This is a genomic window from Mycolicibacterium sp. XJ2546 (genome assembly GCF_053483195.1).
Window position 1 is genome coordinate 226,407 of the sequence record NZ_JBEFRW010000001.1, and the last position, 228,554, is coordinate 454,960.

The 228,554-nt window shown below is 67.0% G+C and carries 213 protein-coding genes, 2 tRNA genes and 1 riboswitch (2 of these 216 cut by a window edge); of the genes, 115 read left to right on the top strand and 100 right to left on the bottom strand.

Annotated features, from left to right (window positions below; genetic code table 11):
• Nucleotides 1–210: the final stretch of an LLM class F420-dependent oxidoreductase gene (locus tag ABQE44_RS01185; RefSeq protein ID WP_448393675.1), read on the top strand. 783 nt of this gene lie to the left of the window's left edge; 210 of the gene's 993 nt are visible here — the last part of the coding sequence; its start codon lies off the left edge, out of view; it ends in the stop codon at nt 208–210.
• 9 nt (nt 211–219) lie between these two features.
• On the opposite strand, the gene ABQE44_RS01190 is transcribed toward ABQE44_RS01185, so the two are convergent.
• Entirely contained in the window at nt 220–1,242 is a 1,023-nt protein-coding gene (locus ABQE44_RS01190) for a nitronate monooxygenase (protein WP_448427862.1), read from the bottom strand.
• An 88-nt stretch (nt 1,243–1,330) separates the two neighbouring features.
• On the opposite strand from ABQE44_RS01190, the gene ABQE44_RS01195 reads away from it, so the two are divergent.
• Nucleotides 1,331–1,675: a cupin domain-containing protein gene (locus tag ABQE44_RS01195; protein WP_448393677.1), complete on the top strand. Its 345-nt coding sequence runs from the start codon at nt 1,331–1,333 to the stop codon at nt 1,673–1,675.
• Nucleotides 1,676–1,685: 10 nt separating this feature from the next.
• Here ABQE44_RS01195 and ABQE44_RS01200 read toward each other — a convergent pair whose 3' ends face one another.
• Nucleotides 1,686–3,335, bottom strand: coding sequence for a DNA repair helicase XPB (locus ABQE44_RS01200; RefSeq protein WP_448393678.1), 1,650 nt, complete (start codon nt 3,333–3,335; stop codon nt 1,686–1,688).
• A gap of 143 nt (nt 3,336–3,478) precedes the next feature.
• The gene (locus ABQE44_RS01205; RefSeq protein ID WP_448427864.1) at nt 3,479–5,725 is read right to left on the bottom strand and encodes a helicase-associated domain-containing protein; all 2,247 of its coding nucleotides are present in this window, start codon (nt 5,723–5,725) and stop codon (nt 3,479–3,481) included.
• Nucleotides 5,726–5,790: 65 nt separating this feature from the next.
• On the opposite strand from ABQE44_RS01205, the gene ABQE44_RS01210 reads away from it, so the two are divergent.
• The 4 genes from ABQE44_RS01210 (at nt 5,791) to ABQE44_RS01225 (ending at nt 7,389) form a co-directional block, all read left to right on the top strand.
• Entirely contained in the window at nt 5,791–5,985 is a 195-nt protein-coding gene (locus ABQE44_RS01210; RefSeq protein WP_448393680.1) for a hypothetical protein, read from the top strand.
• Between the two features lie 83 nt (nt 5,986–6,068).
• The gene (moaC, locus tag ABQE44_RS01215) at nt 6,069–6,494 is read left to right on the top strand and encodes a cyclic pyranopterin monophosphate synthase MoaC (protein ID WP_448393830.1); all 426 of its coding nucleotides are present in this window, start codon (nt 6,069–6,071) and stop codon (nt 6,492–6,494) included.
• The gene (locus ABQE44_RS01220; RefSeq protein ID WP_448393681.1) at nt 6,491–6,967 is read left to right on the top strand and encodes a MogA/MoaB family molybdenum cofactor biosynthesis protein; all 477 of its coding nucleotides are present in this window, start codon (nt 6,491–6,493) and stop codon (nt 6,965–6,967) included. Before moaC ends, ABQE44_RS01220 begins: the two co-directional genes overlap by 4 nt.
• Complete coding sequence (locus tag ABQE44_RS01225) at nt 6,964–7,389, top strand: molybdenum cofactor biosynthesis protein MoaE (RefSeq protein ID WP_448393682.1); 426 nt, start codon at nt 6,964–6,966, stop codon at nt 7,387–7,389. The genes ABQE44_RS01220 and ABQE44_RS01225 overlap by 4 nt, the downstream gene beginning before the upstream one ends.
• Before the next feature lie 14 nt (nt 7,390–7,403).
• Here the strand turns inward: ABQE44_RS01225 and ABQE44_RS01230 are convergent, their stop codons facing one another.
• The 4 genes from ABQE44_RS01230 to ABQE44_RS01245 all read right to left on the bottom strand — a co-directional run bounded on the left by ABQE44_RS01230 (nt 7,404) and on the right by ABQE44_RS01245 (nt 10,897).
• The gene (locus ABQE44_RS01230; protein ID WP_448427866.1) at nt 7,404–8,717 is read right to left on the bottom strand and encodes a transglycosylase family protein; all 1,314 of its coding nucleotides are present in this window, start codon (nt 8,715–8,717) and stop codon (nt 7,404–7,406) included.
• A gap of 9 nt (nt 8,718–8,726) precedes the next feature.
• Nucleotides 8,727–8,917, bottom strand: a riboswitch (cyclic di-AMP (ydaO/yuaA leader).
• A 240-nt stretch (nt 8,918–9,157) separates the two neighbouring features.
• Entirely contained in the window at nt 9,158–9,424 is a 267-nt protein-coding gene (locus tag ABQE44_RS01235) for a MoaD/ThiS family protein (RefSeq protein ID WP_448393684.1), read from the bottom strand.
• Between the two features lie 4 nt (nt 9,425–9,428).
• On the bottom strand, nt 9,429–10,487 hold the full coding sequence (moaA, locus tag ABQE44_RS01240; protein WP_448427868.1) for a GTP 3',8-cyclase MoaA: 1,059 nt from the start codon (nt 10,485–10,487) through the stop codon (nt 9,429–9,431).
• Nucleotides 10,484–10,897 (bottom strand): YccF domain-containing protein, encoded by a 414-nt coding sequence (locus tag ABQE44_RS01245; protein ID WP_448427870.1) that lies wholly within the window; start codon nt 10,895–10,897, stop codon nt 10,484–10,486. Before ABQE44_RS01245 ends, moaA begins: the two co-directional genes overlap by 4 nt.
• A gap of 197 nt (nt 10,898–11,094) precedes the next feature.
• Here ABQE44_RS01245 and ABQE44_RS01250 point away from each other — a divergent pair, with 197 nt between their 5' ends.
• On the top strand, nt 11,095–11,505 hold the full coding sequence (locus ABQE44_RS01250; RefSeq protein ID WP_448393831.1) for a cold-shock protein: 411 nt from the start codon (nt 11,095–11,097) through the stop codon (nt 11,503–11,505).
• 84 nt (nt 11,506–11,589) lie between these two features.
• A complete protein-coding gene (locus ABQE44_RS01255) occupies nt 11,590–12,606 on the top strand; it encodes a glutathione S-transferase family protein (RefSeq protein ID WP_448393687.1) in 1,017 nt (338 codons plus the stop codon).
• A 5-nt stretch (nt 12,607–12,611) separates the two neighbouring features.
• Here the strand turns inward: ABQE44_RS01255 and ABQE44_RS01260 are convergent, their stop codons facing one another.
• Nucleotides 12,612–13,094, bottom strand: coding sequence for a DUF2771 domain-containing protein (locus ABQE44_RS01260; RefSeq protein WP_448427872.1), 483 nt, complete (start codon nt 13,092–13,094; stop codon nt 12,612–12,614).
• Nucleotides 13,091–14,764, bottom strand: a complete 1,674-nt coding sequence (locus tag ABQE44_RS01265; RefSeq protein ID WP_448427874.1) for an MFS transporter — start codon at nt 14,762–14,764, stop codon at nt 13,091–13,093. Before ABQE44_RS01265 ends, ABQE44_RS01260 begins: the two co-directional genes overlap by 4 nt.
• Before the next feature lie 88 nt (nt 14,765–14,852).
• Here ABQE44_RS01265 and ABQE44_RS01270 point away from each other — a divergent pair, with 88 nt between their 5' ends.
• A complete protein-coding gene (locus ABQE44_RS01270; protein ID WP_448393690.1) occupies nt 14,853–15,623 on the top strand; it encodes a DUF3027 domain-containing protein in 771 nt (256 codons plus the stop codon).
• On the opposite strand, the gene ABQE44_RS01275 is transcribed toward ABQE44_RS01270, so the two are convergent.
• Both ABQE44_RS01275 and ABQE44_RS01280 read right to left on the bottom strand, forming a co-directional pair.
• A complete protein-coding gene (locus tag ABQE44_RS01275; RefSeq protein ID WP_448427876.1) occupies nt 15,620–16,075 on the bottom strand; it encodes an SRPBCC family protein in 456 nt (151 codons plus the stop codon). The two genes, ABQE44_RS01270 and ABQE44_RS01275, sit on opposite strands and share 4 nt — an antisense overlap.
• A 27-nt stretch (nt 16,076–16,102) precedes the next feature.
• The gene (locus ABQE44_RS01280) at nt 16,103–16,351 is read right to left on the bottom strand and encodes a DUF2530 domain-containing protein (RefSeq protein ID WP_448393692.1); all 249 of its coding nucleotides are present in this window, start codon (nt 16,349–16,351) and stop codon (nt 16,103–16,105) included.
• A 30-nt stretch (nt 16,352–16,381) separates the two neighbouring features.
• Between ABQE44_RS01280 and ABQE44_RS01285 the strand changes: the two genes are divergently transcribed.
• Nucleotides 16,382–17,230 carry a TrmH family RNA methyltransferase gene (locus tag ABQE44_RS01285; RefSeq protein ID WP_448393832.1) on the top strand — a complete coding sequence of 283 codons (849 nt, stop codon included), beginning with the start codon at nt 16,382–16,384 and terminating at the stop codon, nt 17,228–17,230.
• Nucleotides 17,227–17,499: a DUF2537 domain-containing protein gene (locus ABQE44_RS01290; RefSeq protein ID WP_448393693.1), complete on the top strand. Its 273-nt coding sequence runs from the start codon at nt 17,227–17,229 to the stop codon at nt 17,497–17,499. The genes ABQE44_RS01285 and ABQE44_RS01290 overlap by 4 nt, the downstream gene beginning before the upstream one ends.
• 84 nt (nt 17,500–17,583) lie before the next feature.
• Here ABQE44_RS01290 and sepH read toward each other — a convergent pair whose 3' ends face one another.
• Both sepH and serC read right to left on the bottom strand, forming a co-directional pair.
• On the bottom strand, nt 17,584–18,387 hold the full coding sequence (gene sepH, locus ABQE44_RS01295; RefSeq protein WP_448393694.1) for a septation protein SepH: 804 nt from the start codon (nt 18,385–18,387) through the stop codon (nt 17,584–17,586).
• Nucleotides 18,388–18,473: 86 nt separating this feature from the next.
• Complete coding sequence (serC, locus tag ABQE44_RS01300) at nt 18,474–19,586, bottom strand: phosphoserine transaminase (protein ID WP_448393695.1); 1,113 nt, start codon at nt 19,584–19,586, stop codon at nt 18,474–18,476.
• Nucleotides 19,587–19,804: 218 nt separating this feature from the next.
• On the opposite strand from serC, the gene ABQE44_RS01305 reads away from it, so the two are divergent.
• The 4 genes from ABQE44_RS01305 (at nt 19,805) to ABQE44_RS01320 (ending at nt 25,960) form a co-directional block, all read left to right on the top strand.
• Nucleotides 19,805–20,245: a CAP domain-containing protein gene (locus tag ABQE44_RS01305; RefSeq protein WP_448393696.1), complete on the top strand. Its 441-nt coding sequence runs from the start codon at nt 19,805–19,807 to the stop codon at nt 20,243–20,245.
• A 141-nt stretch (nt 20,246–20,386) separates the two neighbouring features.
• Nucleotides 20,387–21,415, top strand: a complete 1,029-nt coding sequence (locus tag ABQE44_RS01310) for an AurF N-oxygenase family protein (RefSeq protein WP_448427878.1) — start codon at nt 20,387–20,389, stop codon at nt 21,413–21,415.
• 22 nt (nt 21,416–21,437) lie between these two features.
• Nucleotides 21,438–23,117 (top strand): 4Fe-4S binding protein, encoded by a 1,680-nt coding sequence (locus ABQE44_RS01315; RefSeq protein ID WP_448427880.1) that lies wholly within the window; start codon nt 21,438–21,440, stop codon nt 23,115–23,117.
• A 137-nt stretch (nt 23,118–23,254) separates the two neighbouring features.
• Nucleotides 23,255–25,960 (top strand): family 1 glycosylhydrolase, encoded by a 2,706-nt coding sequence (locus ABQE44_RS01320; RefSeq protein WP_448393699.1) that lies wholly within the window; start codon nt 23,255–23,257, stop codon nt 25,958–25,960.
• 6 nt (nt 25,961–25,966) lie between these two features.
• On the opposite strand, the gene ABQE44_RS01325 is transcribed toward ABQE44_RS01320, so the two are convergent.
• The 4 genes from ABQE44_RS01325 to ABQE44_RS01340 all read right to left on the bottom strand — a co-directional run bounded on the left by ABQE44_RS01325 (nt 25,967) and on the right by ABQE44_RS01340 (nt 29,171).
• Nucleotides 25,967–26,422, bottom strand: coding sequence for a VOC family protein (locus ABQE44_RS01325; RefSeq protein ID WP_448393700.1), 456 nt, complete (start codon nt 26,420–26,422; stop codon nt 25,967–25,969).
• A 122-nt stretch (nt 26,423–26,544) separates the two neighbouring features.
• Complete coding sequence (locus tag ABQE44_RS01330; protein WP_448393833.1) at nt 26,545–27,360, bottom strand: glycoside hydrolase family 16 protein; 816 nt, start codon at nt 27,358–27,360, stop codon at nt 26,545–26,547.
• A gap of 75 nt (nt 27,361–27,435) precedes the next feature.
• Nucleotides 27,436–28,044, bottom strand: a complete 609-nt coding sequence (locus ABQE44_RS01335; RefSeq protein ID WP_448427882.1) for a maleylpyruvate isomerase N-terminal domain-containing protein — start codon at nt 28,042–28,044, stop codon at nt 27,436–27,438.
• Nucleotides 28,041–29,171, bottom strand: a complete 1,131-nt coding sequence (locus tag ABQE44_RS01340) for a citrate synthase 2 (protein WP_448393702.1) — start codon at nt 29,169–29,171, stop codon at nt 28,041–28,043. Before ABQE44_RS01340 ends, ABQE44_RS01335 begins: the two co-directional genes overlap by 4 nt.
• 116 nt (nt 29,172–29,287) lie before the next feature.
• On the opposite strand from ABQE44_RS01340, the gene pdxH reads away from it, so the two are divergent.
• The 4 genes from pdxH to ABQE44_RS01360 all read left to right on the top strand — a co-directional run bounded on the left by pdxH (nt 29,288) and on the right by ABQE44_RS01360 (nt 33,585).
• Entirely contained in the window at nt 29,288–29,938 is a 651-nt protein-coding gene (gene pdxH, locus ABQE44_RS01345; protein WP_448393834.1) for a pyridoxamine 5'-phosphate oxidase, read from the top strand.
• A 96-nt stretch (nt 29,939–30,034) separates the two neighbouring features.
• Complete coding sequence (locus ABQE44_RS01350; protein WP_448427884.1) at nt 30,035–30,694, top strand: TetR family transcriptional regulator; 660 nt, start codon at nt 30,035–30,037, stop codon at nt 30,692–30,694.
• A 101-nt stretch (nt 30,695–30,795) separates the two neighbouring features.
• Complete coding sequence (locus tag ABQE44_RS01355; RefSeq protein ID WP_448393704.1) at nt 30,796–32,103, top strand: citrate synthase; 1,308 nt, start codon at nt 30,796–30,798, stop codon at nt 32,101–32,103.
• A gap of 81 nt (nt 32,104–32,184) precedes the next feature.
• On the top strand, nt 32,185–33,585 hold the full coding sequence (locus ABQE44_RS01360; protein ID WP_448427886.1) for a DHA2 family efflux MFS transporter permease subunit: 1,401 nt from the start codon (nt 32,185–32,187) through the stop codon (nt 33,583–33,585).
• Nucleotides 33,586–33,616: 31 nt separating this feature from the next.
• Here the strand turns inward: ABQE44_RS01360 and ABQE44_RS01365 are convergent, their stop codons facing one another.
• Both ABQE44_RS01365 and ABQE44_RS01370 read right to left on the bottom strand, forming a co-directional pair.
• Entirely contained in the window at nt 33,617–35,179 is a 1,563-nt protein-coding gene (locus ABQE44_RS01365; RefSeq protein ID WP_448427888.1) for a phytoene desaturase family protein, read from the bottom strand.
• A gap of 3 nt (nt 35,180–35,182) precedes the next feature.
• Nucleotides 35,183–35,431 carry a DUF2630 family protein gene (locus ABQE44_RS01370; RefSeq protein ID WP_448393707.1) on the bottom strand — a complete coding sequence of 83 codons (249 nt, stop codon included), beginning with the start codon at nt 35,429–35,431 and terminating at the stop codon, nt 35,183–35,185.
• Here ABQE44_RS01370 and ABQE44_RS01375 point away from each other — a divergent pair.
• Nucleotides 35,412–35,837 carry an FKBP-type peptidyl-prolyl cis-trans isomerase gene (locus ABQE44_RS01375; RefSeq protein ID WP_448427890.1) on the top strand — a complete coding sequence of 142 codons (426 nt, stop codon included), beginning with the start codon at nt 35,412–35,414 and terminating at the stop codon, nt 35,835–35,837. The two genes, ABQE44_RS01370 and ABQE44_RS01375, sit on opposite strands and share 20 nt — an antisense overlap.
• Nucleotides 35,838–35,841: 4 nt before the next feature.
• On the opposite strand, the gene ABQE44_RS01380 is transcribed toward ABQE44_RS01375, so the two are convergent.
• Together ABQE44_RS01380 and prrA are read right to left on the bottom strand one after the other, a co-directional pair.
• Nucleotides 35,842–37,185: a HAMP domain-containing sensor histidine kinase gene (locus ABQE44_RS01380; protein WP_448393709.1), complete on the bottom strand. Its 1,344-nt coding sequence runs from the start codon at nt 37,183–37,185 to the stop codon at nt 35,842–35,844.
• 1 nt (nt 37,186) lies between these two features.
• Nucleotides 37,187–37,888, bottom strand: coding sequence for a two-component system response regulator PrrA (prrA, locus tag ABQE44_RS01385; RefSeq protein WP_448393710.1), 702 nt, complete (start codon nt 37,886–37,888; stop codon nt 37,187–37,189).
• 131 nt (nt 37,889–38,019) lie between these two features.
• On the opposite strand from prrA, the gene ABQE44_RS01390 reads away from it, so the two are divergent.
• The 3 genes from ABQE44_RS01390 (at nt 38,020) to ABQE44_RS01400 (ending at nt 43,772) form a co-directional block, all read left to right on the top strand.
• Entirely contained in the window at nt 38,020–39,912 is a 1,893-nt protein-coding gene (locus tag ABQE44_RS01390; protein ID WP_448427892.1) for an ABC transporter ATP-binding protein, read from the top strand.
• Nucleotides 39,913–40,014: 102 nt separating this feature from the next.
• Nucleotides 40,015–41,934 (top strand): ABC transporter ATP-binding protein, encoded by a 1,920-nt coding sequence (locus tag ABQE44_RS01395; protein WP_448427894.1) that lies wholly within the window; start codon nt 40,015–40,017, stop codon nt 41,932–41,934.
• On the top strand, nt 41,931–43,772 hold the full coding sequence (locus ABQE44_RS01400; RefSeq protein ID WP_448427896.1) for an ABC transporter ATP-binding protein: 1,842 nt from the start codon (nt 41,931–41,933) through the stop codon (nt 43,770–43,772). The genes ABQE44_RS01395 and ABQE44_RS01400 overlap by 4 nt, the downstream gene beginning before the upstream one ends.
• Nucleotides 43,773–43,782: 10 nt before the next feature.
• Here ABQE44_RS01400 and ABQE44_RS01405 read toward each other — a convergent pair whose 3' ends face one another.
• Together ABQE44_RS01405 and ABQE44_RS01410 are read right to left on the bottom strand one after the other, a co-directional pair.
• Nucleotides 43,783–44,919, bottom strand: a complete 1,137-nt coding sequence (locus ABQE44_RS01405; protein ID WP_448427898.1) for an epoxide hydrolase family protein — start codon at nt 44,917–44,919, stop codon at nt 43,783–43,785.
• Between the two features lie 63 nt (nt 44,920–44,982).
• Complete coding sequence (locus ABQE44_RS01410; protein WP_448427900.1) at nt 44,983–46,431, bottom strand: Nramp family divalent metal transporter; 1,449 nt, start codon at nt 46,429–46,431, stop codon at nt 44,983–44,985.
• A gap of 79 nt (nt 46,432–46,510) precedes the next feature.
• Between ABQE44_RS01410 and ABQE44_RS01415 the strand changes: the two genes are divergently transcribed.
• On the top strand, nt 46,511–46,759 hold the full coding sequence (locus tag ABQE44_RS01415; protein WP_448393716.1) for a hypothetical protein: 249 nt from the start codon (nt 46,511–46,513) through the stop codon (nt 46,757–46,759).
• 23 nt (nt 46,760–46,782) lie between these two features.
• On the opposite strand, the gene ABQE44_RS01420 is transcribed toward ABQE44_RS01415, so the two are convergent.
• Entirely contained in the window at nt 46,783–48,252 is a 1,470-nt protein-coding gene (locus ABQE44_RS01420) for a carboxyl transferase domain-containing protein (RefSeq protein WP_448393717.1), read from the bottom strand.
• Nucleotides 48,253–48,420: 168 nt separating this feature from the next.
• On the opposite strand from ABQE44_RS01420, the gene ABQE44_RS01425 reads away from it, so the two are divergent.
• Genes ABQE44_RS01425 through ABQE44_RS01455 form a run of 7 tightly spaced genes read left to right on the top strand, consistent with a single transcriptional unit; the run spans nt 48,421 to nt 56,196 of the window.
• Nucleotides 48,421–49,611 (top strand): MFS transporter, encoded by a 1,191-nt coding sequence (locus tag ABQE44_RS01425; RefSeq protein WP_448428292.1) that lies wholly within the window; start codon nt 48,421–48,423, stop codon nt 49,609–49,611.
• Nucleotides 49,608–50,603: a thiamine pyrophosphate-dependent dehydrogenase E1 component subunit alpha gene (locus tag ABQE44_RS01430; protein ID WP_448393718.1), complete on the top strand. Its 996-nt coding sequence runs from the start codon at nt 49,608–49,610 to the stop codon at nt 50,601–50,603. The genes ABQE44_RS01425 and ABQE44_RS01430 overlap by 4 nt, the downstream gene beginning before the upstream one ends.
• Entirely contained in the window at nt 50,600–51,619 is a 1,020-nt protein-coding gene (locus tag ABQE44_RS01435; protein ID WP_448393719.1) for an alpha-ketoacid dehydrogenase subunit beta, read from the top strand. Before ABQE44_RS01430 ends, ABQE44_RS01435 begins: the two co-directional genes overlap by 4 nt.
• Nucleotides 51,616–52,380 carry an SDR family NAD(P)-dependent oxidoreductase gene (locus tag ABQE44_RS01440; RefSeq protein WP_448393720.1) on the top strand — a complete coding sequence of 255 codons (765 nt, stop codon included), beginning with the start codon at nt 51,616–51,618 and terminating at the stop codon, nt 52,378–52,380. The genes ABQE44_RS01435 and ABQE44_RS01440 overlap by 4 nt, the downstream gene beginning before the upstream one ends.
• A gap of 23 nt (nt 52,381–52,403) precedes the next feature.
• Nucleotides 52,404–53,681 carry an ATP-grasp domain-containing protein gene (locus tag ABQE44_RS01445; RefSeq protein WP_448427902.1) on the top strand — a complete coding sequence of 426 codons (1,278 nt, stop codon included), beginning with the start codon at nt 52,404–52,406 and terminating at the stop codon, nt 53,679–53,681.
• Nucleotides 53,678–54,931: a hypothetical protein gene (locus tag ABQE44_RS01450; protein WP_448393722.1), complete on the top strand. Its 1,254-nt coding sequence runs from the start codon at nt 53,678–53,680 to the stop codon at nt 54,929–54,931. Before ABQE44_RS01445 ends, ABQE44_RS01450 begins: the two co-directional genes overlap by 4 nt.
• A 59-nt stretch (nt 54,932–54,990) precedes the next feature.
• The gene (locus ABQE44_RS01455; RefSeq protein ID WP_448427904.1) at nt 54,991–56,196 is read left to right on the top strand and encodes a sensor histidine kinase; all 1,206 of its coding nucleotides are present in this window, start codon (nt 54,991–54,993) and stop codon (nt 56,194–56,196) included.
• Here ABQE44_RS01455 and ABQE44_RS01460 read toward each other — a convergent pair.
• Complete coding sequence (locus ABQE44_RS01460) at nt 56,185–56,823, bottom strand: response regulator transcription factor (RefSeq protein WP_448393724.1); 639 nt, start codon at nt 56,821–56,823, stop codon at nt 56,185–56,187. The genes ABQE44_RS01455 and ABQE44_RS01460 overlap by 12 nt on opposite strands.
• A gap of 221 nt (nt 56,824–57,044) precedes the next feature.
• On the opposite strand from ABQE44_RS01460, the gene ABQE44_RS01465 reads away from it, so the two are divergent.
• From ABQE44_RS01465 to ABQE44_RS01490, 6 genes are all read left to right on the top strand, one after another.
• Complete coding sequence (locus tag ABQE44_RS01465; protein WP_448393725.1) at nt 57,045–57,779, top strand: enoyl-CoA hydratase; 735 nt, start codon at nt 57,045–57,047, stop codon at nt 57,777–57,779.
• Nucleotides 57,780–58,895 carry an MBL fold metallo-hydrolase gene (locus tag ABQE44_RS01470; RefSeq protein WP_448427906.1) on the top strand — a complete coding sequence of 372 codons (1,116 nt, stop codon included), beginning with the start codon at nt 57,780–57,782 and terminating at the stop codon, nt 58,893–58,895.
• A gap of 143 nt (nt 58,896–59,038) precedes the next feature.
• The gene (locus tag ABQE44_RS01475) at nt 59,039–60,619 is read left to right on the top strand and encodes a serine hydrolase (RefSeq protein ID WP_448427908.1); all 1,581 of its coding nucleotides are present in this window, start codon (nt 59,039–59,041) and stop codon (nt 60,617–60,619) included.
• Nucleotides 60,616–63,009 (top strand): cation-translocating P-type ATPase, encoded by a 2,394-nt coding sequence (locus tag ABQE44_RS01480; RefSeq protein WP_448427910.1) that lies wholly within the window; start codon nt 60,616–60,618, stop codon nt 63,007–63,009. Before ABQE44_RS01475 ends, ABQE44_RS01480 begins: the two co-directional genes overlap by 4 nt.
• Before the next feature lie 10 nt (nt 63,010–63,019).
• Entirely contained in the window at nt 63,020–63,208 is a 189-nt protein-coding gene (locus tag ABQE44_RS01485; RefSeq protein ID WP_448393729.1) for an antitoxin, read from the top strand.
• 3 nt (nt 63,209–63,211) lie between these two features.
• Complete coding sequence (locus tag ABQE44_RS01490; RefSeq protein ID WP_448393730.1) at nt 63,212–63,661, top strand: type II toxin-antitoxin system Rv0910 family toxin; 450 nt, start codon at nt 63,212–63,214, stop codon at nt 63,659–63,661.
• A gap of 118 nt (nt 63,662–63,779) precedes the next feature.
• Here the strand turns inward: ABQE44_RS01490 and ABQE44_RS01495 are convergent, their stop codons facing one another.
• From ABQE44_RS01495 to ABQE44_RS01525, 7 genes are read right to left on the bottom strand one after another with little or no spacing between them, the layout of a single operon-like run.
• Nucleotides 63,780–64,358, bottom strand: a complete 579-nt coding sequence (locus ABQE44_RS01495; RefSeq protein ID WP_448427912.1) for an isomerase — start codon at nt 64,356–64,358, stop codon at nt 63,780–63,782.
• On the bottom strand, nt 64,355–65,023 hold the full coding sequence (locus ABQE44_RS01500; protein WP_448427914.1) for an NAD(P)H-binding protein: 669 nt from the start codon (nt 65,021–65,023) through the stop codon (nt 64,355–64,357). Before ABQE44_RS01500 ends, ABQE44_RS01495 begins: the two co-directional genes overlap by 4 nt.
• A gap of 9 nt (nt 65,024–65,032) precedes the next feature.
• Complete coding sequence (locus ABQE44_RS01505; protein ID WP_448427916.1) at nt 65,033–66,484, bottom strand: acyl-CoA synthetase; 1,452 nt, start codon at nt 66,482–66,484, stop codon at nt 65,033–65,035.
• Entirely contained in the window at nt 66,481–67,254 is a 774-nt protein-coding gene (locus ABQE44_RS01510; RefSeq protein WP_448427919.1) for an SDR family NAD(P)-dependent oxidoreductase, read from the bottom strand. The genes ABQE44_RS01505 and ABQE44_RS01510 overlap by 4 nt, the downstream gene beginning before the upstream one ends.
• Complete coding sequence (locus ABQE44_RS01515) at nt 67,245–68,819, bottom strand: AMP-binding protein (protein ID WP_448427921.1); 1,575 nt, start codon at nt 68,817–68,819, stop codon at nt 67,245–67,247. Before ABQE44_RS01515 ends, ABQE44_RS01510 begins: the two co-directional genes overlap by 10 nt.
• The gene (locus ABQE44_RS01520) at nt 68,816–69,565 is read right to left on the bottom strand and encodes a GntR family transcriptional regulator (RefSeq protein WP_448427923.1); all 750 of its coding nucleotides are present in this window, start codon (nt 69,563–69,565) and stop codon (nt 68,816–68,818) included. Before ABQE44_RS01520 ends, ABQE44_RS01515 begins: the two co-directional genes overlap by 4 nt.
• The gene (locus ABQE44_RS01525) at nt 69,562–71,184 is read right to left on the bottom strand and encodes an SMP-30/gluconolactonase/LRE family protein (protein WP_448427925.1); all 1,623 of its coding nucleotides are present in this window, start codon (nt 71,182–71,184) and stop codon (nt 69,562–69,564) included. The genes ABQE44_RS01520 and ABQE44_RS01525 overlap by 4 nt, the downstream gene beginning before the upstream one ends.
• Nucleotides 71,185–71,322: 138 nt before the next feature.
• Between ABQE44_RS01525 and ABQE44_RS01530 the strand changes: the two genes are divergently transcribed.
• The 14 genes from ABQE44_RS01530 (at nt 71,323) to ABQE44_RS01595 (ending at nt 87,639) form a co-directional block, all read left to right on the top strand.
• The gene (locus tag ABQE44_RS01530) at nt 71,323–72,168 is read left to right on the top strand and encodes an SDR family NAD(P)-dependent oxidoreductase (protein WP_448427927.1); all 846 of its coding nucleotides are present in this window, start codon (nt 71,323–71,325) and stop codon (nt 72,166–72,168) included.
• An 8-nt stretch (nt 72,169–72,176) separates the two neighbouring features.
• Nucleotides 72,177–73,541, top strand: coding sequence for an aromatic ring-hydroxylating oxygenase subunit alpha (locus tag ABQE44_RS01535; RefSeq protein WP_448427929.1), 1,365 nt, complete (start codon nt 72,177–72,179; stop codon nt 73,539–73,541).
• Nucleotides 73,542–73,543: 2 nt separating this feature from the next.
• Complete coding sequence (locus tag ABQE44_RS01540; protein ID WP_448427931.1) at nt 73,544–75,403, top strand: flavin-containing monooxygenase; 1,860 nt, start codon at nt 73,544–73,546, stop codon at nt 75,401–75,403.
• Nucleotides 75,404–75,460: 57 nt separating this feature from the next.
• Nucleotides 75,461–76,375 carry an SDR family NAD(P)-dependent oxidoreductase gene (locus ABQE44_RS01545; protein ID WP_448427933.1) on the top strand — a complete coding sequence of 305 codons (915 nt, stop codon included), beginning with the start codon at nt 75,461–75,463 and terminating at the stop codon, nt 76,373–76,375.
• The gene (locus ABQE44_RS01550) at nt 76,368–77,525 is read left to right on the top strand and encodes a CaiB/BaiF CoA transferase family protein (protein WP_448427935.1); all 1,158 of its coding nucleotides are present in this window, start codon (nt 76,368–76,370) and stop codon (nt 77,523–77,525) included. The genes ABQE44_RS01545 and ABQE44_RS01550 overlap by 8 nt, the downstream gene beginning before the upstream one ends.
• Nucleotides 77,515–78,666, top strand: a complete 1,152-nt coding sequence (locus ABQE44_RS01555; RefSeq protein WP_448427937.1) for an acyl-CoA dehydrogenase family protein — start codon at nt 77,515–77,517, stop codon at nt 78,664–78,666. The genes ABQE44_RS01550 and ABQE44_RS01555 overlap by 11 nt, the downstream gene beginning before the upstream one ends.
• A 5-nt stretch (nt 78,667–78,671) precedes the next feature.
• On the top strand, nt 78,672–79,589 hold the full coding sequence (locus ABQE44_RS01560; protein WP_448427939.1) for an acyl-CoA dehydrogenase family protein: 918 nt from the start codon (nt 78,672–78,674) through the stop codon (nt 79,587–79,589).
• A complete protein-coding gene (locus ABQE44_RS01565) occupies nt 79,586–80,500 on the top strand; it encodes a Gfo/Idh/MocA family protein (protein ID WP_448427941.1) in 915 nt (304 codons plus the stop codon). Before ABQE44_RS01560 ends, ABQE44_RS01565 begins: the two co-directional genes overlap by 4 nt.
• Nucleotides 80,497–81,657, top strand: coding sequence for an acyl-CoA dehydrogenase family protein (locus ABQE44_RS01570; protein WP_448427943.1), 1,161 nt, complete (start codon nt 80,497–80,499; stop codon nt 81,655–81,657). The genes ABQE44_RS01565 and ABQE44_RS01570 overlap by 4 nt, the downstream gene beginning before the upstream one ends.
• On the top strand, nt 81,654–82,610 hold the full coding sequence (locus ABQE44_RS01575; RefSeq protein ID WP_448427945.1) for an acyl-CoA dehydrogenase family protein: 957 nt from the start codon (nt 81,654–81,656) through the stop codon (nt 82,608–82,610). Before ABQE44_RS01570 ends, ABQE44_RS01575 begins: the two co-directional genes overlap by 4 nt.
• Nucleotides 82,611–82,621: 11 nt before the next feature.
• The gene (locus ABQE44_RS01580) at nt 82,622–84,334 is read left to right on the top strand and encodes a thiamine pyrophosphate-binding protein (protein ID WP_448427947.1); all 1,713 of its coding nucleotides are present in this window, start codon (nt 82,622–82,624) and stop codon (nt 84,332–84,334) included.
• Between the two features lie 15 nt (nt 84,335–84,349).
• Nucleotides 84,350–85,786 carry an aldehyde dehydrogenase family protein gene (locus ABQE44_RS01585; RefSeq protein ID WP_448393748.1) on the top strand — a complete coding sequence of 479 codons (1,437 nt, stop codon included), beginning with the start codon at nt 84,350–84,352 and terminating at the stop codon, nt 85,784–85,786.
• Between the two features lie 9 nt (nt 85,787–85,795).
• A complete protein-coding gene (locus tag ABQE44_RS01590) occupies nt 85,796–86,692 on the top strand; it encodes an amidohydrolase family protein (protein WP_448393749.1) in 897 nt (298 codons plus the stop codon).
• A gap of 173 nt (nt 86,693–86,865) precedes the next feature.
• Nucleotides 86,866–87,639: a VOC family protein gene (locus ABQE44_RS01595; RefSeq protein WP_448427949.1), complete on the top strand. Its 774-nt coding sequence runs from the start codon at nt 86,866–86,868 to the stop codon at nt 87,637–87,639.
• Here the strand turns inward: ABQE44_RS01595 and ABQE44_RS01600 are convergent.
• Nucleotides 87,636–88,292, bottom strand: coding sequence for an SDR family oxidoreductase (locus ABQE44_RS01600; RefSeq protein WP_448427951.1), 657 nt, complete (start codon nt 88,290–88,292; stop codon nt 87,636–87,638). The two genes, ABQE44_RS01595 and ABQE44_RS01600, sit on opposite strands and share 4 nt — an antisense overlap.
• Before the next feature lie 119 nt (nt 88,293–88,411).
• On the opposite strand from ABQE44_RS01600, the gene ABQE44_RS01605 reads away from it, so the two are divergent.
• Entirely contained in the window at nt 88,412–88,777 is a 366-nt protein-coding gene (locus ABQE44_RS01605) for an Hsp15 family ribosome-associated heat shock protein (protein WP_448393752.1), read from the top strand.
• 6 nt (nt 88,778–88,783) lie between these two features.
• On the opposite strand, the gene ABQE44_RS01610 is transcribed toward ABQE44_RS01605, so the two are convergent.
• Nucleotides 88,784–89,230, bottom strand: coding sequence for a cupin domain-containing protein (locus ABQE44_RS01610; RefSeq protein ID WP_448393753.1), 447 nt, complete (start codon nt 89,228–89,230; stop codon nt 88,784–88,786).
• Between the two features lie 78 nt (nt 89,231–89,308).
• Here ABQE44_RS01610 and ABQE44_RS01615 point away from each other — a divergent pair, with 78 nt between their 5' ends.
• Both ABQE44_RS01615 and ABQE44_RS01620 read left to right on the top strand, forming a co-directional pair.
• Nucleotides 89,309–89,746 (top strand): hypothetical protein, encoded by a 438-nt coding sequence (locus ABQE44_RS01615; protein WP_448393754.1) that lies wholly within the window; start codon nt 89,309–89,311, stop codon nt 89,744–89,746.
• Nucleotides 89,743–90,351: a GNAT family N-acetyltransferase gene (locus ABQE44_RS01620; protein WP_448393755.1), complete on the top strand. Its 609-nt coding sequence runs from the start codon at nt 89,743–89,745 to the stop codon at nt 90,349–90,351. Before ABQE44_RS01615 ends, ABQE44_RS01620 begins: the two co-directional genes overlap by 4 nt.
• On the opposite strand, the gene ABQE44_RS01625 is transcribed toward ABQE44_RS01620, so the two are convergent.
• Nucleotides 90,348–90,797, bottom strand: a complete 450-nt coding sequence (locus ABQE44_RS01625; RefSeq protein ID WP_448393756.1) for an Hsp20/alpha crystallin family protein — start codon at nt 90,795–90,797, stop codon at nt 90,348–90,350. The genes ABQE44_RS01620 and ABQE44_RS01625 overlap by 4 nt on opposite strands.
• Before the next feature lie 349 nt (nt 90,798–91,146).
• Here ABQE44_RS01625 and ABQE44_RS01630 point away from each other — a divergent pair, with 349 nt between their 5' ends.
• Nucleotides 91,147–91,836, top strand: coding sequence for a GAF and ANTAR domain-containing protein (locus ABQE44_RS01630; RefSeq protein WP_448393757.1), 690 nt, complete (start codon nt 91,147–91,149; stop codon nt 91,834–91,836).
• Between the two features lie 5 nt (nt 91,837–91,841).
• On the opposite strand, the gene ABQE44_RS01635 is transcribed toward ABQE44_RS01630, so the two are convergent.
• A tRNA-Arg gene (locus ABQE44_RS01635) sits at nt 91,842–91,914 on the bottom strand.
• Between the two features lie 28 nt (nt 91,915–91,942).
• Nucleotides 91,943–92,764, bottom strand: a complete 822-nt coding sequence (locus ABQE44_RS01640) for a TIGR03621 family F420-dependent LLM class oxidoreductase (protein WP_448393758.1) — start codon at nt 92,762–92,764, stop codon at nt 91,943–91,945.
• A 151-nt stretch (nt 92,765–92,915) separates the two neighbouring features.
• On the opposite strand from ABQE44_RS01640, the gene ABQE44_RS01645 reads away from it, so the two are divergent.
• Nucleotides 92,916–94,007, top strand: a complete 1,092-nt coding sequence (locus ABQE44_RS01645) for a glutamate--cysteine ligase 2 (RefSeq protein WP_448428294.1) — start codon at nt 92,916–92,918, stop codon at nt 94,005–94,007.
• Here the strand turns inward: ABQE44_RS01645 and ABQE44_RS01650 are convergent.
• The 11 genes from ABQE44_RS01650 to ABQE44_RS01700 form a co-directional block, all read right to left on the bottom strand.
• Nucleotides 94,004–95,092 (bottom strand): serine hydrolase domain-containing protein, encoded by a 1,089-nt coding sequence (locus tag ABQE44_RS01650; protein ID WP_448427953.1) that lies wholly within the window; start codon nt 95,090–95,092, stop codon nt 94,004–94,006. The genes ABQE44_RS01645 and ABQE44_RS01650 overlap by 4 nt on opposite strands.
• Nucleotides 95,092–96,165 carry a poly-gamma-glutamate hydrolase family protein gene (locus ABQE44_RS01655; protein ID WP_448427955.1) on the bottom strand — a complete coding sequence of 358 codons (1,074 nt, stop codon included), beginning with the start codon at nt 96,163–96,165 and terminating at the stop codon, nt 95,092–95,094. Before ABQE44_RS01655 ends, ABQE44_RS01650 begins: the two co-directional genes overlap by 1 nt.
• The gene (locus ABQE44_RS01660; protein ID WP_448393762.1) at nt 96,166–97,392 is read right to left on the bottom strand and encodes an Nramp family divalent metal transporter; all 1,227 of its coding nucleotides are present in this window, start codon (nt 97,390–97,392) and stop codon (nt 96,166–96,168) included.
• A gap of 75 nt (nt 97,393–97,467) precedes the next feature.
• The gene (locus ABQE44_RS01665; RefSeq protein WP_448427957.1) at nt 97,468–97,659 is read right to left on the bottom strand and encodes a hypothetical protein; all 192 of its coding nucleotides are present in this window, start codon (nt 97,657–97,659) and stop codon (nt 97,468–97,470) included.
• Between the two features lie 79 nt (nt 97,660–97,738).
• Nucleotides 97,739–97,999, bottom strand: coding sequence for a hypothetical protein (locus ABQE44_RS01670; RefSeq protein WP_448393764.1), 261 nt, complete (start codon nt 97,997–97,999; stop codon nt 97,739–97,741).
• Nucleotides 98,000–98,029: 30 nt separating this feature from the next.
• Nucleotides 98,030–99,106, bottom strand: a complete 1,077-nt coding sequence (locus tag ABQE44_RS01675; protein WP_448427959.1) for an NAD(P)H-dependent amine dehydrogenase family protein — start codon at nt 99,104–99,106, stop codon at nt 98,030–98,032.
• 10 nt (nt 99,107–99,116) lie between these two features.
• Entirely contained in the window at nt 99,117–99,908 is a 792-nt protein-coding gene (locus ABQE44_RS01680; RefSeq protein ID WP_448427961.1) for an SDR family oxidoreductase, read from the bottom strand.
• Nucleotides 99,909–100,127: 219 nt separating this feature from the next.
• Nucleotides 100,128–101,051, bottom strand: coding sequence for a non-homologous end joining protein Ku (gene ku, locus ABQE44_RS01685; RefSeq protein ID WP_448393767.1), 924 nt, complete (start codon nt 101,049–101,051; stop codon nt 100,128–100,130).
• Nucleotides 101,051–102,004 (bottom strand): carbohydrate kinase family protein, encoded by a 954-nt coding sequence (locus ABQE44_RS01690; protein WP_448427963.1) that lies wholly within the window; start codon nt 102,002–102,004, stop codon nt 101,051–101,053. The genes ku and ABQE44_RS01690 overlap by 1 nt, the downstream gene beginning before the upstream one ends.
• Complete coding sequence (locus ABQE44_RS01695; RefSeq protein WP_448393769.1) at nt 102,001–103,422, bottom strand: mannitol dehydrogenase family protein; 1,422 nt, start codon at nt 103,420–103,422, stop codon at nt 102,001–102,003. The genes ABQE44_RS01690 and ABQE44_RS01695 overlap by 4 nt, the downstream gene beginning before the upstream one ends.
• On the bottom strand, nt 103,419–104,420 hold the full coding sequence (locus tag ABQE44_RS01700) for an NAD(P)-dependent alcohol dehydrogenase (RefSeq protein WP_448393837.1): 1,002 nt from the start codon (nt 104,418–104,420) through the stop codon (nt 103,419–103,421). Before ABQE44_RS01700 ends, ABQE44_RS01695 begins: the two co-directional genes overlap by 4 nt.
• A 100-nt stretch (nt 104,421–104,520) precedes the next feature.
• On the opposite strand from ABQE44_RS01700, the gene ABQE44_RS01705 reads away from it, so the two are divergent.
• The 5 genes from ABQE44_RS01705 to ABQE44_RS01725 are packed head-to-tail and all read left to right on the top strand — an operon-like array spanning nt 104,521 to nt 109,845.
• Nucleotides 104,521–105,540, top strand: coding sequence for a sugar-binding transcriptional regulator (locus ABQE44_RS01705; RefSeq protein WP_448393770.1), 1,020 nt, complete (start codon nt 104,521–104,523; stop codon nt 105,538–105,540).
• 11 nt (nt 105,541–105,551) lie between these two features.
• Nucleotides 105,552–106,898 carry an ABC transporter substrate-binding protein gene (locus tag ABQE44_RS01710; protein ID WP_448393771.1) on the top strand — a complete coding sequence of 449 codons (1,347 nt, stop codon included), beginning with the start codon at nt 105,552–105,554 and terminating at the stop codon, nt 106,896–106,898.
• Complete coding sequence (locus ABQE44_RS01715; RefSeq protein ID WP_448427965.1) at nt 106,895–107,854, top strand: carbohydrate ABC transporter permease; 960 nt, start codon at nt 106,895–106,897, stop codon at nt 107,852–107,854. The genes ABQE44_RS01710 and ABQE44_RS01715 overlap by 4 nt, the downstream gene beginning before the upstream one ends.
• 28 nt (nt 107,855–107,882) lie before the next feature.
• Complete coding sequence (locus ABQE44_RS01720) at nt 107,883–108,743, top strand: carbohydrate ABC transporter permease (RefSeq protein WP_448393773.1); 861 nt, start codon at nt 107,883–107,885, stop codon at nt 108,741–108,743.
• A gap of 13 nt (nt 108,744–108,756) precedes the next feature.
• Nucleotides 108,757–109,845, top strand: a complete 1,089-nt coding sequence (locus tag ABQE44_RS01725) for an ABC transporter ATP-binding protein (protein ID WP_448393774.1) — start codon at nt 108,757–108,759, stop codon at nt 109,843–109,845.
• A gap of 2 nt (nt 109,846–109,847) precedes the next feature.
• Here ABQE44_RS01725 and ABQE44_RS01730 read toward each other — a convergent pair whose 3' ends face one another.
• Nucleotides 109,848–110,075, bottom strand: coding sequence for a hypothetical protein (locus ABQE44_RS01730; protein ID WP_448393775.1), 228 nt, complete (start codon nt 110,073–110,075; stop codon nt 109,848–109,850).
• Between the two features lie 34 nt (nt 110,076–110,109).
• Here ABQE44_RS01730 and ABQE44_RS01735 point away from each other — a divergent pair, with 34 nt between their 5' ends.
• The 3 genes from ABQE44_RS01735 (at nt 110,110) to ABQE44_RS01745 (ending at nt 113,999) form a co-directional block, all read left to right on the top strand.
• Entirely contained in the window at nt 110,110–112,413 is a 2,304-nt protein-coding gene (locus ABQE44_RS01735) for an ATP-dependent DNA ligase (RefSeq protein ID WP_448427967.1), read from the top strand.
• Nucleotides 112,414–112,541: 128 nt separating this feature from the next.
• A complete protein-coding gene (locus ABQE44_RS01740; protein WP_448393777.1) occupies nt 112,542–112,889 on the top strand; it encodes a hemophore-related protein in 348 nt (115 codons plus the stop codon).
• 105 nt (nt 112,890–112,994) lie between these two features.
• On the top strand, nt 112,995–113,999 hold the full coding sequence (locus tag ABQE44_RS01745; protein ID WP_448393778.1) for a helix-turn-helix transcriptional regulator: 1,005 nt from the start codon (nt 112,995–112,997) through the stop codon (nt 113,997–113,999).
• A gap of 12 nt (nt 114,000–114,011) precedes the next feature.
• Here the strand turns inward: ABQE44_RS01745 and ABQE44_RS01750 are convergent, their stop codons facing one another.
• Entirely contained in the window at nt 114,012–114,878 is an 867-nt protein-coding gene (locus tag ABQE44_RS01750) for an LLM class flavin-dependent oxidoreductase (protein ID WP_448427969.1), read from the bottom strand.
• A gap of 65 nt (nt 114,879–114,943) precedes the next feature.
• Here ABQE44_RS01750 and ABQE44_RS01755 point away from each other — a divergent pair, with 65 nt between their 5' ends.
• Entirely contained in the window at nt 114,944–115,216 is a 273-nt protein-coding gene (locus ABQE44_RS01755; protein WP_448407791.1) for a DUF4235 domain-containing protein, read from the top strand.
• 4 nt (nt 115,217–115,220) lie between these two features.
• On the opposite strand, the gene ABQE44_RS01760 is transcribed toward ABQE44_RS01755, so the two are convergent.
• The gene (locus tag ABQE44_RS01760; RefSeq protein WP_448427971.1) at nt 115,221–115,505 is read right to left on the bottom strand and encodes a DUF4873 domain-containing protein; all 285 of its coding nucleotides are present in this window, start codon (nt 115,503–115,505) and stop codon (nt 115,221–115,223) included.
• A complete protein-coding gene (locus tag ABQE44_RS01765) occupies nt 115,502–116,410 on the bottom strand; it encodes an AurF N-oxygenase family protein (RefSeq protein WP_448393782.1) in 909 nt (302 codons plus the stop codon). Before ABQE44_RS01765 ends, ABQE44_RS01760 begins: the two co-directional genes overlap by 4 nt.
• 103 nt (nt 116,411–116,513) lie before the next feature.
• Between ABQE44_RS01765 and ABQE44_RS01770 the strand changes: the two genes are divergently transcribed.
• The gene (locus ABQE44_RS01770) at nt 116,514–117,566 is read left to right on the top strand and encodes a YihY/virulence factor BrkB family protein (RefSeq protein WP_448427973.1); all 1,053 of its coding nucleotides are present in this window, start codon (nt 116,514–116,516) and stop codon (nt 117,564–117,566) included.
• A gap of 15 nt (nt 117,567–117,581) precedes the next feature.
• Nucleotides 117,582–118,334 (top strand): precorrin-6A synthase (deacetylating), encoded by a 753-nt coding sequence (cobF, locus tag ABQE44_RS01775; RefSeq protein ID WP_448393784.1) that lies wholly within the window; start codon nt 117,582–117,584, stop codon nt 118,332–118,334.
• On the opposite strand, the gene ABQE44_RS01780 is transcribed toward cobF, so the two are convergent.
• A complete protein-coding gene (locus tag ABQE44_RS01780) occupies nt 118,331–118,813 on the bottom strand; it encodes a nucleoside deaminase (protein WP_448393785.1) in 483 nt (160 codons plus the stop codon). The two genes, cobF and ABQE44_RS01780, sit on opposite strands and share 4 nt — an antisense overlap.
• Nucleotides 118,814–118,852: 39 nt before the next feature.
• Here ABQE44_RS01780 and ABQE44_RS01785 point away from each other — a divergent pair, with 39 nt between their 5' ends.
• The 3 genes from ABQE44_RS01785 (at nt 118,853) to ABQE44_RS01795 (ending at nt 121,122) form a co-directional block, all read left to right on the top strand.
• Nucleotides 118,853–119,236 (top strand): phage holin family protein, encoded by a 384-nt coding sequence (locus ABQE44_RS01785; protein WP_448393786.1) that lies wholly within the window; start codon nt 118,853–118,855, stop codon nt 119,234–119,236.
• Between the two features lie 4 nt (nt 119,237–119,240).
• Nucleotides 119,241–120,104, top strand: coding sequence for an Fpg/Nei family DNA glycosylase (locus ABQE44_RS01790; protein ID WP_448393787.1), 864 nt, complete (start codon nt 119,241–119,243; stop codon nt 120,102–120,104).
• An 85-nt stretch (nt 120,105–120,189) separates the two neighbouring features.
• On the top strand, nt 120,190–121,122 hold the full coding sequence (locus ABQE44_RS01795) for an alpha/beta hydrolase (RefSeq protein WP_448427975.1): 933 nt from the start codon (nt 120,190–120,192) through the stop codon (nt 121,120–121,122).
• Here ABQE44_RS01795 and ABQE44_RS01800 read toward each other — a convergent pair.
• Both ABQE44_RS01800 and ABQE44_RS01805 read right to left on the bottom strand, forming a co-directional pair.
• Entirely contained in the window at nt 121,119–121,658 is a 540-nt protein-coding gene (locus ABQE44_RS01800) for a TetR/AcrR family transcriptional regulator (protein ID WP_448393789.1), read from the bottom strand. The genes ABQE44_RS01795 and ABQE44_RS01800 overlap by 4 nt on opposite strands.
• A gap of 67 nt (nt 121,659–121,725) precedes the next feature.
• Nucleotides 121,726–122,292 (bottom strand): chorismate mutase, encoded by a 567-nt coding sequence (locus tag ABQE44_RS01805; protein WP_448393790.1) that lies wholly within the window; start codon nt 122,290–122,292, stop codon nt 121,726–121,728.
• 42 nt (nt 122,293–122,334) lie between these two features.
• Here ABQE44_RS01805 and ABQE44_RS01810 point away from each other — a divergent pair, with 42 nt between their 5' ends.
• From ABQE44_RS01810 to ABQE44_RS01820, 3 genes are read left to right on the top strand one after another with little or no spacing between them, the layout of a single operon-like run.
• A complete protein-coding gene (locus tag ABQE44_RS01810; RefSeq protein WP_448393791.1) occupies nt 122,335–123,084 on the top strand; it encodes an SDR family oxidoreductase in 750 nt (249 codons plus the stop codon).
• A 43-nt stretch (nt 123,085–123,127) separates the two neighbouring features.
• A complete protein-coding gene (locus ABQE44_RS01815) occupies nt 123,128–124,117 on the top strand; it encodes an NAD-dependent epimerase/dehydratase family protein (RefSeq protein WP_448427977.1) in 990 nt (329 codons plus the stop codon).
• Between the two features lie 44 nt (nt 124,118–124,161).
• Nucleotides 124,162–124,539, top strand: coding sequence for a hypothetical protein (locus tag ABQE44_RS01820; RefSeq protein ID WP_448427979.1), 378 nt, complete (start codon nt 124,162–124,164; stop codon nt 124,537–124,539).
• A gap of 197 nt (nt 124,540–124,736) precedes the next feature.
• On the opposite strand, the gene pgi is transcribed toward ABQE44_RS01820, so the two are convergent.
• Complete coding sequence (pgi, locus tag ABQE44_RS01825) at nt 124,737–126,404, bottom strand: glucose-6-phosphate isomerase (protein ID WP_448427981.1); 1,668 nt, start codon at nt 126,402–126,404, stop codon at nt 124,737–124,739.
• 49 nt (nt 126,405–126,453) lie between these two features.
• Between pgi and ABQE44_RS01830 the strand changes: the two genes are divergently transcribed.
• Both ABQE44_RS01830 and ABQE44_RS01835 read left to right on the top strand, forming a co-directional pair.
• The gene (locus tag ABQE44_RS01830; protein ID WP_448393795.1) at nt 126,454–127,902 is read left to right on the top strand and encodes an NAD-dependent succinate-semialdehyde dehydrogenase; all 1,449 of its coding nucleotides are present in this window, start codon (nt 126,454–126,456) and stop codon (nt 127,900–127,902) included.
• Between the two features lie 124 nt (nt 127,903–128,026).
• Nucleotides 128,027–129,952, top strand: coding sequence for an acyltransferase family protein (locus ABQE44_RS01835; protein WP_448427983.1), 1,926 nt, complete (start codon nt 128,027–128,029; stop codon nt 129,950–129,952).
• Nucleotides 129,953–130,010: 58 nt separating this feature from the next.
• Here ABQE44_RS01835 and ABQE44_RS01840 read toward each other — a convergent pair whose 3' ends face one another.
• Nucleotides 130,011–130,316: a chorismate mutase gene (locus ABQE44_RS01840; RefSeq protein ID WP_448393797.1), complete on the bottom strand. Its 306-nt coding sequence runs from the start codon at nt 130,314–130,316 to the stop codon at nt 130,011–130,013.
• 213 nt (nt 130,317–130,529) lie between these two features.
• Between ABQE44_RS01840 and pcrA the strand changes: the two genes are divergently transcribed.
• Together pcrA and ABQE44_RS01850 are read left to right on the top strand one after the other, a co-directional pair.
• Nucleotides 130,530–132,884: a DNA helicase PcrA gene (gene pcrA / locus ABQE44_RS01845; RefSeq protein ID WP_448427985.1), complete on the top strand. Its 2,355-nt coding sequence runs from the start codon at nt 130,530–130,532 to the stop codon at nt 132,882–132,884.
• A gap of 1 nt (nt 132,885) precedes the next feature.
• Nucleotides 132,886–133,296 (top strand): RidA family protein, encoded by a 411-nt coding sequence (locus ABQE44_RS01850; protein WP_448427987.1) that lies wholly within the window; start codon nt 132,886–132,888, stop codon nt 133,294–133,296.
• Here the strand turns inward: ABQE44_RS01850 and ABQE44_RS01855 are convergent.
• Both ABQE44_RS01855 and ABQE44_RS01860 read right to left on the bottom strand, forming a co-directional pair.
• On the bottom strand, nt 133,293–133,889 hold the full coding sequence (locus tag ABQE44_RS01855; RefSeq protein WP_448427989.1) for a hypothetical protein: 597 nt from the start codon (nt 133,887–133,889) through the stop codon (nt 133,293–133,295). The genes ABQE44_RS01850 and ABQE44_RS01855 overlap by 4 nt on opposite strands.
• Before the next feature lie 24 nt (nt 133,890–133,913).
• Complete coding sequence (locus ABQE44_RS01860) at nt 133,914–134,960, bottom strand: M23 family metallopeptidase (protein ID WP_448393801.1); 1,047 nt, start codon at nt 134,958–134,960, stop codon at nt 133,914–133,916.
• Nucleotides 134,961–135,120: 160 nt separating this feature from the next.
• Here ABQE44_RS01860 and sucC point away from each other — a divergent pair, with 160 nt between their 5' ends.
• Both sucC and sucD read left to right on the top strand, forming a co-directional pair.
• Nucleotides 135,121–136,374: an ADP-forming succinate--CoA ligase subunit beta gene (gene sucC / locus ABQE44_RS01865; protein WP_448393802.1), complete on the top strand. Its 1,254-nt coding sequence runs from the start codon at nt 135,121–135,123 to the stop codon at nt 136,372–136,374.
• A 12-nt stretch (nt 136,375–136,386) separates the two neighbouring features.
• Entirely contained in the window at nt 136,387–137,289 is a 903-nt protein-coding gene (sucD, locus tag ABQE44_RS01870; RefSeq protein WP_448427991.1) for a succinate--CoA ligase subunit alpha, read from the top strand.
• Nucleotides 137,290–137,309: 20 nt separating this feature from the next.
• Here the strand turns inward: sucD and ABQE44_RS01875 are convergent, their stop codons facing one another.
• Nucleotides 137,310–139,169 carry a S9 family peptidase gene (locus ABQE44_RS01875; protein WP_448427993.1) on the bottom strand — a complete coding sequence of 620 codons (1,860 nt, stop codon included), beginning with the start codon at nt 139,167–139,169 and terminating at the stop codon, nt 137,310–137,312.
• 24 nt (nt 139,170–139,193) lie between these two features.
• Nucleotides 139,194–139,811: a TetR/AcrR family transcriptional regulator gene (locus ABQE44_RS01880; protein ID WP_448393805.1), complete on the bottom strand. Its 618-nt coding sequence runs from the start codon at nt 139,809–139,811 to the stop codon at nt 139,194–139,196.
• Nucleotides 139,812–139,938: 127 nt separating this feature from the next.
• Here ABQE44_RS01880 and ABQE44_RS01885 point away from each other — a divergent pair, with 127 nt between their 5' ends.
• A complete protein-coding gene (locus ABQE44_RS01885) occupies nt 139,939–141,477 on the top strand; it encodes an acetyl-CoA acetyltransferase (RefSeq protein ID WP_448393806.1) in 1,539 nt (512 codons plus the stop codon).
• On the top strand, nt 141,477–142,208 hold the full coding sequence (modA, locus tag ABQE44_RS01890; protein WP_448393807.1) for a molybdate ABC transporter substrate-binding protein: 732 nt from the start codon (nt 141,477–141,479) through the stop codon (nt 142,206–142,208). Before ABQE44_RS01885 ends, modA begins: the two co-directional genes overlap by 1 nt.
• Here modA and ABQE44_RS01895 read toward each other — a convergent pair whose 3' ends face one another.
• Nucleotides 142,209–143,057: an LLM class F420-dependent oxidoreductase gene (locus ABQE44_RS01895; RefSeq protein WP_448393808.1), complete on the bottom strand. Its 849-nt coding sequence runs from the start codon at nt 143,055–143,057 to the stop codon at nt 142,209–142,211. It lies immediately after the preceding gene.
• A gap of 244 nt (nt 143,058–143,301) precedes the next feature.
• Here ABQE44_RS01895 and ABQE44_RS01900 point away from each other — a divergent pair, with 244 nt between their 5' ends.
• From ABQE44_RS01900 to ABQE44_RS01925, 6 genes are all read left to right on the top strand, one after another.
• Complete coding sequence (locus tag ABQE44_RS01900) at nt 143,302–144,195, top strand: DUF5336 domain-containing protein (RefSeq protein WP_448427995.1); 894 nt, start codon at nt 143,302–143,304, stop codon at nt 144,193–144,195.
• Between the two features lie 61 nt (nt 144,196–144,256).
• Nucleotides 144,257–145,663 (top strand): cell division protein PerM, encoded by a 1,407-nt coding sequence (locus tag ABQE44_RS01905; protein WP_448393810.1) that lies wholly within the window; start codon nt 144,257–144,259, stop codon nt 145,661–145,663.
• A 10-nt stretch (nt 145,664–145,673) separates the two neighbouring features.
• The gene (gene purN, locus ABQE44_RS01910; protein WP_448427997.1) at nt 145,674–146,303 is read left to right on the top strand and encodes a phosphoribosylglycinamide formyltransferase; all 630 of its coding nucleotides are present in this window, start codon (nt 145,674–145,676) and stop codon (nt 146,301–146,303) included.
• Complete coding sequence (gene purH, locus ABQE44_RS01915) at nt 146,300–147,868, top strand: bifunctional phosphoribosylaminoimidazolecarboxamide formyltransferase/IMP cyclohydrolase (RefSeq protein ID WP_448427999.1); 1,569 nt, start codon at nt 146,300–146,302, stop codon at nt 147,866–147,868. The genes purN and purH overlap by 4 nt, the downstream gene beginning before the upstream one ends.
• A gap of 94 nt (nt 147,869–147,962) precedes the next feature.
• The gene (locus ABQE44_RS01920) at nt 147,963–149,345 is read left to right on the top strand and encodes a sigma 54-interacting transcriptional regulator (protein WP_448393813.1); all 1,383 of its coding nucleotides are present in this window, start codon (nt 147,963–147,965) and stop codon (nt 149,343–149,345) included.
• The gene (locus ABQE44_RS01925) at nt 149,338–151,311 is read left to right on the top strand and encodes a vWA domain-containing protein (RefSeq protein ID WP_448393814.1); all 1,974 of its coding nucleotides are present in this window, start codon (nt 149,338–149,340) and stop codon (nt 151,309–151,311) included. The genes ABQE44_RS01920 and ABQE44_RS01925 overlap by 8 nt, the downstream gene beginning before the upstream one ends.
• 86 nt (nt 151,312–151,397) lie before the next feature.
• Here the strand turns inward: ABQE44_RS01925 and ABQE44_RS01930 are convergent, their stop codons facing one another.
• From ABQE44_RS01930 to ABQE44_RS01965, 8 genes are all read right to left on the bottom strand, one after another.
• Nucleotides 151,398–151,979: a DUF1707 SHOCT-like domain-containing protein gene (locus ABQE44_RS01930; protein WP_448393815.1), complete on the bottom strand. Its 582-nt coding sequence runs from the start codon at nt 151,977–151,979 to the stop codon at nt 151,398–151,400.
• A 94-nt stretch (nt 151,980–152,073) separates the two neighbouring features.
• Complete coding sequence (locus tag ABQE44_RS01935; RefSeq protein WP_448428001.1) at nt 152,074–152,835, bottom strand: SDR family oxidoreductase; 762 nt, start codon at nt 152,833–152,835, stop codon at nt 152,074–152,076.
• The gene (locus ABQE44_RS01940) at nt 152,835–153,602 is read right to left on the bottom strand and encodes an enoyl-CoA hydratase family protein (RefSeq protein WP_448393817.1); all 768 of its coding nucleotides are present in this window, start codon (nt 153,600–153,602) and stop codon (nt 152,835–152,837) included. Before ABQE44_RS01940 ends, ABQE44_RS01935 begins: the two co-directional genes overlap by 1 nt.
• A complete protein-coding gene (locus ABQE44_RS01945; RefSeq protein WP_448428003.1) occupies nt 153,602–154,762 on the bottom strand; it encodes an acyl-CoA dehydrogenase family protein in 1,161 nt (386 codons plus the stop codon). The genes ABQE44_RS01940 and ABQE44_RS01945 overlap by 1 nt, the downstream gene beginning before the upstream one ends.
• Nucleotides 154,762–156,696: an acetyl/propionyl/methylcrotonyl-CoA carboxylase subunit alpha gene (locus tag ABQE44_RS01950; protein ID WP_448393819.1), complete on the bottom strand. Its 1,935-nt coding sequence runs from the start codon at nt 156,694–156,696 to the stop codon at nt 154,762–154,764. Before ABQE44_RS01950 ends, ABQE44_RS01945 begins: the two co-directional genes overlap by 1 nt.
• 76 nt (nt 156,697–156,772) lie before the next feature.
• Nucleotides 156,773–158,368 (bottom strand): acyl-CoA carboxylase subunit beta, encoded by a 1,596-nt coding sequence (locus tag ABQE44_RS01955; RefSeq protein ID WP_448428005.1) that lies wholly within the window; start codon nt 158,366–158,368, stop codon nt 156,773–156,775.
• Complete coding sequence (locus ABQE44_RS01960) at nt 158,365–159,513, bottom strand: acyl-CoA dehydrogenase family protein (RefSeq protein WP_448393821.1); 1,149 nt, start codon at nt 159,511–159,513, stop codon at nt 158,365–158,367. The genes ABQE44_RS01955 and ABQE44_RS01960 overlap by 4 nt, the downstream gene beginning before the upstream one ends.
• On the bottom strand, nt 159,510–161,237 hold the full coding sequence (locus tag ABQE44_RS01965; protein WP_448393822.1) for an acyclic terpene utilization AtuA family protein: 1,728 nt from the start codon (nt 161,235–161,237) through the stop codon (nt 159,510–159,512). The genes ABQE44_RS01960 and ABQE44_RS01965 overlap by 4 nt, the downstream gene beginning before the upstream one ends.
• Before the next feature lie 208 nt (nt 161,238–161,445).
• On the opposite strand from ABQE44_RS01965, the gene rpmF reads away from it, so the two are divergent.
• From rpmF to ABQE44_RS02000, 7 genes are all read left to right on the top strand, one after another.
• Nucleotides 161,446–161,619, top strand: coding sequence for a 50S ribosomal protein L32 (gene rpmF / locus ABQE44_RS01970; RefSeq protein WP_448393823.1), 174 nt, complete (start codon nt 161,446–161,448; stop codon nt 161,617–161,619).
• Nucleotides 161,620–161,673: 54 nt separating this feature from the next.
• On the top strand, nt 161,674–162,360 hold the full coding sequence (locus ABQE44_RS01975) for a response regulator transcription factor (RefSeq protein ID WP_448393838.1): 687 nt from the start codon (nt 161,674–161,676) through the stop codon (nt 162,358–162,360).
• The gene (locus ABQE44_RS01980) at nt 162,360–163,790 is read left to right on the top strand and encodes a HAMP domain-containing sensor histidine kinase (RefSeq protein ID WP_448393824.1); all 1,431 of its coding nucleotides are present in this window, start codon (nt 162,360–162,362) and stop codon (nt 163,788–163,790) included. The genes ABQE44_RS01975 and ABQE44_RS01980 overlap by 1 nt, the downstream gene beginning before the upstream one ends.
• 186 nt (nt 163,791–163,976) lie before the next feature.
• Nucleotides 163,977–165,332: a S1C family serine protease gene (locus ABQE44_RS01985; protein ID WP_448393825.1), complete on the top strand. Its 1,356-nt coding sequence runs from the start codon at nt 163,977–163,979 to the stop codon at nt 165,330–165,332.
• 59 nt (nt 165,333–165,391) lie between these two features.
• Nucleotides 165,392–165,937 carry a MogA/MoaB family molybdenum cofactor biosynthesis protein gene (locus ABQE44_RS01990; RefSeq protein ID WP_448393839.1) on the top strand — a complete coding sequence of 182 codons (546 nt, stop codon included), beginning with the start codon at nt 165,392–165,394 and terminating at the stop codon, nt 165,935–165,937.
• A 598-nt stretch (nt 165,938–166,535) separates the two neighbouring features.
• A complete protein-coding gene (locus ABQE44_RS01995; RefSeq protein ID WP_448428007.1) occupies nt 166,536–167,186 on the top strand; it encodes a porin MspA in 651 nt (216 codons plus the stop codon).
• Nucleotides 167,187–167,680: 494 nt separating this feature from the next.
• Complete coding sequence (locus ABQE44_RS02000; protein WP_448428009.1) at nt 167,681–168,331, top strand: porin MspA; 651 nt, start codon at nt 167,681–167,683, stop codon at nt 168,329–168,331.
• A 58-nt stretch (nt 168,332–168,389) separates the two neighbouring features.
• On the opposite strand, the gene mscL is transcribed toward ABQE44_RS02000, so the two are convergent.
• From mscL to ABQE44_RS02020, 4 genes are all read right to left on the bottom strand, one after another.
• Complete coding sequence (gene mscL / locus ABQE44_RS02005) at nt 168,390–168,851, bottom strand: large-conductance mechanosensitive channel protein MscL (RefSeq protein ID WP_448393150.1); 462 nt, start codon at nt 168,849–168,851, stop codon at nt 168,390–168,392.
• Nucleotides 168,852–168,947: 96 nt separating this feature from the next.
• Nucleotides 168,948–169,610, bottom strand: a complete 663-nt coding sequence (locus tag ABQE44_RS02010; RefSeq protein ID WP_448428011.1) for an SAF domain-containing protein — start codon at nt 169,608–169,610, stop codon at nt 168,948–168,950.
• 69 nt (nt 169,611–169,679) lie between these two features.
• A complete protein-coding gene (locus tag ABQE44_RS02015; RefSeq protein WP_448393556.1) occupies nt 169,680–170,012 on the bottom strand; it encodes an FmdB family zinc ribbon protein in 333 nt (110 codons plus the stop codon).
• Between the two features lie 72 nt (nt 170,013–170,084).
• Nucleotides 170,085–170,690 carry a 5-formyltetrahydrofolate cyclo-ligase gene (locus tag ABQE44_RS02020; protein ID WP_448393152.1) on the bottom strand — a complete coding sequence of 202 codons (606 nt, stop codon included), beginning with the start codon at nt 170,688–170,690 and terminating at the stop codon, nt 170,085–170,087.
• Between the two features lie 65 nt (nt 170,691–170,755).
• On the opposite strand from ABQE44_RS02020, the gene ABQE44_RS02025 reads away from it, so the two are divergent.
• From ABQE44_RS02025 to ABQE44_RS02045, 5 genes are all read left to right on the top strand, one after another.
• Nucleotides 170,756–171,667 (top strand): UTP--glucose-1-phosphate uridylyltransferase, encoded by a 912-nt coding sequence (locus tag ABQE44_RS02025; protein WP_448428013.1) that lies wholly within the window; start codon nt 170,756–170,758, stop codon nt 171,665–171,667.
• Between the two features lie 67 nt (nt 171,668–171,734).
• Nucleotides 171,735–173,012, top strand: coding sequence for a molybdotransferase-like divisome protein Glp (gene glp, locus ABQE44_RS02030; protein ID WP_448393154.1), 1,278 nt, complete (start codon nt 171,735–171,737; stop codon nt 173,010–173,012).
• Between the two features lie 14 nt (nt 173,013–173,026).
• Nucleotides 173,027–173,680, top strand: a complete 654-nt coding sequence (locus tag ABQE44_RS02035; RefSeq protein WP_448393155.1) for a GNAT family N-acetyltransferase — start codon at nt 173,027–173,029, stop codon at nt 173,678–173,680.
• Between the two features lie 223 nt (nt 173,681–173,903).
• A complete protein-coding gene (gene sepX / locus ABQE44_RS02040) occupies nt 173,904–174,893 on the top strand; it encodes a divisome protein SepX/GlpR (protein WP_448393156.1) in 990 nt (329 codons plus the stop codon).
• Between the two features lie 51 nt (nt 174,894–174,944).
• Nucleotides 174,945–175,020 (top strand) — tRNA-Ala (locus ABQE44_RS02045).
• Nucleotides 175,021–175,099: 79 nt separating this feature from the next.
• Here ABQE44_RS02045 and ABQE44_RS02050 read toward each other — a convergent pair.
• The 4 genes from ABQE44_RS02050 to ABQE44_RS02065 form a co-directional block, all read right to left on the bottom strand.
• Nucleotides 175,100–175,924 carry a hypothetical protein gene (locus tag ABQE44_RS02050; protein WP_448393157.1) on the bottom strand — a complete coding sequence of 275 codons (825 nt, stop codon included), beginning with the start codon at nt 175,922–175,924 and terminating at the stop codon, nt 175,100–175,102.
• Entirely contained in the window at nt 175,921–176,520 is a 600-nt protein-coding gene (locus ABQE44_RS02055) for a TetR/AcrR family transcriptional regulator (protein WP_448393158.1), read from the bottom strand. The genes ABQE44_RS02050 and ABQE44_RS02055 overlap by 4 nt, the downstream gene beginning before the upstream one ends.
• A gap of 77 nt (nt 176,521–176,597) precedes the next feature.
• Nucleotides 176,598–177,362 (bottom strand): SDR family NAD(P)-dependent oxidoreductase, encoded by a 765-nt coding sequence (locus ABQE44_RS02060; RefSeq protein WP_448393159.1) that lies wholly within the window; start codon nt 177,360–177,362, stop codon nt 176,598–176,600.
• A gap of 95 nt (nt 177,363–177,457) precedes the next feature.
• Nucleotides 177,458–178,078 carry a superoxide dismutase gene (locus ABQE44_RS02065; RefSeq protein ID WP_448393160.1) on the bottom strand — a complete coding sequence of 207 codons (621 nt, stop codon included), beginning with the start codon at nt 178,076–178,078 and terminating at the stop codon, nt 177,458–177,460.
• A gap of 1,204 nt (nt 178,079–179,282) precedes the next feature.
• On the opposite strand from ABQE44_RS02065, the gene pks2 reads away from it, so the two are divergent.
• The 4 genes from pks2 (at nt 179,283) to ABQE44_RS02085 (ending at nt 189,848) form a co-directional block, all read left to right on the top strand.
• Nucleotides 179,283–185,573, top strand: coding sequence for a sulfolipid-1 biosynthesis phthioceranic/hydroxyphthioceranic acid synthase (gene pks2 / locus ABQE44_RS02070; protein ID WP_448428015.1), 6,291 nt, complete (start codon nt 179,283–179,285; stop codon nt 185,571–185,573).
• Nucleotides 185,574–185,602: 29 nt separating this feature from the next.
• On the top strand, nt 185,603–187,048 hold the full coding sequence (locus ABQE44_RS02075) for a condensation domain-containing protein (protein WP_448428017.1): 1,446 nt from the start codon (nt 185,603–185,605) through the stop codon (nt 187,046–187,048).
• A 25-nt stretch (nt 187,049–187,073) separates the two neighbouring features.
• Entirely contained in the window at nt 187,074–188,432 is a 1,359-nt protein-coding gene (locus tag ABQE44_RS02080; protein WP_448393163.1) for a hypothetical protein, read from the top strand.
• Between the two features lie 96 nt (nt 188,433–188,528).
• Nucleotides 188,529–189,848, top strand: coding sequence for a condensation domain-containing protein (locus ABQE44_RS02085; RefSeq protein ID WP_448428019.1), 1,320 nt, complete (start codon nt 188,529–188,531; stop codon nt 189,846–189,848).
• Here ABQE44_RS02085 and ABQE44_RS02090 read toward each other — a convergent pair.
• Nucleotides 189,845–190,654, bottom strand: coding sequence for a phthiotriol/phenolphthiotriol dimycocerosates methyltransferase (locus ABQE44_RS02090; RefSeq protein ID WP_448393557.1), 810 nt, complete (start codon nt 190,652–190,654; stop codon nt 189,845–189,847). The genes ABQE44_RS02085 and ABQE44_RS02090 overlap by 4 nt on opposite strands.
• A gap of 184 nt (nt 190,655–190,838) precedes the next feature.
• Between ABQE44_RS02090 and ABQE44_RS02095 the strand changes: the two genes are divergently transcribed.
• Nucleotides 190,839–192,206, top strand: coding sequence for a hypothetical protein (locus tag ABQE44_RS02095; protein WP_448428021.1), 1,368 nt, complete (start codon nt 190,839–190,841; stop codon nt 192,204–192,206).
• On the opposite strand, the gene ABQE44_RS02100 is transcribed toward ABQE44_RS02095, so the two are convergent.
• Nucleotides 192,196–193,446: a glycosyltransferase gene (locus ABQE44_RS02100; protein WP_448428023.1), complete on the bottom strand. Its 1,251-nt coding sequence runs from the start codon at nt 193,444–193,446 to the stop codon at nt 192,196–192,198. The genes ABQE44_RS02095 and ABQE44_RS02100 overlap by 11 nt on opposite strands.
• A gap of 279 nt (nt 193,447–193,725) precedes the next feature.
• Between ABQE44_RS02100 and ABQE44_RS02105 the strand changes: the two genes are divergently transcribed.
• Nucleotides 193,726–196,938, top strand: coding sequence for an MMPL/RND family transporter (locus ABQE44_RS02105; protein ID WP_448393167.1), 3,213 nt, complete (start codon nt 193,726–193,728; stop codon nt 196,936–196,938).
• Between the two features lie 18 nt (nt 196,939–196,956).
• Here the strand turns inward: ABQE44_RS02105 and ABQE44_RS02110 are convergent, their stop codons facing one another.
• Entirely contained in the window at nt 196,957–198,093 is a 1,137-nt protein-coding gene (locus tag ABQE44_RS02110; RefSeq protein WP_448428025.1) for a nitroreductase family protein, read from the bottom strand.
• Nucleotides 198,069–198,902, bottom strand: a complete 834-nt coding sequence (locus tag ABQE44_RS02115) for a glycosyltransferase family 2 protein (protein WP_448428027.1) — start codon at nt 198,900–198,902, stop codon at nt 198,069–198,071. The genes ABQE44_RS02110 and ABQE44_RS02115 overlap by 25 nt, the downstream gene beginning before the upstream one ends.
• Nucleotides 198,903–199,321: 419 nt before the next feature.
• On the opposite strand from ABQE44_RS02115, the gene ABQE44_RS02120 reads away from it, so the two are divergent.
• Genes ABQE44_RS02120 through ABQE44_RS02130 form a run of 3 tightly spaced genes read left to right on the top strand, consistent with a single transcriptional unit; the run spans nt 199,322 to nt 201,806 of the window.
• Nucleotides 199,322–200,272, top strand: coding sequence for an efflux ABC transporter ATPase subunit, DrrA-related (locus ABQE44_RS02120; RefSeq protein WP_448428029.1), 951 nt, complete (start codon nt 199,322–199,324; stop codon nt 200,270–200,272).
• Nucleotides 200,269–201,012, top strand: coding sequence for an ABC transporter permease (locus ABQE44_RS02125; protein ID WP_448428031.1), 744 nt, complete (start codon nt 200,269–200,271; stop codon nt 201,010–201,012). The genes ABQE44_RS02120 and ABQE44_RS02125 overlap by 4 nt, the downstream gene beginning before the upstream one ends.
• Entirely contained in the window at nt 201,009–201,806 is a 798-nt protein-coding gene (locus ABQE44_RS02130; RefSeq protein ID WP_448428033.1) for an ABC transporter permease, read from the top strand. Before ABQE44_RS02125 ends, ABQE44_RS02130 begins: the two co-directional genes overlap by 4 nt.
• A 6-nt stretch (nt 201,807–201,812) precedes the next feature.
• On the opposite strand, the gene ABQE44_RS02135 is transcribed toward ABQE44_RS02130, so the two are convergent.
• The 3 genes from ABQE44_RS02135 to ABQE44_RS02145 all read right to left on the bottom strand — a co-directional run bounded on the left by ABQE44_RS02135 (nt 201,813) and on the right by ABQE44_RS02145 (nt 204,946).
• The gene (locus tag ABQE44_RS02135; RefSeq protein WP_448428035.1) at nt 201,813–202,721 is read right to left on the bottom strand and encodes an ATP-grasp fold amidoligase family protein; all 909 of its coding nucleotides are present in this window, start codon (nt 202,719–202,721) and stop codon (nt 201,813–201,815) included.
• Nucleotides 202,721–203,662 carry a methionyl-tRNA formyltransferase gene (locus tag ABQE44_RS02140; protein ID WP_448428037.1) on the bottom strand — a complete coding sequence of 314 codons (942 nt, stop codon included), beginning with the start codon at nt 203,660–203,662 and terminating at the stop codon, nt 202,721–202,723. The genes ABQE44_RS02135 and ABQE44_RS02140 overlap by 1 nt, the downstream gene beginning before the upstream one ends.
• A 165-nt stretch (nt 203,663–203,827) precedes the next feature.
• Entirely contained in the window at nt 203,828–204,946 is a 1,119-nt protein-coding gene (locus ABQE44_RS02145) for a polysaccharide pyruvyl transferase family protein (protein ID WP_448428039.1), read from the bottom strand.
• A gap of 460 nt (nt 204,947–205,406) precedes the next feature.
• Here ABQE44_RS02145 and ABQE44_RS02150 point away from each other — a divergent pair, with 460 nt between their 5' ends.
• Nucleotides 205,407–206,288: an O-methyltransferase gene (locus tag ABQE44_RS02150; RefSeq protein WP_448428041.1), complete on the top strand. Its 882-nt coding sequence runs from the start codon at nt 205,407–205,409 to the stop codon at nt 206,286–206,288.
• A gap of 30 nt (nt 206,289–206,318) precedes the next feature.
• Here ABQE44_RS02150 and ABQE44_RS02155 read toward each other — a convergent pair whose 3' ends face one another.
• From ABQE44_RS02155 to ABQE44_RS02165, 3 genes are all read right to left on the bottom strand, one after another.
• A complete protein-coding gene (locus tag ABQE44_RS02155; protein ID WP_448428043.1) occupies nt 206,319–207,641 on the bottom strand; it encodes a UDP-glucose dehydrogenase family protein in 1,323 nt (440 codons plus the stop codon).
• Between the two features lie 198 nt (nt 207,642–207,839).
• Nucleotides 207,840–208,322 carry a hypothetical protein gene (locus tag ABQE44_RS02160; protein ID WP_448393175.1) on the bottom strand — a complete coding sequence of 161 codons (483 nt, stop codon included), beginning with the start codon at nt 208,320–208,322 and terminating at the stop codon, nt 207,840–207,842.
• Between the two features lie 190 nt (nt 208,323–208,512).
• Nucleotides 208,513–210,246 carry an AMP-binding protein gene (locus tag ABQE44_RS02165; protein WP_448393176.1) on the bottom strand — a complete coding sequence of 578 codons (1,734 nt, stop codon included), beginning with the start codon at nt 210,244–210,246 and terminating at the stop codon, nt 208,513–208,515.
• A gap of 601 nt (nt 210,247–210,847) precedes the next feature.
• Here ABQE44_RS02165 and ABQE44_RS02170 point away from each other — a divergent pair.
• Nucleotides 210,848–211,846, top strand: coding sequence for an acetyltransferase Pat (locus ABQE44_RS02170; protein ID WP_448393177.1), 999 nt, complete (start codon nt 210,848–210,850; stop codon nt 211,844–211,846).
• A 10-nt stretch (nt 211,847–211,856) separates the two neighbouring features.
• Here ABQE44_RS02170 and ABQE44_RS02175 read toward each other — a convergent pair whose 3' ends face one another.
• Nucleotides 211,857–212,549 carry an envelope biogenesis lipoprotein LpqN gene (locus ABQE44_RS02175; RefSeq protein WP_448393178.1) on the bottom strand — a complete coding sequence of 231 codons (693 nt, stop codon included), beginning with the start codon at nt 212,547–212,549 and terminating at the stop codon, nt 211,857–211,859.
• A 218-nt stretch (nt 212,550–212,767) separates the two neighbouring features.
• On the opposite strand from ABQE44_RS02175, the gene ABQE44_RS02180 reads away from it, so the two are divergent.
• Complete coding sequence (locus tag ABQE44_RS02180) at nt 212,768–214,294, top strand: PE-PPE domain-containing protein (RefSeq protein ID WP_448428045.1); 1,527 nt, start codon at nt 212,768–212,770, stop codon at nt 214,292–214,294.
• On the opposite strand, the gene ABQE44_RS02185 is transcribed toward ABQE44_RS02180, so the two are convergent.
• Complete coding sequence (locus tag ABQE44_RS02185; protein ID WP_448393180.1) at nt 214,291–214,602, bottom strand: hypothetical protein; 312 nt, start codon at nt 214,600–214,602, stop codon at nt 214,291–214,293. The genes ABQE44_RS02180 and ABQE44_RS02185 overlap by 4 nt on opposite strands.
• Nucleotides 214,603–214,675: 73 nt before the next feature.
• Between ABQE44_RS02185 and ABQE44_RS02190 the strand changes: the two genes are divergently transcribed.
• Together ABQE44_RS02190 and ABQE44_RS02195 are read left to right on the top strand one after the other, a co-directional pair.
• Nucleotides 214,676–215,311: a DUF5642 family protein gene (locus ABQE44_RS02190; protein WP_448428047.1), complete on the top strand. Its 636-nt coding sequence runs from the start codon at nt 214,676–214,678 to the stop codon at nt 215,309–215,311.
• A 29-nt stretch (nt 215,312–215,340) separates the two neighbouring features.
• Nucleotides 215,341–215,985 carry a DUF5642 family protein gene (locus ABQE44_RS02195; RefSeq protein ID WP_448428049.1) on the top strand — a complete coding sequence of 215 codons (645 nt, stop codon included), beginning with the start codon at nt 215,341–215,343 and terminating at the stop codon, nt 215,983–215,985.
• On the opposite strand, the gene ABQE44_RS02200 is transcribed toward ABQE44_RS02195, so the two are convergent.
• Together ABQE44_RS02200 and soxR are read right to left on the bottom strand one after the other, a co-directional pair.
• On the bottom strand, nt 215,982–216,578 hold the full coding sequence (locus ABQE44_RS02200) for an alpha-ketoglutarate-dependent dioxygenase AlkB (RefSeq protein ID WP_448428051.1): 597 nt from the start codon (nt 216,576–216,578) through the stop codon (nt 215,982–215,984). The two genes, ABQE44_RS02195 and ABQE44_RS02200, sit on opposite strands and share 4 nt — an antisense overlap.
• Nucleotides 216,579–216,611: 33 nt before the next feature.
• Entirely contained in the window at nt 216,612–217,046 is a 435-nt protein-coding gene (soxR, locus tag ABQE44_RS02205; protein ID WP_448393184.1) for a redox-sensitive transcriptional activator SoxR, read from the bottom strand.
• 46 nt (nt 217,047–217,092) lie between these two features.
• On the opposite strand from soxR, the gene arcA reads away from it, so the two are divergent.
• Entirely contained in the window at nt 217,093–218,304 is a 1,212-nt protein-coding gene (gene arcA, locus ABQE44_RS02210; protein ID WP_448428054.1) for an arginine deiminase, read from the top strand.
• A 50-nt stretch (nt 218,305–218,354) separates the two neighbouring features.
• Here arcA and ABQE44_RS02215 read toward each other — a convergent pair whose 3' ends face one another.
• Both ABQE44_RS02215 and ABQE44_RS02220 read right to left on the bottom strand, forming a co-directional pair.
• Nucleotides 218,355–219,227, bottom strand: coding sequence for a type IV toxin-antitoxin system AbiEi family antitoxin (locus ABQE44_RS02215; protein ID WP_448393186.1), 873 nt, complete (start codon nt 219,225–219,227; stop codon nt 218,355–218,357).
• 113 nt (nt 219,228–219,340) lie between these two features.
• Complete coding sequence (locus tag ABQE44_RS02220) at nt 219,341–220,882, bottom strand: dolichyl-phosphate-mannose--protein mannosyltransferase (protein WP_448393187.1); 1,542 nt, start codon at nt 220,880–220,882, stop codon at nt 219,341–219,343.
• A 24-nt stretch (nt 220,883–220,906) separates the two neighbouring features.
• On the opposite strand from ABQE44_RS02220, the gene rsmI reads away from it, so the two are divergent.
• Nucleotides 220,907–221,743 (top strand): 16S rRNA (cytidine(1402)-2'-O)-methyltransferase, encoded by an 837-nt coding sequence (gene rsmI / locus ABQE44_RS02225; RefSeq protein ID WP_448393188.1) that lies wholly within the window; start codon nt 220,907–220,909, stop codon nt 221,741–221,743.
• Here the strand turns inward: rsmI and ABQE44_RS02230 are convergent.
• The 6 genes from ABQE44_RS02230 to gdhA all read right to left on the bottom strand — a co-directional run.
• Nucleotides 221,699–222,949 carry an aminodeoxychorismate synthase component I gene (locus ABQE44_RS02230; RefSeq protein ID WP_448393189.1) on the bottom strand — a complete coding sequence of 417 codons (1,251 nt, stop codon included), beginning with the start codon at nt 222,947–222,949 and terminating at the stop codon, nt 221,699–221,701. The genes rsmI and ABQE44_RS02230 overlap by 45 nt on opposite strands.
• 90 nt (nt 222,950–223,039) lie before the next feature.
• On the bottom strand, nt 223,040–223,963 hold the full coding sequence (locus ABQE44_RS02235; RefSeq protein WP_448393190.1) for an RNA polymerase sigma-70 factor: 924 nt from the start codon (nt 223,961–223,963) through the stop codon (nt 223,040–223,042).
• Nucleotides 223,960–225,174: an NAD(P)/FAD-dependent oxidoreductase gene (locus tag ABQE44_RS02240; protein WP_448428056.1), complete on the bottom strand. Its 1,215-nt coding sequence runs from the start codon at nt 225,172–225,174 to the stop codon at nt 223,960–223,962. The genes ABQE44_RS02235 and ABQE44_RS02240 overlap by 4 nt, the downstream gene beginning before the upstream one ends.
• Nucleotides 225,175–225,254: 80 nt before the next feature.
• Nucleotides 225,255–226,157, bottom strand: a complete 903-nt coding sequence (sigJ, locus tag ABQE44_RS02245) for an RNA polymerase sigma factor SigJ (RefSeq protein ID WP_448428058.1) — start codon at nt 226,155–226,157, stop codon at nt 225,255–225,257.
• The gene (locus ABQE44_RS02250) at nt 226,154–227,335 is read right to left on the bottom strand and encodes an NAD(P)/FAD-dependent oxidoreductase (protein ID WP_448393193.1); all 1,182 of its coding nucleotides are present in this window, start codon (nt 227,333–227,335) and stop codon (nt 226,154–226,156) included. The genes sigJ and ABQE44_RS02250 overlap by 4 nt, the downstream gene beginning before the upstream one ends.
• Before the next feature lie 91 nt (nt 227,336–227,426).
• Nucleotides 227,427–228,554, bottom strand: the 3' portion of a protein-coding gene (gene gdhA, locus ABQE44_RS02255) for an NADP-specific glutamate dehydrogenase (protein WP_448393194.1). 222 nt of this gene lie beyond the right edge of the window; the window shows 1,128 of its 1,350 coding nt (coding positions 223–1,350); its start codon lies off the right edge, out of view — the gene reads right to left on this strand; it ends in the stop codon at nt 227,427–227,429.

The following is a 228,554-nucleotide window of genomic DNA, read 5'->3' on the forward strand; positions in this document are numbered from 1 at the left end:
GCCGTGGCCGACGAAGCAGCGGTCGACGCCATGCTGAGCTCGGTAACCTCACCCGAATCCACAAGTGGCACACCGGAACAGGTCGTCGAGAAGCTCGATCGCATGCGTGAGCTCGGCTGCGAGTACGCGATCCTCTACTTCCCCGAGGCCGCCTACGACCGCACGGGCATCGAGATGTTCGAACGCGAGGTCATCCCGGCGCTGAGCTAGCCCGAACGACTACGGGGTCAGCTCGGTGAGGATCTGCTCGGTCGACGCTCGCCGCGTATCGCGGTAACCGGTGCCCGCCCAAAGATGAAGCAGCTCAGGCTCATCGGCCGCTGCCGCCGCCTTGCGCAACGGGCTGGTCAAATGATGGATCGCCGGGTAACCCAGCGGCGCCTGCGCTTCATAGGTATCGATGAAGTTGTTGCGCAAGCCGCGGGCTGGCCGGCCGGTGAACGCACGGGTGACGACCGTTTCGGTGCGGGCCGGATCGGTGAGCGCCCGCTGATGGGTGGACGACGCCCCGCTTTCCTCGGCCAGCAACAGAGCTGTGCCCACCATCGCCGCCGTCGCCCCGGCACCAACGACACCCGCTACGTCAGCCCGCGTCGACAACCCGCCCGCCGCGACCACCGGAAGGCCCACGGCGTCGGTGACCGCACGCACCAGGTCGGCGACGGCGAGCGTTTCGGTCGCCCGCTGGGGGTTCAGGGTCGCGGAATGACCACCGGCAGCATGTGATTGGACGACCAGCATGTCGACTCCCGCAGCCGCAGCGGCGCACGCCTCCTCCACCGACGTGACGGTCTGCAGCACGACGGTGCCCGCACGTTGCAGCTTCCGTATGACGCCCGCATCCGGAATTCCGAACGTGAAGCTGGCGAGGGGCACCGGCTCGGTGAGCAAGAGGTCGATCTTCGCGCTGAACTGATCGTCGTCCTCGACCGGCTCGCGCGGCAGCGTGATACCGAACCGGTGCGCCACCGGGGCCAACGCATCCGCGTACCGCGGGTAGGCGTCGGCGTCGACCGGAATCGAGTTGGGGGCAAAGAGGTTGACGCCGAACGGAACACTCGCGGCGCGGACTGCCGATATTTCGGCGGCGACGGCATCCGGGGTCTTGTAACCGGCCGCCACGAACCCCAGGCCGCCTGCACGGGTGGCGCCGACGACCATCGCCGCGGTGGTCGGTCCGCCCGCCATCGGCGCAGCGAGAACGGGGATGGTCAGCCCAAGGCCACTCAGCGGTGATGTCATAGCATCCCTTCCGTAAGGCGTCTGCGCCGAATACTTCCATCAGCGACCCGGCGGGACTTCCGGTATGCGAGGTGGCAGGATTCAGACCATGGAGAAGATCTCACTCGTCGCCCTCGCTCGCGAGCAGCTCGACAAGGCGCGTGCTGCCAAGAGTGGGCGCGCCGCGCACACCGTCTATGGCGGTCATGAGCACACGCTGCGTCAAACGCTGATCGCGCTGACGGCGGGTGTCCGCCTCGACGAGCACGACAGCCCCGGTGAAGCCACGCTGTATGTGGTTCAGGGCCGCGTCAAGGTGACCGATCCGCAGAACCACTGGGAGGGTTCCACGGGCGATCAGATCGTGATCCCGCGCACCCGCCACGGGCTGGATGCCATCGAGGACTCGGTGGTGCTGCTGACCGTCGCGAAAGACGTTGGGCGGCACACCTGATTTTGCTGGCTCAAATCGCCGGGCCGAGGAGGTCGTCGGCGTCCTTGATGACATATCCGTAGCCCTGCTCGGCGAGAAAGCGTTGCCGGTGTGCGGCGTATTCGGCGTCGAGGCTGTCACGCGACACCACCGAATAGAAGATTGCGCCGCCGCCGTCGGCCTTGGGCCGCAGCAGCCGGCCCAGCCGCTGCGCCTCCTCTTGACGCGATCCGAAGGTTCCCGAAACCTGAACCGCCACACTGGCTTCGGGTAGGTCGATCGAAAAGTTGGCCACCTTCGACACCACCAGCGTGCTGATCTCACCGCGACGAAACGCGTCGAACAGCGCCTCGCGCTCCGCGGTCTTCGTCGAGCCCTGGATTATCGGGGCATCCAACTCCGCGCCGAGCTCTTCGAGCTGGTCGAGGTAGGCGCCGATCACCAACGTCTGTTCGCCCTGGTGTTTGTCCAGAATCGACTTCACCACCGCGATTTTGGTGTGCACCGTCGAGCACAGCTTGTAGCGCTCGTCGGGTTCGGCGACCGCGTAGAGCATGCGCTCGTTGTCGGTCATCGTCACGCGCACCTCGATGCATTCGGCCGGCGCGATCCAGCCCTGGGCCTCGATGTCCTTCCACGGCGCGTCGTAGCGCTTCGGGCCGATCAGGCTGAACACATCGCCCTCACGGCCGTCCTCGCGGATCAGCGTCGCGGTCAGACCCAGCCGGCGCCGCGACTGCAGGTCGGCGGTCATTCGGAACACCGGCGCGGGCAACAGATGCACCTCGTCGTAGATGATCAGCCCCCAGTCGCGGCTGTCGAACAGCTCCAGGTGGCGGTACTCGCCCTTGGTGCGGCGGGTGATGACCTGGTAGGTGGCGATGGTGACCGGCCGGATCTCCTTGCGCTCACCGGAGTACTCGCCGATCTCGTCTTCGGTGAGCGACGTGCGGTTGATCAGCTCACGCTTCCATTGGCGGCCCGCGACGGTGTTGGTCACCAGGATCAGGGTGGTAGCGCCGGCCTTGGCCATCGCCGCCGCGCCCACCAACGTCTTACCCGCGCCGCACGGCAGGACCACGACACCGGAGCCGCCCTCCCAGAACGACTCGGTGGCCATCTCCTGGTAGTCACGCAGATGCCAACCGTTCTGGGCCAGGCTGATCGGGTGCTTCTCGCCGTCGACGTAGCCGGCCAGATCCTCGGCCGGCCATCCGATTTTGAGCAGCATCTGCTTGACCCGGCCACGTTCACTGTTGTGCACGGCGACGGTGTCGTCGTCGATGCGCGCGCCCAGCATCGGGGCGATCTTCTTGTTGCGCAGCACCTCCTCGAGCACCGCGCGGTCCAGGCTGACCAGCGTGAGCCCGTGGGCGGGATGCTTGACCAGCTGCAGCCGCCCGTAGCGGGCCATGGTGTCGACGATGTCGACGAGCAGCGGCTGCGGCACCGCGTAGCGCGAGAAGGTCACGAGCGCGTCGACCACCTGTTCGGCGTCGTGGCCGGCCGCGCGCGCGTTCCACAGCGCGAGCGGCGTGATGCGGTAGGTGTGGATGTGTTCGGGCGCGCGTTCCAGCTCGGCGAACGGCGCGATGGCCGCGCGCGCCTCACCCGCCTGGGCGTGGTCGACTTCGAGCAGCACGGTTTTGTCGGACTGCACGATCAAGGGGCCGTCGGTCATGCGCGATCCCGCTTCGCTTCTCGCTGGCTGGTCATTCCGTCCATTATCCGGATGACGCCGACACCCGCTGCCGAGCATGCGCGAACTGCGCTTCTGTCTCGGCGTGTCGCCCTCAAACTCGCACGCTCGCGCAGCGGGGAACCTCAATCAGCGGCCGAGACCACCGAGGTGACCCGGTGGATGGCGAACTCGCGCATCCGCCCGGTGGCGGGGTCGTACGCGGTCAGCTGGCCGCCGCGCACGTTGACCGGCGCCACCACCCGCTGGGTCGCCACCCCCGCGGGGTCGACGTAGCCGATCACCACCGACTCCTGCGCGAGGGCCGCGTCCTGCAACTGAGTGATCGCGACGGCCGGGTCGAGCCGCTGGTACGCCGACGGCATGGCCGCGACCTTGCGCAACACCGCGACGATGGCACCGAGCGTCTGGGCGGTAGGCGTCGGCGGCCGGTAGGCGCGCCGTCGGCCGGGAGGCGCCGGCACGCGGGCACCGCGCACCCGGATGTCGACGATCGCGCCGGTGGAGTCCTCGGCGGCGGGCGCGAACCCGGCCGCCCGCAGCGCGGCGAGCACCTCGGCGATCGGCGCCTGGGATACTGCGACCGTCGGCGCCAGTGACCGCAGTTCCACCGCGTCGGTCGCCGGTGCGGCAACCGCCTGCGCCAGCAGGGCGGCGTCCTCGCACCGCACGAACGAAGCGGCCATGCCGACCCGCAGCTGACCGTGCCGCCGGGCCACATCGTCGATGAGGTACGTCAACCCCTGCGGTACAGGGGTTTTGGAGTGATGGGCGAACAGCGAGTGTAGTTCGCTCGCGGTGCGGCCGGTGTCGAGCGCGCGCCGGATCGAGGCTTCGCTGATGCGGTAGACCATCGCCGCCCCCGCCGACTCGACGTCGGCCACCGTCGCCAACTGCTCAGCCAGGTTGCGTTCCAGCGGACCGGGGACGACGACCGTGAGGTCGGCCTGCAGCAGGAAGTGGTCGATGGGCTTGGGCAGCACCTTGTTCATCGCCTTGACGACGTCGTCGGGGGCGTCGCCGGCCAGCAATGCCCGCATCGGTGTGGTGATCGCCCCGCGTCCGGTCGCCCCGAGCGCGTGCGCTTCGGTCAGCAGGTCGCCCACCGGTCCCGGCTGCAGCCGCACCGCCCAGCGTGGCCTGCGCCAGATCATCGCCTGCGACGCCTCCTGCGCCGCGACGCCCGCACCGGCCGGCAGGTCCGCCAGCATCTCGAGAAGCAGCCGCCGATCCAGCGGTGCGGCGGTCGAATACAACGAATCAGAAAGTGCCGCATAGGGTTTGCCGTCCGGGCCGCGGTTACCGGCAAGGCCGGGTCGTGCCGGTAGGTCGAGCCAGGTCGACGCCAGCAGGTGCCACTTGGCCGCCGTCGCCGATTCCACGAACCGGTCAGCGGCCACGGTGGGCGTCCAATACGGGCCTGCGTCGTCGGGCGGCACCGGTTCGGGCATCCCGGCGGCGATCAGCCCGGCCGCCGCAGCCACCTCGAGGAGCAGGCCCAGCCGGCCGTCCTCGATGCCGGTGCTCTTCGCCAGCCGCTTGAGGTCGCGCACCCCGAGCCCGCCGCTGCGCAGCTCGGGAACCGGGGCTGCGCTGAGCGTGTCGAGCACCACCTCGACCTCGCGCAGCAGGTCGATCACCGCTCCCGCGGCGACCGCGTCGACGTCGGCTGCGGTGGTTGTCGACACCACCGGGTCGGGCGGGGTCAGCGTGACCGGGCCGGGGACGTCGCCGCGCAGCACCTGGCCGACCAGCCGCGGCAGGATCACCGTCTCGGAATCCAGCTGGCGCAGCAACCCGGCCGCCAGCAGCCGCTGCACCGGGCGGTCCGGCGGGGTGCCCGGCGCGGCGTCGCGGGTACGGCCCACCGGTGAGCCTTCCAGCAGCTTGTGCAGCAGCTCGCTCTGCGCCTCGTCCAGCGCGGCCAGCCGGTCGGGCAGGTCGGTGGGGTCGGTGTCTTCGACCGTGGCCTGTCCGGGAAACCAGGGCAGCCCGGCGGCGGCCTCGGCGACCACCCGCAGCGCGGTGTCACCCCACACCAGCGCGCGCTCCCGCAGCGCGTCGACGGCGGCGACGACGGTGACTTGCGGTGCCCGGTCGCCGAACAGCTCCAGCAGTTTGGTCAGCGGTACGGCTGTGGTGTCGCCGTGCAGTACCAGCAAGCCGTCGAGCACCGCCAACTGCAGGTAGTCGAGGTCATCGGTGGCGGCTTTGACCGACTGGCGGGCCTGGGCGCGGGCGGCCAGGGCGGCGATCGTGCCCGGCGGCGGTTGGGTGAGGTCGGGTCGCACCTCCAGCAATCGGATGAGCCGCTCGTCGGGAAGGTCGGCCAGCCAGGCGCCCAGTGGAACGACTGGAGGGTTCTCGGACATCGTCGACCAGGGTAAGCCAGCACGCCGGTGTCGCCTCTGGCCACCGCATTTGCCACAATGTGGGCGTGGCAGACAACAAGCGGCAGAAGAAGCAGTACGTCGACCCAGGCTGGCCGGCGGTTGACGGTGAGGACGACCACCCGGTGAGCGAGCTCGCCGCGGACCGCACCGGCGCGCTGTCGCCCTTCGGGGACCTCGCGTTTCCGCTCCCCTCCGAGGACCTGCCCTACCTACACCCGGTCACCGTCGTCAACAGATAACGGTGTCCAACGGCGCGCAGGGTGATCCGTCCGGCTCGGCCCGGCGTCGCCTGTCCCACGTCGACGAATCGGGTGCGGCCCACATGGTGGACGTGACCGCGAAGGACGCCACCAAGCGCACCGCCGTCGCGGCGGGCACCCTGGTCACCAGGGCCGACGTCATCGCGTTGATCGCATCGGGTGGCCTGCCCAAAGGTGACGCGCTGGCCACCGCGCGTATCGCAGGGATCCAGGCCGCCAAACGCACCAGCGACCTCATCCCGCTCTGTCACCAGTTGTCCCTCACCGGCGTCGACGTCGACTTCGAGGTCGGCGACGCCGAGGTGGCCATCACGGCCACCGTGCGCAGCACCGACCGCACCGGCGTCGAAATGGAGGCGTTGACCGCGGTCAGCCTTTCCGCGCTGACGCTCTACGACATGATCAAGGCCGTCGACCCCGCCGCCCGCATCGAGAACGTGCGGGTGCTGCGCAAAGAAGGCGGCAAGACCGGGACGTGGTCCCGATGAGATCCGGGCGGGTCTTGATCGCTTCGACACGGGCGGCCACCGGCGTGTACGAGGACCGCTGCGGGCCGATCGTCGTCGACTGGCTCAACGCGCGCGGCATCGTCACCCCGCCGCCCGTGGTGGTCGCCGACGGGCCGGGGGTCGCCGACGCGCTGCTCGGCGCGGTCGACGACCGCGCCGACGTGGTGATCACGTCCGGCGGCACCGGTGTCTCACCCACCGACCGCACCGCAGACGCCACCGCCGACATCGTCGACTACCAGATCCCCGGGCTGGCCGATGCGATCCGGCGTTCCGGTCTGCCGAAGGTGCCGACGGCGATTCTGTCGCGTGGGGTGTGCGGCGTGCGGGGCCGCACCTTGATCGTGAACCTGCCGGGCTCGCCCGGCGGGGTGAAGGACGGGCTCGGCGTGCTCGGCGACGTCCTCGAGCACGCCCTGGATCAACTGGCGGGCGGAGACCATCCACGATGACCGAGGTACTGCGCGCGGACGTGAGCGAGCACGTGATCGAGCTGGCCGAGCACGAGGCGCTGGTGGCCCACGAGGCGGCCGGCGCGGTCGTCGGGTTCGCCGGCGTGGTGCGGGACCACGACGACGGACGCACGGTGACGCGACTCGAGTACTCCGCGCACCCGACCGCGGCGCAGACCATAGCCGAGGTGGCCGCTGAGATCGCCGCGGACTGTTCTGGGGTGCGGGCGATAGCGGTCAGCCATCGCATCGGCGCCCTGCGGATCGGCGACGCGGCGTTGGTCGCCGCTGTTTCAGCCGACCACCGCGCGGCGGCGTTCGAGACGTGCGCGCGGCTCGTCGACACCGTCAAGGAGCGACTGCCGGTCTGGAAGCACCAGTTCTTCGCCGACGGCTCCGAGGAGTGGGTCGGCTCGGCGTAACGCCTGCTGTGCGGTCAGGCCGGAGGCGGCGGTGCCGCCGGCTCAACCGGAAGGTTGGGCGCCGGACCGCCCGGGTTGTCCGGAGTGGTCAGCGGACGCTGGGTCAGCGCCAGCAGCGCATCGGTGCCGCTGATCTCCTGGGTCTGGATCGCGTGCCAGATCTCCTTGAGGTAGCCGACATTCGGCCTCTGCGTCGGAGCCTGGGAGCGATCGGTCGTCGTGCCGGGCGGCAGGTTCTGCGGGCTTGCCAGGTGCGGCACGCCCTCTGGCGGCAACGGAATCTCGCCGCTGACCACCTGGTTGGCCGCGTTCATCGCGGGCATGGGGATGTCCACAGCGTTCAGCGCAGCCGCCGGGTCGACCGGAGCCGGCGCGGGCGGGGCCGGGGGAGCCGGTTGCAGCGGTGCGCCGGCGTTCAGCGACCACAGCTGCGGCTGCTCGCCAGGAACCACGCCGTCGACGGCGACGTCCCAGTCCCCGACGGACTGCGTGACGGTCTCCTCGATCGGCGGGGCCGGTGCCGGGGGTGGCGGTGGTGCGAACGGGTCGACGGGTGGGGGCGGGGCTTCGGGCAGTGGTGCCGCCAGCGCGTCGACGGGGGCCGGCGCGGGTGGGGCCGGGGGCGCCGGAGGTGGCGGCGGCAAGGGAGCTTCGGGCAGTGGTGCCGCCAGCGCGTCGACCGGCGGAGGCGGAGCGAACGGGTCAAGCGGCGGCGCGGGGGGCGCCGGAGGTGGTGGCGGCGGCGGGGGAGCCTCGGGTAGCGGCGCGGAAAGCATGTCGACCTGACCCGGAGCAGGCGGGGCCGGCGGTGGCGGCGGCGGAGGTGCTTCGGGCAGCGGCGCGGCGAGCGCGTCGACCGGCGGAGGCGGAGCGAACGGGTCAAGCGGCGGCGGAGGCGGCAGCACGCCGTTGACGGCCGGGGCGTCGAGCGGCTGTGGCTCGTCGACGACATTGCGCGGGGTGTGACCGGAAAGCGGACCACCACACGACGGCCAGGCGCCCTTGCCCTGGCTTGCCAGCACGCGCTCGGCGACCGCGATCTGCTCTTCCTTGGTGGCCAGATGCGCGGCGGGCGCGAACTCACTGCCGCCGTGTCCGCTCCACGTGCTCGGCGCGAACTGCAGCCCGCCTTGATACCCGTTGCCGGTGTTGATCGCCCAGTTGCCGCCGGATTCACACTTGGCGACCTGATCCCATTCGTGGTCGGTGGCGGCGTTTGCGGTCCCGGCCAACACGATGCTTCCGCCACCGATGACAGCGCCGGTGAAGGCGAACTTGGCGACGTTTACGGCCGATGTAGTGGGCTTCTTACGGTGTCGTCCACTCATGCGTGCGCTAGGTCCTCTCGTCGGCGCCTGCGAGGTCAGCTGTCGGGTTCGGGCTGGAGAGGTTGCCCGGCCGTCATCGTCGGCGACAATGACAGCTTCACCCCAAGGAATCCAAAGACTCCGGGTCCGCTAGCTTTTCGGCGGACCGGTTGGGTCCCCCGCCTCCATCCAAATTGTTTCTGGTGGGGCCGTGCGTCAGCGGATGGAGCTCGGCGCGGCTGGGCACGGCGGGCCGATCGATTAGAGGTCGATGGCTTGGCAGAACCGTATCGGCTCTCCGGGGACCCGTCATCTTTTGCCAGTAACGGCGTTTCGGCGCGCGGCAAATTCTAAAAGAGCTCTAAAGGCCCAGCAAAGTAACGCGTTTTCGCAGGACTGTCCGGCGATACATCGCGCTGTAGCCAGCCCGTGACCATTTCGTTATGTGATGCAAATCACGGTTAACCGCCGGCAAAGGGCGGCAGGACATCGATGGTTTGGCCTTGGCGCAACACCGTGGCGGTGTCCCGCACGGCGATGCTGTCGCACAGAAAAGTGCAGCGCATCAGGACTTTCGCCAGCTTCGCGTCCCGAGCGCTGAGCTGATCGACCAGATCGGCGACCGTCGTGCCCGGTTCGATCCGAATCGTCTCCGCATCGTTACCGGCGGCCGCCCGCGCGGCGGCGAAATAGCGGACGGTCACCTGCACCGTCGTGGTCGACGTCATCGGGCTATCCGCCGATCGCGCTCATCGGCCGGTCCGGCTGGACGAACCCGGGATCGTTGATGCCGTGGCCGGCGGCCTTGGTCCACATCGCGGCCCGCCACGCGGCCTCCAGCGCGTCGTCGTCGGCGTCGGTGCGGATCAGCCGGCGCAGGTCGCTTTCTTCGCGTGCGAACAAGCAGTTGCGGACCTGGCCGTCGGCGGTGAGCCGGGTGCGGTCGCACGCCGAACAGAACGCGTGCGACACCGAGGCAATGACACCGACCTTGCCGGCCAGACCGGACTCGTCGCTGACCTGCCACAGTTCGGCCGGCGCTGATCCGCGCGGCGCGGTATCAGGGGCCAGCTGGAAATGGTGACCAAGCGTGTCCAGCACTTCGTCGGCGCTGATGGTCCGGTTGCGCTGCCATGCGTGGCCGGCGTCCAGCGGCATCTGCTCGATGATCCGCAGCTGGTAGCCGTGCTCAAGGCAGTAGCGCAGCAGCGCGACGGCGTCGTCGAGGCCGGTTTCCGGGTCGAGCACCGCGTTGACCTTGACCGGGTCGAGCCCCGCGGCCTTGGCGGCCGCCAGGCCGGCCAGCACGTCGCGCAGGCGGTCGCGCCGGGTGATCCGCGCAAAGCGCGCGGCGTCGAGGGTGTCCAGCGACACGTTGATCCGGTCCAGCCCGGCCTGCACCAACTTCGCCGCCCGCTTGGCGAGCCCGATTCCGTTAGTGGTCAACGTGATTTCCGGGCGGGGCCGCAGCGCAGCCGTCGCGGCGACGACGTCCTCGAGACGTCGCGACACCAGCGGCTCACCGCCGGTGAAGCGCACGCTGGTGATGCCCAACCGGGTGACGGCGATACGCAGCAGTCGGATCAGCTCGTCGTGGCGCAGCAGCGCGTCATCGGCCAGCCAGTCCATCCCCTCGGCGGGCATGCAGTAGGTACAGCGCAGGTTGCACCTGTCGGTCAGCGACACCCGCAGGTCGGTGGCGATCCGGCCGAAGGTGTCGATCAGCGGACCGGACATCGGGGCGGGCCGAGCCGGTCCCAGCGACGGCACACCGAGGTCGACGAGGGTCATGCGGCGGCTCGCGTTGAGTCGAAGGCCGGGCCCACCCGGACCACGGGCACGATCTCCTTACCGAGTGGCACCAGCGACACCGGGATCATCTTGAGGTTGGCCAGCGCCAGCGGGATACCGATGATCGTCACCGCCATCGCCACCGCGCTGACGACGTGGCCGATGGCCAACCAGATTCCGCACAACAGCACCCAGATGACGTTGCCGATCAGCGCGCCTGGCCGGGTGCCCGGTTTTTCCACGATGGTGCGGCCGAACGGCCACAGCGCATAGGAGGCGATGCGCAGCGCGGCGAACCCGAACGGGATCGTGAAGATCAGGACGAAGCAGATGAGGGCGGCCAGCAGGTAGCCCAGAGCCAGCCACAGACCACCGAAGATCAACCAAATGACGTTCAGGATCAGGCGCATTCTCACCTCCAGCGGTCGTTTCAGCCTACCCAGTGGGGCGTGCGGTCGCCGTCGATAGGGGCGGGTCGCTGTCGGACAATCCTGGGTAATCAGGATGCTGGCGTCCGTGGTGGCCGAGTAGGATCAGCCCATCGCGTCCCGGCGCAAGCGGGACGCGTTCGTCATGTGAGAGCTTCCAAAGACAGTAGGTGAGACCAGTGCCGACCGGCCGGGTGAAGTGGTACGACGCCGAGAAGGGTTTCGGGTTCTTGTCGCAAGAGGACGGCGAGGACGTGTATGTCCGGTCCTCGGCATTGCCCGCGGGCGTCGAGACCCTCAAGGCCGGCCAGCGCGTGGAGTTCGGCATCGCCTCCGGACGTCGCGGGCCGCAGGCGCTGAGCGTGACGGTCCTCGACCCGCCGCCCAGCCTGACCCGTACCCGCCGCGAGGCCGCCGCCGCCGAGCGCAAGCACAGCCCGGACGAACTGCACGGGATGATCGAGGACATGATCACGCTGCTGGAAAGCGCCGTGCAGCCGGACCTCCGCAAAGGTCGCTACCCGGACCGCAAGACCGCGCGCCGGGTGTCCGAGGTGGTGCGCGCCGTCGCGCGAGAACTGGACGCCTGAGCCTTTTTCGCGCCGTCCCCGGTTGCACGATGAGGCTGAACTGATCCTGCTTACGGTGGCGGCAGTTCGGGTAGAACCAAGAGCGTGAGCTATGTCGCCGACAAGGCCAAGTCAGCTGGCGAGTTCAACCGTGACACCGACTACATCACGACCCGCATCACGGCCGACGGCCGCGACGGGTACCCGGTGCAGCCGGGTCGCTACCGGCTGATCGTGGCGCGGGCCTGCCCGTGGGCCAACCGCACCATCATCGTCCGCAGGCTGCTGGGCCTGGAAGACGCGCTGTCCATTGGTTTTTGCGGGCCCACCCACGACGAACGCAGCTGGACCTTCGACCTCGACCCCGGCGGGGTGGACCCGGTGCTCAAAATCCCACGCCTGCAGGAGGCATATTTCAAGAGGTTCCCCGACTACCCCAAGGGCATCACGGTGCCCGCGATCGTCGACGTGCGCAGCGGCGAGGTGGTCACCAACGATTACCCGCAGATGACGCTGGACTTCTCCACCGAGTGGACCGAGTATCACCGCGACGGCGCGCCGCAGCTGTATCCCGAGCCACTACGCGACGAGATCGACGAAGTCGCCCAGCGCATCTACACCGAGATCAACAACGGCGTGTACCGCTGCGGGTTCGCCGGTTCACAGCAGGCCTACGACAAGGCCTATGACCGATTGTTCGCCGCGCTCGACTGGCTCGAGGACCGGCTGGCCGAGCAGCGGTATCTGGTCGGCGACACCATCACCGAGGCCGACGTGCGGCTGTTCACCACGCTGGCCCGCTTCGATCCGGTGTATCACGGGCACTTCAAGTGCAACCGGCAGAAGCTTTCTGAGCTGCCGGTGCTGTGGGCGTACGCGCGTGACCTGTTCCAGACGCCCGGTTTCGGCGACACCATCGACTTCGCGCAGATCAAGCAGCACTACTACATCGTGCACACCGACATCAACCCGACCCAGGTCGTTCCGAAGGGCCCCGAGTTGTCCAGTTGGCTCACCCCGCACGAGCGAGAAGCGTTGGGTGGCAGGCCGTTCGGCGACGGTACACCGCCGGGCCCGCCGGTGGAGGGTGAGCGGGTGCTGCCGGGCCACGGCGCGGCTTAGCGCGTTTACGGCCAGACCGTGCGCACCGACCACTCGGCGTGCGGCACCGGGAACTCGTTGCCGTCTTCGTCGCGCACCAGCGTCGGGAGTTGCACGGCGAAGCCGAACAGCTTGCCGCGGTGCGCGTCGACGGTGGGGATGGTGACCGCGTTCCTGGCGTCGGGCCGGAACTCCTCGACGACGTCGTCACCCTCATAGGTGCGCACCAGTACCCACGGCGCGCGGGAGATGGCCGGCGGCACCGACAGTTGCACGGCGTGCTCGGCGTCGACGTGGAGTTCACCTGCGGCGCGCGGAGTTTCGCAATCGGTCGGGTCGAGCACCCGGCAGTACCGATACGGGCCCACCCTGGCGAGTTGGCCGTCGGTGTATGCGCTGATCTGGGGATGTCGGGGCGGCGGGTCCTGGGTCAGCCGCCAGATCAGCACCCCGGTGCCGATCGAGGCGAGGAGCGCCACGGCCGCCAGGGAGCCGACGACGCGTTTCACCGACGCTTCACCGCCTCGGGATCGACCCGGCCGCCTTCCTGCTCGGCGAGCACAGGGCGGTTGCCGCCGAAGCCCGGGATCAACGAGTCGCCGCGGTAGCTGACCACCGTCTGGGCCAGGCCGAGAATCAGCAACGCGGTGATCGCGGTGAACCCGGCCCACAGTTCGGTGTAGATCAGCACGCCGATGGCTCCGCCGGCGACCCAGGCCAACTGCAGCAACGACTCCGAGCGGCCGAACGCCGACGCGCGCGACCGCTCGGGTAGGTCGTCTTGCAGTGACGCGTCCAGCGAGGCCTTGGCGATGGCGCTGGCCCCGGAGGTGATCAGCGTCGCGAGCGCGGCCACCAACAGGTCGCCGCTGACCGCGGTGAGCAGCGCGCCGACGGTGACCGCGGTCGCGCAGCGCACCACCAACTGTGCTGGGTGGCCGAGTTGGAGCCGCGCGGCGATGAAGTTGCCCGCGAAGTTGCCGACCGCTGCGGCCGCCCCGATCAGGCCGAGAATCTTGAGCTGCTCCCACCCGCTGGCGTCGTGCGACTTGGCCACGAACGCCGGATACAGGAACAGGAACCCGACCATCACCTTGACCGTGCAGTTACCCCACAGCGCGGTGATCGTGTTGCGGCCCAACGGTTGCCGCGCCACACCACAGGCTGGCTGCTGCGCGGGTCCGCGGCGCAGCTCGTCGTCGCTGCCGTGGTAGCTCAGCGTCGCGGGCACCTCGCCCGCGGTCACCTCGACCCACTTCGGTATCCGCATCGCCAGCACCGCACCGGCCACCGTCGCCGCGACCACGACGTACAGCGCGCCGGGCACCTCGAACAGGTTGAACAAATATTCGGCGCCCGCGGCGATCGCACCGCCGGCCATGGTTCCGCCGAGCAGGCCGAAGATGGTCAGCCGCGAGTTCACCCGGACCAGGTCGATCGTGGGGGGCAGCACCCGGGGTGCGACGGCGCCGCGCAGCACGCTGAATGACTTGGACAGCACCATCATTCCCAGCGCGCACGGGTAGAGCACCCAGGACGGGAAGCTGCCCGTCGCCCCGTCGTAGTTCGCGATCAGCAGCACGGCCAGCACGGTGCGCAGCAGAAACGACATCGCGAGCGCGATCCGGCGGCCGTGTTGCAACCGGTCGAGCGCCGGGCCGATCAGCGGTGCGATGACCGCGAACGGCGCGATCGTGATCAGAAGGTAGAGCGCGACCTTGCTCTTGCTCTCGGCGGTGGCCGCGGCGAAGAACAGGGTGTTGGCCAGCGCGACGGCCATCGCGGCGTCGACGGCGAAGTTCGCGACCACCGGCCAGGTCAGCGCGGTCAGCCCGGACTTGTCGGCGCCGTCGGCCGTCGCGGCGCGGTGCACCAGGCCGTACATCTTTGACCCGACCTCGCGGCTGCGCTGCGCGGCGGCCCGCGTCACCGTGACCTTCTCGCCGGCCGCGGCACCCGCCCCCGGCGGCGGGGTCGAGTAGCGGTACTGGCGCGCCGATTCGTCCAACGGCGGCAGCCACCGGTTGGCGCTGGGGGCGCCCCCGGGGTCGCGCCGTGGCCGGCGGTAGCCACCGTCGCTGGGGTAATTGGCCATCCCGGGGTGTTCCGCAGCGCCCCCGTCGGACTGCGCGGGTGGACGCGGCGGGTAATAGCGAGGATCACGCCGCGGTCCGGTCACGAAGTCGATTCTCCACCATCGGTGCGACAGCGGGCGGGTAGCCGACCGGTGTGGCTAGTAGTGCGCCGGTCGGGCAGTATTAATGGCGATGGACAGCATGACCGAATCTGCCGAGCAAGGCGCAGCGCCGGACTTGGAGACGGTGCTCATGAGCGCCGTCGATGAAGCGCGCGCGGCGATCGTCGAGCACAGCGGTGCGGAAACTGTCGGCGAGTACCTCGGCGCCAGCTTCGAGGACCCCACCGCGGCGACCCACCGGTTCCTGGCGGACATGCCCGGGTACCGCGGCTGGCAATGGGCCGTCGTCGTCGCGGCCTGCCCGGGCGCCGAGCAGGCCACGATCAGCGAGGTCGTCCTGGTTCCGGGGCCGACGGCGTTGCTGGCGCCCAAGTGGGTGCCGTGGGAGGAGCGCATCAAACCGGGCGACCTGAGCCCCGGTGATCTGCTGGCCCCGCCGGTCGACGATCCCCGACTGGTGCCTGGCTACATGGCCAGCGGTGACACGCAGATCGACGAGGTCGCCGCCGATATCGGCCTGGGCCGGCGGCAGGTGCTCGGGCCGTGGGGGCGCGACGGGGCCGCGCAACGCTGGCACGACGGTGACTTCGGTCCGCATTCGCCGATGGCCCGCTCGACCAAACGGGTGTGTCGTGATTGCGGTTTCTACGTTCCGCTGTCCGGATCCCTCGGTGTGATGTTCGGGGTGTGCGCCAACGAGTTCTCCGCCGACGGGCACGTCGTGGACTCCGAGTACGGCTGCGGTGCGCACTCGGATACCCCGCAGCCGCCGGGCAGCGGATCCCCGCAATACGCGCCGTATGACGACAGCGTGCTGGATCTGGCCGAGCCGACCGACTAGTTTTCGGCGGCGGCCTTGATCCGGGCCAGCGTCTGGTTCATCCCGTCGACGAGTTCATGTTCGAAACTCTCCACGCCGCCGAAGAACGTGTTCGTGAGCTTGGTGGAGATGGGTTTGACGCCGTGTTCGGCGTGCCGGGCTTGCATCAACCGGGTGCCGGTGTCGGTCGGTTCGAGCTCGAAGGTCCACACCGACCCGTTCTCGTTGACCCGGAACGCCAGCTTCTTTTCCGGAACGAACTCCGTGATGCGGCTCGTGGTGGGCCAGAACAGCATGTTGCGACGGTTGATGTTGATGGTCCGGCTGCCTTGGCGCGGTGGCCCGCCCAGCGGGATCATCCGTCGGCACTGCGGGCTCCACTGCGGCATCTTGCGCAGATCCGAAACCAGCTCCCAGACTTTCGAGACCGGTGCGTTGATATCGATCTGTGCCTCCAGCAACGGAGCTGCCATGGTGATCCCCTTGTCTGGTCGCCGAATTCAGTCCAGCCCGCTCTGTGCGCCTCGGGCGCCGCGGCGCACTGCGGAGCGTTGCCACAGGAAGATGACCGTGCCAAGGGCGCCGACGCCGAGTCCGGCCACCGTGTAGGGCCTCCACTCCGCCAACCCCGACACGGTGAACGACAGCACCGCGGCGACCACCCAACCTGCGACGATCACCACAATAACCGGCCACGGGTTGAGCAGCGCCGGCGGCAGCGAAGGGGGCACCGGGTCGTTGGCTGACATCGCTGATCAACGTAGCCGATCGCTACCCTTCTGCACGTGAACGTCGTTGACGTCGCTGACCCCGCCGACCCGCGGCTAGACGACTTTCGAGATCTCAACAGCGTGGACCGCCGTCCCGACCTGCCCAGCGGCAAGGGCCTGGTGATCGCCGAGGGTGTGCTGGTGGTCCAGCGGATGCTGGCCTCGCGGTTCACCCCGCGCGCGGTGATGGGCAACGACCGCCGCCTCGCCGAGTTGGCCGCGGACCTCGACGGGGTCGACGCGCCGTACTACCGCGTGGCGCCCGACGTGATGGCCGAGGTGGTCGGTTTTCATCTCAACCGCGGCGTGCTGGCGTCGGCGTCGCGTCCGGGAGAGTTGTCGCTCCCGGCGGTGCTCGCCGGAGCCGGGGGGCCGGCGACATCGGGCAGGTGCGCCCGTACCGTCGCGGTGCTCGAGGGTGTCAACGACCATGAGAACCTCGGCTCGATCTTCCGCAACGCCGCGGGGCTCGACGTCGACGCGGTGGTGTTCGGCGCGGGCTGCGCCGACCCGCTCTACCGGCGCGCCGTGCGGGTGTCGATGGGTCATGCGCTGCTGGTGCCCTACGCGTGGGCGAGTGACTGGCCCAAAGATCTGCAGGTGTTGCGCGACAACGGGTTTACGCTGCTGGCGATGACCCCTGATCCCGCGGCGGACACGCTGGCCGACGTGATGCCTGCCCTCGCAGACCGCAAGGTCGCCATCCTCGTCGGCGCCGAAGGTCCCGGCCTCACCGAACGCGTGATGCGAGCCAGCGATCTGCGGGTGCGGATCCCGATGTCGCGGGCTACCGACTCGCTCAACGTCGCGACGGCTGCCGCGCTGGCGTTCTACGAACGGACTAGGTTGGATTCGTGACCGACGACTCGACGCCGTGGGCCATGGGTCTGACGGTCGCGGCGTTCGTCGCGGCTGTCATCGCGGCGGCAATCGTGGTGCTCAGCCTCGGGCTGATGCGCGTGCATCCGCTGTTGGCGCTCGGTCTCAACCTCGTTGCCGTCGGCGGGCTGGCGCCGACCGTGTGGGGTTGGCGCCAGCTGCCGGTCTGGCGGTGGTTCGTGCTGGGGGCCGGCGTCGGGGTGGCCGGGGCCTGGATCGCGGTGGCAGCCATCGCCGTCGGCGGGTGACCGCGTTCTACCGCCGAGCAGACGCAAACTCGCACGCAACACGCGGTTCTGATGCGAGTTCGCGTCTGCTCGGCGGTAGAAAAGTTAGCGCTGGCCGCTGGAGCGCACGCCCAACAGCACGTCCTCCCAGGCCGGCACCGGCGGCTTACCTTTGCGGGCCCGCGCCGGCTTCGGCTCGGCGGGCGGCTCGGTTCGGGGTTCCGGCTCGGCTGCGGCCTGGGCGGTCGGTGCCGTATCGGGCAGCATCGGCCGTTCGTCGTCGTCGAGATCGGCGACCGGGGCGACGGGCCGCAGTGGCCGCGCGAAGTTCGGGTCGATCAGCTCGCAGGCCGCGTCGTCGAACGCGGTCACCGTGCCGCCGTGGGCACCGGGGGTGAACCGGAAGTGCGCCTGCAGATCGGACTTGCCAGCCTTCCACGCCAGCTGCACGGTCCAGCGGCCGTCCTCGTTGCGCCAGGCGTCCCAGGTGGTCGCGTCGGGGTTCAAGCCGCGCGCGATCAGGGCCGTGGTCACCGTCTCCAGCAGGGTCAGCACCGCCGGGCCGTCGGCGAGCACCGGATGCGCCGCGGTCGCCAGTTCTGCGGCGCGTGAGCGTTCCAGCAACACCGGGTGGGCGAAGCGTTCGACGCGTTCCACGTCGACGCCTGCAGCGGACGCAACCTGTTCGACGGACGCACCCGCGCGGATCCGGGCTTGAATTTCTTTGGGACGCAGCACGTTTGAGACCTCGACATCGCTTCGTGTTTGACTCGAGCCGCTTCTGTCGCCACGCACAGCCGCCCGCAACCGCTCATCTGAGCGCAGAATGAACTTCTCCGAAGAGCCGTCGGCCTCGCAGACGATGTGTTTGCCGTCGACGTCAAGACCAACGACCTTGAGTTCTCGCATGCCGACCTCCTCAGGGCTAGCGCCAAGCCCGATCAACCGGACCCTACTGCGTTATCTCCCCGTTACCGCGCAGACACGCGGTGACCTCAGAGCCGTTCCACCACCCAGTCGACGCATGCGGTCAGCGCGCTGACGTCGTCGGGTTCGATCGCCGGGAACATCCCGATCCGCAGCTGGTTGCGCCCGAGTTTGCGGTACGGCTCGGTGTCGACGATTCCGTTGGCGCGAAGCGTCTTGGCCACGGCCGCCGCATCGACGTCGTCGGTGAGATCCACGGTGCCCACCACTTGCGAGCGCAGCTGCGGATCGGTGACGAACGGCGTGGCGAACTGCGACGCCTCCGCCCAGCCGTACAGCCGCTGCGACGAGTCCGCGGTGCGTTTGACCGCCCAGTCCAGTCCGCCGTTGCCCAGCATCCAGTCGAGCTGCTCGGCGAACATGACCAGGGTGGCGATCGCCGGGGTGTTGTAGGTCTGGTTCTTGAGGCTGTTGTCGATCGCTATCGGTAGGGACAAGAACTCGGGCACCCAGCGGCCCGAGGCGGCGATGGCCTCGACGCGGGCCAGCGCGGCCGGCGAGAAGATCGCGACCCACAGGCCGCCGTCGCTGGCGAAGTTCTTCTGCGGTGCGAAGTAGTAGGCGTCGGCGTCACGGATATCCACCGGCAGCCCGCCCGCCGCCGAGGTGGCGTCGATTGCGATCAACGCGTCCCCGGAACCGTCCGGTCGCTGCACGGGAACCGCGACGCCCGTTGAGGTTTCGTTGTGCGCCCAGCCGATCAGGTCGACGGACGGGTCGGCCTGGGGTTCGGGGGCGCTGCCCGGGTCGGCCTTGATGACGACGGGGTCGCCGACGAACGGGTTCTTGGCCACCGCGGAGGCGAACTTGCTGCTGAACTCGCCGTAGGTCAGGTGCAGCGAGCGCTTGTCGATCAGGCCGAACGCGGCGGCATCCCAGAACGCGGTGGTGCCGCCGTTGCCGAGGATCACCTGGTAGCCGTCGGGCAGCGAGAACAGTGTCCGCAACCCGTCGCGGACGCGACCGACCAGGTTCTTCACCGGCGCCTGCCGGTGCGACGTGCCGAACAGATCGCCCGCGTCGGCCAGCGCCCGCAGTTGCGCGGGCCGAACTTTGGAGGGCCCGCAGCCGAACCGTCCGTCGCCGGGCTTGAGGTCGTCGGGAATCGTCAGTTCGGCCATGGACCCAAGAGTAATGACCGCCGTTGGGCAGCTACGGCCGGGATGTCGGCCGGCAGAAACGCCGGAAAATCTGAAAATGTGGCCGAAACGTTATCCATCGGTGCCCGATCGGTCATACTTGGCCTCAGGTCGGGGGACCGAAAAATCGAGCCCGTTCTGGGGGGCACGTGTTTAGAGGGAAAGTTTCGACCTACCCGCCGGCCTGTACGGCGGCCGTGATGCTCTTCGTGTCGATGCTCGCTGTCGCGCCGGCCCAGGCTAACGGCGGTGACGAGGGCGGCGCAGTGCTGAACCTGATCAACGCGACCCGTGCGGCCAACGGCTGCGGCCCGGTCGCGCCCAACCCGCAGCTTGCGGCCGCCGCCGCGCGGCACGCCCACGACGTGCTGGTCAACGGCGCGCAGGGCCATGTCGGTACGGACGGATCGTCGGTCGTGCAGCGGGTGCGCGACGCCGGCTATGGGCCCAACGCCACCGTGGGCGAGGTCGTCTTCTGGGGCACCGGCACCGCCCGCAACCCCGATGCCGCGGTGAAGTGGTGGATGAACAGCCCGGGCCACCGCGCGATCATCACCGACTGCGGATTCACCGAAGCCGGCTTCTCGACGGTGAGCAACGGCATGAAGATGTCGGCGGCAGGGGACTTCGGGAAGCGGTAGGTTCCGTTCTGTGACGCGTGTCACATAGTCGTGGGCTGGCGTGGCTGGACCACATCCTGGCCAGCGGGTCTACCAAATATGCGATACCTCCGGTACTGTGTACATCTGCCCGGTAGATGTAAACCTCATGGGAGGCTTCGAATGGCCCGGACACGCATGGTCAGGCGTTGGCGTCGCAACATGGAGATCGGCGACAGCCCCGAAGACAAGGCTTACGCCGAAATGCTGAACACCCTCTCGGAGGGCTCGGTACGGCGCAATTTCAACCCGTACACCGACATCGACTGGGACTCTCCGGAGTTCGAAGTCGTCGACAACGACCCGCGCTGGATTCTGCCGGGCACCGACCCGTTCGGCCGGCACCCCTGGTATCAGGCGCAACCAGTCGAGCGGCAGATCGAGATCGGGATGTGGCGGCAGGCCAACGTCGCCAAGGTCGGCCTGCACTTCGAGTCGATCCTGATCCGCGGCCTGATGGAGTACGCGTTCTGGACGCCCAACGGCTCGCCGGAATACCGCTACTGCCTGCACGAGGCGGTCGAAGAGTGCAACCACACCATGATGTTTCAGGAGATGGTGAACCGTATCGGCGCCGACGTGCCGGGTATGCCGCGGCTGCTCAAGTGGGTCCAGCCGGTGATCCCGTTGGTGGCCGGGCCGCTGCCGATCCCGTTCTGGTTCGGCATCCTTGCCGGCGAGGAGCCCATCGACCACACGCAGAAAAACGTGCTGCGCGAAGGGCGCGAGCTGCACCCCATCATGGAACGGGTGATGGCCATCCACGTCGCCGAGGAGGCTCGCCACATCTCGTTCGCGCACGAGTACCTGCGCAAGCGGCTTCCGCACCTGCCGCGCCGCAAGCGGTTCGGGTTGTCGATCTATGTGCCGTTGGTCATGCGGATCCTGTGCTCGGCGATCATCGTTCCGCCGCGTGCGTTCTGGAAGGAATTCGACATCCCGCGTTCGGTGCGCAAGGAAGTGTTCTTCCGCTCGCCGGAGTCGCGGCAGATGCTGCGCGACATGTTCGGTGATGTCCGGATGCTGTGCCATGACACCGGTTTGATGAACCCGATCGCGAAGCTGGTGTGGCGGATCTGCAAGATCGACGGTCCGCCCAGCCGCTACCGCAGCGAACCGGCCCGCCAGCACGTCGTCGCTGCCGCCGCGTAACCCCAAGGAGGCGTGAGGCTTCGTGCCCCATGTGATCACCCAGTCGTGTTGCGGCGACGGGTCTTGTGTCTTCGCCTGCCCGGTGAACTGCATCCACCCGACGCCGGACGAACCCGGCTTCGCCACCGCCGAGATGCTCTACATCGACCCCGCGGCGTGTGTTGACTGCGGTGCGTGTGTATCGGCCTGCCCGGTGGGGGCGATCGCGCCCGATACCCAGCTGACGCCCGAGCAGCAGCCGTTCGTCGAACTCAACGCTGCCTTTTACCCTGAGCGCGAAGGTAAGCTGCCGCCGACGTCGAAGCTGGCGCCGGTGCCCGATGCGCCGAAAATCGATCCGCGCCCCGGTGGGCCGCTGACCGTCGCGATCGTCGGCTCCGGTCCCGCGGCGATGTACGCCGCCGACGAACTACTCACCCAGCGCGGTGTGCGGGTCAACGTCTTCGAGCGGTTGCCCGCCCCTTACGGACTGGTGCGCGCAGGTGTCGCACCCGACCACCAGAGCACCAAGCAGGTGACGCGGCTCTTCGACAAGATCGCCGACCAGCCTGGGTTCGCGTTCTATCTCAACGTCGAGGTGGGAACCGACCTCACGCACGCCGATCTGCTGGCCCACCACCACGCCGTGCTCTACGCCGTCGGCGCGCCCAACGACCGTCGCCTCGACATCGACGGCATGGCGATGCCGGGCACCGGCACCGCCACCGAATTCGTCGCCTGGTACAACGGTCATCCTGAATTCACCTCGCTGCCAGTCGATCTCGGGCACGAGCGCGTGGTCCTTATCGGCAACGGCAACGTCGCGCTGGATGTCGCCCGCATCCTCACCACCGATCCCGATGTGCTGGCGCGTACCGACATCGCCGACCATGCGCTGGACGCGCTGCGCGCCTCGAAGGTCCGCGAGGTGGTGATCGCCGCCCGGCGCGGTCCCGCGGATTCGGCGTTCACGTTGCCGGAGTTGATCGGGCTGTCGGCCGCTTGCGATGTGGTGCTCGACGCCGCCGATCACGAACGTGTGGCCCGGGATCTGGCTGCCGCCACAGACCCGTTGTCGCGCAACAAATTGCGGATTCTCAGCCGGCTTGGTGACGCCGCAGCCCCGGCGACCCGGCCCCGGATCCGGTTGGCTTATCACCTGACACCCAAGCAGGTGTGCGGTACGCGGCGCGCCGACGGTGTGGAGTTCACCGTGACCGGTAGCGACGACGATGTTCGCCGGCTCGACGCAGGGTTGGTGCTGACCTCAATCGGCTACCGCGGCAAGCCCGTTCGCGACCTGCCATTCGACGAGACCAAGGCCTTGGTGCCGAACGACGGCGGCCGGGTCCTCGACCACACGGCTGCGCCGGTGCGCGGCAGCTACGTGGCCGGGTGGATCAAACGCGGGCCGACGGGGTTCATCGGCACCAACAAGTCCTGCGCCGCGCAGACCGTGCACAACCTGGTCGCCGACTACAACGACGGCCTGCTGGTCGATCCGGCGGACAAGCCGGGCGCGCTGGACAAGCTGGTGCGACGCAGGTGTCCGGACGTAGTCGATGCGGCTGGATGGCGCACGATCGACGCCGCGGAAGTCGCCCGCGGTGGCGGTGATCGTCCGCGCAACAAGTTCACCGCGGTCGCCGACATGCTTGCCGCCGCGGCGGAGGCGCCCAAGCCGCCGTTGCACGAACGCGTGCTCGCCGGTTTGCGCCGCTGACCCTCCGTACCCGCGAGACTGCGGTTTAGCTGGCCGCTACTCGAACTTCCTCTGCAGAAACGCAGTTTGCGAACTTAGCCGCCGACGAATCCGCCGAATCGCCTGATAAACCGCGCCTTCGACGGTATAGCAACAGCATGAACGCTGCGGCATACGTCGGTCGGGTCGGAAGTCTTGCTGTCGCCTTGGGAGTCGGAATCGCGGTGGCCACCGGCTATGGCTCGGGAATGGCGTGGGCAGACGGGTCCGGTGGCGAGTCGCCGAGCGCACCGTCGTCGGAATCCTCGAGTCTCCGCACCGCGGAGTCGCCGCAGGCTGATGAGAGCAGCGTCGACGCCGAATCAGACTCCGAGCTTGACCCGGAAGCCGAGCCTGAGCCGGAAGCCGAAGCCGAAGCCGAAGCCGAGTTGGAAGTCGAGCCCGAGCCGGAAGCTGAACTCGAGCTCGACGCCGAGCCCGAGTCGCAGCCCGAAGCTGAGCCGGAGCCCGAACCGGAAGTCGAAGTTGAACTTGAAGCCGAGGCCGAGCAACCCGATAGTACTGACGGGTCCGCCGCCGAAGAGCCCGTCGCCGCCTCGCCCACCGCCACGATCAACGCCACCCGATTCGACGATGACGTCGACAACGACGCGGACGACGACGAAACCATCGACGCGTCGCCACCCGACACCGCCGAGGTGGCCATCACTTCGCTTGCCGCACAAACCTCCTCACCGACCGCTGCGACGGTCACCACGTGGAACGCGCCGGCGTTCCCGTCGCTGCGACCGTGGCCCACCGCGTTCGACCCGAGCACCGCCATCACCTACGTGACGGGCATCGTGTTCAGCGTCGTCAACGCGGTCCTGGCGCCGTTCGCCGCGGGCCTGCCTGCGCCGCCGAGCGGCCCGCCGACCGTGTGGACGCTGCTGGCGTGGGTGCGACGCGAGCTGTTCAACTCCACACCCAGGGTGTCGGCCGAGCTGTTGCCCTACACGCAGAGCCTCGTCGACGGCGAGGTGATCATCACCGGCAACGTAGGCATCACCGACCGCGACGGAGATCCGCTGACCTACACCGTCGTCGGTCGTCCGCTCAACGGCGGTGTGGTCGAGCTCGACGCCGACGGCAACTTCACCTACCGGCCGATGAACGCCATGGCGGCGGTCGGCGGGTGGGACTCGTTCACCGTGGTGGCCGACGACTCGGCCGCCGGACTGCACATTCACGGACCCCGGGGGCTGTTGCAGTTCGTGCCGATCGTCGGCAACCTGGTCTATCCCGGCGGAGGTCACCGGGCCACCCGCACCATCACCGTCAACGTCACCCCGGTCGACGGCGTCGACCTGTCATTCCCCGACGGATTTGGTTGGGGCGTCGCGCATTCGGGCTTTCAGGCCGAAGGCGGTCCCGGGGTGCCCATGGACACCAACTCCGACTGGTACCGCTGGACCCACGACCCGTTCAACCAGCTGCTCGGGTTGACCAGAGGGGTGCCTGAGGACGGGCCGGGCGCCTACCTCAACTACGACGCCGACGCGGCGCTGGCTCGCGACGACTTGGGCATGAACACCTTCCGGATGGGCATCGAGTGGAGCCGCATCTTCCCGGAATCGACGGCGTCGGTGGACATCTCGGATGAAGGTGGCGGTGTCAGCCTGGCCGACCTGCAGGCGCTCGATGCGCTGGCCAACCAGCAGGAGGTCGAGCACTACCGTGACGTGTTGGCCTCGCTGCGTGCGCACGGCCTGGAGCCGATGGTCACCGTCACGCACTTCACCCTGCCGGTGTGGGTGCACGACCCGGCCAAGACGCGGCTGCTGGTCCAGTTCGGGCTGCCCGCCCACTCGGCGGGCTGGTTGTCGTCGTCCACGCCCGTCGAATACGAGAAGTACGCGGCGTATCTGGCCTGGAAGTACGGCGATCAGGTCGACCACTGGGTGACGCTCAACGAGCCGTTCCCACCGATCCTGACCCAATACCTGTCACCGCCGATCCCCGGCAGCCCGATCCCGCACTGGCCGCCGGGGATCGTGCGCCCCGACCTGGCCGCCACCTTCCTGGTCAACCAGGCCAAGGGCCACGTCGCCGCCTACGACGCGATCCACACCTGGGACACCACGGCGGCGACCGACGGTCAGCCCGCCGCGTCCGTCGGCTTCAGCAACAACATGATCCCCGCGCGACCGGCCAACCCGAACAACCCGCTCGACGTGCAGGCCGCCGAAGCCTGGAACAAGTACTACAACCACTGGTTCCCCAACGCCGTGATCGACGGCTGGGTGGACGCCAACTTCGACGGCATCAAAACGCTCGACGAGATCCACCCCGACTTCATGGACAAGGTCGACTTTTTGGGCGTGCAGTACTACGGCTCGCAGCCGATGCAGGGTTTCGGGCTGGCCCCGGTGCCCGGCATCCCGTTCCTGCAGGGCCTGCCCGTGCGCTGCTCGGCCAGCTCGCCCACGTGCAGCGACTTCAACCAGCCCACCGACCCGGGCGGCTTCCGCGAGGTGCTCGAAGTCGCGGCCTCCTACGGCAAGCCGATCTGGATCACCGAGAACGGCATCGCCGACGCCGGCGACTCGAAACGACCGTCGTACCTGACCAACCACATCGCGGTCGTGCAGGACCTCGTCGCTCACGGCGTGGACATCCGCGGCTACATCTACTGGTCGTTTGTCGACAACCTCGAATGGGCGCACGGCTACGACCTGCACTTCGGCCTCTACGGATCGGACCCCACAACCCCCGAGCTCGAACGCACCCCGAAGCCGGACAGCATCGCGGCCATCAGCGCCATCACCGGCGCCAACGCGCTGCCCATCGACGTGCTGCAGAACTACGTTCCCGGCGGCGCCTGACCTCGCCTACTGCATCTGCTTGACCGCTTGGTCGATCTCCTCCTGGCTGACCTCGCGCACCGGCTGACCCAACGACCACATGTGCCCGAACGGGTCGCGCACCTCGCCGTACCGGTCGCCCCAGAACATGTCCTCGAGCGGCATGACGACGGTGGCGCCGGCGTCGACGGCCTGCTGGAACTTGGCGTCCACATCCGTGACGGTGAGGTGGATGGTGACCGGCGAACCGCCCAACGCTTCCGGCGTCACCGACTTGCCGTCGTTCATGTCGGGGAAGTCGTCGTTGAGCATCACCAGCGTCCCGTTGATGCGCAGCGCGGCGTGAAACAGCCGCTTACCGTCGGGCGCGGGCACTCGGCCCAGTTCCTCGGCATCGAACGCTTTGACGTAAAAGTCGATGGCTGCCGCGCCGTCGCTGACCGTGAGCATCGGGGATACGGCGGGCTGAACTTCAATGGCCATGGGCGTCCTCTCGTTATCTGGCGGCCCCGCACGGGGTTATCCGTACCGACCGGGCCAGTGCCCGCAATTCATCGGTACGACGCCCATGAAATCAGCGGGCACCGACAAAAATGGAGCCTCGGTCAGCCGGAGAAGACACGCACCCAGTCGACGAGCATCTCGGCCGGGTAATCACCGCCGGCGGGATCACCGCCGCCCGACCCGGCGACCGCAAGGTTGAGCACCGGGAACATCGAGTAGCCGGGATGGTTGAACGGCCAGTGCTCGATCGAGTACGCGGGCACCTCGAAGTAGGGCTCTTTGCCGGGCACGTAGTCCTGCCAGAAGTACATCCCGGCATCGGTCCAGGTCATGCGCCAGGTGTGCCAGGCGCTGTCCACCGGATAGGGCTGGGTCGCAAACGACGTGCCGTCCAGCAGCGCGTGCACCGTGGAGCCCGACGGCCAGTCCTGGTTGCCGTACCACTCGACCAAATCCACCTCACCGCCGACCTCGGGATGGTCGTTCATCACCCACCACGCCGGCCAACACCCGTTGGTCAGGCAGTTGAACTTGATGCGGGCTTCCCAGGTGGTGTTGATCGGACCCCACCAATTGCCCTGGATCTTGCCGCTGACGTACTTGCCGTCGGGGTTGCGCGTCGCGCGGATGACCAGGTTGGAGTTGCCGTCGAGGAACACGTGCTCGCGGCTGTCGCGGTACTGGCCCATGTTCTCCGGGCGGTCCCAGAACACCGGGTTCTTAATCGTCTCGCGGGCCTTGGCGACCGACCACTTCGACGGATCGGGCGCCGAGCCCGCGGGCCCGTCAAACTCATCGGCGAACAAGAACGTTTGCGCCTGGCCCGCTGGGGCGGGCTGCGCGTGGACTTTGGGGAGCGGGACCGCGGCCGCCAAGAGGCCGAACCCGGTCATCAACATCATGTTGCGTCGGTCAATGTGGCGCACTCGACCACCATAGAATCCGCGGCGGGAGTTTTTGCTGCATTTCGGCGTACCGCAAGTGTCGGCGCGTCATACCACCGAGAACGACGGCGGCAGGCCCGCGCGCCCCGTCAGCGCCGACAGCACCGTCTCGCCCGCTCCGGTCGTGACCGCCACCCTGGTCGCCAGCTCCACCGCCTCGGCCAACACGTCGGTCGGCAACGAGAAGGAAAGGCCGACGGCGCGTGCGATGTCCATGCCGTGCACAGCCAGCTCGAAGGTGCGCGTCGGCAGATAGGTGTGCAATCGGATGCCGAGTCCGCCGATCACCTCGATCAGCGGGTCGTCGACGGCTTCCAGGTCGCGCAGCGCCTGCGACCTCAACGCCTCGACCGCGCTTGCCGGATCCTCGCCGAGTGCGCGGCCCGCCTGCCGTCCCCGTTCGGCGACCGCCGCCGGGTCGATACCCAGCGCCGACGGGGTGACGCGCACGTAGTACTCCTGCGGGGTGGTGATGTCTTCGAGTTCCGCGGCGGTCTTCAGGTAGCTGCTGACGGTGGTCAGCGACCGCGACGTGTGACCGACCAGCGAGCGGACGTCCCAGTCACCCAGGCCCGGCATGTCCCACGCCCCCGTCGGGATGTCGCGCACAAGGTCGACGAAACACCTTGCCGCAGAGGCGAAGACAGCTCTGGTCACGATTTGGCGATTTGGTCCCAGCCGTCGACCGACTGCAACGGGCGCGGTTCTGGCCCGACGTAGATCGCCGACGGGCGCACCAACTTGCCGAGGCGCTTCTGCTCGAGAATGTGGGCACACCAGCCCGCGGTACGTCCGCAGGTGAACATCGCGGGCATCATCCGCGTCGGCACCTGCGCGAAGTCCAGCATCACCGCCGCCCAGAACTCGACGTTGGTTTCGATGGCCCGGTCCGGTCGGCGATCCCGCAGTTCAGCCAGCGCGGCCTGCTCCACCGCGGCGGCGACCTCGTAGCGGGGCGCGCCCAGCCGTTTGGCCGTGGCCCGCAGCACCCGCGCGCGGGGGTCCTCGGCGCGGTACACGCGGTGGCCGAAGCCCATCAGTTTCTCGTTGCGGTCCAGGATGCCCTTGACCACCGCCGCGGCGTCACCGGTCTGCTCGGCTTCCTCGATCATGGGAATCACCCGGGCCGGCGCGCCGCCGTGCAGCGGGCCGCTCATCGCCCCGATCGCCCCGGACAGCGCCGCCGCCACGTCGGCGCCGGTCGACGCGATCACCCGAGCGGTGAACGTCGATGCGTTCATCCCGTGTTCGGCCGCCGACACCCAGTAGGCGTCGATGGCCTCGACGTGTCTGGGGTCGGGTTCGCCCTGCCAACGCGTCATGAATCGCTCTGTCACGGTGGCACATTCGTCGATCCGGCGCTGCGGCACGGCGGGCTGGTAAATGCCGCGGGCCGACTGCGCGACGTAGGACAGCGCCATCACCGACGCACGGGCCAGTTGGTCGCGCGCGGTCGTGTCGTCGATGTCCAGAATCGGGGCGTAGCCCCAGATCGGGGCCAGCATGGCCAGGCCGGCCTGCACGTCGACGCGCACGTCGCCGCTGTGGATCGGCAGCGGAAACGGCTCCGCGGGCGGCAGGCCGGCACCGAACCTGCCGTCGACCAGCAGACCCCACACGTCGCCGAACGTCACCCGCTGGCCGACCAGATCCTCGATGTCGACCCCCCGATACCGCAGCGCACCGCCGTCCTTGTCGGGTTCGGCGATCTCGGTGGTGAAGGCCACGACGCCTTCGAGTCCGGGTACGAAGTCCTCGGGGACCAGAGGGGACGGGCTAGCCATGGGCCGATTCTCGCACCCGCGCTGGTCCCGCCGTCTACCGGTTCGCGGCACCTCGGCCGGTGTGCGAAGCGTAGCGTGATCGCGTGGTACAGCAGCACGACGAGCACTTGGCGAGGATGCGGGTGGAATACGGCTCGGTGGAAAAGGACGGCAGCCCGGATCTGGACGTCGACTGGCTTGGCCCCGACCCGACGACGGGGTGGGTTGCGCTGCTGCGCAATTGGTTAGCCGACGCCGAACGCGCGGGTGTGGTGGAACCGAACGCCATGGTGGTCGGCACCGTCGACGACCGGGGCGCACCCGTCACCCGGTCCGTGCTGTGCAAGAGCATCGACGAGGCCGGCATCACGTTCTTCACCAACTACGACTCCGCCAAAGGGGCTCACCTGGCGGCCACCCCGTACGCATCGGCAACCTTCCCGTGGTACCTGCTGGGCCGCCAGGTACACATCCGCGGCCCGGTGAGCAAGGTGTCCGCCGAACAGACGGCCGACTACTGGGCCATGCGGCCGCGCGGTTCGCAGTTGGGCGCGTGGGCATCCCAGCAGTCCCAGCCGATCACGTCGCGCGCGGCGTTGCTGGATCAGATGGCGGAGGTCATCGAGAGGTTCGCGGACGAGGTCACCATCCCGGTTCCGCCGCACTGGGGCGGGTATCTGATCGCACCCGAGGTCGTCGAGTTCTGGCAGGGGCGGGAAGACCGGCTGCATAACAGGATTCGCGTGACCCTGGGCGCCGACGGGCGCGTCGAGCGGCTGCAACCGTGACATACACTCAGATGGCCGAGGCTGCCAAACGAAGGCGAGCGCCAACTGTCGGATGTGGACAACTTTCTAAGGGTGTTCATATGTTTGCCGGTTAGCATGCCCTTTGTGGCTGGTGGAAAGGGGGGTCCGGAGCTCGGTCTGCGTGAGCGCAAGAAACAACGGACCCGCGCGATGCTGTTGGACGCCGCCGTCGAGTTGTTCCAACGGCAGGGCTTCGAGCGCACGACCGTGGACCAGATCGCCGCGCTCGCCGACGTCTCACCGCGGACCTTCAGCCGGTACTTCGCGACCAAGGACGCCATCGCGTTCGCGTTGATCGACGAGGCGATCGAAGTCGTCGCCGTCGAACTGGCCGCCCAGCCCGCAGACATCAGCCACCTCGAGGCGGTGTGCCGGGCATACGTGGGGATGTACCGAAGCGTCAAAAGCACCGGGCCGGGGGCTTTGTCCGCGCACCGCCTGGTCCTCAGCGTGCGGATCATCATGACGTCGCCCACCCTGCGTCAGGCCGCCACCGAGTACCGCTCCAATTCCCTCACCGTGGAACTGGCCAAACGCATGGGCGTCGGCACCGGCGACCGGGCGTTGCAGCTGGTGTCCTCGGTGTGGGGGGTGATCACCATGACCGCGCTTGCCGACCTCACCGACCACGGGCTGGACTGGGAGCAGATCGGCGTCGACGACATCGTCACCCGCCTCCAAGACACCTACGCCGAGTTCACCGGGTTGATGTCTGAGGTTGTGCAACTGGTCTGAACTAATGTCGCCCCCGCCCGGGCATGACGGCTTGGATGGGACTACTTTTGGGTAGGACATACTGTCTGTCGTTCATCCCCCGCAGCGAAGAAGGGATCCCCGTGGCCGATAACCCAAGTAGTGGAGGCAAGCAAGCCGCCCTCTCCTACCCCGGCGGCGAGATTGACCTCGACATCGTTTCCGCGACCGAAGGGGCCGATGGCATCGCGCTGGGTTCGCTGCTGGCGAAGACGGGCTACACCACGTTCGACGAGGGCTTCGTCAACACCGCGTCCACCAAGAGCGCCATTACCTACATCGACGGTGAAGCCGGCATCCTGCGGTACCGCGGATACCCGATCGATCAGCTCGCGGAGAAATCGAACTTCATCGAGGTCAGCTACCTGTTGATCTACGGCGAGCTGCCCACCCCCGAGCAGCTCGACAAGTTCACCGGCCAGATCCAGCGGCACACCCTGCTGCACGAGGACCTCAAGCGGTTCTTCGACGGTTTCCCGCGCAACGCGCACCCGATGCCGGTGGTCTCCAGCGCGGTCAACGCGCTGAGCGCGTACTACCAGGATTCGCTGGACCCGTTCGACGACGAGCAGGTCCAGCTGTCGACGATCCGGCTGCTGGCCAAGCTGCCGACGATTGCGGCCTATGCGTACAAGAAGTCGGTCGGGCAGCCGTTCCTGTACCCGGACAACTCGATGAGCCTGGTCGAGAACTTCCTGCGGATGACGTTCGGGTTGCCCGCCGAGCCCTACGAGGTCGATCCGGAGCTGGTGCGGGCGCTGGACATGCTGTTCATCCTGCACGCCGACCATGAGCAGAACTGTTCGACGTCGACGGTGCGGTTGGTGGGCTCCTCGCAGGCCAACCTGTTCACCTCGATCTCCGGCGGCATCAACGCGCTGTGGGGCCCGCTGCACGGCGGCGCGAACCAGGCCGTGCTGGAGATGCTGGAGAAGATCCGTCAGGCCGACGGCGACGTGCACGACTTCGTCAAGAAGGTCAAGGACCGCGAAGACGGCGTGAAGCTGATGGGCTTCGGGCACCGGGTGTACAAGAACTACGACCCGCGGGCGCGCATCGTCAAGGAGCAGGCCGACAAGATCCTGGGCAAGATCGGCGGCGACGACGAACTGCTGCACATCGCCAAGTCGCTGGAGGAGGTCGCGCTCACCGACGACTTCTTCGTCGAGCGCAAGCTCTACCCGAACGTCGACTTCTACACCGGGGTGATCTACCGCGCGATGGGCTTCCCGACGCGGATGTTCACGGTGCTGTTCGCGCTGGGCCGGTTGCCCGGGTGGATCGCGCACTGGCGGGAGATGCACGACGAGGGCAGCGGCAAGATCGGCCGTCCACGCCAGATCTACACCGGCTACACCGAACGCGACTACGTCGGCCTCGACAAGCGCTAGCCCCCGCCTTCTGTTCGGCGAGCCCGCACTCCGGTACGCAAATCGCCGAGAGAGGCGTACCTAGCTGTGCGCTCGCCTGAGATGAGCTCTCGGCGCAAGGCCATCATCCTGGTGACCTGCTGCCTGAGCCTGCTGATCGTGTCGATGGACGCGACGATCGTCAACGTCGCCATCCCTAGCATCCGCGCCGACCTCAACGCCTCCGCGTCCCAGCTGCAGTGGGTCATCGACATCTACACGCTGGTGCTGGCGTCGCTGCTGCTGCTCGCCGGCGCCGCAGCCGACCGGTTCGGCCGCCGACGCATCTTTCAGCTGGGCCTGACCATCTTCGCGTCGGCATCGCTGCTGTGCAGCATCGCCCCGAACATGGAGACGCTGATCGCCGCACGCCTGCTGCAGGCCATCGGCGGTTCGATGTTGAACCCGGTAGCGATGTCGATCATCACGCAGGTCTTCACCGGCCGCGTCGAACGGGCCCGTGCGATCGGCATCTGGGGCGGCGTCGTCGGCATCTCGATGGCGCTGGGCCCGATCGTCGGTGGTGCGCTGATCGAGTACGTCAGCTGGCGTTCGGTGTTCTGGATCAACCTGCCGATCTGTGCGCTCGCCATCGCGTTGACGGCTTTGTTTGTGCCGGAATCGAAGTCGCCGACGCGGCGCGCGTTCGACCCGATCGGCCAGGGGTTGGGCATGGCCTTCTTGTTCGGCATCGTGTACGTGCTCATCGAAGGTCCGGTCATGGGGTGGACCGATCCGCGCACGATTGCGATCCTGGTGCTCGCGGCATCGGCGCTCGTGCTCTTCCTCGTCCACGAGTCGCGCCACCGCGACCCCTTCATCGACCTGCGCTTCTTCCGCAGCATCCCGCTCACATCCGCCACGGTGATCGCGGTCTGCTCGTTCGCGGCCTGGGGTGCGTTCCTGTTCATGATGTCGATCTACCTGCAAGACGAGCGCGGCTTCTCGGCCATGGACACCGGGTTGACCTATCTGCCGATTGCCGTTGGCGCCCTGGTATTTTCACCGCTGTCGGGCCGGTGGGTGGGTCGGTTCGGAAGCCGGCCCTCGCTGCTGGCGGCTGGCGGGTCGATCGCCGCCTCGACGCTGATGCTCGCCGGGCTCAGTGCGACGACGCCGGTGTGGCAGCTGCTCGTCATCTTCACGGTGTTCGGCATCGGGTTCTCGATGGTGAACGCGCCGATCACCAACGCGGCGGTCAGCGGCATGCCGATCGACCGGGCCGGCGCGGCGTCGGCGATCGCGACGACGAGCCGGCAGGTGGGGGTGGCTATCGGTGTGGCGCTGTGCGGTTCGGTGGCCGGCGCGGCGCTGGCGCCCACGGACGCGGACTTCGCCGTCGCCGCCCGACCGCTGTGGCTGATCTGCGCGGCGCTCGGTGTGGTGATCGTGGCGCTCGGCATCTATTCGACGTCGGGGCGCGCGCTGCGGTCAGCCGAGAACCTCGCTCCGCTGGTGGGGTGATTTCGGCGCGCTCATGCACCCTGAGCGTCCGTTAGCGCGCCGAAATCGCCTCCAGCACCGCCATCGCCGCGTTGTGGCCACCGATTCCCGACACCGCGCCGCCGCGACGCGATCCTGAGCCGCACAACAGGATTCGGGTATGTCCGGTGGCCACGCCCCAGCGCTGCGCAGGCGTGTCGAGGGGTTCGTCGTCCTCGGCGAACGGCCACGACAGCGCGCCGTGAAAGATATGGCCCGCCGTCATGCCCAGCGAACGCTCCAGATCGACGGTGGTCTTGGTTTCGATGCACAACCGACCTGCTGACTCCTCCATCAACACATCTTGAATAGGCTCGGCCAGAACGGAATTCAACGACTTCAGCGCCGCCGATGTCAACGCATCCCGCATCCGGTCGGTCTCACCCGAGGTCACCAGCTGATGTGGGGTGTGCAGCCCGAAAACCGTCAAAGTGTGTGCACCCGAATAACGCAACTCGTCGGACAGAATCGTCGGATCGGTCAGCGAGTGACAGTAGATCTCACACGGCAACGGATCCGGCACCACGCCGTGGTCTGCCTGCGCATAGGCGCGGTCCAGCTGGCTGTATGTCTCGTTGATGTGAAATGTGCCGCCGAACGCCTGCTCGGGGGTGACGCTGTCGTCGCGCAGGCGGGGGAGTCGGCGCAACATCAGGTTGACCTTCACCTGGGAGCCGGGGGTCACCTCCGGCTCGGGATCGCCCAGCAGCCGCGCCAACACGGCCGGCGTCACGTTGGCCAGCACATGGCGACCATGCACCCGATACTCGTCGCCGCCGCGCCGGTAACGCACCTCCCCGCCCGGATCGATACCGTAAACCTCTGCGCCACAGATGATCTCGGCACCATGGCTGGCGGCGGCAGCGGCCAGCGCACCGCTGACCGCGCCCATCCCGCCGATCGGCACATCCCAATCACCGAACAGGTGGTACAGAAAGCAGACGTTCTGAATCAACGACGGGTCGTCGATGCGCGCGAACGTGCCGATCAACGCATCGGTGGCGATCACGCCGCGCACCAGGTCAGACGACACCGCGTCGCTGATCGCGTGCCCGATCGGTTCGTCGACCATCATCTGCCAGGCCGCGTCGTCGCCGACAAGGTGGCGCGCTTCGCGCCGCGTTGTCAGCGGCTGCAGCAGCGTCGGCCACAACCGTGACGTGACGGCACCGCAGCGGCGGTAGAACTCCGCGAAGCCCGCCTCGTCGGACAACGCCCCGACGGCGCCGAACGTCGACTTCGGCCCGATCAGCAGGCCCGTGCGCCCGCCGGTGGCCGGGTCGGGGGTGTAGGACGAATAGCGCCGACGCGCCATCCGCACCCGGGCGTCGAGGTCGTCGATGATGCGGCGGGGCAGCAAACTCACCAGATACGAGTAGCGCGACATGCGCGCATCGACGCCGTCGAAGGCGTGGGCGGACACCGCCGCGCCGCCGACGTGGTCGACGCGTTCGAGCACCTGCACCCGTCGACCGGCACGCGCCAGATAAGCCGCCGCGACCAGGCCGTTGTGCCCGCCTCCGACGATGACTGCGTCGTATGTCGCCGCCGGAGCGGCTCCGACGTCTGGCGTCACGGCTCAGCCAAGGTAGCCCTCGACCTCGTCGGGCGGGCGCACCTGGGCCTCGCGGGGATCACCGCCCGCGTCGCGCAACGCCCGTCGCTGCCGCAGCAGATCCCAGCACTGGTCGAGCGCGACCTCCACCGCACGCAGCCTGCGATGCTCTTCGGACTCGTCGATCTCGTGCTGTTGCACCTTGGCGCGCAGCTCTTGCTCTTCGGCGACCAGCTTGTTGACCTGAGCGAGAATGTCTTGGTCGGTAGCCATTCACCCAGTCTGCCCGACTACCGTGAAACCGGTGAGCGCAACTTCAGGGCAAAAGCCCGAGATCGAGTTTCTCGACGGACCTCCGCCCGCGGAGCTGTCCATCACCGACCTGGTCGTCGGCGACGGCGCCGAAGCGGTGCCCGGCGCCAGCGTCGAAGTGCACTACGTCGGCGTCGAGTACGACACGGGCGAGGAGTTCGACAGCTCGTGGAACCGCGGCGAGTCGATCGAGTTTCCGCTGCGCGGGCTGATCCAGGGTTGGCAGGATGGCATCCCCGGCATGAAGGTCGGCGGCCGGCGCCAGCTGGTGATCCCGCCCGAGCAGGCCTACGGTCCGGCCGGCGGTGGGCATCGCCTGTCCGGCAAGACTCTGATTTTTGTCATCGACCTGCTGGCCACCCGCTGAACTACTAGCGCACGCCGGGTAGCTGCAGCAGCAGCCGGGCTCCGCCGAGCGGGCTGTCCATCAACGTCGCTGTGCCACCGTGCAATTCGGCCTGCTGGGCGACCAACGCGAGGCCCAGCCCGGATCCGGAGTGCGACGCCGTCGACCCGCGGGAGAACCGGTCGAACACGACTTTGCGCTCTTCTTCGGGAATGCCGACGCCGTCGTCGTCGATGGCGATCTCCACCCCGGCGCGCGAGCTGACCGCCGACAGCTGAACCCTTGTCGCGCCGCCGTGTTTGACGGCGTTGGCGATCGCGTTGTCCACCGCAAGCCGCAGCCCGGCGGGCAGACCGATGATGATCACCGTCGGCGCGGGCACCAACGACACGTCGAGGTCGGGGAACACCCGCATCGCATCGTGGGCGGCGCGGTCGAGCAGTTCGGTGATGTCGACGGGGACGTGGTCGTCGGCGGTGGACAGCTCGCCCTGGGCCAGCCGCTCCAGCGCGGCGAGGGTGGCCTCGATGCGCGACTGCGTGCGGATGACGTCGTTGACGACCTCTTTGCGTTGCTCCTCGGGCAGATCCAGCGTGGCGAGCACCTCGAGGTTGGTGCGCATCGCCGTGAGCGGGGTGCGCAGTTCATGCGCGGACACCGACGCGAAATCGCGCGCCGACGTCAGCGCGGCCTTGGTCCGGTCCTGCTCGTTCCAGATGCGCTGCAGCATGCCCTTCATAGCGTCGGCGATCTCGACGGCCTCGGTGGCGCCGCGTACGTCGATGTCGGGATCGGCGTCCCCGGCGTCGATGGCCTGGGTCTGCTGCGCCAACCGTTTGAACGGGCGCACCGCGAACGCGGCCAGCACCCACCCGCCGAGCGTCGCCGCACCGATCGCCAGCGTGCAGATGATGATCACCCGGCGGTGCAGGTTGTTGATGTCGGCGATGGTCGCGTCGTAGGTGGCGCCGACGGCCACCGACATCGGGCCGGGGAAGTAGGGGATGTCGACCGTTCTTACCCGGTAGCGCTCCCCATCGACGTTGGTGTCGGCGTAACCGGACTCCAGCTCCGGCAGCACGACGTCGGAATTGGACGCCACCTGGTTGCCGCGGCGCACCGTGATGACGACGTCCCGGTTGTTCGGTGACTTGGGGATTTCGTCCAGACCCTGCGGAAGCAAGGGGATCACGAACCCGGCGGCCTCATCCAGGCGGCGGTCCAGCCGCTCGTTCCAGGCGTCGGTGATGCCGACCCACACCACCGTCCCGGCGATGACGACGACGATGGCGCCCGCGATCGCGCTGGTGAACGCCACCCGCTGCCGCAGCGAGGGAGTACGGCGGAAAATCCGCGACAGCAGGCTCATCTCACTGCGTCCGCAGTACAAACCCCACGCCGCGCACGGTATGCAGAAGCCGAGGTGCGCCGCCGGCCTCCAGTTTGCGGCGCAGGTAACCGATGAACACGTCGACGACGTTGGTGTCGGCGGCGAAGTCGTAGCCCCAGACCAGTTCGAGCAGCTGCGCGCGCGACAGCACCGCGGTCTTGTGCTCGGCCAGCACGGCCAGCAGGTCGAATTCACGTTTCGTCAGGTCGACGTCGACGCCGTTGACGCGGGCGCGCCGGCCCGGGATGTCGACCTCCAGCGGGCCGACCTGGATGGTTTCCGACGAGAACGTCGCGGTCGAGCCGCGCCGGCGCAGCAGCGCCTTGACCCGCGCGACCAGTTCCTGCAACACGAACGGTTTGACCAGGTAGTCGTCGGCGCCGGCCTCCAGACCGGCGACGCGGTCGTCGACCGAACTGCGCGCCGAGAGCACGCAGACCGGCACGTCGTTGTCCATCGCACGCAGCGCGGTGACCACGCTGACGCCGTCGAGCACCGGCATGTTGATATCCAGGACGATCGCGTCGGGCCGCGTTTCGGTCGCGCTGCGGAGCGCTTCGGCGCCGTCGACGGCGGTGGCCACGTCGAACCCGGACAGCCGCAGGCCGCGCTCGAGCGAGGCCAGCACGTCGGGGTCGTCGTCGACTACGAGCACCCGGGGCGATGCAGCAGCACTGTCCATATGCACAATCTTGCCTGAAACCAGGGGCCAACCGCGGGAAGCTGCGGACTTGGCCCGGCGCGATCAACAGCCGCGGCGCGGCACACCGGAACAATTGACCTCATCTTTTGTTGAGGTTCTACGGTGAATTCATGAGTATCGAAACGGTCGCCCGGCAAACGCTGTACCGGCAGACGCGTGCCCGCGGCGGCGACCTGCGCTCGCTGGCAAACCGGGCCCTGCTGAGCCGCATCTGGCGGTTCGCGGCGCGGCACCACCGCAAACTGTGGGCGTTCGTCGCGGTCAGTATCGTCAGCGCGTTGCTCACCGTGGCGACGCCGCTGCTGGCCGGCAAGGTCATCGACGCGATCGTCGACGGTGGCGCCCCGCGCATCGTGGTGCTGCTCGCGGCCGTGATCGCCCTGGTCGCCGTGGCCGAAGCGGCGGTGACACTGATGACGCGGTGGCTGTCGTCGAACATCGGAGAGGGGCTGATCTTCGATCTGCGCACCGCGGTGTTCGACCACGTGCAGAAGATGCCGGTCGCGTTCTTCACCCGCACTCGTACCGGCGCCTTGGTCAGCCGGTTGGGCAATGACGTGATCGGTGCGCAGCGGGCGTTCTCCGACACGCTGTCCGGCGTGGTGTCCAACGTGGTGACGCTGACGTTGACGCTGGCGGTGATGCTGACCATCTCGTGGCAGGTCACCGTGCTGTCGCTGTTGCTCACCCCGTTGTTCATCGTGCCCGCCCGGCGTATCGGCGCCAAGATGGCCGACCTGGCGCGTGAAACGACCATCCACAACGCGACGATGAATACTCAGATGACAGAACGGTTTTCCGCACCCGGTGCGACGTTGGTGAAGTTGTTCGGCAGCCCGGCGACCGAATCGCACGAGTTCGCCGTGCGGGCCGGGCGGGTGCGCGACATCGGGGTGAAAACCTCGATGCTGCAGTCGGTTTTCATGAACTCGCTGACGCTGATGTCGGCGTTGGCGCTCGCGCTGGTGTACGGGCTCGGCGGCTGGCTGGCGATCGGCGGGCACCTGCAGGCGGGCGCGATCGTGGCGTTGGCGCTGCTGTTGACTCGGCTGTACGCGCCGCTGACCGCGCTGGCCAACGCGCACGTCGAGATCGCCAGCGCGCTGGTGTCCTTCGAGCGGGTCTTCGAGGTGCTCGACCTGGAACCGCTGATCCGCGAGCGCGACGACGCCGTCGACGTGCCCGACGGCCCGGTCGCCGTGGAGTTCCGTGACGTACGGTTCTCCTACCCGTCGGCCGACAAGGTGTCGCTGGCCTCGCTGGAGGAGGTTGCGGTGCTGGACTCGCGCGGCGGCGAAGAAGTGCTGCACGGGATTTCGTTCACCGCGCAACCGGGCGAGGTGGTGGCGCTGGTCGGCTCCTCAGGCGCGGGCAAGTCGACGATCGCATCGCTGATCGCGCGGCTCTACGACGTCGACGCCGGCGCGATCACGCTCAGCGGTGTCGATGTGCGCGATGTGACGTTCGCGTCGTTGAAGGACACCGTCGGGGTGGTCACCCAGGACGGGCACCTGTTCCACGACTCGATTCGGTCCAACCTGCGGCTCGCCGCACCCGGCGCCACCGACGAGCAGCTGTGGGAGGCGCTGCAACGCGCCCGGCTGGCCGACGTCGTCGCCGCGATGCCCGACGGGCTCGACACCGTGGTGGGCGAGCGTGGCTATCGGCTGTCGGGCGGGCAGCGGCAGCGGCTCACCATCGCGCGTCTGCTGCTGGGCACCTCGCGGGTGGTGGTGCTCGACGAGGCCACCGCATCGCTGGACTCGTCGTCGGAGGCGGCCGTGCAGCAAGCGCTCAACGAGGCGCTGGCCGGACGGACATCGATCGTGATCGCCCACCGGCTGTCCACGGTGCGCGCGGCCGACATGATCCTCGTCGTCGAGGACGGCCGCATCGTGGAGCGGGGCACCCACGAGCAACTGCTGGCCGGCGACGGGCGCTACGCCGAGCTGTACGAGACCCAGTTCGGTGACCAGGCCGCCCGCGAGAGGTCCGCCGCATGACCGCGAAACGTACGTTAGCGAGGAGCCTACTCGCACTTTGTCTCGTTAACGTGCATCTCGTGGAGGCGTTAACCGCTTGCCGACCATGGGAAGATTTACTAAGTGGTTGACCCCGTAACCTTGCGCTCTGCGCCGGCCATCGCCCCGCCACCCCAGCGCCGACGTACCAGCTCGGACCTGTGGCGGCTGCTGCCGTACCTGCTGCCCTACCGGGTGCGCTGGATCGCGATGGTCACGGTCGCCATCGTCAGCCTCGGGGCCACCATCGCGATTCCGCTGATGACCAAGGCCGTCATCGACGGGCCGGTGCGTGAACAGGACCAGCAGGGGCTGTGGCTGCTCGGCAGCGCGGCCATGGGTATCGGCATCTGCGAGGCGGTGCTGTGGTTCATCCGCCGCTGGTTGGCGGCCCGCGCCACGATGGGGGTGGAAGCCGACATCCGCAAGGACCTCTACGCCCGGCTGCAGATCCTGCCGATGAGCTTCCACGGCAACTGGCAGTCCGGACAGCTGCTGTCGCGAATCATGAACGACCTCGGCACAATTCGCCGCTTCATGTCGTTCGGCATGCTGTTCCTGCTGCTCAACATGCTGCAGATCACCGTCATCACCGCGATCCTGCTGGCGATGTACTGGCCGCTGGGCGTGGTCGTGATGGTGTCGATCGTGCCGATCGCGGGCACCGTGCTGCACTTCCAACGCGAATACACCCGGTTGTCGCGGCTGGCCCAGGACCAGTCCGGCCACGTCGCAACCCATGTCGAGGAGTCCGCGCTCGGGCTGCGGGTGGTCAAGTCGTTCGGTCGCGAGGACTACGTCTACGACCGATTCGACGAGGAGCTCACCGACCTCTACGACACCCAGGTCAACCGGGTGGCGGTATCGGCGAAGTTCTGGACGCTGCTCGAGATCATCCCGAACCTGACGCTGATCGTCGTGCTCGGCGTCGGTGCGTACGCCGCGGGCAACGGCCACGTCACGATGGGCACGCTGGTCGCGTTCATCACGATGATGCTGTCGCTGGTGTGGCCAATCGCATCGCTGGGCTTTCTGTTGTCGATGACGCAGGAGGCGTTCACCGCGGCCAACCGGATCGCGGAAATTTTCGACGCGCCAAACGAGATCGTCGACGGTCCGCACGACGAGCCGCCCCGTGACGGGCGCCTGGAGCTGATCGACGTGGGCTTCCGGTTTCCGGCCTCTGATGAGTGGGCGCTTCGCCACGTCAACGCCGTCGTCGAACCGGGGGAGACGATGGCGCTGGTCGGCGCCACCGGCTCGGGCAAGTCGGTGCTGACCGCGCTGCTATCGCGGCTCTACGACGTCACCGAGGGCCAGATCCGCATCGATGGCCGAGACATCCGCGAGTTCTCGCTGTCCGCGCTGCGCCGGACGGTGGCCACCGCATTCGAGGACCCGACGCTGTTCTCGATGTCGGTCGCGGAGAACCTACGCCTCGGCCGACCGCAGGCCAGCGACGAGGAACTCAAAGAGGCCGTCGAGGTCGCCGCCGCGCAGTTCGTCTACGAGCTGCCGTTCGGCCTGGACACCCGCATCGGCGAGCAGGGGATGAGCCTGTCCGGCGGGCAGCGCCAACGGCTTTCGCTGGCCCGGGCGATCCTCGCCAAGCCCAAGATGCTCGTGCTCGACGACACGCTCTCAGCGCTCGACGTGCACACCGAGGCCGTCGTCGAAGAGGCGCTGCGCCGCGTGCTGCATGACGTGACCGCCGTCGTCGTCGCACACCGCGCGTCGACGGTGATGCTCGCCGACAAGGTCGCGCTGCTCCAGATGGGCACCATCACCCACATCGGCACCCACGCCCAACTGCTCGCCACCGTGCCGGAGTACCGCTACCTGCTGGCCGCCGATGACGAACTCGACGACGGCGCCGAACGCGCGTGCGCGTGGGAGGACGACAAGGAACGTCGCCGGCTGAACCTGGCCTACGAGGAGCAGGAGGCGCTGGACCGCGACCGCGTCGCACAACGCTTTGTCACCACGGAGTCCGAGGGCCGATGACCACCGTCACAACGCGAACCGAACCCGAATGGCGCGGCAAGTTCGACGAGGAACAACCCGACGACCTGCCCATCGACGAGAGCGTGCCGCGCCGGCGGGAGGCGCGGCTGCTGCTGTGGCGCCTGCTGCGGCCCTACCGCTTGACGGTGGCGCTGCTCGCGCTGGTGGTTGTGGTGGAAAACGCTGCGCGCCTTTCGGTTCCGCTTCTGGTGCAACGCGGCATCGATCTCGGCATCCCGCCGATCGTCGAGGGCGGTACGGCCCACACCCTGTTGATGATCGTCGCGACGCTCGGCGCGGTGGTGCTGATCCAGGCCATCAGCCGGATGTTCTTTTTGCGACGCTCCGGGCGCATCGGGCAGAAGGTGCTGCTGGAACTGCGGCGCCGGGTTTTTCGCCATTTCCAGCGTCTCGACATCGCCTTCCACGACCGCTACACCTCAGGGCGGGTGGTCAGCCGCTCCACCAATGACGTCGAGGCCATCCAGGACATGCTGGAAACCGGGTTCGACAGCCTGGTCACCGCCGTGCTCACGCTCTTCGGCACCGCGGTCCTGCTGATCATGCTGGACTGGCGGCTGGGCCTGATGTGTCTGGGCGCCTTCCCCGTGCTGGTCGGGTTGGTGTGGTGGTTCCGCGAGGAGTCGTCGCGGACGTATCGCAAGGTGCGCGAGAGCGCCGCGCTGGTCATCGTGCAGTTCGTCGAGACCATGACTGGGATAAAGGCGGTGCAGGCCTACCGCCGCGAGCCGCGTAACCAGCAGATCTTCGAAGACCTCGCCGATCGCTACAAGGACGACAACGAGAAAACCTTCCGGCTGCTGGCGATCTTCATGCCCGGCGTCAAACTCGTCGGCAACATCACCACCGGCGTGGTGCTGCTCTACGGCGGTTACCGGGTGCTCAACGACCAGATGACGATCGGCACGCTGACCGCGTTCCTGCTGTATCTGCGGATGTTCTTCGAACCCATGCAGGAGATCAGCCAGTTCTTCAACACGTTCCAGTCCGCCGCCTCCGCACTGGAGAAACTGGCCGGTGTGCTCGCCCATCGGCCCGGCATCAAGGACCCCGAGCACCCCGTCGCCGTGGACCGCGTCCGCGGCGAAATCGCCTTCCGCGACGTGCGATTCGAATATGTGCCCGGCCGCCCGGTGCTGCCGAGCCTGACCCTGGAGGTGCCGGCCGGGCAGACCGTGGCGCTGGTCGGCACCACCGGAGCGGGCAAGACGACGATCGCCAAGCTGATCGCCCGCTTCTACGACCCGACGTCGGGGTCGATCACCCTCGATGGTGTTGACCTGCGCGACTTCTCGCAGTCGCAGCTGCACCGCCACGTGGTGATGGTCACCCAGGAGAACTTCATGTTCGACGGCACCATCGCCGACAACATCCGGTTCGGTAGGCCCGACGCCAGCGACGAGGAAGTGGCGGCCGCTGCCGCGGCGGTGGGCGTCGACAACTTCATCGATTCGCTGCCCGACGGCTACGACACCGACGTCGCCAAACGCGGCGGCAGGCTGTCGGCGGGTCAGCGGCAACTGGTCGCGTTTGCGCGGGCGTTTCTGGCCGACCCCGCGGTGCTGATCCTCGACGAGGCGACGTCGTCGCTGGACATCCCCAGCGAGCGGTTGGTGCAGCGGGCGCTGGAGACCGTGCTGGCCGACCGCACCGCGCTGGTCATCGCGCACCGGCTCTCCACCGTGCAGATCGCCGACCGGGTGCTGGTGCTCGAACACGGCCGCATCGTCGAGGACGGTGCGCCGGCGGACCTGATCACCCGCGACGACGGCCACTACGCCGCGCTGCACCGCGCGTGGGTGCAGTCGTTGGCCTAGCCCGGCGCGTTCAACCAGAGAAACCGTTGAAGAACGTGCTGACGTCGTCGACGAACAACTCCGGCTGCTCGAACGCGGCGAAATGCCCGCCGCGCGGCATCGTCGTCCAGTGCGTGATGTTGTATCCGGCCTCGCACCAACTGCGCGGCGCCTTGAGGATCTCCTTGGGGAAAGCCGCCACGCCGGTGGGCAATTCGACGCGGTCGAACCCGCCGAACGCGTGAAAGCTCTCCCAGTACAGCCGCCCCGACGATGCCCCGGACGCGGTGAGCCAGTACAGCATCACGTTGTCGAGCAGCTCATCGCGGCTCAACACGTTCTCCGGATGGCCGTCGCAGTCCATCCACGACCAGAACTTCTCGACGATCCACGCCAGCTGCCCCACCGGCGAATCGACAAGCCCGTAGCCCAGGGTCTGCGGCCGCGTCGACTGCTGTTTGGAGTAGCCCGAATCCCACTTCTGGTAGTGGTCGGCCCGCTCAAGGGCCTGCTTCTCCTCCTCTGTCGGATTCTTTAGATTGCCCGGGGGAAAGCCCAGCGGCATGTTCGTGTGGATGGCCACGCATCGGCTGATGTCGCCGCCGGAGCGGCTCCGGCGACCCCCGTTGCGGCCGATCTGGGTGGTGACCGCCGAACCCCAGTCGCCGCCCTGGGCGCCGTAGCGCTGATAGCCCAGCCGGTCCATGAGCGTGTCCCACGCCGTCGCGATCTTCTCGATGCCCCAACCGGTTTGGTTCGGCTTACCGGAAAAGCCGTAACCGGGCAGCGACGGGCACACCACGTCGAAGCCGCGCTCGTTGAGCGGTTCAATCACCTTGGAGAACTCGACCACTGACCCGGGCCAGCCGTGGGTGATCAGCAACGGAAACGCGTCGTCGCGGCCGCAGCGCTGGTGGATGAAGTGGATGTCGAGCCCGTCGATCTCGGTGGTGAAGTGGTCGAATCGGTTGAGCGCTGCTTCGCGGGCGCGCCAGTCGTAGGTGTTGGCCCAGTAGTCGGCCAACTCACGCGTGTAGGCCAATGGGATGCCTTGGCTCCAGTCGTCGACGCATTCGGCCTCCGGCCACCGGGTGCGGGTCAGCCGCTCGCGCAGGTCGTCGAGGTCGGGGTCGGCAACGGCGATGTGGAAGGGGGTGATCGCAGCCATGCTGCATATTCCCACGGCTGCTGAGCCCGGGTGCGAGGGACCGGCGCTCGACCCCCAACGCCCTTAGGATCCGATGAGTCCCAGCATGTTCGCGAAATAGAGAAGCGCGAACGCGGTGTAGAACAGTCCGGCGAATCCGAGCAGACCCATCGACACGCGGTTGGGGCGCAGCGGATCGGGAATGGCGCGGTTGACGGCCAGCGTGGCCAGCACGATGAATGGGGTGTGGAGCGCGGCCACGATGCCCGACGCCGACATGATCTGGACGGGATCCTGCACGACAACGACGACGATGGCCGGGAAGGTACACGTGAACGTCACCACGAACATGATCTTCAGCGCTCGACGTGTCCCCATCGATTTCGGGCGCCAGCGGGTGAGGCGCTCGGGCCATCCGCCGCCCGATTTATCGTTGGTGCTTCCGCGGGCATGAACTGATCCCCGGGACAGCAGCACGGTGATATCGGCGAAAGAGCGTGACCACCCGTCCTGGTTGGCCAGCACGCTGCCGCCGAGCGTCACCACGATGGCTGCGAACATCACCCAATGACCGAGGGTGCCCCACACCTGTGCCAGTAGCTGCATCAGCTCGCTGGCAACATCGGTGCCCGAGGGCACGATGCCGGCTGGCGCCAGCAGTTCGGCTCCGAGCACCAGAAACCCGGTGATGATGACTGTGCCAGTCAGCACGCCGACCGCTGCGGTATGCGACAGGGTTCTGAACCACGACTGCAACCGCTCGGTGCGCTGTTCCGGCGGCACGTTCGGATCGGGCTCGTCGTCGCCATCTGACGAAGGCTCCACCGTTCCTCCTCCGTACCCGCCCCGCGCGGTCCAGTATGAGAACCACACGATTCCCATCGACCCAGCCAGGATGGTGCCGACCCACGGGAGGATGAACGGCAGGCTGAGGTCCGCCGGAACGCCGGGCACTACGCCCGCCGCCGCGTCCCCGTCTGGCGTGAAGACCCATGCCGCAGCGACCACCATGATGGCCACCAGAAACAGCGCCAGGACCATGGCCACCCGAGAGACGGCCCGGTAACCACCACTGGTGACCACCGCCGCGGTGATCGCCAGCGGGATCAGCGACCACAACACCAGCCCGCCGGGCAACTCCTCGGCGAAAGCGCTGCCCACCAGGCCGCTGAGGCCGGCGATGCCCGCGACCGCAGCGACAAGCTGCGGCAACAGGACCACCCACAGGGCCCAGTTGCGGGGTCCAGGCAGGGTGGAGAAGCCGTCCAACAGCGTGCGCCCGGTGACCACGGCGAACCGGCCCGCCTCTCGGATCATCACCCACATCAGAAACGCCGTTCCCCATAGCAACCACAGCAGTTCGTACCGGTACTCGGAGCCGACCCGTGGGGTAAACAGCACCGATCCGGATCCGACCGCCGACATGGCCCACAGCAGGCCGGGGACCCACCACCGAATGCGGCTCAGGCCTGTGGGTGGCTCGGGGACCCGCTGCCGAAGAACGACGGGTTTGGACGAGCGTTCAACGGCCATACGCGTTCACCATAGAGACCACCGCCGGCTGGCCGAGTTCAGCGGTACCTCGACGCACAAACCGGGTATAGCTGGAACCATGACGATCTCGACTGACGATGTGCGCCGGCTGCTGCAGGCCGAGGAGAAGGACGCCACGCTGGTTCTGGTGGAGGGCCGCACCGAGGTCATCGGTGCGGGACAGCTGGCGTCTGAGCAATATCGGGGCGCGCTAGAGGTGATCTCGCACGAGGATCTGCTGGGCCGGCTCGGCGCGGATCCGTCCGAACGCGAGTTGACCGAGCAGGCGACCATCCTCGACTCGGCGGTGTCCGAGCTGGGCGGCTAGGCTTCGATCCGGTGTCGCGCCCGCTACAGCCCGATGCGGCGATACCGCGCCAACCGCGCCGACAGCCGTTGACCGTCGGGGACCGACCGCAGCGCGTGCAGTTCGTTGGCGATGGTGGCCGACAGCCGCTGGGTGAACTCCACCGGCTCGTCGGCCGCATCCGGGTGCTCGGGCACGATCGCGTCGACGATCCCGTGCCGCAGCAGGTCGGTCGAGCGAATACCTTGTGCCGCAGCCAGTTCCGGTGCATGGTCGAGGTCGCGGAACACGATCGCGCTTGCTCCTTCCGGCGGCAGCGGCGCCAGCCAGCCGTGCAACGCGGCCAGCACCCGGTCGGCGGGCACCATCGCCAGCGCCGGTCCGCCGCTGCCCTGACCCAGCAGCACCGACACCGTGGGCGTCTCCAGCGTGACGAGTTCGGCCAGACACCTTGCGATTTCGCCCGCCAGCCCGCCCTGTTCGGCTTCGACGGTGAGCGCGGGCCCGGCGGTGTCGATGACCAGCACCAGGGGTAGCTTCAGGCCCGCGGCCAACGCCATGCCGCGGCGCGCTTCACGCAGCGCGGCCGGTCCGACCATGCCGCCCACCACCCGCTGCTGGCCGAGCACGACGGCGGGTTGACCGCCGAACCTGGCCAGCGCCAGCAGCGTCGTCGCCGCCTCACCCTGTCCGGTTCCCGACAGCAGCACGCGGTCGGTCGTTCCGTGCCGCAGGAGAAAGCCGACGCCGGGACGGTCGGGCCGCCGTGAGGCTTCGACCGACTCCCATGCGGGCACGTCGGGCAGCGGTTGGGGTTCGGGCGCCGGCGGCGGCGCCCCGGGGGTATCGGCGACGACGCGCAGGGTGCGGTCCAGCGTCGAGCGCACCGCCTCCAGCGGGACGACGCCGTCGATGACGCCGTGGCGCTGCAGGTTCTCCGCGGTCTGGATGCCCGGTGGGAACGGTTCACCGTAGAGGTGCTCGTAGACGCGCGGGCCGAGGAACCCGACGAGCGCGTCAGGTTCGGCGGCGGTGACGTGGCCCAGCGAGCCCCACGATGCGAACACGCCGCCGGTCGTCGGGTTGCGAAGGTACACCAGGTACGGCAGGTGCGCTTTCTTGTGCAGCTCGACGGCGGCCGCGATCTTGACCATCTGCAGAAACGCGACCGTGCCTTCCTGCATGCGGGTGCCACCCGAACTCGGCGAGGCCAGCAACGGCAACCGTTCGGCCGTGGCCCGTTGCACCGCCATGGTGATCCGTTCGGCCGCGGCCACTCCGATCGAGCCGGCCAGGAAATCGAACTCGCACAACACCAACGCGACCCGCCGTCCGTGCACCCTGCCTTCACCGGTCACCACCGACTCGTCCAGGCCGGTCTTGGCGGCCGCTGCGGCCAGCTCGCGACGGTACGAGTCGGTGGTCGCGATGGGCAGCGGCGGGGCGTCCCAGCTGCGGAACGAGCCGTCATCGAGAACGGCGTCACGCAGCTCGAGGGCACCGATACGGCTCACCCGATGAGGCTAACGCGGGCCGCCCCCGGGCTAGCCGTCCTCCGATTGTAGGAGGGCGCCTCATCACGTACTGGGCGCGATCGCAGGATGTTCGCGCAGGTGAGCGCTTTTTACGGTCATTGTGTGACCGCAACCCTCACCACCCCGAACCGGGACCAGACGCCGGAGATCACGGCGGACGGCGGCTATCCGCCGGCGATCTGGGTGCTGCTGGGGGGCAATTTCCTGGTGCGAGCCCTGGGGTTCGCCTACCCGTTCATGGCTTACCACGTCGCTCATCGCGGACACGGGACCACCGCGGTCGGCGCGGTCCTGGCGGCCTTCGGCGTGGGCTGGATGGTCGGGCAGCTCGTGTGCGGCTCGCTCGTTGATCGCATCGGCGGACGCACCACCCTCATCGCCGCCATGCTGTTCGCGGCGGTCCTGCTGACGCTACTGGCGGGCGCCCACAGCGTGCCCGCTCTGCTGATCGCAGCCGCGCTCGCCGGGGTGGTGTACGACGCACCCCGTCCGGTCGTCTCCGCCGCGATCACCGAGTTGATCGCCGATCCCGAGAAACGGGCGAAGATCGACGCCCTGCGGTACGGCTGCGTGATGAATGCCGCAGCCGCCATCACCGGCGCGCTTGGGGGGCTGCTGGCCGACCGGATCGGCACCCCGGCGCTCTATCTGATCAACGCGGCCGCGTGCGCGGCATTTGCTCTGGTGGCGCTGGCTCACATCGCGCCCGATGTGCGCCGGCCCGGGCCGCTGATGACGTCGACGTACCGGGACGCGCTTTCCGACTCGCGACTGCTGCTGCTGCTGGTGTCCAGTGTGGGGACGCTGACCGCGCTCATGGGCCTGTACGCCGCGATGCCGATGCTGATGACCGCCGCCGGGCTCGACGTCGGCTCCTACGGCCTAACCCAACTGGCCAACGCGCTGGCCGTCGTCGTGCTCACCCCGCTCATCACGCCGTGGCTGAGTGCGCGTGTGGCGGTGCGTCCTCGACTGGACATCTTCGCCACCGCGGCGCTGTGGGTGACCGTGTGCATGGCCGTGGCCAGCTTCGCCCACACGACCGCCGAGTTCAGCGTGGCCGCGGCGGCCTGCGCCCCCGGGGAGATCGCCTGGTTCGTCGTCGGCGCCGGCATCGTGCACCGCATCGCCCCGCCGGCGGCGCGCGGGCGCTACCACGGCCTCTGGGGAATGGTGCTCGCCGTCGCGGCGGTCACCGCACCGATCCTGGCGTCCTACAGCCTGGGCCACGGCGGGCCCATCCTCTTGGCGATCACCACCTTGGTCGTCGGGTTGACCGGAGCGGCACTGTGTGCGCCGCTCGCCCAAGCACTGGAATTGAGGAGTCACGCGAAATGATCGGCACCGCAACGCCATTCATCGGTGAGAAAACCGACCTGCTCGAGCTATACCGCCGCATGTGCGTCCTGCGCGAGCTCGACATCGTGCTCGAGGAACTGCGCGTCGAGGGCCTGGTCAAGGGGCCGATGCACGTGGGATTCGGCCAGGAGGCCGCGGGCATCGGCGCCACCGCCGCGCTGCGTGACGGCGACATCACCACAGCGACGCATCGACCCCACGCCCAGTATGTCGGCCTCGGCCTTCCGCTCGGTCCGACGCTCGCCGAGATGATGGGCCGCGCCGACGGCCAGTGCGGCGGTCGCGGCGGACACATGCTCATCGCCGATCCGGACCACGGGCTGCTCGCTCCCTCAGGGATCATCGGCCACTCGCTGCTGCTGGCGGTCGGTCATGGCTACGCCCAGCGGCTGGCCGGCGACGGCCGCGTCACGCTTTGCGTCACCGGGGATGGGGCAGTGAACTCCGGCGCCTTCAACGAGGCGGCGAACATGGCCGCGCTCTGGCAGCTGCCCGTCGTGATCTTCGTCGAGAACAACCAGTACGCGTTGAGCGTGCGCCTCGACCGGCACGTGCGGGAGACCGAGTTATACCGCCGCGGTTGGGGATACGGCATACCCGGGGTTCGGGTCAACGGCAACGACGTCGAAGCCGTTCACCGTTGCGTGGCCAGGGCCGTGGCACGCGCTCGCGACGGTAAAGGACCCACGCTGGTGGAAGCCGTCACCTACCGCGCTGCGGTGTTCTCCGGGGCCGACCGTGGCGGGTACCGGAGCCCCGCCGAGGGGGCCGGGTTCACCGATCCGCTGATCCTGGCGCGCGGCCGACTCGTCGACGCGGGGACCGGACCCGATCAGGTCGACGCCATCGAACGTGCGGCCCGCCGAGAGGTCGACGACGCCGTCGCGTTCGCCAAGGCCAGCCCGTGGCCAGACCCCGCAGAACTCACCGACATCGCAACGAAATGGGACGGAAGGGAGCCCCGGTCATGAACCGCATGACATACGCGGAAGCGCTGAACGACGCGCTGCGCCAAGAGATGCGACGCGACGAGCGTGTCATCGTGCTCGGCCAGGATGTGGCGGTTTACGGAGGGATCTTCGGCGCCACACAGGGTCTGCTCGACGAGTTCGGCTCCACCCGCGTGGTGGACACCCCGATTTCCGAGAACGGCATCGTCGGCGCCGCGATCGGCATGGCGATGTCGGGCCTGCGACCGGTCGTCGAAATCATGTACAGCGATTTCCTCTGCCTGGCCATGGACAGCCTCGCCAACGGTGCGTCGGTCTTCCCCTTCGTCACCCAGGGTCGCGTCACCGTGCCGCTCGTGGTGCGCACGCAGGGCGGCCCCGGCGGGAACGCGGGACCACAGCACTCGAAGTCCCTCGAGCAGTGGACGGCGCACCTGCCGGGAATTCACACCGTGCTGCCCAGTAGTCCCGCCGATGCCAAGGGCCTGCTGACCTCGGCGCTGCGGTCGCCGGACCCGGTCATCGTGTTCGAACACAAGAAGTTGTATGGCACTGAGGGTTTGGTCCCCGAGGGGGAGCACGTCACGCCACTGGGGACGGCGGCCGTTGTGCAGGAGGGCACAGACGTCACCATCGTCGCGGTCTCCGGCATGGTGCGGCATGCGCTGGACGCGGCGGCCGAACTGTCGACGCGCGGCGTGAGCGCTGAGGTGGTGGATGTCCGCTCGCTGCGGCCTCTTGACACCGCCACGCTGGTCGCCTCGGCGCGCAAGACCGGCCATGTCGTGGTGGCCGCCGAGACCTGGCTGCGGTACGGGCCCACCGCGGAGATCGCCGCGGTCATCATGGCGGAGGCGTTCGAGGAACTGCGCGCACCCGTCGCCCGAGTCGGTGCGGCAGCGGTGCCCTACCCGGCCAGCCCCGCCCTCGAGCCCGCCGTGCTCGGCGGCGCCGACGACATCGTGCACGCGGCCCAGACGCTCTTGACGACTCGCATGATGCACACCCACCGAGGCGAATTGAGGCGCAGCGCATGACCGGCCGCTTTGCAGACAAAGTCGTCCTGGTCACCGGTGCTGGCAGCGGGATAGGGCGGGCCACCGCATGTCGCTTCGCGAAAGAGGGCGCGACGGTGGTCGTCGCCGGCCGACGGCTCGAGCCTCTGCGGGAAACGGTGTCGCTCATCGAATCTGACGGCGGAAAGGCGCAGGCCTTCCAGGTCGACGTCACCCGCGAAGACGATGTCGCCCGGCTCATCGACACGATCGCCATCCGCAACGGCGGGTTAGATGCCGCCTGCAACAACGCTGGAGTACCGGGATCGGGGAAGCCCTCCGACGGCTACGACCTGGACCACTGGCGGCACATCGTGGACACCAATCTGCATGGCGTCTGGTTGTCGATGAAGCACGAAATCGCCCATATGCGCGCTAATTCCGGAGGAGCTATCGTCAACGTGGCTTCCATTGCCGGCATCGTCGGCTATTACCATTCGGCGCCCTATACCGCCAGCAAGCACGGCGTGGTGGGGCTCAGCCGGGCGGCGGCAATCGATCACGCAACGGAGGGGATCCGCGTGAATGCCGTGTGCCCGGGGCCGATCTTGACCCCGATGCTGATCGAAGCCAAGGCCGCGCGCGGACCGGCGGCCGATGACTTCTACCAATCCCACATTCCGATGGGACGACTTGGCCGGCCGGAAGAGGTCGCCCATGCAGTGGTGTGGCTCGCTTCAACCGAAGCAGCTTATGTAACCGGACAGGCATTGGCCGTAGACGGAGGATGGACAGCGCAGTGAAGACACCGAACACAGCAAATCCGATGAACAACAATCAGTCTCGCTACATCGTGCTGGTCGACACCTATGGGGCGGCGGAGCGCCTTGCGCCGGCCTTTCAGGCCGTGGGGTACATCCCCATTCGCGTGCAGAGCACTGTCGAGGTCCCCGCGGTATACCGCGGTCGGCCCGACCGATTCCCGTTCGTCGCCGACATCGTCCACCACGGCAACCTCGCCGAAACGGTGAACGCATTGTTGCCGTTCGCTCCCGTCGCCGTCCTACCCGGCTGCGAACCGGGCGTGGAATTGGCCGATGCGCTGAGCGAGGCGCTGAACCCGCGCACCGGCGCGCCGACCAACGGCTCGGCACTCAGCTCGGCGCGGCGCAACAAGTTCGAGATGATCGAGCGTATCAAATCCCAAGGGCTGCAAGGAGCTCGCCAGATCCTCGTCGAGAGCGAGGAACAGTTGCGCGAATGGCACACCCAGCTCGACGGCATGGCGATCCTCAAACCGTTGCGCAGCTCGTCCAATGACGGCGTCACCTGGTGCGCCACCCCGGACGACTCCGTACGGGCGTTTCGCCGGCTCTACGGCCGGCAGAACATCAACTCGGAGGCCGCCGACGGTGTCGTCGCACAGGAGTACCTGGTCGGCGCTGAATACCTGGTCAACACGGTCAGCCGCGACGGCCAACACCACGTGACCGATATCTGGAAAACGCATCGCATCAGTGCTAACTGCGTGTCCGACCTCATGGTGGCCTGCCAGATCATGCCCGCCACCGGCGAAGTGCAGGACAAGCTCGTCCCGTATGCGTTCGACGTACTCGACGCGCTCGAGATCCGCCATGGCGCTGGACACGTCGAGATCAAGACCACACCCGCCGGTCCGTCTCTTGTCGAAGTGGGGGCGCGGATGGCCGGTCAAGACATCCCGGGGTTCGCGGGGCTTGCGATCGGTGAGTCGCAAGTCGACTGGATGGTGGACGCCTATGTGCGACCACAGCGCTTCAGGCAACGCTGCGGAGTCCCGTACCGGCTGCAGCGGAGCTTCGCCTGGGCCAAGATGGTCGCCCCGACCGGTGGAACGTTGGTCTCCTACCGCGGTCTGCAGGCCATCAAGGAGCTGGAGAGCTTCCGCGACATCCAGTTCCAGGTGCACCCCGGACAGCGATTGCAGCGAACCGTCGACGACAGCACATACCCCGTCACGGTGACGCTGATGCACGGGGTGGACGACATCCTGCTTCGTGACCTCTGGACGCTGCGCTACCTCGACGGTGAGCACTTCTACGAACTGAAAGGAAACGCATCATGATCGTCGTGCTGTCCCTGTACCGTCCGCGCTTGGAAGATTTTCTCGCCGCGCAGGGCGAAAAGATCCTCGCCCTGATTCCGGAGAGTATGCGCCCCGTGCGCGAGGCCAGCGACCCGGGGTACCCCGTCAGAACTATCGACCGATGGGATGACTACAACGAACTCGTCTGCCTCGCGGACGAATTCGAAAGCCTCGGGGTGACGGCCGTCGCCACTATCGACGAGCCGTGCATCCGCGCAGCCGCCTTCCTGAGAGACCTGTTGGGGCTGCCCGGTCAGGACCACGAAAGCGCGGTCGCGTGCACCGACAAGTCGGTGATGAAACGGCGCCTGGCCGCCGCCGGTCTCCCGGTCGCCGAGCACCGCATCGTGCACAGCGTCGCCGAGATCGGTCAATTCCTCGACGAGATCGGCGACGCCATCGTCGTCAAACCCCGGAGTGGTTTCGGCACGATCAACACTCACCGGGTCGGCCGGCACGATTTCGACGACCTGGCCGCAGCGGGCGCGTTTGCGCCGCCGCCAGACCTGCCGGAGTACTTCTGGTCCACGTCCATGACGTCAGAACTCGGCCGCGTCAGCTACCTGGTCGAGCGTTACGTCGACGTGGTCGCCGAATATCACTGCGAGCTGTTGCTTCACGAGGGCGCTGAAGTGCACTGCCTGGCAGCCCGCTACGCCAACCCTGTCCTGGCGGACCATGCGGTCGGATCGGTGTGGCTGCATCACCAATCGGCCGAGGCCGTCGAGGTCCGCAAACTCACCCGCGCGGCCGCGTCCGCATTGGGCATGACACACGGTTTCGGGCACTGCGAAGTCTTCCGCGACCGAACCGGCCGGTGGTTTGTCGGTGAGTTCGCGTCTCGCCCCGGCGGATTGATGATTCCCCGCTCGCTGAAGCTGAGTTACGGCATAGACAACCTGGCGCTGCTGGCCGACCAGCTTTCCGGGCGCATGCCCCGCAGACAGTCACCGCCACGGCGTATTCCCGGCGCGATCGCATGGCTCGCCATACCCGTCGAATCCGGTTTGATCACCGACATGCCCGATGAGGCACAGCTGCTCGGCCTGCCGGGAGTCATCGACGCCGAAATCGTCATGCGGCGGGGGGATTCCACCAAGGGCCTGCCCGCCGGGTCGATGTATCACGCCGCCTACGTCTTCTGCGTCGGCGACAACGCACAGGAGGCCGAAGACTTCGCCAAACATGCCCAACGGGCCTGCCCCATCGCAGTCGACCCCGCGGCGTGAGGGCAGGCGATACCGTAGAACTCACGGTGGACGCGGTTGAGTTCTGCGAGGGTGACGCCATGACGGATATCAGCGCTGACGTCGATGGCGGTGACGTGCGCGAAATCCGGAAAAATCATCAATTGCTGTCGGTGCGCGCCGCCGCGTTGCTTCGGCTTGCGGTGGTCGGACTCATGGTCGGCGCCATGGTGCTCGGCACCCACACGCACGAATGGTTTGCGCAATCGGTCCTGCTGGCCACCTACGGCGCCGGCGCCATCTGGGTGGCGGTTCTGGCGTTCCGGCAGGCGGCTTCGGCAGCACGTCGCACGACCCGGACGGTCGTCGCGGTCGTCGACGTCGCCGCGATCTGCATCTTCGAGCTGCTGTCGGACGGTGGATACACGCCCTTGGCGGTGATGGTCTTGCTGGCGCTGCTGGTGGTGCTGGAGGTGTCGGCACGCCGGGCCGCAGCTATCCTCGCCGTCAGCGTGGTGGCTTTCACCGCCGTCGTGGTCTTCGACCCGGTGATGTTGCCGGATCTCGGTTGGGCCAAAACAATTTTCGTCTGCGCGCTGTTCGCGTTCCTGTGCTGTACCGTCCTTGCCGTCGTCGCCACCCAGCAGCGGCACCTGGGTGAGATCGAGCGGCTCAGCGCGTCACGACGGGCGCTGCTCGCGGACACCATGACGGCCTTTGACAGTGAGCGCCGGCAGCTCTCGGAGACCCTGCACGACGGACCGCTGCAGCTGGTGATGGCCGCGCGGTTCGACATCAATGAAGCGGCGAAAGCATCCACCGACGACCGCTTACACCGCGCGTTGAGCAGCCTGCGTGAGGTCATCGGCCGCATGCGCGAGGCGACGTTTCTGCTCCATCCGGCGGTGCTCGATCAGGCCGGCCTCGCCGAAGCCACTCAGAAACTGGCGTCGATCACCGAGAACCGTTCCGGCATTGACATCTCAACAGTGGTTGACTACCCGGTCCGCACCTCGATCGACCCACTCGTCTTCGCCGTGATGCGCGAGCTGGTCTCCAACGTGGAGCGACATTCTGGTGCGGCCCGGGCCCGCATCGAGCTCCGCGCTGTCGACGGCATGTGTCGCCTCGATGTGGTGGACGACGGGGTGGGAATCTTGCCGGAGACGTTGAGCCGCCGGCTGGCCGACGGGCACATCGGCATCGCATCGCACCGCACCCGCGTCGAAGCCGCAGGCGGCAGAATGACATTCATGCCGACAGCCGTGGGAACCCACGTCCGGGTCGAAGTGCCGTTACTCCAGTAGTCGGCGCCGCATCGCCTCTGCGACGGCGGCAGCGCGGTCCGACACTCCCAACTTCTCGTATAGGTTCTGCACGTGGGTACGGACCGTCGTCGGTGCGAGGTGCAATTCGGCGGCGATCTGAGGCACCGATAACCCGTCCGCCATCATCCGGACAGTTTCGAGTTCTCGGGGCGACAGCAAGGCCGAATCACCCTTAGCCCGCTGCTTGAGTTCGTTGGCGAGCCCGCTGGCCAACTGCGTCGGAACATATCCGTCGCCCTTCGCGCAGCTGACGATCGCCGCAACGATTTCGTCGCTGTCCGACTCCTTGGTGAGGTAGCCGCTGGCGCCGGCGGACAGGGCCTTGTACACCAGTGGGGCGTCATCGAATGCGCTGAGCAGGATGACTTGGGTCGGCAGATCGTCACGGGCCACCGCATTCACCACGTCGAGGCCATCGAGCTCCGGCATCCGGTAGTCGAGCAGCGCGACCGCCGGGCGGTGCTCTCGGATGGCGGCTAGCGCGCCACGCCCGTCGCTGACCTCGGCAAGGACCTGTACCCGGCCGCTCTCCTTCAATGCGCGCACGACGCCGGTCCGATACACCGGGTGGTCATCGGCGACGACGACGGTGATCTGCCCGCTCATGAGGGCAATTTTGGCACCGCGACGGCGACTTTATTGCATTTGCACAGATTGCGTGCTATTTGGCCGGCCAGCTGACGGTGCTGATCAGCCGCGATCTTGACACCGCGGCCGCATGGGGGCAGGCGAGGCACCGAGACCGACGTATTGGCTGGTTGTCGGCCGTCGAATCGACCATTGCGTCGGCTTCGAGAGCGGCAGCGCCGGGTCGCTACGCTTGCCCCATGATTGGTGTTACCCGCGACGGCCAGGTGTTGACTCTGGAGATGCGGCGTGCCGAGCGCCGCAACGCGCTGAACGGCGAGCTCGTCGACGGCCTGCGTGAAGCAATCGAGAAAGCCGCTACCGAAGACGTCCGGGCGATCGTGCTGACCGGGCAGGGTGCGGTGTTCAGCGCGGGTGCCGACCTGTCGGACCCATCGGGGGTCGCCGATGAACTGCCCGACAAGGCCAAGGCGCTCAACCTCGCCATCGACAAGACCCCGTTCCCGGTCATCGGCGCGATCAACGGACCCGCGATCGGCGCCGGCGTGATCCTTTCGATGATCTGCGATCTGCGGGTCGTCGCACCCGAGGCGTACTTCCAGTTTCCGGTCGCGAAATACGGTCTGGCGCTGGACAACTGGAGTATTCGACGGTTGACCTCGCTGGTCGGCGCCGGCCGGGCGCGGGGGATGCTGCTGGGCGCCGAGCGGCTCACCGCCGACGTCGCGTTGCACACCGGGATGGCCAATCGCATTGGCACGCTGGCCGATGCGCAGGAGTGGGCAGCCGAGATCGCCGGCTACGCGCCGCTGGCGTTGCAGCACGCCAAGCGGGTACTCAACGACGATGGTGCATACGAGGACCCCTGGCCCGAGCACCAGGACCTGTTCGACCGGGCATGGGCCAGCCAGGACGTCATCGAGGCCCAGGTCGCGCGCATCGAGAAACGCCCACCGAGGTTCCAGGGAGCCTAAGTGATCCGCACGGCGCTGCGCTTCGGCTTCGGCACGGCTTCGCTGCTCGCCGGTAGCTGGGTGCTGCGCGCACTGAACGGTGCACCCGCCGCGCTGGGCGCCTCACCCGCCGAGATCGAAGCCGTGGCCCGACGGTCCCCGAACTACCGCGACGGCGTGTTCGTCAACCTCGACCCCGCCTCGCCGATCAACCTCGACCGTGAGCAGCAACAACTGCTGCTGCGCGAACTCCTCGGGTCTCGCGACACCGGCAGGCCCAGCGGCCCCATCCCGGTTGTCAAACCGGCCACCGTCGACCTCGCTGCGCCGCCGCTGGCGGTGCGCTGGTTCGGGCACTCCTCGGCGCTGATCGACATCGACGGCTACCGGGTGCTCGCCGACCCGGTATGGAGCCAACGCTGTTCGCCATCGCACACCGTCGGGCCGCAGCGGATGCACGAGGTGCCGGCCCCGCTGGAAGCACTGCCCGCCGTCGACGCGGTGCTGATCAGCCACGACCACTACGACCACCTCGACACCCAGACGATCGTCGGGCTCGCCCGCGCCCAGCGGTCACCGTTCGTCGTGCCGCTGGGGGTCGGCGCTCACCTGCGCAGATGGGGGATACCGGACAACCGCATCGTCGAATTGGACTGGTATGAGAGCCATCAGATCGGCGAACTGCGGCTGGTGTGCACACCCGCGCGGCACTTCTCGGGCCGACTGTTCACCCGCAACACCACGCTGTGGGCGTCGTGGGTGATCACCGGCCCGCGGCACCGGGCGTTCTTCGGCGGCGACACCGGATACAGCAAGAGCTTCGCCGAAATCGGGGTGGACCACGGACCCTTCGACCTGACGCTGCTGCCGATCGGCGCGTACCACCCGGCGTGGCCGGACATTCACATGAACCCCGAAGAGGCCGTCCGCGCCCACCTCGACGTCGCCGAGGCCGGCTCTGGCCTGTTGGTGCCGATCCACTGGGCGACGTTCCGGCTGGCGCCCCACCCCTGGGCCGAGCCCGTCGAACGGCTGTTCAAAGCCGCCGACGCCGAGCGCGTCCAGATCGCGGTGCCCAAGCCAGGTCAACGTGTCGAGCCCGGCACATCGACGTTCGACCCGTGGTGGCGGCTCTGACGGCGTTCCCCGCCGTACCTCGGAGATTTCTACCGCAGGGCTGCGCTCCGCGCCGATCTACGACCGTGGCGCAGAAATGGGCGGACAGGGTAGCTGGCGCGTATGACGGGCCGAGGCGGGTCGCACCGGCTACCGTTCACGTCATGAGTGCACTGGTCAGGGCAGTGGTCGCGATGTTGCTGTTGACGCTGGTTGTCGGCTGCGAATCCGAATCGGCCCAATCCGCCGCACCGTCTGCCGCGCAGACCGACGTGCCGCCGCCGCTGGTACCGGCCATGCCGCTACCGCAGAACGGCGTCGACAACGCCGTCGCAAAGCTCGACGGCATCGCCGAGGACCTGATGACCAAGTCCGGCATCCCGGGAATGTCGGTGGCCGTGGTGCACCAGGGAAACACCGTGTACGCGAAGGGTTTCGGCGTCAAAGACGCCGGCGGGACGACCGACGAGAACCGGGTCGACGCCGACACGGTGTTCCAGCTGGCCTCGCTGTCCAAACCGCTGGCGGCCACGGTGGTGGCGCACCAAGTCGGCGTCGGCGCGATCGACTGGAATACCCCCGTCGTCACCGAGCTGCCGTGGTTTGCCCTCTCCGATCCCGCCGTCACCCGCATGCTCACCGTCGGCGATATGCTCGCGCACCGCTCCGGGCTGCCCGACCACGCCGGTGACAAGCTCGAAGACCTCGGCTACGACCGCAGACAGGTGCTCGAGCGGCTGGTACGGCTGCCGCTGGACCCGTTCCGGGTCTCCTACGCCTACACTAATTTTGGGTTCACCGCCGGCGCCGAAGCCGTGGCGGCCAATGCCGGCAAGCCGTGGGAGCAGCTTGCCGACGAGGCGCTGTTCACCCCGTTGGGCATGTCGTCGACCAGTTACCGGTTCGCCGACTACCAGGCCCGCGCGAACCGCGCACTCGGCCACATCCACGTCGACGGCCGCTATCAGCCCACCTACGTCCGCGACGCCGACCCCGAAGCGCCGGCAGGCGGGGCCAGCGCTTCGGCCAATGACATGACCCGCTGGCTGGCGATGGTGCTGGCCAATGGAACCCACGACGACAAGCAGATCATCGACGCCAAGGCGCTGCTTCCGGCGCTGACACCGCAGAGCGTGTCGAGTCGGGCGACCGAGCCGGCGATGCGGTCGAGCTTCTACGGGTACGGCTTCAACGTCAGCTCGACATCGGCGGCGCGGATGGAGCTGAGCCACTCCGGGGCGTTCCTCCTCGGCGCGGGCACCAACTTCGTGATCCTGCCGTCGGCCGACGTCGGAATCGTCGTGCTCACCAACGGTTCACCGTCCGGTGTGCCTGAGGCGCTGACCGCCGAGTTCGCCGACCTCGTGCAGTTCGGCGAGGTGCGCGAGGACTGGTACAAGCTCTACAGCGAGGCCTTCGCCGAAATGAGCGAGCCGCAGGGCTCGTTGGTTGGTGAGCAGCGGCCCCCGAACCCAGCCCCCGCCGCGCCGCTGCCGTCGTACGTCGGCACCTACCACAACGACTACTGGGGACCGGCCCGAATCACCGAAGTCGACCGTCAACTGCGGCTCACCCTCGGGACGAAGCTGAATGTGCCGCTGTCGCATTGGGACGGCGACAGGTTCACCTACAGCTGGGTGTCGGAGAACTCGCCGCCGGGATCGGTCAGCACGGTCACCTTCGGCGGCGACAAGCTCACCATCGAGGATTACGACGAGTCCGGCAACGGAGTGTTCGCGAGGTGACCACCGTGCTCGCGGCGGGCCTCACCGAAGACGAGGTCACCCAGCGTATTTCGGAGGGTAAGTCCAACGACGTCCCGACCAGGGCCGCGCGCTCGGTGTCCGACATCGTGCGCGCCAACGTGTTCACCCGCATCAACGCGATCCTGGGCGTGCTGCTGATCATCGTGCTGTCCACCGGTTCGGTGATCAACGGCGCCTTCGGGTTGTTGATCATCGCCAACAGCGCGATCGGCATGATCCAGGAGCTGCGGGCCAAACAGACACTGGACAAGCTGGCCATCGTCGGGCAGGCCAAGCCGTTGGTACGCAGGCGATCCGGTGGTGTCACGACATCGCAGCCGTTGCCGCCGAACGAAGTGGTGCTCGACGACATCATCGAACTCGGTCCGGGTGACCAGATCGTCGTCGACGGCGAAATCGTCGAGGAGTCGAACCTCGAAGTCGACGAGTCCCTGCTCACCGGCGAAGCCGACCCGATCGCCAAAGACGCTGGCGATTCGGTGATGTCGGGCAGCTTCGTGGTCGCGGGCAGCGGAGCGTACCGGGCCACCAAGGTAGGCCGGGAGGCCTACGCCGCCAAGCTCGCCGAGGAGGCCAGCAAGTTCACGCTGGTGAACTCCGAACTGCGCACCGGGATAAACAAGATTCTGCAGTTCATCACCTACCTGCTGATCCCCGCCGGGCTGCTGATCATCTACACCCAGCTGTTCACCACCGATGCGGGATGGAACGAGTCGGTGTTACGGATGGTCGGCGCCCTGGTGCCGATGGTGCCAGAGGGCCTGGTGCTGATGACCTCGATCGCGTTCGCCGTGGGCGTGATTAGGCTGGGCCGACGCCAATGCCTGGTCAACGAGCTGCCGGCCATCGAGGGGTTGGCGCGCGTCGACGTGGTGTGCGCCGACAAGACCGGCACCCTGACCGAAAACGGGATGCGCGTCGCGGACCTCAAGCAGCTCAACGAATGTGTTGTCGCCGAGATCCTGGCCCAACTCGCCGCGGATGACCCTAGACCCAACGCCAGCATGCAAGCGATCGCCGAGGCATATCCGATGCCGCCCGGTTGGACCGCCACCGCGACCGCACCGTTCAAATCGTCCACCAAATGGAGCGGCGCATCCTATGGCGCACACGGCAACTGGGTGATCGGTGCACCTGATGTGCTGCTCGAACCGGAGTCACCGGTGGCGGCTCAGGCCGAGGGGATCGGCGCGCACGGCCTGCGGGTGCTGCTGCTGGGCTCCAGCGACCTGCCCGTCGACCACCCGGACGCCCCGGGATGCGTCGCGGCCGCGGCGTTGGTGGTGCTCGAACAGCGCATCCGGCCCGACGCCCGCGAAACCCTCGATTACTTTGGCTCGCAGAAGGTTTCGGTGAAGATCATCTCCGGCGACAACGCGGTGTCGGTCGGTGCGGTGGCGGGGACGCTGGGCCTGCGCGGCCAGACCATGGACGCCCGCGAGTTACCCGAAGAACCCGACCGGCTGGCGCACACCCTCGAGGGGTGCACAACGTTCGGGCGGGTGCGGCCCGAGCAGAAACGCGCGATGGTGCATGCGTTGCAATCGCGTGGTCACACCGTGGCGATGACCGGCGACGGGGTGAACGACGTGCTGGCGCTCAAGGACGCCGACATTGGGGTGGCGATGGGCTCGGGCAGCTCGGCGGCCCGGGCCGTAGCGCAGATCGTGTTGCTGGACAACAAGTTCGCCACGCTGCCTTACGTCGTCGGTGAGGGCAGGCGGGTGATCGGCAACATCGAGCGGGTCTCGAACCTGTTCTTGACCAAGACGGTGTACGCGGTGCTGCTGGCGATCCTGGTGGGCCTTGCGGGGTTGGCGTCGCGGTTCTTCGGCTCCGACCCGCTGCTCTACCCGTTTCAGCCGATCCACGTCACGATCGCGGCGTGGTTCACCATCGGCATCCCGGCGTTCATCCTGTCGTTGGCGCCCAACAATGAGCGCGCACATTCCGGGTTCGTGCGCCGGGTGATGACGGCGGCGTTGCCGTCGGGGCTGGTGATCGGTATCGCGACGTTCAGCTCCTATCTGGCGGCCTACCAGGGCCGCGAGGCCACCCCGGCCGAACAGATGCAGGCGTCGACGGCGGCGCTGATCACGCTGCTGGTTTCGGGGGTGTGGGTGCTGGCGGTGGTCGCCCGGCCCTACCAGTGGTGGCGGGTTGCCCTGGTCGTGGTCTCGGGTGCGGCCTATGTGGTGATCTTCTCCATCCCGTTGGCGCGCGAGCTGTTCATGCTGGATCCCTCGAACGTGCGGACGACGTCGATGGCGCTGGGTATCGGGCTGATCGCGGCGGCCGCGATCGAGGCAATCTGGTGGGTGCAGGGCGCGGTTCTGGGAGAACGACGCAGGTTGTGGCGCTCGGAGTAGGGTGGCCACCATGGCATTTCTCGACAAGGTGAAGAATCTCGTGGCCCGCAACGCCGACAAGGTGGACACCGCCATCGATAAGGCCGGTGACGTCGTCGACCAGAAGACGCAGGGCAAATACGCTCAGCACGTCGACAAGGCGCAGGACGCAGCCAAGAAGTACGTCAACAAGAGCAATCCAGAGAACCCGCAGAATTGACGCATGGCGAAATTGTCTGTCTCCGTCGATGTTCCGCTACCGCCGGAGAAGGCCTGGGAGTGCGCGTCTGACCTGTCCCGCTACCGGGAGTGGCTGAGCATCCACCGGGTGTGGCGCAGCAAGCTGCCCAACACGTTGGAGAAGGGCACCACCCTGGAGTCCATCGTCGAGGTCAAGGGCATGCCCAACCGGATCAAGTGGACCATCGTCCACTTCAGGCCGCCGGAGGCGATGACGCTCAACGGTGACGGCAAGGGCGGGGTGAAGGTCAAGCTCATCGGCAAGGTCAAACCCTCGCCGACCGATCCGACCGCGGGGTCGACGGTTTCGTTCGACGTACATCTCGGCGGGCCCGCACTGTTCGGTCCGATCGGCATGGTGGTGGCCGGCGCGCTGCGCGGCGACATCCGGGAATCGCTGGAACGCTTCAAAACGGTGTTCGCCGCGGGCTAGTCTTTTCCGCCGAGCAGACGCAAATTCCCCCTGAAACCCCCGATTTTGGGCGATTACACGTCTGCTCGCGCTGGTAGGGCAAGTGCTCGCGTGAGAGGGGGAGGGGTCTCGCGCGAGCTCAGCGGCGCAGCCGGCGGCGCACCAACTTGGCGAACTCAACCGTGGACCGGCGGACCGACTCGACCTCCAACGACACCAGCAGCGTGTCGACCATCGCGAACGGCAGCGTGGTCGCCACCGCCCCGCGGCCGTACTCGATGTGCCAGGAGCCGGGATGAATGGTCAGCCCGCGGGCGTGCCCCTGCTCCAGACACGCGTGCTCGCCGGGACGTAGCGTCATGCCAGTGAGGTCGTCGGACTCCAGATCGTAGGAGTCGATCTGGCCCGCCAGCAGGAACTTGTGGATCTGCACCCGCTTGTAGCGGCCCGAAAAGCCTTGTGTGCCAGTGGGGGAGCCGAAGATCACGATGTATTCGCGCGGGCTGAAGTAGAGGAAGCGGACCTTGCCGAGGATCCCGCCCGCCCGGCTTCCCACCCAGCGGCCCGGCGTCGGGTCGATCAGATCCGGATACTCGGCGGCCAGCAACTCGGTGGCACGGGTGATCAGCTCACCGCTTTCCAGCGGCAGCCCGACGACCTCCTTGGCGATCCGCGCGAGTACTTGCGGGTCGATCCGGTAGTCGGCCACCGCGCTCACCGGCCCTCCGCGATGCGCTCGACGGCGTCGCGGATCGGGGTATCACCCGAGATCACTTCGAAAGTCCGGCCGGCTGTACCCGGGGTGTCGAGCACCGCCAACAGCACCGCGGCGACATCCTCGCGCGGAACGCTGTCACGCCCGGTCTTCTCGGCGGCCGTCACCGTACCCGTGCCGGGGTCGTCGGTCAGCAGACCGGGCCGCACGATCGTGGCGTCCAGGCCCACGCGTCCGCGCACATCGTCGTCGGCCGCACCCTTGGCGCGCAGGTAGGCCACGAACACCGGATCACCGGCCTCGTCGGGTGCCTCGACATCGGCGCCCATCGCCGAAATCATCACGTAGCGGCGAACTTTGGCAGCTTCGGCGGCGTCCGCCAACAGGACCGCAGCGGCCCGGTCGACGGTGTCCTTGCGGGCCGCTCCGCTGCCGGGACCTGCGCCCGCGGCGAAGACCACCGCGTCGGCGCCGTCGAGATGCGCTGCGACGTCATCGACGGACGCCTGCTCCAGGTCCAGTACCACCGGTTGGGCGCCGACCTCCTCCAGGGCCCCGGTGTGGTCCGGGTTGCGGATGATGCCGGCGACCGAGTCGCCGCGCTGCGCCAGCATCTGTTCCAGGATCCTGGCGATCTTGCCGTGGCCGCCCGCGATGATGACACGCATACGTCGATCCTAGGTGGCCAGCCGGGCCCGCAGCTCCCGCTTGAGCACCTTGCCGTAGCTGTTCTTCGGCAACTCGTCGATGAACTCGTAACGTTTGGGCCGCTTGAACCGGGCGATGCGCTCGAGCAGATGCGCGTCCAGCTCGGCGGCGGACACCGACCCGACGATGAACGCGACCACGACCTCGCCCCATTCCTCGTCAGGTGCTCCGACGACGCCGGCTTCGGTGACCCCCGGATGCGCGAGCAGCGCCTCCTCCACCTCGCGCGGATAGATGTTGCTGCCTCCGCTGATCACGACGTCCTTGGAGCGGTCCCGCAGCGTGAGGTAGCCCCGTTCGTCGAACGAGCCCATGTCCCCGGTGCGCAGCCAACCGTTGTGCAGGGCGGCCGCGGTGGCGTCGGGGTTGTTCCAGTAGCCCGACATGACCACGTCTCCGCGGCAGACGATTTCGCCGATCTCGCCGGTGGCGGCCGGGCTGCCGTCGCTGCGCAGCACCGCGACGTCGACGCCCGAGCGCGCGTAGCCGACCGAGCCCAGGATCGCGTCGTCGGCGCCGATGTGGTCGGCGCGGCGCAGGCCGGTGATCGTCATCGGCGCCTCACCCTGGCCGTAGAGCTGGACGAAGACCGGGCCGAACGCGGCCATCGCCTTCTTGAGGCTGTCGACGTACATCGGGCCGCCGCCGTAGACCACCGTGCGCAGGTTGTGCGGGCAGGCGCGGCCGGTCTGCACCAACCGCTGCACCATGGTGGGCGCGAGAAACGCGCTGCAGCCGGGATGGTGCTCACACAGGTCGAGGAACTCTTGCGGTTCGAACGAGGCGGATTCGGGCAGCACCTGCCGGGCACCGCGCAGCACGTACGGCGGGATGTACAGCCCCGACCCGTGCGACATCGGCGCACCGTGCACCAGGCTGCAGTTCTCATCGGGGGAGTCGAAGTCAGCCAGGTGAGAGATGGTCATCGCCATCAGGTTGCGGTGCGAGAGCATGGCACCCTTGGACCGGCCGGTGGTTCCGCTGGTATAGAACAACCACGCCAGCGCCTCAGGGTCGGTATCAGCTGGGGCGACGACGGGTGCCGCGGCGAGCCGCTCCGAATATGCCGGGCTGCCGATGATCTCGGTGCCGGCAAGGCCCTCGGCGATCGTCGGGGACGCGAAAGCCAGCGCTGCACCTGAGTCGTCGAGGATCTGTTGCATCTCGCGCGGGTGCAGCTTGTAGTTCAGCGGCACATACACACATTGCGCCGCCCAGACGGCGAACATCAGCTCGATGATCTCCGGCCGGTTCTCGGCCGCGACTGCGATGCGGGTGCCCGGGGGGCCAAGGGTTGCGGCAAGACGCAGCGCGCGATCCCGCAACTCGGCCCACGTATGTAGCTGGCGCTCACCGAAATACACCGCACCACGCGCGCCGAGCCGGCTAGCGGCCTGGTCGAGCAGCGCGAACAGGTTCACCGGGGCACCCATTCGGAGTTCAACGCGAAGTCCGACAGGTACTTGGTCGAACTCCAGCCGCCGTCGACCACGATCGTCTGCCCGTTGATGAAACCCGCACCGTCCGAACAAAGGAACGCGACGGTGCTAGCCACGTCGTCGACCTCTCCCAGGCGCGGGAACGGGGTCATCTCGGTGTTGATCTTGCGGAACCGGTCGTCCTCGAGGCGGCTGGCCACCATCGGCGTCAGCGTCACACCGGGCGCGACGGCGTTGCACCGGATGCCTTGGGGCCCGTACTGGCAGGCGATGTGGGTGGTCAACGCCGTCAGTCCGCCCTTGGCCGCCGAATACGCGCCGCCGCGCAGGCCGCCGACGACGGCGAACGTCGACGTCACGTTGACGATCGCCGAACCCGCCTGCATGTGCACGACCACATCGCGGGCCAACCGGAACGGGGCACGCAGCATCAAACCCAGGAAATAGTCCAGTGTTTCGTCGTCGGTTTCGTGCAGCGGCTTGGGGCTACCCACCCCGGCGTTGTTGACCAGGAAGTCGATACGGCCCCACCGGTCCAAGGCGGTCTGCACGATCCGTTGCGGGCCGTCGTCGGCGGTCAAATCGACGGCGACGGTGGCCACCCGGTCGGGTTCGCCGATCGCCGTCTCCAGTTCGGCGAGCCTGGACTCGTCGCGTCCGGCCCCGACCACCGCCATACCGGCCTCGGCGAGTTTGGTCGCGCACCCGAAGCCGATGCCGCTACTTGCGCCCGTCACGATCGCTACCTGCATTTCGGTTCACCTTCGCTCGTCAGCGTCGCCTGAATCTGATGTTTGAGAATCTTGCCTGCGTCGTTCTTGGGCAGGCTGCCCCAAACGACAACCTGTTCCGGGACTTTGAACTTGGCGAGCCCTTCGCCCAGCAGCAAGTCGCGTATCGCGCCGAGGTCGGGTGGTTGCTGCTCGGAAGCGACGATCACCGCGCACGCCCGCTCGCCGGTGCGTTCGTCGGGCAGGCCGACCACGGCGATCTCGGCGATGCCGGGATGGGTGGCGAGCAGATCCTCGACTTCCTTGGGGGAGATGTTCTCCCCGTTGCGGATGATGATGTCCTTGGCTCGGCCGGTGACCAGCAGATAGTCGTCGTCGACCCAGCGGCCCAGATCGCCTGTGCGGAAGTAACCTTCGTCGTCGAAGGCGGTGACCTCATCGTCGGAATGCAGGTAGCCGACGAGCATCTGCGGGCCGCGCGCCCGGATTTCTCCGTCCACCAGCTTGATGTCGGTGATGCCGGCGCGGCCGTCGGTGTCTGCTGCGTGCCCCACGCTTTGCAACGAGCCGACCGTGGTGACCGGCACCTCGGTGGAGCCGTAAACCCGTGATACGGCAGCGGTTTCGAAGTAGTCGGTGGCCCGATGGATCAACGACGGCGGCACCGACGCGCCTCCGCAGATGAACACCTTCAGGTCAGGCAGGTGCGTGTCCGCCCGTTCGGCGGCGGTGAGCAGCCCGTCTAGGAAGGGCGTGGCGCCGGCCATGTGGGTGATGCGCTCGTCACGCATCAACGAGACGGCCTCGTCGGGGTTCCACCGGTCCATCAGCACCGCCGTGCTGCCGAGCAGCAGCGGGCACTCGAACGCGTAAATCGACCCGCCGATGTGCGCGATCGGGGACGGCACCAGGAATCTGTCGCCGGCCTCGACGTCCCAGTGCTCGCCGATCTGGCGGATCAGAGCGTGAATCGAGTTGTGGGTGTGCAGCACCCCTTTGGGTCGGCCGGTGGTGCCGGAGGTGTAGAGGATCATGCGCACGGTGTCGGGGTTGAGCACCGGTAACACCGCCGTGCCCGGTTCGGCCAGCAGCAACTCGTAGGGCGTGTGCCCGCGAACGGCACCCGTGGACCGCAGCACCACCACCTCCGGCGGGGCCGACATCGCGGCGGTGACACGTTCCAGCATGGCGCCGTAGTCATGGCTGCCGAAGACGGACGGTACGAACACGGCGCGGGTGTCGGCGTCGGACAGAATGAACTGCAGTTCCCGGTCGCGCAGCGAGGGCAGGATCGGGTTCACCACCATGCCGGCCAACGTCGCGCCGAGGTAGACGACGGCTGCCTCATGCCAGTTCGGCAGCATGAACGACACCACGCTGCCCGCGGGCATGCGCGTGGTGAGTGCGTGCGCTAGCCCGGTGGCCTGCGCGTGCAGGGTTTCGCAGTCGAGCCGAACAGCGCGGTCCACCAAGACCGTTCGGTGCGGCGTGGTCCGGGCGGCGTCGCGAAGTGAGTCGGCCAGCGTCTCGTGCACCCACAGCCCACGCCGGTAGGCATCGGCCGCGCGGGCCTCCTCGAGTCTCACGGCGCGGCCTGGCCCTTGATGCGGCGCATGGTCATCCTGTGCCGGTAGCGCGACGACGGATGAGTGTTGATGGTCACCTGGGCGACCTCACCGTCCGACGTCTTGTATTCACGGCGCATCTGCAGCGCGGCGCTGCCCTGCTCGATCTGCAGCGCGCCGGCCATGTCCTGGTCGGCCACGATCGCCGAGATCTCCTGGTGCACCTCGACGATGCTCACCCCGAAGAGGTCTTCGATCAGCGGGAAGATCGGGTCGGAATGGCGTCGCAGCAGCCGGCCGATTGCCGCGAACGCGCGGTTGATGTAGTACTCGGCCACACAGACCGGTGCGCTGTCCTCGTCGGCCTGCCGGTATCCGCGCACCGCCAGCCACTGCGAACCGGACGCCAGACCCGTTTTGGCTGCCAAGTCGTCGTCGACGGTGACCAACGCGTTGGACTCGATCACAAGCTGCGCGCCCGCGGCAAACGCCAGCAGGTCGTTGATCGACATTACGTCCTGGGCATAGGAATTCGCCGCGGGCCGCGGGACGACGAGCGTGCCGGCTCGGGGCCGGGAGGCGACCAGGTTGTCGTCACGCAGTCGGCGCAACGCCTCACGAACTGTGTAGCGGCTGACCTCGAACCGTTCGCACAGCTGTTGTTCGGTGGGCAGCTGCGACCCGACCGGATACACCCCGTCGACGATCTCCTTTCGCAGGGTGCGCGCCACCTGAAGGTACCGGTGGTCGGTCGAATTGACCGTCATGTCCCGTTCCGGCGCAACGCCAACACGCTGCCGTCACCGTCGGCCGAGACGTACAGCGTGCCGTCGGATTTCATCGTGATTCCGGCGAACGGACCCTGCGGTCCGGAGAACGGCGGCATCCCCTTGAGCGGCTTGGGCTCGACGCCCGGGGGCGGACCGACCGGCAGCCCCGACGCGATCGTGGTGCGTGCCTTGGTGCCGAGGTCGAACGCGAGGACCTTTTTGGCCCCGGCGTCGACGACGTAGAGGGTGCCGTCGGCGACGTGGATGCCCTGCGGTCGTTGCAGCCCGTCCACGACGGTCTCGGTCGAACCGCTCAGCCGCACCACCCGCCCGGCGCCGGATTCGGCGACCAGCGGGTGGCCGTCGGCGTCGAACGCCACGCCCACCGGGTCCATCAGGCCCGACGCCAATACCTCGGTGCCGCCCGACCGCAACGCGTGCACCCGGCCAGTGCCCAGTTCAGCGAAGACGATCGCATCGTCGGGTCCGATCGCCACCCCGTAGAGCTGATCGAATCCGTCGGCCAGATAATCGGTTTCGCCGTCGCCCGGCCGGTACCGTCCGATCTGCCCGCCCGACGTGGCGACCACAAACGCGTCCGGACCCGCGGGCGCCAACCCGCGCAGGAAGCCCGGATAGCCTGGGCTGAACAGCATTCCGACGGTTCGCAGCGAGCCGTCGGCACCGACCGCGTAGAAATAGGTGCCGTCGGCGACATAGAGGGTGCCGTCGGCGCCGACCGCCAGATCCAGCGGCCAGTTCAGACCACCGGGCAGCACCGTGCGGGTCTCCCCGGAGCCGAGGACCTCGGTGATCTCACCGGTGAAGTTGGAGACCAAGATCCGGTCGCCGACAAGCGTGAGGTTGTCCAGGCCGGGGGTGAGCTGTGCCATCAGCGTCTTGTCACCCGTGCGCGGGTCGATGCGCAGCACCTGCCCGCTGGCCACCTGCGTGGAAACGATATGACCCTGTGGGTCGAACTTCACCGCGTCGGGAACCCCGAGATCAGCGGTAACACGTTGCGGCTCACTGTGTTTATTGGGGTCCGGATCTAACCGCCAGATCTCATTGGCCGTCATCAGCGGGTAGTACAGCAGGCCGTCGGGGCCGACCTCCATCGCATTGGGCGAGGGGAGGTCTTCCAGCAGAACCCGCGCCTCACCGGTGCCGCGGTCGAGCTGCATCAACCGTCCGCCGTCGCGGCATTCGTTGATGAACAGCCGGTCCTGGTGCACGGTAATGCCGTTCGCGCAGGGCAGATCGTCGCGCAACACCCGGGTCTGGCCGCGAGGATCGCGCACGCTGACGCGTCCATCCATCACCTCGGTGGCGTACAGGTTCCCGCTCGCGTCGAACGCGACGTCGTCGGGCGCGACGATGTCACCGCCCTTGGCGCTCACGGTGGATATCTGACCGGTGCCCAGATCCAGTGCGCTGATCTGGCTCCCGGTGACCTGAGCGACGTAGACGCGTCCGTCGGGCCCGGTGCGCAGACCGTTGGCGCCGAACAGCCGGCTCGGCGCGGTGAGGCGCTGCAGTCGCCAGCCCTCGGCGGCGGAGGGCGTCGGCCCGGTGTAGCGGGCCTGCGGAGGTGATCCCGTCGCGGATTGCGTCATGAAATCGCACCGTATCAAGCTCAATTGGTCCAGACAATAGTCTGATCCGGCTGCGAACCGACCCTTGACGGACGGATTAGCGCTGCGGAATAGTGTTCTGCAATATGCAGAGCATCGTATGTTGTCCGGACAATTAGTGTGACCGAGCTTGTCGGGCTGGACGGCCGTGTTGTCGTGGTGTCGGGGGCCGGCGGCGGCGGTATCGGCACCACCGTGACCCGCATGGCCGCGCAGGCCGGCGCCACCGTGGTGGCGGTCAGCCGATCCACGGAAAACCTCGACGAGCACGTCGCACCGCTGGCCGCCCAAGGCCTGCCGGTGCTGCCGGTGGCCGCCGATGCCTCCACCGACGACGGCATCAGCACGGTCATGGCACAGGTGCGTTCCGTCGAGGGCGACCTCTACGGCCTGGTGAACATCGCGGGCGGTGCCGCACCGGCCACCTGGATGCCGGCCACCCGGGTGACCCGCGACGACTGGCGCGAGCTGTTCGCCGCGAACCTCGAGACGGCGTTCTTCATGAGCCAGGCCGTCGCGGCCGAAATCCGACAGCAAGGCAACCCGGGGTCGATCGTGTCGTTGTCGTCGATCAGCGGCGTGAACACCGCGCCGTTTCACATCGCCTACGGCACCGCCAAAGCCGCGGTCGCCGCGATGACCCGCACCATGGCCGTCGAACTCGCGGCGCACGGCATCCGCGTCAACGCCGTAGCGCCCGGTGTCACCGAAACCGCCGCATCGCGCACCTACGTCGACGACGACCCTGACCGCGACCGCCGCGCGATCGCGATGGGCCGCCGCGGCCGGCCGGAGGAACAGGCCGGCGCGATCCTGTTCCTGCTTTCCGATCTGTCCAGCTACATCACCGGGCAGACGTTGCTAGTCGATGGCGGGCTCAACCTCAAGTGGAGCCACCTCGCCGCCGACAACACCTCGCTGTTCCTCAAGGACGAATCCTTCCGCACCGAGATCAAGCGGTTTTAGGAGAACCAATGACCGATCTGGAAGCCCAAGTCGCCGAAGAACTCTCCGAGCCGATGACCATCGGCGTCGAGGCCTACATCTCCGAGGAGTACGCCCGCGCAGAACGTGACAAGCTGTGGCGCAAGGTGTGGCAGCAGGTCGGCCGGGTCGAGGATCTCGCCGAAGTGGGCAGCTACCTCACCTATGACATCCTCGACGACTCGATCCTCATCGTACGAACGGGCGCGCACACCTTCAAGGCGCACCACAACGTGTGCATGCACCGCGGTCGCCGGCTCGTCGACACCCCAGAGGGCGCCAAGAGTGCCTGCGGCCGAGCCCGCAAGTCGTTTGTGTGCGGATTCCACGGCTGGACATACGGTCTCGACGGCGCGTGCACTCACATCCGCGAACAGGACGACTGGAAGGGCGTGCTCACGCCCGAGAACACCCACCTGACGCCCGTCCAAGTCGACACCTGGGGCGGCTGGCTGTTCATCAACATGGACCCCGACTGCGAACCGCTCGCCGACTACCTGTTCCCCGCGGCCAAGATCCTCGACCCGTTCGGCTTGGAGAACATGCGCTACAAGTGGCGCAAATGGCTGTACTTCGACTGCAACTGGAAGGTCGCGCTGGAGGCCTTCAACGAGACCTACCACGTGTTCACCACCCACCCGGAGTTCAACAAGTTCGGCGAGTTCAAGGGCTGGGCCAAGGCGCAGGGCAAGCACAGCAACATCGGCTACGACGCGCCAAAGGACATGGAGGCCACCAAGTCCAAGATCCGGCTGGGTACCGGCGACGACCCGCGCGTATCCACCGCCGAGATGCAGATGTACACGTGGGAGCAGACCAACGCCACCACCACCGAGACGCTGGTGAACGCGGCCAAGAGGCTGGTCGACGAACTACCAGAGGGCACCCCTCCCGATAAGGTCCTCGAGCACTGGCTGGCGTCGGCCAGGCGTGACGACGAAGCCCGCGGCGTGATCTGGCCGACCATCCCGGCCGACATCCTCGGGCAGGCGGGCACGGCCTGGCAGGTCTTCCCGAACTTCCAGGTCGGACAGGGCCTGACGACCGCGCTGTGCTACAGCGCGCGACCGCACCCCAGCTACGACCCGAACAAGTGCATCTTCGAAGTGGCGACGCTGGAGCTGTTCCCGGAAAATAAAGAGCCGCAGACGCAGTGGGAGTACACCCCCAAGGACAGCCCGAACTGGCTGTCGGTGCTGCCCCAGGACTTCTCCAATATGGCCGCGGTGCAGCAGGGCATGAAATCGCTCGGCTTCCCCGGCACCAGACCCAACCCGTACCGCGAACGCAGCACCGTCAACCTCCACTACCAACTGTCCCGATACATGGGCACCGGCGAACCACAGGAGCTCTAGGCATGACACTGTCCGACACCTGCGGGCCGACGCAGACCCCCGACGACATCGATATCGACGCGCTGCGCGAGAAGTACGCCCAGGAGCGCGCCAAGCGGCTCCGGCCGGAGGGGTCCAAGCAGTACGTCGAGCTGACCGACGACTTTGCCGGCTACTACGAAACCGACCCGTACACGCCTGTCGCACCACGCGATCCGATCACCGAGGACATCGACGTCGCGGTGCTCGGTGGCGGCTTCGGCGGTCTGCTGTCGGCGGCATACCTGAAGAAGGCCGGTGTCGACGACGTCCGCATCATCGAACTCGGCGGCGATTTCGGCGGCGTCTGGTACTGGAACCGCTATCCGGGAATCCAATGCGACAACGAATCCTATTGCTACATCCCGATGCTCGAAGAGCTCGACTTCATGCCGTCGAAGAAGTTCGCCGACGGCACCGAAATCTACGAGCACTGCCGAAACATCGGTAAGCACTTCGGCCTCTACGACGGGGCGATCTTTTCCACCCAGGTGCGCAGCCTGCGCTGGGACGACGAAATCCACCGGTGGCGGATCAGTACCAACCGCGACGACGATATCCGTGCCCGGTTCGTCGTGATGGCCTCGGGTCCGTTCCACCGGCCGAAACTGCCTGGCATCCCAGGGATCAAGGACTTCAACGGCCACAGCTTCCACTCGTCGCGGTGGGACTACGACTACACCGGCGGCGACACCACCGGCAACCTGTACAAGCTGGCCGACAAGCGGGTTGCGGTCATCGGCACCGGCGCCACCGCCATTCAGATCGTCCCGTTCCTCGCCAAGGACTGCGAACACCTGTATGTGTTCCAACGCACGCCCTCCACGGTCGACGAACGCAACAACGCGCCGACCGACCCCGACTGGGTGAGAACGCTGAAACCGGGCTGGCAGAAGGAACGTCAGCGCAACTTCCACTCCTGGACATTCGAAGGTATGGCGCTGGGCCAGCCGGATCTGGTGTGTGACTTCTGGACCGAGCTGGGCCGCAATACCGCCGCCCGGGTGATGGCGCTGGAAGATCCTTCGACGTTGACGCCGGAGCAGTTCATGGCGATCCGTGAGGAAGAGGACTACAAGATCATGGAGCGGCTGCGCCGCCGCATCGCCGAAATCGTCGAGGACCAGGACACCGCCGAGGCGCTCAAGCCCTACTACCGCTTCCTGTGCAAGCGGCCGCTGTCCAACGACGAGTACCTGCCGACGTTCAACCGGCCCAACGTCACGCTGGTCGATGTGTCGGATTCTAAAGGCGTGGAACGGATCACCGAGAAGGGCGTCGTCGCGGGCGGGCAAGAGTACGAGGTCGACTGCATCATCTACGCCAGCGGCTTCGAGATCACCACCGACATCAGCAGGCGCTACTCGATGGACACGATCGAGGGCCGCGACGGGCGTTCGCTCTACGACTACTGGCGCGACGGCTACAAGACCCTGCACGGGATGACGAGCCGCGGCTTTCCCAACCAGTTCTACACCGGCTTCACTCAGGTCGGCATCTCGGCCAATATCGCGTCGAACTACGAACTGCAGGGTGAGCACATCGCCTATGTCATCGCCGAGGCGTTGAACCGCGGCGCCACCACGGTGGAGCCGACCCAGGAGGCCCAAGACCAGTGGTGTTCCACCGTGCGCGAGACGGCGGTGGACAATTCGGCGTTCGACGCGTCTTGCACACCGGGCTATTACAACAATGAAGGCGGTGGCCCAGGAGTTGAGGAAGGCGAGGGGCTGCGCTCTCACCTCGGCGACCCGTACGGCCCGGGCTTCTACGCCTTCGGCGACCTGCTCAAGGAATGGCGCGACAAGGGTGACCTCGATGGCCTGGTCCTCGGAAACCAGTGATTTGTGTGCGTTCAGGCGCGGTGAGCGCTCCTTTTCGCACACAAATCGGAGGTTGAGTTGAGATTCGACGACCGGGTCGCCGTCATCACCGGCGGTGGCCGCGGGCTGGGCCGATCGTATGCATTGCTGTTGGCGACGCGCGGCGCAAAAGTCGTGGTCAACGACGCCGGCGGCGCCCTCACCGGTGACGGGTCCGACACCGGGCCCGCCGACGAGGTGGTGCGTGAAATCGTGTCGGCCGGCGGCGAAGCCGTGGCCAACACCGACTCCGTCGCCACCGCGGCCGGCGGTGAGGCCATCGTCGGCACCGCGCTCGACCGGTACGGCCGCATCGACATCCTGATCCACAACGCCGGAAACGTCCGTCGCGCTTCGTTGAAGGAGATGAGCTACGAGGACTTCGACGCCGTGGTCGACGTGCACCTGCGCGGCGCATTCCATGTGGTGCGGCCCGCGTTTCCGGCCATGTGCGACGCCGGCTACGGGCGGATCGTGCTGACCTCCTCGATCGGCGGCCTGTACGGCAACCACGAGGTCGCCAACTACGCCGTCGCCAAGGCCGGGGTGATCGGGCTGTCCAACGTCGCGGCGATGGAAGGCGCTGCCGACGGCGTCATCAGCAACGTGATCGTGCCCGCCGCCGTCACCCGCATGGCCGAAGGCATTGACACATCGGCCTATCCGCCGATGGGTGCGGACCTGGTGGCCCCGACCGTGGGCTGGCTCGCACACGAAACCTGTTCGGTCACCGGCGAAACCTTCATCGCGCTGGCCGGCCGGGTGGCCAGAGCGTTCGTCGCCGAAACGCCCGGTGTGTATCGGCCGTCGTGGTCGATGGAAGAGGTGGCCGGGCACATCGCGACCATCCGTGACACCTCGGATCCGGTCGTCTTCCCGGTGGTCCCCGACGGGCACGGCGATCACATCCGGTACAGCTTCGCGATGGCCAGCCAGGGAGCGCTACATGGCTAGCGGTCCACTCAACGGCATTCGCGTCGTCGACCTCACCGCGATGGTGATGGGCCCCTACTGCACCCAGATCATGGCCGACATGGGCGCCGATGTCATCAAAGTCGAACCGCCCCAGGGCGATAACACCCGCTACATCTCGGTGGGTCCGGTGCCGGGAATGAGCGGGGTGTTCGTCAACGTCAACCGCGGCAAGCGCAGCGTCGTCATCGACCTGCAGACCGACGCGGGTAAGGCCGCGATGCGTACCCTCATCGAAACCGCCGACGTGTTCATCCACTCCATGCGGTCCAAGGCGATCGCCAAGCTGGGGTTCGCGTATCAGGACGTCGCCGCGATCAACCCCGCCGTCGTCTACACCAACTGCTACGGATACGGCAGGCGCGGCCCGGAACGTGACCGTCCCGCCTACGACGACACCATCCAGGCAGAGTGCGGAATCCCCTTCGTGCAGGCGCAACTCACCGGCGAGGCCGACTATGTCGGCACCATCATGGCCGACAAGGTGGCCGGCCTGACGGCGCTCTACGCGACGACCATGGCGCTGTTTCACCGCGAACGCACCGGCGAGGGCCAGGAGGTCGAGGTCGCCATGTTCGAGACGATGGCGGCCTTCATGCTGGTCGAACATGCCAATGGCGCCATGTTCGACCCGCCCCTTGGGCCGGCGGTGTATCCGCGCACCGTGGCGCCCAACCGCAGGCCCTACCGCACCAGCGACGGCTACATCGCCGCGCTGATCTACAACGACAAGCATTGGAACGCATTCGTCAACGCCGTGAAACCCGCCTGGGTCAACGAATCCCACGCGACCCTGGAGATGCGGGCCCGCGACATCGACAGCGTGTACGGGTTGTTGGCCGAGACGATGAAGGAACACACCACCGCGGAGTGGCTGGCGTTGTTCGGTGAGCTGGAGATCCCGGCTGCGCCGTTGAACTCGCCCGCCGCGTTGTTCGACGACCCGCACCTCAACGCGGTGGGTCTGTTCGAGACCGTCGACACACCGCACGGGCAGGTGCGGTTTCCCGGTGTGCCAACGTGGTTTTCGCGCACACCCGGGGGGGTCGCAGGCCCGGCGCCGGAGTTGGGCGCCGACACCGCGGAGGTGCTCGGCGAAATGGGTGTGGCAGGTGCCGACCGTGCGATTTGACATGGGCGAGCAGGCTACGGCGCTGCGCTCGGAACTTCGGACGTTGGTCAAAGACAACGTGCCCGAACACTATCTAGGCGCGTTCACCGACGACCCGGCCGATCTGGAGGTCGCGCAGCGGTTCTGCAAGGTCTTGGCCGAGCGTGAACTGCTGTGTCTGGCCTGGCCCAAGGAGTTCGGCGGCGGTGGGGCCTCGGTGTGGGAGCAGACCGTGGTACGCGAGGAGATGTGGGCGCACCACGAACCGCGAGGTGCGCAGTACATGGGGGTGAATTGGGTCGGTCCCATCATCATGCGGCACGGCACCGAACAGCAGCAGCGCACGCATCTGCCGCCGATCGCGCGCGGCGAGGTGATCTGGTGTCAGGGCTTCTCGGAGCCGGAGGCGGGTTCGGATCTGGCGTCGCTGCGCACCAGCGCCCGCCGCGTCGATGACGGCTGGCTGGTCAACGGGCAGAAGATCTGGACGTCCTACGCCACGATGGCGCAGTGGTGCTTTCTGCTCGCGCGGACCGCCAAAGGTGAAAAGAAGCAACAGGGTTTGACGATCTTCCTGGTGCCGATGGACGATCCGGCGATTCAGGTTCGGCCGATCCGCACCATGCTGGGTCCGCATCACCTCAACGAGGTGTTCTTCGACGATCTGCGGGTCACCGACGCCGACGTACTTGGCGCCGTCGACCAGGGCTGGTCGGTGGTGCAGGACGTGATGGCCTTCGAACGAGTCGGCATCGCCCGCTACGCACGGTGCGAACGGTTGCTGGCCGCCGCGCCGGCCGTGCTCGACGAGCGCTGGGACGAACTCTCCGCGGAGTTGCGGAGCCGATGGATCAGGATGCTGACGCACTGCCGGCGCGCACGGCTGATGGCCTATCGCGTGGTGTCGCTGCAGAGCAGCGGACGCATCCAACCCGGCGACGCCGCGGCGTACCGGATCGCGGTGACCCGACTCGACCAGGACAGCGCCGAGGTACTGATGGACATCGCGGCCGAGGTACCCCGCGACGCCCCCCGCGCGAGGTGGTTCCGCGGCGAGGTCGAAGACCACTGGCATTACTCGCAGGCGTCCACGGTGTCATCGGGAAGCATTGAGATGCAACGTATCCTGCTGTCGCGTGCATTGTTGGCGGCCGCCAAATGAGCGATATGATTTTGGATCTGTCCGACGACGCCGCCGAGTACGGACGCCAAGCGCTGCGGGCCTTCGAGGCCGCAGGTGGTGACCTGCTGGTGCAGCAGGCCGAAGCCGATTCGGCCCGCCGCGAACCGCTTGCCGCCGCTGTCCTCGCCGGTCTGGGCGCATGGGATCTGGACCCCCGCGCCGACGGCGACGGGCTGGAGGCCGCGGCGGCGCTGTGCCGAAGCGCGGGCTACTGGGCACTGCCGTACCCGGTCGCCGAACGGCTGGCCAAGCCGACCGATCTGGACGCCGACGGGTTGATCGTCATCGCCGGACCACGCCCGGCCGCCCCGCTGGCCGGTCTCCAATCCCGCTGGATAGCAGTGGCTCTGGACGGTGTCCGGCACCGCGTGGGCGGGCTGGGTCCGCCGGGACCGGGGTTCGTCACCGAGCTGGAATTGGACCGCGTCGACGACGACGGCGCCGCGGACGTCGCGCTGGGTCTGGTGCTGCCGTGCTGGACGCTGCTGGGCATGCTCGACCGGGCGATCGAACTGACCGTCACCCATATCAGCCTGCGCAAGCAGTTCGGGCAGACGCTTTCGACGTTTCAGGGTGTGCAGTTTCAGCTCACCGACGCCGAAGTCGAGCGCAGCGGGCTCGACATCCTCGCCAAGTACGCGCTGTGGAGCGTCCAAGAAGACCGGCCCGAGGCGCTCAACGACGCGCTGGCGCTGAGGATGTCGGCGATCGAGGCCGCCGAGGTGGTGTTCCGGGTGTGTCACCAGCTGCACGGCGCGGTCGGCTTCTGCGACGAGACCACGCTGTCATGGCTGTCGCGTTACAGCCAACCGCTACGGCGGCTGCCACTGGGCCTGTCGGCGACCCGCAACGAGCTGACCCGTAGCGCCGGCCGTGCCGGCCTGACAGGGCTGTACGCATGAAGGTCGTGGTGATCGGCACCGGTTTCGGCAAGCACGCCGCGGCCCCAGCCTATCAGAGCGTGGGCTTCGACGTCGAGGTGGTCAGCCCGCGCGACGATGCCGCGGTGGAAAACGCGCTGGCTTCCGACGCCAAATTGGTCTCCGTCCACTCACCGCCGTTCCTGCACCTCGAGCACGTGACGGCCGCGATCGAGCACGGCCATGCGGTGTTGTGTGACAAGCCGTTCGGACGCAATGCCGACGAGGCGACCGCCATGCGCGACACGGCTAGAGACGCCGGCGTCGCCAACTTCTTGAACTTCGAGTTCCGGTTCAACGAACCGTGGGCGAAGCTCAAAACGCTCGCCGACGCGGGGACCATCGGCGCACCAAAGCATTTGAGTTGGAACTTCTTCGGCAGCGGACTGCGGGGGCGCCCGCTCGGCTGGATCAACGACCGCGACCTCGGCGGCGGCTGGATCGGGGCCTACGGCTCCCATCTGATCGACTTCACCCGCTGGCTGTTCGGCAGCGACATCGTCGACTGCGGCGGCGTCACTCGCACTGACATCCCCGGTGCCACAGCCGAGGACGGCTATTCGGGGTGGTTCCGGCTGGCCAACGGGGCCACCGCCACTCACGACACCGGGTTCGCCGCCGCCGTGCCGTCGACGCCGCGCGCCACGCTGATGGGTACCGACGGGACCATCGAGTTGACCGGCGACACCACGCTGGTGGTGCGTCGACCCGGCGAAGAGCCCGCCACCACCGAGTTCGATCCGCCGCCGCGGCGCACCCCGCCGCCCGCGCAGAGCACCTACTTCGCCGAGGTCGCCGAAGCGCTGCGCACCGGTACCGCGATCACCCCGTCGTTCGACGACGGCGTGGCTGTCGCACGCACCATGGATCAGCTTCGGGCCAACGCATCATGACCGCCACTCAGTTTCGGCAGCACGTGCGGCAGTGGTGCGAAGAGCACATTCCGCCCGACTGGCGCGAGCAGCAGACCGGTGCCACCGACGAACAGTTCGTCGCGTTCCAGAAAGCCTGGTTCGCCAAACTGCACAGCGCGGGTTTCGCCGTACCGCACTGGCCGCGCGAATGGGGCGGGGAACTGTCGGTCGCCGAACAGGTGGTGCTCTACCAGGAGTTGGCCCGACACGACGCGCCGCGGCTGGTGCTGGCCTTCGTCGGCATCCACCACGCCGCGTCGACCCTGCTGGCCGCGGGCACCGAGGAGCAGCGACGCCGGCATCTGCCCGCCATCCTCGACGGCGAGATCTGGGTGCAGGGCTTCTCCGAACCCGAAGCCGGATCGGATCTGGCGAGCCTGCGCACCACGGCACGCAAGTCCGGAGACACCTACGTGGTCAACGGGCAGAAGCTGTGGGCCAGCGGCGGTATGCACGCCGACTGGTGTCTGCTGCTGGCCCGCACCGACCCGGATGCGCCCAAACGTAAGGGCATCTCGTACTTCCTGCTGGATATGGCCACACCCGGTGTCGAGGTGCGGCCGATCCGCAACGCGGTCGGCGACTCGCACTTCTGCGAAATCTTCCTCAACGACGTGTCGATTCCGGCGACCAACCTCGTCGGCGCCGAGAACGCCGGATGGCAGGTCGCCCAGGCCACGTTGGGCGCCGAGCGGGGGATGACCATGCTCGAGCTCGCCGAGCGGCTCGGGAACGCCGGCTTCCGCTGGCTGGTACAGGCCAGCCCCGTCGACGACCCGATCGTCGCCGACCGGCTGGCGCAGTTCGAGACCGAGATCACCGGGCTGCGCGGGCTGTGCCGAAAGTTGGTGGAGACCAGCACAAATGCCCACCCCGGGCCTGCCGACGCGTCGATCGTCAAGCTCTACTACAGCGAGCTGCTGCAGCGGATGACCGATTTCGGCGCCGAGGTCGGCGGTCTGGCGGCCCACACCGAACTGACCAAACCGATGTCGAGCGGCTGGGAGTCCGGCTCCTGGGTACTCGACTTCATCGGCTCGTGGGAGTGGACCATTCCCGGCGGCGCGAGCGAGATCCAGCGCACCATCATCGGCGAGCGCGGCCTCGGCCTGCCGCGGGAACCGAGCAGCACATGACCACGGAATTCACCGAGTTCCACGACGAGCTGCGTTCGGTGGCAGCCAATTTGCTCGGCAAGGACCGCGCCGTCGATTGGCCCACGCTCGTCGAGGCCGGCTGGGTCGGGCTGGAGGTACCCGAGCAGCTCGGCGGCGCCGGGGCGACGTTTTCCGAAACGGCGATCATCTGTCAGGAGGTCGGCCGCGCCGCCGCAGCGACCAGCTACCTGGGCAGCGCGGTCTTGGCCGTCGGCGCGGTCAACGCGCTGCAGCCCAGCGATGCCCGCGACAAACTGCTGCGTGACATCGCATCCGGTGCGACCCGGGTGGCCGTCGCGTTCGAGCCGTACGACTTCGTGCCCGACGCCGAGGGCGCGGACCGGGTGCTCGTCGTCACCGAAAGCGGCATCGTCGAACCGGCCGTCACCGTCACCGCACAACCGGTTCTGGACGAAACCCGCTTTCTCGCAACGGTATCGGTTCCGGACCAAAATGGTGACGCGCTGCGCTTCGCCGGGGATCCCGATGCCGCGATACGCCGGCTGCGTGACCGGGCCGCCGTCGCCGTCGCGTGCGACAGCCTGGGGCTCAGCGAGGCCATGCTGACCGCCACCGTCGAGTACGCCAAGGTGCGCCAGCAGTTCGGCAGACCCATCGGGTCCTTCCAGGCCGTCAAACACGCCTGCGCCGACATGCTCGTCAGCATCGCCGTCTCCCGCCAGCTCGTCGCCGCCGCGGTACAAGCCATCGCCGGAAACGATCCCGACGCCGGCGTCGCCGCCGCGATGGCCAAGTCGCACGCGTGCGGGGCGGCCGTCGACATCGTCGGCAAGGCCATGCAGCTGCACGGCGGCATCGGCTACACGTGGGAGAGCGGCGTCCACGTCTACCTCAAACGCGCCGCGCTCAACCGTTCGCTGTTCGGATCGCCGGCAGCACACCGCCGAGAACTAGCCAAGCGCTACCAGTAAAGGAGTTTCGTATGGGCGTGCCCGTCTACAAACGCATTCTCGACCTCTTCGAGGCCGAGGGGGTCAACACGCTGTTCGGCATCCCGGACCCGAACTTCGTGCACATGTTCGCCGAGGCCGAGGCCCGCGGATGGTCGGTGGTCGCGCCGCACCACGAACTCAGCGCGGGGTTCATGGCGGAAGCGGCTTCGCGGATGACCGGCAAGCCGGGACTGTGCATCGGCACCCTCGGACCGGGTATGGCGAACATCGCGGGGGCAATCCAATGCGCACTTGTTGAGAACTCGCCGGTGATCTTCCTCGGCGGTCAGCGTGCCCGCATCACCGAGCGGCGCGTGCGGCGCGGCCGTATCCAATTCGTGCAGCAGGAACCGCTTTTCGAGGCGTCGGTCAAGTACAGCAGCTCGATCGAGTACGCCGACCAGACCGACGAGATCATCCGCGAGGCCATCCGCCGCTCGATGTCAGGCACGCCCGGACCCAGCTACGTGGAGTTCCCGTCGCACGTGATCCTCGAAGAGCTCGACGTCGCAGAAGCTTTGCCGCCCAACCGGTATCGCCTCATCAACCAAGGGGCGGGGGCGCCTGAATTGGCCGAGGCCGTGACGTTGATCCGCGAAGCGAAGAACCCGATCTTGCTCGTCGGCCACGGCGTACACACCTCCCGCACGCAGCAGCAGGTCAAAGAGTTGGCCGAGCTGATGGCGTGCCCGGTCATCCAAACCTCCGGAGGCACCTCGTACATCCCGGGACTGCAGGACCGGACATTCCCGTACCTGTTCTCCCCGGCCGCCAACGAGGCGGTCGAGGAATCCGACCTGTGCGTCGCGCTGGGAACCGAACTCGGCGAGCCCATGCACTACGGCAAAACGCAGCACTGGGCCGGAAACGACGCCAACCGCAAATGGGTATACGTCGAGCAGGATCCAGCGGCCGTCGGTGTCAACCGCCCGTTCGATGTGCCGCTGGTCGGCGATTTGCGCGGCGTCGTCCCGCAACTCGTCGAGGCGCTGCGCGATACCCCGCGCGAACCGTCGGCCAACCTCGAGAAGTTGGTCAAGGCCGACTCCGAAGAATTAGCGGAACTCGCCACATCCGCGCCATCGGGCCGCACGCCGATTCATCCGGCCCGGTTCGTCGTCGAAGCCACCAAGGCGTTCGACGAACTCGAGGACGGCATCATGGTGCGCGACGGCGGCGCGACCGTGATCTTCCAATGGACCTACTCGCAGTGCAAGCCGCGCGACGTGATCTGGAACCAGAATTTCGGACATCTGGGCACGGGACTGCCCTATGCGGTCGGCGCGTCGATCGCCGAGGGACGCAAACGCCCGGTGATGTTGCTGACGAGCGACTCTTCGTTCCTGTTTCACATCGCCGAACTCGAAACGGCCGCCCGCGAGGGTGTGCCGCTGGTGTGTGTGGTCGGCGTGGACCATCAGTGGGGCCTGGAGGTCGGCGTCTACAAGCGCACGTTCTCCCAGCCGTCCCCGCAGCCCGGGGTGCACTGGAGCAAGGACGTCCGGATGGACAAGATCGCCGAGGGCTTCGGCTGCCACGGCGAATACGTCGAGAAGGACGACGAGATCGGTCCGGCCATCGCCCGCGCCTATGCCAGCGGCAAGGTGGGTGTGGTGCACGTGAGCATCGACCCGAAGGCCAACTCTGAGGAGATGCCCAAGTACGACCGATTCCGGACCTGGTATGCAGAAGGCACACAGTAGAGAAAGATGGGCACCATGCGTGAGTATCTGAAGTTTTACATCGACGGAAAGTGGGTCGACCCGGTCCGGCCCAACACCCTCGACGTGGACAACCCGACGACAGAAGAAGTCTCCGGCCGGATCTCGATCGGTTCCGCCGTCGACGTCGACGTGGCCGTGCAGGCGGCCCGCAAGGCGTTCGCCACCTGGTCACAGTCCAGCCGCGAAGAACGACTCGACCTGCTGCAGGCGATCATGGCCGAGTACCAGAAGCGCTCCGATGACCTGGCCGCCGCGGTCAGCGAGGAGATGGGCGCCCCCGCATCCCTTGCAGCGGGCCCGCAGGTGGCGCTGGGAATGGGCCATATGGCGACGGCCATCGACGTGCTGAAGAACTTCGCGTTCGAAGAACAGCTCGGATCCACGCTGGTGGTCCGGGAACCGATCGGTGTCTGCGGTCTGATCACGCCGTGGAACTGGCCCATCAACCAGATCGCCTGCAAGGTGTTTCCGGCGCTGGCCACGGGCTGCACCATGGTGCTCAAGCCGTCAGAGGTAGCACCGTACTCCGCGCAGATCTTCACCGAGATCGTCGACGCCGCAGGCGTTCCCGCCGGCGTGTACAACCTCGTCTACGGTGACGGCCCCGGCGTCGGCGCGGCACTGTCCAGCCACCCTGACATCGACATGGTGTCCTTCACCGGGTCCACCCGCGCCGGCGTCGACGTCGCACGCAACGCGGCCGCCACGGTGAAGCGGGTGACGCAGGAACTCGGCGGCAAGAGCCCCAACATCGTGCTCGACGACGACGACTTCGCCAAGAGCGTGGCCGCGGGGACGACGGTGATGATGGTCAACAGCGGCCAGAGCTGCAATGCCCCGTCGCGCATGCTGGTGCCGAACTCGCGGATGGACGAGGCCATCGCCGTGGCCAAGGAAACCGCCGCCACGGTGAAGGTCGGCGACCCTGACGAACCCCGCGCGTTGGGCCCGGTGGCGTCCAAGGCGCAGTTCGACAAGATCCAGGGCCTGCTGCAAAAGGGCATCGACGAAGGCGCGACGCTGGTGATCGGCGGTCCGGGTCGTCCCGATGGTCTGGATACCGGCTACTACGTCAAGCCGACGGTGTTCGCCAACGTGCGCAACGACATGACCATCGCCCGCGAGGAGATCTTCGGGCCGGTGTTGTGCATCATCGGCTACGACGATCTCGACGAGGCGCTCGAGATCGCCAACGACACCGAGTACGGGCTGGCCGGATACGTCTCCGGTGCCGATCTGGAGCAGGCCCGGTCGGTGGCGCGCCGGATCCGTGCCGGCTCGGTCGCGATCAACCACGGTTTCGACATGACTGCACCGTTCGGCGGGTACAAGCGCAGCGGTAACGGCCGCGAATGGGGTCACTTCGGCTTCGACGAATACCTGGAGACCAAGTCGGCGATCGGTTACGCGCCGGAGGCCGCCGCCGGGTAGTCAGCGTCCATGGTGAGCGAAAAGTACGAGTACGGGCTCGATTTCGCCGGCATCGCCGCGATCGACATCCACACGCACGTCGAGGTCGACGGCCACGGCCACAAGGCCTACACCGACGAGTTGATCGAGGCGACCGAGAAGTACTTCAAGCGGTCGCCCGGTCAGCTGTCGAGCGTGGACGGCATTGCCGCGCTGTACCGGCAGCACAACACCGCCGCGGTGGTGTTCACGATCGACGCGCGCACCGCGATGCGCCATGTGCCCAACTCGATCGCGGACCTCGTCGCCGGTGCGGTACGCAACAGCGATGTGCTCATCCCGTTCGGCAGCGTGGATCCGTGGCAAGGGCGGGCGGCGGTGCACCGGGTGCGCGAGCTCGTCGGCGACTATGGCGTCAAGGGCTTCAAGTTCCACCCGAGCATGCAGGCCTTCGAGCCCAACGACCGTCGCTTCTATCCGATCTACGAGGCGATCACCGAGGCCGGCGTGCCCGCCCTGTTCCACACCGGGCAGACCGGCATGGGCTCGGGGCTGCCGGGTGGTGGCCGGGTGAAGCTGCGGTACTCGGATCCGATGCTGCTCGACGACGTCGCCGCCGATTTCCCGGAGTTGAGGATCGTGATGGCCCATCCCGCAGTGCCGTGGGTGGACGCGCAGATCGCGATCGCCGCCCACAAGGCCAACGTCTACCTCGACCTGTCCGGCTGGAGCCCGAAATATTTTCCGCCCCAGCTCGTGCAGGCCCTGGGCAGGCAGCTGCGCACCAAGGCGTTGTTCGGAACCGATTTCCCCTACATCGGCCTGGACCGGTGGCGACGCGACTTCGAGGCGCTCGACCTCGACCCGGCTGTGGTGCCGCTGGTCTACAAGGAGAACGCGCTGCGGGTTCTCGGGCTGAGTTCTTGAGCGTGAGCCCCTTTCGAGCGCGAGCCCCTTTCGAGCGCGAGCAGACGCAGAAACGTGCGAAACGCCGCTCGGTAACAACATTCTCTGTCTGCTCGCCGAAGAGGGGCGATGAGTTTTCCTGCCGAGCGCGGTCTGCATGGTGACCGACCCACACCATTACGAAGGAGACCATCGTGCCCGTTCGCACTTCCGCCCCGGTGGGCGCCCCGACCTGGATCGACCTCGCCAGCTCCGACCTCGAACGCTCGAAGCAGTTCTACGGCGAGGTGTTCGGCTGGACGTTCGAGTCGGCAGGCCCGGAATACGGTGGCTACGTCACGGCATCCTTAGCCGGCAAGCCGGTCGCGGGGCTGATGCACAACGACCCGCAGTGGAACGACCCCGACGGGTGGAGCGTCTACTTCCACACCGTCGATGCCCAGGCCACCCTCGACCAGGCGTTGGCCGTCGGCGCATTCACCTGCGGCGCACCCGTGATGGAGATCAAGGACAAGGGCTGGATGGCCATGCTGAGCGATCCCGCCGGCGCGATGTTCGGGTTGTGGCAGCCGGCCGGGCACCGCGGCTTCGGGGTGGTCAACGAGCACGGCGCGCCGGTGTACTTCCAGTGGAGCGGCCGCGACTATGCGACGGCGCAGGCGTTCTACCGCGAGGCGTTCGGCTGGCAGATCGAGACGGTGTCGGATACCGACGAATTCCGGTACAGCACAGCCAGCTTCGACGGCGAGGCGCTGCTGGGGCTGATGGACGCGACCAGTTTCCTACCCGAGGGCCAACCCTCCAACTGGAACTTCTTCCTCGGCGCCGACGACGTCGACAAGACCGTGCAGCTGATCGTCGACAACGGCGGCAGCGTGATCCGCGCTGCCGAAGACACCCCGTACGGACGGCTGGCCGCGGTCGCTGACCCGACCGGCGCCGGCTTCAACCTGTCGTCGCTGACCTAGGCCGTCATGCGGTGCTCGGGCCCGCCGACATACACCATCCCGGTCGGGCGCGCGGTGTTGACCGCGTCAACGACCGCCCCGGCGTAGGAACCGTCGACGGTGTCACCGGAGACGACCGTGAAATGCACTCCGGCGCGGTGGAATTCCGAACGCATCGCATAGAGCGTGGCTTCACCGGCCCACTTGCTCGCGGCGAGGGCCGTGTGGCCTTTCGGGACCGCCTTGTAGGGATAGAAGTGACCCCAATGGTCGGTGACGAAGACGATGCGCCCGCCCGCCGGTATCAGCGGCATGGCCCTCCGCGCGAGACAGCGCTGAGCGTCCCGGTTGAGGCGCATCGCCGAACGGGGCTGCGCGCCCGGCTCGAGGTGAACCGAGGCGTTGAGGATCAGGGCGTCCAACCGTCCGAAGCGGGCCGCGACGGTGTCGACCATCGCAGCGCAGTCGGCCGGTTCGCAGATGTCGGCGGGCAGCGTGGAGGCGCGCCCACCCGCCCTGGTGATGGCGTCCGCGACGGATTGGGCACGCTCGGCCGCCGTGCGGTAGTGCACGACGACGTGCGTGTCGGCGTCGGCGAGTTGCTGCGCGATCTGTGCGCCGGTGCCGCTGGAACCACCGGTGACCAGGACAATCCGTGCAGGTGTGTCATGCATGGCGGGCTCCTCACTGTGGCCGCTGTCGGTGAGCTTCCCAACACCGTACACCAATTCCTAAGAAAAATAAGGGCAAGATAAGGTCACAATAAGGTTGACTGGTTGGGCAGAATGGCCGGGTGGAGTCGGCGCGTGTGGACAGGTGGCTGTGGTCCGTCCGCCTGGCCAAGACCCGACCGGATGCCGCCGGCGCGTGTCGGGGCGGGCGGGTGCGGGTCAACGGCCGGCCCGCCAAACCGGCCACCATGGTGTCGCCGGGCGACGAGGTGCGCGCCCGTATCGGTGAGGCCACCCGCGTCGTCGAGGTGGTGCGCGTCATCCACAAACGGGTCGGTGCGGCGGATGCGGCAACGTGCTTCCTGGACCGAACCTCCAAACCCCCTATCGCGCAGTCGGTTCCCGTTGCAGCCCGCGAGCGCGGCGCCGGGCGGCCGACCAAGCGGGACCGTCGGATGTTGGAGAAGCTGCGCGGAAGCCGACGGTAGATCGCTTCAGTCGGTGGGCGCGGCCAACTCGAAGTCGGCGAAGTCGAATCCGGGTACCACCACACAACTGACCAGAGACGGTTCATCGTCGCGAGGCCTGGCACGCTGCCAGTACCCGGGCGGTACCACGTGCTGGGGGTGTTCGCCGGCCGAGATATCGGCACCGAGCAGATGTGTTGTGGCCCCGGCTTGTTCGCGGCCGACTTCAAGAAGCAGCGGGCTGCCGGAATGGTAGAGCCACAGCTCTGAGCTGCGCACGGTGTGCCACGCGGATTGCTGACCCGGCATCAGCAGAAACAGGATCGCCGTTCCGGCGCTGCGCGGGCCGGTGTAGTCGGGGGGCAGTGCGGACTGCGGCATGGTCAACTCACTGCGCCAGGTCTCCCGAAACCAACCACCCTCGGGATGAGGGGACAGGTCTAGACGACGCGCCCAGTCGGGAAGTTCGGTCATTTCAGCACCCGCGCTTTCGGTGTCGGACACTCCACCTTAAAGATCGGGGCCACGCGGCACACCCGATAGGCTCAGGCCATGTCCCGCGTGCGCCCCGGTTGGTTGGTGGCGCTGTGCGCAGCGGTCTTGGTCGTCAGCGCCTGGCTGCCGTGGCTGACCACGTCGGCTGACGGCGGCGGTCGGGCAAATGCGATCGGCGGTGTCACCGTGGGCGAGTTGCCGGCGCCGCCGCCCGGGTTCGGGGTGGGGCAGTTGATCGTGTTGTTGGGGGCGACGCTGATCGTGGCGGGCGCGATGGCGGGGCGTGGGTTGTCGGGTCGGCTGGCTTCGTCGGCGGCGTTGGCGATTTCGGTCCTCGTGGTGGTGATGACGGTCTGGTATTACCGGCTCTACGTGTATCCACCGATTTCCGCGGGCTACGGACTGTTTCTCGCCGGCGCAGTCGCCGTCGTCGCGGTGATCTTGTCGGTGTGGGCGATGATGGCCGCCTGGTCGACGGCTGACCGGGCGGCATGACCGGCTTTGTCGCGCCGGTGACGCTGACCGGCGAGCGTTGGGTGCGGCTGGAACCGCTTAGCCACGAACACATCCCGGAGATCGCCGCAGCAGTGGCCGACGGGGAGCTGGGCCGGCTGTGGTTCACGGCGGCACCGGCGCCGGAGGCCGTACAGCAGTGGGTAGGCAACCGGTTGGCGGTGCAAAGCCCCGACCAGGGGCTGACATTAGTGGTGCGCCGCCTCGACGGCATGTTGGTCGGGTCCTCGAGCTACATGTGCGTCGACGCACCCAACCGGCGGCTGGAGATCGGCAACACCTGGTACGTCGAGCCGGCGCGGCGCAGCGGCGTCAACTCCGAAACCAAGTTGCTGATGCTGAGCCACGCCTTCGACCGGCTTGGCTGTGTCGCAGTGGAATTCCGCACCCACTACTTCAATGTCACCAGCCGTGCGGCCATCGAGCGGCTAGGCGCCAAGCTCGACGGCGTGCTACGCAGCCACCAACTGTTGCCCGACGGGTCGAGGCGCGACACGGTGGTGTACTCGATCCTGGACATCGAGTGGCCGGCAGTGCGGTCCAACCTGAGGTTCAGGTTGGACCGCAACGGTTTCCGTGGCGGCTAGTCGGATTCGACGGTCGTCGGTTCGATCGACTTCTGGCCCCCGCCGTGGGCAACCTCGATCTTGCGTGGCTTGGCGCGTTCGGCGAGCGGAATGGTCACGGACAGCACGCCGTTTTCGTAGGTCGCCGAAATCGCCGACGCGTCAACGCCTTCGCCGAGCGATAGCTGCCTGCGGTAGGTGCCGAAGAACCTCTCGTTGGCCAGCCACTGGGCCGACTCTTCCGAGCGTGCGGTGCGGTGCGCCGAGATCGTCAGGGTGCCGTTGTCGACGTTGACGTCCACGGATCCGGGGTCGACGCCGGGTAGGTCGGCGGTCAGCAGGTAGTGGTCGTCGATCTTGCAGAGGTCCATCGGCATGAACCGAGGGGTGCGGCTTGATCCGGTCTGGCTTGTCAGCAGGCCCCGGGTCAAGGCATCAAGGTCACTGAACGGATCAAAGCGAAGCACAGCAATCCACCTCCTTGTACCTTCAGGCCCGCCACCCTGGCGGGCAGCTAAATCACTGTGCACCTGCGAGATTAGCACTCTTATGGCGAGAGTGCTAGCCAGATGGAAGGCATTTTCGGCACAAGTTCGCGTCGGTATCGCGGGCGGGGTGTGTGGTCGCGCGGGGCGAGGGCGCGATTGCGAAGAATTGGGCGGTATCCGCGGGCGGCCCCGTCGGCTGTGTTCTGAACCGACGAGACCTCAGCAAGCCTAGTGGTCGACCACTACGCTCGCCTCTAGAAACAATGCCCGGACCTGGGAAAAGGCAAACGTTCGTGTATTGGATAGCGACAGCGGGAAGACCTTGGAGATGGCTGACCTCACGAACCCACATAGCCTGGCGCAACGGATGGCCGAACTGGCGCGTGCCTCCGCGGCTCCGCGCACCGTCGAGGAGGTCCTGTCCGACGTCACCACGACGGCAGGCGAGCTGATACCGGGTGTCGACACGGCCGGCGTACTCCTGGTCGGCAAGGGCGGCAGATACGAGTCACTGGCTGGCCTCACCGACATGCCGCACAAGCTCGACGAGCTTCAGATGACTTACAACGAAGGGCCGTGTCTGCAGGCCGCGGTCGACGAGGTCATCGTGCGCACCGACGACTTTCGGGAGGAGGACCGCTGGCCCAAGTACGCGCCGGCGTGTGTCGAACTGGGAGTGCTCAGCGGATTGTCGGTCAAGTTGTACACCGCCGACCGCACAGCCGGTGCGCTCAACCTGTTCAGTTTCAGGCCCAACGCCTTCGGTGCCGAGGACGAAACGGTTGGGTCGATCCTCGCCGCACACGCTGCGGCGGCGATCCTGGCCAGCAGGCACGGCGAGCAACTCGTATCGGCGCTGTCCACCAGAGACCGCATTGGCCAGGCCAAGGGCATCATCATGGAGCGCTACGGCGTCGACGATGTGCGGGCGTTCGAGATGCTCAAACAGATTTCTCAGGACAGCAACACCCGGTTGGTCGACGTTGCCCAGGGCGTCATCGACACGCGCAACACCTGATTCTGTGCCCCCGGCAGGATTCGAACCTGCGACACCGGCTTTAGGAGAGCCGTGCTCTATCCCCTGAGCTACGGGGGCGCGACCGCACGGAGCTTACCGAAAGCCGTCAGCGCAACTCGGCGATCACCTTCGCGAACACCTCGGCATGACGCTGTTGCACCGTGATGTAAGTGACGCCGTAGGTCTCACGATAGCCGCGGATGGTGTCCGCGATCTCCTTCGTCGACCCCGACAGCACCGCAGGGGTGCGCAGTAGCTCATCGTCGGACAACCCGGGCAGGAACTGGCGCGTGATCGCCATATCCGGCCGGCCCGAGTCGTCGGTCGGCATCGCGGTGACGGCGAGGTTGAGCTCCAGGCGCCCGAAGCGCTCGCCGGCGGCGTCGCGGACGAAGGCGACGCGGTCGGCGAGCGGGTCGAAATTTGGGCCGACGGGTGCGCCGCCGGTCAGCCCGATGATGTCGGCCCGCTGCGCGGCGAGGGTCAGCAGTTTGTCGCCGTTGCCGGCGATGAGGATCGGCACATCGGGCACGTGCGCGGTGAAGTGCTCGGTCACATGGCTCAGCCAGGCGACCCGCTGCCCGGGCGTCGGGAACGGCAGCTCGGCCTGCTCGAACTCCTCCTTGACGTACCCGGCGCCCAGGCCGAGCTCGAAGCGCCCGTCGGACAGGTCCCGCAGCGAGGTGACGTCACGGGCCAGCAGCGCGGGCCGGTAGAAGCCGGCGTTGAGCACGAACGTGCCGACCCGAAGCCGCTCGGTGGCCACCGCGATCGCGGTCAGCATCGGAAACGGCGCGGTGGTGTAGAGGTGATCGGCCATGTGCAGCACGTCGTAGCCCATGTCCTCGACACGCCGGGCGAAGTCCTGCACCGACCGTCGGCGACGCGCGGCCTGTAGCCCAACGCCGAACCGGAAATCCTTGGCCATCACCAGATGGTATTCGCCAGGCGGGCAGAGAAGGTTTGGCGGCCGTCAGTGCGGGGCAATACCACTGCCGCCGCCTCCGACTCCCGGAGCCCCACACCGAAGGACTTTCGCCCCCGGATCCGGCCCGTCGTCGAACTATCCGACGGGCCGGATCAATACTTCAGAAATCGAAGAGGAATTCCTGCTCGCCGACCCGTCATCCGGCGAACCGGTCGCCGTCAACGACGCGACCGCACGCCACGCCGCCGAGCGGGGCGTCAAGCTGCAACTCGAGCTCACCAGCTGCCAGATCGAAACCACCAGCGACGTCTTCGGCGCCAGCCACGAATTGCGCGACCAGCTGCTGGGGTTGCGTCGCGCGGCCGCCGACGCCGCCGAGGCCAGCGGCGCGCAACTGCTCGCCGTCGGGCTGCCGCCCGCGGTGCCGCACCGGTTTCCGATCACCGATACCCCGCGCTACCGGGAGATCGGGAAGAGGTTCGGCATGATAGCCCACGAGCAGGGCATCTGCGGATGCCACGTGCACGTCGGAGTACCCAGCCGGGAGGCCGCGATCCGGGTCAGCAACCGGCTGCGCCCGTGGCTGCCGGCCCTGCTTGCGCTGACCGCCAACTCGGCGGTGTACCGCAACGCCGACACGGGCTATGCCAGCTGGCGCAGCGTGCTGTGGGCGCGCTGGCCCAGCGCCGGCCCGCCGCCGCACTTCGACTCGGTCGACGAGTACGACGCCGTGGTCGCGATGCTGCGCAACGCCGGCGCGGTGCTCGACGACGGCATGGTCTATTGGGACGTCCGCCCGTCGGCCACGTTCCCGACCATCGAGGTGCGCGTCGCCGACGTGCCGGCCACCGTGGGCGAGACGGTGCTGCTGGCCATGTTGGTCAGGGCGACGGTGATGACCGCGCTCGACGAGGAGCGCCAGGGCCAACCCGTGCCGCCGCTTACCCCGCACGCGCTGAAGGCCGCGTACTGGAAATCCGCCCGCGACGGCCTGGACGGGGAGGCGGTCGACCTGCTGGAGGGCCACCACAGCGTGCCCGCGCGGGTGCTGCTGGATCGGCTCGTCGACTATGTTCGCCCCGCGCTGGACGCCGTCGGCGACTACGACGCCGTCACCGAGGAACTCGCGCGTGTCACCGACGAGGGCAACGGGGCCATGCGACAACGACACGCGTGGCAGCGCCGCCACGCCGTCGCCGACGTCGTCGCGGAGGCCGCCGCGGCCACCGCGTCGGGCTGTTAGGTCGAGGGGCAGAACACTGCGGACATCACCTGCGCGCGCGGATCGGTCTCCGGCGAGGACGCGTTGGGCGCCTGCGTCAATGTCAGCGAAACAGCCGGGCCGTCAAAGGTTTTCGCCATAAAGCTGTGGTAGCCGAAGATATCGCCACCGTGCCCCCACGCGGTGACGCCACACGGCAGGTTGGCCTTCATCAGCCCGAGACCGTAGTCGAACACGCCGTCACTGTCGGACATCGCGACCACATCCATCATCTCGTCCAGTTGTGCCCGCGGCACGACCCGGCCATCCAGCAGCGCGGTGATGAATGCCGAGGTGTCCTCATTGGTGGAGATCAAACCCCCGGCCATCCCCGCCGCCGACGCCTGGAACGCGGTGAGGTCGCGGCGGCTCCCGTCCACCAGTTCGTAACCGTGCGCGAACGGAACCCGCAGACCGGTGTCGCCGGGCGCGGGAAAGTAGGTCTCGAAGAGGCCGAGCGGAACGATGATGCGCCAGGTGATTTCGTCGGCGGCCGGGCGTCCCGTCACCTTCTCGATCAACATGCCGGCGATGACGTAGTTGGTATTGGTGTACTTCATCTGGGTGCCGGGCGGAAACTGCGCCGGCTCTGCGAGCGCCATGTCGAGCAGTTCGTCAGGGATCTTGGGCTCCGTCGGCGGTGGGGTGTCTTTGTCGAAGTACTCGGGCAGACCGCTCTGGTGGCGGAGTAATTGGCGCACGGTGATCGCACTGGCGTCGATGCCTTCGCCGCGGATCCGGCCGGGCAGGTAGGTCTCGATGGGTGCGTCGAGGTCGATCCTGCCTTCGGCCACGAGTTGCAGGATGGTCGCCGCCACAAACGTTTTCGTGATGCTCGCGGCACGGATATGGGTGTCGGGGGCGAAGCCGGCCTTGGTGTCGACGTCGGAATAGCCTGCTGAGAAGCGGGTTAGCTCGCCGCCGTCGCGGACGACGGCGATGCCGCCGGCGAGGTGGTCGTCGGCGACGACGCGCGCCAAGACGTCGCCGACGGCGACGGGTTGGGCGGAGGCGGGTGCGGCGCTCAGGCCGAGCAGCAGAAGTGTTGCGAGAACAGCGATGCGCACTAGGCCGACTGTAGATGCCAGGAGTGCGCGGTCGCGACCAGGCCCTGCACCAGCGCCGATGTCGCAGGGCTCAGGCCGTCGTCGCCGGGCAGTTGGCTGCGGGGACTGATCCCGCGCACCCGCGGCGAGAGCTCCAGCTGCGCGCCGCCGCTGCGCACCCGGTTGACGGGGTTGTCCGGGTGCAGCCCGCGCAGCTCACGCGGTATCGCGTCGAGGTCGGTGACGACCCGGTAGCCGGGTATCGCGACGTGGCGGGCGAGGTGCTCGGCGAGTGCGCGGTTGCGGCCGCCGGCCAGCAGTTGCGTGCTGCGGCCGACGCGGCCGTACCCGTGCAGCGAGACCGCGACGTCGACGTGGGACAGGAATTCCGCGAGCCGCTCGGATTCCCGCGCGTGATAGCGCGCCGACGGCAGGTGGTGCGGGTAGTGGTCGGGGTGGCGAAGCACGTACAGCGACGCATCGGCGGCGTCGGCGGCTCGCTCGGCGATGACATCGGTCATCTGCTCCAGACCGCCGCCGTGGATCGCCAGAAAGCCGAACCGGGACCTCAGCGTGCTGTACTCGAGCACACCGGGCGCGGCGAGCAGCTCCGAAAGCGATTGTGGTGCCGGGGTATCGGCTGCCTCGGCGGTACGCGGCCAGCCCGCCGGATCCCACCGCTGGAGGAACGTGACCCAACGCTGCGGCAGGCCGTGGTGCAGCGCACCGTCGATGATGCGTTCCAGGTAACCGGGACGCGGCGGACCGGGTTCGACGCGATGGTCGATGTAGACCCACGCTTCGGTTGGTCCGTCGGCGGTGTGCACGGTGAGCCGGTCGCGGCGATACCGCACCGGAACGCCTTCGGCGCTGTCCAGCGTGGCCAGGTCGTGATCGGTGAGCCGCCACAGCACCCCGTGCACCGCAGATCCGTCGAACGGTTCGACGGTGGCGACGCCGCGTTCGTTGATCAGCCAGTCGTGATCAGCCAGCAGCGCCGGGCGCGGGTCGACCGCGCCGGGGCAGCGCAGCGCCATCTGCTGCACGCACAAGTTGGATCCGTACGCGAAGTAGGTGTGCTCGCCCCGAAACATTCAGCCCGCGACGGTCAGGTAGATCAACACCACGTTCAGCAGGGTAATCAGTGCGGCGACGATCCAACCCAGCGCCGTGGTGACGCGGTGGTTGACGTCGTCGCCCATCAGACGGCGATCGGCGGTGAGCCGTATCAACGGAATCAACGCAAAGGGTATGCCGAACGACAACACCACCTGCGACAACACCAGCGCGCGACTCGGGTCGAGCCCGATGGCCAGGATGATCAACGCGGGTGTCAGCGTGATCAGGCGGCGCAGCAGCAGCGGGATGGTGCGGTGCAGCAGACCCTGCATGATCATCGCGCCGGCGTAGGCGCCCACCGACGTCGACGCCAGGCCCGATGCCAGCAGGCCGATCGCGAACAACAGGGCGACCGTCGTGCCCAGCGTGTTCTGGACCGCGGCGTGCGCGCCCTCGATGGAGTCGGTGTTCTCGTGACCCTTCAGGTTGGTCGCCGCCACCAGCAGCATCGAAAGGTTCACCGCGCCCGCCACCACCATCGCGATACCGACGTCCCAGCGCGTCGCCCGCAGCAGCATGCGTCGCATCGGCCCCGGCTCGGGATGGCCGTGGCGGTCGCGGGCCAGCCCGGAGTGCAGGTAAACCGCGTGCGGCATCACGGTGGCGCCGAGCATCGCCGCGGCGAGCAGGATGCTCTCCGCGCCCGCAAATTTCGGCACGAGCCCGCCTGCCACCTCACCGGCCGGCGGTGGCGCGACGAACAGGCTGGTGAGGAATCCGACCGCGATGACCAGTAGCAGTCCGGTGATGACGCGTTCGAACATCTGCTGGCCGCGCCGGTCCTTCACCAGCAGCAGCAGCAGCGAGACGAGCCCGGTGATCACCCCGCCGGTGAGCAGCGGCAGATCGAATAGCAGGTACAGCGCGATCGCCCCACCCACCACCTCGGCGAGATCGGTTGCCATAGCGACCAATTCGGCCTGCAACCAATATCCCAGTCGGGTGCGGCGCCGCATCTGGCCGCCCACCGCCTCCGGCAGCGACAGCCCGGTGACCAGACCCAGCTTGGCTGACAGGTACTGCACCAGGCAGGCCATGGCGTTGGCCGCGACGATGACCCACACCAGCAGGAAGCCGAACTGCGCACCTGCGCTGACGTTGGCCGCGACGTTGCCCGGGTCGACGTAGGCGATCGCGGCGACAAACGCGGGCCCGAGCAGTACCCAACTCGGCCGCAGCCGTACTTTTTGGTCGCCTGCCACCAACCCACCTTTCTATCCGGTCTGTCGAATAGAAAAGTTAGGCTAGCCGAAACCTAGTGTCCAGTCATCGGCAGGTCACCATCGGAAGCCGCCAAGGCCGATGACGAACCCGCCGTACGGCCAACCCCAGTTCTCGGCGGACACCGATGGCGACGTGACGATTTGGGCGCTGCCGTTGGTTTGGCATTGGGTGGTGTTGGGGCCGACATCGGTGCACTGCGGTGCGGCCGCAGTGGTCGGCGCCGTGATTCCGGAAGCGATTACCACTGCGCTTATGAAAAGAATTGCAGCACAGCGACTTTTGGACCGCATATTGGCCTCCTTCGGCCGCGGATCCCGCTGGCGTTTAGGGGAAGAAGAAGCCTTCGCCGCCCCACATGTCGCCCCACGGGCCGACCTCGGCGGGGGTGGCGTCGATCGAGACGTTGCCGGGGGTCGCGCACTCCGTGTCGGAGCCGCCGAGTGCTGCGGCGCCGCCGGTGTCGACGCACTTGGGCAGCAGATCCTCCTCGCCGCCCTGGGCCGCGGCGGCGGGGGCTAACAGGATTGCTGCCGCGAGCCCACCTGCAGCGAAAACTGGCGTGAGATAACGAAATGTGGTCCGCATAGGCACGTCCTTACGTTTGGAATTCCCGGTCTAGCTGCGAGCGTACAACCCTTTTCCGGTGATGAGGGGTAAGTCGAGCGTGGTTCTGATCCCGGGCGAAGCGCCCACCACCGCGGGGATCGCATTGACCACACGAGCCGCCGTGGCGACCAGACCGGCGTGGTTGTGATCCCCGTTGGGACTGCTTTGGCAGAGGTCGAGGGTGTAGGTCGGTTCACCGGTGACTTCGACCCGGTATGACCCGCCTTCCTGCGCCGGCTGTGGCCAGTCCGGACACAGGTCGTCGCGCAGCCGCGTGACGTGCTCAAGCACGGTGGCGATCTTTCCGTCCTTCATCCCCCGCACCTCGAACCGCAGGGCCGCCGCGGTGCCCTGCTCGATGTGGCCGGCCGCGATGTCGAAGGCCTCGGGCGCCGGTTCGCGTATGTAGGTCTCGGTCACCTCGTCGAGTTCGATGCCCAGACCGGCGGCGAGCTGGCGGACCACCGACCCCCACGCCAGGCTCAGCACACCGGGCTGCAACAGCATCGGGGTCTCGTCGAGTGGGTTGCCGAAGCCCATCACGTCGAACATCACCGTCGCGCTGTCGTAAGTGTCGTAGTTGATGATCTCCATGCAGCGGATCTGCTCGATGCGCTGGCAGGTGCCCGCGAGGGCGAGCGGCAGCAGATCGTTGGCGAATCCGGGGTCGATGCCATTGACAAATATGGTCGAAGATCCCTTTTCGGCAGCGTCTTCGATCGGTTTTATCATCTCGTCGGGAAGTACCTGCCACGGATATTGCAGGAACACCGCGCTGCTGCCGACGACGTCGATGCCTGCTGCCAGGATGCGGCGATAGTCCTCGAGCGCTTCGGGCAGGCGGTTGTCGGCCATCGCGGTGTAGACCGCGCATTGTGGGCCGGTCGCCAGCACGGCGTCGAAGTCGGGGGTGGCCGTGATACCCGTCGATTCCTCGAGCCCGGCAAGCTCGGCGGCGTCCTTGCCGGCCTTGGATTCGCTCGACACCCACACACCGGTGAGTTCGAAGCGCGGGTCGGTGATGAGCTGGCGCAGCGCGTGTCGTCCGACATTGCCGGTGCCGATGGCGGCCACTTTGATAGTCATCGCGGGTTCCTCACAGATCGGGGATGGGCATGTCGAGGTTGGGGAACGTGAGGCCGCCGTCGACCTCCAGCGTCTTGCCGGTCAGATAGCTGCCCGCCGGCGAGGCGAGATAGACCGCGGCGGCGGCGATGTCCTCGGGTTGGCCGAGTCGGCGCATCGGCGTGGCCTCTTCCATCGGCTTACGCAGTTCGTCGTTGGAAGCCACGATGTCGAGCGCGGAAGTCAGGATGGAGCCGGGTGCGATCGCGTTGACGCGGATCCGCGGGCACAGGTCCAGCGCGGCCAACCGGGTGTAGTGGGACAGCGCGGCCTTGGCCGTGCCGTAGGCGGCGAACCCCCGGCCCGCGACGCGGCCCATCGTCGAGGTGATGTTGATGATGCTGCCGCCGCCGGAGTGCTCGAGCATCAGTGGCGCAGCCGCGGTGGTGAGCGCGTGCGCCGTGGTGACGTTGAACGTGAACGCGTCGCGCATGTCCTTGGTGGAGGTGCTCAGCAGCGCGTTGGGCATGGTGCCGCCGACGTTGTTGACGACGGTGTCTAGTTTGCCGAACGCTTCGACGGCCTGGTCCGCCAGCTTGGCGGTCTCTTCGGGGTGGGCGAGGTCGGCGACGACGACGTGTGCGCTGCGCCCGACCGCCTTGATCTGCTCGGCGACTTCGTCCAGTTGGGCTTGGGTGCGGGCCGCGATCACCACGTCTGCACCGGCTTCCGCGAATGCGAGCGCCATCGCGGCGCCGAGACCGCGGCCCGCTCCGGTCACCACGGCGACGTGGTTGTCGAGCCGAAACCTATCAAGAATCACGTTGGCCTACCTTCCTTCACCGAGCGACCGTAACAAGGTGCGCACGCCGAAGGGCGGCGATTCTGAAACACGTTCTAATTCGAGCCCGGCTTGGGTCCGCGGCAAGTGCGCGCGAGCAAGTGCCCGCGATCTGCGCGAGGGCAGTACATTCGCGCTCGGATCATGACCGCTGTCCAGAACCGGCGCGCAAAGCCCGCGCACAAGGAAGGGGCGGACCGGCTACTTCTTGGACGCGGACTTCTTTGCGGTCGACTTCTTTGCCGTCGACTTCTTTGCCGTCGACTTCTTGGCAGGCGCTTTCTTGGCAGCCTTCTTCGCAGGGGCCTTCTTGGCCGAGCCGTCGGAATTGCCTCCGCGGCGGGCTTTGACGCTGGCTTCCAGCTTGGCCAGCAGATCGGAGACGTCCTCGGTCTCGTCGAGTTCCTGCGGCTGCTCCTCGGTGGTAAACGCTTCGCCGCCTTCGAGTTTCGCCTGGATCAGCTCGCGCAGCTGTTCCTGGTAGTCGTCGTGATAGCGGTCTGGGTTGAAGTCGTCGGTCATCGAGTCGACCACCTGGCCGGCCATCTTCAACTCGGCAGGTTTGATGTCGACTTCCTTGTCGAGAACCGGGAAGTCGGGGTCGCGGATCTCATCGGGCCACAGCAGCGTCTGGATGACCATCACGTCGCGTTTGGAGAAGTCCTGCACCCGCAGCGCCGCCAGCCGCGTCTTGTTGCGCAACGCGAAATGCACGATCGCGACCCGGTCGGTCTCCTTGAGCGTCTTGGTCAGCAGCACATAGGATTTCGTCGACTTGCCCTCGGGCTCTAGGAAGTAGCTCTTGTCGTACATCATCGGGTCGATGTCGCTCGCCGGAACGAACTCCATCACGTCGATCTCGCGGCTGCGCTCCTCGGGCAGCGTCGCGATGTCCTCGTCGGTGATGATCACCGTCTCGCCGTCGTCTGATTCGTAGGCCCTGGCAATGTCGCGGTACTCGACGACCTCTCCGCACACCTCGCAGACCCGCTTGTAGCGGATACGGCCGTTGTCCTTGGCGTGGACCTGACGGAACTTGACGTCGTGGTCCTCAGTCGCGCTGTACACCTTGACCGGGACGTTCACCAGGCCGAAGGCGATGGAGCCCTTCCAGATGGAACGCATCAGCCCAGTATGGCCGATTGGAGGGCGGTATCGCGGGTATCGCGATCGGGCAGGTCGGCGCCGGCGCGGGCCACCGTCAGCGCCGACGACAGCGCGGCGGTCTGCACCGCCCCGGTCAACGCCTCAGTGGTGATGCGGGCCAGGTCGCGTCGCCGCTGCGCGCCCAGCAGCCTCAGCGACCACAACGCGTCGATCAGACCCGACATGAACGCATCGCCCGCGCCGACGGTGTCCACCACCTCGACCTGCAGCGCAGGCACCTGCACGGCGCCGGCCGCGCACAGCGCGAACGCACCCCGGTCACCCATCGTCACGGCGACGATCGACGGCCCCAGCCCCAGCCAGGTCTGCGCGATCTGCTCAGGCGTGCGGGACGGGTCGATCCAGCGCATGTCCTCGTCGCTGGCCTTGACCACGTCGGCGCGTTCGACGAGGCGGTCGATGCGGCCACGTGCGGCGTCGGCGTCGTCGATGAGCGCCGGGCGCACGTTCGGGTCGAAGGTCACGGTGGCTGCCGGATGGTAGGTGTCGAGCAGCGCCGCGGTGGCCCGGCACCCCGGCTCGAGCACCGCGGCGATCGATCCGGTGTGCGCAACGAGCGGCGGTGCGACCTCGGGAGTTCCGCTGAGCTGCCACTCGATGTCGAACACGTAGTGCGCTGACCCGTCGGCGTCGAGGCTGGCCCGTGCCGTCGGTGTCCGCGCCGCGGTCGTACTGTTCGAAACCAACTGCACCCCAAGTTGTTTGACATGGTCGGCGATGCGGCGGCCGCGTTCGTCGTCGCCGATGTGGGTGAGGAAGTCGACGTCGCGGCCCAGGCGGGCCAGGCCCACCGCCACGTTCAGCGGGCTGCCGCCGACGTATTCGCCGGTGATGCGCCCGTCGCGCTCGACGATGTCGATCAACGCCTCGCCGATCACCAGGGCCCGCTGCGGGCTGCCCGGCACGGTCATGGCGTGTCCTTTTCCATCAGCTTCTCCAGCGTCGCGCGCGCTCCGTCACGGTGCAGTGAGTCGAGTGCCCACAGATACGCCTCGACAAACCGCGGTGCGCTGGCCAGATCGCCGAACACGGCGGTGTTTTCGATGAACGCGGTCGGGTGCTGCCGCTGCGATTGCGCAAGCGGCACCAGCACGTCGGCGAGCTGGTCCTGCACGTCGATCGGCTCGCCCTGCTCGTCGACACCTTCGGCGTAGCGTGCCCAACTGGCCACCGTCGCCGCCGACAGCCGGACCGGTGCGCCGGTCTTGAGGTTCTCCCGCACCACGGGCAGCAGCCACTTCGGGATGCGGTCCGAGGAGGCGTAGCACAACCGGGCGATCGTGTCCTTGATGCCCGGGTTGGCGAACCGCTCGATGAGCGTGTGCTTGTAGTCCGGCAGGTCGATGCCCGGCACCGGGCGCAGCGTCGGCGTGGCCTCCGAATCCATGTACTCCAGCAGGAATCGGGCGAACAGCGGATCGCTCGCCGCGTCGTCGACCAATCGGTAACCCGCCAAGTAACCGAAGTAGCAGATGCTTTGGTGGCTGGCGTTGAGCAGACGAAGCTTCATCAGCTCATACGGTGTGACGTCGTCGACCAACAGCACGTCGACCTCCTCGAACGGCGGCCGCCCGGCGTTGAAGTCGTCTTCGAGCACCCACGACGTGAACGGTTCGGCCACCACCGGCCAGCGGTCCTCGACGCCGAATTCCTGTGCCACCACGTCGATCACCGCCGGTGTGGTGGCCGGGGTGATGCGGTCGACCATCGAGTTCGGAAACCGGGTGTGGGCGCCGATCCATTCACCTAGGCCGGGCTGATTCCGCTCGGCATAGGTAGTGAACGCCTCGCGCGCCACGTCACCGTTGCCCTCGATGTTGTCGCAGGACACGATCGTGGGGGAGTCGATGCCGCGCTCGCGCCTACGGCCCAACGCGTCGGCGACAAGGCCGAAGACGTTCACCTCACCGCCGGCGTGATCGATGTCGTAACCGCCTTCGGTGATCGTCAGCGAGATGATCCGGGTGCTCGGCGCCGCGAGCAGTTCGATCACGGCTTCGGGATCGTCGGGGGCATAGCGGTAGTCGACGATGGAACCGATGACCCGTGCTGCGCGGGTGCCGTCGGGCTTCTCCAGCAACAGGGTGTAGAGGCCGTCCTGGTCGGCCATCACCTCGGCCATTTTTTGATCGGCCGGCATGACGCCGACCCCGCAGATGCCCCAGTCCTTGGCCAGGCCCATCTCCATCAGCCGGTCGACATAGGCAGCCTGATGTGCACGGTGAAAGCCGCCGACGCCGAAATGCACGATGCCGATGCCGATTTCGTCACGGGCATAGCTTGGCTTGTCGACCGAAAGCGTGGCCAACGTCGAGTTGTTCAGCTTCATGAGAGCGTCACCACCGACTTCACGGTACCGGGCGTGCGGTCGGAGTCCAGGGCCTGCGCCGTCTGCTCCAGCGGGAAATGCGCGGTCACCATCGAGTCGAGATCCACCTTGCCCGACTCGACGAGCGCGATCGCCGTCGGCCACGTGTTGGCGTACCGGAACACCCCCGTCAGCACCAGTTCACGGTTCTGGATCACCTGGACCGGCAGCTCCATCGATTCGGCCCCCAGGCCCACCAGCACCACCCGGCCCGCCGGCCGCACCGCGCGGATGCCGTCGACCACCGCTGACTGCGCGCCCGAGGCGTCGATGAACGCGTCCACCGGTTCTGGACCCACCTGCTCGACGGTCGGGTCGAGCACCTTCGTCGCGCCGAAGCGGGCGGCCTGGTCGCGCCGCGCCGGATCGGGATCGCTGACGACGATCTCGGTGGCGCCGTAGGCCCTGGCGAGTTGGGCCACCACGATGCCGATCGGCCCGGCGCCCGTGATCAGCACCCGGGATCGGGCGTCTACGCCGGCCTTGCGGATCGCGGCGATGCCGACGGACAGCGGTTCGCACAGCGCGGCCGCGTCATCAGACACCGCGTCGGGCACCGGGTGCGCGAACTCGGCGCCGATGGTCACGTAGTCGCACAGTGCGCCGTCGACCGGAGGCGTCGCATAGAACCGCATATGCGGGCACAGGTTGTAGTCGCCGCGGCGGGTTTCCTCGGTGTCGGGATCGGGTCGCTGCGGCTCGATCGACACCCGCTGCCCGATGCGCGACGGGTCCACCGACTCGCCGACCGCGACGATCGTGCCCGCCGCTTCATGGCCGAGCACCAGCGGCGCCTCCATCACGAAGTCGCCGATGCGGCCGTGTCGGTAGTAGTGCGTGTCGGAGCCGCAGACCCCCACCGATGAGACGCGGACCAGCACGTCCCCGGGTTCGGGCTTGGGCACCGGCCGGTTCTCGACGACGATGCGGCCGGGTTCGACCAGAACCGCGGCCCGCATTCGGGTATCCGGCGAAAGTGTTGTGTGCGTCACACTCCCATGCTAACCTCCTGAGCATCTACTCGCACCCTTGAGCAGATGCTCATACCAGGGAGGGTTTGTGCCCGCATCGACGTCGCCCGAGGTCACCGCGGGCAAGTCTGTGTCACACCGCACGCCCGGCGCCGAGGATCTCCGGCTCGCCCTGCGCGCCGCCACGCTCTACTACCTCGACGGGCTGACGCAGGCCGAGGTCGCCGCCCGCCTCGGGGTCTCGCGCCCGACCGCCGGACGGTTGATCGCCCGGGCGAAGGCGCACGGTCTGGTGCGCATCGAGGTGGCCGTTCCCCCGGGTATGCGCGACGACCTGCACGCCGACGCCGAACGCGAACTCGAGCGGCGCTTCGACCTGACCGAGGCGGTGGTCACCGGCCACGGCGTCGACGTCGGCGCCCCCGGTCGGCCGGCCGCCTTCGCCAGCGTCGGCCGAGCGGCGGCGGCGCTCCTGGCGCGGCGGTTGGCGCCCGACGACGTGCTCGGGCTCACGTGGGGCCCCGAACAGGTCGCGGTGGCCACTGCGTTGACACCCGGTACGGCCCGGTGCCGGGCGGTCGTGCAACTCAACGGCGCGACGTCGACGGCGGCATACCAGACTGGTGCCGAGTTCATCCTCACCAGATGTGCGGACGCGTTGCGCGCCAACGCAATCCGACTACCCGCGCCGTTGTACGCCGACCCGTCGACCGTGGCGTCCATGCGCAGCGATTCGCTCATCTCCCGGACGTTGGAAGCCGGAAGGCACGCCGACGCCATGCTGTTCGGGGTGGGCGCGGTGTCGACCGCCACCACCTTGTTCGAAGGCAGCTTCCTGGACACCCGCATGCTCGACGAACTCGTGTCGCTCGGCGCGGTCGGCGAGATCGGCGGCCGGTTCTTCGACGCCGACGGGGTACCGGTTGACACCGAGCTGCAGCATCGCGCGGTATCGGTTCCGTTGTCCGACGTCCGGCGTTGCCGGAAGACGATCCTGATCTCCAGTGGCGTCACGAAGTACCACGCCACCCTCGGCGCGTTGCGTGGCCAGCTGGCCAGATTGCTGGTCTGTGACATCGATTGTGCACGTTGGTTATTGGCACAGTGAAAGGTGGGGCAATGGTAAGGGCGTTACGCAGATGGGCGGCGTGTGCGGCCGCGGCTGGCTTGACGCTGACGGCCGGTTGCGCAGGGGCGGGAACCCTCGGTGCCACCGATCGTACCGTCACGATCGCGATGATCTCCAATTCGCAGATGACCGACGCCCGGTCGCTGTCGCGGCACTTCGAAGCCGCCAACCCCGATATCCAGTTGCGGTTCGTCACGTTGTCGGAGAACCAGGCCCGCGCCAAGATCACCGCGTCGACGGCCATGGGCGGCGGCGAGTTCGACGTCGTGATGATCAGCAACTACGAAACCCCGCAGTGGGCCGAGAACGGTTGGCTGACCAACCTTTCCGACTACATCGCCGACACCCCTGGTTACGATCAGGACGACTTCATCCCGTCGCTGCGGGAGTCGCTGTCCTACGAGGGCGACATGTACTCGGTGCCGTTCTACGGTGAGTCGTCGTTTCTGATGTACCGCAAGGACCTGTTCGAGCAGGCCGGTATCGATATGCCGCACAACCCGACCTGGCAGCAGGTCGCCGATGCCGCCGCCGAACTCGACGGGCCCGACATGGTCGGCATCTGCCTGCGCGGCAAGCCCGGTTGGGGGGAGGTGCTCGCACCGCTGGACACGGTGATCAACACGTTCGGCGGACGCTGGTACGACATGGAATGGAACGCCCAGCTGGACAGCCCCGAAGTCAGCGATGCCGTGAACTTCTATGTCGACCTGGTGCGCAGTCACGGTGAGCCGGGCGCGGCGACAGCCGGATTCGGCGAGTGCGCAACACAGTTCGCTCAAGGTCGCGCCGCCATGTGGTACGACGCCACGTCGGCGGTGTCGGTGCTCGAAGACCCCAAAGAGTCCAACGTGGTGGGCAAGGTCGGCTACGCGTTGGCGCCGATGGCAGAAAAGCCCTACCCCGGCTGGTTGTACGCCTGGTCGCTGGGCATCCCCACCTCCAGCGACAAGAAGGAAGACGCGTGGAAGTTCATCGCGTGGATGACCGACAAGAACTACATCAAGCTCGTCGGTGAGGAACTCGGCTGGGCCCGGGTGCCGCCCGGCAACCGGCTGTCGACCTATCAGCTCCCGCAGTACCAGGCGGTGTCGGAGGCCTTCGGTGAGGTGACGCTCGAATCGATCGAGAAAGCCAACCCGCAGAAACCCACCGTGGATCCGGTGCCCTACACCGGAGTTCAGTTCCTGGCCATCCCGGAGTTCCAGGACCTCGGAACCAGGGTCAGCCAGCAGATCAGCGCCGCCATCGCCGGTCAGAAGTCGGTCGAGGATGCGCTCAAACAGTCCCAGGAATACGCCGAGGTCGTCGGCCGCACCTATCAGGAGAAGCCATGACAACGCTTGAGCGGGAACCCCATACCGACTCCGAGCACGTCGCGCGCATCAAAATGAAACAGGACCCCAAGGTGAGCCGGGCCGAAGGCTGGCGCAGGCGCGGGCCGCTGCTTCCGGCGCTGATCTTCACGATCATCGTCACCCAGATCCCGTTCCTGTTCACGCTGTACTACTCCACCCTGTCGTGGAACCTGGTGCGGCCCGGCTCACGTCGGTTCGTCGGACTGCAGAACTACGTCGACGTGGTGCGCGACAGCGTGTTCTGGCAGGCGGCAATCAACACGGTGGTGATCATCGTGGCCACGGTGCTGATCTCGGTGGTGCTGGGGTTGATCCTGGCGCTGCTGCTCGACCGGGCGTTCCTGGGCCGCGGCGTGGTCCGAACCCTGTTGATCACGCCGTTTCTGGTTACCCCCGTCGCCGGCGCGTTGATGTGGAAGACGGCGATGCTCGACCCGGTCTTCGGCATCGTGAACTGGTTGTTGTCCCCGTTCGGCATCGAGGGCATCGACTGGGTCAGCAGGTTCCCGCTGAGTTCGGTGATCCTGGCGCTGGTCTGGCAGTGGACGCCGTTCATGATGCTGCTGATCCTCGCCGGTCTTCAGTCGATGCCGCGCGACATCCTGGAGGCCGGACGCGTCGACGGGGCGAACTCGTTTCAACTCTTCCGTGAGCTGACACTTCCGCACCTGCGCCGGTTCATCGAACTGGGCGCGGTGCTCGGCGCAATCTATCTGGTCAACACCTTCGACCAGATCTACATGATGACCCAGGGCGGTCCGGGCACGGCCAGCGCCAACCTGCCGTTCTACATCTACCAACGCGCGTTCCTGGGCTTCGACATCGGCCAGGCTGCGGCGATGGGCGTCGTCGTGGTGGTGTTCACCATCATCGTCGCCACGTTCGCGCTGCGAATGATCTTCAAGACGTTCACCGGTAAGGAAGAGGCGGCCTAGCGATGAGCGCTCGCGCGAAGAGGAGCAGATGATGACCACAACCACGACTGAAACCCGTACGCCGGTCAAACAAAAAGTCAAGCGCCGCAAGTTCGAACCATGGGGCGCGGTGGCCTGGATCCTGGGGCTGGGCTTCTTCTTCCCGGTGTTCTGGATGGTGCTGACCGCGTTCAAACAAGAGGTCGACGCCTACACCACCACACCGAAGCTGTTCTTCGTTCCCACGCTGGACCAGTTCAAGGCGGTGTTCGACCAGGGTGTGGGCACGGCGTTGCTCAACTCGGCGTTCGCCACCGGGGTTTCGACCATCCTGGTGCTGCTGCTGGGCGTGCCCGCTGCATTCGCGTTGTCGCTGCGGCCGGTTCGCAAGACCCAGGACGTGCTGTTCTTCTTCATCAGCACCAAGATGCTGCCGGTCGTCGCGGTGATCATCCCGCTGTACGTGATCGTGTCGAATATCGGCCTGCTGGACAATATCTGGGCGCTGATCATTCTGTACACCGCGATGAACCTGCCCATCGCGGTGTGGATGATGCGGTCGTTTTTCCTCGAGGTCCCCGGCGAACTGCTGGAGGCGGCCGCCCTCGACGGCGCCAGCACGTGGCGGTCGGTGCGGGAGGTGATCCTGCCACTGGTGTCGCCGGGTATCGCGGCGACGGCGTTGATTTGCGTGATCTTCGCCTGGAACGAGTTCTTCTTCGCGGTGAACCTGACGGCCGTGCAGGCGCAGACCATGCCGGTCTTCATGGTCGGGTTCATCGCGGGTCAAGGCCTGTACTGGGCCAAGCTGTGCGCGGCGGCGACGATGGCCGCGCTGCCGGTGGTTCTCGCGGGGTGGATCGCGCAGAACAAGCTGGTTCGTGGGCTCTCCTTCGGCGCCATCAAATAGAAAGGCACATCCAATGGCGACAATCACTTATCGCAACGCCTCCTGCATCTACGAGGGCTCCGACAAGCTCGCGGTCGACTCGTTGAACCTCGACATCACCGACGGTGAGTTCGTCGTGCTGGTCGGGCCATCGGGTTCGGGCAAGAGCACCGCGCTGCGCATGCTCGCCGGCCTCGAGGACATCGACGAGGGCAGCATCGAAATCGGCGGCCGCGACATGGTCGGCGTGCCCTCCAAGGACCGCGACATCGCGATGGTGTTCCAGAACTACGCGCTGTACCCGAACAAGACCGTCGCGGAGAACATGGGTTTCGCGCTCAAGCTGCGCGGGGTGCCTTCCGCCGAGCGACGCCGCAAGGTCGAGGAAGCCGCCAAAGTGCTTGACCTGGTGGAGTTCTTGGACCGCAAACCGGCCAAGCTGTCGGGTGGGCAACGTCAACGCGTCGCGATGGGGCGCGCGATCGTGCGTGAACCGCGGGTGTTCTGTATGGATGAGCCGTTGAGCAACCTCGACGCCAAACTGCGGGTGCAGACCCGCACCCAGATCGCCGCATTACAGCGCCGGCTGGGCACCACCACGGTGTACGTCACCCACGACCAGGTCGAGGCGATGACGATGGGTGACCGGGTGGCGGTGCTGCGCGACGGCAAGCTGCAGCAGTTCGCGTCGCCCAGCGAGCTCTACGACAAACCGCACAACGCGTTCGTGGCCGGTTTCATCGGCTCACCGGCGATGAACCTCGTGACGCTGCCGATCGCCTCAAACGGTGTTCGCGTGAACGAGGATTCGACGCTGGAACTCGAGCGCGACCAGATGACGCTGCTGGCCGATGCCGGTCTGGACGAGGTCACCATCGGCATCCGGCCCGAGCAGCTGGAGCTCACCGACACCGGCGGCGTCGAGGTCGTCGTCGACCTGGTCGAGGACCTCGGCAGCGAGGCATACGTCTACACCCACACCGCCTCCGGCTCGGGGGTCGAGTTGGTGGCGCGCACGATGCCACGGTCGGCGCCGAAGCTGGCCGACACCGTGCGATTGCGCAAGCGTTCCGACGGTTATGTGCACTTGTTCCACCCGGAAACAGGGGAGCGGATCGGGTAGCTCTAGCCAACGACCGCCGGGTTGGCTGGATCCAGGCCGCTCGGCAGATCCGGGTCCAAGCCCGTTCCCTCGTGGGTGACCGTCTGGTGGGCCATGCTCCGGCAGTTGTTGTCGATCGGCGTCTGATCGCCCGAGCAGTAGGGGACGAGATCCTGCGGGTCCGCTGCAGCGCTGGGTGCGGCGATCAGCGTGGCCGCCGCGACCAGGCACGCTGCCAGAATCGTCCGCACTGATTCACCGTAGCAGCGGGTATACGTTCGTACTGTGGATCGTTTCGGCCGGGTGAAGCTGACCAACCCCGACAAGGTGCTGTACCCCGCGACGGGCACCACCAAGGCGCAAGTGTTCGACTATTACCTGCGCATCGCCGAGGTGATGATCCCGCACATCGCGGGGCGTCCCGTCACCCGCAAGCGCTGGCCCAACGGCGTCGAGGAGTCGTCGTTCTTCGAAAAGCAACTCGCATCGTCGGCGCCGGACTGGCTGGACCGCGGCACCATCGTGCACAAGTCCGGCACCACCACATATCCGGTCATCAACACCGTCGAGGGCGTCGCGTGGCTGGCGCAGCAGGCGTCATTGGAGGTGCACGTTCCGCAGTGGCGGTTCGTTACGGGCGCGCGCAGTGGGGAGAGGGGTGACACGTTCAAGCCCGGCCCGGCCACCCGTATCGTCTTCGACCTCGACCCGGGCGAGGGCGTCACGATGAAGCAGCTGTGCCGGGTCGCCACAGCGGTACGAGACCTGATGAGCGACATCGGGCTGACGACCTTTCCGCTCACCAGCGGCAGCAAGGGGCTGCATCTGTATGCACCGCTGGACGATCCGGTCAGCTCGCCGGGCGCCTCGGTGTTGGCCAAACGCGTTGCGCAGCAACTGGAAAAGGCGATGCCCAAACTCGTCACCGCGACCATGACCAAGAGCCTGCGCACCGGGAAGGTGTTCCTCGACTGGAGCCAGAACAACGCGGCCAAGACGACGATCGCGCCGTATTCGCTTCGCGGACGCGAACATCCGACCGTCGCCGCGCCGCGCACCTGGGAGGAGATCGAGGACCCGAAGCTGCGTCATCTCAACCTCGACGAGGTGCTGACCCGCGTCGAAGAGATGGGTGATCTGCTCGCCGAACTCGACGAGGCGGTACCCATCGCCGACCGGTTGACCACCTACCGCAGCATGCGCGACCCGTCGAAAACCCCCGAGCCGGTACCCAACAAGCCGCCGAAGACCGGCGACAACAACCAGTTCGTCATCCAGGAACACCATGCGCGACGGCTGCACTACGACCTGCGCCTCGAACGCGACGGCGTGCTGGTGAGCTGGGCGGTGCCCAAGAACCTGCCCGAAACGCCAGCCGAGAACCGGCTCGCCGTGCACACCGAGGACCACCCACTGGAGTACCTGACCTTTCACGGTGAGATCCCCAAAGGCGAGTATGGCGGCGGCAAGATGATCATCTGGGATTCGGGAACATACGAAACCGAGAAGTTCAACGATGTGCCACCGGACGGCGCCGCGAAAGGCGGCGAAGTCATCATCACCCTGCACGGCGACAAGATCCGCGGGCGGTACGCGCTGATCCAAACCGACGGGAAGAACTGGCTGGCCCACCGGATGAAGGACCAAAAGGACCCGCACGTCGGCGATCTCGCGCCCATGCTGGCCACCGAGGGGTCGGTGGCCAAGCTCAAGGCGGGCCAGTGGGCGTTCGAGGGTAAGTGGGACGGCTACCGGGTGCTGGTGGAAGCCGACCGCGGCAGGCTCAGCATACGTTCGCGGCGCGGCCGCGACGTCACCGCCGAGTATCGCCAATTCGAGGCGCTCGCAGCCGATCTCGCCGACCATCACGTGATCCTCGACGGCGAGGCGGTGGCACTGGACGAGTCGGGTGTGCCGAGTTTTTCCGAGATGCAGAACCGGGCCCGTTCCACCCGGGTGGAGTTCTGGGCATTCGACATCCTGAATCTGGACGGCCGCTCGCTGCTGCGCGCCAAGTACTCCGACCGCCGGAAAATCCTCGAAGCCTTGGCTGCGGGCGGCGCGCTGATCGTACCCGAACCGCTGCCCGGCGACGGCCCCGAGGCACTCGAGCAGGCCAAGAAGAAACGGTGGGAGGGCGTCGTCGCCAAGAAACGCGACTCGACCTACCAGCCGGGGCGACGCTCAGCGTCGTGGATCAAGGACAAGCTGTGGAACACCCAGGAAGTCGTGATCGGCGGCTGGCGCCAAGGCGAGGGCGGACGCTCGAGCGGGATCGGCGCGCTGGTGCTCGGGATTCCGGACCCAGACAATCCAGCTGGAGGACTGCAGTTCGTCGGTCGCGTCGGCACCGGCTTCACCGACAAGGCCCTCGCCGATCTCAAGAAGACGCTCAAACCGTTGGAGACCGACGAAAGCCCGTTCAACGACCGGCTGCCTCGCCAGGACGCCAAGGGCGTCACGTTCGTGCGGCCCGAACTGGTCGGCGAGGTGCGCTACAGCGAACGCACCTCCGATGACCGTCTGCGCCAGCCGAGTTGGCGCGGCCTGCGGCCCGACAAGGAGCCCGACGAGGTCAGCTGGGAGTAGGAATGCGCCAAAGAAGTGTCAACTGCCCGAACTATGGGTACTGACCACTTCGTCGGGGAACGTAACGCCACCTCAGGGGATGAGCAATGCACAAAATCAGCGTGAAACGCGGGGCTCTCGGTCTACTCATGTCAGGGGCGGTCGGCGGGCTGGCTGCGACGACGATTGCGCTGCCCACGGCCGCCGCGCAGCCGCAATGCACCGCAGCCGGGTTGAGCACTGCGCTCGGTTCGGTGTCCACCGCGACGGGCGACTACCTGGCGAGCCACTCCGGGGCAAACGACGTCGTCACCAATGCCGGCGCGATGCCGCCCGGTGAGGGCGAAAACGCGATCCGCGCATATTTCGTCGCCCATCCGCAGGAGTGGGCTGATCTGCAAGCGATCGCCCAGCCCCTGCGTACCTTGCGCGAACAGTGCAATGTCGACGTGGCGCCCGCCCAGATCGCGCGGTTGTTCGACGCGATGGCGTCGTGAGTTCACTGGCACCCATCGCCCGCTGGCACGCTGAACTCGTGGTTACGATGGAGTTGGCCATGGGTTGAGCACACGGGTCCGGGGACCATCACCTTCGAGAATGAGGTGATCGCGATCAGTATCACTTCGTGCCACGTTCATCGACCGGAACGAAGCCAGGTCGAGATAACCGACGCTGCGGACGCCGAGGAATACCTCGAGGACGTCTACGGGGTGCGGCTGCGACTGTCACGCAAACAGGTCGGTGTCCGCGAGGGCCCGTTGTTGATGCACTCGCGAACGGCCGTGGGGCCCTTCGCGATTGACGAAATCATCGCACCCGGGCACTTGGCAGCCGCACCAGATCCGCTCAACAGGGTTGTGGTGGTGTGGACGACCCGCGGCTGGTTCGACACCGACTGCGACGGTCTGACGAGCGAGGCCACGGTTGGCGACATCACGGTGACCTCCCAGCCCCACCTGCCGCACTGTGCCACCTCACAGGATCTCGCAAGCACGACGTTGCTGCTGGACCCAGCGGTGGTGGCCGGTGTGGCGACGGGTCTGCCAAGCAGCCATGCCCCCCTTCCTGTCCGGTTCTCCAGTTTTGCACCCGTTGACCTGGCTGCCGCGCGGCTGTGGAAGAACACCGTCGACTATGTGCGGCGAAATGTTGTGGCCGACGACTGTTTCGCCACACCGCTCGTTTTGGGTCAGGCGGGCCGGCTGCTGGCAGCGGTAACCCTGTCGACGTTCCCGAACTCGGCTGCCAGCCAGCCCTCACCCCATGACTACACCGACCACAAGCCGGTGTTGCTCCGTCGCGCCATGGAGTTCGTGGAAGCCAACGTCACCACTGACATTGCGCTCGCCGACATCGCGGAGGCGGTGCATGTCACTCCCAGGGCGGTGCAGTACATGTTCCGTCGCCACCTGGAAACCACACCGCTGCAGTATCTGCGCAGGCTGCGGCTGCACTACGCCCGTCAGGAGATGTTGGCGGCCGACCGGCCGTACGACACCGTCACCGAGATCGCGGCCCGTTGGGGCTTTGCGCACACCGGCAGGTTCGCGCTGCAGTACCGGCAGACATATGGCGAGAGCCCGCACTTCACGCTGCGAGGCGGGTAGGCGAGTGAGTTTTTACAGCTTGGCGATGACCTTCTCGGCGAAGCTCTCCAGATGGCGGATTTTGGTGTCCAGCGGTTCGGTGTCCTGACCGCTGATGTAGGGCAGCCGGAAGCCGACGATCACATCGGTGACGCCCTTGTCCTCGAGGCGTTTGATCCCGTCCAAGGTGAAGGCGTCGGCCGAGATGACGTGGATCTCGAAGGGCCCGGTATGGCCCTGCTCCACGCGAAACTGATTGAGCCGCTTGATGAGGTGATCGAGTTCCTCGGCGTCGCCCCCGCCGTGCATCCACCCGTCCCAGCGGGCTGCGCGCCGCAACGCGGCATCGGCGTGGCCGCCGATCAGGATCGGAATCGGCTTCGTCGGCGCAGGCGTCATCTTGGTTTTGGGGATGTCGTAGAACTCGCCGTGAAATTCGAAGTATTCGCCGGTGGTCAGCCCCTTGATGATCTCGATGCACTCGTCCATGCGTTTACCGCGCCTGGCGAACGGCACACCCATCAGCTCGTAGTCTTCGGGCCACGGGCTGGTGCCCACGCCGAGCCCCAGCCGGTTGTCGAAAAGCGCGGCCAGTGAACCCGCTTGCTTGGCCACCAGCGCGGGCGGGCGGATCGGCAGCTTGAGGACGAAGAAGTTGAACCGCAGCGTCGTGGTGACCGCGCACAGCGCCCCGGCGAGAACGAAGGCTTCGATGAACGCCTTACCGTCGAGGAACTCACGGTTGCCGTCGGGGGTGTAGGGATATTTGGAATCTGATTCGAACGGGTAGGCGATGCTGTCTGCGATCGTCATCGCGTGATACCCCGCCGCCTCGGCGGCCTGCGCCAGCGGAAGGTAGTACGTCGGATCCGTCATTGCCTCGGCATAGGTGAAGCGCACCCGACCATCCTAGAACGCGTTCTAGTTTTGGGTTTAGGGTTTGCGCTGACGGGAACCTCGGTCCCATGACCGTGGTATCGAAGGCCGTGTACATGCCGCTGCAACTCGCCATCAGCGTGGCCGGAGGCCTACTGGCGGGCAAGGTCTTCACCGAAATCTGGCAGCGGGTCAATCCGTCGGACACCGAACCGCCGGACCCCAAGGATCTGGAGCGCTCCGGGCGTCAGGCGATCGCGGCCGCGGCGCTGCACGGTTTGGTGTTCGGACTCGTCCGTGCCGCGGTGGACCGCGCCGGTGCGCACGGATATCAGGCCATGACCGACCGCAGCCCGAAGTAGCCCGTCAGTCCCCGCCGGCCATCGCGAACGGAGGCGCGCCGACGCCGGCGACGCAGTGGGTGTCCCACGGGGTCACCTCCGTCAGGCGACCGGTCGCGGTTCGACCGTCGATGCACACCGACACCTGCTGCGGTAGCCGAAGTGCCGTGTCGGGTGTCCAGCCGAAAACCATTCCGCGCCAGTGGTACCGGCCGTCGATGGGATCGAGGTGTCCGGTCAGCCTGACCCGTACCGCGTGGTCCATGTTGTTGACGCGGATGGCCGCCGGGCCGTCGTACACGGCAGTCATCGGGGCAGGAAGCCGCTTCTGCGCCACATGCGCCTGGCGATCGGACCCATCAAGCCGACCTCCTCGAAAAACGATGCCAGCGGCGCGAAGCCGGCCACCTTGACAGCTTGATGGTGCTTGTTGGCCAGTGCCATCTGCCGCGCCGCGCGGGCGTCAAGGCCCATCCGCCGGTACGGGACAGGGATGGTCAGCAGGTAGCGGTAGAACGGCCCACCGACACCGTGCAGGTTGCTCATCACGAACCGCTGGACGAAGCGCATATGCGGCCTGGTCCGACGCAGCCCATCGCGGGCATACTGAATGTGGCGGGCCTCCTCGGTCACATGAATTCGCATGAGGCGCTTGACAATTGGCTGCAGATCAGGATCCTCCAGAATCTGTCGCTGCAGCGCGTCGAAAATCTCCTCGCCAACCAGCGCGGCGCCCCACAGGATCGGCCCTCGGAACAGCAGCGGCAGAGCGTTGATGATGACTCGCTGCCACCGCCGGGGCTGCACCGGCTCCGCGCCGAGCCGTTCGATCACCTTGCCGAACATCACCATGTGCCGTGTCTCGTCACCGAGTTCGGTGAGCGAGTAGTGCGTCGACGCCGCCCTCACGTCCCGGTGCATCAGGTCGCGTAGAAGTGCCTGATTGAGGATGTTCTCGAACCAGATACCCGCCGACAGAATGTTCACCAGTTCCTGACGGGACAATTCGATCTGCTGCGCGCGTGTCATCGCGTCCCAGGCCGGCGTGCCGTAGAGGGTCACGATCTGTGGCGGCAGGAAGAATTTGTCAGGGTCCAGCGGTGCGTCCCAGTCGATGTCGACGGCGGGCGCATAGGACTTCTTGGCCGAGCCCTTGAGCAGGCGTTCCGCGATGGTTTCGCGCGTCGGACGAGAAGTACTGAGCGGCGTACTCATAGCTAGGAACGTAGGGACACATTCGACGCAAGTCAATACCTGCGGTACTGCATACCTGCGGTACTGACCTGGTTTGGCTGCGGCGGCCGTGGTAAGAGGTGGTATGCGAACTGACGAGGCCGACAACGCCGCTGAGGCGCCCGACCCAGACGACCCTCGCAAACCCGAGTCCCCAACCGACCTCACCCGGCCGTCGCTGATCTACGCCATGCGCAAGGCGCTTCGAGAGTTCATGCAGGACCAGTGCACCGATCTGGCGGCGGCGCTGACGTACTACGCGACACTGTCGGTCTTTCCGGCGCTGGTGGTCATGGTGTCGTTGCTCGGGGTGTTCGGGCAAGGCCAGCGAACGGTCGACGCGTTGCTCGAGATCGTCGGCGAGGTGGCGCCGGCGTCCGCGGTCGACACGCTGCGGCCGACAATTGAGCAGTTGGTCAACGCGCCGACAGCAGGCGTCGCGTTGGTGCTGGGCGTCGTGGGCGCGCTGTGGTCGGCGTCTGGATATGTGGGCGCGTTCGGCCGAGCCATGAACCGCATCTACGAGATCGACGAGGGGCGGCCGGTATGGAAGCTGCGCCCGGTGCAGTTGATGTTGACGCTGGCCGGTCTGATGATGGCGGGCGCCGTCTTGGTGATGCTCGCGGTCAGCGGCCCTGTCGCCGAGTGGTTCGGCGATCTGATCGGGCTCGGCGATGCGGCGGTGACGGTGTGGAGCATCGCCAAGTGGCCGCTGATCCTGCTCTTCGTCGTGCTGGCGGTCGCGATCCTGTACTACGTCACACCCAACGTCGAGCAGCCGAAGTTTCGCTGGATCAGCGCCGGCGCAGCGATCGCGATCTTGGTGTGGCTGGTCGCGTCGCTGCTGTTCGGGCTCTACGTGGCGAATTTCGGCAGCTACAACCGGACCTATGGCGCGTTGGGCGGCGTCATCGTGTTCCTGCTGTGGTTGTGGATCACCAACCTCGCGTTGCTGTTCGGTGCCGAAGTGGACGCCGAACTGGAGCGTAGCCGTCAGCTGCAGGCCGGGCTGCCGGCCGAGGAGGAGTTGCAGTTGCCGCCCAAAGACGACCGTAATCTGCGCAAGTCAGCGGCCGCCGAGAAGAAGGACGTCAAGCGGGCCCGTCGGCTTCGGCTTTCGCGCGGCCGCAAACACTGAGGGCATACTGCCTGCGTGACTCGTCGAATCCACGTCATCGGCATCGGGGCCGGCGATCCCGACTATGTGACGGCGCAGGCGGTGACCGCGCTCAACGACACCCAGGTGTTCTTCGCGATGGACAAAAGCGACACCAAAGACGACCTGGTGGCGCTGCGACGCCAGATCTGCGAACGCTTCATCCGCGAACCCGGCTACCGGTTCGTGACGCTCACCGACCCGCCCAGGAACAGGATGGTCCCCGACGGTCCCGCCTACCGGCAGGCCGTCGCCGACTGGCATGCCGCACGCGCGCGCGTGTGGACGTCGGCCATCGAGACCGAACTCGGACCAGAGGGCGTCGGTGCCTTTCTGGCATGGGGAGATCCGTCGCTGTACGACAGCACCCTGCGCATCCTCGAGACCGTCGCCCGTGAAGTCGACATCACCTACGACGTCATCCCGGGGATCACCGCGGTCCAGGCGCTGACCGCGCGACATCGCATCGCGCTCAACGACATCGGGGAGCCCGTCCTGATCACCACCGGTCGGCAATTGCGCGAGCACGGCCTGACGGGTAGCGCCGTAGTGATGCTCGACGCGGACTGCGCGTTTCTCGGCTGCCCGCCTGCGACGCGCATCTGGTGGGGCGCATACCTGGGCACACCCGACGAGATGCTGGTCGCAGGCACGGTCGGCGAGGTCGGCGATCAGATCGCGCAGATGCGCGCCGACGCGCGGGCCAACCACGGCTGGATCATGGATACCTACCTGCTGCGGTCGGGCTAGGTGACGCGACGCTCACCGCCGTTGCGTTCGTTCCACCTGCGATAGACGTCGACTGCGGCCTCCAGCGGCTGATGGCGCATCGGCAACCGGCGCTGTGTCCAGTCCTTGGCGAACTCGTCGTAAAACGTGTTGAGCTCAAAGTATTTGCGGTCGTCGACGTAGTAGGGCTCATAGGCGTCACGGGTGGTCAGGAAAACGACTTCGTCTGGCGAGCAGTAGTACAACGAACCAAGACACATCGGGCACGGGTGGGCGAGGACGTAGATCGTGGTACCGGTGAGATGTTCGGTGCCCAACGTCGTGCACGCCTGACGTATCGCGAGGATCTCGGCATGTGCGGTCGGATCGTGCGTCTGGGCAACCTGATTGGCGCTTTCGGCGAGGACCTCACCGTCCTTGACGATCACGGTGGCGAACGGGCGGCCGCCCTCGTCGACGTTTCGCCGCGCGAGATCGACGGTGCGTTGCGCGAAATCCATGGCGGTCCCTCCAATGCGTCGTTGGTTTAGGCTAATGCGATGTCGTTTCTGTTGCGCGCGGCTTTGACCGGGCTCGCGTTGTGGGTGGTCACGCTGATCGTGCCCGGTATCCGGTTCGTCGGCGCGGATTCCACACTGCAGGAGATCGGCATCATCTTCGTCGTCGCGGTGGTCTTCGGTCTGGTCAACGCGGTCATCAAGCCCATCGTGCAGATCATCTCGATCCCGCTCTACATCCTCACGCTCGGTTTGATTCACATCGTCATCAACGCGCTGATGTTGTGGATCACGTCGTGGATCACCGAGAACACCACCCACTGGGGTCTCTACATCGACGACTTCTGGTGGACGGCGATCTGGGCGGCGATCGTGTTATCCCTCGTCAGTTGGCTGTTGTCGCTGGTGGTCCGAACGGCAAACTAGAGACATGCCCGAACTGCCCGAAATCGAAGCGCTCGCCGACCACCTGCGCCGCCACGCGGTGGGCCTGACCGTCGGACGCATGGACGTGGCGGCGTTCTCGGTGCTCAAGACGTTCGACCCGGCGCCGTCAGCGCTGCACGGCCAGCCCGTCACCGGCGCCGGCCGGTGGGGGAAGTATCTCGGATTACAGGTGGGTGACCTGCATTTGATCACCCACCTGTCGAGGGCGGGATGGCTGCGCTGGTCGGACAAACTGGCCGCCGCGCCGCTGAAACCGGGCAAGGGGCCCATCGCCTTACGGGTACACCTCGGAACACCTGGGGAAGCGCCGGGCTTCGACCTCACCGAAGCAGGCACCCAGAAGCGGCTCGCGGTCTGGCTCGTCGACGACCCGGCCGCAGTGCCCGGCATCGCCACGCTGGGGCCCGACGCGTTGTCGCTGGGCCCCGACGACCTGGCTGACGTGCTGAAGACCAACAGCGGGCGAATCAAAACCGTTCTCACCGACCAGAAGGTGATCGCCGGCATCGGTAATGCCTACAGCGACGAGATCCTGCATGCCGCGCGGCTGTCGCCGTTCGCGACGGCGGGCAAGCTGACCGAGGCGCAACTCGCCGCGCTGCACGACGCGATGATCAGCATCCTCACCGACGCCGTCGAACGCTCGGTCGGTCAACAGGCGGCCACGCTCAAGGGTGAGAAGCGCTCCGGGTTGCGGGTCCACGCCCGCACCGGGCTGCCCTGCCCGGTGTGCGGGGACACCGTGCGTGAAGTGTCGTTCGCCGACAAGTCATTCCAGTACTGCCCGACGTGCCAGACCGGCGGCAAGGTGCTCGCCGACCGGCGGTTGTCGCGGCTGCTGAAGTAAATGTGAGCAGCCGCGCGTCGGCCCAGGCAGGTGGGCTGCGGAACGCGGGTTGTCAGCCGATGCTCGGCGGCCGACGCTGATGGGCATGGATTACGCCAGATACGCCTCATTTTTGCCCACCGAGCACCGCCCGAATCCACCGATCGATCCGACGTCGACCTGGTGGTCGTGGCGCGGGCGCACCATCCACATCGCCCGGGCCACCGCATCCGAGGCGGCCGTGCGCGTGATGGTCATCCACGGCGGCGGCGGTTACTCGGGCGCACTGTGGCCGATCGCGGCGGCCGCCGCGCGGGAAGGCGTCGAGGTGCTGGCACCGGACATGCCGCTTTACGGTGACACCGTCGAACCCGACCCGGGCTCGGTGCGCTACCACGACTGGCTCGACATGTTGTCCGAACTCGTGGCCGCCGAGCGCGCCCATGACCGGCGCCCGCTCGTCCTGCTCGGCGCGAGCATGGGCGGCATGATGGCGTACGAAACCGCCGCGCGCACAGGTGAAGTCGCCCACATTGTCGTCACGTGCCTGCTCGACCCGGTCGATCCCGACGCCAGGCGCGCGGTGGCGCGCATCCCGGCGATCGGGCCGGTCGCACCGAAAATGATGAACGCGGTCGATCCGCTGCTCGGCGACGTGCGGGTGCCGATCCGCTGGCTGGTCGACATGAACAACATGAGCCTGAACCCGGAGTTGAGCCGGTTGTGCGCCACCGACCCGAAAGGCGGAGGCGTGCGGGTGCCGCTTGGCTTCCTCGCCAGCTGGCTGAATTTCCGGCACGCGGAGCCCGAAACCTTCCGCGCGGCACCCGTCACCCTGGTCCATCCAGCGGCGGACCGCTGGACCCCACCGGAGCTCAGCATCAACTTCCTGAACCGCATCGGCGGGCCGACAAGCCTTGTGCTGCTGGAGAACTGCGGTCATTACGCGATCGAGGAACCGGGGCTGCGCCAGCTCGCCGACGCATTGCGCGCGGTTCGTGACGACGTGCTGTCCGGTTCGACGGGTACGGCGCCCTAGGTCGGCGGCGCCAACCGGCCGACCAAACTCACCAGCTGCTCGACGTCCATATCGCGGCTGGTCATGACTCGGTGCAGGTGAGCGTCGACCGCGTGGATCACGGTCTGGGCGGTCAACTCGGCGTCGCCACCGTCGCGGCCACACCGCGCCAAGTGGTAGGCGACCTCCCCGCAGATGTCGTTTTCGAACGCCCGAAGAGCATCGAGTTCGGCAGGCAGGCGCGGGCCGAGCCGATGCATCAGGCGGTGGAGGCCGGGATGGTCGCGGTGCAGGTCGACGACCGTCTCGAGGAGAATGCGCATGGCTTCGTCGAACGGCGGCTCTTCGTCGCGCAGCCGCTTGAAGGCCTCGTCCATACGCGCTTGGGCCGCGTTGACATGGCGCTCGGCCAACGCGCGGATCAGCGCGTGCTTATTCGGAAAGTATTGATAGAGGCTGCCGATCGACACCCCTGCCCGTTCGGCGATGCGGTTGGTCGTCGCGCTCAGGCCTTCCCGGCTGAACATCTGCGCCGCGGCCTCGAGCAACACCTCCACAGTGTCTCGTGACCGTTCCTGGCGTGGTCGTTTCCGCGGCTCGTCGATGCGCTCAGTGTACGTCGGGTCAGCTGTCCCGACAGTAAGAACCGGTGGCCGCCGACAACGCCTGTCGGTAGAGCGGATCGAGGCGGCGGGCGTCGGCGACGGCGGTGGTGGCATCCATCAGCAGCGCCGGGCAGTCCGGGCTGTGCAGCCAGTTCCACTGCTGCGCAATCTCGTCGACCATGATGCTATTCAATTCGTCGATGTGTGAACGGGACTGCGACAGATCGGGGGCGGTGGTGGGTGCGGTCGCCGGCTCGAATTTCCACTGGCCGAAACGGATGTACTGGATGCCCTCGGTGGCGTCGATCTGGTCGCCGAACACCGTGCGCACATAGCCCTGATCGACCCCGCGTGCGGTGGCGGCCGCGGCTACCGCGCCGAGGACCGCGTCGGCGCGCTGCCGGTCGGTGATCTGTCCGCCGCGCAGCCACTTGGCCGCAGCCACCGGGTCGGCGGTGGCCAGCCGCTGCGCCGCGGTGTCGACCAGCCGGTGCAGCGGGCCGACGGGGTCAGCGTGAGCGGTCGCCGTGGAGACCGCGACGCACAAGGTCACCAGCACAAATGCCGCGATGCGCAGAAGAACCATGCGCTCATCTTGACGTTGCCTCGGCTGGCTTAGTCTGTCGGGGTGACTCGGCAGAAGATCCTGATCACCGGCGCGAGCTCTGGCCTGGGCGCCGGGATGGCCCGCGCATTCGCCGCCAAGGGCCGCGACCTCGCGCTGTGCGCCCGCCGCACCGACCGCCTCGACGAACTGCAGGCCGAACTGCTCGGCCGCCATCCCGGCATCAACGTCGCCGTCGCCACCCTCGACGTCAACGATCACGATCAGGTGCCGAAGGTGTTTCGCGAGCTCTGTCAGGAACTGGGCGGCATCGACCGGATCATCGTCAACGCCGGCCTCGGCAAGGGGGCGCCGCTGGGGACGGGCAAGCTGTGGGCCAACAAGGCCACCATCGAGACGAACCTCGTTGCGGCACTTGTCCAGATCGAAACGGCGCTGGAGATGTTCAAGGAAACCGGCGGCGGCCATCTGGTGCTCGTCTCGTCGGTGCTCGGAAACAAAGGTGTGCCGGGCGTGAAGGCCGCCTACGCCGCGAGCAAGGCCGGTGTCACGTCGCTGGGCGAGTCGCTGCGCGCGGAGTACGCCACGGGCCCGATCAAGGTGACCGTCCTCGAACCCGGGTACATCGAATCCGAGATGACTGCGAGATCCGCGTCGACGATGTTGATGGCCGACAACGAAACCGGCGTGCGCGCGATGGTCTCGGTCATCGAACGTGAAAGCGGGCGTGCCGCGGTGCCGTGGTGGCCGTGGGCGCCGCTGGTGCAGTTGTTGCGGGTGCTGCCGCCCCGGTTCACCAAACCGTTCGCGTAGGCCAACCGTGTAGCGGATTGCGCTACCGGGTAAAGGCAGCGCCATGAAGGTGTTGTTGACTGGTGGGACGGGATTTGTCGGCGCGTGGACGGCCAAGGCCGTCGCCGAGGCGGGACATCAAGTGAGGTTCTTGGTCCGCGATCCGGCGCGGCTGGCGACCAGCGCCGCGCAGATCGGCGTAGCCACCGACGATTACGCGATCGGCGACATCGCCGACGCCGAGTCGACGGCCGCGGCGATGGACGGCTGTGACGCCGTGATCCATTCCGCGGCAATGGTATCCATCGATCCACGGCAGGCCGGCGTCATGTTGCAGACCAACCTCGACGGCGCGCGAAATGTGCTCGGCTCGGCGGCCGAGCGTGGCCTCGATCCGATTGTGCACGTTTCGAGTTTCACAGCCTTGTTCCAACCAGGCTGCCGCACCCTGCACGCCGACCTCCCGGTGACAGGGGGAACAGACGGCTACGGCAAATCCAAGGCGGCGGTGGAGAAGTACGCACGAGGCCTTCAGGAGGACGGTGCGCCGGTCGCCATCACGTATCCGGGCATGGTGCTCGGACCGCCGGCGGGTAATCAGTTCGGTGAAGCGGCCCAAGGCGTTCAGGCAGCGGTGCAGATGCGTGGAGTGCCCGGTCGCGGTGCGGCGTGGACGGTGGTCGACGTTCGAGACCTCGCCGCGCTGCACGCGGCGCTGCTGGAACCCGGTAGAGGACCCCGTCGCTACATGGCGGGCGGCAAACGCGTGCAGACCGCTGACCTGGCGGCGTTGATCGGCCGCGCAGCGGACGCCTCACTTTGGGTGTACCCGGTTCCGGACGTTTTACTTCGCAATATCGGACGGGTGGTCGACGTGGTTGGGCCCTATCCTCCGTTCGCCGCACCGGTGACCGGGGCGGCGATGCAGTACTACACGCAGATGCCGTCCTGCGACGATTCGCCGAGCGAAATAGAGCTCGGCATCACCTATCGTGACCCGCAGGAAACGCTGGCGGACACCGTTTCCGGGCTCCGACAGGTCGGTAGGTTGTGAAGATTCGATGTTTCATCGGCTGCCGGTGGTGGTAGTCCGAAAGCATGAACGTGAAACTGACGAAGATGACGCCCCTGTTGTTCGCAAGCGCTGCCGCAGCGGCCATCGCAGTTGCGCCTGTCGCCGGTGCCCAGCCGCCACCACCGCCGTGTGTCAACGCCGACGGTACCCCGTGCGCCGCTACCGGCAACATCGAAGCCGGCCCCGGTGGCGGTGCCGAGGTGGACGTCCCCGGCGGCCCCCAGGGTTCGGCTGACCTCGGCGGCGCCGAGGGGGTAATCCCCGGCGGCCCTGAGGGTTCGGCTGGACCCGGCGGTGCCAGCGGTTCGTTGGCTCCCGGCGGTCCCGGCGGTGCGGCCGGCCCCGGCGGTGCGAGCGGCTGCCTGCCGAACGTCGGGTGCATCAACATTCCGGCCCCGTAATGGTTAACTAGCCACAGCTACGCGCGCGGCGCACACTCCATCAGGGGTGCGCGCCGTGTTGCGTTCGGCAGGCGCATCGCGAGTGTGCATATCCATACACCCGCGCCGGCATGTCGCGTATGAAATTGCACAGCCGGGGAGTGGGGGTGCGCCGGCGACGATCCTCGGCTGGACCAGGCCGACCCAGACGCCTGCAGTCAGGCGGTGCGGCCGCGCTCGACGCGGTATCGGCGCACCAGCGCGTCGGTCGAGGAATCGGACTGTTCACCGGGCGACGCGTCGGCGGTGATCACCGGCAGCAGCGCCTTGGCTTGGGTCTTGCCGAGCTCGACACCCCATTGGTCGAAGGAGTCGATACCCCAGATCACGCCCTCGGTGAACACCTGGTGCTCGTAAAGCGCGATCAGCTGGCCGACGACCGACGGGGTCAACTTCGTGGCCAGGATCGAGGTGGTGGGCCGGTTGCCCGGCATCACCTTGTGCGGCACCACCTCCGGAGGCGTGCCCGCTGGAAGGTCCCGGGTGATCTCCGCCGCATCTCTTCCGAACGCGAGCACCTGTGTCTGTGCGAAGAAGTTGCTCATCAACAGGTCATGCATGCTGCCTGAGCCGTCGGCCGTCGCGAGATCGTCTGTGGGCTGGGAGAACCCGATGAAGTCGGCGGGCACCAGCCGGGTGCCCTGGTGCAGCAGTTGGTAGAACGCGTGTTGGCCGTTGGTGCCCGGCTCGCCCCAGAAGATCTCACCGGTATCGGTGACGACAGGGGTACCGTCGGCGCGCACCGACTTGCCGTTGGACTCCATCGTCAACTGTTGCAGATACGCCGCGAACCGCGCCAGATCGTTGGAGTAGGGCAGGACCGCGCGCGACTGCGCGCCGAAGAAGTTGTTGTACCACAACCCGATCAAGCCCAACAGCACCGGTGCGTTGGCATCCAGCGCCGCGGTGCGGAAGTGCTCGTCGACGATGTGAAACCCGGCCAGGAACTCGGCGAAACGTTCCCTGCCGATCGCTGCCATCACACTCAAACCGATTGCGCTGTCGACGGAATAACGCCCGCCGACCCAGTCCCAGAAGCCGAACATGTTGTCGGTGTTGATACCGAAATCGTCGACCAGCTTCTCGTTGGTGGACACCGCGACGAAATGCTTGGACACTGCGGCATCGCCGAGCGCATCGGTCAGCCAGCGGCGCGCGGCGGTGGCGTTGGTCAACGTCTCCAACGTCGAGAAGGTCTTGGATGCGACGATGAAAAGCGTTGTGGCCGGGTCGAGCCCGTCGAGCGTGGCAACCAGATCCGCCGGATCGACATTGGACACGAACCGCGCGGCGATACCGGCGTCGGCGTAGTGGCGCAACGCCTGATACACCATCACCGGGCCCAGATCCGAACCCCCGATGCCGATGTTGACGACGGTCCTGATGCGTTCACCGGTGGCGCCTGTCCACTCTCCGCTGCGCAACCGGTCGGTGAAATCGCCCATCCGGTCCAGCACCGCGTGCACATCGGCCACCACGTCCTGGCCGTCGACGACCAGTTCGGCGCCGCGCGGCAACCGCAGCGCGGTGTGCAACACGGCACGGTTCTCCGAGGTGTTGATGTGCACCCCGGAGAACATCGCGTCGCGGCGCTGCTCCAGCCGGGCGGCGCGGGCCAGGTCCACGAGCAGCTGCAACGTCTCCCGCGTGACCCGGTGCTTGCTGTAGTCGATGTAGAGATCGCCGACGGCGAGCGTCAATTCGGTGCCGCGCCCCGGATCGTCGGCGAAGAACTGCCGCAGGTGCGTTTCGCCGATGTCGTCGCGATGCCGTTGCAGGGCCTGCCACGCATCAGTCGCCGTGATATCGGGTATGTCGGCACTCATGACGATGACCCTAGTGCGGGGATAAGGCCGAAGGTGTAAGAGAGGAAGTATGGATACCGCCAAGCTGCTGTCGTCAGTACCCACCGGCCTGTGGATCGGCGGTGAGCAACGGGAAGGGTCGTCAACGTTCGACGTGCTCGACCCCTCCGACGACCAGGTGCTGGCATCCGTCGCGAACGCCACCCCCGACGACGCGATCGCCGCGCTGGACGTCGCATGCGGTGTGCAGGCCGACTGGGCGGCCACCGCGCCCCGCGAACGCGGCGAGATCCTGCGCGCGGTGTTCGAAAAGATCACCGAACGCGCCGACGACATCGCCGCGCTGATGACCCTGGAGATGGGCAAGGTGCTTCCGGAGAGCATGGCCGAGGTCAAGTACGGCGCGGAGTTCTTCCGCTGGTTCGCCGAAGAGGCTGTGCGCATCGCCGGGCGCTACACCCCCAGCCCGGCAGGCACCGGCCGCGTCCTGGTCACCAAACAGCCCGTCGGGCCCTGCTATGCGATCACGCCGTGGAACTTCCCGCTGGCCATGGGCACCCGCAAGATCGGCCCGGCGTTCGCCGCGGGCTGCACGATGATCGTCAAGCCCGCGCAGGAAACCCCGCTGACCATGCTGCTGTTGGCCAAGCTGATGGACGAGGCCGGGCTGCCCAAGGGTGTGCTGTCGGTGCTGCCGACCCAGAGCGCCGGGCCCGTCACCGAGGCGCTGATCGACGACGGGCGGCTGCGCAAGCTGACGTTCACCGGCTCCACCGGCGTCGGCAAGACGCTGGTCAAACAGTCGGCCGACAAGCTGCTGCGCACCTCGATGGAACTCGGCGGCAACGCCCCGTTCGTGGTGTTCGACGACGCCGACGTCGACGCCGCGGTCGACGGCGCCATCTTGGCCAAGATGCGCAACGGCGGCGAGGCCTGCACCGCCGCCAACCGGTTCCACGTCGCCAACGCCGTGCGCGAGGAGTTCACCGAGAAGCTGGTCAAGCGGATGAGCGAGTACACCCTAGGCAAGGGCCTCGACGAGAACTCGATGCTGGGCCCGCTGATCAACGCCAAACAGGTCGCCACCGTGCAGGAACTGGTGTCCGACGCCGTTGAGCGCGGCGCCACCGTCGTCCTCGGCGGTGAGGCCCCCGGCGGACCCGGGAACTTCTATCCGGCCACCGTGCTGACCGACGTGCCCGCCGACGCCCGCATCCTCAAAGAGGAGGTGTTCGGACCCGTCGCCCCCATCACCGGCTTCGACACCGAGGACCAAGGCGTAGCCGCTGCCAACGACACCGAGTACGGGCTGTCCGCCTACATTTACACCCAGTCCCTGGACCGCGCGCTGCGTGTGGCCGAGGGCATCGAGTCCGGCATCGTCGGCATCAACCGCGGCGTGGTCTCGGATCCCGCGGCGCCGTTCGGCGGCGTCAAGGAATCAGGCTTCGGCCGCGAGGGCGGGTTCGAAGGTATGGACGAGTATCTCGAGGTCAAGTACATCGCGCTGACGAAGTAGTCCTTCCGCGCGAGCTGGGCCCACACCGCTGGGCCCACGCGCAAAGGTAGCGGAAAGCTAAAACGCATCGACACGCCGCCGCGAATGCGATTTCGCGTCTGCTCGCGCAGGAAGAATCTCGGCAGTGACCCCCGCCCGCCGACGCGACATCCCCGCCCTCGACGGGCTGCGCGCCGTGGCGGTGGCTCTCGTGCTCGCCGACCACGGCGGGATCCCCGGGGTGCCCGGCGGCTTTCTCGGCGTCGACGTCTTCTTCGTGCTCAGCGGCTTCCTGATCACCTCGCTGTTGCTCGATGAGCACGCCCGCACCGGGCGAATCGCTCTGCGCGACTTCTGGATCCGGCGAGCACGCCGGTTGCTGCCCGCGCTGCTGCTCGTGGTGCTCGCGGTGGTCGCCGCCCGGGAGCTGTTCCCGACGCAGGCGGTCGCGACGCTGCGCGACGACGCCGTCGCCTCGTTCTTCTGGGTGGCCAACTGGGCGTTTGTCGCACAACGCACCGACTACTTCGCGCAGGGCGCACCGCCCTCGCCGCTGCAACACATGTGGTCGCTGGGCGTCGAGGAGCAGTACTACGCGCTATGGCCGCTGTTGCTGATCGCGCTGGCGTTCCTGTTTCGCGCGCGGCTGCGGACGGCAGTGCTGGTGCTGGCCACCGTCGGCGCGGCCGCATCGGCAACCGCGGCGATCGTGTTCACCACCGACGCGTCGCTGAACCGCATCTACTTCGGCACCGACACCCGCGCGCAGGCGTTGATGATCGGTGCGGCGGCCGCCGCGCTCGTGGTGCGCGACTGGACGACGGTGACTATGGGCGGGCCGGTGATTCGAGCGCGGTCGCGGCGATCGCTGGCCAGGGCACTGTCACTGGTGGGTGCGGTGGTATTGGGCGTCGCCGTGCACTACGCGACAGGCAGCACTGAGGACTTTCGCGGCGGTCTGCTGATCACCGTGGCGATCGCGTCGGTGTTCGTCGTCGCGGCGGTCGCGTTGGATCAGGACGGGCCGGTGGCCCGGGTGCTGGCGTGGCGTCCGCTGGTGTGGCTCGGCGCCATCTCCTACGGCGTCTACCTGTGGCACTGGCCGATTTTCTTGGCGCTCAACGGAGAACGGACGGGCTGGTCGGGGTGGTCGCTGTTCGCGCTGCGGTGCGCGGTGACCATCGCGTTGGCCGCGGCGTCGTGGTGGCTGCTCGAGCAGCCGATTCGGCGGTGGCGTCCGGTGATCGTGCCGATGCTGCCGCTGGCCGCGGCCACCGCCGCCACCGCCGCGGTGGTGACGATGACGGTGCTGCCGGTCGGGGTGGCACCCACCGAGCAGATCCCCAGCGAGGTCGACTCGGCCGCGTACGTCGGCGCGGAAGTCCCCGTCGAAGTCGAGCGGGCCCCCCAGATCGCCCCCGGCACCAGGACCGTCGCGGTGTTCGGCGACTCGGTGGCCTGGACGATCATGCGGTATCTGCCGCCGACACCGGGTTTCGCGTTCAGCAACTACACGACGATCGGGTGCGGCATCGCGCGCGGCGGACCGTACCGCCACGTCGGCGAAACGCTGAACCAGAAGCCGGAATGTGACGCGTGGCCGGCCCGGTGGACGCAGCGCATCAACCACGATCGGCCGGACGTGGTGCTGTTGGTGATCGGCCGCTGGGAGGTCGTCGATCGGATGCACGAGGGTCGGTGGGCGCACATCGGCGAGCCGATCTACGACGCGTACCTGCGCAGCGAACTCAACCGCGCGCTGGACATCCTGGGCTCGACGGGTGCGCGCGTCGTCGTCACCACCGAGCCCTACAACCGGCGCGGTGAGCGGGCCGACGGCAGCCTCTATCCCGAAGACCGCCCCGAACGCATCGACGACTGGAACGACCTGCTGCGGCGGGTGGTGTTGAAACGCCCGAACGTCACGGTGCTCGACCTCAACCGCAAGCTCGGGCCCAGCGGCGGCTACACCAACCGGATCGACGGCATCCGGATGCGCAGCGACGGCCTGCATCCCACACCGGACGCGGTGCAGTGGCTGACGCCCTGGCTGACCGACGCCCTCAAGTAGTAGGGATTTCGGCGCGCTAACCATCGCTGAGCGCGTGTTTGCGCACCGAAATCGCCGCTTAGTGGCCGAGGCGGCCGCGGCCCAGGCGCAACAGCAGCATCGCCAGGTCCTTGCCCTCCGGGCCGAGTTCGCTGTAGCGCTCGATGACCTTCATCTCGCGGCTGTGCACCAGGCGGGTGCCGCCGGAGGCCATCCGGGCCTTGCCGATCAGCCTCGACACTTCGGTGCGGCGTTTGACCGCCTCCAGGATCGCGGCGTCCAGCCGGTCGATTTCCATGCGCAAGTCGTCGATGTCGGGCACCGGCTCGATGTCAGTAGTCATGGGATCCTCTTCGCTCTCGTGGTGTGGCAAATCTGGTCTCATCCGTTCTCGGGCCTCACACAAGAGACGAGCCCCGGGTCCGGACGCGGACCACGGGGCTCACAGAAGCTGCTAAACCACGGGCACCGCTGGCCGGTACCCGTAGAAAAATCGGCGTCGAGCCGCCTGCTGGCTGTTGAGCACCAGATGAGTGTGCCACCAACGGTGGCGTCCGCGCAAAGGATGTCCCTCGTCAGCGGTAAGTTTGGATGCGACATGAGTGTGCACGTGACCGGTTCGGATCCCATCACCGGCTTGGCCTCCGCAGACGGCGACCTGCTGGCCGGGCTCAACCCCCAGCAACGCCGGGCGGTGCTGCACGAGGGCTCTCCGTTGCTCATCGTCGCCGGCGCCGGATCCGGTAAGACGGCGGTGCTGACCCGCCGGATCGCCTACCTGCTGGCCCACCGCGACGTGGGCGTCGGGCAGGTGCTGGCCATCACGTTCACGAACAAGGCCGCCGCCGAGATGCGCGAGCGGGTGGGGAAGCTCATCGGAGCTCGGGCTGGGTTGTCTATGTGGGTGTCGACGTTTCACTCAACCTGTGTGCGGATCCTGCGCAACCAGGCCTCGCTGCTGCCCGGGCTGAACTCCAACTTCTCGATCTATGACGCCGACGACTCGCGGCGGCTGCTGCAGATGATCGGCAAGGACCTGGGGCTGGACACCAAGCGGTATTCGCCGCGGCTGCTGGCCAACGGGATCTCCAACCTCAAGAACGAACTGATCGGTCCGCAGGAGGCCGCGTCCGACGCCGCCGACGTCGGCGAGGAGATGCCCCGCATCATCGCCGAGGTCTACGCCGAGTACCAGCGCCGGTTGCGGGCGGCCAACGCGCTGGACTTCGACGATCTCATCGGCGAGACAGTCGCTGTGCTGCAAGCCTTTCCGCAGATCGCCCAGTACTACCGGCGGCGGTTCCGGCACATCCTCGTCGACGAGTACCAGGACACCAACCACGCCCAGTACGTGCTGGTACGTGAACTCGTGGGAAGGGAGAGCCCGGGAGACGATCCAGCCGGGGTCGCGCCCGCCGAGCTGTGCGTGGTGGGCGACGCCGACCAGTCCATCTACGCGTTCCGCGGCGCCACCATCCGCAACATCGAGGATTTCGAACGCGACTTCCCCAACGCCACAACGATTCTGCTGGAGCAGAACTACCGCTCGACGCAGAACATCCTCAACGCCGCCAACTCGGTGATCGCGCGCAACGCCGGCCGTCGCGATAAGCGGCTGTGGACGGATGCGGGGGAGGGTGAACTGATCGTCGGCTACGTCGCCGACAACGAGCACGACGAGGCGCGGTTCGTCGCGTCCGAGATCGACACGCTGGTGGACCGTGGGGACATCACCTATAACGACGTCGCGGTCTTCTACCGCACCAACAACTCCTCGCGCGCGTTGGAGGAGGTGTTCATCCGCTCCGGTATCCCCTACAAAGTCGTTGGCGGCGTTCGCTTTTACGAACGCAAGGAGATCCGCGACATTGTCGCCTACCTGAGGGTGCTGGACAACCCGGGCGACTCGGTGAGCATGCGGCGTATTCTCAACACCCCGCGGCGCGGGATCGGGGATCGCGCCGAAGCGTGCGTTGCCGTCTACGCCGAGAACACCGGGCTGAGCTTCAACGATTCGCTTCAGGCGGCCGCCGAGGGCAAGGTGCCGATGCTCAACACCCGCTCGGAGAAGGCGATCGCCGGCTTCGTCGAGATGCTCGACGACCTGCGCGGGCGTCTCGACGGTGAACTGGGCGACCTGGTGGAGGCGGTGCTCGACCGCACCGGCTACCGAACCACGCTGGAATCCTCGAGCGACCCGCAGGACCTCGCACGCCTGGACAACCTGAACGAATTGGTCAGCGTGGCACACGAATTCAGTACCGATCTCGCGAACGCCGAGGCGCTCGACGAACCGGTGGACGAGGACATCCCCGACACCGGTGTGCTGGCCCAGTTCCTCGAACGGGTGTCGCTGGTGGCCGACGCCGACGAGTTGCCCGAGCACGGCGCCGGCGTGGTGACCATGATGACGCTGCACACCGCCAAGGGCCTGGAGTTCCCGGTGGTGTTCGTGACCGGTTGGGAAGACGGCATGTTCCCGCACATGCGGGCCCTGGGCGACCCGACCGAACTGTCGGAGGAACGGCGGTTGGCTTACGTCGGCATCACCCGCGCCCGCCAGCGACTCTACGTCAGCCGGGCCAAGGTCCGATCGTCGTGGGGTCAGCCGATGCTCAACCCGGAATCACGGTTCCTCAAAGAGATTCCGCAGCACCTTATCGAGTGGCGGCGCACCGACCCGGGGCCGTCGATGTCGGCGCCGGGCCGAGCATCTACCGCGGGGCGCGGGCAGATGTTCGGCACGCCGCGCCCGGCGCCGGCACGGTCGTCGGCCGGTAAGCGTCCGCTGGTGGTGCTGGAACCAGGTGACCGTGTGAGCCACGACAAGTACGGGCTGGGTCGCGTGGAGGAGGTGTCCGGCGTCGGCGAATCGGCGATGTCGCTCATCGACTTCGGCAGTGCGGGCCGCGTCAAGCTCATGCACAACCACGCACCGTTGACCAAGCTTTGATATGGCGACTTCCGTGCGGCTGATCCGCTCATCCACGCTGTCCGATGTAGTCGAGTATGCCTATGCGGCAACCGCTCCCAAGGACGCACGGTTGATCTTCCTCGCCGGGGCTTGTCCGCTCAACGACGACGGCACGACGGCAGCCGTCGGTGACTACGCGGGGCAGGCGGCAGTCTGCATTGAGACGATGACCCGCGCGCTGGCCGAGGCCGGAGCAACCTTGCAGGATGTGATCCACACGCGGGTGCTCGTCGCTAGCGGCGAGCAACGCGATCTGGTCACCGCATGGGAGGTGGTTCGCGATGCGTTCGGCGACCATGACGTGCCGAGCACCTTGTTCGGGGTGACCGTGCTCGGATATGACGATCAACTCGTCGAGATCGAGGCCATCGCTGCCGTCGTCGACGCCTAGGAGCGCTGCCAGCGGCCGGTGGCAGGCAACACAGCCAGCACCACGGTGCTCACCGGCAGCGCCGGGATCGCGTAGACCACGGGCGCCAGATCCGCGCCCGCGACGAACAGGCTCGAGAAGATCAACAGCGCCACAACGGCACCCACCACGACCAGCAGACGGCTCATCCGGCGGCGCAGCAACAGCCCGATCAGCCCCGCGATCAGAGCGGCTGCCGCTATCGCGGTCAGAAAAGCCACCGCCACGCAGAACAGCGGATCCGTCTGCCACCAGCCGGTGATGACGTCGGTGGCGATCACCGCCGTCGCCCAGCCCGACAGAATGGCCGCGATGGCCGTGGCGATCGCGGTGTGCGGAGTGGCGCGCCGGGCGGGTTCCACGGCGGTGGGGCGGGCCCGTGGGATATAGCTCGTCGGCGGCTCGGCGGCCGTCGGGACCTCGCCGGTCGGATGGCGACGGATGATGCCTGTCTGCGCATCCTCGGCACTACTGCCCGGTGCCTGCTGGGTGGGCGCGTCGCTGCGGACGACGGGGATCTCGCCGGTGGGATGGCGACGGATTATCCGTGGTGAGCTTTCGGGGTCGTCGGCCACTCAGCCAGCGTAATTGTCAGGCGCTCAGGGGGTCAGGCCGCGCTTGGCCAGCCATCCGACCGGATCGACCCGGTCGGTGCCGTTCGTCAGAACCTCGAAGTGCAGGTGCGGTCCGGTCGAATTGCCGGTGTTGCCCATCTTGGCGATCTGGTCTCCGGCCCACACCCGCTGCCCGACGTTGACCAGAACAGAGCTGAGGTGACCGTAGAGCGTCACCGAGCCGTCGGAGTGGCGCAGCTTGACCATGGTGCCGTAACCGGCGTAGGGGCCCGCTGAGATGACGACGCCGTCGGATGCCGCCAGGATGGGCGTGCCGATCGAGTTCGCGATGTCGATACCGCCGTGCAGGACACCCCAGCGGTATCCGAAGCCCGACGTCCACACCCCGGTGGTCGGCATGACGAACATCGGGCGCTGCAGACGGGCCTCGCGTTCGGCGCGTTCCTGAGCGAACGCGGCCGCCTTCTGGATCTCCTCGGTGTGTACGGCAGAGCTGGCGGCCGGCGTGACCGCCACGACCTGCATACCGTCCATCGACCCGGTGATCGCGCCGCCGCCGATGGCGGTCTGATCGGCGGCCAGCACGGTGGCGTCGCTGTCCTTGGGCGAGGGGTGCGTCATCGAGTAGGCGCCTGCGGCGGTAGCGCCGACGGCCATCGCCGCGACCACCAGCCGGCCCTTCACGGGGACGTCGGGTTTGCGGTGCTCGCCGCGACGGCCGATTTTGATGACGTCGGTGGCGTCCATGCCGTCGCTGGTGTCGGTGTGGCTGTCGCGGTACGCGTGCGTGCGGCGCGCATGCTTGGGGCCCGCCTGAAACTCCGACGGCACCGCCAGCCGCAGGGGGGCCAGATCGTCGGTGTCATGCAGGTCATCGAGTTCGGGAGCGGAGATGACGGAGGACTCGCGGTCGAAGGCGCAACTCTCCCGAAAGTCCACGTCGGCGAGGTCGCCGAACTCGTTGAACGGGATGATCTGGGTGACTTCAGCGGAGTTATCAGTGGCGCGGCCGATGATTTGCCGTTTCGTCGACGCCCCGGCGGGGAATCTGGACGAACGGTGCGCAGCCAACCTGAGGATTCCTTTTCGCTGTGATCAAAACGTGACCTTGACCAGAAGGCACGTTAACCAAACCCCAATGTTGGCTGCAAGCCAAGTGGAAATTCCGTTGGGGATTGTGAGGTGTATCACCATCGGCTCCCGGTGAGATCGACCACATGAGCGGTGGGCGGTGCATACGTACTCGGCGCGTGTCGATAAAGTTCCTCCGAGCCCGTCAGGCCCGAACCTTTGCAGTCAACGCGCTAGAGACAGTGAGTCCATGGACCTCTTCGAATACCAGGCGAAAGAACTGTTCGCCAAGCACAACGTGCCCACGACGCCCGGCCGGGTGACCACCACCGCCGAGGACGCCAAGGCGATCGCCGAGGAGATCGGCCAGCCGGTGATGGTCAAGGCGCAGGTCAAAACCGGCGGCCGCGGCAAGGCCGGCGGTGTCAAGTACGCGGCCACCGCCGACGACGCCTTCACCCACGCGCAGAACATCCTCGGCCTCGACATCAAGGGCCACATCGTCAAGAAGCTGCTGGTCTCCGAGGCCAGCGACATCGCCGAGGAGTACTACATCTCGTTCCTGCTCGACCGCGCCAACCGCACCTACCTGGCGATGTGCTCGGTCGAGGGCGGTATGGAGATCGAAGAGGTCGCGGCCACCAAGCCCGACCGGTTGGCCAGAGTGCCCGTCGACGCCATCAAAGGTGTCGACGAGGCGTTCGCGCGTGAGATCGCCGAGAAGGGTCATCTGCCTGCCGAGGTGCTCGACGCGGCGGCGGTGACGATCGCCAAGCTGTGGGAGGTATTCGTCGGCGAGGACGCCACTCTGGTCGAGGTCAACCCGCTGGTGCGCACGCCTGACGATCAGATCCTGGCGCTTGACGGCAAGGTCACCCTGGACGCCAACGCCGACTTCCGCCATCCCGAGCACGCGGAGTTCGAGGACCGCGACGCCACGGATCCGCTGGAGCTGAAGGCCAAGGAAAACGACCTCAACTACGTCAAGCTCGACGGTGCAGTCGGCATCATCGGCAACGGCGCGGGTCTGGTGATGTCGACGCTGGACGTGACGGCTTATGCGGGGGAGAAGCACGGTGGGGTCAAACCGGCCAACTTCCTCGACATCGGCGGCGGCGCATCGGCCGAGGTGATGGCCGCCGGCCTGGACGTGATCCTCAACGATCCTCAGGTCAAGAGCGTCTTCGTGAACGTGTTCGGCGGCATCACCGCCTGCGACGCGGTCGCCAACGGCATCGTCAACGCGCTGAAGATCCTCGGTGACGAGGCCAACAAGCCGCTGGTGGTCCGCCTCGACGGCAACAACGTCGAAGAGGGTCGCCGCATCCTGGCCGATGCCAACCACCCGTTGGTGATCCAGGCCGACACCATGGACTCCGGCGCCGACAAAGCCGCCGAACTGGCGAACAAGTAAGGGACACAACCCATGTCGATCTTCCTGAACAAGAACTCCAAGGTCATCGTCCAGGGCATCACCGGCGGCGAAGGCACCAAGCACACCGCGCTGATGCTCAAGGCCGGCACGCAGATCGTCGGCGGCGTGAACGCGCGCAAGGCCGGAACCGAAGTGGCCCACAAGGACAAGAATGGCCAAGACGTCCGTTTGCCGGTGTTCGGCAGCGTCGCCGAGGCGATGAAGGAGACCGGCGCGGACGTGTCGGTGGTGTTCGTGCCGCCGAAGTTCGCCAAGGACGCGATCATCGAGGCCATCGACGCCCAGATCCCGCTGCTGGTCGTCATCACCGAGGGAATTCCGGTCCAGGACACCGCATATGCGTGGGCCTACAACGTCCAAAAGGGGCAGAAGACCCGCATCATCGGTCCCAACTGCCCAGGCATCATCACGCCCGGCGAGGCACTGGCCGGCATCACCCCCGCCAACATCACCGGCCCGGGTCCGGTTGGCCTGGTGTCGAAATCGGGCACGCTGACCTACCAGATGATGTTCGAGCTGCGCGACTTCGGCTTCTCCACCGCGATCGGCATCGGCGGCGACCCGGTCATCGGCACCACCCACATCGACGCCATCGAGGCGTTCGAGAAGGATGCCGACACCAAGGTGATCGTGATGATCGGCGAGATCGGCGGCGACGCCGAGGAGCGCGCGGCCGAGTACATCAAGGACAACGTGTCCAAGCCGGTCGTCGGCTACGTCGCGGGCTTCACCGCCCCGGAGGGCAAGACCATGGGCCACGCCGGCGCGATCGTGTCCGGTTCGTCAGGCACCGCGGCCGCCAAGCAGGAGGCGCTGGAAGCCGCCGGCGTGAAGGTCGGCAAGACCCCGTCGGCGACGGCACAGCTGGCCCGAGAGATCCTGCAGAGCCTGTAACCCCTTTCTGCCGAGCAGTTCTAAGAAAGGTGTTGGGCGAGGAACCGCTCGACCGCGTGATACATGTCGATCGAGTTGTCCGGGTTCAGGAATCCGTGTCCCTCGTCGTCCTTGACCATGTACTCGACCTCGACCCCGCGCCCGCGTAGCGCCTCGACGAGGTTGTCGGACTCGGCCTGCACGACGCGGGAGTCGTTGGCGCCCTGCACGACCAGCAGCGGGGTGCGGATCCGGTCGACGCGGGTGATGGGGGAGCGGGCCAGCATGTCGACTTCCTGCGCCGGATCCGACGGGTCACCGACGTAGAGGTGCCAGTTGTTGGCCAGGAACGGCCGGGCCACGTTGGGCAGCGTGCGCATGAAGTTGGCCAGGCTGGAGATGCCGACGTAATCGACCGCCGCGGCGAACACGTCCGGGGTGAACGTGACACCCACGAGCGCGGCGTAACCGCCGTATGAGCCGCCGAAGATCGCGACCCGGTCCGGATCGGCATAGCCCTCCGTGACCGCCCACGCCACGGCGTCGACGAGGTCGTCGTGCATCCTGCCCGCGAACTCACCGATGGCCGCCTTGGTGAACGCCTTCCCGTAGCCGGTCGATCCGCGGAAGTTGATCTGCAGCACCGCATATCCGCGGTTCGCCAGCAGTTGCACGTCGGGCTGGTAGTACCAGCAGTCCCGCGCCCACGGGCCGCCGTGGACCAGCAGCACCATCGGAAGGCCGACCGGTTCCATACCGACCGGCAGCGTCAGGTATCCGTGCAGCGGCAGGTCGTCGCGGGCGGTCAGGGCCACCGGTGTCATCGGCGCCAACGTGTCCGGGTCGAGCTGCGGGTAGGGCCGGAACAGCAGCCGGCTTTCACCCGTCGCGTGGTCGTAGAGATAGGTGACACCCGGGTCGCGGTCGTGCAGGAAGTCGACCACCCATCGCCGCCCGCTGCGGTCCGACGAGATGCCGGAGAGGTCACCGTCGGACAGCGCGCTGAGCTTCTCCAGCACCGCTGCGAAATGGGGGTCCAGCGGGTGAATCACCTGCCGCTCACCGTAATAGCGGGCGCCGATCAGGTCACCGGTTCCCGTGCTGAGGATCAGCGGCGACGGTAGCGTCAGCTGCACCGCGAGATCGAGCTCCGGGTCGCTGTCGACCATGGACTCCTCGCCGGTGGCGACGCTCAAACGGACCAGCCGAGTGCGGTCACTGCCCCGGTTGCTGCCGAGCCAGAGCCCGCTGCCGTCGGGGGTGACCACGACCGGGAAGATGCCCAGCGGATAGTCGGTGCCGTCGTAGGTCGCGATCGTGCGTAGCGACGCGGCCGAGCTGTCCCACTGTGCGATGTCGATGTCGCCGTCGGCGGTCAGCGTGTTGGTGAATAGGTCACCGTTCGGGCCGCTGATCCAGTGCACGACATTGCCGGGATTCTCGGCGACCATGGTGAGATCGCCGGTGGCGATGTCGAGTTCGTAGGCGTCGAACAGTTCGGCGTTGCGCTTGTTCATCTGCACGACGGCGGTGCCCGGCCGTCGTTCCGGCAGTGCGAACGACGTCCGGACCCCGGGGAACGGGGTGAGGTCCACGGCTGCACCGGACGGGTCGTCCGGGTCGACGCGGTACAGGTGCCAGTTCTCGTCGCCGCCGTTGTCCTGCAGGTACAGCAACCACCGGGAATCCTGGCTCCAGCGGTAGATGTAGACGCTTCTGATCTTGTCGGCGGTCACACAGCGCGCGTCCTCGCCGCCGTTGACGTCCTGCACCCAGACGTTGAGCCGGTCGTGCCACGGGGCCAGAAACGCGATGCGGGTTCCGTCCGGCGAGATCGTCGCGGCGGCCCGGACCGGCGGACGGAAGAAGTCTTCGACGGTGATTTGGGGTGGCAGTGCCATATTTCCCTTCGGGGTGGTGGGGATTCAGTGCGGGACGGGCCCGCCGAGGCGTCCGTTGGTGGCGTCCCGGATCGCGCGGTCGATGAGTGCGAGGGTCTGCTCCTGGGTGACTGCTTCGCCTTCGACGATCACCGCGCGGCTGACGTCCTCGTCCACGACGCGGAACGCGCCGGTGACCGCAGCCGCACACAGGCGGACGGTCAGGTCGTTCTCCTTGAGGTTCAAGCGGTCGGCCACCACCGGGATGAAGCCCTGCTCCATCCGGTCGTGGACCATTAGATAGGCGGTGCGCAGCGCCGGTTCCGACTCGGTCATGGTCGCGATGCGCATCGCGCTGAATTCGTCGGCGATCTCCTGCGGGCCCAGCGGCTGCGAGACGATCTCCGCCGCGAGGTGTTCGGCCAGCGACAGATCGTGCGGCCACCGGTGCAGGATCGCCACGAACCGGTCGGCCGACCGGGCGAGCAGCGGTTCCACGCAGCTCTCCTTCGACCGGAAGTACCGCCAGACCGTGCGCGTGGACAGCCCCGCCGCCGCGGCGATGTCGTCGCCGCTGGTGCCGGTGACCCCACGTTCCCAGAACAGCCGGCAGGCGTGTCGCGAGACCTCCAGACGCGCCTGGACCTGCTTCTCGCCGCTCATCTCACCTCCGACTGTCACTAAGTGACAGCACCACTGTGTCACTAAGTGACAGTGCGGTCAAGCCGATGCGCGGATCGGCCGCCGCATCCATTAGCCTGTCGAATTAACAGTCGTCAGGAGGTCTGTAATGGTCGATTCCAGGACCCCCGTGATCGTCGGCGTCGGGCAGTTCACCGAGCGCATCGACGATGCGGACTACCGCGGCATGTCGGCGGTGGATCTGGCGACCGAGGGGGCCCGCGGCGCGCTCGCCGACACCGGCGTGCACGCCTCGACCGTCGCCCGCGCGATCGAGACGGTCTACGCGCTACGCCAGTTCGAGATCTCCGGGCCGATGCCCGCGACGCTGGGCAAGTCCAACAACTATCCGCGTTCGGTGATGCGCCGCGTCGGGGGCGACCCGGCCCGTGTCGTGCTCGAACCCGTCGGCGGTCAGGGTCCGCAGAAACTGGTCACCGAGGCCGGTGCGGCGATCGTGGCGGGCGAGTTCGATGTCGCGATGATCATCGGCTCAGAGCCGGGGTCCACGGCGCGCTTTTGGCGCCATGCCGCCGAATCGGGACGGGACAAACCTGACTTCACCGAGCACGTCGAGGGTCAACTCGAGGACCGGGGCCACCAAATCCACCGGTATTTCACCGAGTACACCGCCAATCACGGGCTGACCGGCGCCGCGGTGCAGTACGGGCTGCTGGACAACGCCCGCCGCGCCCGGCTCGGCCTCAGCGTCGCCGACTACCGCCGCCAGATGGCGGAGCTGTTCGCGCCGATGTCGAAAGTCGCTGCCAAGAACCCGTTCTCGTCGTCACCGGTGGAGCGCTCGGTGTCCGACATTGTCACCGTCGACGACGACAACCGGATGATCTGCGATCCGTACCCGCGTCTGCTGGTCGCCCGCGACCAGGTCAACCAGGGCGCCGCGGCGATCATGATGTCGGTGGAGGCGGCCCGCAGACTCGGTGTGCCCGAAGACAAGTGGGTGTACGTACACGGGCACTCGGACCTGACCGAACAGGGCCTGCTGGAGCGCGCGGACCTCGGAGCCAGCCCGGCGGCCGCGCACGCCGCGCAGGAGGCGTTGCGGGTGGCGGGCATCGGTGTCGACGACGTCGCGACGTTCGATCTTTACAGCTGTTTTCCCTTCCCGGTCTTCGTCGTCTGCGAGGCGCTCGGCCTTGCGGCCGACGATCCCCGCGGCTTGACCGTCACCGGTGGCCTGCCCTACTTCGGCGGGCCGGGCAACAGCTACTCGCTGCACGCCATCGCCGAGACCGTCGTCCAGATGCGGGACAGGCCTCGGCAATTCGGCTTCGTCGGCGCCAACGGCGGCACCATGAGCAAGTACTCGGTCGGCATCTACTCGACCACGCCGGCGGAGTGGCGGCCCGATCGCAGCGCTGAACTCGACGCGCAGATCGCGGCGCTGCCGACGGTGCCGCTGACCGAGCGTCCCGAGGGGTACGGCACCATCGAGACCTACTCAGTGCGCTACGACTGGCCGAACCGCACCGGCATCATCGTCGGCAGGAGCGACGCTGACGGTTCACGGTTCATGGCCATCACCGAGGACGCCGACCTGCTGGCGCTGATGACCGACGGCGATCCGCTGGGTGTGGCGATCGACGTGCGCTGGGACGAGAAGGTCAACCGCGCGACACTGGCCTGATGAAGGCTTGGTTCGGTGTCCTGTTGCTCGTGCTCGCGACCGGGTGTGCGCCGCGGGACGACCCGTCGACGCTGGTGGTGTTCGCCGCGGCGTCGCTTTCGGACGCGTTCACCGAGATGGGGCTGAGCTTCGGAGGCGACGGTGTCACGGTGGAGTTCTCGTTCGCCGGGTCCGCCGACTTGGTCACCCAGCTGACCCAGGGCGCCCGCGCCGACGTGTTCGCCTCGGCCGACGCGCGGAACATGGAGCGGGCCGCACAGGCCGGCCTGCTGGCCGGTGACCCGGTGGACTTCGCGTCCAACACCCTGGCCATCGTCGTCGCACCCGGAAACCCGCACGGCGTCACGGGTTTTGCCGATCTGGGCCGATCCGGGATCGACGTGGTGACGTGCGCGCCGCAAGTGCCGTGCGGGGCGGCGACCGAGAAGGCCGAACACGTCGCGGGTGTGTCACTGCAGCCGGTCAGCGAGGAGTCGTCGGTCACCGACGTGCTGAACAAGGTCGCCGGCGGGCAGGCCGACGCCGGCCTGGTCTATGTCACCGATGCGCGGGCGGCGGGAGACCGGGTCACCACGGTGCCTGCTCCCGAGATCGCCGACGTCGTCAATACCTACCCCATTGCCGCGCTGAAGGATTCGCCACGGCTCGACCTCGCGCGGCAGTTCGTCGACACTGTCACCGGCGAAGCGGGCAGGCAGGTGCTGGACGCCGCCGGGTTCGGCACACCCTGATCACTTCAGGTCGGCCAGCTTGCCCGCCAGACGCTCGACGTAGGCGGCGACGTCGTCGGCGGACTTGTCCGGCAGGCCGAACAGCACCTCGGTGACCCCTAGGTCGGCCCAGCGCGCCAATTTCTCCGGATCCGGTTTGAAGTCCAGCGCCACGATCTGCGGAGCACCCGGTCGGTCGCCGTCGGCCCAGATGTCCTGCAGCTGTTTCACCGGCGCGTCGATGTCGAAGTCACGCGGCGTGGTGATCCAGCCGTCGGCGGAGCGGGTGATCCACTTGAAGTTCTTCTCCGTGCCGGCCGCGCCGACGAGCACCGGGATGTGCGACTGCACCGGCTTCGGCCACGCCCAGCTCGGCCCGAAGTTGACGAACTCACCCTCGTAGGCCGCTTCCTCCTCGGTCCACAGCGCCCGCATCGCCTCCAGATACTCGCGCAACATTGTGCGGCGGCGGCCGGGCGGCACGTTGTGGTCGGCCAGCTCGTCGGTGTTCCAGCCGAATCCGACCCCGAGGCTGACCCGGCCGCCGGAGAGGTGATCGAGCGAGGCGATGGTCTTGGCCAGCGAGATCGGGTCGTGCTCGACGGGCAACGCGACCGCCGTCGACAACCGCACCCGCGTCGTCACCGCGCACGCTGTGGCCAGGCTCACCCACGGATCCAACGTGCGCATGTAGCGGTCGTCGGGCAGCGTCTCGTCGCCGGTCGTCGGATGGGCGGCCTGCCGTTTGATCGGGATGTGGGTGTGTTCGGGCACGTAGAAGGTGGTGAACCCATGGTCATCGGCGAGCTTGGCCGCCGCTGCCGGGGTGATCCCGCGGTCGCTGGTGAAAAGTACGAGCCCGAAATTCATGGCTGAATTAGAACGTGTTCTAGTCGCAAGGGCAACACCCGGGGTGGATCGACGGTGGGCGCGGCCGGGCGCCCCGGCGGCTTTTTGCACGTCCACACCGAAATCGAGTACGTCGATGCGTTGCTGTCGCCTCGACGCGCGAAATCCAAGATTCCGAAGAGAATTCGACCGGACAACCCGTGCCACGTCGATTCGACTCAGGTGCGCTAGCGTGGACTTCAAGCCCGACAGCACAGGAGAGGTCATGACCTACCCGCCCGGTCCGTCCGGTAGTCCCGGATACCCGCCCGCACACCAGCCGACCACCCAGTTCTCCGCGCCGACACAGCAGTTCGGCAAGCCGGGTGAACCTTCCTCGACACCGGACGGCGCCAGCAGGCTGCCCGCTTATCTGACCGCCGCCGTGGCCGCGCTCGGCCTTGCGGTGTATCTGGCGAGTTTCGGTCCGCTCTTCACCATCGCCGCCTCCGACTTCCCCGGGCTGGTCGACGTCAGCGGTGGCTCCTTCGGCCTGGTGCTGGCTGTGGCGGCGGCGGTGTTGGCCGGACTGCTCGCCGGTGTCGGCCTGCTGCCCAAGCAGACGGTCGCGACATCGCTGGTGACGGTCCTGTCGGTGCTCGCGTTCCTGCTCGTCATCGCCGAAGTCATCAACAAGCCCAGTGTCGCCGCCATCGACTGGGGGCTGTACCTGGTCATCGCGTTCACGGTGCTGCAGGCGATCGTCGCGGTGGCGGTGCTGCTGTTCGAGACCGGCATTGTCAGCGCGCCCGTCCCGCGCCCCAAGTACGACCAGAGCTACGGGCAGTACGGCGGTCCCGGTGGCCCCTACTACGGCCAGCAGTACGGCGGCCCGCAGCAGCAGCACCAACGTCCGGGCTATCCCACGCCGTACGGCGGATATCCCAGCGGTCCGTCGACCGGCGGCTTCGCCAGCCCGCAACCCGGCGCACAGCAGGGCTCCCAGCAGGGCTCCCAGCACGGTTCGCAGCCGGGTTCACAGCCCGGCGGCCAAAGCGGGCCGCCCACCCCGCCGACCGGCTTCCCGACGTACGGTCAGCCGCCGACGAACTCCGACCAGACGACACAGGCTTCGACGCAGCCGTCGTCCTCCTCGCAGTCGGGGCCGCCGCCGTCGTAGTCTGAGCCGCGCGTGCGTCAACTTCGCGCACGCGTGAGCAGGTGCGAGGAGCGGCCAACCAGTGGACAACCGACCGGTCGGCGCGCGCCAAGCGCGTGAGCTGCTTCGGGTCGCGTTCGGGCCGTCGATCGTCGCGCTCGTCATCATCGCCGCGGTGGTGTTGATCCAGCTGGTCATCGCGAACAGCGAGATGACCGGCGCGTTCGGCGCGATCGCCAGCATGTGGCTGGGCGTGCACCTGGTGCCGGTGTCGATCGGCGGCGCGGAACTCGGCGTGATGCCGCTGCTGCCGACGCTGGCGATGGCCTGGGGAACCGCCCGCACGACGGCCGCCGCCACCGCACCGCAGAGTTCGTGGTTCGTGACCCGGTGGGTGGTGGGATCCGCGTTGGGCGGACCGCTGCTGGTCGCGGCGATCTCGCTGGCCATCATCCACGACGCCGCCTCGGTGCTCACCGATCTGCAGACCCCCAACGCCCTGCGCGCGTTCGGCAGCGTGCTGGCGGTGCACGCGATCGGCGCCGCCGTGGGCGTCGGGTCCCGTCTGGGTCGACGGCTGTTGACCGCGTCACCGCTGCCCGCGTGGCTGCCCGACGCGATTCGTGCCGCCAGCGCCGGTGTGCTCGCCCTGATCGGGTTGTCCGGCGTCGTGGCGGCGGGGTCGCTGATCGTGCACTGGTCGACCATGCACGACCTATTCGGGATCACCGATTCGGTGTTCGGGCAGCTCAGCCTGACCGCGCTGTCGATCCTGTACATCCCGAACGTGCTCGTGGGCACCGCGGCCGTCACCGTCGGCTCCAGCGCCCACATCGGGCTGGCCACCTTCAGTTCGTTCACCGTGTTTGGCGGCGACATCCCCGCGCTGCCGGTGCTGGCCGCGGTACCGAACCCGCCGCTGGGTCCGGTGTGGGTGGCGTTGCTGATCGTGGCGGCGGTATCGGGGGTGGCCATCGGCCAGCAGTGTGCGCGACGCCCGCTGCCGTTGTTGCCCGCGCTGCTCAAGCTGGCCGTCGCCGCGGCGCTCGCGGCGGCGACGATGGCGCTGCTCGGCCACGCCGGTGGCGGTCGGCTCGGCAACTTCGGCGACGTCGGCGTCGACCAGACCACCTTCGGGCCAGCAGTGTTCCTGTGGTTCGCGGGCATCGGCGGGCTGACGGTGGCGATGTCCGGCGGCATCGCCCGTCGGCCCCGACCGCCCAAACCCGAACCCAAACCCGAACCCGAAGCCGAGCCGGAACCCGGACCCGAGCAGGAACCCGAAGCCGAGCCCGAGGCCGAGACTGAGCCGCCGGCCGACGTCGAAGCCGAAGCCGAACCCGAACCGCTGGCCGAACCGTTGGCCGACGTCGACGACGACGCACCGGCCGAGCCGGCGCCGCCCCTCGACCCCGAGGAACACTTCGTCGTCGACGACGACGTTTCGCCCGATACCACCGCAGACCGCCCCCGCAACGGTGACCATTAGGCTCGCAGGCGTGCAGGAACCGCTTCGTGTGCCGCCCAGCGCACCGGCGCGGGTGGTGGTGCTGGCCTCGGGCACCGGGTCGCTGCTGGCCTCCCTGCTCGCGGCCGCGGTCGGCGACTATCCGGCCCGGGTGGTCGCGGTCGGCGCAGACCGTGAATGCACCGCGCTGCAGATCGCCGCGTCGTGGTCGGTGCCGACCTTCACTGTCGCGCTTCGCGATCACCCCGACCGCGCCGCCTGGGACGCCGCGCTCACAAAAGCCACCGCCGCATACGAGGCTGACCTCGTTGTGTCGGCCGGGTTTATGAAAATCCTTGGCCCCCAATTTCTTTTCCGCTTCCCCGGCCGGGTGCTCAACACCCACCCGGCGCTGCTGCCGGCCTTTCCCGGCGCACAGGCAGTGCGCGATGCGCTCGCCTACGGCGTCAAGATCACCGGCTGCACCGTGCATCTGGTCGACGCGGGCACCGACACCGGGCCGGTGCTGGCGCAGGAGGCGGTCCGGATTCTCGACGACGACGACGAAGGCACCCTGCACGAGCGCATCAAGGTCGTGGAGCGACGACTGCTCGTGGAAGTTCTGGACGCGTTCGCAACCCGCGGCGTGACCTGGATCGGACGAAAGGCGACCCTGGGATGAGCGATAAACGGCCGATTCGGCGCGCGTTGGTCAGCGTGTACGACAAGACCGGCCTTGCCGATCTGGCCCGCGGACTCCACGACGCGGGAGTCGCCATCGTCTCGACCGGATCGACCGCCAAAACCATTGCCGACGCCGGTGTTCCGGTTACGCCGGTGGAGGAGGTGACCGGTTTTCCCGAGGTGCTCGACGGCCGGGTCAAAACCCTGCACCCGCACGTGCACGCCGGTTTGCTGGCCGATCAGCGCAAACCCGAACATGTTTCGGCGATGGCCGAACTCGGAGTCGCCGCATTCGAACTCGTCGTGGTGAACCTGTATCCGTTCACCGAGACCGTCGCCTCCGGTGCGGGCATCGACGAGTGCGTCGAACAGATCGACATCGGCGGACCCTCCATGGTCCGCGCCGCCGCCAAGAACCATCCCAGCGTCGCCGTCGCCGTCGACCCGCTGGGCTACGACGGGGTGCTCGCCGCCGTGCGCGCAGGAGGATTCACCCTCGATGAACGAAAGAAGCTGGCGGCGTTGGCGTTTCGGCACACCGCCGAGTACGACGTCGCGGTGGCGTCGTGGATGGGCTCGGTGCTGGCGCCCGAGGGCGGGCCGGCGTCCACGGCGCTGCCGCAGTGGCTGGGTGCGACGTGGCGTCGTGAGGCCGTGCTGCGCTACGGCGAGAACCCGCACCAGCAGGCGGCGCTGTACCGCGACGACGCGGCGTGGCCCGGGCTGGCGCAGGCCGAACAACTGCACGGCAAGGAGATGTCCTACAACAACTACACCGACGCCGACGCGGCCTGGCGCGCGGCGTTCGACCACGAGGACATCTGCGTCGCAATCGTCAAGCACGCCAACCCGTGTGGCATCGCCGTCTCGTCGGTCTCGGTGGCCGACGCGCACCGCAAGGCCCACGAATGCGATCCGCTGTCGGCGTTCGGCGGGGTGATCGCCGCCAACACCACGGTCAGCGTCGAGATGGCCGAAACCGTCGCCGACATCTTCACTGAGGTGATCATCGCGCCCGCCTACGAACCGGGCGCGGTGGAAGTGCTCACCCGCAAGAAGAACATCCGGGTGCTGGTCGCCTCCGAACCGCAACCGGGCGGTGCGGAGTTCCGACAGCTCAGCGGCGGCCTGCTGGTGCAGCAGCGCGACGCGTTCACCGCGCCCGGCGACGACCCCGTCAACTGGGAACTCGCGACCGGCTCACCGGCGGACCCCGCGACGCTGGCCGATCTGAAGTTCGCCTGGCGGGTGTGTCGGGCGGTGAAGTCCAACGCGATCGTCGTGGCCGCCGACGGCGCCACCGTCGGGGTGGGCATGGGTCAAGTCAACCGGGTCGACGCCGCGCGGCTGGCGGTGCAGCGCGCCGGGGAGCGGGTGCGCGGCGCCGTCGCGGCCTCCGATGCGTTCTTCCCGTTCCCCGACGGGCTCCAGACGCTCATCGACGGCGGGGTGACGGCCGTCGTCCACCCCGGCGGATCGGTACGCGACGATCAGGTCACCGACGCCGCCACCAAGGCAGGCATCACGCTCTACCTCACCGGCGCCCGGCATTTCGCGCACTGAGATCGCTGGTGCCGCGAGCGTGCGCAAACTCGCATCTCGTCGCGGCGTGTCGGCCTCCGACGCGCACGGTCGCGCAGTTGCGTAACTTGGAGGAGTGACTCAACCACGTGATCTGCCCCGTACCGTCGGCGAGCTGAGAGCCTCCGGCCATCGCGAGCGGGGCGTGAAGCAGGAAATCCGGGACAACTTGCTGGCCGCCCTCAGCGAGGGCCGCGATCCATGGCCGGGCATCCTCGGTTTCGAGGACACCGTGATCCCGCAGCTCGAGCGGGCCCTGATCGCCGGTCACGACGTCGTGTTGCTCGGTGAACGCGGCCAGGGTAAGACGCGGCTGCTGCGCGCGCTGATCGGTCTGCTCGACGAGTGGACGCCGATTATCGACGGCTCCGAACTCGGTGAGCACCCGTACAGCCCGATCACCCCCGAATCGATCCGGCGCACCTCCGACTCGGGCGACGACCTGCCCATCGTGTGGCGGCACCGCAGCGAGCGCTACACCGAGAAGCTGGCCACCCCCGACACCAGCGTCGCCGACCTGGTCGGCGACATCGACCCGATCAAGGTGGCCGAAGGCCGCAGCCTCGGCGACCCCGAGACCATCGCCTACGGGCTGATCCCGCGCGCCCACCGCGGCGTCGTCGCCATCAATGAACTGCCCGACCTCGCCGAGCGCATCCAGGTCGCGATGCTCAACGTGATGGAAGAGCGCGACATCCAGGTGCGCGGATACACCCTGCGGCTGCCGCTCGACGTGCTCGTGGTGGCCAGCGCCAACCCCGAGGACTACACCAACCGGGGCCGCATCATCACCCCGCTGAAGGACCGGTTCGGCGCCGAAATCCGCACCCACTACCCGCTGGAACTCGATGCCGAGGTCGGCGTCATCAAGCAGGAAGCGCAGCTTTCGGCCGAGGTGCCCGAGTACCTGCTCGCGGTGCTGGCCCGGTTCGCCCGCTACCTGCGCGAGTCGCGGTCGATCGATCAGCGGTCGGGGGTCTCGGCGCGGTTCGCGATCGCGGCCGCCGAAACCGTCGCCGCGGCCGCGCGGCACCGCTCGGCCGTGCTGGGCGAAGAGAATCCGGTGGCGCGCGTCGTCGACCTGGGCACCGTGACCGACGTGCTGCGCGGCAAGCTCGAGTTCGAGACCGGTGAAGAGGGCCGCGAGCAGGCGGTGCTCGAGCACCTGCTGCGCCGCGCCACCGCCGACACCGCGCAGCGGCTCCTGGGCGGCATCGACGTCGGCCCGCTGGTGGTGGCCATCGAGAACGGCTCAGCGGTCACCACGGGCGAACGGGTGTCGGCGCGCGAGGTGCTGGCGGCCGTGCCCGAAGTGCCGGCGATCGCCGAGGTCCAGAAGCGGCTCGAGGCCACGACCGACGGGCAACGCGCCGCCGCGGTCGAGTTGGCGCTGGAGGCGCTGTATCTGGCCAAGCGCATCGACAAGGAATCCGGCGAAGGCGAAACTGTCTATGGTTAAACGGACCTCGCGCTATTCGCGGTACACCGGCGGACCCGATCCGCTGGCACCGCCCGTCGACCTGCGCGAGGCGCTCGAACAGATCGGCCAGGACGTCATGGAGGGCAGCTCGCCCCGCCGTGCGCTGGCCGAGATGCTGCGCCGCGGCACCCAGAACATGCGCGGCGCCGACAAGCTGGCCGCCGAGGCCAACCGTCGTCGTCGAGAACTGTTGCAGCGCAATAATCTCGACGGCACACTGCAGCAGATCAAAAAGCTTCTCGACGACGCGGTGCTGGCCGAGCGCAAGGAACTGGCTCGCGCGCTCGACGACGACGCGCGCTTTCAGGAGATGCGCATCGAGAACCTGCCGTCGTCGCCGGCCAAGGCCGTCCAGGAACTCGGCGACTACCAGTGGCGCAGTCCGGAGGCGCGCGAATCCTACGAGCAGATCAAGGATCTGCTGGGCCGCGAAATGCTCGACCAGCGGTTCGCCGGGATGAAGCAGGCGTTGGAGAACGCCACCGACGAGGACCGTCAACGAGTCAACGAGATGCTCGACGACCTCAACGACCTGCTCGACAAGCACTCAAAAGGACAGGACTCCCCAGAAGATTTTCAAAACTTCATGGACAAGCATGGCGAGTTCTTTCCCGAGAACCCGCGCAACGTCGAGGAGTTGCTGGACTCGTTGGCCCAGCGGGCGGCCGCCGCGCAGCGGTTCCGCAACAGCCTCTCGGATGAACAGCGCGCGGAGCTGGATGCGTTGGCGCAGCAGGCGTTCGGTTCGCCCTCGCTGATGAACGCGCTCAACCGGCTCGACGGCCACCTGCAGGCCGCGCGGCCAGGAGAGGACTGGACCGGCTCGTCACAGTTCTCCGGCGACAACCCGCTCGGAATGGGTGAAGGCGCTCAGGCGCTCGGCGACATCGCCGAACTCGAACAGCTCGCCGAGGCGCTGTCGCAGAGCTACGCGGGCGCCACGATGGAAGATGTCGACCTGGACATGCTGGCCCGCCAGCTCGGCGAGGATGCGGCCGTCGACGCGCGCACGCTGGCCGAACTCGAGCGAGCGTTGATGGATCAGGGCTTTCTGGACCGCGGCGCCGACGGGCAGTGGCGGTTGTCACCCAAGGCCATGCGTCAGCTCGGCCAGGCGGCGTTACGTGATGTGGCACAGCAGCTTTCGGGTCGTCACGGTGAGCGGGAGACCCGGCGCGCCGGTGCGGCCGGTGAGCTCACCGGAGCGACACGACCCTGGTCGTTCGGCGATACCGAGCCGTGGAACGTCACCCGCACCCTCACCAACGCGGTGCTGCGCCAGGCCGGCTCGGGGACTGCGGCGCTGCCGCTGAACATCACCGTCGACGATGTCGAGATCTCCGAGACCGAGACCCGCACGCAGGCGGCCGTCGCGCTGCTGGTGGACACCTCGTTCTCGATGGTGATGGAGAACCGGTGGCTGCCGATGAAACGCACGGCGCTGGCGCTCAGCCATCTGGTCAGCACCCGATTCCGTTCGGATGCGTTGTCGATCATCGCGTTCGGCCGCTACGCGCGCACCGTGTCCACCGCGGAACTCACCGGCCTCGAGGGCGTCTACGAACAGGGCACCAACCTGCACCACGCGCTGGCCCTGGCGGCCCGGCACCTGCGCCGCCATCCCAACGCGCAACCGGTGGTGCTGGTGGTCACCGACGGTGAGCCGACCGCGCACCTGGAAGACTTCGGCGACGGCGACGGCACCGCGGTGTTCTTTGATTACCCGCCGCATCCGCGCACCATCGCCCACACCGTCAAGGCCTTCGACGACGTGGCCAACTTGGGTGCGCAGGTGACGATCTTCCGGCTGGGCACTGACCCCGGCCTGGCCCGGTTCATCGACCAGGTGGCACGTCGGGTGGAGGGACGCGTGGTGGAGCCGGACCTCGACGGGTTGGGCGCCGCGGTCGTCGGCGACTATCTGCGCTCCCGGCGCCGCCGCTAGCCCCGCTCGCCGGTGCGTCGAGGCCGACGCAATGGCTGCTTTTCCGGGTTTCGAACCACCATATCGTCGGTTTCGCGCAGGAAGAGTCAGGCGGGTTTGCGCTTCTTGCGCTTGACGCCGACATTGCCGAACAACGAGAAACCGCGGATGCGCACACACGGCGCGCCGGTGGAGCCCTCGCCGCTGACGGCGTGCTCGAAGCGGCCCATCACCCCGACACCGCGCAGGTCGACGTTGACCTCGGGCGGCACCAGGATCGTCTGGCCGCCGAAGACCGAGTAAGAGTGGATCTCCACCTCCGGTGAGGTGAAGTCGGCGTAGCGCAGGTCCACCATGCCGCCGCCGAAGAGTGCGACCGTCGTCATCCGCTCGGGAACGTTCCACCGGCCGCGGCGTTCGAAGCCGCTCATGATTGCCAGCAGCATCGTCGAAGGGGCAGGCCGGCACGGGCCGCCGGTGCGGCCGCGGCTGAACGCGCCCGGCAGATCGGCCGACAATCGGTCGAGTTCGTCGTACGTCTGCGCCGCGTATGCCTTGGCCAGCCGATCTTCGTATTCGCTCAGCTGCAGCCGCCCGTGCGCGGCGGCGTCCGTCAGCAACTGTGCTACCTGAATCCGATCGGTGTCAGCAGCACGCATGGAACCGTTCCGCGACGCTGGGGTACTCATCGAATACGAGCCTACGACGAACGCTGGCACATGCAAGGTACTTGTCCAAACTGTGCCCCCACCGCCGTTGGCGAAGCATGTAGATGGTCAAACTTTATGCCTTCTGGGTCAGGTATTCAGCGAAGCCGACGGTGCCCGCCGGGTTGTCCGGCACGAGGTTGGCGCCTGCGCGGACAGCGGCGGCGATGCGGCCCGGCACCGGCAGCGCCACCGCTCCGCGACGGCTGCCGCGCGCCGCGAGGTAAATAAGCCCCAGCTCTGCGTGGGTGTGCAAGGTGGGGCCGCCGATGTCGGGGGCCCGGCCGGCCGGCTCGGCGTCGACCAACTCGACGAGGCGCGCGGCGACGTCGTGGGTGTCGATCGGCTGGAACCGCACCCCGCGCAGCGCGCACAGCACGGGGAAGAACCGCTGGATCGCGAAGGTGGCGCGGATGAGGTCGTGAAACTGTGTGGCGCGCAGCACGGTGTGGCCGACGCCCGACGTCTCCAGGACCTGTTCGACGCGCAGTTTGGTCCGGTAGTACGGCAGCGGGATGCGGTCGATGCCCACGATCGACACGTGCACGATGTGTCCGACCCCGGCGCGGCGTGCCGCCGCCACCAGGTTTTCCGTCGAGGTGACGTCCTTGCCGCCGGTGGGTTGTGTCGCGCAGTTGACCACCACGTCGATCCCGTCCAGCGCCGCGTCCAGGCCCGTGCCGCTGTGCAGGTCGCCCTGGGCCCAGTGCACTCCGGTGTAGCCGACCCGGTTCTTGCGGCTGAGCGCTCTCACCTGATGCCCGGCGTCGACGGCTTCGGGGACCACACAGTGCCCCAGCGTGCCGGTGGCTCCGGTGACGAGAACGCTGTGCGCCATCAGCTCACCCAGGCCGGTGGCCGCTTCTGCAGGAACGCCATCATGCCTTCGCGGGCCTCCTCGGAGACGAACAGCTCGGCGGATTGTTTGGTCAGCTCGTCGGCGTGGCGGTCGAACCCATCCAGTATGCGCGCCGTCGTCAAGGCCTTGGCGGCCGCAAGCCCCTGGGGCGATCCCTTGCCGATGGCGGCGGCCAGCTCGGCCACGGTGGCGTCGACGTCGTCGGCGGCGAGGGTGACCAGTCCGATCTCCGCGGCTTGGCGGGCGCCGAACTTCTCCCCGGTCAGGAAGTACCGGCCGGCGGAGCGGGCGGTCATCTTGGGCAGCAGGGTCAGCGAGATGATCGACGGGGCGACGCCGATGCGCGCCTCGGTCAGCGCGAACGTGCTCGTCGGTCCGGCCACCGCGATATCGCAGGCGCCGACCAGACCGAGCCCACCCGCGCGGACGTGCCCGTCGACCGCGCCGATGACGGGTATCGGCAACTCGAGGATGCGGCGCAGCAACCGGGTCGCCTCACGCGCGCGGTCGACGGCGACATCGCTGGGGTCGCGGCCTGCCGCCTCTCCTAAATCGGCTCCCGCACAGAAGGTTCCGCCGGTATGGCCGAGTACGACGACCCGTGCCGCGGGTTCGGCGACGGCGTCGGTCAGGCCCTGGTGCAGTTGGTTCACCAGCTCGGTGGACAGCGCGTTGCGGTTCTCCGGGGAGTCCAGCGTGAGCCGTGCGACCGGACCGTCGACGCGGTAGCGGACCAGGGTGCTCATCAGTACGACCTCGGCAGGCCCAGCGAGGTCTGCGCGACGAAGTTGAGCACCATCTCCCGGCTGACCGGGGCGATGCGCGCCAGCTTCGACGCGGTCACCGCCGCGGCGATGCCGTACTCCTTGGTCAACCCGTTGCCGCCCAACGATTGGACGGCCTGGTCGACCGCGCGCACCGACGCCTCACCCGCGGCGTACTTGGCCATGTTCGCGGCTTCGGCGGCGCCGGCGTCATCGCCGCTGTCGTAGAGCGCGGCGGCCTTCTGCATCATCAGCTTGGCCAGCTCGATCTCGATGTGGTTCTGCGCCAACGGATGTGACAGACCCTGGTGCGCACCGATCGGCGTCTTCCACACTTGGCGGGTTTTGACGTAGTCGACGGCCTTGGTGATCGCGAAGCGGCCCATGCCGACCGCGCTGGCCGCGCCCATGATCCGCTCCGGGTTCAGCCCCGCGAACAGCTGCGCGATCGCCGCGTCCTCGGATCCGACCAGCGCGTCGGACGGCAACCGCACGTCGTCGAGGAACACCTGGAACTGGCTCTCGGGGCTGATCAGCTCCATCTCGATCTTGGTCGCGCTCAACCCTTTCGCATCGGTGGGCACGATGAACAGCGCCGGCCGGAGGTTCCCGGTTTTGGCCTCTTCGGTGCGGCCCACGACCAGCACGGCCTGCGCCTGGTCGATGCCGGAGATGAACACCTTTTGTCCGGACAGGATCCAGTCGGAGCCGTCGCGGCGGGCCGTGGTGGTGATGCGGTGGCTGTTGGACCCGGCGTCGGGTTCGGTGATCGCGAAGGCCATCGTGATCGAGCCGTCCGCCAGGCCGGTCAGCCACCGCTGCTTCTGGTCGTCGGTGCCGAACTTGGAGATGATCGTGCCGTTGATCGCCGGTGACACCACCATCATCAGCAGCGCCGAACCGGCGGCGGCCATCTCCTCCATCACCAGCGACAGCTCGTACATGCCGGCGCCGCCGCCGCCGTACTCCTCGGGCAGGTTCACCCCGAGGAATCCGAGTTTGCCTGCCTCCTGCCATAATTCGGTGGTGTGCTCACCGGCGCGGGCCTTCTCCAGGTAGTAGTCCTGGCCGTAGTTGGCCGCCATCGCGGCGACGGCCTGGCGTAGCGCCTGCTGCTCCTCGGTCTCGACGAAGCTGCTCATCAGGAATCTCCTTCTTCGGTGTCCACCCGGGCAAGCACGGTGCCGACTTCGACCTGCTGGCCGGGTTCGACGTTGAGTTCGGCGAGCACACCGGCGGCGGGGGCGGTCACGGTGTGCTCCATCTTCATCGCCTCGAGCCACACCAGCGGCTGCCTTGAGCTGACCCGGTCGCCGACCGCTGCGCCGATGCGCAGCACCGAGCCCGGCATGGGGGCCAGCAGCGAACCGTGCGCGACGGCGGCGTCCGGATCCGGGAACTGTGACAGCGCAACCAGCTGCACCGGCCCCAGGGGTGAGTCGACGAACACGTCATCGCGGTAGCGGGCGACGTCGAACGGGCGATCCACCCCGTCCACCCGCAGCACGACACGTTGCGGTGTGCTGGACACCATAGTCACCCCGGCCACGTCGGGCAGCTCCACCCCGGCGCGGGTGAACCGGTACCGCACCTCGTGTTCAGCGCCCGCGGCATCGCCGTAGCGTTTGGTCTGGAATCCTGAAGCCAAGTTGCGCCACCCGCTGGGTACGGCGGCGAACACCGGTGCGTCAGCACGGTTTTGCGCGGCATCGGCGAACGCGGCAGCGACAGCGCTCAAGGTGACGACCCGGTCGTCGCTCAGCGGCGCCGCCAACGCGGCCAGGCCGTGCGCCTCGAAGAACGCGGTGTCGGTGGCGCCGTCGAGGAACGCTGGATGCCGCAACACGTTGACCAGCAGGTCGCGGTTGGTGCGCACGCCGTGGATGCGGGCGCGGGCCAACGCGTCGGCGAGCGCACCGGCAGCCCGGCTACGGGTCTGGGCGTAGGAGATCACTTTGGCCAGCATCGGGTCGTAGTAGATGGAAACCGTTGATCCGTCTACGATCCCGGAGTCCACGCGGACGTTGCCGGGAATCTCGAAGCGGTGCACCGTGCCGGCCTGGGGCTGCCAACCCTTGGCCGGGTCCTCGGCGTAGAGGCGGGCCTCGATCGAGTAGCCGCGCGACGGCGGCGGCTCGGGGTCGAGGTGGCCACCGTCGGCGATCTGCATTTGCAGCTCGACGAGATCCAGTCCCGTGGTGAGCTCGGTGACCGGATGTTCTACCTGCAGCCGGGTGTTCATTTCGAGGAAGAAGAACTCACCCGACCCGTCGGCCATGAACTCGACGGTGCCCGCACCGGTGTAGTCGATGGCCCGTGCCGCCAGCCGTGCGGCGTCGAACAGCTTGGCGCGCATCCCGGGGATGCGCTCGACGAGCGGCGACGGCGCCTCTTCGACGATCTTCTGGTGCCTGCGCTGGATCGAGCATTCGCGTTCGCCGACGGCCCACACGGTGCCGTGACCGTCGGCGAGCACCTGCACCTCGACGTGATGACCGGTGGCCAGGTAGCGCTCGCAGAACACCGTCGGATCACCGAAGGCCGACTGCGCTTCTCGCCGCGCGGCCTCGACCTGGTCGGCCAGCTCAGCGAGGTCGCGGACCACCCGCATACCCCGGCCGCCGCCACCCGCAGACGCCTTGATCAGCACCGGCAGCTGATCGGCCGTGACCGTCTCGGGATCGAGTTCGGCCAGCACCGGCACACCGGCGGCGGCCATCAACTTCTTCGCCTCGATCTTGGAGCCCATGGCGGCCACCGCCGCGACCGGCGGGCCGATCCACGTCAACCCCGCGTCCTGCACCGCAGCGGCGAATTCGGCGTTCTCCGAGAGGAATCCGTAGCCGGGATGTACGGCGTCGGCGTCCGCGGCCCGGGCCGCCGCGATCAGCTGGGCGGCGTCGAGGTATCCGCGGGTGCCTTCGAGGCGCACACGGGCGTCGGCCTCGGCCACATGCGGTGACCCGGCGTCGGGGTCGGTGTAGACGGCGACGGTGCCGATGCCCAGGCGCCGGCAGGTGGCGAACACCCGGCGGGCGATCTCGCCGCGGTTGGCGACCAGTACGCGGGTGATCATTCGCCCCCTCCTCCGGCGATTTCGGTGCGCAAACCTGCGCTCACCGCTGCTAACCGCACCGAAATCACCATCATGCTCACATCCGGAAGACGCCGAAGTTCGACGTCCCCTCGATCGGGCCATTGGCGATGGCGGACAGACACATTCCCAACACAGTGCGGGTGTCGCGCGGATCGATCACCCCGTCGTCATAGAGGCGCCCGCTCAAAAACATCGGCAGCGACTCGGCCTCGATCTGGGCTTCCACCGCGGCGCGCAGGGCCGCATCGGCGTCCTCGTCGAACTGCTGGCCGCGGGCCTCGGCGGCGGCGCGGCTGACGATCGAAAGCACGCCAGCCAGCTGTGTGCCGCCCATCACCGCAGACTTCGCGCTGGGCCAGGCGAACAGGAAGCGCGGGTCGTAGGCGCGGCCGCACATGCCGTAGTGGCCCGCGCCGTAGGAGGCGCCGATCAGCAGGGAGATGTGCGGGACGGTCGAGTTCGAGACGGCGTTGATCATCATCGACCCGTGTTTGATCATCCCGCCTTCTTCGTAGGCTTTGCCGACCATGTACCCGGTGGTGTTGTGCAGGAACAACAGTGGGGTGTCGGAGCGATTGGCCAGCTGGATGAACTGGGTGGCCTTCTGGGACTCCGCGGAGAACAGCACCCCGCGGTGGTTTGCCAGGATGCCGATCGGATATCCGTGCAGCGTCGCCCATCCGGTCACCAGCGACGAGCCGTAGGACGCCTTGAACTCGTCGAAGTCCGAGCCGTCGACGATGCGGGCGATCACCTCGCGCGGGTCGAACGGCACCCGCAGATCAGGAGGCACGATGCCGACGAGTTCGTCGGCGTCGTACAGCGGTTCGGTGACCGGTGCGGGTGCAGGGCCGTGCTTGCGCCAGTTCAACCGGGCCACGATGCGGCGCCCGATCCGGACCGCGTCCCGTTCGTCGACGGCGAAATAGTCCGCTAAACCGGATGTGCGAGCGTGCATTTCGGCGCCGCCCAGGGATTCGTCGTCGGATTCCTCGCCGGTGGCCATCTTGACCAGCGGTGGCCCGGCCAGAAACACCTTCGAGCGTTCCTTGATCATCACCACGTGGTCCGACATCCCGGGTATGTACGCGCCGCCGGCGGTGGAGTTGCCGAACACCAGCGCGATCGTCGGGATGCCGGCGGCCGAGAGCCGGGTGAGGTCGCGAAACATCTGCCCGCCCGGGATGAAGATCTCCTTCTGGGTGGGCAGATCGGCGCCGCCGGACTCCACCAGCGAGATGAGCGGCAACCGGTTCTCCAAGGCAATCTGGTTGGCCCGCAACACCTTCTTCAGCGTCCACGGATTGCTGGTGCCGCCCTTGACCGTCGGGTCGTTGGCCACGAGCATGCACTCGACCCCGCTCACCGCGCCGATTCCGACGACCACGCTGGCGCCGACCGTGAATTCGCTGCCGTATGCCGCCAGCGGGCTCAGCTCCAGAAACGGTGAATCCGGGTCGACAAGCAACTCGATGCGCTCACGGGCGGTCATCTTGCCGCGCTGGTGGTGGCGCGCGACGTACTTCTCGCCGCCGCCGGCCAGCGCCTTGGTGTGCTCGGCGTCGAGCTCGGCCAGTTTGTCGGCCATCGCGGCGGCGGCCTCGCGGTAGCCCTTCGAATTGGTGTCGAGGGTCGACTTCAACGCCGTCATGACTGGTACCCCAACGTCTTGGCGGCCAGCGCGGTGAGGATTTCGGTGGTGCCCCCGCCGATTCCGAGGATGCGCATATCGCGGTACTGGCGTTCGACCTCGGATTCGGCCATATAGCCCATGCCGCCGAACAATTGCACCGCCTGGTTGGCGACCCATTCGCCGGCCTCCACGGCGGTGTTCTTGGCGAAGCACACCTCGGCGATCAGGTTCGTCTCGCCCGAAAGCTGCCGCTCCACGACGTGGTGGGTGTACACCCGCGCCACGTCGATGCGACGTGCCATCTCCGCCAACGTGTTCTGCACCTGCTGGCGGGAGATCAGCGGTCTGCCGAACGTCTCGCGGTCGCGGCACCACTGCACGGTCAGGTCGAGGCACCGTTGCGCGCTGGCGTAGGCCTGCGCGGCCAGCCCGACGCGTTCGGCGACGAACGCCCCGGCGATCTGCAGGAAGCCGGAGTTCTCGGCGCCGACGAGGTTCGTGGCGGGCACCCGCACATCGGTGTAGGACAGCTCGGCGGTGTCCGAGGACCGCCAGCCCATCTTGTCGAGTTTGCGGGTCACCTCGAAGCCCGGTGTGCCCTTGTCGACGACGATCAGCGAAACCCCGGCCGCACCAGGCCCGCCCGTGCGTACCGCGGTGACGACGTAGTCTGCCCGCACCCCGGAGGTGATGTAGGTCTTGGCGCCGTTGATGAGGTAGTCATCGCCGTCACGCTCAGCGCGGGTGGTCAGATGTCCGACGTCGGAGCCGCCGCCGGGTTCGGTGATCGCGAGGCTGCCGATCAGCTCGCCGGCAAGTGTGGGCCGCACGTAGGTGTCGACCAACCGCTGATCGTTGGATGCGATCATGTGCGGCACCGAGATTCCGCAGGTGAACAGCGATGCGAACACACCGCCGGGACAACCCGCCTGGTGCATCTCCTCGCAGATGATCACCGCGTCTGCGCCGTCGCCGCCGCCTCCACCGACGGCTTCGGAAAACCCGGCGCCCAGCAGGCCGGCCTCACCGGCTGCGCGGTGCAGGTCGCGGGGCAGCTCGCCGCTGTGCTCCCACTCGTCGATGTGTGGCAGGATCTCGCGTTCGGCGAACGCGCGCACCGACTTTCGCAGCTGGTCGCGTTCGGGGGTGTGCCAGATGCTCACGCCAACAGCTCCTCGGGTATGTCGACACTGCGGCTGCGCAGCCATTCCCCAAGGCCTTTGGCCTGTGGGTCGAAGCGCGCCTGATACGCCACCCCCTCGCCGAGGATGTCGTCGATGACGAAGTTGACCGCGCGCAGATTGGGCAGCACATGCCTGGTGACGGGCAATTCGGCGGTCTCCGGCAACAATTCACGCAGCTTGTCCACGGTCAAAGTGTGCACCAGCCAACGCCACTGCGGACCGGTCCGCACCCACACGCCCACGTTGGCGCTGCCACCTTTGTCGCCGCTGCGGGCCCCGGCGATCGTGCCGAGCGGCACCCGCCGGGTTTTCCCGGACGGCAACGGCTCGGGCAGGGCCGGCGGCGCGACGGGCGCCAACTCCACAACCTCGGTGGCCGGCGCGATGGCGACACGGGTGCCGTCGGCGTGCACGGCGACGTGCGGCACCTCCTTGGCCGGGACGTATGCCGGCCGAAACACCCCGTAGACCTGACCGTCGCCCGGCGGGCTGGTGGCGTGAAAGCCCGGATAACTCGACAACGCGAGTTCGACGGCGGCCGAAGAGAATTTACGTCCGACGTTGGCGGGATCCGGATCGCGCACCACGCAGCGCAGCAGTGCGCTGGCGGTTTCCTCGGTGTCGGCGTCCGGCTGGTCAGTGCGCGCCAGGGTCCACTGCATCTGCGCGGGTTTGACCGTGATGCTGCTCTCCAGCTGCCTGCGCACCAGCTCGGCCTTGGCCTCGATATCGAGCCCGGTCAGCACCAACGTCATCTCGTTGCGGAATCCGCCGATGCTGTTGAGCGACACCTTCAGCGTCGGCGGCGGCGGCTCACCACGAACCCCGCTGATGCGCACCCGGTCGGGGCCCTCGGAGGACAGCTCGACGGTGTCGACCCGAAGCGTCGCATCCGGGTTGGCGTATCGCGCGCCGCTGATCTCGTAGAGAAACTGCGCGGTGACGGTGTCGACGGTGACCGCGCCGCCGGTGCCCGGGTGTTTGGTGATGACCGACGACCCGTCGGGATCGATCTCGGCGAGCGGAAAGCCCGGGCGCACCAGGTCCGGGATTTCGGTGAAGAACGCGTAGTTGCCGCCGGTGGCCTGCGCGCCGCACTCGATCACATGGCCCGCGGCGATCGCCCCGGCCAGCCGGTCGTAGTCGGTGCGCTTCCACCCGTGGTGGGCGGCGGCAGGCCCGACGATCACCGACGCGTCGGTCACCCGGCCGGTGACGACGACGTCGGCGCCGGCGTTCAGGCACTCGACGATGCCCCACGCTCCGAGGTAGGCGTTGGCGGCCAGCACCGACTCTGTGCCTGATGTCGCCGCCGACGCGACTCCGAAGCCGAGTTCGTCGGCCCGGGACAGCAGGTCGTCGCCCTCGACATGTCCGACGTTCACCGTCAACCCCAGCCGTTCGGCGAGCCCGCGCACCGCGTCGGCCAGGCCCGCCGGGTTGAGCCCGCCCGCGTTGGCGACAATGCGCACGCCCCGGTCCAGCGCCAGGCCCAGACAGTCCTCGAGTTGCTTGACGAACGTCTTGGCGTAGCCGCGATCGGGCGCCTTGGCACGGTCGCGGGCCAGGATCAACATGGTCAGCTCGGCCAGGTAGTCGCCGGTGAGGTAGTCCAGATCGCCGCCGGTGAGCATCTCGCGCATCGCCGAGAGCCGATCGCCGTAGAACCCGGAGCAGTTGCCGATGCGGACCGGACCAGTCACCAGGCCTCCCATCGCGTCACCGGCACGCCGTGCCGACCAACCGGTAGGTTAGCGAGTACCAGCGGTATCGCGTCAAGGCACTCCGCAATTTTGGAGGCTACGCAGCGTGGGGGCTATCCTGAAGGGCAATTGTCGACGCCGGGCTTGCCGGCGGCGCAAGTTGGATTTCCGGCCCGGCCGGTGACCCCCTCACGAGGAGACTTCGATCATGGCTGTGCCCAAGCGCAGAGTGTCGCGCGCAAACACCCGTAGCCGTCGCTCGCAGTGGAAGGCCAAGCGCCCCGAACTGGTCAGCGTCACGGTTTCGGGCCGCGAACACAAGGTGCCCCGGCGGCTGCTCAAAGCTGCTCGGCTCGGCTTGATCGACCTCGACCGCAGGTAGTTGTTCCGGCGCGCCTCTCAGGTCACTCTCAGATAGGGAGATGACACTGTGGCTGTGCGCATACTTGTCGTCGACGACGATCGCGCGGTGCGCGAATCCCTGCGCCGCTCGCTATCGTTCAACGGATACTCGGTCGAGCTGGCTCAAGACGGTGTCGAAGCCCTCGAACTGATCACCAACAACCGGCCCGACGCGCTGGTGCTGGACGTGATGATGCCGCGCCTCGACGGCCTCGAGGTGTGCCGTCAGCTGCGCAGCACCGGCGACGATCTGCCGATCCTGGTGTTGACCGCGCGCGACTCGGTATCGGAGCGGGTGGCCGGACTCGACGCCGGCGCCGACGACTACCTGCCCAAACCATTCGCCCTCGAGGAGTTGCTCGCCCGCATGCGTGCCTTGCTGCGGCGCACCTCCTCCGACGATGGCGAAGACTCGCCCGCGTTGACGTTCTCGGACCTGTCGCTGGACCCAGCCACCCGCGAGGTCACCCGCGGGCAGCGCGAGATCAGCCTGACGCGCACCGAGTTCGCGTTGCTGGAGATGCTCATCGCGAACCCGCGCCGGGTCCTGACCCGCAGCCGCATCCTCGAGGAAGTGTGGGGCTTCGACTTCCCGACGTCCGGCAACGCCCTCGAGGTGTATGTCGGATACCTCCGCCGCAAAACAGAGGCCGAAGGAGAGCCGCGACTGATCCACACCGTGCGCGGGGTGGGTTATGTGTTGCGCGAGACCCCGCCCTGATGTCCGCCCCGAACTACGGATTTCGGCCTCCGCCGGAGGTGCCGACCACCAAATCCGTATCCCTGCGCTGGCGGGTGATGTTGCTCGCCATGTCGATGGTCGCGATGGTGGTGGTGTTGATGGCCGTCGCGGTCTGGGCGGTGGTCTCCCGGGCGCTCTACGACGACGTCGACAACCAACTGCGCAGCCGGGCCCGGCTGTTGATCGAAAGCGGCTCGCTGCAAGTCGATCCGAGCAAGGCGATCGAGGGCACCGCCTACTCCGACGTGAACGCGATGCTGGTGATCCCCGGCCGGGCCATTTACACCGCCAACCAACGCGGTGAGACGCTGCCGCTCGGCGAGCCCGAGAAGGCGGTGCTGCGGGGCGACTTGATCATGTCCTTGCGCACCGCCAACCACCAGCGGGTGCTGGCGATGCGGCTGTCCAACGACAGCTCGTTGCTGATTTCCAAGAGCATGGCGCCCACCGCGCAGGTGCTCAAACGGTTGGGCACGGTGTTGTCGATCGTCGGCGGCATCGGCGTGGTGGTGGCCGCCATGGCCGGCGGCGCGGTCGCCCGCGCGGGTCTGCGCCCGGTGGCGCGGCTGACCGAGGCCGCCGAACGGGTGGCCCGCACCGACGACCTACGGCCGATCCCGGTCATCGGAAGCGACGAACTGGCCAGGCTCACCGAAGCTTTCAACATGATGCTGCGCGCCCTCGCTGAGTCGCGGGACCAGCAGGCCCGGTTGGTCACCGACGCCGGACACGAACTGCGCACACCGCTGACGTCGCTGCGCACGAACGTGGAACTGCTGATGGCGTCGATGGAGCCGGGCGCGCCACGGTTACCTGACGAAGAGATGGCCGGGCTGCGCGCGGACGTGATCGCCCAGATTCAGGAATTGTCCACGCTGGTAGGCGATCTGGTGGACCTGACCCGCGACGACGCAGGCGTGGTCATCCACGAACCGGTCGACATGACCGAGATCATCGACCGTTCCCTTGAGCGAGTTCGCCGCCGACGCAACGATATTGAGTTCGACGTGGACGTCGCACCGTGGCAGGTATACGGGGACGGCGCCGGTCTGGGCCGCGCAGTACTCAACCTTCTCGACAACGCAGCGAAATGGAGCCCGCCCGACGGACGTGTCGGGGTGCGGATGTCTCAGATCGATCCGGTGCATGCCGAGTTGGTGGTGTCCGACGAGGGTCCGGGGATTCCGCCGCAGGAACGGCAATTGGTATTCGAGCGGTTCTTCCGGTCGGCGCAGGCACGTGCAATGCCAGGTTCGGGGCTGGGGTTGGCGATCGTCAAGCAGATTGTCGTCAAACACGGCGGCACACTGTGGGTAGCGGACGCCGTGCCCGGCGGGCAGCCGCCGGGCACCGCCATGCACGTCGTCTTGCCCGGCAGCCCCGTGGCGGTGACCGACACGCCGCGCTGACGTCGGCGTGGCCCGGCCCGATGTCGCCGATGATTAGTGGGCGCATCCAGGGGAAAACAACTCAGAGCATGTCCCGAAGGTTCTCTAAGTGGATTCTCAGCCCACTTGGGCACGTTGGACGTGGTTTGACCGTTGTCCTAACGACGCACGTACGCCGACTGGCAGAAAGAAGAGCACCGCAGCGCTATGACAAACCACCCGAGGTATTCGTCGCCGCCACCGCAGCCGGGTCGTCGGCCCGGCGGCCATGAGAACGCGGTGCCGGGGTACCCCGGTGCGCAGCGACCAGGCCACTATCAGCAGCCATACGACTGGCGCTATGCGACCCAGCAGCAGCAACAGCAGCAGCATGCGCCGTTTCGCGCGCCCCACGACCCCTACCGGGGCGCACCGCAGCCGATGGCCGGTGGTCCGTCGGGGCCATCTGCCCAAAAGCCCTCGCGCGCAGGTGTTTTGACCGTGGGTGCACTTGCGCTGGCGATGGTCTCTGCCGGTGTCGGCGGCGGCGTCGCATTGCTGGCGCAACCGGACCGCCCGGCGGCGACGTCGTCGGTGACGGGTGCGGCGCCCACGATGCCCGCCGCCAGCCTGCCCGCCGGCTCGGTGGAACAGGTCGCGGCGAAGGTGGTGCCCAGCGTCGTCAAGTTGGAGGTCAACCTCGGCCGCCAGTCCGAGGAGGGCTCAGGGATCGTCTTGTCGCCAGACGGGCTGATCCTGACCAACAACCACGTCATCTCGGCCGCTGCCGGAGCAAGGCCCCGCGGCGGTCCCGCCGATGCGGTGACCAAGGTGACGTTCTCCGACGGCCAGACCACGTCGTTCAGCGTCATCGGAACCGATCCGAGCAGCGATATCGCCGTCGTACGCGCCGAGGGTGCGTCCGGACTGACACCCATCACGATCGGGTCCTCGGCGGACCTGCGGGTAGGCCAGGACGTGGTGGCGATCGGGTCACCGCTCGGTCTCGAGGGCACGGTGACAACCGGCATCATCAGCGCGCTGAACCGGCCCGTCGCCGCCGGCGGCGACGTACGCAACCAGAACACCGTGCTCGACGCGATCCAGACCGACGCGGCCATCAACCCGGGCAACTCCGGCGGCGCGTTGGTCAACATGAACGGTGAGCTGGTCGGCGTGAACTCGGCGATCGCCACCATGGGCGGTGACGCCGGACCGCAGGCAGCCAGCGGGTCGATCGGGCTCGGCTTCGCCATCCCGGTGGACCAGGCAAAGCGCATCGCCGACGAGTTGATCAAGAACGGTTCGGCCTCGCACGCCTCGCTCGGTGTGCAGGTCACCAGCGACGCCACCGTCGACGGTGCCCGTATCGTCGAGGTCACCGCGGGCGGGGCGGCGGCAGCGGCCGGGCTGCCGAGCGGGGTCGTGGTCACCAGGGTCGACGCCCGGGTCATCAACAGCGCCGACGCGCTGGTCGCCGCCGTGCGTTCCAAGGCGCCGGGTGAACAGGTGACGCTGACGTATCTGGACGGCTCGGGTAAGCCGCAGACGGTGCAGGTCACGCTAGGCAAGGCGCAACAGTGATGACCACGACTAACACGGGGATTAACACGGGGACTAACACGGGGCCGGGCGGCGGCACCCTGAGAGTGGCCGCGCCGATGTCGCTACCCGCATATACGGTTGCACTCATGGAACAGCCAGGTGAGTTGGTGGGTCGTGCGCTGATCGTCGTCGTCGACGACCGCACCGCACACGGCGACGAAGAGGACCACAGCGGTCCGCTGGTAACCGAGCTGCTCGGTGAGGCCGGTTTCGTCGTCGACGGCGTTGTCGTGGTGTCCGCCGACGAGGTCGAGATCCGCAACGCGTTGAACACGGCGGTGATCGGTGGAGTCGACCTGGTGGTGTCGGTCGGTGGCACCGGAGTCACGCCGCGCGACGTCACGCCCGAAGCGACCCGCGAAATTCTGGACCGCGAACTTCTCGGCATCTCCGAAGCGCTGCGCGCCTCGGGGTTGTCGGCGGGCATCGTCGAAGCCGGGGTGTCGCGCGGGCTCGCGGGAGTCTCCGGCAGCACGCTGGTTGTCAACATCGCCGGCTCCCGGGCAGCGGTTCGCGACGGTATGGCAACGCTGAGCCCGCTGGCGATCCAGATCATCAGCCAGCTCTCCAGCCTGGAGATTTAACGTAGCCGTCAAGCTGACGGGCGACTAATGTGATCTCTATCACAGGGGAGAACCTCGATGGGTGATGCCCCCAAACCCCCGCGCGGGGCGATCGACAAGATCTTCGGCGACGCTCTGCCGTCGAGGGAAACGGACGAGGACGACGTTTCCGCCAGGGCCGAAGACGCTGCACGTGAGCGTTGGTTGCGGCGAAACGTGCCTCCCCACCACGAGTGATCAGTAATCTCGAGCCCAGCCACCGATCGGTACCTGGTGGTCGCGGCGGCTAGCCGTCCCTTCGAGGGGGTACGGCCGGATCGGTCCGTGGGGGCCCTAAGCTAGGCACCGCGCGCCGGCAGCGATCGGTGGCGTATACGGCCAGGGCTAATCGGGGGCCAGTAACACGCGTCACAGTAGAAGCGATCACTGGTTGCCGGGGTAATCAACCGACCGTTATGTTCCTCCTGTTAAGGATGAGCACAACGTAAGAGCCGCGTGTGGGGTTTCTCATTTGCGTCGCATGAGGCTTCTGAGTCGTGTGTGGTTATGCGGTACGGCCAGGCATGAACGGGACGACGCACTACGGGCGGGGCCCGGCGTCGACACAGCTAGGGAGATCATGAGGGCAATCAGTCGGGTACTGGTCGTGTTGGTTACAGCCGTCGCATCTCTGTTTGTGAGTACCGGCACTTCTCACGCGGGTCTGGATAACGAGCTGAGCCTGGTTGATGGCCAGGATCGCACGCTGACGATTCAGCAGTGGGATACGTTCCTCAACGGCGTGTTCCCTTTGGACCGCAACCGCCTGACGCGTGAGTGGTTTCATTCCGGTCGGGCCAAGTACATCGTCGAGGGACCGAACGCCAACAAATTTCAGGGCACGCTCGAGCTGGGTTACCAGATCGGGTTCCCGTGGTCGTTGGGTGTGGGTATCAACTTCAGCTACACCACGCCCAACGTCCTGTTCGACCAGGCGCCGCTGTTCCTTCCGATTCCTGGTAATGACTTCTTCTTGGACAACTTCATCACCACCCCGAACCTGTTCCCGGGTGCGTCGATCAGCGCGGATCTGGGCAACGGTCCCGGTATCCAGGAAGTCGCGACGTTCTCGGTGGATGTGAAGGGCCCTGAAGGCGGTGTGGCGGTGTCCAATGCGCACGGCACGGTGACCGGTGCGGCCGGTGGGGTGCTGTTGCGTCCGTTCGCCCGGCTGATCTCCTCGGCTGGTGACAGCGTGACCACCTACGGCGAACCCTGGAACATGAACTGACGCCGATCTACCTAGCCAAAAAAGCGGCCCCCGTAATCATCCCGGGGGCCGCTTTCTGGTTACGTGGAGTTGTCGGGCAAATTGCTTCTTGATGAACAAGAATAGAGGGGCTAAGTGGTCTTGATCACAGGCCGGGTCGACACGTGCGGGCGGTACGAAGTTTCCGGTTGCGCGCACGATCGCCGGCCGATGCGGCGCCAACGGCCCCTCAAGTGCAGTTCTGGCCCGATTGGTTGCGAGATGGCAATCACGAATCGTCGTCGAGATGAACGGAACTCGACGACCGATCGACATCGGGGTTCGCGCACGCCGGCGAGCCCGGATTCTGTTCGCGTTGCCGGTTGACCACCGGCCCGTTATGTTCCTCTCGTCAACGATGAGCACAACGTAAGAGCAGCATGTGGCGGCTCTCATCCGCACCGCATGAAGCTCTCGGGCAACGGACAACACACGCTGGGCCAGCCGGGCCCGGCGTCGACACAGCTAGGGAGATCATGAAGGCAATCAGTCGGGTGCTGATCGCGTTGGTTGCGGCCGTCGCGTCTTTGTTCGTGAGTACAGGCACTTCTCACGCGGGTCTGGATAACGAGCTGAGCCTGGTTGATGGCCAGGATCGCACGCTGACGATTCAGCAGTGGGATACGTTCCTCAATGGCGTGTTCCCTTTGGACCGCAACCGCCTGACGCGTGAGTGGTTTCATTCCGGTCGGGCCAAGTACATCGTGGCCGGCCCGGATGCTGACGAGTTCGAAGGCACGCTCGAGCTGGGTTACCAGATCGGGTTCCCGTGGTCGCTGGGCGTGGGTATCAACTTCAGCTACACCACGCCCAACATCCTGTTCGACCAGGCGCCGCTGTTCCTTCCGATTCCTGGTAATGACTTCTTCTTGGACAACTTCATCACCACCCCGAACCTGTTCCCGGGTGCGTCGATCAGCGCGGATCTGGGCAACGGTCCCGGTATCCAGGAAGTCGCGACGTTCTCGGTGGATGTGAAGGGCCCTGAAGGCGGTGTGGCGGTGTCCAATGCGCACGGCACGGTGACCGGTGCGGCCGGTGGGGTGCTGTTGCGTCCGTTCGCCCGGCTGATCTCCTCGGCTGGTGACAGCGTGACCACCTACGGCGAACCCTGGAACATGAACTGAGAAACGTCTCAACACGAAACGGCCCCCGAACCATCCCGGGGGCCGTTTGTGTTGCGGCTCAGGACTTGTCGGCGCTTGTGGTGTTCGCGGTATCGGGGCTGGGCCCGGTGCCCTCGCCGCTGACATGCTTGCCAGAGGAGGAACCGTTGGTTTCGGCGAGAAGGTTGCGGATCTCGGTCAGCAGCGAGAGTTCGGTGTCCTGGGCCTGTTCGACTTCGCCCTTCTTGCGCAGCCTGTTGTAGGGCATCACGACGAGGAAGTACACCACCGCGGCGACCAGGATGAAGTTGATCAACCCGGACAGCAGGATGTTGAGATCGATCGACTCCCCGCCGCCGATGCCGATGCGCAGAATGCCGTAATCGGATTCACCGTCCGCGCCGATGCGGTTGATCAACGGTTGGATGATGCTGTCGGTGAATCTCGTGACCAGTGCGGTGAACGCGGTGCCGATGACCACCGCGACCGCCAGGTCAACGATGTTGCCGCGGGCGAGAAATTCCTTGAACCCCTTCAACATGGCCGACCCCTCCCAGCAGTGGTGTGTTAGCTGACCAACACGGTAGTCCGATGGTGCTGCGTTGACGGCGAATCGGACGCGAGCCACGCCACGCGGTCAATGGAAGGTCAGCGTGACCGCCGAGACCAGCGTCGCCGCCGCCACGTCGTTTGCCGCATGCGCCGGCAGGGCGACCAGCACCACCCGATCCTCGCCGCTTCCTGCGCCCGTTGGCTTCTCAGACACCACCACGACGACGGCGTCTCGGGCGACCACGCTGGGTTTGGTATCAGCGGACATCGTCGGATCTGCGCTGGCCGTGAGCACGTCGACGACGTCGCCCGGGCGCACGAGGTTTAGTAGCGCCGGGTCGTCGAGGTGTAACGGCACGATCCGCGCATCGGGGCCCACCGCAGATTCGGCAAGGCGCGGACCCAACAGCCGAACGTCGGTGAGCGCTTCACCGCGCCGAGCCGGACCGGCCAACGTCGCTCCGACAACGGCGCCCAGGTCCGCGTGTGCGCCATCCGGAACCACTGTGGCAGAGCGAGATTGGATCTTGACGTCGTCGGCGCTGAGCTTCCTGCCCGGCGCCAGATCGTGCGCGGCGACGACGATGTCGGCGCGCTGGTCGTCGGGGTCTGGACGCAGGGCCGCGACGGCGGCCAGCACGACGAGCGCACCGGCCGCGGCCCGACGGGCCGCCAGCGTGCGGGTCCAGTCAGGGTGCAGCGCCTGTTGGAGCCGGCTCAACACCGACGGGTTCAGAGATTGCCCCATACCGCCAAACTAAGCGGCAGGCGACCACGATGGGCCGGGCAAGAGCCCGCCTGTGGATAACTGTGCGCGTTAGCTCGAAGCCGCTGCGGCCGGAGCCGAACTCGACGAGGCAGAGCTCGAGCTCGATTCGCTACTGGAAGTGGACTTGTCCGAGGAGGAGCTCGTGGAGCCGGCCGACGAACTCGTGGAGCTACTCGAGGAGCCGTTGGACGAGCTCTTGGCCGGCTCGCGGCTGTCGGTGCGATAGAAACCGCTGCCCTTGAAGACCACGCCCACGTTGCCGAACAGCTTGCGCAGCCGGCCGTTGCACTTGCTGCACGTGGTCAGTGCGGAGTCGCTGAAGGACTGCACGGCATCGAACCGATCGCCGCATTCAGTGCATGCATAAGAGTAGGTGGGCACGCGAACCTCCGAGGTGGTCAAACTACTTGGCACTCTAGCGCGTCAAGTGCTAGAACCGCTACGTGGGCTTGGTCATTCCCGCTCATCGACCAGCGCACGGCCGAGCGCGATCAGACCGCGCCGTGGCGTCAACGCGTGGGTCATCGGCACGTCGTGCGGCTCAGCAGGCAATTCGTCGAGTAGCTCCTCGTCGCGCACCACGGCGATCAGCTGCGTATCCGGGCCAGCCAGGCGCAGCGACCGGTCGTAGAACCCCGCGCCGCGGCCCAGCCGCACGCCGGCCCGGTCGACGGCAAGCGCAGGCACCAAAATCGTCGACGCACCGGCCACCGCCTCGGCGGCCAGCCACGGCGGAGCCGGTTCGCGCAACCCGAACCGCGCGTCGACCAACTCTCCCGGCCGGTACTGGCCCCACTGCAGTGGCAGCGGGATACCGGCGGCGTCATGCCGCGCTACCGGAAGCAACACCTCGACCCCCCGCCGATGCAGCGAATCAATGAGCTCCGACGAGCCCGGCTCGGAGCCGACAGGCACATAGGCACATACGGTTTGGCCGTCGGCCACCAGCGCGGTGAGGTGTGTCACCAAGGCGTGTGCGTCGGCGTCGTGCTCCTGTGGCGGCAGGGTCCGACGGGCCGAAAGGATCGCGGCCCGCAACTCCGTTTTCGTCACGCTCACCGCACCGCCTTTAAACAACAACCGTGGGGAGGTTAAACCAACGCGAGGAGGTTAATGTGTGAACGATGACACGGGGTTCGGTATCGATACCGCTCACGGCGGTAGTCCCAGCAGCCGGGTTGGGGACCCGGTTCCTGCCTGCGACGAAGACGGTGCCCAAAGAGCTGTTGCCGGTGGTGGACACGCCGGGCATCGAGCTCGTCGCTGCTGAGGCGGCGGAGGCCGGCGCCGAACGGTTGGTGATCATCACCTCCGAAGGTAAGGACAGCGTGGTCGCCCACTTCGTCGAGGACCTGGTGCTCGAGGGCACGTTGGAGGCGCGCGGTAAGAAATCGATGTTGGAAAAGGTGCGTCGCGCACCGGCGCTGATCAAGGTCGAGTCGGTGGTGCAGGCCGAACCGCTCGGTCTCGGCCACGCGGTGGGCTGCGTCGAAGACACGCTGGGGCCCGACGAAGACGCGGTGGCGGTGCTGCTGCCCGATGATCTGGTGGTGCCCAGCGGCGTGCTCGAGACCATGTCGAAGGTCCGAAGCAAGCGCGGCGGCTCGGTGCTCTGCGCGATCGAGGTCCCGGGCGAGGACATCAGCGCCTACGGCGTGTTCGACGTCGAAACCGTTCCGGACGCCGAAAACCCGGATGTGTTGCGGGTCAAGGGCATGGTGGAGAAACCCAAGGCCGAGGACGCGCCGTCGCCGTATGCCGCCGCGGGCCGATACATTCTGGACCGCGCGATATTCGATGCGATCAACCGCGTTTCGCCGGGGGCCGGCGGCGAAATCCAGCTGACCGATGCGATCGCGTTGTTGATCGATGAAGGACATCCCGTGCACGTGGTCGTGCACCGCGGCTCTCGACACGACCTGGGAAATCCCGGCGGCTACCTCAAGGCTGCGGTTGACTTTGCATTGCAGCGCGACGACTACGGACCTGAATTGCGGCGATGGTTGGTAGAGCGACTGGGCTTGACCGCACAGTAGAACCACACGCCGCGGCCGCCGGGTCGGCGACATTGGGGGATAGCCCCGCAAGGCAGAAAGGCGTGTTGTGCGTTCGGTGGAGGAGCAGCAGGCTCGGGTAGCGTCCGCCGCGGTGGCTCCCCGGCCGGTCCGGGTGGCGATCGCAGAGGCGCAAGGTCTGATGTGCGCCGAGGAGGTGGTCACCGAGCGTCCGCTGCCCGGCTTCGACCAGGCGGCCATCGACGGTTACGCGGTCCGCAGCGTGGATGTTCTCGGGGTGGACTCCGACGACTCCGATGACGACGACGACGCTGACGGCGGTCCGGTCGATCGGGAGATCAGCCTGCCGGTAATGGGTTTGATCGAGGCCGGCGCGCGCACCCCTAGCCGCTTGCAGCCGCGCCAGGCCGCGCGCGTGCAGACCGGTGCGCCGATGCCCACGCTGGCCGACGCGGTGCTGCCGCTGCGCTGGACCGACGGCGGCGACTCACGGGTGACCGTGCTGCGCGGCGTGCGGTCCGGGGCGTATGTCCGTCGTACCGGCGACGACGTGCAACCCGGCGACGTCGCCGTGCGGGCCGGCACGATCATCGGGCCCGCGCAGGTCGGCCTGCTGGCCGCGGTCGGGCGCGAACGCGTGCTGGTGCACCCTCGGCCGCGGCTGTCGGTGATGTGCGTCGGCGGCGAACTGGTCGACATCTCCCGGACGCCCGGAAACGGTCAGGTGTACGACGTGAACTCCTACGCGTTGGCTGCCGCAGGCCGCGATGCCGGTGCGGAGGTCAACCGTGTCGGCATCGTCGACGCCGACCCCACCAAACTCCGGGAAGTCGTCGAGGGCCAACTCAACCGGTCAGAGGCGCTGGTCATCGCGGGCGCTGTCGGTGGGGCCGCCGCCGAAGGGGTCCGGTCGGTGCTCGCCGAGTTGGGCGATATGGAAGTCACCCGCATCGCGATGCATCCCGGTTCGGTCCAGGGTTTCGGGCAGCTGGGAGCCGAAGGTGTACCGGTGTTTCTGCTGCCGGCCAACCCGGTCAGCGCGTTGGTGGTATTCGAGGTGATGGTGCGCCCACTGATCCGGTTGTCGCTGGGCAAGCGCCAGGCGCACCGACGGATCGTGCAGGCGCGCACCCTGTCGCCGATCAGCTCGGTGATCGGTCGCAAGGGCTATCTGCGGGGGCAGTTGATGCGCGACCAGGACACCGGCGAGTACCTGGTGCAGGCGCTCGGCGGCGCGCCGGGGGCGTCGTCGCATCTGCTGGCCACACTGGCCGAGGCGAACTGTCTGGTGATCGTGCCCAGCGAAGCCGAGCAGATCCGTACCGGCGAGATCGTCGACGTCGCGTTTCTGGCCCAACGCGGTTGATCAGCGCGGCCGACGTGAACTTCTGGCGGTCCAGTTCCTTACATCCAGGTTGGCCGCTGCCGGTCGGTCCGCTTCGGGTGCCCGCGGGCGTGGTGCGGTTGCGGCCGGTGCGGCTGCGCGACGGGGCGCAGTGGAGCCGTCTTCGGCTGGCCGATCAAGCGCACTTGGAGCGGTGGGAGCCCGCCACCGGGATGGATTGGAAAGCGCGCCATGCCGTTACGTCGTGGCCGGCGGTGTGTTCGGGATTGCGGGCGGAGGCGCGCAAAGGCCGCATGCTGCCCTACGTGATCGAACTCGACGGCCAGTTCTGCGGCCAGCTCACGATCGGGAACGTGACCCACGGAGCGCTGCGGTCGGCGTGGATCGGGTACTGGGTGGCCAGCGCGGTGACCGGCGGCGGGGTTGCGACGGCCGCGTTGGCGTTAGGTGTCGATCACTGCTTCGGGCAGGTTGCATTGCATCGCGTCGAGGCGACGGTGCGCCCGGAGAACGCGGCGAGCCGCGCGGTGCTTTCCAAGGTCGGTTTCCGCGAGGAGGGCCTGCTGCGGCGCTACCTCGACGTCGACGGCGCGTGGCGGGACCACTTGTTGGTCGCCATCACCGTCGAGGAGGTCAACGGTTCGGCATCCTCGACCCTGGTTCGCGCGGGCCGCGCGGCCTGGGTCTAGCCGCTTGTGCAGACGGCTTCTTCGCGAGGTGTACGGGAGGGCTGTGCGACGGGCCCAAATCACGACCCTGGCGTAGATCTCGCGACACAAACTTGTTACAAATGTGACATTTGTGACTGGTGGTGCTTGTCAGCAGTGAATTACAGGTGTGTAATTGTCTCGGCGCGCCATCCACGGATGCGCTGGTCACGGACCTAGCCTGATGGGGAAAGGAGCAGGCGCAATGCCAAGCATCCCCCAATCTCTGCTGTGGATCTCGCTCGTCGTCCTCTGGTTGTTCGTCCTCGTCCCGATGCTGATCAGCAAGCGGGACGCCGTGCGCCGTACCAGCGACGTGGCACTGGCGACGCGGGTGCTCAACAGCAGCCGCAATGCGCGGCTGTTGCGACGACCTCGGGTCGCGGCGGGCCACGCGAGCGATCCGGACTGGCGGCCGACCGAGACCGATCTCGACGACGACCTCGACGACGCGGACGACGAAGAGCCGGCCCGGCCCGCCGAACGATCCCTGGTGCACGCGGCGGTGGTCGAGGTCGAGCGCGACGAGGAATCGGAATACCTCGATGTGGACGTGATCGGGGAGGGTGCCCTGCCCGTCGGCGAGTCCGCGATGGCCGAGGATGAAGAGCCCGAAGCCGAAACCGGTGAGTTGACACTGGAATTCGACGAGCCGGCCGAGGAAGAGGCCGACGGCACCGACGACGAGTACGAGTACGTTGACGATTCGTCGGGACTCGAGGCGCCCTCGGAAACCGATTTGCAGCTCGCCGACTCGATGACTGCGGCCAGGCGACGCAGGCACGAATCCAATACGGCCGCCGCGGTCAGTGCCCGCAAGTACAAGTTCCGCAAGCGGATGCTGACCACGATGGCGGCGATGCTGGTGGTATCGGCGATCGCGGCGGCGACGTTGTCACCGTCGTTGTGGTGGCTGTGTGGCGCGGTCGGTGGCGTGACGGTGCTGTACCTGGGGTATCTGCGCCGTCAGACCCGCATCGAGGAGCGGCTGCGGCGGCGCAGGGCCCAGCGGATCGCCCGCTCGCGGTTGGGTGTGGAGAACACCCTCGACAGCGAGTTCGACGTCGTGCCGGCACGGCTGCGGCGGCCGGGTTCTGTGGTGTTGGAGATCGACGACGAGGATCCCGACTTCGAGCACCTGGAATACGTGGCGTTCGCCCGAGGGTTCGACCTACCGCGGGCCGCAGGCCAGTAGTCAGCGGTTTTTTGCCACCGCGGGCTGGCTGGTAGCCTGCTACCGGTACCAGGGGCTATGGCGCAGTTGGTAGCGCGACTCGTTCGCATCGAGTAGGTCAGGGGTTCGATTCCCCTTAGCTCCACCACCCATTACCTGAGTTCAGACCTCGAATTCTCGAGCGGACTCGTCGCGCGGCGAGTCTCGAAGTCCTAAAGCTCAACCCGTCAGGGGTGAGTGACGAGATAGGTCTCGTTGCTCAGGTCGGCGGTGAGTTCCCCGACGTTGAACGGCCGGTCCAGCCGAGCGTGCAGTGCTTCGGGGTCGATGAGAAGGCTGATCTCCGCGGTCTGGCGGGCGAAGAATCTTCCGATGAGTGGGTAGATCCGACGCATCATCGCACGCTCTGCTGCCGTGCACCGCGATGCGCAATACCCGACATGGCCGATTTCGTCGGTCAGGATCTCGCTGTACAGCAGCCCGATCCGGTCGGCGACTTCGGGTTCGTCGGCGAACAGCTGGACTCCGACGCGGCGCAGCTCGTCGAACATGATGCAGCCGGCCATCTCTGCGGCCCCGACGAACATGAAGCTGAGCCGCTCCGGAACGAACACGCCGGTCTTGACGAACTGCCGCATCAAAAACGGCGGCGGGACCACCTGGAACGTCAGGTCGAAGACATCGAGAGCGTATGCCAGCAGCCGCGTGTGGTAGTGTTCCTCGAGTTCGAGGTAGACGTTCTCCGGCGGCAGATTCTCATCGCTGTTGCGCCCGTAGGTTTCGCCGAGCCCGACGCCGAAGCGTTCTGCCTGATTCAGTTTTGCGGTCGCCAGCAGAAACAGCATCTTGCGGTCCAGGCCCGGCTCGGGGCGCCGGCGACGCAGATTGCGCAGAAAGGTCGACCGGTCGGCGGGATGGGCCGATCGAACGGGGTTGGCCTCCAGCTCGCTGAAGAACTGCTCCCGATTCGCCAGCCGCCGATTGAGCAGGTCGGCTGCACCGTCGCGCCTGGCTAGAAACTCCCGGTAGCCTTCGATGCCCGTAGTATTCATCGCTTCTCCATTCCCTTGACAATCGTTGTCACATAACGGCGTAACACCGCAGGGTCGTGTGCTCCCGTGGCTAAGAGGGCGAAAAGGCCTGTCGAGAAGAAGATTCCGAGTTCTACGGGGTCCGCAGACGCGGTAACCTGGCCGACCTCTTGTGCTCGTCTGATCAGAGCGATCACAAATTCGGCGAGTGGGTGTCGCACCAGCTCGTCCTCGACAGGACGTGTCGCCGAGAAATGCAATCCCAGCATGTCGCGGAAAACGACTGTACCCAAACGTTGTTCAGCGTCTAGCACATGATTCACCACCTGTGAGAGCACAGACTCCAGATCGCCCTCGGCTTCGCCGAGCTCACTGACGATTTGCGTCTCCTCGGCGCGCTCCAACTCGACGAGGACATGTTCCTTCGTCGGGAAGTGGAAGTAAAACGTTCCTCTCGCCACACCCGCCGCCCCGGCGATGGCGCTGACATCGGCGTCGGCCAAACCGCGCTGGGCGATTTCGGCCAGCGCGGCGTCAAACAACCGTGCCCGCGTTTGAAGCCGTCGCGCCTCCCGGACGCCGCCGGGCGATCCGGTCAGCGAGGCGCGCGAGGGCATGCAGGAACCCTACGCGCTCCGCTGACGATCGTCAATGACAAGTGTCAACCAAAATGGGCGCGGCCGGACACCGCCGGCTACGTGATCGTCACACCGCCGTCGACGACGATCGTTTGTCCGGTCACGTAACCCCCGGCTTCGGAGGCCAGCCAGATCAACGCCGCCGACAACTCGTCCGGGTTGCCAACCCGTTGCAGCACAACGCGAGCCGCGAGTGTCTGTTCGAGATATCCGGGCACGTACTGATCGGTCATCTCCGAGTGGAAGAACCCCGGCGCGATGGCATTGACGCGAATCCCCTTGCGTGAGCCCCACTGCTGGGCCAGATCACGGGTGAGCCCGATGACGGCGGCCTTGCTTGCGCTGTAAGCCGCCTGCGGCAGACTCGCCGTCGTCAGGCCCAGCACGCTGGAGATGTTGATGATCGAGCTGCCCGGCTGCATCACCCTGCCGCACGCCTGAGCGGTCCAGTACGACCCGTGCAGGTTGATGTCGACCACCGAGCGGAACTCTTCGGGGGTCTCCCGGGTGGCCGGAACCGCCGTGCCCACACCGGCGTTGTTGACCAGCACGTCGACCCGGCCGAACTCCTCCATGGCCGCCTCGACGAGGGCGGTGCACTGCTGCGGGTCGGTGACGTCGGTGGGCACGATCAGCGCGCGGCGCCCCGCGCTGCGGACGAGGTCGGCTGTGCCACTGAGCTTCTCGGCGCGTCGAGCCGCCAACACCACGTCAGCTCCCGCCTGTGCGCACGCCTCGGCGAATGACACACCCAAGCCCGACGACGCTCCGGTGATGATGACAACTTTGTCATCGAGCCGAAACCTGTCCAGAATCGTCATCGTATTGGCCCTTTCGCGTAAGCGGGTTGTCGTCCGGAGACATCCTCACCTGGCGACCTACGCGAGCCGCAACGGGGCTACCCGACCGGTTCCGGCTAGAAGATCAGACCGTTGGCCCTGCTGGTCGCCGCGGCGAACCGGTCCTGGACATCGGCCCAGTTCACGACATTCCAAAACGCCCTGACGTAGTCGACTTTGACGTTCTTGTACTGCAGGTAATAGGCGTGCTCCCACATGTCGACCTGCAGCAGCGGAATGATGCCGAGCGGCACGTTGGCCTGCTGGTCATAGAGTTGGAAGGTGAGCATCCGCTGGCCCAGCGTGTCATAGCCCAGCACCGCCCAGCCCGAGCCCTGCAGCCCGTTGGCGGCCGCGGTGAACTGTGCCTGGAACTTGTCGAACGAGCCGAACTGGTCGTCGATCGCCGAGGCGAGGTCGCCGGTGGGCTTGTCTCCGCCGTTAGGCGACAAATTCTTCCACCAGATCGAGTGGTTGACGTGTCCGCCGAGGTGGAAAGCGAGGTTTTTCTCGTGCAGGAAGATCGCCGAGTAATCACCGTTGGCGCGGGCTTCCTCGAGCTTGGCCAGCGCGTCGTTGACGCCCTTCACGTACGTGGCGTGGTGCTTGCCGTGGTGGATCTCGTTGATCTGACCCGAGATGTGGGGCTCCAGCGCGCCGTAGTCGTAGTCGAGGTCCGGCAGCGTGTACTCGGCCATGAGCTTCCTTTCCGTTGTTCAGTTGTCGTGCCTGTACCCGCAGCCGCGCGGTTCTCACAGGGGCACCGAGGTGGGCAGCATATGGCCTGGCCAGCTCTTCTGTCCAGCTGTTCATATGTTCATGTGCTAGGTTGGCGCCCGCGGGTCGGTCGTGTGCGACGTCGATGCAGCACATCGGAACCGACTTATTTTCGAGCGGTAGCTGGCGCTGCGGCCGACCCGCTCCAATGTTCGCCAGGCGCGGCCAGACGCCGGTGTGAGCACCGCTACCGAAGGGGCCCCCACCCGGCGCAGGCTTGCTTACACGTTGCTGTGAGGAGCCTGAGAGACGTCGCTTCGGTGCCCGACGAGGGGTTGAACGATTTTAATGAGGGGCACTAAGTATTTGCGAAATTTGCCTTTTCTTGCACTTCTCTTTGTCGATAAATTTGCCATTCCCGCGCAGCCGTAGGCCGAATCCCGGCAAACCCCCACGTCGAGCCGGACGGTGTGACGAATGTCACCGGGAGGCGAAAAATTGCCATGAGTAAACGGCTGGGAAGAAGGCTCAGAAGGACAGCGTCATCTCAGCCACCGATTGTTCGCGCCCGAACCGTAACGCAACCGTTGCCGGATCGATCTGATCGGCGGCCCCAGGTGGGCCCTTCTGCAGCCTCCGGCGATGGTATCAAACTCTTTGCCTAGCCTGCCTAAAGCGGCATATAACAGCAGGATATTGACCTGCCCGTTATTTCAGGAGGGTTTGCTGACTGCGGGGCCGATGTGCCGGTCATTTGGGTGGGGAGCGAATCTGGGAAATATGTCCCATCTCTGGGAATCGCCTGCTAGATTGACGCGCATGCTCGATCTCACTGGCCCGAAGCAAACCAGCTCCACAGCAGCGTGGCCACCGGATCTGTTCACGGTCGACATCCGCGGCTCGTTTGCGGATTCGGCGATGCCTTCTGAGGGCGACCGCGCAAACTGCGGAATAGTTGCCGTCATCAGGGACTCGTGGCGGTCCCGCGGGCGGTGCAGCTGCGGTTGGCAGGGGAGGCAACATTTGTTGTCAGCGATCGCGGTTTATGATGCGCATCTACATGCGGCCAGCAACCAATGTCGGCCGGCGGTGCCATTAGTATTCAGGAGTTGAGACAGGGCGCGACTTTCGCTTTATTCTGTTCCAGTCGCATTCAGTGCTCACTCCTGAGAGAGGTTTACAGACGTGGGTGAAACGCGCACAATTTCCGTCGCTGTAATCGGAATGTCGTGCCGCCTTCCGGGGGGCATTGTGTCCCCTGAACAGCTATGGGAAGCGTTGCTGCGTGGCGACGACTTCGTCACTGAGGTGCCTGCCGAGCGCTGGGATGCCGAGCAGTACTACGACCCGGAGCCGGGTGTGCCCGGTCGATCGGTCTCCAAGTGGGGCGCCTTCCTCGACGACGTGGCGGGCTTCGACGCCGACTTTTTCGGGATCACCTCCCGTGAGGCGACGGCCATCGACCCGCAGCATCGTCTGCTGCTGGAGACCGCTTGGGAGGCGGTGGAGCACGCAGGCGTGAACCCGACGACGCTGACCGGGTCGAAGGCCGGCGTGTTCATGGGCGTCACGCACAACGACTACGCGTACCTGGCCGCCGACACCCAGACGTTGGAGGGGCCGTACGGGTTCACCGGCACGAGCTTCAGCCTGGCCTCGGGACGGATCGCCTATGCGCTCGGCGTCCACGGACCCGCCTACACGGTGGACACCGCCTGCTCTTCGGGGTTGAGCGCGATCCACATGGCCTGCCGCAGCCTGCAGGACGGCGAAAGCGACCTCGCGCTGGCCGGCGGGGTGTCGGTCCTGCTCGAACCCCGCAAGGCGGCAGGCGGGTCGGCGGCGGGCATGTTGTCACCGACCGGCCACTGCCGCGCGTTCGACGAAGCCGCCGACGGCTTCGTCTCCGCCGAGGGCTGCGTCGTACTCACCCTCAAACGGCTCGACGACGCGCTCGAGGCGGGTGACCGCGTCATGGCGGTCATCAAGGGCACCGCGGTGAACCAGGACGGCCGCACGGTCAACATCGCCACGCCGTCCTCGGAGGCGCAGACCGCGGTGTACCGGGCCGCGTTGGCGGCCGCCGGCGTGGAGGGGAGCACCGTCGGGCTGGTGGAGGCGCACGGCACCGGAACCCCGGTCGGCGACCCTCTCGAATACGCCAGCGTGGCAGACGTGTACGGTACCGACGGACCTTGTGCGCTGGCATCGGTCAAGACGAACTTCGGTCATACGCAATCGGCCGCGGGCGCGCTGGGCATGATGAAGGCCGTACTGGCCGTGCAGCACGGCATCATCCCGCAGAACCTGCATTTCGACCGTCTGCCTGATGAGCTGACCGAGATCGAGACGCATCTTTTCGTACCCCAGTCGACGACGGCGTTTCCGACCAACGGCCAGCAGCCGCGGCGGGCGGCGGTCTCGGCGTACGGGTTGTCCGGGACGAACGCGCACGCGATCGTCGAGCAGCCCCCGAAGCCGGTGGCGCCGCAGAAACCGGATGCTGCCACCGGACCGCTGCTGTTCGCCTTGTCGTCGACGTCGGCCCATGAACTGCGCCGCACTTCAGGCAATCTGGCCGACTGGCTGGCCAAGAGCGGCGACGGCAATGGGCGGGGGCCGGCCGTCGACCTGTTCGACCTCGGTTACACGCTGTCACGTCGGCGTGGTCACCGCTCGGTGCGTACCTCGGTCATCGCCGGCGGTCGCGAGGAACTGATCGCCGCGCTGCGGGGAGTGGCCGACGGCGAAAGCCCCTACCAGGCCGCCGTCGGCCAGGACGACCGCGGACCGGTGTGGGTGTTCTCCGGGCAGGGCTCGCAGTGGGCCGGCATGGGCGCCGAGCTTCTCTCGCGCGAGCCGGTGTTCGCTTCGACCGTCGCCGAACTGGAGGACTTGATCCGCCAAGAGTCGGATTTCTCCGTTACAGAGGCGATGTCGGCGCCGGAAACCGTCACCGGCATCGACCAGGTGCAGCCGACTGTTTTCGCGGTCCAGGTGGCCTTGGCCGCGACGATGAAGTCGTACGGCGTCACCCCCGGCGCGGTGATCGGACACTCCATGGGTGAGGTGGCCGCCGCGGTCGTGGCGGGCGCGCTGACGCTGCAGGACGGGGTCAAGGTCATCTGCCGACGGTCGGCGCTGATGTCGCGTATCGCCGGCTCCGGCGCGATGGCGTCGGTGGAACTGCCTGCCTCCCAAGTTCTTTCCGAGCTGGCTGCGCGTGGCATCACCGATGTGTCCCTCGCGGTGGTCGCCTCACCGCAGTCGACCGTCATCGGTGGCGCCACACAGTCGGTGCGCGACCTGGTCGCCGGCTGGGAGCAGCGCGACGTGATGGCGCGCGAGGTGGCCGTGGACGTCGCATCTCACTCGCCGCAGGTCGATCCGATCCTCGACGAGCTCGAAGCGGCGCTTGCCGACCTCGACCCGATGCAGCCCGAGATCCCGTACTACTCCGCGACGCTGTACGACCCGCGCGACGAGCCGGAGTGGGACGCCTACTACTGGGTGGACAACCTGCGCCACACCGTGCGGTTCGCCGCCGCGGTGCAGGCGGCGCTCGAGGACGGCTACCGGGTATTCGGCGAGCTGTCCCCGCATCCGCTGCTGACCCACGCCGTCGACCAAACCGCGCGCGGCCTCGACGTTCCGCTGACAGTGCTGGCGGCGATGCGCCGCGAACAGCAGTTGCCGTTTGGGCTGCGACAACTGGTCGCCGACGTCCACAATGCCGGTGCCGCAGTCGATTTCTCGGTGCTGTACCCGGCCGGGCGGCTGGTCGACGCACCGCTGCCAACCTGGACGCATGAGTCGTTGCTGCTCGACCGCGACGGTCAAGACGTGGCCGCCCGCGGCGGCTGCTCGGTTTCTGTGCACCCGCTGCTGGGTTCGCACGTCGTGCTGCCCGAAGAACCCGAGCGCCACGTGTGGCAGGGCGAGGTCGGTACGGAGGCCCAACCGTGGCTCGGCGACCACCAAGTCCACGAGGTGGCGGTGCTACCGGGTGCGGCCTACTGCGAGATGGCTCTGGCCGCAGCGCGTACCGCGCTTGGTGAAACCGCCGAGGTTCGCGACATCGTCTTCGAGCAGATGCTGATACTCGATGAGTCGACGCCGATTTCGGCATCCGCATCCGCGCTCGCGTCCGGGATCCTCGACTTCGCGGTGGAGACCTATGAGGCCGGCGAACGTACCCGACGCGCACATGCGGTGCTGCACGCCGAGGTGGCGACGGGTGAATCCGCTACTCACGACATCGACGCGCTGCTGACGGCGCACGCCGACGGTGTCGACGGCGCTGATCTGCGGGCAGCCTTCGGCGCGTTGGGAATCCATCACGGGGCCGCCTTCTCCGGTTTGGCCACCGCCTACACCGCAGACGGTGCCGAGCCCACGGTGCTGGCCGCCGTCGCGCTGCCCGGACCGCTGCGGGCGCACCAAGGCGCCTATGGGGTGCACCCGGCGCTGCTCGACGCCTGCTTCCAATCGGTCGTCGCGCATCCGGTCGCTCAGAACGCCGCCACCGGTGGCATGCTGCTGCCGCTGGGCGTGCGCCGGTTGCGCGCCAACGGCTCGGCCCGCAACGCGCAGTACTGCTACAGCCGGATCGTCAAGGCAGACGCCGAAGGCATCGAGGCGAACCTCGACATCCTCGACGAGCGCGGCGCAATCCTGTTGAGCTTGGAAGGTTTACGGCTCGGCTCCGGCGCTTCGCAGAAGGCTCAGGCGGACCGCGTACTCAACGAGCGGCTGCTGAGCATCGAGTGGGACCAGCACGAGCTGCCCGAAGCCGACTCCGTCGACGCCGGATCGTGGCTGTTGATCGACACCAGCATCAACGGAGACATCCTCACCGCCGCACTCGGCGATGCACTGAAGACAGCGGGAGCTGAGTGCACGACGATGACCTGGCCATCGCAGGGTGACCACCAGACCAACGCCGAGTTACTGACGTCCTACGTCAGTGAGCAGGTGCTGACCGGCGTGGTGGTAGTGCCCGATCTCGCCGATGGTGGCGGCGTCGCCGAGGCGGCCGTGCGTGGTGGCGAGCATGTCCGCCACCTGGTGCGGATGATCCGCGAACTGCCCGAAGCGCCGGGCGAGCCCCCGCGCCTCTACGTCATCACCCGCAACGCGCAATGCGTTGTGGCCGACGAGGTTCCGAACCTCGAACATTCCGGTTTGCGCGGTTTTGTACGTGCGATGGGGATGGAGCATCCGCGGCTGCGCGCCAGCCAGATCGACGTGGATGAGACGACCGGCGCCGACCACTTGGCTCGCCAGTTGCTGGCTGGCTCCGACGAGGACGAGACGGCGTGGCGCGACGGGCGCTGGTACACCGCGCGGTTGTGCCCGGCGCCGCTGCGCGCCGACGAGCGGTATACCGCAACCGGAGACAACGAACACGACGGCATGCGGTTGCAGGTCCGCACGCCGGGCGACCTGGAGTCGCTGGAAATGGTTTCGTTCGAACGTGTTGCGCCGGGTCCGGGCGAGATCGAGGTCGCAGTCAGCGCATCCAGCATCAACTTCGTCGACGTGCTTGTCGCGTTCGGGCGGTGCCCGAGCTTCGACGGGCGGCTGCCGGAACTGGGTTCGGAATTCGGCGGTGTGGTCACCGCCGTCGGCCCGGGGGTGACGACTCACCGCGTGGGAGACCGCGTCGGTGGGGTGTCGGCCAACGGCTGCTGGGGCAACTACGTGATCTGCGAGGCCAACTTGGCGACGCCGTTGCCCGCCGGGCTGGAGGAGCACCAGGCCGCAGCGGTGGGCCTCGCATACGGCACCGTGTGGCTCGGTCTGCAGGAGCTGGCGAGGATCTCCTCGACCGACAAGGTGTTGATCCATTCCGCGACCGGTGGTGTCGGCCAAGCGGCGATCGCGGTGGCACGCGCCGCTGGCGCGGAGATCTACGCCACGGCGGGCAGCGAGGCGCGACGACAGCTGCTGCGCGACTGGGGTATCGAACATGTCTACGACTCGCGCAGCACCGAATTCGCCGACCAGATCCGCCGCGACACCGACGGCTATGGCGTGGACATCGTGCTGAACTCGGTGACCGGTGCCGCGCAGCGCGCCGGTTTGGAGCTGCTCGCCTTCGGCGGGCGGTTCCTCGAGATCGGCAAGCGCGACATCTACGGCGATACGCGGGTGGGTCTGTTCCCGTTCCGCCGCAACCTGTCGTTCTATGCGATCGACCTCGCGTTGATGACCGTGACGCATCCGGACAAGGTTCGCGGCCTGCTGGAAAAGGTCTACCAGCTGACCGCCGACGGTTCACTGCCGCTGCCGGACATCACGCGCTATCCGCTCGCCGACGCCGCGAGTGCGATCCGCAAGATCGGCGGCGCCCAGCACACTGGGAAGTTGGTGCTCGACGTCGCACGCACCGGCACCACCGAGGTGATGGTGCCGCCGGAAGAGGCTCCGACCTTCCGTTCCGACGGTGCGTATATCGTCACCGGCGGCCTCGGTGGTCTGGGCCTGTTCCTCGCCGAGAAGATGGCTGAAAAGGGTTGCGGGCGCATCGTTCTCACCTCGCGGAGCCAGCCGAGTACGAAAGCACAGGAGATCGTCGACCTCATCAGGTCCACGGGCGCCGACATCGTGGTCGAGTGTGGCGACATCGCCGCGCAGGGTACGGCCGACCGGTTGGTGGCCGCGGCGACGGCGACCGGACTACCGGTGCGCGGCGTGCTGCACGCGGCCGCGGTCGTCGAGGACGCCACCCTTCCTAACATCACGGACGAGCTCGTTGAACGTGACTGGGCGCCAAAGGCATACGGCGCGTGGAACCTGCATCGCGCTACGGAGGGTCAGCCACTGGACTGGTTCTGCTCGTTCTCGTCAGCAGCCGCGCTGGTGGGCTCGCCGGGTCAGGGGGCCTACGCCGCCGCCAACAGCTGGCTGGACGCGTTCACGCGTTGGCGCCGGGCCCAAGGTCTGCCTGCCAACGCCATCGCATGGGGTGCCTGGGGCGAGATCGGTCGCGGTACCGCGATGGCCGAAAACGATGCGGCGATCCTTCCCGACGAGGGCGCCTACGCCTTCGAGTCCCTGCTGCGGTATGACCGGGTGTACACCGGTTACGCCCCCATCCTCGGGACGCCCTGGTTGACCGCCTTCGCGCAACGCAGCCCGTTCGCGTCGGCATTCAAGTCGGCAGGTCAAAGCTCCAGCGAGGGACGGAAACTCCGGGCGGAGCTGGCCGCGCTTCCACGCGACGAGTGGCCAACTCATCTGAGGCGGCTGATCTCAGAGCAGGTTGGTTTGATCCTGCGGCGCGCGATCGATCCGGACCGCCCGCTGTCCGAATACGGGCTCGACTCGCTCGGCAATCTCGAGCTGCGCACTCGGCTCGAGGCGGAAACGGGAATCCGCATCACGGCAATGGGGGTCAACACGGTTCGCGCACTGGCCGATAGTCTTTGCGAAACACTCGCGGCGGACGACACGGTCGCGGCGTCAACATGACGACGGCACCGAAGTAGGAGGCGGAAGAATTGTTCGCGCTAGAAGCAATCCACGAGTGGGTGGACGCTCCGGGCCAACTCATCACCTGGGATCCGTCACCGGCCACGCTTGCGAAGGTCAGCGAGGCGCCCATCGCCGATGTGCCGGCCAGTTACCAGCAGGCCCAACATCTTCGGAGCTACCGTGCACACGCGGCCCGCGGCACCGAGATGGCGCGGCTGACGATTCCGGCGTGGAACATCGCCGGACGCTGTGATGTCCGGGCGATGACGCATGTGCTCAACGCCTACCTTCGGCGCCACGACACGTTCCGCAGCTGGTTCCAGTTCACCGACGATGACCGCATCGTGCGGCGCGCGCTGCGCAACCCCAAGGACATCAAGTTCGTCGCGTCCGAGCGGGGGGAGAAGTCGTCTGCGCAGTGGCGCGAACACATCCTGGCTACACCGTCTCCGTTGCACTGGGATTGCTTCCGGTTCGGCATCATTCAACGCGCCGACCATTTCACGTTCTGGATGAGCGTGGACCATCTGCACGTCGATGCCATGTTCATGGGCTTGGCGTTCGTGGAGATCCACATGATGTACAACGCGCTGGTCGGCGGCGGAGCACCGATCCCGCTGCCGGAGGCAGGCAGCTATGAGGACTACTGCATCCGGCAGCGAGAGTTCACCTCCTCGCTGACCTTGGACTCGCCGCAAGTCAACGAGTGGATCAAGTTCGCAAGGGGCAACAACGGAACCCTTCCGCAGTTCCCGCTTCCGCTCGGTGATCCGGCGGTACCTTGCGATGGCGATCTGCTGACGGTTTCGTTGATGGACGAAAAGCAATCGGACCGCTTTGAATCGGCGTGCATCAAGGCCGGTGCCCGGTTCATCGGCGGAGTGTTCGCCGCAGCTGCGATGGCCGAACATCAGCTCACCGGTGCCGACACCTACCACGTCATCACCCCGACCAGCACGCGAAGCACCCAAGCCGAGGTGATGACGACGGGTTGGTTCACCGGCACGGTGCCCATCACCGTGCCCGTCACGCTGACATCGTTCACCGAAACCGCAAGGGCCGCACAGGCATCCTTCGATTCGGGTCTGGCCCTGGCGCATGTGCCGTTTGACCGGGTTCTCGAACTGGCGGCGGAAGCGCGCGGCTTGACGCAGCCGAAGCCGGGCGTGCCGATGATCTCCTACCTCGACGCCACCATTGCGCCGCTGTCGCCTGCCGTGGTCGCCGAGTGGAACGGCTTGAACGGCAAGATCTACAGCGAACTGGGCGCAGCTCATCAGGTCGGCATGTGGATCAACCGTTTTGGCAACGGCACTTCGGTCACGCTGGCCTTCCCCAACAATCCGATCGCGCGCGAATCGGTCACCCGCTACGTCGACGCGATGAAGGCGATCTTCGTCCGCGTCGCCGAGGGCCGCGGTGAACTGGCGACGGCATCCGACCTTGTTGGCGTCATCCAGAAGTCGTTCTGAACCGCGCAGTTCGACGGACGTCTCGATGACTGTGGCGGCACAAGCACGGCTGGACAACCAGCTCACGTTCACCGATCAGCTGTTGTTCCTCGGACAGCGTGCAACCGGTCAGGAACTGGTCATGCAGTGCGTCTGGGTGTACGAGCATCCTGTCGACTACGACGGGTTGCGCCGGCTTCACGACAACGTCGGTTACGGTTTGTACGGTCGCTTGATCGAACGCTCGCCGCTGCCGTTCGGCAGGCATCGGTGGGTTTCCTCCCCCGGGCCGAAGTCAAACCTCGACATCGTCGAAACCCCGCGCCCCCGAGAAGAACTCAGCGACTGGATCGACGAACGCGCACAGTTGCCGATCGACCCGGAAACCGGACCCAGCTGGCATTTCGGGGTGCTGCCGATGACCGACGGGTCGACGGCCGTCTCCATGGTGGGCTCGCACTGCCTGGCCGACGGCTTCGGCGGGCTGCTGACGATCGTCGATGGGATTATCGGTAACCGCCGTGACCTCGGCTATCCGCCGCCGCGGTCGCGCCCGCCGCTGCGGGCCGCCGCCACCGACCTCAAAGAGACGGTCCGTGGACTTCCCGAGGTGGCGCGCACACTGGTGCGGGTCGGCAAGCAGGCTGTGCGTCGGCGCCATGAGTTCACGAAATCGACGGGTCCGCGAGCCGCGCTGACCGCAGACGGCATGGCGGAAAACGTTGTGGTGCCTGCGATCACCATTTACATCGACCTCGACGTTTGGGATGGCCGGGCCAACGCTCTCAACGGCTCGAGCCACTCGCTGATCGCTGCGTTCGCCGCGAAGCTGGCCGAACAGCTCGAACGCCGTCGCGCCGACGGTGCCGTCACCCTGCACATTCCGATCAGCGACCGGATCGCCGACGACACGCGGGCCAACGCCGCGTCGATCGCCACCGTGGTCATCGATCCCACCACGGTGACCGCAGATCTGTCGGTTGCCCGCCGCGATATCAAACAGGCGCTGACGACCCTGCGCGAGAAGCCGGACGAGACCCTCGAGCTTCTTCCGTTGACCCCGTTCATCCCCAAGCGCGCTGTCAAGCGTGGCTCCGATGTGGTTTTCAACTTCGCCGATATGCCCGTATCCTGTTCCATCCTGGGCGATATCGATTCCATCGTCGCGCGAGCCGACGGAACCGAAGCCGAGTACGTCATGCTGCGTGGTGTGGACCGACAGGTGTCACGCGGATACCTCGAGCACCGTGGGGGGATGCTGACGGTGCTCGCCGGAAGAATCTGTGGCAAGGTGTCGATGACCGTCGTCGGGTATCAGGCCGGTGAAGAGAACTCCAAGTCCCGCTTGCGCGAGGTGGCCGCCAAGGTGCTGGCCGAGTTCGACCTCGTCGGTGTGATCGAATAGCAGGAAGCCATGGCCATCCAAGCTCGTCCAACGTTTCGACGGCTGAGCCGTCGAGCCGCCAAATCTCAGGCGGCGCAGGACAATCACCTCACATTCATGGATCAGGCCGGATTCCAGCTGTGGCGTGCCACCGGACGCGGCCAACTCATGCAGGTGCTGTGGATCTACGAGCATCCCGTCGACATGGACGGGCTGCGGCGGTTCCACCGCAACTTCGGCTACGGCTGCTACGGCCGGCTGATCGAACGCTCGCCGCTGCCGTTCGGTCGGCACCGGTGGGTGTCTGCGCCGGGACCGGCCACCGACCTCGACGTCGCCGAACCGCGGCCCCGGTCTGAGGTAAGCGACTGGTTCGACGAACGAGCGCAGATACCGGTGGATCCCGAGTACGGACCCGGCTGGCATATGGGTGTGCTGCCGATGACCGACGGGTCCACCGCGGTCAGCCTGGTGGGTTCGCATTACCTCGCCGACGGTGTGGGCGGCCTGCAGTCGGTCATCGAGGCGGTCTCCGAAACCAGGCGCGACTTCGGCCATCCACTGCCACAGTCGGGCGGCCGCTTCCGCGGTGCGCTGGGAGAACTTCGGGGAGCCGTCAAGCACCTACCCGAGGCCGTCCGCACTGCGGGGGTGGCCGCGAAGCTGGGCCTTCAGAGCCGAAACGAGGTGGCGGCCTCGACCACGTCCGCACCACTGACCACCCGTCCAGCCAGCGACGACACCCGCGTTGCGATGCCTGCCGTCTCGGTTCTGGTCGACCTGACGCAGTGGGATGCCCGGGCAGCTTCGCTCAACGGAACGAGCCATTCCCTGGTAGCCGGTTTCGCTGCGAAACTGGGTGAACATATGGGGCGCAAGCGCGCTGACGGCACCGTGACGTTGGTGATGGCACTCAACGCGCGCAACCTCCCGGACGACACCCGCGCGAACGCGATGATTTTCGGCTCTGCCGATATCGACCCGACCCCGGTGACCGCGGATCTGACCGATGCGCGCAGCGCCGTGCGGCAGGCGCTGCAGAAGGCACGAGAAGAGCCCGACCCGATCATGCAGCTCCTACCGCTGGTACCGTTCGTGCCGCGCGCCGCACTCAAGCGAGTGGTCCAGCAGTTCTTGGGATCCGGTGCCGACCTTCCGGTTTCGTGTTCCAACATGGGCGACTTTCCCCCGGCGGCGGCCTGCCCCGACGGCACCCCGGCCGAGTACATGCTGTGTCGCGGGGTGGACCAGAACGTGCGTCGCGCCGACCTCGAGCGCGCCGGTGGCCAGCTTGTGCTGGTGGTCGGACGGATCAGCGGCAGAATCTCAATCGACATCGTCGGCTACCAGGTCGGCGCAGAGAACTCCAAACAGCGGCTGCGCGAGTTGGCCGGGCGCACACTGGCCGAATTCGGGCTCACCGGCGAGATTTTCTAGTTCTTGACCAAGCAGTACAGCCGGTAGGACAGATCGCCCCTTTCGACCTGTTCGTACAGCGGTGAGCCTTGGGTGACAGCGACATCGCGGCCGAACCTGCGCAGCGGCCTGGGTGCATGCCGATTGACCAATTCCTGGTAGCGAGGCGAGTTCAGCTCCAGCCCCCGTAGGACCTGAGCGTTGATCTCCTCCTGCGACACCACCTGCAGTGCGGAATCGGCAAGGGCCGCTTCCCATTCCTCGATCCCGTTTCGGCCGCGAAGATCGGCGTACAAGAAATGTCCGCCGGGGCTGAGCACCCGCGTCACTTCGGCGAGGAAGCGGCGGAAGTTCGGATACAGGTGAGCGGCTTCAACATTGACCACCGCGTCGAAGTTCTGGTCGGGAAACGGCAGGTTCTCCGCATCGCCTTGGACAAATGTCAGGTTGGGAATGTTGTGTCGCCGTTGGCAAAACGCGATACCTGACGGGTTGAGGTCCAGCCCCGTGTAGGAGGCGGGGCTGAACGTCCGCATGATGTAGGAGGCGGCGCCGCCGTGGCCGCAACTGACCTCCAACACCCGTTTATCCTTCAGGTCGACCTGACTGGCCACGCGGTGATAGAGCTGAATGCAGACGCGATCTGGCTCATCGGAGGCCGAGAGCGGCAGATCCATCGGCGGATCCTCCTCATAACCCCAGTTGAGGAACAGCACCTCGTCGTCGCCCAGCCTGCGGGTCATCAGGCTGTAGCCATATTTGCCAACGAGTTTCCCGAGGTGGCGGTGCGAAAAGCCGACGACTTTGGACACCAAGGGCCGATAGATCTCCTCAATCACACGGGCAAGTATTCACGCTGTGCTATCTGCTGTCAGCAACATGGGAAAACCCGTGAAAGTGCGGTGGCGCGATGGGTGGATGGACAGATCGCTTCGGCTGTGCGCACGTCGAATCGGCCATTGATAGCCTCAATGTTCGGTAAACCCTTAAGAGCCGGTAGAGAGAGGTGACGTGGCCGAATCCGATACGCGATCCGGGCTTCCGGCAAATGACAACACGCTTGCCTACATGGACCAGGCCTCACACCTGTGGGTCCGAGCCAGCGGTCATGTCCACGGCATCCAATGCACCTGGGTATACCAGCGCGAAATCGACCACGACGGATTGACCCGGGTGCGCGACAACCTGGCCCACGGCTTGTTGGGCCGGCGTATCGAACGCTCGCCGCTGCCATTCGGCCGGCACCGCTGGGTCTCGTGTCATGACCTGCCCGGAATCGACATCGACACACCGGTCAGCACCCGCGCGGCTGTGACCGAATGGTTCGATGAGCGCGCCCGAATTCCCATCGATCCGGAGTTCGGCCCCTGCTGGCACCTCGGTGTCCTTCCCATCGAGGGTTACGGAACCGCCGTGACTTTGGTGGCGTCGCACACCGTCGTCGACGGCGTCGGTACGTGCATTGCGCTCACCGACGCGATCAACGGGGTACGGCGCGACCTGGGTCTTCCGCCTCCCGGCGCGCGTCTGAAGCGCCAAGCGCTGCTCGAAGACGCACGGGTCACCCTTCGGGGACTACCCGAGATCGGTCGTGCGCTGCGCGCGACGGTGACCGTGGCCCGACAGAACCCACCCACCCGAGGGGGGTCGGGCGGACAGCCGTCGCTGCCCAAGGCGCACCGTAAAGACAACCGCCCCGCGCTGGTGCCGGGGGTCACCATCTACATCGATGCGGCCCAGTGGGATGCCCGCGCGGAAAGTCTCGGAGGCACAAGCAACGCGCTGATGGCAGGGTTCGCGGCGAAGCTGGCCGAGAAATACGGGCGGGTAGGGAGCGACGGCATGGTGACGTTGTCCTACCCGATCAACGACCGCACCGAAAACGATGTGCGTGGTAATGCGTTGAAGGGCATCGACTTCTCGGTGGACCCTCGCCCGGTGACGTCGGACCTGCGCAAGATCCGCAACGATTTCCGGGAGACCATCAACGCCGGCCTCGGGAAGTTCAAGGAACAGGAGCGGGCCTTTCCGCTGACCCCTTTCATACCCACGCTGGTCCTGAGAAAGCTTCCGCTGGCGGCGATGAACGCGGATCTGACCGTCGGGTGTTCGAACTTCGGTGAGATGGACCCGGCCGTCGCCTACGTGGACGGCAGCGAGGCGGACTACTACGGGATGCGGATGGTCGAACAGAACCTGACGGTCAACAGCCCGGAGGTCGCATCGGGTGAGCTTTACGTGGCCTCAGGCCGCGTCTCCGGGAAGCTCTTCGTCAGTTTCCGCGCATACCACCCGAATTGGGACAACTCGAGGCAGGCCCTGCTCGCGAAGATATCCGAGACGCTCGCCGACTTCGAGTTGACGGCGTTCATCGAGTAGCGCGGCCGTCGCGGGCGGCCGCTTCGAGCAGGTCCGCCGCGGTGGCGACGCTCACCGCGGGCTTGGTGAGTTCGGTGGCGACGTCACGAGCCTGCGCGACGTACTCGGGTGCGAGAACGGTCCGCAAGGCGGATCTCAGCGACGCGGTGGTCATCTTCGAGAACCGCTGGTACGTACCGACTTTCAGGCGTTCGACTTGTTTAGCCCAGACGGGCTGGTCGGCACCCACCCACAGCACCAGGGTCGGCACGCCGGCACGGATGCTTGCGGCGGTGGTGCCCGCCCCACCGTGGTGCACGATGACCCGGCAGAGCGGAAACACGTCCGCGTGGTTGACGGCTCGGACGATCTTGACGTGTTCGGCAGGCTGGTAGCCGTCGAGGTCCCAAGAACCCGAACAGATCAGCGCCCGCTCACCCAGGTCGGCGCACACAGCGGTGATCGTGGCGACGGCGTCGCTGGGGGATTGCACCGGCATGCTGCCGAACCCGAAGTAGATCGGCGGTGTGCCGGCGGCGATCCAGGAGAAGACGTCGTCGTCGGTTTCGGTGCCCAGCTCCATCGTCATCGCGCCGACGAACGGCCGCCGACCACCCCACTCTTCGGCCAGTCCCGGAAAGAACAGTTCGTCGTAGGCCTGGATTTCCAGCGCCCCGCCCTCCACGATGCGACGGACCGCGCGCGCTCGCGCCTTGGGCAGGCCGAGCTCGCGTCGTTGCGCGTCCTCGGCGTTCTTCAACGCGCGCCAGTGCACCCACTCGGCCGCCGCCCATCCCGACCGGACCACCGTCGACGGCAGTGGTACGGGCAGCACCCGGCCGTTGGCGCGCGCGGGGAAGTAGTGCAACGCAGCCAACGGGACGTCGTAGTACTCGGCGACGTTGGCCGCGACCTCCTGATAGGTCGTGCCGGTCAGGATCAAGTCGGCGCCATCGGCCAGCGACACCAGGGTCTGGTTCATCTCGGCCCAGCCCTGCGTGATGTATTCGCGCAGTTCGCGTAGCGCGGTGACCGGGTTCTGGATCTTCCAGTACTTGCGGAAGATGTCGGCGTCCAGCTGTTTCTGGGAATCCACCCCGTAAGGCGCCGCCGCAGGCAGACCAGCCGTTTCGACGAAGCCGACGAGGTTGGGCGGGACCGCCAGACGGACGTCGTGCCCGCGGCGCAGAAGCTCCCGGCTGACGGCAGCGCACGGTTCGATATCGCCACGGGTGCCATGTACGCCCACAGCAAACTTCACAAGCAGCTCCAATTAACGTTCATTGGGGGTTAAAAGCCCTCAACGGAAGATGTGGCAAACATTCGAGCGGTGCTGTGCCTCAGATCGGCCGGTGACGGCAGCTCGGTCAAAGACAGCACATGGTCGGGCACGCCCCGATTACAGCACAGTTACCTAACACGCACGACGGCCAAGGCGGGTAACACTAATGCCTACACCGGATTCCGGCATATACGTGGTCGGCGCCGAGCAAACTCGGGGATTCCTCATAACGGCCGGTACCGGTGTACCGTATCTGGGGTGTTGAGGCGCGCCATATCCACCGGTGCGTTCGAGGGCGCGGGGTTTCCGGCGCTGGGTCGCCTGGTGGTCCGTCACCCGATCTTGATGATCGTCGCGTGGCTTCTACTTGCCCTCACACTCTTTTTGACGCTGCCTCCGCTGACAGAAGTAGCGGAACGCAAGCCACCGGGACTCCTCCCGGATGACTCCTCGGTGCTGATCTCCAGCCGCGAGATGAGCGAGGCCTTCAACGAAGGTGGCGAGAGCGGGTCCGGCAGCTCCGGCAACGTCGGCGTCATCATCCTGACCAACGACAACGGGCTCACCCCTGAAGACGAGACGGTTTATCGCACGTTGGTGGAGCGGCTGAACGCCGCGCCGGAGAGCGTGTCCTCGACGCAGGACTTCGTCACCATCCCCGAACTGCGGGAGGTGATGACGAGCGAGAGCGGCGAAGCCTGGCAGCTGCCCATCAGCATGGAAGGCACGATGGGCACCGGCCCGGGGCAGCGGGCCTACAAGAACGTCGTCGAGATCGTCGAGGAAACCACCGCGGACAGCGGGCTGAAAGCGAACGTCATCGGCCCGGCGGCGACGGTAGCCGACCTCAACCGGGTCGGTGTGCGCGATCAGCACGTGATCGAAATCGCCACCCTGCTCATCGTCTTCACGATCTTGATCGTGGTGTACCGCAACATCGTCGCGATGCTGTTGCCGTTGCTGATGATCGGCGTGGCGCTGGTGGTGTCCCAACAGACGGTGGCCGGCCTCGGTGATGCAGACCTGTTGGGTCTGGGCCCGCAGACGTTCATGTTCATGACGGCCATGATCATGGGCGCGGGCGTTGACTACGCGGTGTTCTACTTCACCCGTTATCACGAGTGCCTACGGCAAGGGCTCAGCTCAGATGACGCGGTGATCGCCGCGATGGAATCCATCGGGAAGGTGATCGCAGGCTCGGCGGCCACGACGGCGCTCGCGTTCTACGGGTTGAGCTTCACCAAGCTCGGCGTGTTCTCGACGGTCGGTGCCGCCCTGTCGATCACCGTCGCGATCGGTTTCTTGGCCGCGATGACGCTGTTGCCCCCGATGGTCGTGCTCGCCGGGCGGCGCGGTTTGGTCAATCCGCGTAAAGACCTGACCGGGCGGCTGTGGCGGCGCTCGGGTGTGCACATCGTGCGCCGACCTGTCGCACACCTGGCCGTCAGCCTGGTCATTCTGATCGGGCTCGCCAGCGCGGTCGCGTTCATCGAGTACAACTACGACGAGCGCAAGAACCTGCCTGCCGACGCCCAGAGCAACCTCGCCTACGACGCCATGGACGAGCACTTCGACGTCAGCGGCACCGTTCAGCAGTTCATCCTCATCCAATCCCCGCGCGACCTGCGTAGCCCCAAGGCGCTCGCCGATATGGAGGAGATGGCCGACCGCGTCGCCGACCTGCCGGACATTGCCGTCGTGCGGGGTATCACCCGGCCCACCGGGGAAGTGCTCGAGCAGGCCAAGGCCACCTACCAGGCCGGTGAGGTCGGTACGAAGCTCGGCGACGCCTCGGAACTCATCTCCGACAACGACACCAACCTCGACCTGCTCAGCGGAGGCGCCGACAAGCTCGCCGATACCCTCGATCAGCTCCGCGACGCCGTGCTCAACGGGCTGATCACCGTGCGGCCGCTGACCAATGCGCTCATCGATATGCAGGCGAAGTACGGCGGCGAAACGACGCTGGAAGAGATCGACAAAACCGCGACGCTGGTGGCGAACATGAACTCGCTCGGCGATGCGATGGGCGACAGCCTCATGGAGATCTCTGAGATGTACAGCTGGGCGGCGCCGATCGTCAACGCCCTCAACACCAGCCCGGTGTGCAACGTCGATCCCGCGTGTGTCGAATCGCGGACATACCTACAGCGCGTCACCACCTTCCAGAACGACGGCACGGCGGAGAAGGTGGCCAACCTCGGTCGCGTACTCAAGGAGACAGAGGCCACGCAGACGCTCGACGAGACCGTGCGGGATCTGGGCACCACCATGCAGACCGCGGTCAACGCGGCGCGTGCGGCGGGCCTGGACGAGCCGAACTCGATCCGCGAGCAACTCAAGCAGGCTGAACAAGGCGCGAACCTGCTGGCCGATTCCAGTCGACAGCTCGCCGAGGGCGTACAACTGCTTGTCGACCAGACCAGGAACCTGGGCGGTGGACTCGACCAGGCGTCGGCGTTTCTGATGGCGATGAAGCAGGGCGCTTCGGACCCGCCGATGTCGGGCTTCTACATCCCGCCGGAAATCCTCACGCAGGAGGAGTTCAAGAAGGCAGCAGACGTCTTCATCTCCCCGGACGGCCACACAGCGCGGTACCTGGTGCAGACGGCCCTCAACCCGTTCGGCACCGAATCGATGGACCAGGTGAAGTCCATCATCGAGACCGCCGAAAGCGCGCGGCCCAATACGATGCTCGAGGACGCCGAGATCTCGATGGTGGGCTTCTCGGCGGTACAGAACGACATGCGCAACTACTACAACGACGATTTGCGGTTCATCATCCTGTTCACGCTGATCATCGTCTTCGTCGTCCTGGTGATGCTGCTGCGGTCCATCGTCGCGCCGATCTACCTGGTGGGGTCGGTCATCCTGTCGTATCTGTCGGCGCTTGGCATCGGCGTGGTCTTCTTCCAGTTCATCCTCGGTCAGCAACTCGCCTGGAGCGTCGCAGGACTGGCGTTCCTGGTGCTCGTCGCCGTCGGCGCCGACTACAACCTGTTGTTGATCTCTCGTATCCGCGACGAGGCTCGGCACGGCATCCGCTCCGGTGTCATCAAGACCGTCGGCGCCACCGGCGGCGTCATCACGTCGGCAGGCCTCATCTTCGCCGCGTCGATGTTCGGCCTGACGTTCAGCAGCATCGCCGGTGTGGCCCAGATCGGTTTCGTCATCGGCATCGGCCTGCTGCTCGACACCTTCATCGTGCGTACGATCACCGTCCCCGCGATGGCTGTCCTGTTGAAAGACTGGAACTGGTGGCCGGGCAAGTTGACCTTCTTCAAGAAGAAGCCCGCCGATCAGCCCACCGAGGACTATGACGAATTCCCAACGGACGAACTGCCTTTGCTGACCACCGCGACGACGGCCCGGATCGGCAGCGCGGTCAAGGCGCGCCGGGAGCCGATTTCGCGGCCGCGCAGATCGCCGCGCTCACCGGCGCGGCCGTCGCCGTCGGGTGTGACCTACTGAGGTTGCAGAATCCGACGATCACAAGGTTCGAAACGACCGAACCTCGTCCACTCGCCGCTTGGCGGAGAACGGCACCAGGGCATCCGGATCGGCATAGCCATAGGCGATCAACATCACCACCCGCTCATATGGCTTGAGCCCGAGCAGCTTTCGCATTTCGGCCTCCCGTTCGGGCAGATCTGGCCAGTTGATACAGCAACTGTTCACGCCCTGGGCCTCCAACGCATAAATCAGGCCCATGGCAGCAAGGCAACCGTCGATGTAGATGAGGTGGCGATCGCGTGGGCTGAAAAACGCGGACAGGTTACCGACGATGACGATAAGGCCGGGGATCTGATGGCTGTACCCGTCGGTGCCCATCGGAATCGCCGCGACCTTTGCGGTGCTGATCGGGTCATCGAAGATCTCGAAGCGATACGGTTGCCGGTTACACGCCGTGGGTGATTCCGCACCGACTGCGACGGCGCGGTCCACGATGTCGCGTGATACCGGTTCAGAAGTGAACCATCGCACCGAGCGACGACCGACGGCCAATGCCTCGAGGTCGTCGATTTTTACCGTGGGGACCAGCGGAATAGCGGGATGTGGGCCGCTCTCTGGCGGGCCAGCGTCGACGGTCGCAATCGCGTCGCGGAACTTCTGCCGTGACCGGACGATCGCCCGGTGATCCGATGTGGCCGTTGCATCGAAGTAAGCCCCGAGAACCGAATACATCCAGTTGAATTCGGGATGTTCCAGGCAGAGGGAGCCGGACGTGACACCGCTGTGAAACGCATCGGCCGTCTGGCGGATGTAGTCGGTCGCGAATCGGTTTCGCACCGGCCGCATCGTAAGCCCCTTCTCAAGGCGGTGGATGTTGCGACGCAGCAGATACAGATCGCTGCCAGAGTTCACAGAGCGCTTATAGGCACGGATTCCGCGCCTGACATACCGGCGTTCGCGTCCGTGCGCCGTTTCGGTCATCCGGAGCCACAGGCCGCGACCGAATAAGGCCAGAAGCCGGGTCATTTCACTGTCATTCGATGGGTTGTGCTCCGGCGGCACGGTTTCCGTTGCGTCTTCGGCGGTCCGGGACGTCACGGGGCTGGAGTTTTCCTTGACCCCCGCCCCGTTCATCTGAACCACGCCGTCTATGCCGGGCTCGCGGTCAACCAACGTACGAACCCGTGCTTGCGCCAGAGATAGTGCAGTGACTGTGCCTGCTGCATCTTGCGTTTCCTGCCCCGGACGTCGATGTAGTGGTGGACGACCTTGATGCTGGGATCGAACTGCCTTTTAACGCCACGCTGCTCCAGGCGTAACGCCAGATCCTGCGCCCCGTGATTGCGTAGCAAAGGATCGTAACCACCCATGGCCCGGAAAATGGAGGAGTAAATGAGCATATTTCCTTCGTGGAGCCAAAACGCAGGTGCTGGCTTCGAAGGCTCGAGCACGTCAGGCCAATACTTCATGGCGGGCCTGCTCAAAGTACGCACGGCGTGCGCGACTCGCGGCTTTTCCCGCACCCGGTCGATTAATGGTGGCACGCTATTGAGATGCGTCCGTAGCGCAAAAGCCGGACCGTAGTTATATGGCTCTTGGCTTCCGTCCACCCGGCACACCAAGCCGCCGATGGCTCCCACTGCGCTGCCGGCGTAACGGGCAGCGACTTCGCGTGCGACAGAGGCGGTTTCCGGGGTTGCCAAATCCATATCTGCATCGATGAAGTGGATGAGCACATTGTCGTCGACTTGGTCGATGATCTGATTCCGGTTGGCGGTGCAGCCCTGGTTCCGAGCACTCTGAACCAACGTCACTTCACCGTCGAACGACTTGACGACCTCGACGCTGTCGTCGGTCGAACCGTCGTCGAGCACAAAGACTCGGTCGTAACCTTGATCCAACGCCTGGGGGAGCAGCCTGCGCAGGTGGCCGCCCATGTTGTAGTTAGGAATTGCCGCGATAACGGGTAATTGCTTCGACATGTCCGTTGGTTGGTCCCCTCCTCGGCATCGCTCACCGTAAGTGCCCGAGGCAACTTTAGCTGGTCGAAACCTGGGCTACGTATCAGTTGTCTGAAAGCGTCCGGTGCCATAACGGTCGCGAGAATGTCACAGCGACGTTTGAGCCGAATAGGGCGTAGTCCGGATCAGTGGATATGGCCTAGAAAACTCTTGTCAGCAACGTCAACTGCCTTTGCTCGGCATCGGTGGGCATCGGGCAATAAGTGGTGTTTCACACCCGGGTCTATGATCGTGGCCAGCATTATGCCGATCGTCACCGGATCGAACCGCCGAAATGGTTAGCTCAGCCCCCGTCCACCGGGTGAAAGCGGAGGATATCAGCGGGCGAGTTCATTCGGTGTCCTAGCTCAGACGCTGGGAGGTTCGCGTTTGAAAGCCGCATGCCGCACGGTAACGTGTCACCCGTGATTGAGTTAACTGGCGTCACCAAGACGTTCGGCGGGAAAGTGGTCGCGTTGCGCGACGTGAGCTTTTCAGTTCCCGCCGGAACCGTCTGCGCTTTGCTCGGTCACAACGGCGCAGGTAAGACGACCGCGGTAAAAATCCTGTCCACGTTGCTGCGGCCGTCGTCGGGCCGGGCGATGGTGGCCGGGTTCGACGTCGCCCGTGAACCGGCCAAGGTCCGTGCGAGTATCGGCCTAACCGGACAAGACGTCGCCCTCGACGCGCTGCTGACCGGGCGGGAGAACCTGGTGCTGTTCGGCCGCCTGCGCGGTATGCGGCGCCAGCAGGCACGGGCACGCGCGGACGAACTGATCACCCAGTTTGATATGCAGCACGCCGCCGACCGGCGAGTGTTCACCTACTCGGGCGGCATGCGGCGCCGAATCGATATCGCGGCCGCCCTCGTCGAGTCGCCGAAAGTGCTGTTCTTGGACGAACCGACCACCGGACTGGACCCGCGTAGCCGCCGCGACCTGTGGGCCTTGGTGTCGTCGTTCACCGCGCAGGGCATCACGATCCTGCTCACCACGCAGTATCTGGAGGAAGCTGACGTCCTGAGCGATTCGGTGGTGATCCTCGACTCCGGCCAGGTCATCGCCAGCGGCACCGCCGACGATCTGAAGCGTCGGGTGGGAAGCAGCTATTGCGAAGTGACGCCGATGAATCCCGCGGATGTGCCGCGGATACTCACAGTGGTCGGCGACATGGAGGGTGCCGGTCGGACGGCGAACACCGTATCGGTCCCGGCGACCGATGGGGTGGCGACGCTGGTCGAGGTGCTCCGCAGGGTTGACCACCTCGGCGTCGAACTGCACGACATATCTCTGCGCAAGCCGTCGCTCGACGAGGTGTTCCTGCATCTCACCCCTTCCACCGTCAACGTATGACCGCGCTGGTAGCTCTCACCGAGCGGGTAATGGTCAGCAGTGTTCGCGACAATGACCTGTTGTTCGCCGTTCTCACCCCGGTCGCCATGTTCGTCGGCTTCACCCTGGTATTGCAGAACGTGATCGACACGGGTGGCATGAGCTACCCACAGTACGTCTTGCCTGCGGTCCTGGTTCAAGCGATGCTTTTCGGCGCGCTGACCACTGCCGCTCGCACTGCAAAGGATCAACGGCCCGGCTTTGGGACTCGGCTTCGCACCTTCCCGATCTCCGCGGCGGTCCCGCTGTTGGCCCGAATGCTCTACTGCTTGATTCGCGGTGCGCTGGCACTCGTTGCCGCTATCGTCGTCGCCTACCTGTTCGGGTTCCGGATGGCGGGCGGCTTCCTCTACGGTGTGGCGTTTGTCGTGGTTGTCGGGTTGCTGACGCTGGCGCTGTCCCTTGCCGCTGATGCCACGGGTTCACTTGGCTGGAAAATGGATTCGGCAAGTCAACTGCTCTTGGTGCCGCAACTCTTGCTGGTACTGCTGTCCACTGGCCTGGCGCCTGCTGCCGCATTCCCCGACTGGCTGGAACCGTTCGTGCGTCATCAGCCGGTTTCTCAGATCACCGAAAGCCTGCGTGGTTTTTCCACCGGAGACGTGGTGGGCAGCAACCTGGCGACCAGCTTCGCCTGGTGTATCGGATTGGTGGTCGTGTTCGGCGCCCTCGCGCTCCGGATGCAGAGGCGCACAACATGACTGCAGACGCCTCACCGCGGCACTCGTTGCTCGTCGAGAGCATGCTGTTCGCCGGCCGGCAGTTGACACGTTGGGTCGCCCAGCCGCTACTGCCAATCCAAAGTGTCTTGTTCCCAACGCTTTTGCTGGTCGTCTACTACCTGTTGGTCGGCGAGTCCATGACCAGGGTCACGGGGACGGACAATCTCAACGGCCTGGTGCCGGTGTGCGCGTTGGCCGGAGGGATGTTCGGTGCGCTTGGAGCCGGTTTCTCCATTGCGCCCGAACGGGCAAGCGGTCTGCTGAGCAGGCTGTGGACGTTTCCGGTGCACCGTGCCAGCCCCCTGATCGGGCGACTCATCGCCGAGGCCGTGCGGACGTTGGTCGGTGCCGCGCTGATCACCGCAGTCGGTGTTGCGCTGGGCCTTCGGTTCCGGGGCGGTCTGCATACGATCATCCCCTACCTATTAGTGCCGGTACTGGTGGTCGTGTTATTCGCATTGATCGTCATGACGCTCGCACTTGCGGTCGGGCCGGACGGCAATACGCTGTTCACCTGGTTGGGCACGGCGTCCATCGGCCTGGTCTTCGGAAGCTCCGGAGTAGCGCCCGTTGAGATGTTTCCGTCATGGCTACGGCCAGTGGTGCGATTCCAACCGATGTCGCCTGCAATCGAAACCATGCGGGCGCTCGGGGAGGGCACCTCCGCCTTCTGGCCGTTCGTTGCGACCTGCGCTTGGATGCTATGCCTAGCGGCAGTATTCACGCCGTTGGCCCTCCGTAACTATCGGTTGGCCGCCGAAACGGGCGTCTGACTTCGGTCAGGGCTGGCCGCGCTGTACCTGCTCCAGCGTCGGCAGCCGCCAGTACTGACCGGACTCCAGATCGAATTCGCTTGGCCGGTAACGCAGTAAACCCCCGCCGGGGTATGGGGTGTATTCCCCGAACCACACCTCGCCGTCGACTGCATACAGGTCGACCCTGATGAAGTCCCACCCTGCGCCGAGGGCACTGGCGATCCCCAGCATCTTGTCGAGTTCCAACGGCCGCGGTTCGTCGGCCACCGGCCGGATCCGCCAGCGCACGTTCAACCGGTTCCAGTCCGCGTCGAGGAAGGTGGCGGTCTGGTCACCGAACCGGCCGCTGTTGACTTGGATGAACCGCACGCGGCCGTCGAACACGAAGAACTTGTAGTCCGGCGGCGGGGCGCCGTCCGGGGTTGGGATGCGTTCCTCGAGCAGCAACATGGGGCGGGCTTCGCCGTAGCCCCACTCACCCAGTTCCAGCGGGGTCCGCTTCCACCAGTCCTTGGTTTGCCGCAGCAAGTCGGCGATGTTCGTTTCTGGGTCAGGGCCGAACAGCACGTGCGCGCTGCTGTGGTTGGGCTTGAGCACCCATGGTGGAAGGCTGGCAAGGTCCGGGGCGTCGCGCAGGTCAGTGCCTGACCAATACACCGCCGGTATCCGTAGGTCTGGCCCCGGGTACGCGGCCCGGGCCCTCTCCTTCATGCGCATCTTGTCGCAGGCGGCGATGATTCGGTCGCGCCGGTCATACAGGATGCGCCAGTTGGTCTTCTCGTTGAAGGTGCGCGGTGAACGGAAGTTGCCCAGCCGGTGGATCATCGTCAGGTGAAAGGCGTGGCGCACCAACGGTACCGGCAGCACACGCAAGAGCCGCCGGTGCGCCGCGAGCAGCATCGGCGGGGCGGGTCTGTTCATCAACAGCGGCATCAGGCTCCCTGGCTCGTCAGGTAGCCGCCGCGCCGGAAGAACTCGGCCGCGCGGTGCTCGACACCATCGGCAGAACGCACACGGGTGATCACCAACCCGCGGTTCCCGCCGCGGTACGCAGCCGGCCCGCACACCACCGCGCCGCCGCCTTCCTGCACGATCACCCGGCCCGGCGTTCCGCCGTAACGGATCTGCGAGACCTTCGCCTCCAGGACCTCGATCCGCTCGCCCCGGTAATACGTGTACGCCGGCGGGTAGGGTGCCGACAAGGCCCGCACCAGCCGTTCGAGATCCTCGGCCGGCCAACCCCAGTCGACCAAACTGTCTCGCTCCGAACGCTTGTGAAAGTAGGTGCGCTTGGCCTTGTCTTGCGGTCGCCACTGCGGATCGCCCGACTCCAACGCGGCCAACGCTTCCTTCAGCGCGCCCGGAATCAAGTCGATGCCTCGTTCCACCAGTTCGGTGCCCGTATCGTTCGGACCGATCGGCAACGAGTGCTGCACCAGGATGTCGCCGGTGTCGAGGTTTTCGTCCATGCGGTGAATCGTCAGGCCGATCTGCGATTCCCCGCTGATTAACGACCAGAGCACCGGCGAGAAGCCGGTGCCCTTCGGCAGCAGGGAATCGTGCAGGTTCAGGGTGCCGTGCGGGGGCAGTTCATAGAGCTCGGGCGGCATCCACGTGTACCAGCTGTTGACGACGATGACGTCGGGTTCTGCCCGCTTCACCAGGTCGATGGTGTCGTTGTCGACGCGCTCGGTGAGATGAACCGGAATGCCCTGACTCTCCGCGAGCTCCTCGACGGAATCGGAGAAGATGCCCTTGTAGGAGTCATCGCTGGCCGGGTGGGTGACCGCCAGCACGACGTCGTGGTTCAAGTCGATCAGCGCTTGCAGGGTTTTGACTCCCCACGTCTGGAAGCCGAATGAGACGATGCGCACTAGGAACCTCGCTGATCTTTGCTGGCGGTGAGGACGACCCCCACAATGTCCACGACGGGGATAAATTACCTTAGGCTTAGCTAAGTTGCACGCCCACGGTCGAATTTGGGTTTGCCCGACGCGCCACAGGCATGCTGAAGCGACTCATATCGGATGCTGATCCCGTCAGCGCAATGCGCCACCGTGCGGCCGACCAGACATCAGCGCGTCAAACGTGCGGTCCCACATCGTCTCGACCTTGTCGATCAACGCCGGCAGCCGTTCGTTCTGCCGGGCAGTGGCCGCGCTGCCTGACGTCAGATCGGCGATGACGGCCTTGGGGTCGGCCTCCGGCGTGATCAACCGTTCGGGTACGCCGAAATCGTCGAGCAGTTCCCGGTATTTGTGCGACCACCCGAATGCCGCTGTCGGTACAGACTGTGACAGGCCGCCCACCGCAGCATGGAAACGGCTGGCGATCGCGGCGGTGGCCTGACCGAGCACGCCTTTGAGCACGAGTGGATCGGGATCGATGAAGAGGTCCGCGCCGATCCGGTTCGCCACCTGGCGTGCAAGACCGCGGTCGGTCTCCTCGTGCACGACGACGACAGTCGTCAACCCGATGGCTTCTGCCGCGGCGCTGAAGTTGGCCAGTATCTCGACATACTGGGCGCGGTTGAGGCCGCCGTGCGTGAACAACTTCGTGTTCGGGACGACGGCAAGGAAGGGATTGTTCGAGATCCGTTCAACAACAGCGGGTTTGAGCCCAATGGTGAAGTCTGGGCTGCGCACCGTCGTCGTGGATATATGCAGTTTTCGGATGTGGTTCTCGCTTACGCGGTCGCGGACGAATACAAGCTCCGCTTGCTCAAGGGCCTCTCTCGACCAGCGCCGCATCGCAGGCCTCTCGAACGGTCCGAAAGCCTGTGGCAACACGACTTTGGGTACTCCTCGACGAGCCCACGCTCTTCCGGCGATGGCTTCGCTGCGTGCTATCACCGCCATCAATTGATCCGAGTAGAGGAACCCGGAAGCGTCTAGGACGCCACCGATCTCGTGGTCGGCCGTCCAGCCCTGTGCCAACCGGATGCGTGTTGGCACAAGGGATCCCAGCTGCGCCGTAGCTTTCGGCAGGCCTGGATGCCGAAGCGTCTGTCGCACGCCGAGCCGATCACGAACCGCGCGTTTGGTCGTCCATGGTGTCACCGAGATCTCGACTTCCCCGCCGAGGCGCAAACAGATGGCTTCCAGCATCAATTGCGCACCCTTGTTGCGCGTGTTGGTCCCGCGAACGTCGACGATCATGGCGTCCGAGACTTCGTGGAGAACCGAACACATGCGTTCCTCATGGTGTAGGGAAGCGCAGTAAGGACGGGCAACTGCTCATGCATTGTGTTCGCGATGTCCTTCCTCGGTGGGCGCCCATTCCCAGGAAACGCCGAAGCCACCTTATCGGCTCCATGTCTCTGCTGCGCGGCGGTAGCCACCACTATTGGAGACGCCGGACGAAACCGCGGACGCCGAGCGACGTCTGAGTATGTCGGAGTTAGGCTTTCATCAGTGCGAATAAAGCTGAGGCGACACGCCAGCAACGCCATTGACGTTTGCTCCTGGTCGTCTGCACCATGCCGAACATCGCGTCTGATGCGAGAAAGTTTCTTGCTCGAAACGCTCGAGTCTGGCTCGCCAGGGTGACGTACGACGGTAGCGTTGGCGACTGTCCGGCACCCGTTGGTGCATACCGACTGCCGACGCTGGAGGTCACGTGGCAGATACCGCAGTCAAGCAATTCGGCAATGCGGCGTACGACCTCGCGGCGCAGGGGCTGCGGACTGCGGCCAAGGCGAAGGTCGGGTTCGACCGCAGAGGGGCGACACCGACTGCGGGGCGGCTGCTCGATGTGATCACACGCTGCCTCCGTGGCGACTTCACCGCCGCTGACTGGGAGTGGTTCGACAAGGTGGAGCGACAGCGACACGCCTTACTCGCTTCCACTGAACAGATCACCAAAGTGGACTTCGGCGCGGGCGCACGTAACGAGCACCTCAGCGAGGCGGAGATGTCCGCCGGCGCGGTGAAGCACACGAATGTCGCTGACGTCTGTCGGCTGACATCGAAGAAGCCATGGTGGGCGCGTCTCCTCTACGCCCTGGTCACGGAGTACCAGCCGGCGAACGCGCTCGAGCTCGGCACATCGGTCGGCATATCTGCCGCGTACCAGGGTGGTGCGCTACTGCGTCACGGCGGCCGGCTGGTGACCATGGAGGGCGCACAGGAGATCGCCGCCATCGCGCAGTCCACACTCGACGCTGTGGGCCTCGACGACGTGGTCGATATCGTTGTCGGCCGCTTCGGCGACGCGCTTCCACCGTTCCTCGAGTCGACCGAGCCGCTCGACTACGTGTTCGTCGACGGTCACCACGACGAGTTCGCAACCCAGGCCTACCACCGAATGATCAAGCCCTACGTCAGCCCTGGCGCGGTGCTCATCTACGACGACATCCACTGGTCATCAGGGATGCGGCGCGCATGGGCCGCGATATCTGCCGATCCCGAGGTCAGCGTGGCCGTCGACCTCACCGTCAACGGGATAGCGGTACTGGGCACCGACCCCAAGCGGGCTTACCGGTATTTTGCGATTCCCTGAGCGCCGTAGCCGGTGCGCAGCTCAAAACGCCTACGGGTGTAGGGCGCCCCGGCCCAGCGCGTACACGTGCCAGCCCACGCTCGACCAGTAGTCGCGGTCGATCGCGTTGCGGGTGTCGAGCAGACGCGCCGCCCGAACGATCGACCGCAACGCCACGGGATCGAGGTTGCAGTATTCATCCCATTCGGTCGCCAACACGATCAGATCGACGTTGCGGCAGGCGTCGTCGACGCCTTCGCAGTAGGTCAGGGTGGGAAACAATGCCTTGGCGTTGACGATCGCCCTCGGGTCGTGGACCCGCACTGAAGCGCCCTTGAGATGCATCGCCGCAGCGACGTTCAACGCCGGGGAGTCCCGCACGTCGTCGCTGTTCGGTTTGAACGCCGCGCCCAGAACCGCGATGTTCCTACCGAGAAAGTCGCCGTCGAGCAGCGCGCTGGCCACTGCGACGGCCTTTTCCCGGCGGCGGATGTTGATCTTGTCGACCTCGTGCAGGAACCGCAGCGAATCCGAGGCGCCGAGTTCACCGGCTCGCGCGCTGAACGCGCGGATGTCCTTGGGTAGGCAGCCGCCGCCGAAACCCAGACCCGCGTTGAGGAACCGCCTGCCGATACGGTCGTCGTAACCGAGCGCCCGGCCCAGCGTCACGACGTCGGCGTCCACCATTTCGCAGACCTCTGCCATCGCGTTGATGAACGAGATCTTGGTGGCGAGGAAGGAGTTGGCGGCCACCTTGACCATCTCCGCGGTCGGCAGATCTGTCGTCAGGTGCGGGGTGCCCTGCTCGATGAGGCTGCCGTACACCTGCAGCAGCACCTTTTCGGCGTGCTCAGAGGTGACGCCGAAGACCAGCCGGTCGGGATGGAGCGTGTCCTCGATCGCCCTGCCTTCGCGGAGGAATTCCGGGTTCCAGGCCAGCTCGAGCAGATGCTGTGATGGTGTCGCGGCCACCTCCCCGGCCAGGCGTTGCGCCGTACCGACCGGCACCGTCGACTTGCCGACGATCAAACCCTGGCAGTCGGCGTTGGCGACGACGGCCCGCACCGCGCTGTCGACGTACTGCACGTCGGCCGCGTTGGAGCCGGGTAGTTGCGGGGTGCCGACGCAGACAAAGTGCACCGCTGCCCCGGACACCGCCTCCGCGGCGTCGTGGGTGAAGTGCAACCGGCCGGTGTCCAGCGCGGAGGTGAGCAACTCCTCGAACCCGGGTTCGTAGAACGGTGAGCTACCGGCGGAGAGCAGCTCGATCTTCGATGCGTCGGTGTCGTATGCGCAGACTTCATGGCCGATTTGCGCCATACATGCGGCGTGCACCGCACCCAGGTAGCCGGTGCCAATAACGCTTATCCGCATTCGACTGAATTCCGCCTCTCCCAAGGCTGCTCCGCTAACAATTTGTGTTCGTATCGGTCAGCATAATGGCGTGTGACTGGCCAAAAGCGCGAATCGATAGCGAACAGATTACGGTTGCCAGAACAGATCTGATCGATGGGGTGTCCCAACACCCAACCGGGTCTCAAGCAAACCGGTTGGATGCTGTCGAAATTTCGGTCAGAACGGCAGCTTGGGCGGCCCGAGCTTCGGCAGGCCGATCTTGGGCGGTCCCGGCAGCTGCACCTTGGGTGCCTGCAACTGCGGGAGGCCGACCGCGGGCGGCGCCGGCATCTGGAACTCCGGCAGCGGGAACGCGATCGGAATACCGATATCGGGTACGACGTCGGGCATCCCGACACCGAAGGACACCGGCACCGATACGTCGGCGAGCTTCGGCACGTCCACGTTGGAGAAGTCGGGCGGCGGTAACTGCTTGGCGGCGTTGATGACCTCGCACCACGGCCCCGTGCACGGGTTCTTGGCGGGCTCCTCGCGGCGCTCCTCCGGCGGCGGGTTCTCATGCGCCGCAACAACGCCGGGGTCGTGCGGCGGTGCCGGTGCTACCGGGTCCGCAGCGGCCAGCCCGTTGCTGAGGAACAAGGCTGCGAGGCCAGCTGCGCCCGAAACAGCCGCGCACGTGGCCATGTGCTTGATAGTCACTGATTCACTCCCGCCGTAGACGCGTTAATCATATGTCGGGAACCGCAAATTGTCGTTCCCTTTGTTTCTGAGGATGTGCGTGAGGTTGGCTTCGCGACCAGCGAAGCTATTGTTGTTTGGCACAAGCGAATGCTTACGTTCACGCAAAACAGCCGCAATCTGGATTTCCAGCAAACATTTTATCGGCCGCTCACCCGTCGACCCGGGCGAACTGGCCGGTGCGGTAGTGCTCCACGCAGGTCGAGCGGCGAATCTTGCCGCTCGTCGTGATCGGAAGCGACCCCGGCGCCACCAAAACCAGATCGGCGATCCGCAGCCCGTGGGTGGCCGATATCGCCGACGTGATGTCGTTCTTGATGGCGGTGAAACGTTCGTTGATCTCCTCGGCTGAGGCGCCCTTCTGCTTTACCTCGACGATGGTCACCAGCTCTTCGGTCCCGTCCTCGGCGATCGAGATCGCAGCGCAGCGGCCTCCGGAGATCTCCTGGATCGTCGCCTCGATGTCCTCGGGGTAGTGGTTGCGCCCATAGACGATCAAGAGGTCTTTGACCCTGCCCATGATGAACAGCTCGCCCTCGGAGATGAACCCCAGGTCTCCGGTGCGAAGCCACGGCTTCTCCGGGGTGCCCGGCGACGGCGCGACCAGCGTTCCACCGAACGTGCGCTCAGTCTCCTCAGGCTTGTTCCAGTAGCCCTTGGCGACGTTCTCGCCGTGCACCCATATCTCCCCGGTGGTGCCCGCCGGGCATTCCCCCATGGTTTCCGGGTCGACGATTCGCACGGTGTTGGACTCCGGCCTGCCGTAGCTGACCAGGGGAGTGCCCGAAGCGTTCGTGCAGCGCTTGGCGTGTCCGATCGACAGCTTCTCGGATTCGAAGTGGGCGATCTCCGGGGGGTCGCCGGGTCGGCGGGTGGCCACGTACACCACCGCTTCCGCCAGCCCGTAGGACGGCCGGATCGCGGTGTCGCGGAAGCCGAACTTGCTGAACCTGTCGGTGAACCGGCGCAACGTCGCCGGATGCACGCGCTCGCTTCCGCTCAACAGGCCGAGCACGTTGCCCAGGTCGTAGCCCTCCAGGTCCTGGTCGGTGGTGCGTCGCACCGCGAGCTCGAAGGCAAAGTTGGGCGCCGAGCTCATGACGTTGGTGTGGCTGGCCATCAACTGCATCCACCGCGCCGGGCTCTGCAAAAACGACATCGGGCTCATCAGCACGGTGTGCAGGCCGCCCAGGATCGGCACGCACAACCCCAGCAACAGGCCCATGTCGTGGTACAACGGCAGCCAGGACACGACGGTGGTGCCGGGCGGTGCGACCTTGCCGAAGTCGACGAAGAAATCGGCGTAGATCTGCTCGAAGTTGGCCGACAGGTTGCGGTTGGTGATCATCACACCGGCCGGTTCGCGGGTGGAGCCCGACGTGTACTGCAGGTACGCGATGTCCTGGCCGGCGTCGCCCTTGAGCCGCGGACGTTTCCGCGGCTTCTCCTCGAGCTCATCGACCGCGACGACGGTCGGCGCCGACGCCGTCGCCTTCGCGTAGTCGGCGACGTCGGCGACGGCCGCGGACGTGGTGAGGACGACCGCTGGGTCGGTGTCGCGCAATACCGAAGTCACGCGTTCGTCGTGGGCTCCCGGTTGCGGCACCGAAAGCGGCACCGCGATGAAACCGGCCTGGAGCGACGCCACGAACGCGGCGATGTAGTCCAACCCCTGCGGAGCCAAAATGACGGCCCGGTCCCCAGGTGCTCCGCAAACACTCAACTCGGAAGCGATGTTTGCTGCGCGTCGATTCAACTGGGCCCATGTCATGGTCTGGGGCACGGCCGTTCCGTCGTGGTCGTAATCAACGAATGTGAATGCGACGTCATTGGGCTGCAGACTGGCGCGTTCGCGCAGTACAGCAGGTATCGAGGACCCCAACATCAACGTACGTCGACCTTCCGGTTCGGCCCGCTTTGCCGCGAGCAGGGCGTTTGCTAATTGACCGCGCGGACAATTGCTTAAAGCTTATGCAACATCAGATTAGTGTGCGTGCTTACGTCTAAAGTTGCCACTCTAACTGGGCCTCCGATCGGGTCTGTCGCGACCTGATCGGCTAACGCCTCGGCTTCGGCCGAACATTTGCTGCGCAGCCTTTCTCGAGCGTAAACACGACTAATCGTGCAGCGTAGCAAACACTTTGGCGCTAGCCACAGCCGCGAAAAGTGTTGTTGCAGCGCAGTGCATCGCGCCGAAAATGTGATTTTCAACCGAATACCGGCGGCTTCCGGCCTCCGTGGCACGGTAGCTTGCCAGCCGCCCAGCCAATATTTGCCTGCGACGTCAATTTCGTTGGCCGCGGCGTCCGCGGGCGCCGTCGCGCACCGGGCGGCACATCCCTGACACGCGGTCGGGCGCGTCGCGAGGGCTTTGTGGCTGTCCGCGCCCGCCGCACCTGCATGGAAGCGGCGAGGCGCGGCGGTCGCCGTCCGGCGACACGCAGCGTTCCTTGCTGGGTGCGACCAGCACGCCGTAGCCTCGTGTGGTGGCCGGCCCGACCGTCGTCCGCGCCGACGAGCTCACGAGGTTGGAGATCTTCGCCGGCTGCCCCACCGAGACCCTGGTACCGCTAGCGGCGCAGCTGCGACCGCTGACCGCGGACCCCGGGCAGGTGCTCATGCAACAGGACGAGCTCGCGGTGTCCTTTCTGCTCATCGGCTCCGGTGAAGCAGAGGTGACCCACACTGGTGCCGACGGCAACGACACCGTCGCCCGGCTGACGCCCGGAATGATCGTCGGCGAGATCGCCTTGCTGCGCGACGCACCGCGCACCGCGACGGTGATCGCCACCCAGCCGGTCACGGGTTGGGTCGGCAACCGCGACGCGTTCGCCACCCTGCTCGCGATCCCGAGCATGCTCGAGCGACTGCTGAGCACCGCCCGTCAGCGGCTAGCCGCGTTCATCACGCCGATACCCATCCGGCTGCGCGATGGTACGGAGTTGGACCTGCGCCCGGTGCTGCCCGGCGACAGCGAACGCACCTCGCGTGGGCCCGTCGAGTTCTCCAGCGAGACGCTGTACCGGCGGTTCCAGACGATGCACGCGCCGAGCAAATCGCTGATGCGGTATCTGTTCGAGGTCGACTACGTCCACCATTTCGTCTGGGTGATGACCGACGGGTCCGACGGACCGGTTGTCGCCGACGGACGGTTCGTCGTCGACGCAGACGACCCAACCGTCGCCGAGGTCGCGTTCATCGTCGCCGACGCCTACCAGAACAAAGGGGTCGGCACCCTGCTGATGGGCGCCGTCTCGATCGCCGCGGAATACCATGGCGTGCAACGGTTCACCGCCCGGGTGCTGAGCGACAACCTGGCGATGCGTGCGATCCTCAACCATGCCGGCGCGCGGTGGCGGCGCGAGGATCTCGGCGTCGTCACCACCGAGATCGAGGTTCCGCGTCCGCGCAACCCGCCGTTCACCCCCCGGCTGACCAAGCGGGTGCGCGATGCCACCCGCCAGGTCGTGCGGGCGGTCGGCTGAGGGGCTTTGGTCAGGCCGTGATCGTGGTCTGCTCGTCGATCGCCACGGTCGCGTCCATCAACACGCCCATCTGGTCCTCGCGGCCGTCGGCGTTGAGCTGCAAGACATAGACCGCGCCCTCGGTCGGGATCACCACGGTCTTCTGCGCGATCGCACGCCTGACGCCGTCCCTGACATATAGGCCGCCGAGCTGAACCGCGTCGAAGCCGGACAGCTGGCTCGGCTCCCCCTGGTCCGCGCCCTCGTAGTTGGGCAGGTTCTGGACTTCACCAGCGGCGAACTCCAGGATCTTCGCGGGGTCGACGTCGCCGGTCAGCTTCGACATCAGCGCGACGACCGTCGGCGGATCGGCGGCGAACTCCGGGGCCGTGAAAAGTATTGCGCTATAAGCCCACTGCGGGGTGTTGGGGCCGGCGTCAGCCCACCCCGGCGGCATCGGCATGTTGACCACCGGCGCTCCGGGCGTATCGCGCTTAACCGGTTCCTCGGTGATGTTGTTGTCGCGGATGTAGTCCACGATGGTGTAGTGGGGACCCTGTGCCTGCGGCGTCGCCGTGGGCGCGGCTTCGCTGGTGGCGGTGGTGGTCGTTTCCGCGGCGGTTTCCGTTGACTCCGTCTCGGTGTCCGATCCGCAGCCGGCCAGGCCAAGGCCGAGTGCGGCGACCGCTATGGCGACGACGCCGGCCCTCACGGAACTGCTCATTGAATCTCCCATCGTTGACGTTCGGCCGTAGCCTACGGTCGGCACCGGCCTTACGCAGGCGAAAACCGCCGGGCCACGCCCGGGTGTTCCGCAGCGCTGCCCGGGAACGAATTCATAATAGATTTGCTCTACCGTGACCGTAGTTCTCCATCGATGGTCGCGATCTGGTCCAATAAGTTTTGGCGCGGCACCTATCGCCGTTGCTGAGGAGGTTGCGCTTGTTCCGCCCGGTCGTTGCTGTGGTGCTGGGGTTGTTCGGCACCGTCGTCCTTGCCGTCGCATGGACCGCGGCCACGGCGGTGCAGTTGGCGGCGACCGCGCTGGTCATGGGTGGAAGCGGCCACACGCTGGGCACCGACGACGCCGCGTCCTACGTCAACCCGTATATGAGCAACGCCATCGACGACTACATCAACCAGGCCGCGGCGAAGCCGACGGGCACCGGGGGTGCGCCACTGGCGGGCGTGGGCCCCGGCGACGACCGGTACGCCGTCGTGAACCCGGCGCAGTTCTTCCCCGTGTACGGCTCGATGACGTTCGACCGCTCGGTGGCCATCGGCCGGGACAACTTGAACAGCTGCATGCGCGGCACCGGATGTCTCTACAACGACAGCGACCTTCTCGACCCTGCGCCGCCGTCCGGTCCGCCGGTGGTTGGGGATGAGTTCGTCGTGTTCGGCTACTCGCAAAGCGCGGTCATCGCATCGCTGGTCAAGCGTGACCTGATCGCCAACCCCGGCGCGACACCGCCGGTCTCATCGTTCTTCCTACTCGGCAACCCGATGCGGCCCAATGGCGGCATCCTGGCGCGCGGCCTGCGCGGCTGGACCATCCCGATCATCGACGTGACGTTTTCCGGCCCCACGCCGACCAACAGCTGCGACACCGGCAACTGCATGCCCACGGTCGACGTCGCCGGACAGTACGACTTCCGCGGCGGGGATGCACCGGCCAGCGTCACCAACGTGCTGGCGTGGCTCAACGCAGTGGCCGGCTCGATCCTTCTGCACGGGCCGCTGCAGAACGCGGACTTCAGTGACGCCCGCTACCAGGGTTCCTACGGCGACACCGACTACTACCTCTATGTGACGGAGCGGCTGCCGATCCTGATGCCGTTCGAGCCGTTCGTGCCCTCGCCGATCCTGACGTTCTTGGACGCACCGCTTCGGGCCGCGATCGAGGGTGGCTACGCGCGACACGTCAACCCGGGCGTGCCCACGAAGGTGAGCTGGTTTCCCTTCCTGGACCCAGTGCAGACCATCGTCAACATCGTCGCCGCGATCCCGGTCGGTATCGATGACGCGCTGGCCGAAGTGGCCCACGATCCTTCGTTTCGGCCGCTCGGGACCAAGCCCGTGACCAGCCCATTCGGCGTGGGCGGCCCGGAGTTGCCAGAGCCGCCGTCAAACACGGACACCGAGGAAGTGCTGACCGTGTCGTCGTCGTCCGAAAGCGGCGACGAGGCACCGGAGCACGGGCCCGTCGACGAGCTCGTGGAAGAACCGCCTGAGCCGGAGACCGATAGCGACGCCACCGACTCGGACGACCTCGAGGACAGCGAGGAAGAGGACAGCGAGGAAGAAGAAGTCGTCGACGAGGACACCGATGACACCGAGCACACCGAAGCCATCGACGACGAGACGTCCGAGCCACCCACCTCACCCGCGAGCCAGGACGCGGGCGAGGCCGAGTCGGACACCGACACCGACACCGACACCGACAGCGACGATCAGGCTGCGGCTTAGGCGTCGCAGTTCAACGACACCGTGATCGATCTGCTGACGACGACGGTGACCAACTCGCGATCCTTACCTTTGCCGACGACGTAGGTCTGGGTGACCTCCTGCGGATTGCGCACGCTGGTCACGATGCACCGCTCGATCGGCGCGCTGCCGACACGGTCGATGACGACGTCGTAACCGGAGGCCTCCAGTTCCCCGATCGTGCGTTGCGCGTTGCCGGGTGCCACGGGTTGTGCGACGGCCGCGGTCGCCGGGGCCAGCATGACGCCCGCGGCCGCCACCATTGCTGCCACGCTCCATAACGCACGCATGACAGCCTCCGTCCGATGAGAATGAACCTTGCTACCTGATTGATCGCTGGGGGGCCCAGAAGTGTTGCGTGCGATGGTCGCGACGTTGGCGCTGGCCGCGGCGGCGTGCGGGACACCTCCCGTGCCCACGCCGACGTCGACGACGGAGCTGCGCGTCAACCCCGCCCGCATCGACCGCGTCCGTGGTGACCTTCCGGCCGGCTACGAGTTCACCGGCATCGCCGACGGAACAGCGCCCGCCGCCCTGTGGGGTTACGGCGAGGGATGGACAGCGGATCCGCCGCAGTGCGGGGCGTTGGCCGACCCGATCCCCGAGGCCACGACGACAGCGGGATGGTCGGCCTCCGGGCCGGGCGGCATCGTCTACGCCGTCGTGCTCGGCGCGCCGCATCCAATGGGCCTCGACCCCGCACTGCCCGACGAGTGCCTGCGCTGGACGGTGTCCGGCGGGCAGGGTCAGGGCATCGTCACGATCGCACCGGCGCCGACCGTCGCCCATGCGACCACGGTCGCCACCGTCACCGACTCCACCACCGTCGTCGAGGGCGGCACCCAGACCCGCTCCTATGCCCACACCGTCACCGCCTACCTGGGTTCCCACGTCGCGTTCGTCGTCGTCGTCACCGACCCGGGATCGCCGAATCCGCAACTGGGACAGGATTTCGCCGCCGGATTGCTGGTCGAAACGGTGTCGGCGTTGCGGGGTTGAGCGCAGCTCGGCGGGTAGCGTGTGCGGCGATGTCGAACAGGGTGATGGTCCCGATCGCGTGCGTCGGACTACTGGCGGCGTGTACGAGCGGGGAAGCCGATCTGTCGAACGCCGACATCGCCCGGGTCTTGGATGTGCGGTCCAGTTTCGGCCAGGAGTTCAAGGTGAGTGACGTCGGGCCCAGCGGGATTGACCCGCGGCTGCTGGGCCCGCAGGCGCTGCCGCCCGGGATGACGTTCGACCCCGCCGACTGCGCCTCATTCGCCAACCGGCAGATGGTGCCCGCCGGGGCCAAGGGCAACATGGCTGCCGTCACCGCCGAGGGCGCGGGCAACCGGTTCATCACCATCGCGATCGAGACGTCTGAGGCCGCCGACGTCGACGCCCCGGCTGAAAACTGTGCCAAGGTCGGGTTCGTCGGCCCCGGGGTGCGCGGGCTGGTCGAGACGGCCGAGGTGCCGCGGATCGATGGTGCGCAGACCGTGGGCACTCATCGCATACTCCAGACCAACACCGGCACCGGCGAGCTCTACAACTACGTGGCGAGCTTCGGCAGCTTCCTGGTGATCGTCACCGCGAACCCGTTGGTGCTGCCCGACACACCCGTCGCGCCGGTCGACACCCAGCGCGCCCGCGACCTGCTCGTCGAGGCGGTGACCGCGGTCAGGGGTTAGCGCACGTCGTGCGGACGGAACTGGATGCTGATGCGCGGACCGGTGGGTTTGGTGGTCTTCGGCACCGCGTGTTCCCAGGTGCGTTGGCAGGAGCCGCCCATCACCAGCAGGTCGCCGTGCGCGTGCTGCAGCCGGAGGGACTTACCCCCGCCCCGCGGGCGCAGCGCGAAAGTCCTTGTGGCGCCGAGGCTCACGATCGCCACCATGGTGTCCTCGGTTCTGCTGCGGCCGATGTTGTCGCCGTGCCAGGCCACGCTGTCGTTGCCGTCGCGGTACAGGCACAGCCCCGCGGTGGTGAACGGTTCGCCGAGTTCGCCGGCGTAGGCGTCGTTGAGCCGGCGCCGGATCTGCTTCAGCCGGGGATGCGGCGACGGCTCCTCGATGAGGTGGTGGAAGCTGACCAGCCGCGGCACGTCGACGACGCGGTCATACATCGGCCTGCGTTCGGCGCGCCGGGGAATCACGGATTGCAGTTTCTCGAAGAGCTCGTCGGCGTCTTCGAGCCAGCCGGACCGGAAATCGATCCAGGCACCGTGGCCCAGATGCCGTCGTTCGGCGTGCTCGAACAGCGAGCTCTGCAGCGCCAGCTCCATACCCGCGAGTCTATCGCACAAGCGTTCGAAGCATCAGAGCCGGACAGCGCCGGGGCCGTGTTCGGCGAGCACGTCGTCGGGGTTGGTCAACGCGCACGTCTTCAGGCTCAGGCAACCGCAGCCGATGCATCCGGTCAGGTTGTCGCGTAGCCGCTGCAGGTGCAGGATCCGGTCGTCGAGGTCCTCGCGCCAGCCCGCCGAGAGCCTGCCCCAGTCCTTGCTGGTCGGAACGCGGTCGGTGGGTAGGGTCGCCAACGCTTCCCGGATGCGCGCCAGCGGGATACCCAACCGCTGCGACATCCGGATGAACGCGACGCGGCGCAGGGTTTCGCGGGCATAGCGGCGTTGGTTGCCCGCAGTGCGCCGGCTGGTGATCAGGCCCTCACGTTCGTAGAAGTGCAGTGCCGACACCGCTACGCCGCTGCGGACCGACATCTCGCCGGGAGTCAGTTCAGGGATGCGCTCCATGACCTGAACAATAGTTGAGGTGGCGCGTGGCGCTACGGTGCTAAACGTGACGGGTGCTGCATTGGGATGCGATTCCGAGGTCGGCGCGCTGCGGGTGGCGATCCTGCACCGGCCCGGCGCCGAACTGCAGCGGTTGACGCCCCGTAACAACGACGCGCTGCTGTTCGACGGTGTGCCGTGGGTGGCCAGGGCGCAGCGTGAGCACGACGCGTTCGCCGCGCTGCTTCAGTCGCGCGGCGTCGAGGTGTTGCGGCTCGCCGACCTGCTGACCGAGGCGCTGGAGCACAGCGGCGCCGCCAGGATGCACGGTATCGCCGCGGCGGTGGACCCGAGGCGGTTGGGACTGCCGCTGGCACAAGAACTCTCGGCGTATCTGCGCGGTCTGGACCCAGCGCCGCTGGCGCGGGTGCTGATGGCGGGGATGACGTTCAACGAGTTGCCGTTCCGCGACAGCGAACTGTCGCTGGTGCGTAAGATGCACCACGGCGCCGACTTCGTCATCGACCCACTGCCGAACTTGATGTTCACCCGCGACTCGTCGTTTTGGATCGGCCCGCGGGTGGCGATCACCTCGCTGGCATTGCCCGCACGGGTGCGCGAGACGTCGCTGACCGATGTGATCTATGCGCATCACCCTCGGTTCCTGGGGGTGCGGCGGGCATACGAATCCCGGTCGGCTCCCGTCGAGGGCGGTGACGTGCTGCTGCTGGCGTCGGGTGTGGTGGCTGTCGGGGTGGGCGAGCGCACCACGCCCGCGGGTGCGGAAGCGTTGGCCCGCAGCCTGTTCGACGACGATCTGGCGCACACCGTGTTGGCTGTGCCGATCACCCAGCAACGCGCGCAGATGCACCTGGACACGGTGTGCACCATGGTCGACGTCGACGCGGTGGTGATGTATCCGGGCGTGGTGGACTCGTTGTCGGCGTACACGATTCATCGCAACGGCAGCGGCGGGGTGCGCATCGACGACGCGGTGCCGTTCGTGGATGCGGCGGCCGAGGCGATGGGTATCGAGCGGCTGCGGGTCATCGCGACGGGTCTGGACCCGGTGATTGCCGAGCGTGAGCAGTGGGACGACGGCAACAACACGTTGGCGCTCGCGCCCGGGGTCGTGGTCGCATACGAGCGCAACACCGAAACCAATGCGCGGCTGGCCGATGCCGGCATCGAGGTGTTGGCAATCGAGGCGGCCGAACTGGGCACCGGCCGCGGCGGACCGCGGTGCATGTCGTGTCCCGCCGCCCGCGACCCGCTGTAGTTTTTTCGTGCCTCGCGAGACGTACACCAGGGCCGTCGAACCCCGCGTGATCACGGCCCTGGTGTACGCCTCGCGAGCGGAAACCACCGGCGACGCTCGGCGGCCTCTCGCAGTCTGTGCAATATGAACCCGCGGCTGTGCTCCTTGACGACGTGGATGTCGAGCCAACCTTGAGACTCCACGAACCCGTTTCGCCCGATGTCGTGGACGAATCGTGGACGATCCGTCTGATGCTGTTCACCGTCGTAGTCCAATGCAATCATCGGCTCATCCCAACCCATGTCCAGGAACGCCTCGGCTCCTCCAACCAAGCCGTCGTGAAGCCGGATCTGGGTGCGAGGCCGCGGGTATCCGGCGTCGATGACGAGCAGTCGCAGCCAGGTCTCCTTGGGCGACTGAGCACCGCCGTCCATCAGATCCAGTGCAATGCGGGCCCGCTTCATCCACCGCCAGCCGCGATACCGCTCGACGAGCGGAGCCACGTCGTCAGCTGTCACACCGGTCGCCGCAGCCAGCGCGTCGAGGTGCCTGACGGCCAAGTCGCGGTTGAGGTGTCGAGCCAGGTCCAATGCCGTGCGTGCCGGCGTGGTGACCGCGAGCTCGCCGATCTCGCAGATTTCGTCCCAGTCGATCCGTTCATTTCGGAGGACTACACGTGGCCGCCGCCGCTCACGCGGAGCGATCATGTCGATCGGCGTGCCCGGGTTGACCCACTTCGCTCCATGCAATGCAGCAGCGGCGCGACCGGCGACGATGCCGCGGCGATCCGTCCAGAGCCAGGCCGCGTGTGCGTCGAGATGCACCGAAGGCGGAGTACCGCACGGCACGTAGACGCGAGGGTGGACGGCCTTGTAGCGCCAGCGCAACTGGCTTCGCGTCAGACCGCTGCCTAGTAGTTCGGCGCCGAGGAATGCTTTTTCCATGCCACGGATGCTGGCCAGGAGCGCCGACAACTCTGCCCTCGATTCGCGAGGTTTACACCAGGGCTGTGGATAACTCGCCAACGACGACCGTGGTGTACGTTTCGCGAACGGAACTAACGCCAGCTGGGTAGCCAGATCTGCATGTTCCACGTCTCCTGCGAGATCGGAATGCCCGTCAGGATCGGGAACAGCCACGCGAAGTTCGTAAGGACAAGCGCGACATAAAAACTCACCGCGAGCAGCCCCAACGTTCGTCGTTCGGCGTTCTGCCGCGGCTTGTACAGGATGTCGCCGAGGATCAACGCGATCGCCAGCACCAAGAACGGCGCCATCGTCGCGGCATAGAAGAAGTACATCTGCCGGTCGATGCCAACGAACCACGGCAAAAAGCCAGCGCCGTAACCGACCAGCACCGCGGCGAAACGCCAGTCGCGCTTGATGAACGCACGCCACAGTGCCCACCCCAGCACCGGCACCGCGAGGAACCACATCGCAGGGGTGCCGACCAGCATCACGGCCTTCACACACGACTGCGCGCCACAACCCGGCACATCTTGGTTGTCGATCGCGTACAGCACCGGCCGCAGCGACATCGGCCACGCCCACGGTTTGGACTCCCACGGGTGGTGGTTGCCGTCGGCGTTGGTCAGGCCAGAGTGAAACCTGTACACGCCGTAGGTGTAATGCCACAGCGAGCGCAACGCGTCGGGGATCGGCAACACGCTGTGCTCACCGATCGACCGGCCCACCTCGTGGCGGTCGATCGCGTTCTCGGAGGCAAACCACGGCGTGTAGGACGCCACGTACACCAGGAACGGAATCACCACGAGCGCATACAGCGACGGCCCCAGGTCGCGCCGGAACGCGCCCAGCCACGGCCGCGGCACCCGGTACTGGCGGCGCGCGGCGATGTCGAACACCAACGTCATCACGCCGAAGAACGCCACGAAGTACAGGCCGGACCACTTTGTGGCGCACGCCAACCCGAGCAGCACGCCCGCGCCGAACCGCCACCAGCGCACCCCAAGCCTTGGCCCCCAGGCTGTTTCGCTGATGCGACCCTCGAACAGCGCGATGTGCATTCGCTCGCGCACCTGATCGCGGTCGACCATCAGCGCGCCGAACGCCGCGACCACGAACACCGTCAAGAACCCGTCGAGCAGCGCGGTGCGCGAGGTGACGAAGCTGACCCCGTCGGCGATCACCAGCAGCCCGGCGATCCCGCCGACCAACGTCGACCGGCTGAGCCGCCGCGCGATGCGCGCCACCAGCACCACCATGATCACGCCGCACACCGCGCCGGAGAACCGCCAGCCCAGCCCGGTGTAGCCGAACAACGCCTGTCCGATCGCGATCAACTGCTTACCGACGGGCGGATGCACCACCAGGCCGTAGCCGGGGTTGTCCTCGACACCGTGGTTGTGCAGGATTTGCCACGCCTGCGGCGCGTAGTGCTTCTCGTCGAAGATCGGGGTGCCCGCGTCGGTCGGCGATCCCAGGTTCAAAAACCGCGTCACCGCCGCCAACGCGGCAATGACGGCCGTCATCAGCCAGCCCTGTAACCGGTCGACGGGCCCGAAGTCGGCGACCGGCACCTGCGGCGCCGGGCTGATGACCGGCACCGCACGCGGAGCATCGGTGGCGGGGGCGGTCACGCCTGCGATCGTAGGCTGTCGGGCATGAGTGTCGGCCGGCTGTTGATCGCTGCCACGCCGTTGGGGCAGCCGTTGGATGCCTCGACGCGGCTGGTCAGGGCGCTCGCCAGCGCCGACGTCATCGCGGCGGAGGACACCCGCCGGATCCGGACGCTGGCCGCCGCGCTGGAGGTCAAACCGGTCGGCAAGGTCATCAGCCTCTACGACCAGAACGAGGCGACCCGGGTGCCGCGCCTGGTCGACGACATCCGCGGCGGCGCGACCGTGCTGGCCGTCAGCGACGCCGGCATGCCGCTGATCAGTGACCCGGGCTACCGCCTGGTGACGGCCTGTATCGATGCCGGCCTGCCGGTCAGCTGTCTACCCGGGCCGTCGGCGGTGACGACGGCGCTCGCGGTGTCGGGCCTGCCCGCCGACAGGTTCTGCTTCGAAGGTTTCGCGCCGCGCAAGCAGGCCGCGCGCCGAACCTGGCTCACCACGCTGGCTGTCGAGCAGCGCACCTGCGTGTTCTTCGAGTCGCCGCGCCGGCTGGCGGCGACGCTGAGCGACGCCGTCGACGTCCTCGGTGCGGAGCGGCGCGCGGTGGTGTGCCGGGAGCTGACCAAGACCCACGAGGAGGTGCTGCGCGGCTCGCTGGCCGAACTCGCCGACCGGGCGGCCGACGGCGTACTCGGCGAAATCACCGTCGTGCTGGCCGGCGCGGTGCCGCGGGCCGACCTCGAGACGCTGGTGGCCGAGGTGCACAAGCTGGTCGACGACGGTGTGCGCGTCAAGGATGCGTGCGCGGAGGTGGTCGCCGCGCATCCGGGGGCGCCGTCACGGCGTGAGCTCTACGACGCGGTCTTGCGGTCGCGCAGCTGACCCGGTGATCGGCGCCGCCTTGTGCAGGCACTCCTGCCACTCGCGTTCGGGATCGGAGTCGGCGGTGATGCCACCGCCGACGCCCAGGACCGCGTTGCCCGACGCGTCGAACTCCACCGTGCGGATCGCCACGTTCAGCTCGACACCAGCCACCGGTGACGCCAAACCGACTGTGCCGCAGTAGACTCCGCGCCGAACCGGTTCCCAGCCGCGCAGCAGTTGCCGCGCCCGCGTCTTGGGTGTGCCGGTGACGGAGGCGGGCGGGAACGTCGCGTCGAGCACCGTGGTCATCGGCATGGCGGTGTCCACCCGCGCAGTCACCGTCGACACCAGATGCCACACCCCGGGCGCGGGCCGCACGGCAAGCAACTCCGGCACGGTGACCGATCCGGTGATCGCGACGCGGCCCAGGTCGTTGCGCACCAGGTCGACGATCATGATGTTCTCGGCCACCTCCTTGGCCGACGCGCGCAGCGCGCGGGGATCGGCATCGCGCGGGAGCGTGCCCTTGATCGGGCTGGACGTGATCGCCGCACCGCGCCTGCGCAGGAACAGCTCCGGTGACAGCGACGCCACCGCGCCCCAGTCGCCCGCGACGTACGCCGCGCGGGCGGGGGAGGTGCGTGCGACCGCGTCGACGAAGTAGTCCACCGGCGAACCGGTGACCCGGCCGCGGAACTGCGTGCACACACACGCCTGGTAGACCTCGCCCGCCGTGATCGCGTCCAGGCACGCCGACACGCCACGGCGGTGCGCGTCTCGGTCGGCCTCGTCCCACACCACCTCGCAACGCCGCGACGTCACTTCGGTGCCGAGCGCGTCAATCACCCATCCGGAAAGCCCTGCGCCGGAAAGGCTTTCGTACCACCACCGGCCGTCGCGGTCTTGGCGCAGCACGTGGTCCGACCAGCCGCCTGCCGCCTCCGGGATGCGTGGCCCGGCTCCGTCGGCGCCGGCGTCGGGATAGGACAGGTAGCCGAACCACCCGCCGCCGACCGCGCCGCCGGATGCACCGGGCGCGACGTCGAACACGGCGGGTGGGGGAACGGGTGTGGTCGCCAGCGACGGCGCGATGACGGCGCGCGACTCGAACCACTCTCCGATCAGCGCGCCCGGCGGTGGCATGCCGCGCCGGGCGGTGGCGTAACCGAGGGTGCGCAGCACCGCAGGGGCGCTGCCCAGGTCGCCGAGCCGTTCGATCCGCACCGGTCAAGCTTGCTGTGTTCGGCGAGCAGACGCAAAATCCCCCTTCCGAGCCTCTTTTTGGGGGTTTTTGCGTCTTCTCGCGCCAGGAAGTTACCGGCTGATCGTGCGGGGGATGTCGACCCCGGCCAGCTTGTCGGGGTTGCGCATCGCATAGAAGTTGGAGATCCGCCCGTCGGTGATCTCCACCGTGATGACCCCTTCGAAGCTGTCACCGAGGTAGAGCTTGAGCGCTGGGGCGTTGTTGTACATCGCCGGTTCGACGCGGCCGCGGTCCCCGGCGGCCCGAATCAGCCCGACGAGCACCCTGGCGACCTTTTCGGCGCCGACGATCGGCCTGCGGGCCGCGCTGGCCTTGCCGTCGCTGTCCGCGGTCCATGTGACGTCGTCGGTGAGCATCTCCAGCAGCCCGTCCACGTCGCCGCTCGCGGCCGCCGCGAAGAACTGGGAGGTGATCTCCGCCGACAGCTTCGGGTCGACCGGCTCGAACCGTTTACGGCGTGACTGCACATGCGCACGGGCGCGGTGCGCCATCTGCCGCACCGCGACGGCGGACTTGCCGATCGTCGAGGCGATCTCGTCGTGGCTGAAGCCGAACACCTCACGTAACACGAACACCGCACGTTCGTCGGGGCTCAGTGTCTCCAGCACGACGAGCATCGCCATCGAAACCGACTCCGCGAGAATCACATCGGATGAGGCATCGGTGGCATCGAGAAGCAGCGGTTCGGGCAGCCACGGGCCGATGTAGTCCTCACGCCGACGCGACTGGGCACGTAGCGCGTTGAGCGCCTGCCGGGTGACGATCCGTGCCAGGTAGGCCTTGGTGTCGCTCACCGTCGCGAGGTCGACCTCCGCCCAACGCAGGTAACTGTCCTGCAGCACATCGTCGGATTCGGTTGCGCTGCCCAAAATCTCGTAGGCGATCGTGAACAGCAACGGACGCAGCTGCGTGAACCGCTCGACGTGTCCCCCGAAAGCGGGAGGTACCCCCACGTCACCCGGCCCGGTGTTCATCGCACCGACGCTACCCCGGTGTGCGCTGGCTGTTCGGGACGCGGGCCACCCTTGAACCAGAAGCTGGAACCGGGCTTGCGGGCCTCCCGGCGGATCCCCCACACCGTGCCCTTGCAGACCGCCTCCTTGATCGCGGCACCAAGCCGCCCCGGCACGTAGAACCGCACCGCGGTGTCGTCCTGACGGGCGAACTGGATGACCGCCGCGCGACGGCCCAAGCTGACGTTGGATCCCGCGAAGCCGTACTGCAGCGGCGCGGGTTCGGTGCCTGCGATCCGGCTGAGCACCGTGTCGGCCGCCTGCGGTCCCAGCTGCGAGGCCGACTGGCAACTCATCCGCAGCGGCGCGTCCGACGGGGACGCGCAGTCGCCCGCGGCGATGATGCGCGGGTCTTGCACGCTGGTGAGTGTCTCGTCGGTGAGCAACCGGCCCTGCGCATCGGTGCGCAGGCCGCTTTGCGCGGCGAGCGCAGGCACTCCGAAGCCGGCCGTCCACACGGTCAACGCGCTCGGACGTACCGCGCCGTCGGCGAACACCACCGCGTCGGATCGAACCTCGGTCACCACGTCGGACTCGAGGACTTTCACCCCGTGCTTGCGCAACCACTTGGCCGCCGAGCGTCGCGCCTGCTCCGAAAGGCTCGGTAGCAGCCGACCGCCGCAGACCAGCGTGACGTTGCGGCCCTGCTCGGCCAACTCCGCCGCCGTCTCGGTACCGGTGAGCCCAGCGCCCACCACGGTGACGGGCGCGTCGCTGTGCAGCTCGTCCAGCACCGCGCGCAGTCGCTGAGCCAGCTCGAATTCCCCGATTGGATAGGCGAATTCGGCCGCACCGGGCACTGTGTCGGTTACGGCGCCGGTGCTGCCGACGGCGTAGATCACGTAGTCATAGGCCAGCGTGTCGCCCGACGCCAACGCCACGGTGCGCGACGCGGTGTCGATGCGGGTGGCGGTGTCGACGACGAGCCGCACACCGTCGCCGAGCAGCGTGCCGAAGTCCACGGTGGCCTCGCCGCTGCGCGCCACCCACTGGTGCAGCCGGATCCGCTCGACGAACTGGGGGCGTGGGTTTACCAGGGTGACGTCGACGTCCGGCGGGCGGGAGCGGAGCGACCCGGGGATTGATTTCGGGCGCCCTCGCAGACGGTTGGCCGCCAACGCCCCGGCATACCCGCCGCCGATGACGATCACATGTGCGCGCTTGTCGGTCATGGTTGCTCCTCTCAACGGGTTCTGCCCTCTAGACACCGCAAGCCGCCCGGATGTGACAGGACGTGACGCAGGCCACACCCTCAGCGGCGGATCGTGCGCGGCCGGGCGATCCCGGCCAGCTTCTCCGGATTGGCCATCGCGTAGAAGTTGGTGATCTTGGCGTCGACGATCTCGACCAGGAACACACCGAGCGGCTCGTCGCCGTCGTAGACGATGATCGCCGGGGTGTTGTTGCAGTTGACCGTTTCGAAGCGCAGCGCAGGCACCCGCTCGGGTCCGTGGCGCATGAACGCGACGATCATCGCAGCCACCTTCTTCGCGCCGACGACCGGACGACGCACGGCCGGCGCCTTGCCGCCGCTGTCGGCGGTCCAGGTCGCGTCGGGTGCGAGGATCGTCAGCAGCTGCTCCATGTCGCCGGTGGCCGCCGCGGTCATGAACTGTTCGGTGACACGCACCGACGTGGCGAAGTCGACGGGTTCCATCCGCCGGCGCCGCGACTGCACGTGTTCGCGGGCGCGGTAGGCCATCTGGCGCACCGCGTTCGACGATTTGCCAATGGTCGAAGCGATTTCGTCGTGGCTGAACCCGAACACCTCGTGCAGTACGAACACCGCGCGTTCGTCGGGGGTGAGCGTCTCGAGCACGACCAGCATCGCCATCGACACCGATTCGGCGAGCACGACGTCGGCTTCGGCGTCGTGCTCGTCGAGCAGCAGCGGTTCGGGCAGCCACGGGCCGACGTAGTCCTCGCGGCGGCGGTTGCTCGTCCGCAGCGCGTTGAGGGCCTGCCGGGTGACCAGCCGTGCCAGGTAGGCCTTGGTGTCGCGCACCGTCGCCAGATCCACCTCGGCCCACCGCAGGTAGCTGTCCTGCAGCACATCGTCGGATTCGGTTGCACTACCGAGGATTTCGTAGGCGATCGTAAACAACAGCGGGCGCAGCAGCGTGAACCGCTCGGCATGCTCTTCGTGAGAGCTCATGACATCGTGACCGTCTCGGTGCTGGCCAGGCGCTGCTTGCGCTTGTCGCTCTTGAGCCAGCGCAGCGAGCCGGGCTTGCGCGCTTCGCGGGCCAGCAACTTGACCGAGGCCTGCAACGCGGTCTTCTTGAGCGCCGCGCCGGCGCGGCCACCGATGTACAGCCGCGTCGCCGTGTCGTCGGTATGGGACAGCTGGAAGATGCCCGCCTTGCTGCCCAGGCTGATGCACTGCCCGGCCAGCGCCACGCTCAGCGGCGGCGCCGCGGTGCCCGCCATCCGGGCCAGCACGGTGTCGGCGGCTTGAGCGCCGAGCGGGGCAGCCGACGCGCAGCACATCCGCAGCGGCTCGTTCGATGGCGCGGACGCATCGCCCGCGGCCACGATGTGCACGTCATCGACACTGGTCAGCGTCTCATCGGTGATCAGCCGGCCCAGCGCGTCGGTGCTCAACCCGCTGGCGGCTGCCAGATCCGGTACGCCGAAACCGGCCGTCCACACGGTCATCGGGCTGGGCAGCTCACGGCCGTCGGCGAGCGTCACCGCGCTTGGCGTGACGGCGGTGACGGTACTGCCCGGCCCGTCGAGCACGGTCACACCGAGCTTGGCGAGGCGCCGCGCGACCGAACGTCGGCCCGATGCGCTCAGGTACGGACCCAGCTCGCCGCCGCACACCAGCGTGATCGGGTGGCCCTGCTCGGCGAGTTCGGCGGCCGTCTCGATGCCCGTCGAGCCGGCGCCGACGACGGTGATCGGAGTGGCGGGGCCGACGTCGTCCAGTGCGGCGCGCAGTCGGGTGGCGTGCTCGAATTCGACCATCGGATAGGCGAATTCGGCGGCTCCGGGAACGGTCGGGGCGGCCACGCCGCTGCCCACCGCGTAGATCAGGTAGTCGTAGTCCAGCGTGTCGCCGGATTCCAGGGCCACGATGCGCGCCGCGGCGTCGATGCGGGTGGCCCGGTCGGTGACCAACCGGATGCCCTCACCGAGCACCTCCGCGTAGTCGACGACGGCGTCGTCGACTCCGGCGACCAACTGGTGCAGTCGGATGCGTTCGACGAACTGGGGTCGCGGGTTGACCAGCGTGACGTCGCAGTTCCCGTCGGCCTGCAGCCGGTTGGCCGCGACGGTTCCGGCATATCCGCCGCCGAGTACAACGACATGGGTGCGGGTGTCGGCCATGATGTCTCCTTACTCTCCAGGATCTCGTGTCCTTGAGACACCGTCGAGAGCGGGGACGTAACGGCCGGGCGGACCGGTGTGACCTACATCACTAGACGAGACCGAGGGCCAGCATAGCGTCGGCCACCCGGATGAACCCGGCGATGTTGGCGCCTGCGACGTAATTGCCCGGCTGCTCGTACTCCTCGGCGGTCGACAGGCACCGGTTGTGGATGCGGCGCATGATCTCTTCCAGTCGCTTCTCGGTGTCGACGAACGTCCACGAGTCGCGCGAGGCGTTCTGCTGCATCTCCAGCGCGCTGGTCGCGACGCCGCCGGCGTTGGCGGCCTTACCGGGCGCGAACGTCACGCCGGCCTCGTTGAACTGCTTGATCGCTGCCGGTGAGCACGGCATGTTGGCGCCCTCGGCGACGATCCGGCAGCCGTTCTTGATCAGGTATCCGGCCTCGTCGCCGTTGATCTCGTTCTGCGTGGCGCACGGTATCGCGATGTCGCACGGCACTTCCCACACCGAGCGACCCTGCACGGAGCGGGCTGCACCGGCCCTGGCCTCGGCGTAGTCGATGATCCTGCCGCGCTGAACTTCCTTGATCTCCTTGAGCAGAGCCACGTCGATGCCCTTCTCGTCGACCACGTAGCCGCTGGAGTCCGAGCAGGCCACCACGGTGCCCCCGAGGTGGTGGATCTGCTCGATCGCATAGGTCGCGACGTTGCCCGAACCCGAGACCACCACCCGCTTGCCCTCAAACGAGTCGTTGGCCGCCTTGAGCATTTCCTTGACGAAGAAGACCGTGCCGTAGCCGGTGGCCTCGGTGCGGACCTGCGACCCGCCCCACGTCAGGCCCTTGCCGGTGAGAACACCGGACTCGTAGCGGTTGGTGATCCGTTTGTATTGCCCGAACAGATAACCGATTTCGCGCATGCCGACGCCGACGTCGCCGGCGGGCACGTCGGTGTACTCACCGAGGTGGCGGTACAGCTCGGTCATGAACGATTGACAGAACCGCATCACCTCGCCGTCGGAGCAGCCCTTCGGGTCGAAGTCCGAACCACCCTTGCCGCCGCCGATCGGCATACCGGTCAGCGAGTTCTTGAAGATCTGCTCGAAGCTGAGGAACTTGATGATGCCGAGGTACACCGTGGGGTGAAACCGCAAACCGCCCTTGAACGGCCCGAGCGCTGAGTTGAACTCGACGCGGAAGCCCCGGTTGATCTGCAC

Bases quoted from the DNA above. Each gene is read 5' to 3' on its own strand.
- ABQE44_RS02195 (WP_448428049.1), top strand. From the start codon at position 215,341: ATGTCGAACAGGGTGATGGTCCCGATCGCGTGCGTCGGACTACTGGCG.
- ABQE44_RS01940 (WP_448393817.1), bottom strand. From the start codon at position 153,602: ATGAGCACCCTGGTCCGCTACCGCGTCGACGGTCCGGTCGCACGGCTC.
- ABQE44_RS01950 (WP_448393819.1), bottom strand. From the start codon at position 156,696: ATGATCACCCGCGTACTGGTCGCCAACCGCGGCGAGATCGCCCGCCGG.
- ABQE44_RS02055 (WP_448393158.1), bottom strand. From the start codon at position 176,520: ATGCCCTCGCGCGCCTCGCTGACCGGATCGCCCGGCGGCGTCCGGGAG.
- soxR (WP_448393184.1), bottom strand. From the start codon at position 217,046: ATGGAGCGCATCCCTGAACTGACTCCCGGCGAGATGTCGGTCCGCAGC.
- ABQE44_RS01850 (WP_448427987.1), top strand. From the start codon at position 132,886: ATGGCGACTTCCGTGCGGCTGATCCGCTCATCCACGCTGTCCGATGTA.
- ABQE44_RS01280 (WP_448393692.1), bottom strand. From the start codon at position 16,351: ATGTCAGCCAACGACCCGGTGCCCCCTTCGCTGCCGCCGGCGCTGCTC.
- ABQE44_RS01620 (WP_448393755.1), top strand. From the start codon at position 89,743: ATGACCGGCTTTGTCGCGCCGGTGACGCTGACCGGCGAGCGTTGGGTG.
- ABQE44_RS01675 (WP_448427959.1), bottom strand. From the start codon at position 99,106: ATGACTATCAAAGTGGCCGCCATCGGCACCGGCAATGTCGGACGACAC.
- sepX (WP_448393156.1), top strand. From the start codon at position 173,904: ATGCCAAGCATCCCCCAATCTCTGCTGTGGATCTCGCTCGTCGTCCTC.
- ABQE44_RS02130 (WP_448428033.1), top strand. From the start codon at position 201,009: ATGACTGCAGACGCCTCACCGCGGCACTCGTTGCTCGTCGAGAGCATG.
- ABQE44_RS01235 (WP_448393684.1), bottom strand. From the start codon at position 9,424: ATGACGTCGACCACGACGGTGCAGGTGACCGTCCGCTATTTCGCCGCC.
- ABQE44_RS02050 (WP_448393157.1), bottom strand. From the start codon at position 175,924: ATGAATACTACGGGCATCGAAGGCTACCGGGAGTTTCTAGCCAGGCGC.
- ABQE44_RS01655 (WP_448427955.1), bottom strand. From the start codon at position 96,165: ATGTTTCGGGGCGAGCACACCTACTTCGCGTACGGATCCAACTTGTGC.
- ABQE44_RS01405 (WP_448427898.1), bottom strand. From the start codon at position 44,919: ATGGCTGCGATCACCCCCTTCCACATCGCCGTTGCCGACCCCGACCTC.
- ABQE44_RS01880 (WP_448393805.1), bottom strand. From the start codon at position 139,811: ATGAGCGGCGAGAAGCAGGTCCAGGCGCGTCTGGAGGTCTCGCGACAC.
- ABQE44_RS01375 (WP_448427890.1), top strand. From the start codon at position 35,412: ATGTCTTGGTCGGTAGCCATTCACCCAGTCTGCCCGACTACCGTGAAA.
- mscL (WP_448393150.1), bottom strand. From the start codon at position 168,851: ATGTTGAAGGGGTTCAAGGAATTTCTCGCCCGCGGCAACATCGTTGAC.
- ABQE44_RS01670 (WP_448393764.1), bottom strand. From the start codon at position 97,999: ATGCGGACCACATTTCGTTATCTCACGCCAGTTTTCGCTGCAGGTGGG.
- ABQE44_RS01565 (WP_448427941.1), top strand. From the start codon at position 79,586: ATGAAGGTCGTGGTGATCGGCACCGGTTTCGGCAAGCACGCCGCGGCC.
- ABQE44_RS01500 (WP_448427914.1), bottom strand. From the start codon at position 65,023: ATGCGTGTCATCATCGCGGGCGGCCACGGCAAGATCGCCAGGATCCTG.
- ABQE44_RS01200 (WP_448393678.1), bottom strand. From the start codon at position 3,335: ATGACCGACGGCCCCTTGATCGTGCAGTCCGACAAAACCGTGCTGCTC.
- ABQE44_RS01575 (WP_448427945.1), top strand. From the start codon at position 81,654: ATGACCACGGAATTCACCGAGTTCCACGACGAGCTGCGTTCGGTGGCA.
- ABQE44_RS01435 (WP_448393719.1), top strand. From the start codon at position 50,600: ATGAACCGCATGACATACGCGGAAGCGCTGAACGACGCGCTGCGCCAA.
- ABQE44_RS02000 (WP_448428009.1), top strand. From the start codon at position 167,681: ATGAAGGCAATCAGTCGGGTGCTGATCGCGTTGGTTGCGGCCGTCGCG.
- ABQE44_RS02185 (WP_448393180.1), bottom strand. From the start codon at position 214,602: ATGCGTGCGTTATGGAGCGTGGCAGCAATGGTGGCGGCCGCGGGCGTC.
- ABQE44_RS01710 (WP_448393771.1), top strand. From the start codon at position 105,552: ATGGTAAGGGCGTTACGCAGATGGGCGGCGTGTGCGGCCGCGGCTGGC.
- ABQE44_RS02190 (WP_448428047.1), top strand. From the start codon at position 214,676: ATGGTCGCGACGTTGGCGCTGGCCGCGGCGGCGTGCGGGACACCTCCC.
- ABQE44_RS01580 (WP_448427947.1), top strand. From the start codon at position 82,622: ATGGGCGTGCCCGTCTACAAACGCATTCTCGACCTCTTCGAGGCCGAG.
- ABQE44_RS01795 (WP_448427975.1), top strand. From the start codon at position 120,190: ATGGATTACGCCAGATACGCCTCATTTTTGCCCACCGAGCACCGCCCG.
- ABQE44_RS01785 (WP_448393786.1), top strand. From the start codon at position 118,853: ATGTCGTTTCTGTTGCGCGCGGCTTTGACCGGGCTCGCGTTGTGGGTG.
- ABQE44_RS01935 (WP_448428001.1), bottom strand. From the start codon at position 152,835: ATGGCGCACAGCGTTCTCGTCACCGGAGCCACCGGCACGCTGGGGCAC.
- ABQE44_RS01195 (WP_448393677.1), top strand. From the start codon at position 1,331: ATGGAGAAGATCTCACTCGTCGCCCTCGCTCGCGAGCAGCTCGACAAG.
- ABQE44_RS01770 (WP_448427973.1), top strand. From the start codon at position 116,514: ATGCGAACTGACGAGGCCGACAACGCCGCTGAGGCGCCCGACCCAGAC.
- moaC (WP_448393830.1), top strand. From the start codon at position 6,069: ATGGTGGACGTGACCGCGAAGGACGCCACCAAGCGCACCGCCGTCGCG.
- sepH (WP_448393694.1), bottom strand. From the start codon at position 18,387: ATGCGAGAACTCAAGGTCGTTGGTCTTGACGTCGACGGCAAACACATC.
- sigJ (WP_448428058.1), bottom strand. From the start codon at position 226,157: ATGAGCTCTCACGAAGAGCATGCCGAGCGGTTCACGCTGCTGCGCCCG.
- ABQE44_RS01640 (WP_448393758.1), bottom strand. From the start codon at position 92,764: ATGGCCAAGGATTTCCGGTTCGGCGTTGGGCTACAGGCCGCGCGTCGC.
- ABQE44_RS01490 (WP_448393730.1), top strand. From the start codon at position 63,212: ATGGCGAAATTGTCTGTCTCCGTCGATGTTCCGCTACCGCCGGAGAAG.
- ABQE44_RS02120 (WP_448428029.1), top strand. From the start codon at position 199,322: ATGCCGCACGGTAACGTGTCACCCGTGATTGAGTTAACTGGCGTCACC.
- ABQE44_RS01370 (WP_448393707.1), bottom strand. From the start codon at position 35,431: ATGGCTACCGACCAAGACATTCTCGCTCAGGTCAACAAGCTGGTCGCC.
- ABQE44_RS01955 (WP_448428005.1), bottom strand. From the start codon at position 158,368: ATGACGGCGTTGAAGTCGACCCTCGACACCAATTCGAAGGGCTACCGC.
- ABQE44_RS01615 (WP_448393754.1), top strand. From the start codon at position 89,309: ATGTCCCGCGTGCGCCCCGGTTGGTTGGTGGCGCTGTGCGCAGCGGTC.
- ABQE44_RS01270 (WP_448393690.1), top strand. From the start codon at position 14,853: ATGGACAGCATGACCGAATCTGCCGAGCAAGGCGCAGCGCCGGACTTG.
- ABQE44_RS01700 (WP_448393837.1), bottom strand. From the start codon at position 104,420: ATGCGGGCCGCGGTTCTGGTCGAACCCGGCCGCATCGTCGTCGAGAAC.
- ABQE44_RS01980 (WP_448393824.1), top strand. From the start codon at position 162,360: ATGTCCGCCCCGAACTACGGATTTCGGCCTCCGCCGGAGGTGCCGACC.
- ABQE44_RS01875 (WP_448427993.1), bottom strand. From the start codon at position 139,169: ATGGCACTGCCACCCCAAATCACCGTCGAAGACTTCTTCCGTCCGCCG.
- ABQE44_RS02165 (WP_448393176.1), bottom strand. From the start codon at position 210,246: ATGTTGGGGTCCTCGATACCTGCTGTACTGCGCGAACGCGCCAGTCTG.
- purH (WP_448427999.1), top strand. From the start codon at position 146,300: ATGAGCGATAAACGGCCGATTCGGCGCGCGTTGGTCAGCGTGTACGAC.
- ABQE44_RS01350 (WP_448427884.1), top strand. From the start codon at position 30,035: ATGCCCTTTGTGGCTGGTGGAAAGGGGGGTCCGGAGCTCGGTCTGCGT.
- ABQE44_RS02060 (WP_448393159.1), bottom strand. From the start codon at position 177,362: ATGACGATTCTGGACAGGTTTCGGCTCGATGACAAAGTTGTCATCATC.
- ABQE44_RS01725 (WP_448393774.1), top strand. From the start codon at position 108,757: ATGGCGACAATCACTTATCGCAACGCCTCCTGCATCTACGAGGGCTCC.
- ABQE44_RS01440 (WP_448393720.1), top strand. From the start codon at position 51,616: ATGACCGGCCGCTTTGCAGACAAAGTCGTCCTGGTCACCGGTGCTGGC.
- ABQE44_RS02155 (WP_448428043.1), bottom strand. From the start codon at position 207,641: ATGCGGATAAGCGTTATTGGCACCGGCTACCTGGGTGCGGTGCACGCC.
- moaA (WP_448427868.1), bottom strand. From the start codon at position 10,487: ATGACCCTCGTCGACCTCGGTGTGCCGTCGCTGGGACCGGCTCGGCCC.
- ABQE44_RS01695 (WP_448393769.1), bottom strand. From the start codon at position 103,422: ATGAAGCTGAACAACTCGACGTTGGCCACGCTTTCGGTCGACAAGCCA.
- ABQE44_RS01245 (WP_448427870.1), bottom strand. From the start codon at position 10,897: ATGCGCCTGATCCTGAACGTCATTTGGTTGATCTTCGGTGGTCTGTGG.
- ABQE44_RS01630 (WP_448393757.1), top strand. From the start codon at position 91,147: ATGGCTGACCTCACGAACCCACATAGCCTGGCGCAACGGATGGCCGAA.
- ABQE44_RS01985 (WP_448393825.1), top strand. From the start codon at position 163,977: ATGACAAACCACCCGAGGTATTCGTCGCCGCCACCGCAGCCGGGTCGT.
- ABQE44_RS01690 (WP_448427963.1), bottom strand. From the start codon at position 102,004: ATGACCGTGCCGGGCAGCCCGCAGCGGGCCCTGGTGATCGGCGAGGCG.
- ABQE44_RS01275 (WP_448427876.1), bottom strand. From the start codon at position 16,075: ATGGCAGCTCCGTTGCTGGAGGCACAGATCGATATCAACGCACCGGTC.
- ABQE44_RS01925 (WP_448393814.1), top strand. From the start codon at position 149,338: ATGGTTAAACGGACCTCGCGCTATTCGCGGTACACCGGCGGACCCGAT.
- ABQE44_RS01895 (WP_448393808.1), bottom strand. From the start codon at position 143,057: ATGAATTTCGGGCTCGTACTTTTCACCAGCGACCGCGGGATCACCCCG.
- pgi (WP_448427981.1), bottom strand. From the start codon at position 126,404: ATGAGTGCCGACATACCCGATATCACGGCGACTGATGCGTGGCAGGCC.
- ABQE44_RS01790 (WP_448393787.1), top strand. From the start codon at position 119,241: ATGCCCGAACTGCCCGAAATCGAAGCGCTCGCCGACCACCTGCGCCGC.
- ABQE44_RS01460 (WP_448393724.1), bottom strand. From the start codon at position 56,823: ATGAGCGGGCAGATCACCGTCGTCGTCGCCGATGACCACCCGGTGTAT.
- ABQE44_RS01720 (WP_448393773.1), top strand. From the start codon at position 107,883: ATGATGACCACAACCACGACTGAAACCCGTACGCCGGTCAAACAAAAA.
- ABQE44_RS01465 (WP_448393725.1), top strand. From the start codon at position 57,045: ATGATTGGTGTTACCCGCGACGGCCAGGTGTTGACTCTGGAGATGCGG.
- ABQE44_RS01205 (WP_448427864.1), bottom strand. From the start codon at position 5,725: ATGTCCGAGAACCCTCCAGTCGTTCCACTGGGCGCCTGGCTGGCCGAC.
- ABQE44_RS02085 (WP_448428019.1), top strand. From the start codon at position 188,529: ATGGATCAGGCCGGATTCCAGCTGTGGCGTGCCACCGGACGCGGCCAA.
- ABQE44_RS01550 (WP_448427935.1), top strand. From the start codon at position 76,368: ATGGCTAGCGGTCCACTCAACGGCATTCGCGTCGTCGACCTCACCGCG.
- ku (WP_448393767.1), bottom strand. From the start codon at position 101,051: ATGCGTTCCATCTGGAAGGGCTCCATCGCCTTCGGCCTGGTGAACGTC.
- ABQE44_RS01600 (WP_448427951.1), bottom strand. From the start codon at position 88,292: ATGCATGACACACCTGCACGGATTGTCCTGGTCACCGGTGGTTCCAGC.
- ABQE44_RS01430 (WP_448393718.1), top strand. From the start codon at position 49,608: ATGATCGGCACCGCAACGCCATTCATCGGTGAGAAAACCGACCTGCTC.
- ABQE44_RS01765 (WP_448393782.1), bottom strand. From the start codon at position 116,410: ATGAGTACGCCGCTCAGTACTTCTCGTCCGACGCGCGAAACCATCGCG.
- ABQE44_RS01380 (WP_448393709.1), bottom strand. From the start codon at position 37,185: ATGAGCCTGCTGTCGCGGATTTTCCGCCGTACTCCCTCGCTGCGGCAG.
- ABQE44_RS01360 (WP_448427886.1), top strand. From the start codon at position 32,185: ATGAGCTCTCGGCGCAAGGCCATCATCCTGGTGACCTGCTGCCTGAGC.
- ABQE44_RS01400 (WP_448427896.1), top strand. From the start codon at position 41,931: ATGACCACCGTCACAACGCGAACCGAACCCGAATGGCGCGGCAAGTTC.
- ABQE44_RS01590 (WP_448393749.1), top strand. From the start codon at position 85,796: ATGGTGAGCGAAAAGTACGAGTACGGGCTCGATTTCGCCGGCATCGCC.
- rsmI (WP_448393188.1), top strand. From the start codon at position 220,907: ATGAGTGTCGGCCGGCTGTTGATCGCTGCCACGCCGTTGGGGCAGCCG.
- ABQE44_RS01840 (WP_448393797.1), bottom strand. From the start codon at position 130,316: ATGAGACCAGATTTGCCACACCACGAGAGCGAAGAGGATCCCATGACT.
- ABQE44_RS01455 (WP_448427904.1), top strand. From the start codon at position 54,991: ATGACGGATATCAGCGCTGACGTCGATGGCGGTGACGTGCGCGAAATC.
- ABQE44_RS01780 (WP_448393785.1), bottom strand. From the start codon at position 118,813: ATGGATTTCGCGCAACGCACCGTCGATCTCGCGCGGCGAAACGTCGAC.
- ABQE44_RS01225 (WP_448393682.1), top strand. From the start codon at position 6,964: ATGACCGAGGTACTGCGCGCGGACGTGAGCGAGCACGTGATCGAGCTG.
- ABQE44_RS01570 (WP_448427943.1), top strand. From the start codon at position 80,497: ATGACCGCCACTCAGTTTCGGCAGCACGTGCGGCAGTGGTGCGAAGAG.
- ABQE44_RS01310 (WP_448427878.1), top strand. From the start codon at position 20,387: ATGGCCCGGACACGCATGGTCAGGCGTTGGCGTCGCAACATGGAGATC.
- ABQE44_RS02135 (WP_448428035.1), bottom strand. From the start codon at position 202,721: ATGCCGCTGTTGATGAACAGACCCGCCCCGCCGATGCTGCTCGCGGCG.
- ABQE44_RS01445 (WP_448427902.1), top strand. From the start codon at position 52,404: ATGAACAACAATCAGTCTCGCTACATCGTGCTGGTCGACACCTATGGG.
- ABQE44_RS02240 (WP_448428056.1), bottom strand. From the start codon at position 225,174: ATGACCGACAAGCGCGCACATGTGATCGTCATCGGCGGCGGGTATGCC.
- ABQE44_RS01390 (WP_448427892.1), top strand. From the start codon at position 38,020: ATGAGTATCGAAACGGTCGCCCGGCAAACGCTGTACCGGCAGACGCGT.
- sucD (WP_448427991.1), top strand. From the start codon at position 136,387: ATGTCGATCTTCCTGAACAAGAACTCCAAGGTCATCGTCCAGGGCATC.
- ABQE44_RS01485 (WP_448393729.1), top strand. From the start codon at position 63,020: ATGGCATTTCTCGACAAGGTGAAGAATCTCGTGGCCCGCAACGCCGAC.
- serC (WP_448393695.1), bottom strand. From the start codon at position 19,586: ATGGCCGAACTGACGATTCCCGACGACCTCAAGCCCGGCGACGGACGG.
- ABQE44_RS01340 (WP_448393702.1), bottom strand. From the start codon at position 29,171: ATGGCTAGCCCGTCCCCTCTGGTCCCCGAGGACTTCGTACCCGGACTC.
- ABQE44_RS01900 (WP_448427995.1), top strand. From the start codon at position 143,302: ATGACCTACCCGCCCGGTCCGTCCGGTAGTCCCGGATACCCGCCCGCA.
- ABQE44_RS01930 (WP_448393815.1), bottom strand. From the start codon at position 151,979: ATGAGTACCCCAGCGTCGCGGAACGGTTCCATGCGTGCTGCTGACACC.
- ABQE44_RS02025 (WP_448428013.1), top strand. From the start codon at position 170,756: ATGACACGGGGTTCGGTATCGATACCGCTCACGGCGGTAGTCCCAGCA.
- ABQE44_RS01450 (WP_448393722.1), top strand. From the start codon at position 53,678: ATGATCGTCGTGCTGTCCCTGTACCGTCCGCGCTTGGAAGATTTTCTC.
- ABQE44_RS02065 (WP_448393160.1), bottom strand. From the start codon at position 178,078: ATGGCCGAGTACACGCTGCCGGACCTCGACTACGACTACGGCGCGCTG.
- ABQE44_RS01805 (WP_448393790.1), bottom strand. From the start codon at position 122,292: ATGGTTCTTCTGCGCATCGCGGCATTTGTGCTGGTGACCTTGTGCGTC.
- ABQE44_RS02080 (WP_448393163.1), top strand. From the start codon at position 187,074: ATGACTGTGGCGGCACAAGCACGGCTGGACAACCAGCTCACGTTCACC.
- rpmF (WP_448393823.1), top strand. From the start codon at position 161,446: ATGGCTGTGCCCAAGCGCAGAGTGTCGCGCGCAAACACCCGTAGCCGT.
- ABQE44_RS01320 (WP_448393699.1), top strand. From the start codon at position 23,255: ATGAACGCTGCGGCATACGTCGGTCGGGTCGGAAGTCTTGCTGTCGCC.
- ABQE44_RS01885 (WP_448393806.1), top strand. From the start codon at position 139,939: ATGGTCGATTCCAGGACCCCCGTGATCGTCGGCGTCGGGCAGTTCACC.
- ABQE44_RS01945 (WP_448428003.1), bottom strand. From the start codon at position 154,762: ATGAGCAGCTTCGTCGAGACCGAGGAGCAGCAGGCGCTACGCCAGGCC.
- ABQE44_RS01535 (WP_448427929.1), top strand. From the start codon at position 72,177: ATGACCGATCTGGAAGCCCAAGTCGCCGAAGAACTCTCCGAGCCGATG.
- ABQE44_RS01610 (WP_448393753.1), bottom strand. From the start codon at position 89,230: ATGACCGAACTTCCCGACTGGGCGCGTCGTCTAGACCTGTCCCCTCAT.
- ABQE44_RS01510 (WP_448427919.1), bottom strand. From the start codon at position 67,254: ATGCAGGTAGCGATCGTGACGGGCGCAAGTAGCGGCATCGGCTTCGGG.
- ABQE44_RS01325 (WP_448393700.1), bottom strand. From the start codon at position 26,422: ATGGCCATTGAAGTTCAGCCCGCCGTATCCCCGATGCTCACGGTCAGC.
- ABQE44_RS01520 (WP_448427923.1), bottom strand. From the start codon at position 69,565: ATGACGGTCAATTCGACCGACCACCGGTACCTTCAGGTGGCGCGCACC.
- ABQE44_RS02235 (WP_448393190.1), bottom strand. From the start codon at position 223,963: ATGAACACCGGGCCGGGTGACGTGGGGGTACCTCCCGCTTTCGGGGGA.
- ABQE44_RS01585 (WP_448393748.1), top strand. From the start codon at position 84,350: ATGCGTGAGTATCTGAAGTTTTACATCGACGGAAAGTGGGTCGACCCG.
- ABQE44_RS01475 (WP_448427908.1), top strand. From the start codon at position 59,039: ATGAGTGCACTGGTCAGGGCAGTGGTCGCGATGTTGCTGTTGACGCTG.
- ABQE44_RS01760 (WP_448427971.1), bottom strand. From the start codon at position 115,505: ATGACTGCCGTGTACGACGGCCCGGCGGCCATCCGCGTCAACAACATG.
- ABQE44_RS01740 (WP_448393777.1), top strand. From the start codon at position 112,542: ATGTCAGGGGCGGTCGGCGGGCTGGCTGCGACGACGATTGCGCTGCCC.
- ABQE44_RS01540 (WP_448427931.1), top strand. From the start codon at position 73,544: ATGACACTGTCCGACACCTGCGGGCCGACGCAGACCCCCGACGACATC.
- ABQE44_RS01230 (WP_448427866.1), bottom strand. From the start codon at position 8,717: ATGAGTGGACGACACCGTAAGAAGCCCACTACATCGGCCGTAAACGTC.
- ABQE44_RS01830 (WP_448393795.1), top strand. From the start codon at position 126,454: ATGGATACCGCCAAGCTGCTGTCGTCAGTACCCACCGGCCTGTGGATC.
- ABQE44_RS01190 (WP_448427862.1), bottom strand. From the start codon at position 1,242: ATGACATCACCGCTGAGTGGCCTTGGGCTGACCATCCCCGTTCTCGCT.
- ABQE44_RS02115 (WP_448428027.1), bottom strand. From the start codon at position 198,902: ATGTCGAAGCAATTACCCGTTATCGCGGCAATTCCTAACTACAACATG.
- prrA (WP_448393710.1), bottom strand. From the start codon at position 37,888: ATGGACAGTGCTGCTGCATCGCCCCGGGTGCTCGTAGTCGACGACGAC.
- ABQE44_RS01410 (WP_448427900.1), bottom strand. From the start codon at position 46,431: ATGGCCGTTGAACGCTCGTCCAAACCCGTCGTTCTTCGGCAGCGGGTC.
- ABQE44_RS01220 (WP_448393681.1), top strand. From the start codon at position 6,491: ATGAGATCCGGGCGGGTCTTGATCGCTTCGACACGGGCGGCCACCGGC.
- ABQE44_RS01820 (WP_448427979.1), top strand. From the start codon at position 124,162: ATGAACGTGAAACTGACGAAGATGACGCCCCTGTTGTTCGCAAGCGCT.
- modA (WP_448393807.1), top strand. From the start codon at position 141,477: ATGAAGGCTTGGTTCGGTGTCCTGTTGCTCGTGCTCGCGACCGGGTGT.
- ABQE44_RS02145 (WP_448428039.1), bottom strand. From the start codon at position 204,946: ATGATCGTCGACGTTCGCGGGACCAACACGCGCAACAAGGGTGCGCAA.
- ABQE44_RS02010 (WP_448428011.1), bottom strand. From the start codon at position 169,610: ATGGGGCAATCTCTGAACCCGTCGGTGTTGAGCCGGCTCCAACAGGCG.
- ABQE44_RS02175 (WP_448393178.1), bottom strand. From the start codon at position 212,549: ATGAGCAGTTCCGTGAGGGCCGGCGTCGTCGCCATAGCGGTCGCCGCA.
- ABQE44_RS01995 (WP_448428007.1), top strand. From the start codon at position 166,536: ATGAGGGCAATCAGTCGGGTACTGGTCGTGTTGGTTACAGCCGTCGCA.
- ABQE44_RS01305 (WP_448393696.1), top strand. From the start codon at position 19,805: ATGCTCTTCGTGTCGATGCTCGCTGTCGCGCCGGCCCAGGCTAACGGC.
- pdxH (WP_448393834.1), top strand. From the start codon at position 29,288: ATGCGGGTGGAATACGGCTCGGTGGAAAAGGACGGCAGCCCGGATCTG.
- ABQE44_RS01525 (WP_448427925.1), bottom strand. From the start codon at position 71,184: ATGACGCAATCCGCGACGGGATCACCTCCGCAGGCCCGCTACACCGGG.
- pcrA (WP_448427985.1), top strand. From the start codon at position 130,530: ATGAGTGTGCACGTGACCGGTTCGGATCCCATCACCGGCTTGGCCTCC.
- ABQE44_RS01415 (WP_448393716.1), top strand. From the start codon at position 46,511: ATGACGATCTCGACTGACGATGTGCGCCGGCTGCTGCAGGCCGAGGAG.
- ABQE44_RS02215 (WP_448393186.1), bottom strand. From the start codon at position 219,227: ATGGAAAAAGCATTCCTCGGCGCCGAACTACTAGGCAGCGGTCTGACG.
- ABQE44_RS01815 (WP_448427977.1), top strand. From the start codon at position 123,128: ATGAAGGTGTTGTTGACTGGTGGGACGGGATTTGTCGGCGCGTGGACG.
- ABQE44_RS02200 (WP_448428051.1), bottom strand. From the start codon at position 216,578: ATGGAGCTGGCGCTGCAGAGCTCGCTGTTCGAGCACGCCGAACGACGG.
- ABQE44_RS01715 (WP_448427965.1), top strand. From the start codon at position 106,895: ATGACAACGCTTGAGCGGGAACCCCATACCGACTCCGAGCACGTCGCG.
- ABQE44_RS02125 (WP_448428031.1), top strand. From the start codon at position 200,269: ATGACCGCGCTGGTAGCTCTCACCGAGCGGGTAATGGTCAGCAGTGTT.
- ABQE44_RS01560 (WP_448427939.1), top strand. From the start codon at position 78,672: ATGATTTTGGATCTGTCCGACGACGCCGCCGAGTACGGACGCCAAGCG.
- ABQE44_RS02250 (WP_448393193.1), bottom strand. From the start codon at position 227,335: ATGGCCGACACCCGCACCCATGTCGTTGTACTCGGCGGCGGATATGCC.
- ABQE44_RS01755 (WP_448407791.1), top strand. From the start codon at position 114,944: ATGACCGTGGTATCGAAGGCCGTGTACATGCCGCTGCAACTCGCCATC.